This is a genomic window from Ancylobacter sp. TS-1 (genome assembly GCF_009223885.1).
In the GTDB taxonomy this organism is placed as follows: domain Bacteria; phylum Pseudomonadota; class Alphaproteobacteria; order Rhizobiales; family Xanthobacteraceae; genus Ancylobacter.
The window spans coordinates 2,780,004-3,001,867 of record NZ_CP045144.1 but is presented as its reverse complement, the minus strand read 5'-3'; the positions used below and the strand labels follow the sequence as shown (position 1 = coordinate 3,001,867).

Below are 221,864 nucleotides of genomic sequence, written 5' to 3'. Positions count from 1 at the left end.
TCCAGCATGTCGCCGAGGCCGACGCGCCGGAGCGTCTCCAGCGCGATCTCGCGCCGGCGGACCGGCTGCACATGCTGCACGGCAAGGCCGAAGGCCACGTTGTCGGCGATGGTGAGCCAGGGGAACAGCGAGGCCTCCTGGAAGATCAGGCCGCGCTCGGCGGACGGCTCGGTGACCGGCTCGCCGTCGCAGGCGATGGTGCCGCCGGAGACGTCCTCCAGCCCGGCGATCATGTAGAGCAGGGTGGACTTGCCGCAGCCGGACGGGCCGAGCAGCACGATGAACTCGCCCGGCTCGACGTCGAAGCTGAGGTCCTTGAGCGCCTGCACCGGCGCGCGGCCCTCGGGGGTCCAGCGCTTGGAGACGGACTGGATCGAAACGGCGGGGCGGCTCATCGGGCGGCTCCCTGGTTCGGGGCGACCCACCAGAGCATCTTGCGCTGGACCTGGCGCAGCGCGAAATCCGAGAGGAAGCCGAGCAGGCCGATAATCGCCATGGTGAAGAAGACGAGCTTGGCGTTGAAGGTCGAGCGCGCCATGGAGGTGATCTGCCCGAGGCCGGTGCCGACTCCGACCGTCTCGGCGATCAGCACCACCATCCAGGCGGCGAAGAGGTTGAGCCGCAGCGTCATGAACAGGCTCGGCAGGATGGCCGGAAGGATCACCTTCCAGAAGGTCTGGCGCTGGCTGGCGCCCATGATGCGGGCGACATGGATGTAGTTCTTCGGCACGCTCTCGATCTGCGCGCCGGTCGACAGCACGATGGCGAAGAACACGGTGATGAAGACGAGGAAGACCGCCGGCACGTCGCCGATGCCGAAGACGAAGATGGCGACCGGCAGCCACGCCACCGGCGAGATCGGCGCCAGCAGCAGGATGGTCGGCAGCAGCAGGTTGCGCAGCAGGCGCACATAATGGATGGCGGCGCCGACGGCGACGCCGCAGGCGAAGCCGAGCGACAGGCCGACCACCACGCGCAGGGTCGTCGAGGCCATGGTGAACAGGAGCGCGCCGACCCCGCCCCCGCTCGCCACCGAGCCGATGCGGTTCGAGCGGTCGAAGTAGCGCAGCGTGCCGGGAATATCGTCGAGAAACATATGCGGCGGCGGCAGCAGCAGCGGGTTCAGCATGCCGAAGAACCACAGCGCCTCCCACAGCCCGGCGAACAGGCCGACCGAGACGAGGCCCCAGCCGATGCCCGCCAGACGGCGGCGCCAGGCCGGCGACAGGGATATTCCGGGCGGTTCGAGCGGTGCTCCGCCGCGGGCGGGACGACCGGCGTCTGCGCTCATCGTCATGGCGTCCTTCCAAATTTGCTGCCGCATGGGCGGGCCGTGCCCCCGTCCGGCACGCGAGGCGCCGGGCGGGGGCCGATGCGACGGGCCCGGGACGGGCCCGGTTCAGCGTCAGGCCGACTTCAGCTTCAGGCCGTCATAGAGCGGCTTGTTGGCGGCGATGACCGCCTCCATCAGGCTCCAGTCGAAGGCGTTCTGGTCGGGCAGCTTCTTGACGTAGCCGAGTTCCATCATCGACTGGCCGCGGTCGATAATGAACTGGGTCTGGTTGCGCTGGTCGACGACGATGGGCTGCTTGGCGGAGGCATCCACCGCCGCTTCCATGCTGGTCTTGTAGTACTTGCCGACGGTGTCCTTCAGGGCGGCGGTCTTGTCGGCCTCGGCCTGCGACTGGGCGACGAACAGCGCCTTGATGACCGCCTTCACCGCCTCCGGGTTGCTCTCGAGCAGCGGCGTGCGCACGGCCAGCACGCAGTCCGAATAGCCCTTGCCGTAGACGTCGGTGCCGTTGGAGAGCACCTTGGCGCCCTTGCGGCCGATCACGCACTGCGACGCATAGGGCTCGATGTGGCAGATGGCGTCGATGGCGCCGACCATGAAGGCCTGGGCGAGTTCCGGCGAGGTGTCGAGATACTTGATCTCGACATCCTTGAAGGAGAGGCCGGCCTTCTTGAGGTAATCGTAGGGCAGAACTTCCAGCGTGTCGGCCTGGAAGGTGCCGAAGGTCTTGCCCTTCAGGTCGGCGGCCGAGTTGATGCCTTCCTTGGCAACGATGATGCAGCCCTCGACGCCGCCGCCGGCGACGATCTTCACCGGCGCGCCGGCATCATAGAGGGTCATGAAGTTCGAGTAGGGGATCATCGACATGTCGACGAGGCCCGCACCGAACATCGTGGTGATCTCGGTGTTGGAGGGCGTCACCACGAATTCGAGTTCGACGCCGTCCGCCTTGGTCAGTTCCCGCTCCTTGGCGAGGAAGATGCCCATGTTGCAGAAGCCGGAGCCGTGCGTCGCCTTGATGGTGGTTCCGGCCGCGCGGGCCGCATTCGGTGCCAGCAGGCTGGCGAGCGAGGCGGGCAGCGCGATGGTCGCCGCGGCGCCGGCCACGGACGACTTCAGGAAGCCGCGACGTGAGAAGTTGCGAAAAAAGGTGCCGTCACGATCACACATGATCCCCTCCGGATCTTGAGAACCGATACGACCCCGCCCTGGCAGCCCGATCGTTGTCGAGCCGCAGGATCACGCCGAAACGGCACATGCCGCAACAGCGGGATCCGCAGACGGGATCACGATGATGGGCACGCCAACCCGAAAGAGCATTTTCGCCCTGCGCTACACCAACGGTGCGGCGAAAACATCCGCACTATACTCGGTCAATACAGTCGATAAAGCGCAAATAAGCATCAAGATGACAGGAATCTGACTAAAAATAGACCAATCCCGTCACTGTTACTTGCTCCTCCTGCTGGACGACATGCACGCCACGAGCCTCCGCCATGCCCCGAAGGGCCCGGCGGCGGGACGGTCTCCCGCGCCCGTCACCCGATTTCAGCCTCCCCGGACGTTGTTGGGAGGACGCTGGGGGAGCCGCCGGACAGCAGTAAAAGCCTGCCCGAAAGGCCACGCAACAATTTTCTGTATGTTGAATACAATTTACTCTAAAAGGCTAGAAGCAGGGCAGAAAGTGACCATAATTGCAGCGATCGAGGGGGCTGGTTGCCACCCCCGGTCGTGATAGGGTCGGAACGTGGCGGAACAAGTCGACATACCCAGGAAGAGAGGGCGGCCGCGCAAGCCTCGCCCGTTGGAAGGCGCCGGCGGCGAAAAGCTGCCGCGCACGGGCCTGCACGAGCGCGCGGCCCGGCAGCTTCGCAACATGATCGTCACTGGCAAGCTTCCGCCGGGCGCTCCGATAGTAGAGGCGGAGCTTTGCGAGGCGCTCGGCATTTCCCGCACGCCGCTGCGCGAGGCGGTGAAGATGCTGGCCGCGCAGGGGCTGGTGGAGCTGCGGCCGAACCGCAGCGCCCGCATCGCGCAGATGGACGCGGTCCACATCACCGAACTGTTCGAGGCGCTGAGCAATGTCGAGCGCATCGCGGCCGAATATGCCGCGCTGAGGCTCACCTCGGCCGAGCTGGCCGCCCTGCGCGAGATGCAGGCGACGATGGAGCGCCATTACGAGGCCGGCGACCTCGCTGCCTATTTCGCGGTCAATCAGGCCATTCACAGCGCCATCCTCGCCGGCGCGCACAATGCGACGCTGGTGGAGATGCACCGCTGGCTGTTCGCCCGCGCCGAGCGCGCGCGCTTCTTCGCCCTGGGCGCCCATGCCCGCTGGGTCGAATCGATCCAGGAACACCGGGACATCCTCGCCGCGCTCGAGGCGCGCGAAGCCGATACCGCCGGGCGGCGGCTTGCCGCCCATGTCATGCACACGGGCACCGGAGTGCTGGCGCTGCTCACCGCGGGCGAGCGCGCCGGCGCCGCTGCCTGAAGGGGGCCGCCTTGCGCATTCTCGTTCTCAATCCGAACATGACCGATGCCGTCACCCAGATGCTGCTCGCCGCCGCACGGCCGGCGGCCGCCAGCGGCACGGAGCTGACGGGCCTCACCGCCGCGCGCGGCGTGCCCTACATCGCCTCGCGCTCGGAGGCGCAGATCGCCGGCGCGATCACGCTGGAGATGCTGGCCGAGCACCACCGCGACTACGACGCCGTGGTGCTCGCGGCCTTCGGCGATCCCGGGCTGCTGCCGGCGCGCGAACTGTTCGACATCCCGGTCGTCGGCATGGCCGAGGCGGCGATGCTCACCGCCTGCACGCTCGGCCAGCGCTTCGGCATCGTCACCTTCACCACGACGATGGGTAACTGGTATCAGGACACGGTCGACACCTACCGTCTCGGCGCCCGCTGCGCCGGCATCCGCGCGCGCAGCCTCGCTTTCTCCTCCATCGAGAATGTCCAGGCCGAGCGCGAGCAGGCAATCGCCGAGCTGTCGCGCGAGGCGGTCGAGCTGGACGGGGCGGATGTGGTGATCCTTGGTGGCGCGCCGCTCGCCGGCATGGCGGGACGCCTGCGCGCGCAGGTGCCGGTGCCGATCGTCGATCCCATCGTCGCGGCGGTGAAGATGGCCGAGGCGCTGGTGACGCTGGCCCCGCGCAAGGCGCAGGCGGGCACCTTCAGCCGGCCGCCCGCCAAGCCGACCCACGGGCTCCATGCGGCGCTCGCCGCGCGCATCGAGCATCTCGACGCGCTGGCCCCGGCGGCGCAATAGCGCGCTCACAGCGCCGCCCTTTCCGGCGGTTCCGAGACGGCATGCGGGGGGATCGCCATCTCCTCGCAATCGGCTGCCGTTCCGTCCTGCCAGGACTGCACGAGGAAGCGACCCGGGCCGCCCATGCCGATCAGCGGCGCGTGCCAGCTGCCGCGCGCATAGATCACCCCCTCGCCCGGCCGGCAGTGGAAGGCGCGCAGCGTCGCGAGGTCCGGGCGCCCGTCCTCTCGGCTCGCGCAGACCGCCAGCAGGGCGTGCGACGCGCCCAGCGCGACGATGAGCTGCGGCGAATGCGGGTGGCGCTCCAGGAGCCGCACCAGTGCCGGCAATGGCTGCGGTACGGTGTCGAACAGCGACACCACGAGCCGGCTGCCGGGGCGCCCGTCGCTCGCCAGCGAGGCCACATCGTGCCGCCACGCCGTGCCGGCATTCGCCGCTACCGGCTCCCCCGCCCCCGTCGCCACCACATGGCCGAAGGGGCGGAAAAGCTCCGGCGCCAGGGCCAGCGGGCGAAGCTCCGCGATTCCGGCCGTCACGCTCACTGCCGCCTCCCGTGGCTTGTCGCTTGGTGGACCGCCCGGCGGTCCAAGATTGAACTGGTCAGACCGCAGTCGGCGATGCCATCCTGACCGCGACGAGGGATGGCGAGGGGTGACGGCAGTTCATATGGAGAGGGAGCAGGAAGGCGGCTTGGCCGGCGGTCAGACCGGGCCGGAGCGTCGTCGCCCCGGTGCGCCGAGCGCCGCGCAGCTTGCCGTCACGGCGCTGCAGACAATGATCGAGAGCGGGCCATTCACGCCCGGCGCGCCGCTGCCGCCGCAGCGTGAGCTGGCCGCGACCCTCAAGGTCAGCCGGGCGACGCTGCGCGAGGCGCTGTCCATCCTCGCCACGCTCGGCCTTGTCTCCATCGAGCCGGGACGCGGCACCTTCGTTCGGGCAAGGACGGGCGACGAGGGCGAGCAGCCACCCGCGCCATCCTGGCGCTTCGCCGCCCGCTACTCCCCGGCCGAGGTCTACCAGTTCCGCTACATCGCCGAGAGCCATGCCGCCCAACTCGCCGCGATGAACCACACCGAGGCGGAAATCGCCGAATTGCAGGAAAATCTCGTCCGTTTCCGCGCTGCGGCGCAGGCGAACGACATCGCCGCCTTCGCGCAGATCGACTTCGACTTCCACCGCCTGATCATGCGCTTTTCGCGCAACCGGCTGCTGGCCGACATGCATGCGAGCTTCGGCCGCGTGCTGCTGGAAAGCTCCCGCCTGCCGGCCCGGCGCGACCGGCTGTGGGAGCCGGTGCGCGAGCATGAGCGCGTCGTCGAGGCGCTCACCATGGGCGACCCGGAGGGCACCGGCTATTTCATGCGCCGCCATCTCAGCCGCACCGCCGACCGCGCGGGCATCGTGCTCACCGAGCTGGTCTGACCTCACGCGCCGGCCGCTCCCATCGCCCCGCCGCTGCCGGACGGCACCGCATAGGGCGACAATTCGCGCTTGAGGAAGCCGCCATCGCCCGGCGCGCCGACGATGCGGCCATCCTCGGCCATCACCTTGCCGCGCAGCAGCGTCATCACGGGCCATCCGGTCACCACCATGCCCTCATAGGGCGTGTAGTCGGCGGCGTGGTGCATCAGCGACTGGGTGATCGTCTCCTTGCGGGTAGGGTCCCACAGCACGATGTCGGCGTCGAAGCCCGGCGCGATGGACCCCTTCTTCGGGTAGAGGCCGTAGATCTTGGCGTGGTTGGTGGAGGTGAGCGCCACGAACTCGTTGAGCGTGATGCGCCCTTCCACCACGCCCTTCGAGAACAGGATCTGCATCCGCGTCTCGATGCCGGGAATGCCGTTCGGCACCCAGCGGAAAGAGGTGCGCGCCTTGGGGTTCAGCTTGCCGACCTCGCCCTCATAGTAGAAGGCGCAATGGTCCGACGAGAAGGTCTGGAACACGCCGGTGCGGATGCCCTCCCAGATGGCGTCCCAGCTCGCGGTATCGCGCGGCGGCGGCGAGCAGACATATTTGCCGCCGGTCTCGTCCATGTTGAGGCCCTTGAGGTCGTCGGCGGTCAGCGCGACATATTGCGGGCAGGTTTCGCCATAGACCTTCAGCCCCTTCTGCTGCGCCCAGCGGATCTGCTCCATCGGCTCCCGCCCCGAGACGTGCACCACCATGATCGGCACGTCGGTCAGTTCGGCATGGGAGATGGCGCGGTGCGTCGCCTCGCGCTCCACCGACTGCGGACGGGAGACGGCGTGGTAGTAGGGCGCGGTGCGCCCGGCCGCTTCCAGCTTCTGCGTCATGAAGCGGATGGCGTCGTAGCCCTCGCAATGGACCATGACGAGGGCGCCGCAGCCGCGCGCGCAGTCGAATACTTCCAGCAATTGCCGGTCGTTCAGCACCAGATCGTCATAGGTCATGAAGACCTTGAACGAGGTGTAGCCGTCATCGACCAGTGCCGGCAGTTCCTGCCCGAGCACGCTGGCCGTCGGGTCGGAGATGATGAGGTGGAAACCGTAGTCGCAATAGCATTTGCCCTCGGCCTCCTTGTGATAGTCCATCACGCTCTGGCGCAGGCTGGCGCCGCGCGGCTGCAGCGCGAAGGGCAGCACCGTGGTGTTGCCGCCCGCGATGGCGGAACGGGTGCCGCTCTCGAAATCGTCCGCCATGGCCGGGCCGCCGAAGGCCGGCTGGGCCAGATGGACATGGCTGTCGATGCCACCGGGCATGACCAGCAGGCCGGAGGCGTCGATCTCCTTCGTCCCGCCGGTCAGGCTCTCGGCCACCGCGACGATGCGCCCGCCGCGAATGCCGACATCCGCCCGCACCGTGTCGGAGGCGGTGACGACGGTGCCGCCGCGGATGATCGTATCGAACTCGCTCATGAGCGCCTCGCTGGAGGGTTGTTCCGAAGGAAGCACGCCGCCCGTCCGTTCCGGCCGGCGCCCGTCTGTGGTCTGACCACTTGCAAGGATCGCGCGGCGGGAGCCGGGTCGCAATTCCAAATTTTGGACGCGCGGGCGCCCGCCGAATAGGCAGAAAGCCCATCGGTGGGTCAGCGCCCACGCCCGCCCTTCGCCGTGAATCACGGGAAATCGAGGCTTTCTCGCTGCGGGCCGCGCCCGCACGCGCGCCCTCCGCCATCCGGCCCGGCGCCCGGTTTCACCCCTAGCAGCGTCGCATAGGGGCCCGCCCCGGTCGTCACCGCTCGGAATGTGGTCAGACCGCCATTCCCCATCCGCGCGCCGCGCGGCTATAGTCGGCTCGTCCCGCACAACACCCTCAGGAGTGCCCCATGCCTGCCCCGACCGACAATCTGCGCATCGACGGCTCCCGCCTGTGGGACAGCCTGATGGAGATGGCACAGATCGGCCCGGGCCTGCGCGGCGGCAACAACCGGCAGGCGCTCACCGATGCTGACCGCGAGGGCCGGCTGCTGTTCCGGCGCTGGTGCGAAGAGGCCGGGCTCACCCTCGGCGTCGACGCCATGGGCACCATGTTCGCCCGCCGCGCCGGCACCGACCCCGACGCCGCGCCGGTCATGATCGGCTCGCATCTCGACACCCAGCCGACCGGCGGCAAGTTCGACGGCGTGCTTGGCGTGCTCGGGGCGCTGGAGGTGGTCCGCACGCTGAACGATCTCGGCATCCGCACCCGCCACCCGGTCGAGGTGGTGAACTGGACCAATGAGGAAGGCTCGCGCTTCGCCCCCGCCATGGTCGCCTCGGCGGTGTTCGCCGGCGTGCTCGGGCTTGAGGAGGCCTATGCGCGCCGCGACGCCGAGGGCTTCGCGCTTGGTGCGGAACTGGAGCGCATCGGCTTCAAGGGCGAGGAGCCGGTCGGCCAGCGCCGGCCGCACGCCTATTTCGAACTGCATATCGAGCAGGGGCCGATCCTGGAGGACGAGGGCGTCGACATCGGCGTCGTCACCCATGGGCAGGGCGTGCGCTGGCTGGAGGTGACGCTGACCGGCCGCGACGCCCACACCGGCTCGACCCCGATGGGCCGCCGGCTCAATGCCGGCCTCGGCGCCGCGCGCATCGTCGAACTGGTCGACAGGATCGCCTGGAGCCACGCGCCGCACGCGGTCGGCGCCGTCGGCCAGCTCAACGTCTACCCCAATTCGCGCAACATCGTCGCCGGCAAGGCGGTGTTCACCATCGACTTCCGCTCGCCCGACCTCGCCATCCTCACTGCCATGGCGGACGAGCTGCGCACCGGCGCGGCGGAAATCGCCGAGAAGATGGGCCTCGGCCTTTCCATCGAGGAGGTCAACGCCTTCGATCCCGTCGCCTTCGATCCCGTGCTGGTCGGCCGGGTGCGCGAGGCGGCGCGCCAGCTCGGCTATTCCCGCCGCGACATCGTCTCCGGCGCCGGGCACGACGCCTGCTGGGTGAACGCGGTGGCGCCGGCCGCCATGATCTTCTGCCCCTGCGTCGACGGTCTCAGCCACAATGAGGACGAGACGATCCGGCCCGAATGGGCCACCGCCGGCACCGACGTGCTGCTGCACGCCGTGCTCGCCACCGCCGGGGTGGCGGAAGGCGCGGCGTAGGCCGGCGCCTCACATCTGAGAGGCATCGAACAGGCGCAGCCGGCGCAGCAGCGCCTTTTCCAGCTCCAGCACCGCCAGCAGCCCGACGCCGATCGCGACGATCATCGCGCCGTCGAGGAAGGCGACCGGGCGGGTGTCGAAGATCTCCTGCATGACAGGCAGATAGGTGAAGGCGAACTGCCCGGCGACCACCGCCGCCAGCGCGATCAGCACGGCGGGCGTGCCGAGCACCCCGCGCCAGGTGATCGAGGTCATGTGCATGAAGCGCACATTGAAGAGATAGAAGATCTCCATCACCACCAGCGTGTTGACGACGATGGTGCGCGCCATCTCCAGCCCCTGCCCGCGCCAGAGCGACTGGAAGAACACGGCGAAGGACACCAGGGTGAACAGCACCGACACCAGCACGACCCGCCACAGCATGAAGCGGGTCAGCAGCCCGGCATGGGCGGGCCGGGGCGGGCGCTCCATGATGCCCGACTCGGTGGGCTCAAAGGCCAGAGCCAGCCCGAGCGTCGCGCTGGTCGCAAGGTTGATCCAGAGAATCTGCGCCGCCGACATCGGCATGGCGACGCCGAACAGGATGGCGCCGATCACCGCCAGCACCTCGCCGCCATTGGTCGGCAGCGTCCAGGCGATCATCTTGCGGATATTGTCGTAGACGGTGCGCCCCTCCTTCACCGCCGCGACGATGGAGGCGAAATTGTCGTCGAGCAGCACCACCTCGGCGGCCTGCTTGGCGGCCTCCGTGCCCTTGCGGCCCATGGCGATGCCCACATCCGCCTGCTTGAGCGAGGGGGCGTCGTTCACCCCGTCGCCGGTCATCGCCACCACCGCGCCGGTGGATTGCAGCGCGCGCACGATGCGCAGCTTGTTCTCCGGGCTGGTGCGGGCGAAGACCGCCGTACGCGCGGCAATGCCGACGAGATCGGCGTCGGAGGCAGCGTCGACCTCGGCGCCCGTCACGACAACCGGGTTCTCCGCGAGGCCGAGCTGGCGGGCGATGGCACCGGCGGTGGCGCCGTGGTCGCCGGTGATCATCTTCACGCCGATGCCGGCGCTGCGGCATTCGGCGATGGCGGCCACCGCCTCCGGGCGCGGCGGGTCGATGAAGCCGACGAGGCCGAGGAAGACGTACCCCTCGGCCACATCCGGGAAGCCGAGCCGCGCCGGCGGCGCGTCGAGACGCTTCGCCGCGAAGCCCAGCAGGCGCTCGCCCTGCGCCGCCGCACGAGCGATGGCGGCGTCCCACATTGCCACGCCCGGCGTGTCGCACATCGCCAACACCGCCTCCGGCGCCCCCTTGACGAAAATGGCCGCCTCGCCCTGCGGGCCGCGGTGCAGGCTCGCCATGAAGCGGTAGGTGGCATCGAAGGGGATTTCGTCGAGCCGCGCCCAGTTGCCGCGCTCCAGCGCCGGGCTGACCCCCGCCTTGACCGCAAGCGACACCAGCGCGCCTTCCATCGGGTCGCCCTCGACCCGCCAGATGCCCTTTTCATTGTGCAGATGGGCGTCGTTGCACAGCAAGGCGCAGCGCAGCAACTCGTCGACGACCCCGGCGGGATCGCCGGAGCCCTGCCAGGACAGTTCCCCCTCGGGGGCGTAGCCGGTGCCGGACACCTCGATCTCGACGGCATCGCCGCCGCGCGGCAGGATCAGCCGGCGCGCCGTCATCTCATTGCGGGTCAGCGTGCCGGTCTTGTCGGAGCAGATGACCGAGGTGGCACCGAGCGTCTCCACCGCCGGCAGCCGGCGGATCACCGCGTTGCGCGCCGCCATGCGCCGCACGCCGATGGCCAGCGTGATGGTGATGACCGCCGGCAGGCCCTCCGGCACCACGCCGACGGCGAGCGCCACCACGGCGATGAGCGCGTCGGTCCAGCCATAGCCACGCATCGCCACGGCGAACAGGAACAGCGCCGCCGCGCCGGCGATCGCCAGCCAGGTGAAGCGGCGGGCGAAGGCGTCGACCTGGCGCAGCAGCGGCGTCGCCAGCGGCTCGACCTCGGCGATCAGCCGGCCGATGCGGCCGATCTCGGTATTCGCCCCGGTGGAGACGACGATGCCCGCGCCCTGCCCGGCCGCCACCGTGGTGCCGGAGAAGGCCATGGAGTGGCGGTCGCCAAGCGCGGCACCGGCGGCAGCGGGTTCCTCGCGCTTGGCGCTCGCCACCGATTCGCCGGTGAGGATCGCCTCGTCGATCAGCATGCCGCGCGCGCGGATCAGCCGCGTATCGGCCGGCACGCGGTCGCCGGCCTCCAGCAGCACGATGTCGCCCGGCACCAGCTCGTGCGCGTGCACGCTGACACGCAGGCTGGCGCGCATCACATTGGCATGGGGAGCGATCATGTCGCGGATGGCCCGCAGCGCCTGCTCGGCCTTACCCTCCTGCACGAAGCCGACGAGGGCGTTGATCACCACGACGGCGAGGATCACCCCGGCGTCGATATGGTGGCCGAGAGCCAGCGCGGCCGCCGCGCCGGCCAGCAGGAAATAGATCAGCGCGCTGTTGAACTGGGCGAGGAAGCGCACCAGCGGGTGCCGGCCGGCGGGCTCGGGCAGGGCATTCGGCCCATGGCGGGCAAGGCGCGCGCGCACCTCCTGCGCCGTCAGCCCGGCCGGGGTGACATCGAGGAGATCGGCCACCTCCTCATGCGCGAGAGCGTGCCACTCGGCGGCGGCAGGCAGCTCGGTCGGGCCGGTTTCGTTCAGCGGCGGGGCTGCGGGCGGCGTGGCAGTGGCATCGCTCATCGGTCCGGGGGCACTCGCTGACGTTGCGTGATGCCTCAAGCCTAGGCGGACGATGCCCGCCCGCCTACCGGAGATTCCCCTATCCGACGTCGCCGCAAGGCGCGCGCTGGCCCCTCAGCGCGGGGCGCGCTTGGCGAGGATGCGCTGGAGCGTGCGCCGGTGCATGGAGAGACGGCGCGCGGTCTCGGAAACGTTGCGCCCGCACAGCTCGTAGACGCGCTGTATGTGCTCCCAGCGCACCCGGTCGGCCGACATCGGGTTCTCGGGAAGCTGGGGCTTGTAGTCGCCCTGCGCGTTCAGCGCCGCGCAGATGTCGTCGGCGTCGGCGGGCTTGGCGAGATAGTCGACCGCGCCCATCTTCACTGCGTTCACGGCAGTGGCGATGTTGCCGTAGCCGGTGAGGATGATGCCCCGCGCCTCGGGCCGGCGGCGCTTGAGCGCCGAGATCACGTCGAGGCCGTTGCCGTCGCCGAGCCGCATGTCGACCACCGCGAAGGCCGGCGCCCCGCCTTCCACGCTGGCGAGCCCGTCGGCCACGGTTTCCGCCGTGGTGACGGTGAAGCCACGCGATTCCATGGCGCGGGCAAGGCGCTGCAGGAACGGCCGGTCGTCGTCGACGATCAGCAGCGTGCGGTCCTGCATTTCCAACGTGGTATCGAGCATTTCGAGCTTTCCCAGAGGCGGGCCGCACCACCCGCGCACCGCCATGCTGTCGTGGCGGGACGGATACCGGCGGACGCGGCGAGACGGTGCGTCCCTTCGTTCGACTTTTGGGCGAGTTTATACCCCGCGCGCGGCAAGCGCAAAACGTCGCAGCCGACGGCTCACGCCGGGGCGGAGTCGTCCTCCCGCACCCCGCGCTCGCCGGAGATGTCGATCACCCGCCGCAGCCAGCGCACGCTTACCATGGCGCCATGGGCCGGCGGGGGGCGATTGACGAAGGCAAGCTCGGCGCCGGAACGCTCCAGCAGGGTCTTGGCGATGAAGACGCCAAGCCCGAGCCCCTCCTCCACCTCCTCGCCCTCCGCGTCCACGCCCCGCCGCCAGCGGTTGCGGCCACGGCTGGTGACATAGGGCGCGCCGATGCTGTCCACCAGCTCGGGCGGGAAGCCGGGGCCGTCATCGGTGACGGTGATGGAGACGTCGAGCTCGGTCCAGTTGGCGACGATGCTGACCCGCTCCTGGGCGAAGTCGACGGCGTTCTCGACGATGTTGCCGAGGCCGTAGAGAAGGCCCGGATTGCGCGCGATGATCGGCTCGTCGTCGTTGCGGGTCGGCAGCGTCACCTCGATGGCGATGCCGAAATTGCGGTGCGGCGCCACCACATCCTCGATGATGTGGGAGATCGGCATGCGGTCGAAGGGGGCGTCTCCGGCACCGAGCGAGGTGAGCGTGCGCAGGATGGCGCGGCAGCGATCGGCCTGCTCGCTGACCAGCCTGATGTCGTCGCTCAGCGCGCTGTCGGGCGGCAGCGAGCGGGCGAGCTCCTTGGCCACGACGGTGATGGTGGCGAGCGGGGTGCCGAGTTCATGGGCGGCGGCGGCGGCCAGCCCGTCGAGCGCCGAGAGGTGCTGCTCGCGCGCCAGCACAAGCTCGGTGGCGGCCAGCGCCTCCGACAATTCGCGCGTCTCCTCCGCCACCCGCCAGGCATGGACGCCGATGAAGGCGATGGCGATGGCGAGCGCCAGCCAGATCGCCGCCAGATAGATCGGCGGCAGTTCCGGCGGCGCCCCGATCACGCCGTCGGCCGCCCAGGGCAGCGGCATCTGCCAGAGCCCGACCAGCGCCGCGCACACCGCCGCCAGCATGCCGAGCAGCACCGTCGTGCGCGGCGACAGCGCCGTCGCCGAGATCAGGACGGGGGCGAGGAAGAGCAGGGCGAAGGGATTGGCTAGGCCGCCGGTGAGGAACAGGAGGGCGGCGAGCTGGAGGATGTCATAGGCCAGAAGCCACGCCGCTTCGGCGTCGGAGAGCCGCCGCGCGCCCGGATTGCGCAATCGCAGGGCGAGGTTCAGCCAGGCCGACAGGGCGACGACGGCGAGGCAGGCGCCGATCGGCAGCGGCAGGCCGAACAGCCACTGGACGACCACGATGGCCAGGGTCTGGCCCGAAATCGCCAGCCAACGCAGGCGGATGAGGGTATCGAGCCGCAGCCCGAAGAAGCGTTCGCCGATGGGATGGTCGAGCGAGAGCGACATGAACCTGCCCCGTCCCCGGCGCCGGAACGGCGCCATCCGACCCTCTATAGCCGCAGAGGCGACCGGAGGGCGAGAGCGCGTCCTCGTTGACGGCGCCGCGAAAGAGCCTATCTATGCTGCAACGCACAAGAAGAGCGGGCCCGGCGAGGAGATGCGCGACGGGGCCGACACAGGAGGTATTCATGGCGATCGGCGTATTCGGAGACGTGCCCGACGCGGCCGAGGCGGTGGCAGCGCCCGCAGCGGCGATCGATACGGCCTCGTCGCTTTCCAAGCCGCTTTACTGGATGTTCGAGATGGGCCATGCCGCGCTCGACCCGCTGCGCGTGATGGCCGATGCCGGCCGGCTGTTCTACCGCAACCCGGCCAACCCGCTGTCCCATACCGGCTTCGGCAAGACCATGTCGGCCTCGTTCGAGATGTTCGAGCGCACGACGCGGCGTTACGGCAAGCCGGACTGGGGCATCACCGAGACGGTGGTGGGCGCCACCCATGTTCCCGTCGAGATCGAGACGGTGTGGCAGCGGCCCTTCTGCCGGCTGCTGCATTTCAAGCGCGACTTTCCGCACGCGCCGCGCCGCCCGCAGCCGCGCATGCTGGTCGTCGCCCCGCTCTCCGGCCATTACGCGACGCTGCTGCGCGGCACGGTGCAGACGCTGCTGCCCACCCACGACATCTATGTCACCGACTGGGAAGACGCCCGCAACGTGCCGATGGCCGAGGGCCGCTTCGACCTTGACGACTATATCGACTATCTGATCGAGATCTTCCGCCACCTCGGCGGCGGGGTCCACGCGCTGGCGGTCTGCCAGCCGGCGGTGCCGGTGTTGGCCGCCGTCGCGCGGATGGAGGCGATGGACGACCCGAGCGTGCCCGCCTCCATGGTGCTGATGGGCGGGCCGATCGACACGCGCGAGAGCCCGACGGCGGTGAACATCTTCGCCCATGGCCGCGAGATCGACTGGTTCCGCCGCAACGTGATCACCACCGTGCCGTGGCCGAATGCCGGCGTCATGCGGCAGGTCTATCCCGGCTTCCTGCAACTGCACGGCTTCATGTCGATGAATCTGGAGCGCCATCTGCGCGCCCATGCCGACATGTTCGGCCATCTGGTGAAGGGCGACGGCGATTCCGCCGCCAAGCACCGGGAGTTCTACGACGAGTATCTCTCGGTCATGGACCTGCCGGCGGAATATTATCTGCAAACGCTGCAGACCGTGTTCATCGACCAGTCGCTGCCGAAGGGCCAGATGACCCATCGCGGCGAGAAGGTCGATCCCTCGAAGATCCGCAACGTCGCGCTGCTGACCGTCGAGGGCGAGAATGACGACATCTCCGGCGTCGGCCAGACGCGGGCGGCGCACCGGCTGTGCTCGAACCTGCCCGACGACAAGAAGGCGCATTATCTCCAGCCGACGGTCGGCCATTACGGCGTGTTCAACGGCTCGCGCTTCCGCGCCGAGATCGCCCCGCGCATCGCCGACTTCGTGCTCTCGCACAACTGGCCGAGGAAGGGCGACAACCGGCCGGCGGAATAACACCGCCGGGCTCGGTTCCCCGCAGGCGGACCGTTGCGGGCCGGCCTAGAGTCCGGCTTCCCAATAGGGCGGATCGCCGAAAGCCTCGCGCAGGCAGTCGGCCAGAGCGCGCAGCTTGGTCGAGGGGCGGCGCCCCTCGGGATGCGCGACATAGATGAACTCGGCTTCCGGTTCGGCGCCGACATCGACCACCCTGAGCGTACCCGCCCGGATGTCCGGCCCGGCGATGAACAGCGGCAGCAGCGTGATGCCGAGCCCGGCGATGGCGGCGTCGCGCATCACCACGCCGTTGTTGACCCGCAGCCCCGGCCGGCCGCGCACCTGCACGGCCTTCTCCCCCACCTCGAAGCGCCAGTCGGCGATGCCGCGATGGGTGTAGAAGATGCCGCGATGGTCCTCGAGTTCCGCGAGATTGCCCGGCGCCCCGTTGCGCTCGACATAGTCGGGCGAGGCGACCAGCACGCGCCGGCTGCGCGCGAGAATCCAGGCGGTCAGCGGGCTGTCGCGCATCGGATCGTGTCGCACAACGCCATCATAGCCCTCGGCCTGCGCATCGACGACGCGGTCGTCCAGCTCGATGGTCAGGTCGATCTGCGGATGGCGGCGCAGGAACGGGTAGAGCGCGGGGCCGAGATGAAGGGCGGTCAGCGACACCGGCGCCGAGAGGCGCAGCGGGCCGGAAAGCGTCCCGCGCCGCTCGGCGAGCGTGGCGGCCGCCTCCTCGAGACCGCGTAGGGACTGCGACGCCAGCTCCAGAAAAACGAGACCGTCCTCGGTCAGCGTCAGGCGGCGTGTCGAGCGATGCACCAGCCTTGCGCCGAGCTGCCGTTCGAGCTGCGCCAGCCGGTCGCTCACCACGGACTTCGCCAGCCGCAGCCGGCGGGCCGCCTCGCTGATCGAGCCCGCCTCGGCGATGGCGACGAAGGCGGCAATGCCGTCGAGTTTCATCGTTCGGTTTCTCCGGACACGATTTCCGCCGTTTGCAGGCTAATCCGAACACGACGTTATCACCATACTACTCGCCGACGCGCCGCCATGGGCGGTCTTGGACATTGCGAGGAGACATAGATGGGACGTCTTGATGGAAAGGTGGCACTGATCGCCGGCGCCAGTGCCGGCATCGGCCGGGCGACGGCGGTGCTGTTCGCCCGCGAGGGGGCGAAGCTGGTGCTGGGTGCCCGGCGGCAGGCCGAGCTCGACGCGCTGGCGGCGGAGATCGTCGCGGCCGGCGGCACGGCGGCGGTGCTCGCCGGCGACGTGCGCGACGAGGACTATGACCGCGCGCTGGCGGCCCTGGCGGTGGAGCGGTTCGGCCGGCTCGACATCGCCGTCAACAATGCCGGCACGCTCGGCGAAAAGGGCCCCAGCACCGGCGTCTCGGCCAAGGGGTGGGAGGACACGCTGGCGGTGAACCTCACCGGCTCCTTCCTCGGCGCCAAGCATCAGATCGGCGAGATGCTGAAGACCGGCGGCGGCTCGGTGATCTTCACCTCGACCTTCGTCGGCTACACGGCGGCGTTTCCCGGCCTCGCCGCCTATGCCGCCTCCAAATCCGGGCTGATCGGCCTCACCCAGGCGCTGGCCGCCGAGTTCGGGCCGCAGGCTATCCGGGTGAACGCGATCCTGCCCGGCGCGGTGGAGACCGACATGTTCCGCGAGGCCAACGACACGCCGGAAGCGCAGGCTTTCGTCACCGGCCTGCATGCGCTGAAGAGGGTCGCCAAACCGGAGGAACTGGCACGCTCGGTGCTCTACCTCGCCTCGGACGACTCTTCCTTCGTCTCGGGCACCGCCCATCTGGTCGATGGCGGGCTGTCGATCACCCGCGCCTGACCGTCCGGGGCGACGGTAGCTTGGGCGACGGTGGCGGCCCGGCATCGTCGCCCCGCTCAATGCGCGCGGGCGAACATCTCGTTGAAGGAATAGCCGGAGCCGCGCACGGTGCGGATCGGGTCGGGCTGGCGCGGGCGGTTGAGCGCCTTGCGCAGTCGGCCGACATGCACGTCCACGGTGCGCTCGTCGATATAGACGTCCTGCCCCCACACGCCGTCGAGAAGCTGCTCGCGCGAATAGACGCGGCCCGGCGACTGCATGAGGAACTCCAGCAGCCGGAACTCGGTGGGGCCGAGATGAAGTTCACGGCCGGCGCGATGCACGCGCTTGGTCTCGCGGTCCAGTTCGATGTCGCCGGCACGCAGCAGGGTCGAGATGTGCTCGGGCTTGGCCCGGCGCAGCAGCGCCCGCACCCGGGCCACCAGCTCGGGCACGGAGAAGGGCTTCACCACATAGTCGTCGGCGCCGGTGGCGAGGCCGCGCACGCGCTCGGTCTCCTCGCCGCGCGCGGTGAGCATGAGGATCGGCATGCGCTCGGTCTCGGGCCGGGCCCGCAGGCGCCGGCACAGCTCGATGCCGGAGAGGCCGGGCAGCATCCAGTCGAGGATGAGCAGGTCCGGCACGCTCTCGCGCAGGCGGGTCTCCGCCTCGTCGCCGCGGCCGACGCTGTCGACCGCGTAGCCTTCCGATTCCAGATTGTAGCGGAGCAGGAGGGTGAGGGGCTCCTCATCCTCCACGATCAGAATATTGGTGGGCATGGTCTGCTATCCGATCGCTCGTCGCCCCGGGGTTCGTCCCGGGACGGGCCTCAGGCCGGGAAGGCCACGCTGGTCAGGCTGCTGGTGTCCTGCTTCGGCCGCTCCTCGGTGAGCAGCTGGCCGGTGGTCAGGTAATGCACCGTCTCGGCGATGTTGGTGGCGTGGTCGCCGATGCGCTCGATGTTCTTGGCGCAGAACAGCAGGTGCGTGCACAGCGAGATGTTGCGCGGATCCTCCATCATGTAGGTGAGGAGTTCGCGGAACAGCGAGGTGTAGAGCACGTCGACCTCGCCGTCGCGCTGCCAGACGTCGAGCGCGCGGGCCGCGTCGCGGCTGGCATAGGAATCCAGCACCATCTTGAGCTGCTCGAGCACGATGCCCGACATGTGCTCCACGCCGCGCACCAGCTTCTGCGGGTGGAACTCGCCGGTGAGCGCCAGCACGCGCTTGGCGGTGTTCTTGGCGAGGTCGCCAATGCGCTCGAGGTCGTTGGCGATGCGCATCGCGGCGACGATCTCGCGCAGGTCGCCGGCCAGCGGCTGGCGGCGGGCGATGGTGAGAACCGCCTTTTCCTCGATCTCGCGCTGGAGCAGGTCGACCGGGCCGTCGAGCACGATCACCTTCTGGGCCAGTTCGGAATCGCGCTTGACCAGCGCCTGGACGGAGTCGGCGACGAGGCGCTCGGACTGCCCGCCCATCTCGACGACGCGGCGGCCGAGTTCCTTGAGGTCGGTATCGAACGACGAGACGATATGGTCGGTCATGGGGGTAGCCTCTCTCGTCGCTGGCTCAGCCGAAGCGGCCGGTGATGTAGTCCCGGGTGCGGGCCTCGCGCGGATTGGTGAAGATTTCGGCGGAGGGACCGACTTCGATCAGTTCGCCGAGATAGAAGAACGAGGTGATGTCGGCGCAGCGGGCCGCCTGCTGCATGTTGTGCGTCACGATGACGATGGTGAATTCCTGCTTCAGCTCGTCGATCAGGTCCTCGATCTTCGAGGTCGAGATCGGGTCGAGCGCCGAGGTGGGCTCGTCGAGCAGGATCACTTCCGGGCGCACCGCGATGGTGCGGGCGATGCACAGGCGCTGCTGCTGGCCGCCCGACATGCCGAGCGCCGAGGTGTGGAGACGGTCCTTGGTCTCCTCCCAGATCGCGGCCTTGCGCAGGCACCACTCGACGCGCTCGTCCATCTGCGACTTGGACAGGCGCTCATGCAGCTTCACGCCGAAGGCGATGTTGTCGTAGATCGACATCGGGAACGGCGTCGGCTTCTGGAACACCATGCCGATGCGCGAGCGCACGACGGTCGAATCCAGATCCTTGCCGAGCAGGTCGAGACCGTCGAACAGGATCTTCCCTTCCGCGCGCTGGCCCGGATAGAGCTGATACATGCGGTTGAAGATGCGCAGCAGGGTGGACTTGCCGCAGCCCGAGGGCCCGATCATCGCGGTAACGCGCTTCTCGGGGATCTCGAAGTTGATGTTCTTCAGCGCGTGGTTGTCGCCGTAGTAGAAATTGAGCTTCTCGACCTTGAGCTTGGACTCGGCCGACGGCGCGGTGGCGCGGTTGACGGCGGAGGCGATGTCGATCGACGTTTCGGGTGCGAAGTTCATGGTCCGTCTCACTTCATCTTCGCCAGGACGAGGCGGGAAAGGATGTTCAGGGTCAGAACCCCGACGGTGATGATGAGGGCACCCGCCCAGGCGAGCGCGACCCAGTCCTCGAAGGGGCTGGCAGCATATTGGTAGATCGCGATCGGCAGGCTGGCCATCGGCGCGTTGAGGCTGATCGACCACCCGTTATTGCCGAGCGAGGTGAACAGCAGCGGCGCCGTCTCGCCGGCCGCGCGGGCGACCGCCAGCAGGATGCCGGTGACGATGCCGGCGCGGGCCGCGCGCCAGGTGATGAAGGTGACGACCTTCCACTGCGGCGCGCCGAGGGCGAAGGCCGCCTCGCGCAGGCCGATCGGCACCAGGTTCAGCATGTCCTCCGTCGTGCGCACCACGACCGGGATGACGATGATGGCGAGCGCCATCGCGCCGGCCCAGCCGGAGAAGCCGCCGAAGGGCACCACCAGGAGCTGGTAGACGAACAGGCCGATCAGGATCGAGGGGGCGGAGAGCAGCACGTCGTTGACGAAGCGCACGCAGTTGCCGATGTGCGTGCCGCGCCCGTTCTCGGCCAGGAAGGTGCCGCAGAGCAGGCCGACCGGCGTGCCGATCGCCAGCGCGACGCCGATCTGGATCAGCGAGCCGACGATGGCGTTGAGAAGACCGCCGCCGGCGCCGGGCGGGGCAGTGATCTGGGTGAAGACGTGCGGGCCCAGGGCCGGCAATCCGCGGGCCAGGAGGGTCCACAGGATCCAGGCGAGGAAGACGAGCGAAAGCGCGGCGAAGCCGGTCGAGATCGCCTTTGCGGCGTAGTCGGTGGCGCGACGGCGGGCGAGCGATGCCATGATGATTTCTCCGCTCAACCCTTGGTCCGCACCAGCATGCGCGAGAGCGCAAGCACGATGAAGGAGATGACGAAAAGGATGAAACCGAGCTGCAGCAGAGCCTGCAGCTTGAGCGAGCCGGTCGAGGCCTCGGGGAACTCGTTGGCGATGGTCGAGGCGATGGTGGCGCCCGGTGCGAACAGCGAGGCGGACATGCGCGTGGCGTTGCCGATGACGAAGGTCACGGCCATCGTCTCGCCCAGCGCGCGGCCAAGGCCGAGCATGACGGCGCCGACCATGGCGGTGCGGCCATAGGGCACCGAGACGTTGCGGTAGACCTCATAGGTGGTGGCGCCGACGCCGTAGGCGGATTCCTTGATCATCGGCGGCACCGATTCCAGCACCTCGACGAACATCGCGGTGATGAAGGGCAGGATCATGATCGCCATGATCAGGCCGGCGGTCAGCATGCCGGCGCCGAGCGGCGGGCCCTGGAACAGCGCGCCGATCAGCGGCAGCGGACCGAGCCACTCGATCAGCGGCGGCTGCACATAGGCGGCCATCAGCGGGACGATGACGAAGAAGCCCCACATGCCGTAGATGATGGAGGGCACGGCGGCGAGAAGCTGGATCGCCACGCCGATCGGGCGGCGCAGCGGCCCGGGCGCGATCTCGGTGAGGAAGAAGGCGATGCCGAAGGACAGCGGCAGCGCGATCACCACGGCGATGACGGCGCTGAAGAGCGTGCCGAACACCATGACGCCGGCGCCGAAGCGCTCGGTGACCGGGTTCCAGGTGGTGGACCACAGGAAGCTGATGCCGAACTCGCGCAGGGCCGGCAGGCCGCCCTCGAACAGCATCGCGATGATGAGGCCGAGCAGGATCAGAACGAAGATGCCGCAGCCCCACAGGAGCCCGACGAAGACCGGATCGCTGACACGGCCGGTCGGCTTGCGCGCGGCGACGAGGCTGTCTGCCTGCGTTCCGCTGAGAGTGGCGTCCATTTATGTGGTCCTTCGGGCGTCCCCGACCCGCGCCGTGAGGCGGCCGGCGGGAGGTATGGCACAGGAGGCGCGGGCGACAGTGACGGATAGGGCAAGACGCGCAAGGCAGGCACCAGCCTACGCGGCGACCGGCAGGACGAGAAGGGGCGGCCGCGCTCGCGGTCGCCCCTCCCGAAGTCCGATGTCGATCAGTTCGTCCAGACGGGCTTGCCGTCGGCCTTCACTTCGGTCGCCCAGGCCTTCTTGATCTCCTCGACCACCGAACCCGGCAGCGGGATGTAGTGCAGCTTCTCGGCGGCGGCGTCACCTTCCGGGCCATAGGCCCAGTCGAAGAACTTGATGACCTCGGCCGACTGCGCGGCGCTGGCCGGGTTCTTCGGCAGCAGGATGTAGGTCGCCGAGGTGATCGGCCAGGCGCCGTCGCCGGCGGTGTCGATCATCGAGGCGGCGAAGTTCTTGGCGTGGGTCCAGTCGGCCGCAGCGGCGGCTTCCATAAAGGCCTTGACGCTCGGCGTCACGACCTTGCCGGCCTTGTTCACGAGGTCGGTGGTGGCGAGCTTGTTGGCGGCGGCGTAGATGAACTCGACGTAGCCGACCGCGCCCTTGGTGTTCTTCACGGTACCGGCAACGCCTTCATTGCCCTTGGCGCCCGCGCCCGTCGGCCACTGCACCGAGGTGGCGGCGCCGACATTGGCCTTCCAGTCCGCATTGGTGGCGGCCAGGTAGGAGGTGAACACGAAGGAGGTGCCCGAGGAGTCCGAACGGTAGACCGGGACGACGGCGACGTCAGGCAGCTTCTTGCCCTTGTTCAGCGCCTCGATCTTCGGGTCGTTCCACTTGGTGATCTTGCCCTGGTAGATGTCGGCGAGCACGGCGCCGTTCAGCACCAGGCCCTCGACGCCATCGAGGTTCACGATGGCGACCACCGAGCCGATCACGGTGGGGAACTGCAGCAGGTTGGCCGCTTCCAGCTTGTCGTCCTTCATCGGCGCGTCGGAGGCGCCAAAGTCGACGGTGCGGTTGACGATCTGGTTCTGACCGCCGCCGGAGCCGATGGACTGATAGTTCAGGCCCGTGCCCGTCTTCGCCTTATAGGCGGCAGCCCAGGACTGATAGACCGGGGCCGGGAAAGAGGCGCCAGCGCCATTGATGTCGGCGGCAAAGGCGCCACCGGAGAACACGGCGCCAAACGACAGCGCCGCAGCGCCGAGGATATGAGTGAATTTCAAGGGTCTTCTCCTTAGGTCGGGAGACCGGCTGCATCGCGGAAGACGCAACCTGATGCGCGATTGGCCGGAGGGCGGATGAGGTACACAGGACTCTTAGCGCCCCGTCACCAAGGTTCTATGACCCTTCAATGAAGCCTTGATGACATCGCAAGTCGTTGGCTGCGATCAGCTTTTCTTCTCTTCCGCCGGAGCGGCGGAAAGGCGCACGGAGAATGTCGAACCCTCGCCCGGAACGCTCTCTATGCCGAGCCTGCCGCGGTGGCGGGCAACGATGTGCTTGACGATGGCCAGGCCCAGACCCGTGCCGCCCTGCTCGCGCGAATGGGCGGTGTCGACCCGGTAGAAGCGCTCGGTCAGGCGCGGCACATGCTCGGGCGCGATGCCCGGCCCGTAGTCGCGCACCGAGACCACCACGTCCGAACCCTCGCGGGCGACGCCGATCTCGACCCGCCCGCCGGCCCCGCCATATTTCAGCGCGTTCTCCACGAGGTTCTCGAAGACGCGGATCAGCTCGTCGCGGTCGCCGCGCACATTCACCGGCGGCGCGGGATGCTCGAAGGCGATCTCCACCCCGCGCTCGCGCCCCAGCGGGCCGAGGGCATCGCGCACATGGCTGATGACCGAGACGAGATCGACCTCCGCCTCGGGGCGCAGATGCGCATTCAGCTCGATGCGCGAGAGCGACAGCAGGTCGTCGATGAGGCGCGACATGCGCCGGGCCTGCTCGCCCATGATCTTGAGGAACCGCTCGCGGGCGCTGGAATCGTTGCGCGCGGGGCCCTGCAACGTCTCGATGAAGCCGGACAGCGAGGCGAGCGGCGTGCGCAGCTCATGGCTCGCATTGGCGATGAAGTCGACGCGCATCTGCTCGACGCGGCGCTGCGGCGTCAGGTCGACGAAGCCAAGGAGCACCGCCTCGGTGGGCGCTCCCTCGCGCACCAGGCCGGGCCGGATTGGCACGATGTCGGCACGCAGCCAGCGATCGAGAGGCACCCGCTCGGCGAATTCGATGCGGCGCGGGCGCCCGTCGGCCGCCGAGGCGCGCAGCGCCTCCAGCACCTCCGGCACGCGCATGGCGAAGGACACCGGATCGCCCACCCGCACACTGGCCAGCAGACCCACCGCCCCGGCATTGGCGGCGAGCACCGTGCCGCGCCCGTCGAGCAGCAGCGCGGGGTCGGGCAGCGCGCGCACAAGGGCGGGCAGACGCTCTTCCTGGCGCGGCGAGGACTTGGGCTCGCCGCTGAAGCGGGCGAGCGCGGCCGCCACCGGGCGCCGGCGCGCCGGCACCAGCGCGGCCGAGGTGACCAGCGCGGCGATGAGGAAGGCGGCGCTCGGCTCGATGGCGCCGAACCAGGCGGCGATGGCGAGCCCGGCCGCCGTGGACGACAGGATCCAGCGCGCGCCGGCGAGACGCTCGCGCAGCGTGTCTTCCGTCAACTGCGTTGAATCACCGAGGGCCATGCCCGACGTTTCCTGCGAACCGCTTCTCTGGATATGCTGTCCCCGCGCCGCAGGGGAAGAGGATTCGTCCCCGGCGCGCGAATCGAGGAAGGGCGACACGAGGCCCTTTATGTTCCAGTCGAGAGGCTTCCATATGACGAAGAAGCCCGCCAGTTCCCCGGCGAACGCATCCCCCGCGAAATCCGCCTCCGATGCCGCCGCCGGGCGCACGTCCCCGGCCGACGAGGCCGGCGCCAGCAAGGACAAGGGCGGCAAGGACAGCAAGGCCGGCAAGAGCAGCAAGGCCGGCAAAACCGGCAAGGGCATCGGGACGCCATCGCTCGCCGCCGCCATCGCGGATTTCAGGGTCGACGCCCCCGAGCTGTCGCCGCTGATCGAGGAGCGGGCCTATGGCAGCGGGGGATATCCCTATGCCGACCGCCCCAAGCGCAAGAGCTACGAAAAAGACCTGCACGCGCTGCAGATCGAGCTGCTGAAGCTGCAGGAATGGGTCAAGGCCACCCGTGAGCGCGTGGTGATCGTGTTCGAGGGACGCGACGCCGCCGGCAAGGGCGGCACCATCCAGCGCCTCGTGCAGCACCTCAATCCGCGCTTCGTGCGGATCGTGGCGCTCGACAAGCCGAGCAGCATCGAGGCGGCGCAATGGTATTTCCAGCGCTATGTCGCGCACATGCCGCCGCGCGGGGAAATCGCGATCTTCGACCGCTCCTGGTACAACCGCGCCGTCATCGAACCCGTGATGGGATTCTGCACCCCGGCGGAGACCGCGCATTTCCTCGAACAGGTGCCCGCCTTCGAGAAGATCCTGCTCGACGACGGCATAAGGCTGTTCAAGATCTGGCTGGACGTCGGCCGGGAAATGCAGCTCACGCGGCTTTATGCGCGCTACCGCGATCCGCTCAAGCGGTGGAAGCTCTCGCCGGTGGACCTCGCCGCACCCGCCCGCTGGGATGCCATTTCCGCCGCGCGCAACGCGATGTTTCTCGCCAGCCAGGAACCCGCGCCGTGGACCGTCGTTCTCGCCAACGACAAAATGCGGACGCGACTTGGTGTCATACGTCAAATCCTCGCACAAATACCGTATGAGGGCAGGGATGACCGGGTGGTCGCCATTCCCGATCCGGCCATCGTGCTTGACGGGCGCGATTTTCTCGCGCGTCCCGGCATGGCGACCCCTTAACCGTGGGCCTGATTGATGCGCAGCCTCGATATCGCGGCATTGTTGCTCGGCGTCGGCATGTCCCTCGACGTCCTCTCGGCCGCCGCCGCGGAACCGCTGCCGCTGCCTGCCGTCGACTACCGCGTGCGGGCGAAGGCGCCGCAGGGCTCGGAGATCGACGTCGCCCATCATGAAGGGCGCCTGCGCATGGACGTGCGCAACGAGACGCTGATCGGCACGATGACCGGGCTGGTCGATCTCGGCCAGAGCGAGGTGATCTTCATCGTCGACGTGCCCGGCATGGACACGCTCGCCGTGCGCACCGCGCTGCCGCCGGGCTATTCCTTCGCCGACGCCGCCCGCGAGGGCACCCGCGCGGGCACCGACAAGGTGGCGGGGGAGGCCTGCGACCTCTGGCGCATCGACGTGAAGGCGGGCAAGCCGCCGCTGGACAGCTGCATCACCTCGGACGGCATCGTGCTGCGGACCTCGACCGTCATCGACGGCAAGCCGACCGTGGTGTTCGAGGCGCTGGAACTCGCGCGCGGCGCGCAGGACCCGGCCCGCTTCGCGGTGCCCAAGGGCGTGAAGGTGACGAAGCTACCGGCCAGCATGCTCGGCCTGCTGCCGGGCTTCGGGCGCTAGGAAGGCGTCCGGGCGGGCCGCCGGCCGCCCGCTAGCTGGCGCGGCGGCGTGCCTCGGGGCTCGCGGAATCCCCGGTCGCCGACTCCGTGGCCGGGGAACCATCGTCACCGGACTGGATCACCGGCATCGCAGCCAGCGGGTCGGGCGAGATGCCCTTGCGGGCGGCGAGCCGGCGGCGGCTGAGCATCAGCTCGCGCACGCCCATGATGATCAGCGCCAGCGCGAAGGGCGTCACGTAATAGAGCAGGCGCAGCAGCAGCAGGGCGCCGAGCAGCGGCTCCTTGTCGAACTGGGGCAGCGCCACCAGCATCGCGGCGTCGAACACGCCGAGCCCGCCCGGCGCGTGGCTGGCGAAGCCCAGCAGCGTCGCCGAGATGAACACGACGCCGAGCGCGATCGGGTCGATGAAAGGCTGCTCCGGCATCAGCACGTACATGGCGGCGGCGCAGAAGGACAGGTCGACGATACCGATGGCGATCTGCATCAGCGTCAGCCGCGACCCCGGCAGCGTCACCGTCCAGTGGCCCTCGCCGACGCCGATGCGGCGCGGCTTGAGGCCGACCCACACCACATAGGCCGCGAGGCCCGACAGCAGCGCGATGCCGATCAGCCGGTTCACCCAGGCCGGCAGCTGGTCGACCGCGCTCGCCGCCCAGGGCTCGACGGTGATGCCGAGGCCCAGAATGGCGATGTTGCCGAGCCAGAAGGTCAGGCCGGTGACGAAGCACAGCTTGGCGACATCCACCGCGCCGAGGCCGTGCGCGGAATAGATGCGGTAGCGCACGGTGCCGCCGGTGAAGGCGGAGAAGCCGACATTGTGGCCGATGGCGTAGGAGGTGAAAGAGGCCAGCGCCGCCGTGCGGTAGGGCACGTGCGGCTTGCCGATCGTACGCAGGGCGAACCAGTCGTAGAAGGTCAGGGTGAAATAGGCGCCGGCGACGAAGAGCGCGGCGAGGCCGATGCGCCACGGGTCGGTGCCGGAGATCGCGTCCCACACCTCGTCGGGGCGGATGTTGCGCAGCATCTCGTACAGGACGACGGCGGCGATGCCGATGATGACGAGGCTGGCGACGAGGCCGAGCGTGTGCCAGCCGATGCGATCGCGCAACCAGCCGGAAATCAGCTTCAGCCCTTTCATCGCGCCTTCATCCTCCTGTCGGACCGGACCAACCCGGGCAGCCCTAGCAGACCTCGGCGGCTTTCGGAACACGTTCCGGCCGGCGGCGGCGCATTAGCGCACACCGTGTCCGAATCCGGTCGGCCGCGTGCCGCCCTTCTCCTGCAACGACGCGCGGCTTATCCGCCCCTCCGGCGGCAAGGTCATGACGGAACGATGATATTCGCGCGAGCGTGATGGCGCGATGACAGGCCCCGTCCCCGCTCAGAGCCGGACGGGATAGCCGATCTCGATGGTGCGCGGGCGCGGCAGGCCGAAACGGTCGACCGAGCGCTCGGCATTGCGGGCGAGGAAGGCGAAGACATGCGCGAGCACGTCGCGCACGCCGAGTATGTCGTCGGGCGGCATGACGCGTTCGTGACCGATGACGTAGACCGCTTCGTCGGGATCCACGCCCTGCGCGTAGAGCGCCGGGCCCAGAACCGCCGGCACGTCGATCTGCTGCATGTAGCCGAAGCGCACGTCGACGCGCAGATGGGTGCCGTCGATGGGCAGGATGCGCACGCGGTCGTCCACCGGCACGCGGGGGCGGGCGGCGATCCACACCGAGACGATGACCGCCTTGGAGAACTGCACGTTGAGCAGTTCCGACAGCCGGCCGAGCGCCACCGGCGTCACCGCCCCGCCGCGCGACAGGAAGATGGCGGTGCGCGGGCTGATCGCGCAGGCCGGCGGCCGGCCGCGCGCGACGAAGTCGTCGAGCGGCTCGGTGAAGCGGCGCTGCTGCAGGCTCAGCCCCTCCAGGCCGCGACGCCAGGACACCATGATGATCAGCACGATGCTGGCGATGGCCACGGGCAGCCAGCCGCCGTCGTGCAGCTTGGTCAGGTTGGCCAGGGCGAAGGAGACGTCGATCACCGCGAGCCCGCTGGCCAGGGCGATCAGCGCCGGCAGCGGCCAGCGCCAGCTACGCCGGACATAGGCGACGAACAGGATGGTCGTCGCCACCATCGCCATGGCGACGGCGATGCCATAGGCCGAGGCGAGGCGGTCGGAGGAGCCGAACGACACCACGATGGCGGCGCAGGCGATCATCATGATCCAGTTGAGCCGGCCGACATAGATATGCTGGTCGTTGCGCTCGCTGGTGTAGCGGATGCGCATGGGCGGCAGGTAGCCAAGCTCGATCGCCTGCTTGGCCAGCGAGAACACGCCGGTGATGATCGCCTGCGAGGCGATGACGGTCGCGCAGGTGGCGAGGATCAGCAGCGGCACGTCGAACAGGTCGGGCGAGAGGTCGTAGAAGGGATTGCGCACCGAATCCCGGTGCACCAGCACATAGGCGCCCTGGCCGTAATAGTTGAGCAGCAGCGCCGGCATGGCGACGACGAGCCAGGCGCGCGTGATGACCGGCCGGCCGAAATGGCCGAGATCGGCATAGAGCGCCTCGCCGCCGGTGATGGCGAGGAAGGCGGCGCCGAGAATGGCGCCGGCCAGCAGCGGATGGTCGGCCAGCAGCATCAGCCCGTGGCGCGGGTCGAGCGCCGCCAGCACCTGCGGCGCCGCCACGATGCCGTGCAGCCCGAGCGCCCCGAGCGAGACGAACCAGAGCAGCATCACCGGCCCGTAGAGCGCGCCGATGCGCTCGGTACCGGCGCGCTGGGAGACGAAGACGGCGAGAATGACCAGCACGGTGACGGCGACGATCCAGTGGTCGAGTGCCGGCGCGATCACCTCCAGCCCCTCGATCGCCGACAGCACCGAGATGGCCGGGGTCAATACGCCATCGCCGATCAGCATGGCGCCGCCGACGAGGCCGGCGATCAGCAGGAACAGCCGCCCGCCGGTGGCGGAGCGGTGCAGGTCGAGCAGGGTGACGAGCGCGAGGATGCCGCCTTCCCCGTCATTGTCCGCCCGCAGCACCAGCATGACATATTTGATGGTGACGGAGAGAATGATCGCCCAGGTGATGAGCGAGAGCAGGCCGAGCACGTCGGCATCGGTCACGCCGCCGGTGCCGCCGACGGCGAGCAGGCCCTGCTTGAAGGCGTAGAGCGGGCTGGTGCCGATGTCGCCGAAGACGACGCCCAGCGCCGCGACTTCGGCGGCGAACGGCAGGGACCGGCGACCGGCGACACGATGCTCAGCCATGGTGCGTCCGGCGGCACGGGAGGAAGCGGATCGCGCCGCCGCGCGGGGCGGCCGCGCGGAAAGCCGAAAACAATCGCGCCGGAGGGCGGCGCGGCGCGAGGCAGAAGGACACGGCAGAACTTGGCATGACAGGCCGGAATCGCGCTGGTTTTCGCCGGTGCACCCGGCACCGCAGCAATACTCTGGCACGGCACCGGCGCCAAGCACAGACGAACGCGTCGCTTCGCCCCTCGCCCGGCTTCGACGGGAGGCTTCGTTCGGGAAGCGTGACGGATGGGAGAAGGGACGAGGGAGGAGGATTGGGGGGCGAATAACCCTCCTCCCTCTACCAACTGCCGTACGTGCCGAAGGGCTTGCGGGTTCCCTCCGACTCTGGCGGCCGGTGAAGGCACTTGAATAAACGGTTCAGAACCGACAATCAATAAAAACCGAACGGTTTGGTCAATAGCCCAAAGTAGGGCCGCCCGCTCCCCTCGCGCGTTGCAAAATCGGACCGATTGCTCCAAACTGGCGACAGCTTTTGTAATTTTCGTTCGCTGCTTAGTCAGGCCAGACCGCTTCCATGCCGCACGCCGCCGGCCATCCGACAGGCCGCCCCCAGCCCATGGCCGCGCCGCGCGGCACCGCGCCACTGCCACGCCACGGGAACGACAAGCGACGCCAGATCCTCGGCGGCGCCCGCGAGGTCTTTCTGTCCGCCGGGTTCGACGGCGCCAGCATGGGCGAGATCGCGCGCATGGCGGGCGTCTCGAAGGGCACGCTCTATGTCTATTTCCCCTCGAAGGAGGAGCTTTTCTCAGCCCTCGTGACCGAGGAGTGCCAGCGCACGGCCGAGGCCTGCTTCGACATGGGCGTCGATGCCGATGTGCGCGAGGCGCTGACCCAGGTCAGCCACCGCTACATCCGCGCCATGATGGAGCCGGCGCATGTACGCACCGTCCGCATGGTCGTCGGCGTCGCCGAGAAGCTGCCGCAGATCGGACGCGCCTATCTTCAGGCCGGGCAGGAGGCGGGTGTGCAGCGGCTCGGCGACTGGCTGCGGCTGAAGGCGGAGCGGGGCGAACTCGCCATCGACGACCCCGAACTCGCGGCCTGGCAGTTCATCATCGGCTGCCATGCCAAGCTCGTCATGCCGCTGGTGTTCGGCGACGAGACCCCGCCGGACGCCGCAAGCGTGGAACGTCTGGTCGTCCACACGGTCGACTCCTTCCTGCGCGCCTTCGCGCCGCGCGGCGGCGGAAACGCCTAGGAGTTCGGCGCGCCCCCGGCGAGCAGCGCGGCCAGCCCCTCGCGATAGGTCGGGTAGAGCAGCCCGCCGCCGAGCAGGGCATGCAGGTGCTCGTTGCGGACACGCCGGTTGTCCGCCCAGAAGGACAACGCCATCGGCGACATGCTCAGGGCCGCCACCTCGAAGGGTTCGGCGGCCGGCGGATCGACCCCGAACAGCCCGGCGGCGAAGCGCACCGGCGCGCAGGAGGGCGAGGGCTCGTCGTCCACCACATTCACCGCGCCGTCGAATCCCTTGATGCCGGCGGCATGGATGGCCCCGGCGATGTCGTCGACATGGATGCGGTTGAACACCTGCCCGGCGCGCTCGATGCAACGGGCGGTGCCGGCGGCGACATCCTCGATCGCGTTGCGGCCGGGGCCGTAAATGCCGCCGAGCCGCAGCAGCGCGACCGGCCGGCCGGCCGCCGCGCCGAGCCGACGCCAGGCCGCCTCCGCCTCGATGCGCCGCCGCGCCCGTGGCGCCGCCTCGGAAAGCGGAGCGTCCTCGTCGATCCAGGCGCCGCCGGAATCGCCATAGACGCCGATGGTCGAGAGATAGACGAGCGGTCCCCGGCGGCCCGCACCCGCCAGCGCCGGCCCGAGCGGGCCGAGGAACGGGTCGCCCGCCTCCCCGGGGGCGGCCGAGGCCACCACCACATCGGCTGCCCGCGCGGCCTCGACCAGCGCGGCGGAGGGCTCACCCTCGAAGCGCAGCATCTCCATGCCGGGGCGGGGGGCGCCGTCGCGGCTGGTGCCGATGCGGCGGGCGAAGGCCTCGCCGTGGCGCGCGACGAGGCGCTGCGCGCAATAGCCGTGGCCGAGGCAGAGCAGGGTCGGACGGGGATCGGTCACGCGCGGGTCTCCGGCGGCATCGAGACGTCGGCGAGCGCAAGGCGCCATTCCTCGGCGACGTCGGCATCGCCCTCGCCCGCATGGGCGGCGGCGAGGGCGGTGAGGGACTCGGGCGGCAGCAGCCGGGTGAGCGCCCACACCGCCGCGCCGCGCACCGTGGCGGCCTCATGGGCGAGCAGCCGCTCGGCCTCCGGCGCGAGGCCGGCATCGCCGGAATTGCCGATGGCGACCAGCACGTTGCGCAGGAAGCGCGTGCGCCCGCTGCGCTTGATCGGGCTCCTGGCGAAGCGGGCGCGGAACTGCGCCTCGTCGAGCCGGGCGAGATCGGCCAGCGCCGGGGCCCGGTTCTCGTCGCGCGCGGCGAGGCGCGCCTCGCGGCCGAGTTCGGCGAACTTGTTCCACGGGCAGGCGGCGAGGCAGTCGTCGCAGCCATAGACCCGGTTGCCGATCAGCGGGCGCAGCTCGCGCGGGATCGGCCCGGAGTGCTCGATGGTGAGGTAGGAGACGCAGCGGCGCGCGTCGATGCGGTAGGGCGCCGGAAAGGCGTCCGTCGGGCAGGCCTCGATGCAGGCGCGGCAGGAGCCGCAATGGTCGACCTCGGGCGTGTCCGGCGGCAAAGCGAGATCGGTGGCGATGGCGCCGAGGAACAGCCAGGAGCCCTTCGCGCGCGAGACGAGATTGGTGTGCTTGCCCTGCCAGCCGAGCCCGGCGGCGGCGGCGAGCGGCTTCTCCATCAGCGGCGCCGTGTCGACGAAGACCTTGATCTGCACCCGCCCGGGCCCGCCGGCGCGCGGCACGAAGCGCGAGGCGATGCGCTTGAGCTTGCCCTTGATCAGCTCGTGATAGTCGTCGCCGCGCGCATAGACCGAAATGGCGCCGCGCGTGCGTTCGGCGAGGATGGCGCGGGGGTCCTCGTCCGGTCCGTAATTGAGCCCCAGCATCAGCAGCGAGGCGACCTCCGGCCACATATGGGCGGGTGCGGCGCGGCGCTCGGCGGTCTGCGGCATCCACTCCATGTCGCCATGGGCGCCCTCGGCGATCCATTGGCGCAGGCGCGGCCCGGCCTCGGGGATGGCGTCGGCGCGCGCGATGCCCATCGCGTCGAACCCCTCCTCGCGGGCGAGGGCGAAGATGAGCGCCTTCGCCGCCTCCGGCGTCAGAAATCGAGATCCGCGTAGCACGGCGCCGGCGGCATGCCCGCCATGGTCAGCGCGAGCAGCGGCCGGAACGCCGGACGCGACTTGATGCGCGCGTACCAGATCTTCGCTCCCTCGTCCTCGTCCCACGGCACATCGCCCAGATAGTCGACGCTGGAGATATGCGCGGCGGCGGCGAGATCGGCATAGGTCATGCGCTCGCCGGCGAGCCAGTTCCGCGCCTTCAGCAGCCAGCCGATATATTGCAGATGATAGCGGATATTGGCGCGGGCGGCACGGATGGTCGCCATGTCGGGCGGGCCGCCGCCAAGCTCGCGCGGCGTGTAGCGCTTGTAGACCTTCTCGCGCACCAGCGGCTCGGTGACCTCGACGAAGAACTTGTGATTGAACCAGGCCGAGAGCCGGCGCACCTCGACGCGGGCGGCGCTGTCGGCCGGCAGCAGGCGCCGGTCGCCGAGCGCGGCGCCACGGGTCTCGTCGAGATATTCGGTGATGGCGTCGATGCCCGGCACGACGAGCCCGTCATCCTCCACCAGAACCGGCGTCGCGCCGGCCGGGTCGAGCATCAGGAATTCGGGCCGGCGCTCCCACACCCGCTCCTCGATCAGTTCCGGCTCGATGCCGATCTCGCCGAGAGCGAGGCGCACGAGACGCGAATGGGCGCAGAAGGGATGGTGATAGAGCTGCATTTTCCGGGAAAATTCGCGAGCCGCCAGCGGGGGCGCTGGTGATGGGTCTAGAAGGGTTCAGGCGTCATCGCAAGCCTTAGCGGCGTCAACATGGCATCGCAGGCGCCCCTTGTGGGCGGGCGCGCCGGTCGATTTCGGGTTATGGTGTGCGAGCAGTTAACGCCACCGAAGACGCAGCAGGAGTGAAGCCATGGAAAGCGCCCGGCCGCACGGCATCTTCGTCTGGAACGAACTGAACACGCGCGACATCGCCGGCGCCAAGGCCTTCTACGCCGCCACGCTCGGCTGGACCTTCGAGGCCATGCCGATCGAGGGTGGCGCGGATTACTGCATCATCCGCCATGGCGAGACCCGCGTCGGCGGCATCTTCGTGCTCGACGGGCCGGAATTCGACGGCGTGCCTGAGCACTGGTTCTCCTATATCGCGGTGGACGACGTCGACGCGCGGGCGGCCACCGTGGCGGAGGCGGGCGGGGCGGTGCTGCGGCCGGCCTTCGACATAGCCGGCGTCGGCCGGATTGCCATCATCCGCGATTCGCGCGGGGCCGTTTCGGGCTGGATCACGCCGGCAATGTGAGCGCGCGCCGGGTGGATGCGCTCCGCTAACTATCCGATTCCATTGGAGATTCGGCCTAGCTGTAACGTGTATGCCATAAAGTCGGCGTAATGGGCGTTCGCGCGCCTGCCGGACTCCTCGTCCTCCCGCCCCTCCTGCCCCAAGGGAAGATCGACACGATGCAGTTCCATATCCAGCCCCCCGCCATTCGCGCTTCCGGCTACTCCCTGCTGGAAGGCAGCCCCGAATTCGACGACGTCGGAGCCGGGCTCGACGAGGCGGAGGCGCTGGGCGTCGATGTCGTGGAGCTTCCGGTCTATGCGTGGCATCTCGTGGTCGAGGGCCGCGTGCTCGGCGACCGGCTGAAAGACCTCCAGCGCGCCCTCGCCGGCCGCCGGCTCGGCTACAGCGTGCACGGCGCGCTCGCCATCAACCTGATGGACCTGCCCGAGCGGCTGCCGCGCCACGAGAAGGTGCTGGCGGCCAATATCGAGATCGCCGCCGCCATCGGCGCCGAGCACCTCGTCATCCACACCGGCTTCGTGCGCGACGCGGAGGACGACCTGGAAGTGGCCTATTCGCGCCAGCGCGACGCCCTCGCCCGGGCCGGCGACCTGGCGGCCGCGCGCGGCGTGCGGCTGTGCGTGGAGAACATCTTCCGCTTCCGCGACGCCCGCGAGACCGCCACCCCGGCCAAGCTCGCCGGCGAGCTGGCGGCCATCGACCATGCGGCGGTGAAGGCGACGCTCGACGTCAGCCACGCCTATATTCGCTGCACCGACGCCCGGATCGACCCGATCGCCGAGATCGCGGCGCTGGCCCCGCATGTCGCGCATTTCCACCTGCACGATTCCTTCGGCCGCCCGAACGAGAAGCGGGCGAGCGATCTGTGGCTCTATCATCCGGCCGAAGCGGTGGCGTTCGGCGAGGGCGACCTGCACCTGCCGATCGGCTGGGGCGGCATCGACTGGGACGCGGTGGTGGGGGCGGTGCGCCCGGCGCCGGGCGCGGTCGCCATCATGGAACTGAACCCCGCCCACTGGCGCGAGCTGAACAGCCAGATCCCCGTGTTGCAGGCGCTCGCCGCCCGCTTCCAGCCGGCGCCGGCGCCGGCGGCGGTCGGCTGACGACGCCGGGCGCGCGGCGCAAGCGCGCCGGAACCGCCACCGCACGCCGCTGCGCACAAGACCGCAGGCCCCGCGCTGCTTTAAAGCGCATGCACCTTCTTGCAGCGGAAACGGCTGCCCCCTATATCGGCCTCGAACGGCGCGCTGAGCGCCGTACCCTATTGTTTGGGGGCCGGTTCAGGGGGAGCGACGGGCGAGGCCCGGCACTTTCCGAAGGACGCTTTGCGAAGGTCCGGCCGGCCTGCCGGAAGGAGAAACAATATGTCTAAAGTCATCGGCATCGATCTCGGCACGACCAATAGCTGCGTCGCGGTCATGGAGGGCACCACGCCCAAGGTGATCGAGAACGCGGAAGGCGCGCGCACCACGCCTTCCATCGTCGCCTTCACCGAGGATGGCGAGCGCCTCGTCGGCCAGCCGGCCAAGCGCCAGGCGGTGACGAACCCCGAGCGCACCTTCTTCGCGGTGAAGCGCCTGATCGGCCGCCGCTACGACGACCCGACGGTCGCCAAGGACAAGGATCTCGTCCCCTACCAGATCGTGCGCGCCGACAATGGCGACGCCTGGGTAGAGTCGGACGGCAGGAAGTATTCGCCCTCGCAGATTTCCGCCTTCACGCTGCAGAAGATGAAGGAGACGGCGGAGGCCTATCTCGGCGCCAAGGTCGACAAGGCGGTCATCACCGTCCCGGCCTATTTCAACGACGCCCAGCGCCAGGCCACCAAGGACGCTGGCCGTATCGCCGGCCTCGAGGTGCTGCGCATCATCAACGAGCCGACGGCGGCCGCGCTCGCCTACGGCCTCGACAAGAAGTCGGCCGGCATCATCGCGGTCTACGACCTCGGCGGCGGCACCTTCGACGTCTCGATCCTCGAGATCGGCGACGGCGTGTTCGAGGTGAAGTCCACGAACGGCGACACGTTCCTGGGCGGCGAAGACTTCGACATGCGCCTCGTCAACTATCTCGCCGACGAGTTCAAGAAGGAGCAGGGCATCGACCTGCGCGGCGACAAGCTCGCCCTTCAGCGCCTGAAGGAAGCGGCCGAGAAGGCCAAGATCGAGCTGTCCTCCGCGACCCAGACCGAGATCAACCTGCCCTTCATCACGGCGGACGCGACCGGCCCCAAGCACCTGACGCTGAAGCTCACCCGCGCCAAGTTCGAGGCGCTGGTGGACGACCTGATCCAGCGCACCGTCGAGCCCTGCCGCAAGGCGCTCAAGGATGCCGGCCTCACCGCCGGGCAGATCGACGAGGTCGTTCTCGTCGGCGGCATGACCCGCATGCCCAAGGTGCAGGAAGTGGTGAAGCAGTTCTTCGGCAAGGAGCCCCACAAGGGCGTCAACCCGGATGAGGTCGTCGCCATCGGCGCCGCCATCCAGGCCGGCGTGCTCCAGGGCGACGTGAAGGACGTGCTGCTGCTCGACGTGACCCCGCTCTCGCTCGGCATCGAGACGCTGGGCGGCGTGTTCACGCGCCTGATCGACCGCAACACGACCATCCCGACCAAGAAGAGCCAGACCTTCTCCACCGCCGAGGACGGCCAGACCGCGGTGACGATCCGCGTCTTCCAGGGCGAGCGCGAGATGGCCGCGGACAACAAGATCCTCGGCCAGTTCGATCTCGTCGGCATCCCCCCGGCGCCGCGCGGCGTGCCGCAGATCGAGGTTGCCTTCGACATCGACGCCAACGGCATCGTCAACGTGTCGGCCAAGGACAAGGGCACCGGCAAGGAGCAGCAGATCCGCATCCAGGCCTCCGGCGGCCTGTCGGATACCGACATCGACAAGATGGTGAAGGACGCCGAGGCGCACGCCGCCGAGGACAAGCAGCGCCGCGCGCTGGCCGAGGCCAAGAACCACGGCGAGGCGCTCGTGCACTCCACCGAGAAGGCGCTCGCCGAGCATGGCGACAAGGTCGGCGCGCCCGAGAAGGCTGCCATCGAGACCGCCATCGTCGATCTCAAGAGCGCGCTGGAGGGTGACGACGCCGAGGCGATCGCCGCCAAGACCAACACGCTGGCGCAGGCCTCGCTCAAGCTGGGCGAAGCCATGTACGCCTCCCAGCAGGGCGGCGACGACGCCGGCGAGGCGCCGAAGGACGACGTGGTGGACGCCGAGTTCACCGAGGTCGACGACGACAAGAAGAAGTCGGCCTGATCTCAGACCCAACGCCGCCCCCGGGATTCGTTCCGGGGGCGGATTTCTGTACGGCACCCCGGTACGCGCCGCGCTGCGATAGGGCGCGGGGAAGGCTTCGCCCGGACGCCTTCCGGCAGGTTTCCTGCATGCCGGACCGGATCGCCCGCCGCCGCGAGAGGCAACCGCGCCACGCGGCCGGCGGCGCCAGAGGATGCGACGGCACATCGGCCCATGTCCAAACGCGACTATTACGAGATCCTCGAGGTCACCAGGACCTGCAATGACGGCGAGCTGAAAAGCTCGTACCGCAAGCTCGCCATGAAGTGGCACCCGGACAAGAACCCCGGCAATGACGACGCCGAGATCCGCTTCAAGGAGATCAGCGAGGCCTATGAGGTTCTGAAGGACCCGCAGAAGCGCGCGGCCTATGACCGCTTCGGCCATGCCGCCTTTGAGGGCGGGGGCGGCGGCCCGGGCTTCGGCGCCGATTTCGCCTCGACCTTCTCCGACATTTTCGACGACCTGTTCGGCATGGCCGGCGGGCGGCGCGGCGGCGGGGGTGGACGCGGCGGGCGCGAGCGCGGGGCGGACCTGCGCTACAACATGGAAATCACGCTGGAGGAGGCGTTCTCCGGCAAGGACGCCACCGTCCGCCTGCCGACCTCCATCACCTGCGAGGCGTGCTCGGGCTCCGGCGCCAAGGCCGGCACCCAGCCGACCACCTGCCGCACCTGCTCCGGCAGCGGGCGCATCCGCCAGGCGCAGGGCTTCTTCACGCTGGAGCGCACGTGCCCGAGTTGCCAGGGCCGCGGCCAGGTGATCGAGGATCCTTGCCCGGCCTGCGCCGGCGCCGGCCGCACCACCAAGGAGCGCACGCTGCAGGTGGCGATCCCGGCGGGCGTGGAGGACGGCACCCGCATCCGCCTCGGCAATGAGGGCGAGGCGGGGGTGCGCGGCGGACCGCCCGGCGACCTCTACATCTTCCTGTCGCTCGCCCCGCACGACTTCTTCCAGCGCGACGGGGCGGACCTGTTCTGCCGCGCGCCGATCTCCATGGTCACGGCGGCGCTGGGCGGCTCCTTCGAGGTGCCGACCATCGACGGCGAGACGACCAAGGTGAAGGTCCCCGAGGGCACCCAGTCCGGCAAGCGTTTCCGGCTCGGCGGCAAGGGTATGCCGGTGCTCCGCAGCCGCACCCGCGGCGACATGTATGTGCAGGTCGTCGTCGAGACGCCGCAGAACCTGACCCGACGTCAGCGTGAACTTCTGGCCGAATTCGACGCCGAATGTTCGAAGGACACGCACCCGGAATCGAGCGGCTTCTTCGCCAAGGTGAAGGATTTCTTCGCCGGTGACGCGGAGTAAGGGCGCCAGCACGTAATCGCGCTGTCATCGCGGGGACTTAACATGCTCCGCCAAGCACTCTAGAGTCGCGGGCATCGACTCGTCAGCCAAGAGCCCATTCCGCCCGGATCGCGACGGCCCGACCCGACCTGAACAGGCTCGACATTTTGAATCCGGCGCGATTTCCGGTCGGGCACCTGCCCGGCCGCCTCTCGCTTCCGCCTTTTGCAACCGTCCGGTCAGGGCTCATCGGAATTTCGCTGGCATGCTGCAACGTCCCGCCTCCCGCGCCTCACAGCGCTGCGCCCCCAAGTCCCGTCCCGACGAGGTGCACTTCCTGCGCTCCTGGCTGCAGGATCCCCTGCGCACCGGCGCGCTCTCGCCCTCGGGCCGGGCGCTCGCCCGCACCATGGCGAATTTCGTCGATCCGGCGCAGGACGGCCCGGTGATCGAGCTGGGCCCCGGCACCGGCCCCGTCACCTCGGCGCTGGTGGCGCGCGGCATCGCCCCGGAACGGCTGGTGCTCATCGAGTACAACCCGGAATTCTGCGCCATGCTCAGGACGCGCTTTCCCGGTGCCACGGTCATCCAGGGCGACGCCTACAACATGAAGGCGACCCTCGACGGCTCGCTGGCCGATCGCGCGATCGCCGTGGTGTCCAGCCTGCCGCTGTTCACGCGGCCCGTGGAGGAGCGCTACAGCCTGCTGGACCAGTCCTTCGAGCTGTCGCATCCGCGCGCGCCCTTCATCCAGTTCACCTATGCGGTGGTCTCGCCCATGCCGCTGGCGCCGGAGCGCTTCGACGCCCATGTCAGCCAGCGCATCTGGGCGAACCTGCCGCCGGCCCGGGTCTGGGTCTATCGCGGGCGCGACGGCGTGAGCGCCGGGACGCCGAACGCCGTCGCGGCGGAATAGGCCCCGCGCGGCGTTCCGGTCCAGATCGGCGGACAATGCGCGCGGGCCGGACGTCCGGCCCCGGCGCCGATGACCGCAACAGCGGAGGATGAGATGCGCGCCCCGAGAATCGTGACCTTCGCCGGGTCGATCCGGACCGGCTCCTTCTCGGCGAGCCTCGCCGCGCTGGCGGCGAAGGAACTCGCCCTGATGGAATGCGAGCCGGTGCTGCTCTCGCTCGCCGACTATCCGATGCCGCTCTATGACGGCGACCTGGAGGCGGAGCAGGGCGTGCCCGAGGCGGCACGCAAGCTGCGCGACCAGCTTGCCCGTGCCGACGGCGTGTTCCTCGTCACGCCGGAATACAATGCCGGCCTGCCGCCTCTGCTGAAGAACGCCATCGACTGGGCGAGCCGCGCCAAGGGCGAGGGCGACGCCTTCAAGGGGCCGGTCTACGCCATCGGCTCCACCTCGCCGGGCGGGCTCGGGGGCTACCGCGCCTCGATGATGCTGCGCCAGACGCTGGCGCTCGGCCTCAACTGCCTCGTGCTGGCCGAGCAGGTGATGGTGGCGGGCGCCGCCGGCGCCTTCGATTCGAACGGCGACTTCAAGGACACGCGCGCGCAGGAAAGGTTGCGCGCGGTGCTGTCTGCGCTTATCGAGCAGGCGGCGCTCAGGGCTGGTCTGCGCGCCTGAGCCGCGGAGACCGTCCTTCATGAGCGCGCCCCTTTCCGATCCGCGCGACCGGCTGATCGTCGCGCTCGACCTCTCCTCGGTCGGGGCGGCGGAGAGCCTCGTCTCCCGCCTCGGCGACACGGTGAGCTTCTACAAGATCGGCTATGAACTCGGCTTCGCCGGCGGCCTCGGCTTCGCCCGCGAACTGATCGCCGACGGCCGGAAGGTCTTCATCGACTTCAAGCTGCACGACATCGGCAACACGGTGGCGCGCGGGGTGGCGAGCCTCGCCGCGCTCGGCGCCAGCTTCGCCACCGTGCACGCCTACCCCCAGACCATGCGCGCGGCGATGGAAGGCAAGGGCGCGAGCCCGCTGCGCATCCTCGCTGTCACCGTGCTCACCTCCTATGACGATGCCGACCTCGATGAGGCCGGCTATCGCGGCGACGTCGCCTCCACGGTGGCCGCCCGCGTGGCGCTGGCGCGCGAGATCGGCATTGACGGCATCGTCTGCGCGCCGACAGATGCCGCCTCCGTGCGCGCGGCGCTCGGCAGCAAGGGCGCCATCGTCACCCCCGGCGTGCGCCCGGACGGCGCCGCCACCGGCGACCAGAAGCGCGTCGCCACCCCGTTCGCCGCCATCCGCGCCGGCGCCGACCACCTCGTGGTCGGCCGGCCGATCGTCGCCTCGCCCGACCCGGCCGCCGCCGCCCGCGCGGTGCAGGCCGAGATCGCGCGGGCGCTCGCCGCCACCTGAACGACACGAAGGGAAGACGCATGGCCAAGGGCTACTGGATCAGCCGCCTCGATGTGAACGACGTCGACGGCTACAAGCCGTATCTGCAGGGCGCCCTGCCGGCGATCGCCTCCTTCGGGGGCCGTTTCCTCGCCCAGGGCGGCGCCTTCGAGACGCTGGAAGGTGTCTCCCGCGCGCGCAACGTGGTCGTCGAGTTCAGGGATTACGAGACCGCGCTGGCCTGCTTCCACTCGCCCGAATACCAGGCCGCCTACACCCACCGCGTCGCCGCTTCCGAGGGCGACCACCTCGTGATCGAGGGCTATGAAGGCGACCAGCCGGCCGCCGGCGTGATCTCCGGCCCACCGGACGGCCCCGGCACGGCCTACTGGGTCATGCGCATCGACGTGAACGACCTCGAAACCTACAAGTCCTATGTCGCCGCCGACGCCCTCGCCATCCGCAAATATCAGGGCTGGTTCCTCGTGCGCGGCGGCCGCCACGAGGCGGTGCACGGGGCGGCGCGCTCGCGCAATGTCGTGCTCGCCTTCAAGGACTACGAGACGGCGCTCGCCGCCTATCGCTCGCCGGAATATCAGGAGGCCCTCGGCTTCCGCACCAAGGCCGCTGTCGCCGAGGTGATCGCGATTCAGGGCGTCTGAGCCCGCCGGGCCGCGCTCCGATGCGGAGGAATCCGGCATTTGGCGGCGCGGCCATGGACAAGCCGGCGGCGTTCTGCTAAGTGCGCACACCTTGATCGGCTGTCCGCCGGTCTCCAGAATTCAACGCACGCGCGATACGCGAAGCACGAAGAGGGTTACACGTGCAGGTTCTCGTTCGGGACAACAATGTCGACCAGGCCCTGAAGGCGCTGAAGAAGAAGATGCAGCGCGAGGGCATTTTCCGCGAGATGAAGCTGCGCGGCCACTACGAGAAGCCGTCCGAGAAGCGCGCCCGCGAGGAGGCCGAGGCCGTCCGCCGCGCCCGCAAGCTCGCCCGCAAGCGCGCCCAGCGTGAGGGTCTCATCCCCTCCAAGCCGAAGACCATCGGCGCCCGCTGAAAAGCGACGGCTCCGCTCGCGGGGTCCATGACAGCCTGACAATTCGAAAGGCGCGGTGACGAAAGTCGCCGCGCCTTTCGCCGTTGCGGGCACGCCTCCCGGCCGGAGACGGCACCGCGACGCAAGGGTCGCGACGCAAGAGTGCCCCCGGCGCGGCGCACGCGTGTCGGACGTTTGGCCGGCAGAGGGTCAAGCTGGGAGAGAGTCGAGGCGGGCTGTCGGTGCGAAAAGGAGACGGGCGCGCGGCGTCCCGCTCACTGGCGGTTGAACGGCACCGTGTATTCGCCGGCGCGGATGCGCCCGGCCAGACGCTCGGCAAAGCCGGCGGCGGCCTCCTCGCCATAGGTGGCGACCATGGAGCGGATGGCGGTGAACAGCGCCGCCTGCGCGAGGCAATCCTCGTCGAGACCGTCATAGACCGCCTCGTTCCACGCCTCATCGAGATAGGCGAGCGCCGCGTGACGCTCGTCCTCATGGGCCTGATCGGCCTTGCCATCGATGTCGAGCGTTTCGGGAAGCTGGGACAAAAACAGATCCTCCGCGTTCGAGCGACGCGCCTCGACAAGACATTAGCACGACGCGCCGGGCGGTCCGCCCAAGAATTGAAGGACGGTTAATATGCCGCGGCAAAAAAGTGACAGCCGCGCGCAATCGCCGGCCCCGCGCCCGCTCAGTTGCTGCCGTAGCGGGCCGCGATATCGCGCGAGAGCTTGGCTCCGGTCTCGAGATAACGCTGGCTGGCCAGCTCGGCCGAGGGGGTGCAGCTGCGGTAGACCTGCTTATAGCTGTCATAGCCATTGTTGAAGGCGCCGATGAGCTGGCCGCGCCGGTCGCCGGACGGCGCCTCGATATCGACCAGTCCCTGCATCTCGTCGCGCCAGCGCGTCGCCTCCCCCGCCCCGCAGAGCGGGCGCAGATAATGCAGCGCGCCGAGGATCTCGGAGAGGCGCAGCAGGTCGCCCTCATAGGGCGGCGCCCCGCCCTGCGTCGACTGCGCGGCGGCCGGCGACGGCAGGCCGGGCGCCACCGCGCCGGCGGCGAGGGCGAGGGCGAGCAGAAGAAGGGCGCGCGGGCCGCGCCGCCGGAGTGCCGCGAAGATCATGGCCGTGAATGTCGTACCGCAAGCGTCATGGAAGCTGTGGTGCGCCGGGCCCGCGCGGGCGTCAAGAGGCCGGGCGGCGGGGAGGCACTCACATCGCCCCCGGGCCGTCCACCGCCTGCACCAGCAGGAGCGCCGCCGCGACGATGCCCGCGAGACCCGGCGTGGTCTCGTCCGGCAGTTCCGCCGGGTCGAACCAGCCGACCTCCGCCGCCTCCGGCCCGACCGCCGGCTCACCGGCGACCCAGCGCGCGGCATGGCTGACAACGACGAAATGAGCGGCCAGCGCGCCGGACGCGTCGTGCTGGATGATGTCGAGCGCGCCGGCGACGCCGAGGATGGCGCAGTCTATGCCGACCTCCTCCATCACCTCGCGCGCGGCGGCGTCCGCCAGCGTCTCGCCCGGCTCGACGCGCCCGCCCGGCAGCGTCCACAGCCCGCGCGAGGGCGCCTTGCCGCGCCGCGCCAGCAGCAGGCGGCCCTCGTGAAAGACGGCGGTGCTGGCGGCGAGGACGGGGCGGATCGCCGGCATGGCAGGCTCCATCGGGGGTGAATCGGCAAAAGGGTGAGCGGAAGTGTAGAACAGGCGACGCCCGATTGGAGCCGCAATCGGAACCGAGATTGCGACGCTTGGGACGGGAGACACGCATGCAGGCCGGAATGCACCGCACGATATCGAAGGCTGCATCGAAGGCTGCCGGCGTGGCGCTGCTCGCCTCGCTGCTGGCGGGCGCGCTGCCGGCCCTCGCCCAGAATCCGCCGCCGCCGTCCAATCCGCCGAAGCCCGATCCGTTCTGCGCCGCCTTCGGCCCCGGCTTCGCCCGCGTGCCGGGCGGCTCGACCTGCGTGAAGGTGAGCGGCGGGGTGCAGACCGACCTCTATTCGAACAGCGTCTCCACATCGAGTTCCGGTACGCCGGCGCCGAAATAGGCCGCCCGCGCCCCGGCGTCAGCGGCCGAAGGCGGCGAAGTAGCGCCCGATCATGGCGGCATAGACGCGGGTGAGCGCGCGCACCTCGTCGACCGGCGTCGATTCGTCGACGGCGTGCATCGTTGTGCCGACCAGCCCGAACTCGATCACCGGGCAATGATCCTTGATGAAGCGCGCATCCGAGGTGCCGCCGGTCGTGGACAGTTCGGGCCGGTGGCCGGTGGTCGTCGCGATCGACTCCACTACCAGATCGACGAAGGCGCCCGGCTCGGTGAGGAAGCTGTCGGAGGAGCGCGCCTCGAAGGCGAGGGAAAAGCGCACCTCGTTGCCGGCGGCGGCGACGAACCGGCGCTCGATCTCGGCGCGGAGCGTCGTTGGCGTCCACAGGTCGTTGAAGCGGATGTTGAAGCGCGCCCGCGCCTGCGCCGGGATGACGTTGAAGGCGGGATTGCCGACATCCACCGAGACGACCTCGAGGTTCGAGGCCTGGAAATGCGCGTTGCCGCCGTCGAGCGGCTCCGCCTTCAGCCCGGCCAGCAGCCTCACCATGCCGGGGATCGGGTTTTCGGCGAGATGCGGGTAGCCGACATGGCCCTGCTTGCCGTGCACGGTGAGCGTGCCCGAGAGCGAGCCGCGCCGGCCGATCTTCACCATGTCGCCGAGCACGGCGCGCGAGGACGGCTCGCCCAGCACGCAATGGTCAATGCGCTCGTCGCGGTCGGCGAGCCAGCGCAGCAGCTTCTCGGTGCCGTTAATGGCCGGGCCTTCCTCGTCGCCGGTGATGAGGAAGGAGATCGAGCCCGGCAGGTCGGCGCGCGCGGGGTCGTGGCCATGGGCGGCGGCGAAGTCGAGCCCGGCGGCGAGGAAGGCGGCGACGCCGCCCTTCATGTCGACCGCGCCGCGCCCGTAGATCAGCCCGTCCTGGATGGCGCCCTCGAAGGGGGGAAAGCGCCAGTGCGCGGCATCGCCGGGCGGCACCACGTCGGTATGGCCGGCAAAGCACAGATTCGGACCGCGCGTGCCGAAGCGGGCATAGAGGTTCTCGACATCGGGCGTGTCCGGCCCGGTGAGCGTCACCCGGTGGGTCGCGAAGCCGGCATTGGAGAGCAGGGCGTCGACAAGGGCGAGCGCCCCGCCCTCCTCGGGCGTCACCGAGGGGCAGCGTATGAGGTTGCGCAGGATCTCGACGGGATCGGCGGCGGTGTTGGCCATGTCGAACTTCCTGTTGCCGTCATCCCGGAAATGGCAACGCCATTATCCGGGATCGCGAAGGAACGCGCGCTCTTACTTTGCCTGCGATCCCGGCTCTTCGCTACGCTGCGGCCGGGATGACGTCTTAAACAAAGCGCAGATCAATCCCGCAGCAGGTCGTTGATCGAGGTCTTGGAGCGGGTCTGCTCGTCCACGCGCTTGACGATCACCGCGCAGTAGAGCGAGGGGCCGGGCGTGCCGTCGGGCAGCGGCTTGCCGGGCAGCGCGCCGGGCACCACGACGGAATAGGCCGGCACCTCGCCGACGAAGACCTCGCCGGTGGCGCGGTCGACGATCTTGGTCGTCGCCGAGATGAACACGCCCATGGAGAGCACCGAGCCGCGCCGCACGATCACGCCCTCGACCACTTCCGAGCGGGCGCCGATGAAGCAGTCGTCCTCGATGATGACCGGGCCGGCCTGCAGGGGTTCCAGCACGCCGCCAATGCCGACGCCGCCGGACAGATGCACGTTCCTGCCGATCTGCGCGCAGGAGCCGACCGTCGCCCAGGTGTCGACCATGGAGCCGGAATCGACGCGGGCGCCGAGATTGACGAAGGAGGGCATCAGCACGACGTTCGGCGCGATGAAGGCCGAGCGGCGCACGATGGCGCCGGGTACGGCGCGGAAACCCGCCGCGCGGAACTCGCCCTCGCCCCAGCCCTCGAACTTGGAGGGTACCTTGTCCCACCAGTGGGCGCCGCCCGGCGCGCCGGGAATGGCGGTCATGTCGTTGAGGCGGAAGGAGAGCAGCACCGCCTTCTTGAGCCACTGGTTGACCGTCCAGTTGCCATCCGTGCCGGGCTCGGCGACGCGTGCCTTGCCGGAATCGAGCAGCGCCAGCGCCTCGTTCACCGCGTGGCGCACTTCGCCGCCGGTCTCGAAATTGATCTCGGCCCGGTTCTCGAAGGCGTTCTCGACGATGCTCTGAAGCTGGCTCGACATGTCATTCTCCCGCTGTCCGGGGCGTCTTGTCCGGTCGCGGACGGCTTCTGTCAACGGGGATGTGGCTCAGGGCGCGCGCAGCGAATTCAGGAACGCCGTCAGGTCGTCCGTCACCACGTCGATATGCGCGCCGTCGCGGCCCTCATGCTCCCATGCCTCGCGGTCGGCCGGGCTGACCGCCTCGCCGCGCGGGACCACGAGCACGGTGCGCATGCCGAGCTGCGCCGGCACTTCGAGGTTGCGGGCGAGGTCCTCGAACATCGCCGCGCGGGCGGGGTCGACCTCGAAGCGGGCGAGGAAGCCGCGATAGGCGGTCTCGTGCGGCTTGGGGTGGAACTCGGCGGCGACGATGTCGTGCACGTCGGCGAAACGGTCGGAGATTCCGAGCTTGGCCAGAACCTGATCGGCATGGCCGCGCGAGCCGTTGGTGTAGACGAGCTTGCGCCCCGGCAGCGCGCCGAGCGCCTCGCCCAGCTCCGGCGCCGGGTCGAGCGAGGCGAGGTCGATGGCGTGGGCATTAGCGAGGAACGGGTCCGGGTCCATGCCGTGCTCGATCATCAGCCCGCGCAGCGAGGTGCCGTACTTGCGGTAATAGCCTTTCTGCAGCGCGAAGGCGTCGTCCAGCGACAGGCCGAGATAGTCGGCGATGTAGCTGCGCATGCGCAGGTCGATCTGCCGCCACAGGTCGAGCCCGGGCGGGTAGAGCGTGTTGTCGAGGTCGAACACCCACGTATCCACATGGGTGAAGTCGACCGCGCGCGGCGCCGGCAATGAGGTCACGGCGCGCCCTCAGGGCCGGATGAGCGTGCCGGCACCATGGTCGGTGAGCAGCTCCAGCAGCACGGAATGCGGCACCTTGCCGTCGAGGATCACCACCCCCTCGACGCCCTGCTCCAGCGCGTAGATGCAGGTCTCGACCTTGGGGATCATGCCGCCCGAAATGGTGCCGTCGGCGATCAGCGCGCGCGCCTGGGCGATGGTCAGCTCCTTGATGAGCTGCTTGTCGGCATCGAGCACGCCGGGCACGTCGGTCAGCAGCAGCAGCCGCTTGGCGCCGAGCGCGCCGGCGATGGCGCCCGCGAAGGTGTCGGCGTTGACGTTGAAGGTGCCGCCATCCTTGCCGGTGGCGACGGGGGCGAGGACCGGAATCAGCTCGCGGCCGAGGATCTGGTCGAGAACGGTGGTGTCGACCGTCTCGGGCTCGCCGACGAAGCCGAGGTCGATCACCTGCTCGATGTTCGAATCCGGGTCGCGCACCGAGCGCGTCACCTTGGAGGCGACGACCATGTTGCCGTCCTTGCCGGACAGGCCCAGCGCCTTGCCGCCGGCCTCGTTGATGAAGCCAACGAGGGATTTGTTGATCGAGCCGGCCAGCACCATCTCGACGATCTCGACGGTGGCCTTGTCGGTGATGCGCAGGCCGGCGGCGAATTCCGACTTGATGCCGAGCTTGGCCAGCATCGCACCGATCTGCGGCCCGCCGCCATGCACCACGACAGGGTTCACGCCGGACTGCTCGAGCAGGACGATGTCCTGCGCGAAGTCGCGCGCCACCTGCTCGTCGCCCATGGCGTGGCCGCCATATTTCACCACGATGATCGCGTCGTCGTAGCGCTGCATGTGCGGCAGCGCCTGCACCAGCACGCGGGCCTTGGCGTGATCGTCGGTAATGTCAGCGGTCATGGCGGATCCGTTCGCGCGGGCGGGAGGCGGTGAATCGGGAGCCGGCACGGCGCGAGGCCCGTGCGGGGCGTGCCCTTCTAGCCGATTTCGATGACGCTTCTCAATCGTCGCCTTGCGCCGGTCGCGCGCATGGGCGCAATGGCTGGCAGCGATGCAAGGGCGCGGTTGCGCGCCGGCGCCTGTGCGCGGCCGCCCCGGCATGCCATATGCTCGTGCATGAGCCGTTCCTCCGCACCCGCGCGCCCCATCGCGGCACGCTTCGTCCACGGGTCCACGCTGCGCCACGTCGCCACCATGACGGCGGCGGGCTCGATCGGCCTGATGGCGGTGTTCGTCGTCGACCTGCTGAACCTGTTCTACATCTCGCTGCTCGGCGAGGAGGAACTGGCGGCGGCCATCGGCTATGCCGGCACGGTGATGTTCTTCATCACCTCGGTCGCCATCGGGGTGATGATCTCCGGCTCGGCGCTGGTCTCCCGCGCCGTCGGCCGGGGGCAGGTCGCGGCGGGGCGACGTCTCTCGACATCCTCGCTCCTCTATATGAGCGTCGCCACCGGGCTGGTCTCCGTGCTCATGCTGCCGGTGCTCACCCCGCTGCTGAGCCTGCTCGGCGCCAGCGGGCGCACGCTCGATCTGGCGCGCGACTTCCTGCTGATCGTGCTGCCCTCGACGCCGCTGCTCGGCATCGGCATGGCGGCCTCCGGCACGCTGCGCGGCATCGGCGATGCGCGCCGCTCCATGTGGGTCACGCTGTCGGGCGGGCTCGCCACCGCCGTGCTCGACCCGCTGCTGATCCTCGGCCTCGGGCTCGGCGTCGAGGGCGCCGCCATCGCCTCGGTGCTGGCGCGCATCGTCATGGCGGCCTATGGGCTCAACGCCGTGGTGCGGGTGCACAGGCTGGCCGAACGACCGAGCCTCGCCGGCCTGCTCACCGATCTCGGCCCGCTCTCGGCCATCGCGGTTCCGGCCATCCTCACCAATGTCGCCACCCCGGTCGGCAACGCCTATGTCACCTATGCGCTCGCCCCGCACGGTGATGCGGCGGTGGCGGCGTGGGCGGTGATCGGCCGGCTGATCCCGGTCGCCTTCGGCCCGCTCTTCGCCCTCACCGGCGCCATCGGCCCGGTGATCGGCCAGAATGTCGGCGCCGGGCGCTATGACCGCGTGCGCCAGTCGATCCGCGACAGCCTGATGCTCACCCTCGTCTATGTGCTGGCGGTCTGGGCGGTTCTGGCGCTGGCGCGCAACCTTCTCGCCGGCGTGTTCGGCCTGTCGCCGGAGGGCGTGCATCTGGTCGCCTTCTTCTGCCTCTACGCGGCGGGCGCCTATGTGTTCTTCGGCGCGCTGTTCGTCGCCAATGCCGCCTTCAACAATCTGGGCGCCCCCCTGCTCTCGACCCTGTTCAACTGGGGCCGGGCGAGTCTGGGCACCATTCCCTTCGTCTGGATCGGCGGCCATTATTTCGGTGCCGAGGGCGTCATCGCCGGGCAGGCGCTCGGCTCGGTCGCCTTCGGCGTGGCGGCGCTGATCTGCGCCTTCGCGGTGGTGCGTCGGCTCCATGCCGGGTCGCGCCCGCCCGCGCCCGCCACCCCGCTTGCCGGCGCCGAACTGCCCGCCTTCTCGCGCGGCGAGGACGCCTCCGCCATCGAGGCGGCGCCGATGGAGATCGGGCCGGCGGACGACGTTTCCCGCCGAAGCTAGCGGCTCCCCGCCGGGTCATCTTCCGCCGCGCGACGAGAACGGATAGGGTACACGCCATGAGCGACACCTCTTTCCACGACCCTCTCGCCGGCCTCGTCCTGCCGGAAGACGGTCGGCAATCGGAGACCGCGCGCGGCATCCAGCGCGGGGCGATGCGCTATCTGGCGGCGCGCGGCATGGTCGGCGTGCCGGAATTCTGCCTCGCCTCCGGAAGACGGGCCGACATCGCGGCGCTCGACGCGCGCGGCGAGGTGTGGGTGGTCGAGATCAAATCCTCGGTCATCGACTTCCGCACCGACCGCAAATGGACCGACTACCGGCTCCATTGCGACCGGCTGCTCTTCGCCGTCGGTCCCGACTTCCCGCTCGACATATTGCCGGAGGACGCCGGCATACTGGTCGCCGACCCGTTCGGCGGCGGGCTGGTGCGCGAGGCGCCGCACCACCCGATGCCGGGCGCGACGCGCAAGGCGCTGACGCTGCGCTTCGCCCGCGCCGCCGCCGGCCGGCTGATGGGGCTGATGGACCCCGAGGCGCTGCGCGGGATCGAGCTTTGAAGCCCTTTCCGCCCGGAGGACCGATCCGGGCGCCGGAAGGCGCGATCGGCAAAACAGTGAGGGGATAACGGGCGAGCGTGCTTGCAACGCCGCCCCCGCCTCTGCCAGCGTCCACGCCATGAACGCTTCCCCGAAGACAGCCGGTTCCGACGAGGCCGCCGAGCCGAACGCGTCCGGCGACGCCGAGCGCGTCACGCCCAAGCCGGCCGATGCCGAGCGCGTCACGCCGATGATGGCGCAGTACGTCGAGATCAAGACCGCCAATCCCGGCAGCCTGCTGTTCTACCGGATGGGCGATTTCTACGAACTGTTCTTCGGCGACGCCGAAATCGCCTCGCGCACGCTCGGCATCGTGCTCACCAAGCGCGGCAAGCATCAGGGCGAGGACATCCCGATGTGCGGCGTTCCGGTGGAACGCGCCGAGGAATATCTCAACCGGCTGATCGCGGCCGGCCACCGCGTCGCCGTCTGCGAGCAGATCGAGGACCCCGCCGAGGCGAAGAAGCGCGGTCCGAAGAGCGTGGTGAAGCGGGACGTCATCCGCCTCGTCACCCCCGGCACGCTGACCGAGGATGCCCTGCTCGACGCGCGGCGCGAGAACGTGCTGGCAAGCCTCGCCCGGGTGAAGGGCGGGGAAGGCGAGGACGGCTATGTCTACGCCCTCGCCTTCGCCGACATCTCCACCGGCTCCTTCCGGGTCGCCGAGACCGACACCGGGCGCTTGGCCGCCGACCTCGCCCGCATCGAGCCGGCGGAACTGCTGGTCGCCGACGCCATCTATGACGAGCCGGCGCTGCGCCCGCTCTGGCGCTCCCAGCCCGCCGTCACCCCGCTGCCGCGCGACAGCTTCGACGGCGCCACCGCCGAGCGGCGCATCGCCGGCTTCTACGGCGTGGCGACGCTCGATTCCTTCGGCAGCTTCTCGCGTGCCGAACTGGCGGCTGCCGGCGCCGTCGTCGCCTATATCGAGCGCACCCAGCTCGGCGCCCGCCCGCCGCTGAGCCGGCCGCAGCGCGAGGCCTCCAGCGAGGCCATGGTGATCGACCCGGCGACGCGGGCGAATCTCGAAATCCTGCGCACCACCACCGGCGAGCGGACGGGGAGCCTGTGCGCGGCGGTGGACCGTACCGTCACCTCGGCCGGGGCGCGCCTGCTCGCCCGGCGCCTTGCCGAGCCGCTGACCGACCCCGCCCGCATCGCGGAACGGCTCGACGCGGTGGAGCATCTGGTCGACGAGAGCGGCCTGCGCGCCCGGTTGCGCGAGCGCCTTTCCGGCGCGCCCGACCTTGCCCGCGCGCTCTCGCGGGTGGCGCTCGGCCGCTCCGGCCCGCGCGACCTTGCCGCCATCGGGCGCGGGCTTTCCGAAGGCGCCGCCATTGCCGAACTGATCGCCGCCTCCCCGGCGCCGCCGGAACTGGCGCGGGCGGCGGGCCTGCTCGGCGGCATCGACCCGGCGCTGGCGGCGACGCTCCAGGCCGCGCTCGGCGACGAGCTGCCGCTCAATCGCCGCGACGGCGGCTTCACCCGGGCCGGCTATTCGCCCGATCTCGACGCCACCCGCGCGCTGCGCGACGAAAGCCGGCGCGTCGTCGCCAGCCTCGAGCGCCGCTATGTCGAGGAAACCGGCGTGCGCGCGCTGAAGATCCGGCACAATGCGGTGCTCGGCTATTATGTCGAGGTCAGCCAGCAGAACGCCGACCGCCTGCGCGAGCCGCCCTTCGATGTCGTCTTCGTGCACCGCCAGACCATGGCGGGGGCGATGCGCTTCACCTCCACCGAGCTTGCCGAGCTGGAGGCGAAGATCGCCAGCGCCGGCGAGCGGGCGCTCGGGCTGGAGCAGCGCATCTTCGACGAGCTGGCCGCGCTGGTGCTGGCGCAGGCGGAAGCCATCCGCGCCTGCGCCGAGGCGCTCGCCGCCATCGACGTCACCGCCGCGCTGGCGCAGCTCGCCGTCGACGAGGCGCATGTGCGCCCCGAGGTCGATGGCGGGCTCGACTTCGCCATCGAGGGCGGGCGCCATCCGGTGGTCGAGCAGGCGCTGCGCCAAGAACGCATCTCCTCGGGTGGGCCGTTCGTGGCCAATGACTGCGAATTGTCGCCGCCCGAGGGGGCGCGCGCGGGCCGCATCTGGCTGCTCACCGGCCCGAACATGGCCGGCAAATCGACGTTCCTGCGCCAGAACGCGCTGATCGCCATTCTCGCCCAGGCCGGCGCCTTCGTCCCCGCGCGGTCCGCCCGCATCGGCGTGATCGACCGGCTGTTCTCGCGCGTCGGCGCGGCGGACGACCTGGCGCGCGGGCGCTCGACCTTCATGGTCGAGATGGTGGAGACCGCCGCCATCCTCAATCAGGCGACCGAGCGCTCGCTCGTCATCCTCGACGAGATCGGGCGCGGCACGGCGACCTTCGACGGCCTGTCCATCGCCTGGGCGAGCCTCGAGCACCTGCACGAGGCGAACCGCTGCCGCGGCCTGTTCGCCACCCATTTCCACGAGCTGACCGCGCTGTCGCAGCGCCTGCCCCGCCTCGTCAACGCGACGGTGAAGGTGAAGGAGTGGGAGGGCGAGGTGATCTTCCTGCATGAGGTGGTGCCCGGCGCGGCGGACCGCTCCTACGGCATCCAGGTCGCCAAGCTCGCCGGCCTCCCGCACGCCGTGGTCGAGCGCGCCCGTGCCGTGCTGACCGAGCTGGAGTCCGCCGACCGCGCCGCGCCGACGCAGCGGATTCTGGACGACCTGCCCCTCTTCGCCGCCCTCAACCGCGCGCCCGCCCCCGCCGCACCGGCGGCCAAGGCCGACCCGGCGGCGCAGGCGATGAAGACCGAACTCGCCGGGCTCAACCCCGACGAGATGACGCCGCGCGAGGCGCTGGAGGCGCTGTACCGGCTGAAGGGGATGGCGAAGGGCGGGTGAGGGGGGCGCGGCCTAACGCGAAGACGCGGATGCCCGGGTCAAGCCCGGGCATGACGGTGTGGTGCGGCCGGGCTCGACGCCCGGCTGCCCCTCATTCGTCCGTCATCCCGGACGGCCGCAAGGCCGATCCGGGATCGCGTGGGACGTGGGGAGCGATCCCGGCTCGCGCTTCGCTTGGCCGGGATGACGCCTTACTGGTGCGGGCTCACGCCTGACTTGCCGCCTGCGTCTTCAGCGCGGCCTGGGCGGCGGCGAGGCGGGCGATGGGGACGCGGAAGGGCGAGCAGGACACGTAATCGAGCCCGACTTCCTCGCAGAAGGCGACCGAGGCCGGGTCGCCGCCATGCTCGCCGCAGATGCCGAGCTTGAGCTTCGGGCGCACGGCGCGGCCGCGCTCGGTGGCGATCTTCACCAGCTCGCCCACGCCGTCGACGTCGATCGAGACGAAGGGGTCCACCGCGAAGATGCCCTTGGCGATATAGGTGCCGAGGAACGTGCCGGCATCGTCGCGCGAGATGCCGTAGGTGGTCTGGGTGAGGTCGTTGGTGCCGTAGGAGAAGAACTCCGCCGTCTGCGCGATCTCGCCCGCCATCAGTGCGGCGCGCGGCAGCTCGATCATGGTGCCGACCTGGTACTCCAGCGTCACCCCGGTCTCGGCCTCGACCTGCCTCGCCACCGTGTCGATGTCGTGCTTGACGAGGTCGAACTCGCGCTTGCCGGTGATCAGCGGCACCATGATTTCCGGCACCACCGACTTGCCGGTCGATTTCTGCGCCGCCACGGCGGCCTCGAAGATGGCGCGCGCCTGCATCTCGGCGATCTCCGGGAAGGCGATGGCGAGGCGGCAGCCGCGGAAGCCGAGCATCGGGTTGAACTCGTCGAACTCGCGCTTGCGGGCGGCGAGCTTGGCGGCGGAAACCCCGAGCGCTTGCGCCACTTCCGCGATCTCCGCGTCGGTGTGGGGCAGGAATTCGTGCAGCGGCGGGTCGAGCAGGCGGATCGTGACCGGCAGGCCGTCCATTATCTCGAACAGTTCCTGGAAGTCCGAGCGCTGCGCGGCGAGCAGCTTGGCGAGCGCGGCGCGGCGGCCCGCCTCGTCATCCGCGAGGATCATTTCGCGCACGGAACGGATGCGGTCGCCGTCGAAGAACATGTGCTCGGTGCGCGAGAGGCCGATGCCCTCGGCGCCGAAATTCTTCGCCGTGCGCGCATCGAGCGGGGTCTCCGCATTGGCGCGCACCTTGAGGCGGCGCACGCCGTCGGCCCAGCCCATCAGCGTGGCGAACTCGCCGGACAGTTCGGGCTGGAGGGTGGGCACCGCGCCGGCGATCACCTGCCCGGTGGCGCCGTCGATGGTGAGGATGTCGCCCTTCTTCAGCGTGACGCCGCCGGAGGTCAGAGTGCCGGCGACATAGTCGACGCGGATGGTGCCGGCGCCGCAGACGCAGGGCTTGCCCATGCCGCGCGCCACCACCGCCGCGTGCGAAGTCATGCCGCCGCGCGTGGTGAGGATGCCCTGGGCGGCGTGCATGCCGTGAATGTCTTCCGGCGAGGTCTCGATGCGCACCAGAATGACCTTGCGGCCCTGCGTCTTGAGCAGCTCCGCCTCGTCGGCAGAGAACACGATCTCGCCCGAGGCAGCGCCCGGGGAGGCCGGCAGGCCGGTGCCGATGACCTTCTTCTCGGCCTTCGGGTCGAGCATCGGGTGCAGAAGCTGGTCGAGCGCGGCGGGATCGACGCGGCCGATGGCTTCCTCGCGGGTGATCACGCCGTCATTGGCCAGTTCGACCGCGATGCGCAGCGAGGCCTTGGCGGTGCGCTTGCCCGAGCGGGTCTGCAGCATCCACAGCTTGCCGCGCTCGACGGTGAATTCGAGGTCCTGCATGTCGCGGTAGTGCCCTTCGAGCACACCGGCGATGCGGACGAACTCGGTGAACACCTCCGGCAGCGCCTTCTCCATGGAAGGCTTGTCGGAGCCGGCCTCGATGCGGGCGACCTCGGTGATGTTCTGCGGCGTGCGGATGCCCGCCACCACGTCCTCGCCCTGCGCGTTGATCAGGAACTCGCCATAGAGCGCGTTCTCGCCGGTGGAGGGGTTGCGGGTGAAGGCGACGCCGGTGGCGGAGGTCTCGCCCATATTGCCGAACACCATGGCCTGCACGTTCACCGCCGTGCCCCAGCTCTCGGGGATCTGGTGCAGGCGGCGATAGACGATGGCGCGCTGGTTCATCCACGAGCCGAACACGGCGCCGATGGCGCCCCAGAGCTGGTCGTGCGGGTCCTGCGGGAAGGGAGTGCCGAGCTCGTGCTCGACCAGCGCCTTGTAGCGCGTGACGATTTCCTTCCAGTCGTCGGCATGCAGGTCGGTGTCGAGCGTGTAGCCCTGATCGTCCTTGAAGCCGTCGAGCACCTCCTCGAAATGATGATGCGGGAAGTCCAGCACCACGTTCGAGTACATCTGGATGAAGCGGCGGTAGCTGTCATAGGCGAAGCGCGCATCGCCGGAGGAGCGGGCCACCGCCTCGACGGTGACGTCGTTGAGGCCGAGATTGAGCACCGTGTCCATCATGCCGGGCATGGAGGCGCGGGCGCCCGAGCGCACGGAGACCAGAAGCGGGTTGGCGGGGTCGCCGAAGGTGCGGCCGGCGAGCGCGCCGACATGGGCGAGCGCGGCGTCGACATCGGCCTTCAGGCTGTCCGGGTAGACGTTGCCATTGGCGTAATAATAGGTGCACACCTCGGTGGAAATGGTGAAGCCGGGCGGTACCGGCAGGCCGAGATTCGACATTTCCGCGAGATTCGCGCCCTTGCCGCCGAGCAGGTTGCGCATTTCCGCCGCACCTTCCGCAGTGCCGTCGCCGAAGGTGTAGACCCATTTCGTCATTTCGGAAGCCCTGTTGGGTAAGAGCCGGAGCGGCTCCACCACCATGATGGAAATTCAGCCACGGCTGAAAATTACGCACCTACAAAGGGTTGGCCCGGATTACGACTTTCTGCCGCGCCCTTTTCCCAAAGATCATCTAGCGTCTTGAGGTGCTTCCTTCAATCCATCATTCGCAGTGCATCATGAACTTTGTGCGCGGCGGCATGGACAACCGGACGTAGGCGATTGCCGACACCCGGCCGTTGGGGCAGGCTGATACCCATCAATCCCCGCCACTTCCGAAGGGCCTTGCCATGTCCGCGATACTGAACCGCCTGACGCCGCACGTCCTCAGCCTGCTGCGGGTCGTCGCGTCGCTGCTGCTGCTGCAACACGGTACCACCAAGATTCTCGGCCTTCCCGCGACGCAGATGTCGGGCGTCAGCCTCATCTCACCGCCGGGCATTGCCGGCGTGATCGAGCTGGTCGGCGGCGTGCTGCTGCTGATCGGGCTGTTCTCGCGGCCGACGGCGTTCATCCTGTCGGGCATGACGGCGGTGGCGTATTTCTACGTCCACGCGCCGCAGGACTTCTACCCCATCGTCAATGGCGGCGAGCTGGCGGCGCTGTATTCCTTCGTGTTCTTCTATCTCTTCTTCGCCGGCCCCGGCCCGTGGGCGGTCGACAATTTCCGCGGCGCCGGCAAGGCATGAGCGGCAGGGGCCGAACCGGGCGGCGCGGCGACGATGCCGCCCGCCGTCATGGCCGGGCGGGCCCGGCCGTGACGATATGAACGAGACGGGATGAACGCGGCCGGGCCGCGCCCGCCTCCTGCCTCAGAACGGCAGGTGGCCGTTGCGCCCGAGCAGGCCGACCACGCCGATGAAGATCAGGTAGAGCGCCACGATATAGTTGAGCAGGCGCGGCATCACGAGGATCAGCAGGCCGGCGATCAGCGCGACGATCGGCTGGATGGTGACGATGTTGATTTCCATGTGCAACTCCCCTGAACGGTAGCTCAATAAGCCCCAGCGACCGACGAAGTTCCAGCGAAACCGTCCGGCTGCCGAAAGGGCCGCGTCAGCGCCGGGCCTTTCCCGGCCCTCCACGTCTTTTGCCCCGAAAGCGGGCGGAAAACGAAGGCGTGGATCCCCGGGTCAAGCCCGGGGATGACGGGGGTCGGGGGACAGGGAGCGCGCTCAGCCCTCGATGCGGTCGAAATCGGCAATGGCGCGGGTGGTGCGGCGGATGTCGGCGAGCAGGCGCAGGCGGTTGGCGCGCAGCTCCCGGTCCTCGGCGTTCACCGTCACCTTGTCGAAGAAGGCGTCGACCGGCGCGCGCAGCCGGGCGATGAAGCCCATGGCCGCCTCGAAATCCTCACGCGCCAGCGCCTGCTCGATCTGCGGGCCGAGCGCGGCGATGGCGTCGGCCAGCGCGCGCTCTTCCGGCTCGTGCAGCAGCACCATGTCGACGCCGCCCTCATAGGAGACGCCGTCCTTCTTCTCCTCGATGCGCAGGATATTCGCCGCGCGCTTGGTGCCGGCGAGGAGGTTCTTTCCGTCCTCGGTGGCGAGGAAGCGCCCGAGCGCCTCGACGCGCTTCACCACGAGCAGGAGGTCGTCCTGACCTTCGAGCGCGAAGACGGCATCGACGAGATCGTGCCGCGCCCCGGCTTCGCGGAGGTGGACCTTGAGGCGGTCGGCGAAGAAGGAGAGGAGCGACGTTCCTATGGAACTGAATAGCTCAAACTCTTCCGCTGATCTTTGATCCTTCTGGGACTCCCACAGACTGCCTAGCTGGAGCGAAAGAGGAAACGCGATTGTCTCGGCACCGCGCACAGCAGATAGCGCTTTAAGGACCTCAAGTCGGGTTGTCAGAGCACTTGCATGCCAAGTCCTGAAATGTAGACGCAGACTGTGCGCCATCAACTTAATTAAGCTGAGCCGCAGCCCGTTCTCCAGCACGAGCCGCACCACGCCCAGCGCGGCACGGCGCAGGGCGTAGGGGTCCTTCGAGCCGGTCGGCTTCTCATTGATGGCCCAGAAGCCGACCAGCGTGTCCAGCTTGTCGGCCAGCGCCACCGCGACGGAAACCGGGGCGGTCGGCACCACATCGGTCGGACCCTGCGGCTTGTAGTGCTCTTCCGCTGCGGCAGCGATCTCGGGCGGCAGGCCTTCCAGTTCCGCGTAATAGCGGCCCATCAGCCCCTGCACCTCGGGGAACTCGCCCACGACTTCCGTGCGCAGATCGGACTTGGCGTAACGCGCCGCGCGCTCGGCCAGCTCCGGGTCGGCGCCGACCATCGGCGCCAGCGCCTTCGCCAGCCGCGCGATCCTATTGATGCGCTCGAACTGCGAGCCAAGTTCTTGATGGAACGTGACGTTGGCGAATTTCTCCAGACGCTCGCTCAACGGCACCGTGGCATTGGTGCGCTTGTCGGTCTCCCAGAAGAACTTGGCGTCCGACAGGCGGGCGCGGATGACGCGCTCATTGCCCGCCACGATGGCCTTGCCGCCGTCGCTGGCCTTCAGGTTCGAGACCAGGATGAAGCGGTTGGCGAGGCGCCCGGTCTTCGGGTCCTTGAGCACGAAGCATTTCTGGTTGGCGCGGATGGTGGCGCGGATCACCTCGTCCGGCACATCGAGGAAGCTCTGCTCGAAGGCGCCCATCAGCACGACGGGCCATTCCACGAGGCCGGAAATCTCGTCGAGCAGGCCGGCATCCTCGACCAGCTCCAGTCCCTGCGCCAGCGCAAGGTCCTTGGCGTCGTTGAGGATGATGTCCTTGCGCCGTTCGCGGTCCACCACCACGAAGGCGGCTTCGAGCTTGGCCATCCAGTCATCGAGCCGGCGCACGCGGATCGTGCCCTCGGAGAGGAAGCGGTGGCCGCGCGTGGTGTCGCCGGAGGCGAGCCCGTCGACCTCGAAGCGCACGATTTCCGGCTCCTCGGTCTCCGGGCCGAAGGTGCACAGGATCGACTGCAGCGGGCGCACCCAGCGCAGCGCGTTCGGGCTGGTCGAGCCCTTGCCCCAGCGCATCGACTTCGGCCAGGGGAAGGCGCGGATGACGGCGGGCACGATCTCGGCGACCACCTCCGGCGTCGGCCGGCCGTGCTTGTGGATGCGGGCGACGTAGAACTCGCCCTTCTTCGGGTCGCTCTCGATGCTGGCCTGGTCGAGCGAGGAAAGCCCCGCCGCCTTGAGGAAGCCGTCGATGGCGCCTTGCGGGGCGCCGACGCGCGGGCCCTTGCGCTCCTCATGCGTGTCCGGCTGCTGCGCCGGCAGGCCGTGCACGGCCAGCGCCAGCCGGCGCGGGGTCACAAAAGCCTTGGCGCCCTCATAGACGAGGCCCCGCTCCACCAGCGCATCGGTGACGAGCTTGCGCAGGCTTTCCGCCGCGCCGGCCTGCATGCGGGCGGGAATTTCTTCGCAGAACAGTTCGAGCAGGAGATCGGGCATGGCTGTGCGGTCAGTTCGGCTGGCGGGCGGCCCGTGCGGGGAGCCGCCATGCGGGAATGTCGCGCGACGCCCTAGCACGTCACGCCGCGAGAAGGGAGTGCGCAGTTACGAAAGCGGCATCCCGGAGAGAGGCTTGCGTAGCGCTCGCCGACATGGCCGACGACGATGCCACCGATCGGGCCCATGAGGAAGGACGCGGCGAAGAAGCCGAAGGCGGCGACATCGACGCTGGACACCGACACGCGCAGGTTCCGCCAGGGCCGGAAGAGCGGGAAGATCAGGCCGGCGGCGCCCCGCCGGCGGCGGTGGCCAGCCAGGCGGCGCCGCAGGCCTTGGCGAGTTCGCGCACCCGCAGAATGTAGCTCTGGCGCTCGGTGACGGAGATCACCCCGCGCGCGTCCAGCAGGTTGAAGACGTGGCTGGCCTTGATGCACTGGTCATAGGCCGGCTGGGCCATCAGATGGCGGGCTTTGGTGCCATCTTCCCAGCCGGCTTCCAGATATTTCGCCGCCGCAGCTTCCGCCATGCGGAACTGCTCGAACAGCATGGCCGTGTCGGCATGCTCGAAATTGTGCCGGGAATATTCCTGCTCGGCCTGCAGGAACACGTCGCCATAGGTGACCTTCTCGTCGCCCTCGCGGCCGTTGAAATTGAGGTCGTAGACGTTCTCGACCCCCTGCACATACATGGCGAGGCGCTCCAGCCCATAGGTCAGTTCGCCCGCCACCGGCGCGCACTCAAAACCGGCGACCTGCTGGAAATAGGTGAACTGGCTCACCTCCATGCCGTCGCACCAGCACTCCCAGCCCAGCCCCCAGGCGCCGAGCGTCGGGCTCTCCCAGTCGTCCTCGACGAAGCGCACATCGTGCAGGCGCAAATCGATGCCGATGGCCTCCAGCGAGGCGAGATAGAGCTCCTGCAAGTTGGACGGCGAGGGCTTCAGGATCACCTGATACTGGTAATAATGCTGCAGCCGGTTCGGGTTCTCGCCATAGCGCCCGTCCTTGGGCCGGCGCGAAGGCTGCACATAGGCGGCCTTCCACGGCAGCGGCCCGAGCGCGCGCAGCGTGGTGGCGGGATGGAAGGTGCCGGCGCCGACTTCCATGTCGTAAGGCTGGAGCACGACGCAGCCCTTGTCCGCCCAGAAGGCATGGAGCGCGAGAATGAGCCCCTGGAACGATTTGTCGGGGCGCATATGGGGCGGCAGAGCGGGATCGATCATGATGAGCCGGCGGTTGGGCGGGAAAGGCGGCGCAACCTAGGCCGGGCAAGGGCGCGGATCAAGGAGGAGGCGTACGGCCCGTCGCCGTCATCCCGGACGGCCGCAGGCCGAGCCGGGATCGCAAGCGGAATGAGGGCAATCCCGGCTCTTCGGCTGCGCCTCTGGCCGGGATGACGACCGGTCCCCGGCCGCCCCCCGTTCCCGCGCCGGGCAAATCCGACTATCTGTCGTGCATGACCGACACGCCCACCGAATCGCCCGTCTCCAACGCCCCCGACTGGACCGTCTCGGAACTCTCCGGCGCGCTCAAGCGCACGGTGGAGGATGCCTTCGGCCATGTGCGCGTGCGCGGCGAGATTTCCGGCTATCGCGGCCCGCACTCCTCCGGCCATGCCTATTTCAGCCTGAAGGACCAGAACGCGCGCATCGACGCCGTGGTGTGGAAGGGCGTGTTCGGGCGGCTGCGGATCAAGCCGGAGGAAGGGCTGGAAGTGGTCGCCATCGGGCGCATCACCACTTTTCCCGGCAAGTCCTCCTACCAGATCGTCATCGAGCAGCTCGAATTCGCCGGCGCCGGCGCCATCATGGCGATGCTGGAGGAGCGCAAGCGCCGCCTCACGGCCGAGGGCCTGTTCGCGCCCGAGCGCAAGCGCCGCCCGCCCTTCCTGCCGCGCGTGATCGGCGTCGTCACCTCGCCGACCGGCGCGGTGATCCGCGACATCCTCCACCGCCTCAACGACCGCTTCCCCCGCCACGTGCTGGTCTGGCCGGTGCGGGTGCAGGGCGACACGTCGGGGGCGGAGGTCGCGGCCGCCATTCGCGGTTTCAATTCCATCCCGGCGGGGGGCCTGGCGCTGCCTTCCGGTGACCTGATCCCGCGCCCGGACGTGCTCATCGTGGCACGCGGCGGCGGCTCGCTGGAGGACCTGCTCGGCTTCTCGGAAGAGAGCGTGGTGCGGGCGGCGGCGGACAGCGCGATTCCGCTCATCTCCGCCGTCGGCCACGAGACCGACGTGACGCTGATCGACTTCGCGGCGGATGTGCGCGCCCCCACCCCGACCGCCGCCGCCGAGATGGCGGTGCCGGTGCGCGGGGAGCTGATGGCCGAGGTGCAGAGCCTGCGCGCCCGGCTCGGCGGGGCGCTGGCGCGCGGCACCGAGCGCCGGCGCGCCGATCTGCGCGGGCTCGGCCGGCTGCTGCCGAGCGCCGACGCGCTGCTCGCCCTTCCCCGCCAGCGGCTCGACATGGCCGGCCAGCGCCTGCCGCGCGCGCTCAAGGCCAATGCCGGCTCCCACCGCCTCGCGCTCACCCGCATCGAAGGCCGCTTCGGGCCGCAGCGCCTCGCCGCGCTGGTGGAGCGCCGGCGCGAGCGCTTCGACCTGTTCGCCGGCCGGCTCGCCTCGGCGCTGCGGGCCAATGCCGGCGCCCATCGCGAGCGGATTTCGCGCGCCCGCGAGCGGGTGGAGGGGCTGCGGACCCGGCTGAAGCCGGCGCTTCTGCGCGGCCAGCAGGAACGGGTGCGCCGGCTGCGCGCGCTCGAACAGCTCATGCAGGCGCTGTCCTACAAGGGCGTGCTCGCGCGGGGTTTCGCGCTGGTGCGCGACGCGAACGGGGTGCCGGTGCACGCGGCGGCCGGCATCGCGGCCGGCGCCGCGCTGGAGATCGAGTTCCGCGACGGGCGCGTCGGCGTCGTCGCCAGCGAGGGCGCCGTGCCGCCTCCCTCGGGACCGGCCCAGCCGGCGCGCCCCGCCGTGCGCAAGCCGGCGCGCGGCCGGGGGGCCTTGCCGGACGCGGACAGCCAACCCACCTTGTTCGGCGGATAGGCCGCCGAGAGGGCGGGCTTGCGAGAGGCGGGCTTGCAGGAAGCCGGGCCGGGTCTCTATTGTCGGGCCCGAACGAACAGCAGGATCAGCGGGACCATGAACCGCTTCGAACGTTTCTCTGCCTCGGGTGAAGCCGAGCTGCGCTATCTCGACGGCGACTTCCGGGTCGTGCGTCCGGGCACCTTCGTGCGCTGCGCCGTAACCGGCGAGCCGATCCCGCTCGACGAACTGCGCTACTGGAGCGTCGACCTTCAGGAAGCCTACGCCACCCCGCAGGCGGTGCTGGCCCGGCTCTTCCCGGAACGCGCCCGCGCCGGCTGAATCGCGGCGATCTAGTCGCCCTGCAGCCGGTTGCCGAGACCCGCGAGCATGCGCTCCAGCGCGCGGGCGCTCTGCGGCTCCAGCGCCATGCGCACCGGCAGCACGTCCGACACGTCGAGCAGATGCTGGCCGATATCGCTGCCGGCGAGGCGCATTGCGTCCTTCTCCGTCGTGACCAGCAGCAGATCGCGTTCCTCCGCCTGCGCGCGCAGCTCTTCCACCTCGGCCGCCGTGTAGACGTGATGGTCGGGGAAGGCGCGGGTGACGGTGGTGAGCACGCCGAGCCCGCGCAGCGTCTCGAAGAACTTGGCCGGGCGACCGATGCCGGCATAGGCCAGCACGCGCTTGCCGAACAGGCGAGCCACCGCCTGCGCCTCCGGGGCGAGGCGCCCGCGCAAGACCACCGTTCCGGCGGCATAGCCATCGCGCGCCACACGCTCGCCGCCGGCGCCCTCGCCGATCACCAGCAGCGCCTGCGCCTGTTCGAGCTGCGGAGCGAGCGGCGCGCGCAGCGGCCCGGCCGGCAGGCACAGCCCGTTGCCGACCCCGACCCCGGCATCGACGACGAGGATCGACAGCGCCTTGACGAGCGTCGGGCTCTGAAAGCCGTCGTCCATGATGAGGATGTCGGCGCCCGCCTGGGCGGCGGCCTGCGCGCCGGCGAGCCGGTCGCGGGCGACGAAGGTCGGCACGGCGCGGGCGTGCAGCAGCGGCTCGTCGCCCACCTCGTCGGCACTGTGCAGCAGCGGATCGACGCGCACCGGGCCGCTGAGCCGCCCGCCATAGCCGCGCGACAGCACCGCCGGCTTGAGCCCGCGCAGGCTCAGGCGCCGCGCCACCTCGATGACGGTGGGGGTCTTGCCGGCGCCGCCGACCGTGGGATTGCCGATGCAGACCACCGGCAGCCCGACCTCGGTGCCCGGCCGGCGCATGCGCGCCAACGTCGCGCCGCCCACCAGCGCGCCGAGCGGCGACAGCAGCTTCGCCATCGCGCCGCGCTCCTTCCGCCACCAGAAACCCGGCGCCTGCATCTCGGTCAGTGCCTCTCCAGCCTTATCTGTACCAGATAGGGATCGATCGCCGCGAGGGTCCGCTCCAGCGCGCCGCCGAAGCTCTCGATGGTCGACTGGCCGGCGGCGATCATGCGCCGGCGCGAGGCGGTGTCGGCCAGCAGCATGTAGGCGCTGGCGGCCAGCGAGCGCCCGTCCGTCACCGGCGCGGCGCCGCGCGCCTCGTCGAGCCGGGCGTAAAGCTCGGCGAAATTGGTCACGTGCGGCCCGTGCAATATGGCGGTGTCGAGCTTGATCGGCTCGATCGGGTTCTGCCCGCCCCGGCGCACCAGCGAGCCGCCGAGCAGCGCCACCCCGCCGAGGCGGTAGAACAGGCCGAGTTCGCCGATGGTATCGGCGACATAGATTCCGGTGCCCTTGTCGGGCAGGTAGCCGTCGGAGCGCAGCACCGCCGGACAGCCCGCTTCGGTCGCCAGCTGCACCACCGAAGGCCCGCGCTCGGGATGGCGCGGGGCGATGATGGTGAGCAGGCCCGGCATTTCCTTGGCGAGCCGCTGATGCGCCTCGACGATGATCTCCTCCTCGCCCGGATGGGTGGAGGCGGCGACGAGCACTTCCCGCCCGGCGGCGGCGGTGACCAGCGCGTCGAAGGCGCCGAGGTCGACCGGCGGCGGCGGGGCGTCGAATTTCAGATTGCCGGTGACGGTGACGCGCGGCGCGCCGAGCTGGCGCAGGCGCTCGCCATCCTCCGCGCCCTGCGCCAGGCACAGGTCGACCCGCGCCAGCAGCGAGCCGACGGCGCCGCCGATGCGCCGCCAGCTGGCGAAGGAGCGCGGCGACATGCGCGCATTGACCAGCACCAGCGGCGTGCCGCGCTCGCTCACCTCGATGATGAGGTTCGGCCACAGCTCGGATTCGACCAGCAGCACGAGGTCGGGCCGCCAGTGCCGCAGGAAGCGGCGCAGGAACAGCGGCGAATCGAGCGGCACGAACTGGTGCGGCACGTCGGGCGGCAGGCGCGCCTGGGCCAGCCGCGCCGAGGTCAGCGTGCCCGAGGTGAACAGCACCTGGAAGCCGCGCGCGCGCAGCCGGTCGATCAGCGGCAGCACCGCGATCATCTCGCCGACGCTAGCGCCGTGCAGCCAGACCAGCGGCCCGCGCGGGCGCGCCGTGCCGGCATGGCCGTAGCGTTCGCGCAGGCGCGTCGCATCCTCCTTGCCGCGCTTCAGGCGGCGCGCCAGCAGCAGCCCGATGAAGGGGGTCGCGAGCCAGGTCGCCGCCCGGTAGAGGCGGACGAGGAGGGAGGTGCGCGCCTTCTCCATCGCGCGCCCTAGCCGTTGAGCGGTTCGGCCGGCGGCGCGTCCTCGCGCGCCACGGGGCGCGGGCCGGCGGCCGGGCGGCCGACCAGCTCCTCGGCGCGGGCGGTGACGAGATCGAGCTGGCGCTGCACCTCGCGGCGCGCGGCCTCCAGCTCCTCGGGGCCGGCATCGGCGGAAACCACCACCCCGTCGCCGGCGACCACGGCGGCGCGGCCGAAGGGCAGGTGGATCGCCGACTTGTCCCAGCTGCGGGCCACGATGCGGCGGGAGGTGGCGATGGCGACCGGGTAGATCGGCCGGCCGGAATGCTTGGCGATGGTGACGACGCCGAGCCCGGCGACGCGCGAGATCTTCGGGACGTCGGCGGTCATCGCCACATTGGTGCCCTCGGCCAGGTGGCGGATCATCTCCAGCGTGGCGTTGAAGCCGCCCTTGGTGCGGAAGTCGCGCCCCTGCGCGCCCGAGCCGCGCACCGCGCCGATGCCGAGCGCCTCGGCGGCGATGGCGTTCACGTCGGCGTCGGCGCTGCGCGAGATCATCACCCGCGCGCGGTGGTAGGGCCGGACGAGGAACGGGGTGAGGAAATGCTGGCCGTGCCAGAAGGTGAGGATCATCGGCAGCTGGGCGTCGGCCAGCTCATAGAGATTGGCCGGCTCCATCACCACGCGCTGGGTGCGCCAGACCAGGCGCAGATAGGACGCCATGCCGCGCCCGAGAACGGTGCGGACCGTCGGTGAGGTGCGCAGTCGACGCCACATGAGGGAAGGTCAGCTGCTCTGGTTGCTGGCGTCCGGCTCCAGCAGGCGATGGAGATGGACGATGAAATAGCGGATCTGCGCGTTGTCGACCGTCTGCTGCGCCTTGGCCTTCCAGGCGGCGCGCGCGGTCGCGTAATTGGGGTAGATGCCGACGATGTCGAGCGCGGCGAGGTCCTTGAAGGTGATGCCGTCGATCTTCTCGAGCTCCCCGCCGAAGACGAGATGCAGAAGCTGCGCGGAGGATGAGGTCTCGGTCATTCCGGTGCGTCCTGTGCCGGTTGAGTCCTGTGCCGGTGGCCCGTTCTCGGTACGCCCTCAGCGCGCGGCGGCCACAAGGGTCGGGTGCAGCAGGCTGCCGGCGGAAACCAGCGCACCATGCCGGGGCACCGGCGCGTTATAGGCGAGAGGATGGCCGTCGAGGGTGGTCAGGCGTCCTCCTGCTTCGTGCACCAAAAGGTCCGCGGCGGCAAGGTCCCAATCATTGCCATTGGGTGACGCAAGTGCCGCATCCAGCTCCCCTGTCGCCACGCGGGCGAGGCGCAGCGCCAGCGAGCGGATGCGCGGCACCCGGCGCAGCGGGCCGGCGCGGTCGATATGGCTCAGCCAGGGCGCCGGGCCGTCCACCACGGCGCCGTCGAGCGCGAGGGTGCGGGAGACCTCGATGGTCCGGCCGTTGCGGGTCGCCCCGCCCCCGAGCACGGCGACGAACAGCTCGTCGGTGACGGGGGCGAACAGGGCGCCGGCGATCGGCCGGCCGTCCTCCACCAGCGCCGCCTCGACGCACCAGTCGGCGCCGCCGGCCATGTAGGCGCGGGTGCCGTCGATGGGATCGACGATCCACACGCGGCGGCGCGACAGGCGGGAGGGCTCGTCCACCGTCTCCTCCGACAGCCAGCCATAGCCGGGGCCGATGAGGCTCAGCCGCTCGCGCAGCATCAGGTCGACGGCGAGGTCGGCCTCGGTGACGGGGGAATCATTGTGCTTGGACCAGCTCTTCACGCCCTCGCGGAACATCGCCACCGCCACCGCGCCGGCGGCCACCACCGCATCGGCCAGATGGCGCGCGGCGATGGCGGGATCGGCCAGAGGATCGACGGGGGGAGCGGCGGCGGGATCGGGGGAAGGGGCGCGCGGAATGGGGGCAATGTCCATCATGAGGGATTAGGGCGAAGGCGAAGCGCCCGCAACGCCGATATCGGCATTGCGAGCGATTCCGACAAGCTTTCGTCAAGCATAGGAGCCATTCGCGGGCTCCGAAGGCCCGCCAAGAAACGATCAACCATTTCCCTTAAGCCGATGCGGGGAGGCCCGCGCCTAGTTTGCCGTCACGAACGGGACCGCAGGGGTCCCTGCAACAGCCAAAGAACAGCCGGAAATTCGGCGGGAGTGGCGAGATGCGTCAGATGATGGCGGAGGCCCGGCCTCTGCGGACGACCTACCCCTATGTCACGCTGGAGCGACCGGCGGGCGAGGGATGGCCGCTGGTGTTCCAGACGCTCGACGAGGGCGCCGACGACGGCGTGCGCCTCGTGGAACTGGGGCTCGACCGGGTGGTGCTGCGCCGCCGCGTCGCCGGGGTGCCGATGAAGGCGGCGCGCCCGCTGCGCGACTACCGGGGGCTGGCGGTCGCCCTGCTCGACCCGGAGGGCGAGGACGAGGGCGTCGCCATCGTGCTCGTGCACGCCGACAGCGCCCTTTCGGTGACGCTCTACAGCGCGCCGCATATCGACGACGTGGTGGCCGAATGGCGCGGCTGGGCCGAGGCGCTCGGCCTTCCCATGCTGGTGACGGAGGCCGATGGCACCCACCGGCCGGCCTATCCGCAGATCGGCCGGCTTCTCGTCGGCGAGGCACGCGGGCGCCGTGCGCGCCGCGGCGCGCTCAAGCACCGCCGCCCGAGCGTCTATTGCCGCCGTGCCGCCGGCCGCCCGACCGGCGAACCCGCCGTGCATCGCGGCGAGCGCGAGATGTTCGCCCGCGACTGAGCCCGACCTGCCGCCGGCGGCACCCTCCCGGATCGGCCGGCGCCTGCTAGACTGGCCGCCCGCCGCGATGAGCGCCGCGCCGGCCGCTGTTCCCGCGTCGCGTTTTCTGGCCGGCGCCGCTTCCCGTCCCGAAGGTCCACGCCATGAAGCCCTTTATCGTGAAGCCCGTGTTCATGAAGCCCATGTTCGTGAAGCCCATGTTCACGAAGCCCGTGTTCCTGCCGCTCGCCGCCGCGCTCATGCTGGCGGCGACGCCGGCCGCCTTCGCCGCTTCCTGCGGCGAGCAGCTGGTGCCGACCCAGGCCGCGCTCGACTCGTATATCAACGCCCTGGCGGCAAAAGGCCCCACCGCACCGGAATCCTCCGGCGCCCTGCTCAGCCACGATCCGACGCCGGAGGGCCTCGCCCAGACCGAAGCCGCGATCGGCGACGGCACCCGGCCGCTGGTGGTGCAGGAGGCGCTCGACAAGGCCCGCGCCGCGCTGGCAACCGGCGACGAGGCCCGCTGCCTGGACTATCTGGCCAAGGCGCGCTCCACCCTCGGCCTCAAGTGAGCGGACCGGACCGGCCATGAAAAAGGGCGCCCAGGGGCGCCCTTTCGCATTCTCGTCGATCGTCGCGGCTCTCAAGCCCCGACAGGCTCAGGGGCAGAGCCTCAGGGGCAGACATGCACCCAGCCGCCCCAGCCGCGCCGCCAGAAGCAGTTCGGGCGGAGCGGCGGGCCCCAGCCGCGCGCATAAGGCGGCACGTACCAGTAATTCCAGTTCGGGCGCCAGGCGCAGCGCCACGGGCCGCAGACCCAGCGCACATTCTCCACCGGCAGGGCGGAGGCCGCATCGGCCGGGACCGAGGCGGCGAGCATCGGCGAGGCGACGCCCGCCTCGGCGGTGCCGGCGGAGAGCCCGGCGGCGGCCAGCGTGCCGAGCGCCAGCATAGCGGCGAGCGCGGTCCGGCGAAGGCGTCTGGCGAGGGGGAAGCACATCACGGAACGGCCGGTCATCGAGGCACTCCCGAATGTTGTTGTCGATAGCGGGACGATAGCACGCCTCCCGCCTCGCGGGAGCCGTAACCCCATGCGGTAGCGAAAAATTCTCAGGTGCAGCCGGCGACTTTCAAGGCGCCCTTGCTATGCTGGCGCACCTCGCCCCCCAGGGAACACCCGGAGACCTTCCATGCGCTCCAAGATCATCGGCACGACGCTTCCCGTTCTCGAAATCCAGCTCGACACCGGCGACCGCATCGTCGGCGTGCCCGACCAGCTTTCCTGGATGTCGGGCGACGTCACCCTGACGACGTCGACCGCCGGCGGCGGGGCGGGCGGGCTGTTCGGGCTGGTCAGCCGGGCGGTGTCCGGCGGCGGGCTGTTCATGACCGAGTTCCACGCCGAGCACGGGCCGGGCAATGTCGCCTTCGCCGCCCGGCTGCCGGGGAGCTTCGTCGCCGTCGACGTCGCGCCGGGGCGTGGCTACATCGTGCACCGGCACGGCTTCGTCTGCGGCTCCCCCGGCATCGAGGTGACGACCGCCTTCCAGCAGACGCTCGGCGGCGCCATCTTCGGCGGCGAGGGCTTCGTGCTGCAGAAGCTCGCCGGGCAGGCCAGCGCCTTCGTCGAGCTTGGCGGCGAACTCGTGACCTACGATCTCCAGCCCGGCCAGTTCCTGCTGGTGCATCCCGGCCATGTCGGCATGTTCGAGGAGAGCGTCGGCTTCGAGCTGACGACGATGCGCGGCATACGCAACGCGCTGTTCGGCGGCGACGGGCTGTTCCTCGTGCGCCTGTCCGGTCCCGGCAAGGTGTGGCTGCAGTCGCTGACCGCGCCGGGCCTCGCCCACGCCCTTTCCCCCTACCTGCCCGGCAAGCCGGGCTGAGGCGCTCAGTTCGGCGCCGCTCCGTGCAGCAGGGCGAGGCCGACGAGGCCGCCGCCCAGCACGAGCAGGGCCGGGTTCACCTTCTTGACGAAATAGACGCCGCCGAACACCGCGATGGCGATGGCGATGGTCAGCGCCCCGTCGATGGCGGTGCGGGCGATGGCGATGGTGCCCGCCGCCATCAGCCCCACCACCAGCGGCGCCATGCCCTGCTGCAGCGAGCGCCGCCACGGCGAGCCCTCGAAATGGTCCCACACCCGCGAGGCGCCCCAGGACAAAAGGCCGGCCGGCACGAAGAAGCCGAGAAAGGCGAGCAGCGCGCCGACATAGCCGGAGACGTGGTAGCCGATGACGATCACCATCAGCATGTTCGGTCCCGGCACCACCTGCCCGAGGCCGTAAATGTCGCGGAACTGGTCGTTGGTGAGCCAGTGGTGGCCGCCGACGACGAGCGCCTTGGTCTCCGGCAGCACGGCGGCGCCGCCGCCGACCGCCAGCAGCGACAGCAGCGCGAAGACGCCGAAGACGGACAGGTTCTCGTTCATGCCGAGGTCTCCGTCCCGGCGCCGTCACGCTTGCGCGGGCGATAGATCAGCACGGCGGCCGGGCCGACGGTGAGCAGAACCCAGATCAGCGAGATGTGCAGGAAGCTCACCATCACCACCGTCACAACGATGATGGAGATGTCGATGAGACTGCCGAGCTGCCGGCGCCCGATCTGCAGCGTCACCGCCGAGAGCATGCCGACCGCCGCCGCGCCGACGCCGATCAGCGCGGCGTTCACATAGGGGTTGTGCGCGTTGGAGGAGTAGAGCACGCCGAGCGCCAGCACCATTGTGCCGCCCGGCAGCGTCATGCCGAGAAAGGCGATGATGGCGCCGGCGACGCCGCGCAGGCGGTCGCCGACGATGATGCTCATATTGGTCGCGTTGAGCCCCGGCAGCGCCTGGGCGATGCCGAGCGCGGAGAGGAAATGGTCCTCGTCGAGCCAGCGCCTCTTGAGCACCAGCTCGGCCCGCAGATAGGCCACCACGCCACCGCCGAAGCTGACCGCGCCGATGAACAGGAAGGAGAGGAAGATCTCCCTCAGCTTCACGCCGCGCGGCACCGCATAGCCCTGCGTCGCCTCGCCGTCGGAAGCCTCGGTGCCCGGAGCGGGCGGCACGGAATGCGTCATGGAAGGGCCAGTCCGAGAGGGTACGCGCTCAGCCTTCGTGGCTCGCCACGAGCTGCTTGCCGAAATTGTAGACCAGGGCGGTCTTGGTGGCGCCGAGCTTCACCCATTCCGGCGCGCGGGTCTGCGCCGCCTTGAAGAATTCCTCGGAGCGTATCCGGGCCTTGGCGTGCAGCGCGTCGTAGCGGTCGAACTTCGCCTGGAAGGCGAACTCGCCGATGATCGAGGTCTCGGTGGCGCGGTCGCGCCACACCGCAAGGGTCGCCTTGGCGATGAGCCCGTGGCCGAAGTCGAAGGAGCCGACATTCACCTGCACCTCCTCGACCGGCAGATTGTTCACCAGCGAGACCGTCGCCGCCTTGTCGGCCGGGCAGTGCTCGGCAAGCTCGGGGAAGACCGAGGTGATGCGCTCCAGCCCTTCGTCGAGCACCAGCCCGGGGGTCAGCAGCACGCAATTGTGCGAGTAGAGCGAGCGCATGCCGCCAAGCTCCTCCTTGAGCGGCAGCAGTTCCTCCTTGAACTTGATGTCGGCGCGCCCGCTCAGATGCGGCGTGACGTCGATCGCGGCGGCGGCCGCCAGGTCCGGGTGGCGGAACTTCAGCGTCAGCTCGTGCTCGGGATCGGGCCAGCCGTCGTTATAGAAGGTCCGCTTGCGCAGGATGAAGGCGTTCCGGTAGAGGGCGTAATCGGGCGTGTCGTAGAACAGCACCTCGCGGACCTGCCGTTTGAAGCCGTCCTTGTTGGTGGCCACGCCTACCTTGAACTCGGGCGCGATCAGGCACAGCTTGTGCCAGTACACCTCGAACTGATGCGGGTCGAAGAACCGCTCCGGGCGCAACAGGATCTTGTATTCGCGGTAGTGGATGTCGTCCATGGAAGCCCCGCGGCCATGCCGCTCGCCGCACACAGTGAAGTAAAATAGTTACGCCCGGCGCGGCGGCCCGACAAGCGGATCGATCAAGTCTCGTCACACGCGCGTCACGGAGCCGGGCATCTTGAACGAGGCGGGCCAAATGTGGTCCAACGAAGCCGACCAACGAACAGCGCCTGCGGACGGCCGCGCCGGCCGGTCCGGCGAGAAAGAGACAGCATCATGCCCTCAAAGCTCGACCAACTGCGTGCCATCACCGTCGTCGTCTCCGACACCGGCGACATCGAGACGGTGCGGCGGCTGAAGCCGCAGGACTGCACCACCAACCCGACCCTGCTGCTCAAGGCCGCCGAGATGCCGGCCTATGCGCCGCTGGTCGACGAGGCGATCGCCTGGGGCGCCGGCCAGGGCGGCGTGCACGAGGCGGTGGTGTCCGCGACCTGCGACCGGCTGGCGCTGAATTTCGGCGAGGAACTCTCCAAGATCGTGCCCGGCCGCGTCTCGACCGAGGTCGATGCCGACCTGTCCTTCGACACGCAGGCGACGCTGGCCAAGGCGCGCGCCTTCATCAAGGCCTATGAGGCGCGCGGCGTCGGGCGCGAGCGCATCCTCATCAAGGTCGCCTCCACCTGGGAGGGCATCCGCGCGGCGGAAGTGCTCCAGAAGGAAGGCATCGACTGCAACCTGACCCTGCTGTTCTCGCTCGCGCAGGCGGCGGCCGGCGCCGATGCCGGGGCCTTCCTCATCTCGCCCTTCGTCGGCCGTATCCTCGACTGGCACGTGAAGGCGGGCGAGGGCCCGTTCACCCCCGAGACCGATCCGGGCGTCGTCTCGGTCCGGCAGATCTATGCCTATTACAAGAAATACGGCATCTCGACCGTGGTGATGGGCGCCTCCTTCCGCAACACCGGCGAGATCGAGGCGCTGGCCGGCTGCGACCGCCTGACCATCGGGCCGGCGCTGCTCGACCAGCTCGCCGCAGACGAGGGCGTGCTGGTGCGCAAGCTCGACCCGGCCAACACCGAGGGCGCGCCCGAGCGGCTGCATCTCGACGAGAAGGCCTTCCGCTTCGCGCTGAATGAGGACCCGATGGCCACGGAGAAGCTTTCCGAGGGCATCCGCCAGTTCGTCAAGGACCTGCGCACGCTGCGCGGGCTGGTCGCCAAGCGGCTGGAAGGCGCCAAGGCCGCCTGATAGAGGAGGCCCCGGCCTCCTTTTCGATGGCGTACGTATGATCTCTCCGGAACTGGGCTTCGCGCTGGCCGCGGGCCTTGCCGCCTTCTTCGTCGGCATGAGCAAGGGCGGGGTGCCGATGATCGGCTCCCTCGCCGTGCCCACCATGGCGCTGTTCATGTCGCCGGTGACGGCGGCCGGCCTTCTGCTGCCGGTCTATGTCGTCAGCGACATGTTCGGCGTCTGGGCCTACCGGCGCGAATTCTCGGCGCGCAACCTCATCATCCTCGTCCCGGCGGCGACGGTCGGCATCGGCATCGGCTGGGCCACCGCCTCCATCGTCACCGATGCCGAGGTGATGCTGATCGTCGGGCTGATCGGCCTCGCCTTCTGCCTCATCCGCTGGCTCGGCGGGGCGGGGCAGGCGGCGCGCCCGGCGGACGTGCCGCGCGGTGTCTTCTGGGGCGCGGTATCGGGCTTCACCAGCTTCGTCAGCCATGGCGGGGCGCCGCCCTACCAGATGTATGTCGTGCCGCAGAAGCTGCCCAAGATGGTCTATGCCGGCACCACCACGCTGACCTTCGCCGCCATCAACGCCATCAAGCTCATTCCCTACTGGTCGCTCGGCCAGCTCAACCCGGCCAATCTCACCGTGACCGCGCTGCTCATGCCGGTGGCGGTCGCCGCCACCTTCGTCGGGGTGAAGTTGACGCGCCTCCTGCCCGAGGCGCTGTTCTACCGGCTGGTGATGGGCGCGCTGTTCCTCATCTCGCTCAAGCTCACCTGGGACGGCGCGCGCCTGATGACCGGGTTCTGACGCCTCAGTCCTCGACCGGGCGCGCGACCAGCGCGGCGGTCCAGAAGCCGAGGGCGAGCACCAGCGCCAGCGCGATCACGGCGAAGAGCACCGCGTCGTAGGAGCCGGTCGCGGTCCACAGCGCGGCGAGGCCGGCGGGGGCGAGCGCGCGCGAGAGGGTCGCCGGGACCGACAGCGCGCCGTTCACCGCACCATAGGCCCGCCGGGTGATCAGCTCGGGCACGATCAGCCCACGCACGATGGTGATGATGCCGTTGACGGCACCGAAGCCGATGGCGAACAGCGCCACCCAGCGAAAGTCCGGCGGCATGAATTCCAGCGCCAGGAAGGCGAGCGGAAACACCGCCACGATCACCGAGCCGACCGCCCGCACCGGCGCGCGCGGGGCGAACACCGACACCGCCACGCGGCCGGCGACTTGCGCCGGGCCGATGATGGCGATGGCGCCGACGACGCTGGCGAGATCGAAGCCGCGCTCCACCAGCAGCGGGTAGACGTGGAAGGTGAAGCCCGAGAACATCGCGGAATAGGCGGTGAACGCCAGGGCGAGCGCCCAGAAGGCCGGCTGGCGCAGCGCCTCGCCCACCGGCGAGCGGCGCGGGACGGTATCGTCCGCCACGCGCGGCGCAGGCGTGTCGCGCGAGGAATCGACCGACAGGAAATTCGCCGTGGCGCAGACAAGGACGTTCACCGCGCCCAGCACCAGCAGCGTATCCCGCCAGCCGACAGTGTCGATCAGGAACTGGATCAGCGGCACGAAGACGGTGGAGGAGAAGCCGCCCCACAGAGTGAGCGCGGTGATGCCGGGACGCGCCTGGAGCGCGCCGGCGCGGCGGGCGACGACGGCGAAGGCCGGCTCGTAGAGCGTCGCCGCCTGCATGGCGCCGAGGCCGGCGACGGCGGCATAGAACACCATCATGCTGCCGGCCTGCGACCACAGCACGAAGAGCAGCCCCGCCAGCACCGAGCCGCCGGCCATGATCGCGCGGCCATGGCCGCGGTCGATGCCGGCGCCGACCGGATAGGCGGCAAGGCCCGCGAAGGCGAGCCCCAGCGTCGCCGCGCCGTAAAGCTCGGCCTTCGACCAGCCGAGTTCGGCGCCCATCGCCTGCGCGATCTGCGGGAAGCTGTAATAGAGCGTGCCCCAGGAGCAGAGTTGCGCCACGCCGAGCCCGACGATGAAGGGGGTTCTCCCGTCGGGCGGGCGGTGATGAGGCGAGGCGGGCGATGTGGCCGGCGACACGGGCATGTCAGCCCGGCCCGCCCGGGTCGCTCTGCGCGGAAGGGGCCAGCACGTCGCCCACCAGATTGACCCAGTAGCTGGCGCCGACCGGGATCAGCGCGTCGTTGAAGTCGTACTGCGCGTTGTGCAGGTTCGGGCCGGGGCCGCTGGCGAGGCACAGATAGGCGCCCGGCACCGCCTCCAGCATGTAGGCGAAATCCTCCGCCGCCATGATCGGCTCGAAATCCGGCACGACCCGGTCGCCCGCCGTCGCCCGCGCGGCGGCCAGCGACTGGCCGAACTCGCGGGCGTGGTTGACCAGCGAGGGATAGCGCCGGTCGTAGCGCATTTCCGCCCGCGCGCCCTGCGCCGCGCACACGCCCTCGACGATGGCGCGGAAACGCGTCTCGGCGAGGTCGCGCACCTCGCGCGAGAAGCTGCGCACCGTGCCGCGCAGCACCACCTCGTCGGGAATGACGTTCCAGGTGTCGCCGCCATGGATCTGGGTGACGGTGACCACCGCCGCCTCCTGCGGGCTCACCGAGCGCGAAACGATGGACTGGAGCTGGGCGACGAGATGGGAGGCCGCCAGCACCGGGTCGATGCCGCGCTGGGGCATGGCGGCGTGGGCGCCGCGCCCGATCACCTTCACCTCGAAGATGTCGAAGGCGGCGAACATGGCGCCGGGCCGGCCGAGAAAGGTGCCGAAGGGCGCGTTGGGCCAGTTGTGCAGGCCATACACCGCCTGCATCGGGAACAGGTCGAACAGGCCTTGATCGACCATCACCTTGCCCCCGCCCTCGTTCTCCTCGGCGGGCTGGAAGATGAAATGCACCGTGCCTTTGAAATCCGGATTCCGGCTGAGATGGCGCGCGGCGGCGAGCAGCATGGTCATGTGGCCGTCATGGCCGCAGGCGTGCATCTTGCCGGGCGTGTCGGAACGCCAGGGCAGGTTGGTCGCCTCATGGATGTCGAGCGCGTCCATGTCGGCGCGCAGGCCGATTGCGGGGCCCTCGTCCCCCTTGCCCTTCAGCGTCGCCACGATCCCGGTTCCGGCAAGGCCGCGATGCACGGGAAGGCCGAAGCTCTCGAGCTTTTCAGCGACGAAGGCGCTGGTGCGGCGCTCCTCGAAGGCGGTCTCCGGCATGGCGTGCAGGGTGCGGCGCCAGCCGGCAAGCTCTTCCGCCTGCGCGGCGATTTCAGGGATCACGCCCCCGGCAGGGCCCGCCGCGTCGCCGTCCGAAACGTCCCGCTGTCCGCTGTCCTGCCGCACGTCGCGTCCACCTTCGCTGGCGATGCCCGTCCGCCGGGGATTATAGCGGGCCGGCGCGCCCGGCAAGGGCCACAGGAGCGGGCGTCACGGCCCCGCCCTGCGGCCGCCGCAGGGCTCCGCGAGGAACCGCCCGGACGGGGAGACGTTGGTCCTCGCACGGTCCGCACGGGAGGAGACAGCCGATGACCCCCAACCCGCCGAGCCCTATTCCCCAGATACCGAACGCGCCGACGCCCGGCAGTCCGCCGCCCCCGGGGCGGCCGGACACGCCCGCGCCCGGCGTGCCGCCGATGCCGGAACCGCCGCCCGCTCCCGCGCCCGTCCGCGATCCGGTGCGCCCGCCGGTCCGCGACCCGGAGGAGCCGATCATCAGCGACCCGCCGCCGGCGCCGCCGCCCCGTCGCGCGGACGCTCAGGCCGCCCCGCCGCCGCGCGATCCGCCCGACCGTCCCCCGCCGGCTATCGACGACCCGGTGACGCCGCCGGACCCCGACCCGGACATCGTGCCGGATGTCGACGAGCCGGCCGACGAGCCGCGCCCGGCGCCGATCGAACTGCCCCCGCGCGCGCCAGACCAGATGCCGTTCGGCGTGCCGGTAGCCTGTTCTCCCTGCCTTCACGCCTGATGAAAATGCGGAACGTTCCTCGTTCGAGCCGGTTTTCCTGGTGTCGGCCGCATCGCCCTTGCGTAGAGGCGCCGCCGACTACCGCCAACCATAAATGATTACCGCTCTGGAAGGAGGACTTCACCATGGGTCTGTTCTCGAAAGACATCAAGACGATGGACGATCTCTTCGTCCACACGCTTCAGGACATCTATTACGCGGAGAAGAAGATCGCGAAAGCGCTTCCGACCATGATCGAGAAGGCGAATGATCCGCAGCTCAAGGCGGACTTCAAGCATCATCTCGGCGAGACCGAGAACCACATTCTGCGCGTCGAGGAAGTGTTCCACATGCACGGCGTCAAGCCGAAGGCGGTCAACTGCCCGGCCATCGACGGCATCATCGACGAGGCGGAGGAGGTCGCCGGCGAGGTGGCCGACAAGCAGGTGCTGGACGCCGCGCTGATCGCCGCCGCGCAGGCGGTGGAGCATTACGAGATGACCCGCTACGGCACGCTGATCGCCTGGGCCAAGCTGCTCGGCCGACCGGACTGCGCCGGGGTGCTGGCGAAGAACCTCACGGAAGAGAAGAACGCCGACACCAAGCTGACCAAGCTGGCGGAATCCCGCGTCAACCTGCACGCCGCCGAATAAGGCGCGCGCCGGCCGGTCCCGCCCCGGATCCTCCCCTGTCCGGGCCGGGGCCGGCCGTCTCTCATCCGGGAGGCTTCCATGCCTGCGAAATCAAAGGCCCAGCAGAAGGCGGCCGGCGCGGCGCTGGCCGCCAAGCGCGGCGAGACGAGCAAGAGCGCGCTGCGCGGCGCCTCGAAGCAGATGGTCGAGTCCATGACCGAGAAACAGCTCGAGGACTTCGCCGCGACGCCGCGCAAGGGCAAGCCCGAGCACGTCAAGGACCGCTGACCGCGCCGGCGCGCAGCACCCCGTGCGCGGAGCGGGAACGATGACGGGCGCCGCCGCGTTCCCGCCCCGCAACAGTGAGGGATCTTCCATGGCGTCGGGCAGCACGCGGGCCGGCAGGCCGAACCAGTCGCCTTTCACCCGCTTCGCCCAATGGGTGTCCGTCGCCGCCGGCAAGCCGGCGACCTTCGTCGGCGCCGCCGCGCTCATCCTTGTCTGGGGGCTCACCGGCCCCTTTGCCGGCTTCGGCGACACCTGGCAGCTCATCATCAACACCTCGACGACCATCATCACCTTCCTGATGGTGTTCGTGATCCAGAACAGCCAGAACCGCGACACCGCCGCCCTGCACATCAAGATCGACGAACTGATCGCCCGCACCGAGGGCACCCGCCGCGTGCTGCTGGACCTCGAGGAACTGGACGACACCGCGCTGGAGACGATCCGCGCCGAATATGAGGAACTGGCCCGCCGCGAGCGGGAAGGCGCGGACGACGAAGAGGACGCCCCCGAGCCGAAGGCGCCCCGTCGCCGCGCGCCGCGCAAGCCGGCCCCCTAGGCCGGCTGAAAGCGCCCGGGACCTGACACCGGAGACGCAGCACCGGCGGCGGGTCGACGCACCTCATCAGCCCTTCTTTTCGTCGCCCTTCTTCCTGCTGCCGCTCTTGCCGTCCTTTTCCCCGCCTTCCGCCTTGCCGGTCCGACCCGGCCGCTCCCGGTTGGTGAAGCGGGCATTGCCGAGCCCGGTGCCGATGGTCAGCACGCCCCAGCGTTCGACGTCCTGCATGAACGGCGCCTCGCTCAGCCCCTGCACCACGGCGTCGTTGTGCATCACCACCGCCGTCTCGTGGCCGTCGATCTCGGGAATGGCGTCCCACAGCGCGGCGGGCAGGTTGAAGCGCGCGCTCTCCCAATTGCCCGGAAGGTTCTGTCCGCCGGCCTCGATGGAGCCGTCGGCGGCGATGGCGCCGGGGCAGGCGACGCCGATGAAGGGGGCGAGCTTCAGCCCCTCCTTCTCCGCCTGGCCGATCAGGTCCTTGAGCATGTCGACGAGCCGCTCCACCGCGTCGTCGCGGCCGGTGTCGTCGTCGCCGTGGCGCCAGAGATCGAAGCTGCGCACCCGCGCCTTCGACAGGTCGTCCGCCTTGCCGAGATTCAGCTTCACGATGCCGGCGCGGATATTGGTGCCGCCGATATCGACCGCGAGGATGTCGTCGAAGCTGCCGAACATCCAGCTCGGCGCGAGGTGCGCGGCGCCGATCAGCCCGGCTTCGTCCGGGTCGTTGCGGATCGGGCGCAGCTCGACCGCGATGTCGTCGGCGCGCAGCAGCAGCTCGGCGCGGGCGACCGCGATGGCGGCGAAGCGGCCGGCGGTGAGCCCGCCGCCGACCGCGATGCGCTCGGTACCGCGCCAGTCCTTGGTGCGCAGCAGGCGCCGCAGCACGGCCGCGAGGTCGCGCGCGTAATCTTCCATCGCGGCATGCACCAGCGCCTGCTCATGCGGCTCGCCCTCGGCCAGCGCCTCGTCGATGCAGGCCTTCGACAGCTCGCCGGTCGGCGTGTCGCCGAAGCGCGGCAGCGTGCCGCCGGCGACGGAGCGCCAGCGCTCCAGTCCCTCGAAGAAGGAGGCGCGCCGGGCGCGGTCGCCGAGGAAGCCGTCCTCCTCGCGCAGCTGGCTGTTGCAGGCGTCGACGGTCACGGCGGCGAGCGTCGCCGCCCCGTGCACGCCGAGGGCGGGCGGGTTCTCCTTCGCCCGTGTCTCGGTCTTCTTCTCGCGCGTGGTCTTTTCATCCGTTGTCATGGCGCGGCCGGAAACCTCCCTCACAGTGCCTCGACGGGCGTCGGCATCAGCGGAGATAAACGGGCGAAGGCGCCGCCGCGTTCCCCGCCGCGTGTCTCGCAAGAAATCGTCACGGCGGGTGGAATAGGGAGGCGGGCGGCTCCGTATACGGAATATGAGGCGCGAGAAGACCAGCGGCCGGCAGGGCGGCATACGGTTCGACGTGATGGGGCAGCTCCCCGTCCTGCGCCGCTATGCGCGCTCGCTGACCCGCGACGACACCGACGCCGAGGATCTCGTGCACGACGCGCTGGTGCGCGCCTATGAGCGGCGCGGCAGCTTCGACGCCGAGCGCGGCGATGCGGCGGGCGGGCTGCGTGGCTGGCTGCTCTCGGTGCTGCACAATGTGTTCATCGACCGGCGCCGGCTGCGCACCGCGCAGATCCGGCGCGAGGCGCAGGCCCGCGACCTTGCCGATACCGTTGTCGCCCCGGCGCAGGAGCACAGCCTGCGCCTCGCCCAGGTGCGTGACGCCTTTCTCGATCTTCCCGAGGAGCAGCGCGCGGCGCTGCATCTCGTGGCCATAGAGGGGCTCGGCTACGCCGAGGCCGCGAGCGCGCTCGGCATCCCGCAGGGGACACTGATGTCGCGCCTGTCGCGCGCCCGCGCCGCGCTGCGCGCCGTCGAGGACGGCGCCGCGGCCGGGCCTTCCACCCGTTTGCGCATTGTGGGAGGTGCGGATGACCCGTCCCGTTGATCCCGTCTCCGACGACGATTTGCAGGCCTATGTCGACGACCAGCTCGCGGTGGCGCGGCGCATCGACGTCGAGGCCTATCTCAGCGCGCATCCGGCCGCCGCCTCGCGGGTGATGGCCGATCTGCGCACCCGCGACGAGCTGCGCCTCGCGCTGGCCGAGACGCCGCGCCCGGCCTCGGCCGCCACCGCGCGGCTGGCGACCGCCGAGGCGGCCCGGCGGCTGGAAGGCGCGCTGTCGCGCGAGCGCTGGCTGCGCCGGCTGCGGGTCGCCGCGACGGTGGCGCTGCTCATCGGCGCCGGCTGGTTCGCCCATGCCCAGTTCGGCCATTTCGGGGTCAGCCGCGTCGTCGCCTCCGCCCTGCCGCCGGCCTATGTCGAGGACGCGGTGCGCGCCCACCGCACGGCGCAGGTGCGCGCCGGCATGCGCTCGCAGCCCGGCGCCGACCGCTACGATCCGGCGGAGATCCGTGCCGCCACCGCCATTGTCATGCCGGTGCTGCCGGAAGACTGGAAGGTGGAGGACGTGCAGGTCTTCCCCTCCGCCTTCGGCCCGAGCCTCGAACTTGCCGTGCGCACGCGCGAGCTCGGCGCCGTCTCGCTCTTCGCGGTGCGCCCCGGCAGCTTCGACGTGGTGCCGGCCACCACCGTGCCGAAGGACGACCTGACCGCCGCCTACTGGCAGGTCGGCGAGGTCGCCTATGCCATCGTCGCCCCCACCGATCGCGCGGCGGGAGCGGCCGCCGGAGCGCGCGACATCGATCGCACGGCCGCGCAGCTTGCCCGCTCGCTGTACTGAACCCACATCATCCCCAGGGAGACTGACATGAACACGCCGAATTCCGGCTTCCAGTGGCAGACCGGCGCCCGCGGCATCGACCGGGCCGTCTATGACGAGGGCCTGCGCCGCCACATGCTGCGCGTCTACAACTACATGGCGCTCGGCCTCGTGCTGACCGGCGTCGTCGCCTTTGTCGTCGGCACCACGCCGGCGCTCTACGTGCCGATCTTCTCCACCCCGCTGAAATGGGTGGTGATGCTGGCCCCGCTCGCCTTCGTGCTGTTCTTCTCGTTCCGCATGCAGTCGATGTCGGGCAGTGCGGCGCAGACGATGTTCTGGGCGTTCTGCGCGGTGATGGGCCTGTCCATGGCCTCCATCTTCCTCGTCTTCACCGGCACCTCGATCGCGCGCACCTTCTTCATCGCCGCGACCATGTTCGGCGCCACCAGCCTATACGGCTACACGACCAAGCGCGACCTCTCGCAGTTCGGCTCGTTCCTGATCATGGGCCTGATCGGCGTGGTGATCGCCAGCGTGGTGAACATCTTCCTCGGCTCGACGATGCTCCAGTTCATCGTCTCGGTGGCCGGCATCCTCGTCTTCGTCGGCCTGACCGCCTGGGACACGCAGTCGATCAAGGAGCAGTACGCCGACAATTTCGACGCCGAATCCCAGCAGAAGCTCGCCGTGTTCGGCGCCTTCTCGCTCTACCTGAACTTCATCAACATCTTCCAGCTTCTGCTGAATTTCACCGGCGAGCGGGAGTGAGGCGAATAATCGCCAGGGAAACCCAGCCATGAACGACCAGGATCGCCAGGCCATTGACGGCCTGTTCGCCAAGCTCGCCGAGGCCGAGCGCCTGTCGGGTCCGCGCGACCCGCAGGCGGAAGGCTTCATCGCCGAGCGGATCGCCGGCCAGCCGGCGGCGCCCTATCTGATGGCGCAGACCATCGTGATGCAGGACTACGCGCTGCAGCAGGCGCAGGCCCGCATCGAGGAGCTGGAGCGGCAGGCCGAGGAAGCCCGGCAGGCGCAGGAGCAGGAGGCCCGTCCCGCAGGCGGCGGCGGGCTGTTCGGCGGCCTGTTCGGCTCCGGACAGCCCCCGGCCCGGCGCAGCCCGGTGCCCTCCATGCCGCGCGCGGCGGGCGGGGCTCCGGCGAACGCGATCCCGGCCGATGCCTCGCCGGCCTGGCGCACGGGCGCGCCCGTCGCCGGGGCGCCGCAGGCGGGTCCGTTCGGGAACCAGCCGGGGATGCAGCCGGGCCAGCCCGGCGGCTTCGGCCGCCCGGGCTTCGGCGGTGGTGGCGGCGGCTTTCTGGCCGGCGCGGCGCAGACCGCGATGGGTGTCGCCGGCGGCGTGCTGCTCGGAAGCGCCATTGCCGGCATGTTCGGTGGCAGCGAGGCCAAGGCCGCCGAGGCGCCGGCCGAACCCGCCGCCGATGCCAGCGCCCAGGATGCCAGCGCTCAGGACTCGGGCGCGGCCGATCAGGATCTCGGTGCGCAGGACATCGGCGCGGCGGACGATGGCGGCTTCTTCGGCGGCGGCTGGTTCGACAGCGGCGACGAGATCTGACCGACACGCGATTGCGTCCCGAGGCGGAAGAGGTCGCGAAGGCTTCTCCCCTCGACGGCGCAGAATGGCCCTCACCTCGGCAGGCCGGTTATGCCGGCCTGTTCTTTTTTGTGCCGGCTCAGACCCTGAGGCCGTGCTCCAGCGCGAATTCCTTCAGCTTGCGCTCCGGCCGGGCGCCGATATGGCCGATGATCTCGGACGCTGCCAGCGCGCCGAGCTTCAAACTCTCCTCCGCCGTGAAGCCGCGCGCGAAGCCGTGCAGGAAGCCGGCGGCAAACAGGTCGCCCGCGCCCGTCGTGTCGACCACCCGGACGACCGGGAAGGCGGACACCGTCACGATCTCCTCGCCCGCCACGCACAATGCGCCCTTCTCGCTGCGGGTGACGACCGCCCGGCGCGCATCGGTGCGCAGCCGTGCCAGCGCCTCGTCGAAGCCGGTCTCGTAGAGTGAGGACAGCTCGGCCTCATTGGCGAAGACCAGATCGACCGTGCCGTTGCGGATCAGGTCGAGGAACTCGGCCCGGTAGCGCCCGACGCAGAAGGCGTCCGACAAGGTGAGCGCGACGGTGCGCCCGGCCTTGTGGGCGATGCCGGCCGCCTTGAGGAAGGCTTCCTTGGCCGCCGGCGGGTCCCAGAGATAGCCTTCCAGATAGGTCACGGCGGCGCTCGTTACCATCGCCTCGTCGACATCGGCCGGGGACAGGTCCTGCGCCGCGCCGAGGAAGGTGTTCATCGTGCGCTCGCCATCCGGGGTGACGAGGATCAGGCAGCGCGCCGTAGCCGGGCCCGACGCGGCGGGCGGGGTGGCGTAGGCGACGCCGGCGGCGCGGATGTCATGGGCGAAGATGCCGCCAAGCTCGTCGTCGCGCACCTTGCCGGCGAAGCCCGAGCGCCCGCCGAGCGCGGCGACGCCGACCATGGTGTTGGCGGCCGAGCCGCCGGAAATCTCCACGCCCGGCCCCATGGCGGCATAGACCGCCTCGGCGCGCGCCTCGTCGATCAGCGTCATGCCGCCCTTGCGCATGTCGTGGCGGTCGAGGAACGCCTCCTCGGCGCGGGAGATCACGTCGACGATGGCGTTGCCGAAGCCGATCACATCGAGCTGCTGGGCGGTCATGGGCGCTTGTCCCTGTCGTTTCGGGCGGGAAGGAAGGCGGCTCTGCCGGTAGCAGACGGGCGCCCATACCGCAACGCCGCCGCGGGGTGCGACGCGGCTCACGTCCGGAACGTCATCCTGAGGTGCCCGGCCAGCGGCCGGGCCTCGAAGGAGGGACGCGAGGGGGCCCAGGGAGCGTCGGAGCAGAAGCAGCGGGCGCATCCGCGATCCCATCCTTCGAGGCCGCCTGCGGCGGCACCTCAGGAAGACGGGGCGCAGGCGAAGGTGCAGGCGGGGGGCACGGGGGCCTGCGGCCGCACATTCCGCCGCCCTCATCCCCGGGCGTAATCCGGGGGCCCAGCCTTGCCGCTGGCACTCGGTCCAAGTCCGGGTGGCCGGGTCAAGCCCGGCCATGAGGGGGCAAAGACCGATCCGCCTTTCCCTTCCCGCGCCGGCCGCTTATTGCTGGCGCATGGCCCTTCTCCGCCACGCTTCCACCGTCGCCCTGCTCACCCTCGCCTCGCGCGTGCTCGGCTTCGCGCGGGACGCCGGGGTGGCGGCGCTGTTCGGCACCGGGGTGGTGGCGGACGCCTCGGTCGCCGGCCTCGCTCTGCCGCAGATCGCCCGCCGGTTGCTCGGCGAGGGCGCGCTCAACGCCGCCGTCCTGCCGGGACTGGCGCCGGCCGGCGACGAGCGCCCGGCCCGCGCCGGCGCGGCGCTGATCCTGTTCGCGCTGGCGGCGCTGGCGCTGTCGGCGGCGCTGTTCGTGCTGATGCCGCAGATGGTGGCGCTGCTCGCCCCCGGCTTCCCGGACGAGGGCCCGCGCGCGGCCGGCGCGGTGCTGGCCGGGCGGCTCTCGGTGGTGGCGATCCCGCTGGCGCTGCTCGCCGGTGTGCTGGCCGCCTTCGCCAATGCCGCCGGCCGCTTCGCCCGCCCCGCCATGGCGCCGGCCGCCGCCAATGTTGCGGTGCTGGCGCTGCTGCTGATGCTCTGGCTCGCCGGCGCGCATGCGATGAACGTCGAGGCGGCGCTCGCCTGGCTGGCGGCCGGCGCGGTGGCGGGCGCGCTCACCCAGTTCACGCTGAACCTCCTCGCCGTGCCGCGCGGCTTCTTCCGCCTGCGCGTCGGCGGGGCGGACCTCAAGGCGGCGCTGCCGATGCTCGCCGCCGCCGCGCCGACCCTGTTCGCCGCCGCCCTGCCGCAGTTGCGCTTCCTGATCGCCGCCGCCGCCGCCTCCGGCATGGCTGGCGGTGTCGCGGCGCTATTCTATGCCACCCGGCTGGTGGAGCTGCCGCTCGGCCTTATAGGGGCGAGCGCGGGCGCGGTGCTGCTGCCGGCGCTGGCGGCAAAAGGAGGCGAGAAGCTGGGGGCCGGTGGCATCGAGGCGGCGCTGGCGCTCTCCCTGCCGGCGGCGCTCGGCCTCGCCGTGCTCGCCCATCCCATCGTGGTGGTGCTGTTCCAGCGCGGCGCCTTCGACCCGGCGGCCAGCGAACTCACCGCCGCCGCCCTCGCCCTGCTGGCGCTGACCCTGCCGGTGCAGGCGCTGGAGAAGATCCTGATCGCCATCGCCTTCGCCAACGGCCTCGGCCGGCTGGTCGGCCTTGCCGGGCTCGCGGCGCTGCCGGCCGGCGCGGCGGCAGGCTTCCTCGCGGTGGCGCCGCTCGGCATGGCGGGGGCGGCGCTCGGCGTGCTGGTCTCCAGCCTCATCACGGTCGCCGGGCTCCTTGTCGGGCTGTCCCGGCGCGGGCTGCTGGCGGTGCCGGCGGCCAGCCGGCGGCGCCTTGCCGGGCTCGGCCTCGCCGCGCTCGCCATGGCGCTCGCGGTCGGGCTCGGCCAGAGCGCGGCGCAGGGGCTGCTGGCGGCCGGCGGACTGGCCGGCGCGGGCACGCTCGCCGGCCTCGTCGTGCTCGGCATCGGCGTCTATGCCGGGGCCGCCCGCGCCTTCGGCGGCATCGCCCCCGCCGCGCTGCGCGCGGGCCTGCGGCGGTAACGGGGCAGCCGCAGTTGCGGCGCCGGGCGAGGCGTGCCATAGCGCCCCGCGCGCAAGGGGCACGCGCACCGCAGGACGCAGACCACAGGACATTCCGACATGGCATTTCGGCAGCTCGTGTTTTCCGGTGTCCAGCCGACCGGAAACCTGCATCTCGGCAATTATCTCGGCGCCATCCAGCGCTTCGTGGCGCTGCAGGAGAGCCACGACTGCCTCTATTGCGTCGTCGACCTGCACGCCATCACGGTCTGGCAGGACCCGGTGGAGCTGAAGCGCTGCATCCGCGAGGTCACGGCCGCCTTCATCGCCTCGGGCATCGATCCCACGCGCCACATCGTGTTCAACCAGAGCCAGGTCTCCGGCCATGCCGAGCTTGCCTGGGTGTTCAACTGCGTGGCGCGGCTCGGCTGGCTCAACCGCATGACCCAGTTCAAGGAGAAGGCCGGCAAGGACCGCGAGAACGCCTCGGTCGGCCTCTACGCCTATCCCAGCCTGATGGCCGCCGACATCCTGCTCTACCGCGCCACCCATGTGCCGGTCGGCGAGGACCAGAAGCAGCATCTGGAACTGGCCCGCGACATCGCGCAGAAGTTCAACAACGACTTCGGCCCGTCCATCGCCGCCCATGGGCTGGGCGAGGCGTTCTTCCCCCAGCCCGAGCCGCTGATCGGCGGCCCGGCGGCCCGGGTGATGAGCCTGCGCGACGGCGCCAAGAAGATGTCGAAATCGGACCCCTCCGACCTCTCGCGCATCAACCTCACCGACGATGCCGACACCGTCGCCTCGAAGATCCGCAAGGCCAAGACCGATCCCGAGCCGCTGCCCTCCGAGGCGGAGGGGCTGAAGGGCCGGCCGGAGGCGGAGAACCTCGTCGGCATCTATGCCGCGCTGGCGGAAGTGCCGAAGGAAACCGTGCTCGCCGAATTCGGCGGTGGCCAGTTCTCCACCTTCAAGGCGGCGCTGGTCGACCTGTCGGTGACGAAGCTCGGGCCGATCGGCGCCGAGATGAAACGCCTGGTGGCCGACCCGGAGCATATCGACGCCATCCTGCGCGACGGCGCCGCCCGCGCCCGCATCCTCGCCGACCAGACCATGGCGCATGTGAAGGACATTGTCGGCTTCGTGCGCTGAGGCATCAGCCGAGCCGGCCGGCGACCTCCTCGAGCAGCGTCGATCTGGTGCAGGTAATAGCCCTGCACCAGATCGACGCCGAGATCGCGCAGCATCTCGTATTCGTCGCGGGTCTCCACGCCCTCGGCGGTGATCGACGAGCCGACCTCGTGCGCGAAGGCGATCAGCCCCTTCGCCAGCGCCCGGCGGCGCGGATCGGAATCGATGTCGCGCGTGAGGCTCATGTCGAGCTTGATCATGTTCGGGCCGAGATCGAGGATGTGCCGCATGGAAGCGAAGCCGGCGCCGGCATCGTCCACGGCGAGGCGCAGCCCGTGCCGGCGCAGCGGCGCGAGGGCGGCCAGCAGCGCCGTGTAATCGCCCACGGTCGCGTGTTCCGTGACCTCAAGCATGATGCGCGAGGGGTCGACCGTCTCCAGCAGCGGCAGCAGCCGGCCGGACAGGATGAGGCCCGGCGAAACGTTGATGCCGAGGAAGGTCGGCGGCGGCAGCCGGTCCAGTGCCGGCAGCGCATTGACCACCGCCTGCATTTCGAGCGCGTGGTCGAGCCCCACCCGCCGCGCCATGTCGAACCAGACGTCCGGCCCGCGCCCGGGCGTCCGGTCGAAGCGCGCGAGCGATTCCACGCCCTCCATGCGCCCGCAGCCGACCGCGTGGATCGGCTGGAACACCATGCGCGGCGCGCCCGAGGACAGGGCGAGGCGCAGTTCGCGCACCTCCTGCCGCCGCTCCCGGCCGGCGAGCCGCGCCTCCTCGACGCGGGCGGCGATCACGTCGGCGAAGGCGTTCATGACCCGCATCTCGCGCTCGCCCAGCGAAGGGTCGCTCCGGTGGCTGAAGCAGCACAGCGTGCCGTAGACGAGCCCGCCGGGAAGGCGGATCGGCACGCTGAGATGGGCGCCGATCGGAACGTCATGCGTGGCAGGGATGGCCAGCGCCGCCGGCAGAACGGAGGTGTCGGGGATGCAGTTCGGCAATTCGCCGCGCACCACCTTGAGGCAGTAGCCTTCCTCCAGCGACAGCGCCTGCCCGCGGGAAATCGGCGCCTCGCCCTCGGCGTCGACATGCTCGAACACGCGGAAGCGGCGGCGGAAGCGGGCGATGAAGGCGACATCCATGCCGAGATGGTGCCGCACCATGTGCAGCACGCGATCGACGCCCGCGCGGACCACTTCATGCGCGAGCGCATCCGAGACAGGATCCGCCCGCCGGGGCAGACAGGTCGCAAATCCCATGGCGTCCCCTCGCGAGGATGGTTTCCCTGTCGTCCCGCCGACGGCACACCATGCCGCCTTCGCCGACCGGACCCGTGGTTGCAACTTTAGCATATTGCCGGCGGCCGCAACAACTTCCGGGCGGCACGCGGCGCCGGAACGGGCGGGCGCCGCGCGCGGCCCTGCACCGGGCAGGACGGCTGTGCTAGAAGGAGGGCGCCGCGGGAGCGATGGTTCGCCGGCGGCCGAGAACGACCCAGGCAGACCGATGTCGCGCAGGCGCCAGAGCCACGAACCCGGCCATTACCGCAAGTTCCTCGTCGTCGCCGACGGCACGCCGGAAGGCGACCGCGCGCTCTATTACGCCGCCCGCCGCGCCGCGCGCACCCATGGCGGCGTGGTGCTGCTCGGCGTGCTGGAGCTTGCCGACGCGTCGAGCCAGTGGCTGGGTGTCGCCGAACTGATGCGGGCGGAAGCCACCGATGCGGCCGAAGCGCGGCTCGACCAGCTTGCCGCCCGGGCACGCGCCATCTCCGGCACCGGCGCCCGCGAGCCCGAATGCGTGCTGCGCGAGGGCGATCTGGCCGCCGCGATCCTCAGGGTGATCGAGGCCGACGAGGACATCGCCATCCTCGTGCTGGCCGCCGGCACCGGCGGCGAGGGGCCCGGCCCCCTCATCGCCTCGCTGGCCAAGGGCGTCTGGGCCGGCCTGCACATCCCCGTCACCATCGTTCCCGGCGGCCTGACCGACGCCGAGATCGACGCGCTCGCCTGAGGAGCGGCCGGGCGGGAGCAATACCGACAAAGCCGGCGGCGCGACGCTCCGGCCTCTTCCCCATCGCCCCCGGAGAGCTTATCTAAATTGCAAATTCCCCCGTCGCCGTGGCCTTGAACCCCGGTTGGCAAGGAGACCTACGATGTTCATCCAGACCGAGCCCACCCCCAACCCCGCCACGCTGAAGTTCCTGCCCGGCCGCTCCGTGCTCGGCCACGGCACCTTCGAGGCCCGCGACGCGGACGAGGCCGGCCGCTCGCCGCTCGCCGCCCGCCTGTTCGAGGTGCCCGGCGTCTCCGGCGTGTTCTTCGGCTCCGATTTCGTCACCGTGACGAAGGAGAAGGGCGAGTGGGCGCATCTCAAGCCTGCCATCCTCGGCGCCATCATGGAGCATTTCGTCTCCGGCCTGCCGCTGCTGCCCGAGGACCACGAGCATGTCGCCGACGACGCCTTCTTCGAGGCCAAGGATGCCGACGTGGTCGACACCATCCGCGAGCTTATCGACACCCGCGTGCGCCCGGCGGTCGCCAATGACGGTGGCGACATCACCTTCCGTGGCTACAAGGACGGCGTGGTGTTCCTCGCCATGAAGGGCTCGTGCTCGGGCTGCCCCTCCTCCACCGCGACGCTGAAGAACGGCATCGAGAACCTGCTGCGCCATTTCGTGCCCGACGTGGTGGAAGTGCGCCCGGTCTGACGCCGACCCGGCCGGGGACGACGCCCCGGCCCCCTTATCCTTCTCGGCGCACGGGCGCAGGGTGGGCGCCCGCGCGGAACTGTTCATGCTGATTCTCGCCATCGACACCGCACTTGAGGCCTGTTCGGCGGCGCTGCACGACACCGGCGCCGACACGACGCTGGCGGTGCTGCGCGAGCCGATGGTGCGCGGCCATGCCGAGGCGCTGATCCCGATGGTGGCGCGCCTGCTCGACGAGGCGGGGCTGAGCATCTCCGACATCGACGCCTTCGCCGTCACCGTCGGCCCCGGCAGCTTCACCGGGCTGCGGGTCGGCATCTCCGCCGCGCGCGCCTTCGGCCTCGCCACCGGCAAGCCGGTCATCGGCCTCTCCACCCTCGCCGTGCTGGCCGCGCCGCTGCTGGCGCGCGACGACAGCGTGCCTGTCGCCGCCGCCATCGATGCCCGGCACGGCAATGTCTACCTCCAGGTGATCGGCGCCGCCGGCCGCGTGCTGGTGAGCCCGCGCGCCATGCCGGTGCGCGATGCCGCCCGCTCGGTCGCCAACGGGCCGGTGCGGCTCGTCGGCTCGGGGGCGCCGCTGATCGCCGACGCCTGGCCCTCGGGCGAGCGCGCGCCCATCGTCCTGCTGGGCGACCTGACGCCGGACCCGGTGTGGCTGGCGCGGCTGGCCGGCGTCGCCGACCCGGCGCGCTCGGAGGCCCGCCCGCTCTATCTGCGCGAGGCCGACGCCAAGCCGCAGACCGGCGGGCGGATCGCCCGGCGATGACGGCCGGTTATCTCGGCCGGCTGCTCGCCCGGCTCGGGCTGCGCCGCCGGCCGGTCGCGCTGCGCCCCGCCCGCACGGGCGATGCCGGCGCGCTGGCGGCGCTGCATGCGGGCGCCTTCCGGCTCGGCTGGGACGGGGCGGAGTTCGACCGCCTGCTGGCTAACCGCCTGACCCGCTGCCTGGTGGCGACCGACGGACCGGGCGGCGCGGCGCTCGGCTTCATCCTGCTCAGCGGCGTGTCGCCGGAGACCGAGATCCTGTCCATCGCGGTGAGCATCGCCCGGCGCGGCGAAGGCATCGCCCGGCGGCTGCTGGAGGCCGCCTTCGGGACGTTGGCGGCGGAAGGTTTCCGCACCGTGTTCCTGGAGGTCGAGGCCGGCAACATGCCGGCGCTGCGCCTCTATGCGCGGGCCGGCTTCCACGAGATCGGCCGCCGCCCCGGCTATTATCGCGGACCGGCCGGCGAGCCGGTGGCGGCGATCGCCATGCGGCGCGACATCGCCTGACAGGGGCGATTGCGCGCGAGACCATTGCCCTCGCCCGGTACCCTGCGCCATAAGGCGGGAAAGGGTTGGATGGCCGAAGGATGCGGACCCGAGCATGAGCGAGAAGCTGACCGCGATCGAGGAAGCCTGCGTGACGCTGGGTCTGCGCATGACCGACCAGCGGCGCGTGATCGCGCGCATCATCGCCGACGCGCAGGACCATCCCGACGTCGAGGAACTGCACCGGCGCGCGGTCACGGTGGACGACCGCATCTCCATCTCCACCGTCTACCGCACGGTGAAGCTGTTCGAGGATGCCGGCATCATCGAGCGCCACGATTTCCGTGACGGGCGCTCGCGCTACGAGCCGGTGCCGGACGAGCACCACGACCACCTGATCGACCTGCGCAACGGCACCGTGGTCGAGTTCCGCTCCGAGGAGATCGAACACCTTCAGGAAGAGATCGCCCGCAAGCTCGGCTATCGCCTCGTCGGCCACCGGCTGGAACTGTACGGCGTGCCGCTCGACAAGGCGAAGCCGGCAGATCCCGCGGCCGTCCCCGCGTCCGAGAAGGACTGAGACCGTGCGGGCATGGCTGGTGATGGTGCCGGTCGTGCTGGTGACGCTCATCGGCATTCCGCTGCAATGGCTCTGCGTCACGCTGGGCCTGCCGGCCCGGCGCACCATTCCCCGGCTCTATCACCGCATCGTGCTGGCGCTGGTCGGGGTGCGGGTGCGGATGGTCGGGACGCCCTCGCCGGCGCGCCCGCTGCTGATCGTCTCCAACCATGTGTCGTGGCTCGACATTCCCGTGCTCGGCTCGCGCCTGCCGCTGTGCTTCGTCGCCAAGAGCGAGGTCGCCGGCTGGCCCGGAATCGGGCTGCTGGCGAGGCTCCAGCGCACCATCTTCGTCGACCGCACCTCGCGCAGCGCCACCGGCAAGGTCGCCGGCGAGATGGCGGCGCGGATGAACGACGGCGACCCGGTGGTGCTGTTCGCCGAGGGCACGTCGAGCGACGGCAACCGGGTGCTGCCCTTCCGCTCGGCGCTGATCGGCGCCGCGCGCCAGAGCATGGGCGCGGAGGGGACGGACGGCGCCACGATCCAGCCGCTCGCCATCGCCTATGTCGGCCTCGGCGGCCTGCCGGCCGGGCGGGCGCGCCGGCCCCTGCTGGCCTGGTATGGCGATATGGACCTCGCCCCGCATCTCATGGCGGTGCTGCGGCGCGGGGGCGTCGATGTCGAGCTGCATTTCGGCGCGCCGCTGCCGCCCGGCGGGCGCAAGGCGGCGACGCTGGAGGCCGAGCGCGCCGTGCGCGCCATGCTGGCCGCCGCGCTCACCGGCCGGCCGGGCTGAACGACCGCCGCGCCCGCCCTCGCCCGGCACCGTCGCACGGGAAAACACCGGCGGAACGTGCGCGGACGGGGGTTCATCGCCGCGCGCCGCATTCCCTTTTTCGGGGAATCCGGCTAAACAGGACCAATAGGTGTCATCCGCGGAGACGTAGACGATCTCGACCTGCGAACGAGCAGCGATATGCGAGGGCGCCTGTGACGGGGCGCAGATGGCTCGCGCTCGGAATTCGAAGGGAATGGGCCGGACCTTCAGGCATGAAGCCATGGCCGGGTCGATCGATACGCAATGAGTGAACCGCGCAAGCTTTACGTCCGCTCCTTCGGCTGCCAGATGAACGTCTATGACGCCCAGCGCATGACGGACACGCTGGCCAAAGAAGGCTATGTCGAGACCGACACGCCGGACGACGCCGATCTCGTCATCCTCAACACCTGCCACATCCGCGAAAAGGCCGCCGAGAAGGTCTATTCGGAGCTGGGAAGGCTGCGCAAGGCGCAGGAGGAGGCCGGCCGCCGGCAGATGGTGGCGGTCGCCGGCTGCGTGGCGCAGGCCGAGGGCGCCGAGATCATCAAGCGCGCTCGCGCCGTCGACCTCGTGGTCGGCCCGCAGAGCTACCACAAGCTGCCCGAGCTGATCGCCGACGCCGAGCGGCGCGGCGGCAACCGGCGCGCCGGCATCGTCGAGACCGAGTTCCCGGTCGAGGACAAGTTCGACTTCCTGCCCCCGCCGACGCGCGCGGCCATCGCCAAGCGCGGCCCCACCGCCTTCGTCACCGTGCAGGAAGGCTGCGACAAGTTCTGCACCTTCTGCGTCGTGCCCTATACCCGCGGCGCCGAGGTCTCGCGCGCGCTGGCGAAAATCCTCGACGAAGTGGTCCGCCTCGCCGAGGGCGGGGTGCGCGAGGTGACGCTGATCGGCCAGAACGTCAACGCCTATCACGGCGCCGACGCGGCCGGGGGCACCGCCAATCTCGCCGAGTTGGTGCGCCGCGTCGCCGACGTCCCGGGCATTGCCCGCGTGCGCTACACCACCAGCCATCCGCGCGACATGGATGACGAGCTGATCGCCGCCCATCGCGACATGCCGGCGCTGATGCCCTATCTGCACCTGCCCGTTCAGTCCGGCTCCAACCGCATCCTCGCCGCGATGAACCGCAAGCACGACCGCGAGCTGTTCTTCGAGATCGTCGAGCGGGTGCGCGCGGCGCGGCCCGACATCGCCTTTTCCTCGGACTTCATCGTCGGCTTCCCCGGCGAAACGGACGAGGATTTCGCCGACACGATGGACCTTGTGGAAAAGGTCGGCTTCGCCTCCGCCTTCTCGTTCAAATATTCCTCGCGCCCCGGCACCCCGGCGGCGGGCATGGAGGCGCAGCTTCCCGAGGATGTGAAATCGTCCCGCATCCACGCGCTGCAGGCCCTGCTCGACCGGCAGAAGGCGGCCTTCGACGAAGCCTGCCGTGGCAAGCGTTTCGACATATTGCTGGAGAAGCCCGGGCGCTTCCCCGGCCAGCTCATCGGCCGCTCCCCCTACCTCCAGTCGGTGGTCGTCGAGGCCCCGCGCGAGGCCATCGGCACGCTGGCGCGGGTTGAGATCCGGGATGTGAGCACCAAGAGTCTTGCGGGCGACATACTCGGGGGAGAGTTTTTCTCCGCGCGCCCGGCGGGAGAATCGCGTTTGATCGGGCAGAGCGAAATGCTCGGCGAGAGACTTGGCGAAAGTTTTGGCGAAAGTTTTGGCGAAAGTTTTGGCGAGAAGCTGGAGGCGTGAGCGTGCGTCGAGGTGGATCTGATACGGAACGTGCCTTGGTTGCCGCCCGCGCGGGCACGCCCGCCGGATCACCCCGCCCCCCGGCCGCGCCGGCCACGGCGCCGGCCGCGCCGCCCGCCACCCGCCCTCCCGCCGCGCGCTGGATCGAGACGGATGACGAGGTCAGCCAGATCGTGCTCGCCTTCGACGACAACCGTCTGGCCAGCCAGCTCTTCGGCCATTACGGGCAGAACCTCGCCCTGATCGAGCGGCGGCTCGAGATCGTCGCCGAGCAGCGCGGCAACCATGTCACGCTGGAAGGCCCGCGCGAGGCCTGCGAGCAGGCCCGCCACGTGCTCGAAACGCTCTATGCCCGCCTGAAGAAGGGCGGCGAGCTGGTGGCCGGCGATGTCGAGGGCGTGCTGCGCGAGGCCGCCACGCAGGGAATCCTGTTCGAGTTCGACCCGGCGACCAAGAAGCAGAGCTTCGACGAGATCCAGCTCCGCCGGCGCCCGGTGCGCGCGCGCACCGCCGCGCAGGACGCCTATATCCGCGCGCTCAAGCGCCAGACCCTGGTGTTCGGCGTCGGCCCGGCCGGCACTGGCAAGACCTGGCTGGCCGTCGCCTATGCCGTGCACCTGCTGGAGCGGCGCGTCGTCGACCGGATCATCCTCTCCCGCCCGGCGGTGGAGGCGGGCGAGCGGCTCGGCTTCCTGCCCGGCGACATGAAGGAGAAGGTCGACCCCTATCTGCGCCCGATCTACGACGCGCTGCACGACCTGATGGACCGCGCCTTCGTCGAGCGCGCACTCACCTCCGGCGAGATCGAGATCGCCCCGCTCGCCTTCATGCGCGGGCGCACGCTGGCCAATGCCTGCGTCATCCTCGACGAGGCGCAGAACACCACTTCGATGCAGATGAAGATGTTCCTCACCCGCCTGGGCGAGAACTCGCACATGATCATCACCGGCGACCCGAGCCAGATCGACCTGCCGCCGGGCCAGACCTCGGGGCTGGCCGAGGCGGTCGGGCTGCTCAAGAACGTCGAAGGCGTCGACGTGTGCCATTTCCACGCCGCCGACGTCGTGCGCCACGAACTGGTCGGGCGCATCGTCGCCGCCTATGACGGCAAGGCGGCCGCCGCTGCCCGGGCGCGCGAGGCCGCCGCCGAGGCGCCGCCGCGATGAGCGACGGTGGCAGTACGGTCGAGGTCGACGTCCTCGTCGAGGCCGGCCCCTGGGCAGGCATTCCAGACGCGGACGGCCTCGTGCGGCGGGCGGTGCTCGCCGCCTGCGCGGGTGCGCTGAGCGAGTACGAGATCGATATCGAGGGCGCCGAGATCGCGGTGAAGCTCGCCGACGACGACGCCATCCGCGCGCTGAACCGCGACTGGCGCGGCAAGGACTACGCCACCAACGTGCTGTCCTTCCCGACCCCCGAAGTGGCGCGCGCCGGCGGCGATCCCCATCTCGGCGACATCGCCATCGCCTATGAGACGCTGGAGAGGGAGGCGCGCGAGGAAGGCAAGCCCTTCGCCGACCATCTCGCGCATCTCGCCGTCCATGGTACTCTGCATCTGCTCGGCTACGACCACGAGGTCGCGGAAGAGGCCGAGGAGATGGAGGCGATGGAACGACGCGTCCTCGCCGGTCTGGGCGTGCCCGACCCCTATTCCGAAACCGAACCCGTTCCGCAACCTGACTGAAGAAGTGATGTCCGACCCCGTTTCCCCTTCGTCCTCCCCCTCCAGCGGTGGCGAGGACCCCTCCGGCAGTTCGGCGAGTAGCAGCTCGTCCAGCGCCGGGCAGCGAAGCACGGCCGACGCCCGCTCCACGGAGCCCCGCGCCGGCATTCTCGACCGCCTGCGCCACTTGATCGGCGGCTGGCGTTCCACAGGCTCGCTGCGCACCGATCTCGCCGAGGTCCTCTCCTCCACCAGCAGCGAAGCTGGCGCTGACCTGACCGCGACCGAGCGCTCGATGCTCAAGGGCATCCTCGAGCTGCGCGAGCTGCGCATCGGCGACCTGATGGTGCCGCGCGCCGACATCATCGCGGTGCAGAAGGACATCCCGCTCGGCGAGCTTCTCACGGTCTTCGCCGATGCCGGCCATTCCCGCCTCGTGGTCTATGACGACACGCTCGACGACCCGGTCGGCATGGTCCACATCCGCGATCTCGTCACCCATCTCACCCAGCGCGCCATGACGCCGCGCGCCGGCGCCGCCCGCGCGACCGGCGGCGAGGCGCAGACCACCGAGGCCGAAGCCTCCGCCGGCGGCAAGACGAGCGAGACTCGCAGCGCCAAGCCCGCGCTGGCCTTCAACCTCAAGGCCATCGACCTCGGCACGCCGCTGAGCACGGCCAAGCTGATCCGCCGGCTGCTCTTCGTGCCGCCCTCCATGCCGTCCATCGAGCTCCTGGCCAGCATGCAGGCGAGCCGCATCCATCTGGCGCTGGTCATCGACGAATATGGCGGCACCGACGGCATCGTCTCGATGGAGGACCTCGTCGAGGAGATCGTCGGCGACATCGAGGACGAGCACGACGAGGACGAGACCCCGGCCATCGCCCGGCAGGCCGACGGCAGCTTCATCGCCGATGCGCGCGCCAGCCTCGAGGACGTGGCCGAGCTGGTCGATCCCGCCTTCGCGCTGGGCGAGGAGGCCGAGGAGGTCGACACGCTGGGCGGCCTGCTCGTCACCCTCGCCGGCCGCGTGCCGGTGCGCGGCGAGATCGTGCTCGGCCCCGGCAATTTCGAGATCGAGGTGCTCGACGCCGACCCGCGCCGGGTCAAGCGGCTGCGCCTCACGCCCGGACGCGGCGAGGGGGAGGCCGGCAAGGGTGTGACGGCGAGCGATCGCGCGCCGCAGGCGCGGCCGGCCAGCAGCAGCCTGCCCCCGCCCGCCGAGCAGGGCCGCGACAAGAACCGTTCCGGCCGGGCGCATGGTTCCGATGCCGCCTGAGCCGGCGCGCGCGGCGCGGGGCCGGCGGGCCGGGTTCGCCCCCGCATGCTGACCCCCGCGTCCCTGCACGGCACGCCCGCTCTCTGGCGCGCGCTCGCCGCGCTGGTCGCCGGCGCGCTCTCGGCCTTCGCCCTGCCGCCCTTCGGGCTGTGGCCGGTGCTGGCCCTCACCTTGCCGGTGCTGGTGTTCCTGATCGACGCCACGCGGGAGCTGCCGCCGCGCCGGGCGCTGGCGGCGGCCTTCGCCGCCGGCTGGCTGTTCGGCATGGGCTATTTCGTCGCCGGCCTGTGGTGGATCGGCATGGCGTTCCTCGTGCAGGCCGACGCCTTCCTGTGGCTGATGCCCTTCGCGGTGATCGGCCTGCCGGCCTATCTGGCGCTCTATACCGGGCTCGGCTGCGCGCTGGCGCGGCTGGCGTGGTCGCCCGGGCCGGCGCGCCTGCTCTTCCTCGCCCTCGCCCTCACGGTGGCCGAGTGGCTGCGCGGGACGCTGCTGACCGGCTTTCCCTGGAACGATTTCGGCTATGCGCTCGCCACCGATCTGCGCTTCGCGCAGGCGGCGGCGGTGATTGGCCTGCCCGGCCTGTGCGTCGTCACGCTGGCGGCGCTGGCGAGCCCGGCGGCGCTGTTCGACGCCGCCCCGGCGGGGCGCCGGCACGGTCCGCTGATGCTTGCCGTCGCGGTGCTGGCGGGGATGTGGGGCTGGGGCCAGTACCGGCTGGCGACGACCGAGGTCGGCACCGTCGCCGGCGCGCGGCTGCGGCTGATGCAGCCCGACCTGCCGCAGGACCAGAAGTTCCGCTACGACGCGCGCCGCTCGGTCATGGACCTGTATGTCGCGACCAGCGAAAGCCAGGGCGGCCTTGCCGGCGTGACCCACCTGTTCTGGCCCGAATCGGCCTTCCCCTTCCTCATCGATCACGAGCCGGAGGCGCTCAGCCGCCTCGCCGCCATGCTGCCGCCGGGAACCATCCTCGTCACCGGCGCGGCGCGCGGCGAGCCGGTGCCCGGACGCGCCCGCCCCGATGTCTTCAACAGCCTGCGCGTGTTCGATTCGACCGCGACGCTGCGGGGGAATGCCGACAAGGTGCACCTCGTTCCTTTCGGCGAATATCTGCCGTTTCAGGAAACGCTCGAATCGCTCGGGCTGGAATCGCTCACCCGCCAGCGCGGCGGCTTCGCGGCGGCGCCTACCCGCGCGCTGCTGGCCATTCCCGGCCTGCCGCCGGCGGTGCCGCTGATCTGCTACGAGGCGATCTTGCCCGACGAAATGATGCCGGCCGCGGCCCCCGGCGCGCCGCGTCCGGGCTTCCTGCTCAACGTCTCCAACGACGCCTGGTTCGGCCAGACGCCGGGCCCCTACCAGCATTTCGAGCAGGCCCGGCTGCGGGCGGTCGAGCAAGGACTGCCCCTGATTCGCGTCACCAACAATGGCATTTCCGCCATCGTGGACCCGGTCGGACGAATCGTCGGAATGCTACCCCTGGGTGTAAAAGGGGTACTCGACGGCGCGCTTCCCGAGCCGCTGCCTGCGACCCTTTATGCCACTTACGGCAATAAGATACCTTGGTTTCTGATGCTGGTCCTCGCAATCGCCGCAATCGTGCTGCGTCGGCGAGATATGCACGCTGTAATTGATCGACGATAAGACCGGCTTTGCCTAGACTGCACATGGGCTCGGGCGCTGCTTCTCTCCTCCTGATCGGGGGAGGGAGGTATTTTTTTGTTTGCAGTCTGGGGAAGCCGATGACGACGAAGTCGCCCAATCCGATCGACAAGCATGTGGGCAGTCGGGTGCGGATGCGCCGCATGATGATTGGCATGAGCCAGGAAAAGCTCGGCGAGAACCTGGGAATCACCTTCCAGCAAATCCAGAAATACGAGAAGGGCACCAACCGGATAGGCGCCAGCCGCCTGCAGCACATCTCGCAGGTGCTCGCCGTGCCGGTGTCGTTCTTCTTCGAGGGCGCCCCCAATCTGAGCGGCGTCACCGGCGGCTTCGCGGAGGATGCCTCCCCCGCCTATGTCTCCGACTTTCTCGCCTCCTCCGAGGGCCTCGCCCTTACCCGCGCCTTCCTCAAGATCGCCGACAGCAAGGTGCGCCGCCGCATCGTCGATCTCGTCGAGGCGCTGGCCGAGGAGACCCCCGCCGCCTAGGCGGGCGACCGGCGGATCGTTCTTTTTTCCGAACGATTCCGCCGCTAAAACCTTGACCGCTCCGGGCGCAGTTGCAAAAGATGCGCGGCCGGTCATCCCGTCACGTACCGGTCCAGAATCGAGGAGCCGACGCGTGTCCCGCCAAGCCTATCTGTTCACCAGCGAATCCGTTTCCGAAGGCCACCCGGACAAGGTCTGCGACCGTATCTCGGACGAGATCGTGGATGCCTTCTTCCGCCTGGGCCCGCAGCATGGCTGGGATCCGTCCAACCTGCGCGTCGCGGCGGAGACGCTGGCCACCACCAACCGCGTGGTGATCGCCGGCGAGACGCGCGGCCCGGCGCAGATTACCAAGGAACTGATCACCGAGCTGGCCCGGGGCGCCATCAAGGAGATCGGCTACGAGCAGGACGGCTTCCACTGGGAGAAGGCGCAGGTCGACGTGCTGCTGCACGCGCAGTCGGCCGACATCGCCCAGGGCGTCGATTCCGCCGGCAACAAGGACGAGGGTGCCGGCGACCAGGGCATCATGTTCGGCTATGCCTGCCGCGAGACCCCGGAGCTGATGCCGGCTCCGATCTACTACGCGCACAAGATCCTCAAGATCCTCGCCGATGCCCGCCACTCCGGCGAGGCCAAGGTGCTCGGCCCGGACGCCAAGAGCCAGGTCACGGTGCGCTATGAGGGCGGCAAGCCGGTCGAGGTGACGCAGGTCGTGCTCTCGACCCAGCATCTCGACCCCGACCTCTCCTCCTCCGACGTGCGCGCCATCGTCGAGCCCTATATCCGGCAGGCGCTGCCGGAAGGCTGGATCACGCCGGCGACCGTCTGGCACGTGAACCCGACCGGCAAGTTCGTCATCGGCGGGCCGGACGGCGACTGCGGCCTCACCGGCCGCAAGATCATCGTCGACACCTATGGCGGCGCGGCCCCGCATGGCGGCGGCGCCTTCTCCGGCAAGGACCCGACCAAGGTCGACCGCTCGGCCGCCTATGCCGCGCGCTACCTCGCCAAGAACGTCGTGGCCGCCGATCTCGCCGACCGCTGCACCATCCAGCTCGCCTACGCCATCGGCGTGTCCGACCCGCTGGCGGTCTATGTCGACCTCTACGACACCGGCAAGGTCGAGGAAGCCAAGCTCGAAGCCGTGCTGCGCGAGGTGATGAACCTGCGCCCGCGCGGCATTCGCGAGCATCTCGACCTCAACAAGCCGATCTATGCGCGCTCCTCCGCCTATGGCCATTTCGGCCGCGTGCCGGATGCCGATGGTGGCTTCTCCTGGGAGCGCACCGACCTCGTGGACGCCCTCAAGTCGGCGTTCTGAGCGGGCGCACCCGCGCGCGCCGGCCATTGCGCCGGGCGCGCAGTCTGATTATGCGGGGCGGGCCGACAGGTCCGCCCCGTTCCGTTTCCGAGTGACTGCATGAGCGCCGACGATCCCCACGAGCCCCGCGACGCACGCGACGGCCGGCCCCATGAGGACAGCGCACGCGACCCGCGCGGCGCGGCCTTTTACGGGCGCCGCAAGGGCAAGAAGCTGCGTGTCGGACAGGCTGCCCATCTCGCCGACGACCTGCCCCAGCTCGCCATCGACCCCGGTACGCTCGACGGGCGCCCGCTCGCGAAGCTGTTCCCGCATCCGGTGCGGGCGGTGCGGCTGGAGATCGGCTTTGGCGGCGGCGAGCATCTGGTGCACGAGGCCGCCCGCCATCCCGATATCGGCTATATCGGCGCCGAAGCCTTCCTGAACGGCATCGCCACCGCCACCGCCGCGATCGCCGAGCGCCATCTCTCGAATGTGCGCATTCATGGCGACGACGTGGTGCCGCTGCTCGACCGCCTGCCCGAAGGCGGGCTCGACCGCATCGACCTGCTCTATCCCGATCCCTGGCCGAAGCGCCGGCACTGGAAGCGCCGCTTCGTGCAGGCCGACAATATCGACCGCTTCGCCCGCCTGCTGGCGCCGGGCGGGCGCTTCCGCTTCGCCACCGACATCGAGCACTATGCCGCCTGGACGCTGCGCCTGCTGCTCGCCGACCCGCGCTTCGCCTGGACCGCCGAGCGCGCCGACGACTGGCGGCTGCCCTGGGAGGGCTGGCCGGGCACACGCTACGAGGCGAAGGCGTTTCGCGAGGGCCGACGGCCGGGATATTACGAGTTCCGGCGGCTCTGAATACCGCTTAAGCTGGACGGAACTTCGGTAACGGCGCCCGCGTTGATGGGGCGAGCGTCACCCCGCCCGATTCAGGAGCACCTAAATGGCCCAGCCGAACGCCCAGGAAGACTTCGCCAAGCTGTCCGAGGACCTCGCCACGCTGCGGGCCGACGTCGCCAAGCTGACCGAGACGCTTACCGCCATCGCCAAGGCCGAGGGCGACGCCGCCGCCGAGGCGGTCACCAGCCGCGTGCGCGCCGGCGCGGCCCGCGCGGAAGCCGCCGCCGCCAGCCTCGCGGAAGAAGGCTATGCGGTCTATGAGGACGCGAAGGGGCGGGCGCAGGCGCTGGGCGGCGATCTCGGCGCCACCATCGAGCGCAATCCCTATGGCGCGGTGCTCGCGGCGCTGGGCGTCGGCTTCGTGTTCGGCCTGCTGTCGCGGGGCCGTTGATGTTCCGTCTCCTGCTGGCACTTGTCGGCGCCGAGCTGCGTCACACCGCGCGCCGGGCCGCGACCACGGCGCTGCTGTTCGCCATCGGCCTACTGCTGGTCGGCGTGTCGCTGCTCGCCAGCCTCGTCGGCATCTATCTGCTGCTGGCGGAGCGCTACGACCCGGTGACGGCCGCCCTCGTGATCGCCGCCTTCACCCTGCTGATCGGCCTGATCTTCCTGCTGGCGGCGCTGCTGCGCACCCGCCGGCGGCCAGCGCGCGGCTATGGCGCGTTCGGCGCGTTCGGGGCGATGCCGCCCGGGGCGCCGCCGGCGGCGGGCAACCCGGCAGCGGTGCCTCCGGGAGCCGCGCCCGGCGCCGCGCCGGCTCCCAGTGCCTCGAGCGTGATCGCGATCGCGGCGGGTGCGGCGCTTCTCGGCCTTATTCTTGGCCGACGCGTCTGAAAATGTGGCCGCTGGACCCTGTGGGGTCCGGTCCGCATTAGCCTCTCGTTATTGCAGGGGCGGCTAAAAAGGACCAATCTGCCAGAGAGGCCAAAGCCGCCCGCCACGGCAACGTGGTGCCGCGCGGCTTGCCGCAGGAGGTTCAACACTTGACGTTCCGACGCTTGTCGCTGCGGCCGGGAGCGGCCATTCTCGCAACGCTCGCCGCGCTGGGCTCGGCATCGCCTGTGCTGGCGGACGCGCCTCCGGCGGAGTTCATCGCCCGTTCCGCGCCGGCCGGCAATTATCTCGCCGCCCGCCTCGCCATCGCCGAGCGCGATACCGGCGCCGCCGCTGCCTATTACCGCGAGCTGGTGCGCATCTTCCCGCGCAGCGGCGAGCTGCTGGAGCGGGCCTTCCTGACCCTGCTGGCGGAAGGCTCCATCGACGAGGCCGTCGACCTCGCCCAGCGCATCGTCCGCATCGATCCCGAGCACACGCTGGCCCGGCTGGTGCTCGGCGTGAAGGCGATCAAGTCCAAGCAGTATGTCACCGCCCGCAGCAATCTGCGCCGATCCGGCCAGGGCGCCATTGCCGAGCTGAACTCGACGCTGCTCACCGCCTGGAGCCAGTTCGGCTCCGGCAATGCCCGCGCCGGCGTCGCCGCCATCGACGCGCTGCAGGGTCCGGAATGGTATGCCGGCTTCAAGGATTTCCACGCCGGCCTCATCCTCGACGCCGCCGGCGTGAAGAAGGAAGCTGGCCAGCGGCTGGAAGGCGCGCTCAAGATCGACCCGCGCACCCTGCGCGTGGTCGACGGCTATGCCCGCTGGGCCTCGCGCAACGCCGGCAAGGATGTCGCCATCGAGACCTTCGAGGCGTTCAACCGGCTGGTGCCCAACGATCCGCTGGTGACGCGCTCGATCGACCAGCTCAAGGCCGGCAAGACGCTGCCTCCGCTGGTGACGACGCCGGCCGCCGGCGCCGCCGAGGCGCTCTATTCCATCGGCGCCGCGCTCGGCCGCCAGGGCGGCGAGGATCTCGCCCTCGTCTATCTCCAGCTCGGCCGCTGGCTGGACCCCTCGCACGCGCTGATCGACATCACGCTGGCCGACCTGTTCGAATCGATGAAGCGGCACGACGACGCCATCGCGCTCTACGAGCAGGTGCCGGCCGGCTCGCCCTTCAAGATCAACGCCGATGTGCAGCGCGCGCTGAACCTCGACGCCGTCGGCAAGTTCGACGAGGCCCGGGCCACGCTGGAGAAGGTGGTCGCCGACAACCCGACGGACCAGCGCTCGATCATGGCGCTGGGCGACGTGCTGCGCTCGAACGAGAAATTCGCCGAGGCGGCGCTCGTCTACACCAAGGCGATCGACCAGCTGCAGACGCCGGCCGCCTCCGACTGGATGCTCTATTACTTCCGCGGCACCTGCTACGAGCGCACCAAGCAGTGGGACAAGTCGGAAGCCGATCTCGAAAAGGCGCTGGCGCTCAAGCCCGACCAGCCGCACGTGCTGAACTATCTCGGCTATAGCTGGATCGACCAGGGCGTGAATCTCGACCAGGGCACCGACATGATCCGCAAGGCGGTGTCGCTGCGCCCCGATGACGGCTTCTTCATCGACAGCCTCGGCTGGGCCTATTACCGCACCGGCCATTATGACGACGCCGTGCGCGAGCTTGAGCGCGCGGTCGAGCTCAAGCCTAACGAGGCAGTCATCAACGACCATCTCGGCGACGCCTACTGGAAGGTCGGACGCAAGCTCGAGGCCCGCTTCAAGTGGAGCCATGCGCGCGACCTGAAGCCCGAGCCGGACGAGCTCGCCGACATCGAACGCAAGATCGCCGTCGGTCTCGACGAGGCCGAGCGCGTGAAGGCTGGCAAGGCCGAGGTGCAGAAGACCGAGGCCGTGACGCCCGCCGAGCCGCAGAAGGCGGCGGTCGACAAGACGCAGGACGCCGCCAAGCAGGGCAATGGCGGCTAGTTTCCGCCGCCCGTCCGACAAATACGGAAAGGGGCAGGTCCGGCCGGACCTGCCCCTTTTTCATTGCGGACGGGGTGTTCAGGCGACCGAGGGGCGGCCGACGAAGAACAGCGGGCGCGAGCGAAGCGCGAAGGCGCCGTCGCCGATCAGCCAGAGCGCGAAGGAGGCGACGATCAGGAAGGCGGGGTATTCCCAGCCGCCGCCGGTGACCGAGAACAGCCAGCCATTCGGGATGTGCACGCTCATCGCCGCCGCCATGACCGGGATCAGCAGCAGGGCGACATGGCGGGCATAGACGCCGAGCAGGATCAGCACGCCGCCGGTCAGTTCGGCCAGGAAGATCGGCCAGGCGAGGCCTTCCGGCAGGCCGAGGCTGCCGAGATAGCCGGCGAAGCCGGGAATGCTGAAGACGACATATTTCAGCAGCGCGTGAGAAATCCACATGGCGCCGAGCGCGACGCGCAGGAGGAAGACGCCGTAGGGAGCGGAGCGGGAATCGATCATGGCAGGTCTCGTGGGATCGGGGTTGCGTGGGGACCGGGGAGCAACCCGGCCCGTCATGACCCACGAGGTAGCGCGGCGGCTGACGCAACGCGATAGACGATATCGATCAAACGATATTGCGTGAATGCAATCGAAACTGGCCCGGACGTCGCACGGGCGGGAGCGCCGGAGAGGATGGCAACGCGAACGCGATCAGCGGGCGTCGTCGGCCGGCAGGAGGTCGAGCGGGCGGGTCTCCACCGCATCGGACGGCAGCGCCCGGGTCTCGACCTGCGCCGTCTCGGTGCGGGCGGGACGGGCAGGGGCGGCGCGCTCGGCCAGGCGCGTGCGGCCGCTGCCGCCGCGCTTGAACTCGCACCACAGGCGGTCGGCACCGGCGAGATTGCCGCGGAAGCTGACGTCGCTGGTTTTCTCGATCTCGAAGCAGGGCTGGAACGCCATGCCCTTGAGCTTGGCGCAGACCTTCTCGCCGCGCACCAAGATGGTGCCGGCCGGCAGCGTCACGTAGCGGGCATTGCCCTTGCCGCGCATCTGTACCGTCCCGGCCACCGAGCCGTCCGGCATGATGCGGCCGGAGCCGACCGTGCCCTCATAGCAGGCATAGGAGAAGGTGCGGCCCATCACGAAGCGCTGCGCCTCGACCGCCGACAGCGTGTCGGCCGAAGCCGGCGCCAGCGGCGCCAGGAAGCCGGCGACGACGAACGCGGCGGGCAGGCGGACAGAACGGAAGGGCATCGAGGTTTCCATCGCTCGTGACATTTTTACGATGCGCTGCGTAGGCCCCGCCTTGTCAAGGCGCGACGGCCGTCGCGCGCCGCCTGCCGGGGCACGTGTCCGCCGCACTGTGGCGCCGCCGCAACGCCTTCGGCACCACGGCACCCATGGTGAAGGACGATGGTTAATGTCGCGCAAACGCGCGCCGGTAAAGCGCGCGGGCGGAATTCACGCCGCCTGCGGCACCGGCGCGCGTTCCACCGGTCGCTCGACGATGGGCAGGTTGATCGCGGCCGAGGCGAAGCTGAGCGCGACCGAGAGCCACCAGACGAAGTCGTAGGAGCCGAGCCGCTCGTAGAACAGGCCGCCGAGCCAGACGCCGAGGAAGCCGCCGACCTGGTGGCTGAAGAAGGCGAAGCCGTACAGCATGGCGAGGTAGCGCGTGCCGAACATCAGCATCACCAGCCCCGATGTCGGCGGCACGGTGGACAGCCACAGCAGGCCGAGCACCACGCCGAAGCCGATGGAGACCGCCGGCGAGGCCGGCAGCAGCACGAACACGGCGATGGCGACGCCGCGCGCGGCATAGATCCCCGCCAGGAGGTAGCGGCGCGGCATGCGGCTCGACAGCCAGCCCGAGCCGAGCGAGCCGACCATGTTGGCGAGGCCGATGGCCGCCAGCGTCCAGCCGCCGACGGCGATGGAAAGGCCGCGATCGGTCAGATAGGCCGGCAGGTGGGTGGTGACGAAGGCGAGCTGGAAGCCGCAGGTGAAGAAGCCGAGCACCAGCAGCACATAGGAGCGGTGGCGGAACGCCTCGCCCAGCGCCGCGCCGATGGTCTGCTGGCGCTCCTGCGTCCGCGCCGGCGCGGACGAGCTGGCCAGCGCCAGCGAGAAGGGCATGATCAGCAGCATGGCGAGCCCGAAGACGATCAGCGTCTCCTGCCAGCCAATGGTCATGTTGAGTCCGGCCGCCAGCGGCGGGAACAGGAACTGGCCGAAGGAGCCGGCGGCGGTGCCGGCGCCGAAGGAGAGCGGCCGCCACTTCTCCGGCAGCATCTTGCCGAAGGCGGCCAGCACGATGTTGAACGAGCAGCCCGACAGGCCGAAGCCGACCAGCACGCCGGCCGACATGTGCAGCAGGCCCGGCGTCGACGAATAGGCCATCAGGGCGAGGCCGGCGGCATAGACCACCGCGCCCGCGCACAGGACGCGGGTGACGCCGAAGCGGTCGGCGATGGCGCCGGCGAAGGGGGTGCCGACGCCCCAGAGCAGGTTCTGGATGGCGATGGCGAGGCCGAACGTGTCGCGGCCCCAGCCGAACTCGGCGGTCATCGGCAGCAGGAAGATGCCCGAGGAGGCGCGCGGCCCGAAGCTGAGCATGGCGATCAGGCAGCCGCACAGCACCACCAGCAGGGGTGCGCGGGCCGCCAGACTGGGGCGGGAAGGAGCGGATGCGGCGGACATGCGGGCCTCGGCAAGGGAATGCCGGCGCCGCCGGCGAGAGAAGCGAATCTACCGCCGGACGGGCCGGCGGGAACAACGAATAATTTTCAGGATGACTATCATGAAAACTGATGCGTGGCACGCATGTACCGCTCCGGCGCCCACCTGCCCCGGCGCGGAAGCGCAAGGCGGAGCCCGCCACCGCCGCGGTGAGGCATGGGCGCCACAGCACCGGGCCAATAGAGCGCGCATAACGCCACCGTGAAGCCGGCGTCAACGATTTTGCCGGAGCTGGGCCTATAGGTTAGGGCAACTGTCCCATTTCACCCCCCATACCCGTGTCCGCGTTCATCATGCTGCTTGACCGTCGCCTGTTCCTGCTCGCCGCTCCCCTCGCCCTCGCCGGCTGCGCCACCACCCAGTCGCCCCGCGTCAGCCGGGTGCTGCCGCCGTCCATGGACCCGCAATATCTGAGCATGTATGCGGCGATCACCGACGAGCCGTACCCGGTGCCGGCGGTCGACCTCGCGCAGATCGACCCGCAGTTCCTGCGGCAGGAAGTGGCCTACCAGACCCGCTACCAGCCTGGCACCATCGTGGTCGATCCGGGCGCGCGCTTCGCCTATCTCGTGCTCGCCAACGGCCGGGCGCTGCGCTACGGCGTCGGGGTGGGCAAGGAAGAAGGCTACAATTTCCGTGGCGAGGGCGTCATCGCCCGCAAGGCGGTCTGGCCGCGCTGGACGCCAACGCCGGCGATGATCGCCCGCGAGCCGGAGCGCTACGGCCCCTTCGCCGGCGGGCTGGTCGGCGGATCGACCAACCCGCTCGGCCCCCGCGCGCTCTATCTCTACAAGGACGGGCAGGACACGCTCTACCGCCTGCACGGCACCACCGAACCGTGGACCATCGGCACCCAGGTGTCGTCCGGCTGCGTGCGCTTCATCAATCAGGACATCATCGACCTGTACCGCCGGGTGCCGGTCGGCACCCGCGTGGTCGTGCTACCGACCCGCGCGCCGGCGACGAGCTGAGCCGGCCCGGACGTCGCCCGGCTCAGTCGAGCCGGATCTCGAACGGCTCGTTCTCCATCGCCTCGCGGCCGCGCCCGATGGCGGCGACGGCGGCGACCATGCGGCCGCGCCGGCCGAGCGCGGCATCGGCCAGCGCCACCAGCAGCGCGTTGGGGGTGGCGATCGGCGAGGCGGCGCGCAGTGCCCGCGCGAGTTCGCCCTCGTCGCGCTCCGGGCTGAGCGCGCAGGCGGCGATATAGGCCGAGGCCGTCGAGCGGCTGATGCCGGCATAGCAGTGCACCACCAGCGGCGCCTCGCGCGGCCAGCGGCGGGCGAAGCCGAGAATGGCGTCGACATGCTCGGCCGCCGGGTGGATGAGCCCCTCCTGCGGGGCGACGATGTCGTTGAAGCCGACGAAGAGATGATTGTCGCGGGCGACGCTCGCCGGCACTGGAACCGGCGTGCCGAGATTGATGACGCTGAGCACATGGGCGGCGCCGGTGCGGGTCACGGTCTCTTCGAGACGGGACAGCGGGCAGACATGGATCATCGCGTTTCTCCCGGCGGTTCGGCCAAGGCGTCGTCGTCGCGCTCGCCCGCAGGCGCCGCCGGCTCGGCGTCGAGTTCGCGGAAACGGGCGAGGAAGCGCGTCTTGGCCTCCTCCGCGCTCCACGGCGCCAGATAATCCCGCTCGGTCGCCGCGTCGAGCGGGAAGGGCGTGCCGAAGAAGCGCCGCGCCTCGGCGATGCCGAAGCCGGCGAGCCGCGTCGCCTCCAGGAAGGCGCTGGCGCGGTCGGCCGCCTTGACCCGCTGGACGAGGGAGGCCGGCCAGTGCGCCGGCAGGCCGAAGCGCAGGCTCACCGCCGCCAGCAGCCGTGCCTCCACGGTCTTGTAGTCGCCGCCGATGACCGCCTTGAACGGGCTGATCATGTCGCCCACCACATATTCCGGCGCGTCGTGCAGCAGGGTGGCGAGCCGCCAGCGCCGGTCGAGATCCATGCCGCGCGCCGCTGCCTGCCGGCGGGCGATCAGCTCCACCAGCACCGAATGCTGGGCGACCGAGAAGATATGCTCGCCATGGGTCTGCCCGTTCCAGCGGGCGACGCGGGCGAGGCCGTGCGCGATGTCCTCGATCTCGATGTCGAGCGGCGAGGGGTGGATGAGGTCGAGCCGCCGGCCGGACAGCATGCGCTGCCAGGCCCGCCCGGCGCGGTCGGCCGCGCTCATGGTGCCGCCGCTCACGAGGGCAGGCCGTGCCGGTGGCAGGTGACGGCGTGGTCGTCCACCATGCCCACCGCCTGCATGAAGGCGTAGACGATGGTCGGCCCGACGAAGTTGAAGCCGCGCTTCTTCAACTCCTTCGACATGGCGAGCGCCGCCGGCGAGGTGACGATGGGCGCGTCGCCCGGCTGGCGGCGATTGTCCTGCACCGGGCCGTTGATCTCCCACAGGAGCTTCGAGAAGCCGGGCCCGCGCTCCTGTATGTCGAGCCAGCTTTGTGCCGAGCGCACGGTCGATTCGATCTTGGCGCGGTTGCGCACGATGCCGGCGTCCTGCATCAGCGCCTCGACCTTTTCGGGACCGTAACGAGCGATGATCTCCGGGCGGAAGCCGTCGAACGCCGCGCGAAACCCCTCGCGCTTGCGCAATATGGTGATCCAGGCGAGGCCGGCCTGAAAGCCGTCGAGGATCAGCTTCTCGAACAGTGCGCGGTCGTCATATTCCGGCACGCCCCATTCGGTGTCGTGATAGGCGACGTAGAGCGGATCGGTGCCGCACCACGCGCAGCGCGTGAGGCCGTCCTCGTGCCGATGCGTGTTCACGCCGCATCCTCCGTTCCGGGAATCGGGAAGCGCGCCCAGCCGGGCCGCTCGGGCACCAGCGCGGCGCCCTCGGCCTCGATCACATGGCCGCCGGCGCGCGCCTCCTCCAGCCGGTCGAGCCGCACGAGGGCGAGGGCGCGCCCGTCCACGCCCGAGCCGATGCGCCCGATGCTCTTGCCACCGGCGGTGATCGGCGTGCCCTCGGCCGGCGGCGGGCCGCACAGGGCGAAGGGAATGACCCGTGTGCGGGCCGTGCCGCGATGCTGCATGCGGCTGACGATTTCCTGGCCGACATAGCAGCCCTTGTCGAAGTCGATGCCGCCGAGCTGGTCCATGTCCGCCTCATGCGGGAAGGCGTCGCCATAGAGGAAATCCGCCCCCCCTTCCGGCACGCCGAGGGCGACGCGGTGGGCCTGCCACTGTGCTTCAGGCACCATGGCGATCTGCGCCGCCTCGGCGGCCGGCAGCAGGAAGCGGCGGCCGAGCGCGGGCAGGCGCGGATCGTCATAGGCGAGGGTGTCGACCAGAGGGCTCGCCCCGCCCCAGGCCACCGCGACCGCGAGGTCGTCGAGCAGGCCGATCTCGACCTTAGCGCGCAGCCGGTAGAGCTGCAGGCGCTTGAGCAGGTCGGCGGCGGTGCGGCGCGGCACGTCGAGGCGAAAACCGCCCTCGGTCGCCAGCACGATCATGTCGGCGACGATCTTGCCCTGCGGGGTCAGCAGGGCGGCGTAGCGCGCCTCGCCCGGCGCGGGGGTGCGGGCGGTGAGCAGGTTGTCGAGGAAATGCACGGCGTCGGGCCCGGCGATACGGGCGACGGCACGGTCCTTGAGGATCGCGATCGGCATGGAGGCGCGCTCCTGATGCGGGAGGCCCGGCATGGCGGGCATGGTTGTGCGAGAGGTAAGCCCTGTGGCCGGCCGGGGCAAGTGGAAAGAAACGAAACGGGAACAGATCGTGCGGGCGTGCGCGCCGGCAAGGCGTTTGCGTACCGGCGGTTGCCCGCTGCCGGCGACGCCCCATTTCTTGGTGTGGGTCGCGACATCCCGACCCGTTTCGCGAGGAGACATCCATGACCGGAACCGTGCTTTTCACCGGCACCGCCACCGCCGTCGGCGGCCGCAACGGCCACTCCCAGACCAGCGACGGCTCGGTATCCGTCGATCTCGGCATGCCCAAGAACGGTGTGCTGGAATCTGGCAAGACGACGCCCGAGCACCTTTTCGCCACCGGCTACGCCGCCTGCTTCGGCTCCGCCGTCGAGGCTGTCGGCCACCAGAAGAAGCTGGACGTGACCGGCGCCGCCGTCACCGTCGCGGTGTCGCTGGTCAAGGGCGACGACGGCTTCAGCCTGGCCGCGAAGCTCTCGCTCAAGGCGCCCGCCCTCACCCCCGACCAGATCAAGGAGGTGCTGGAGGCGGCGCATCACATGTGCCCCTATTCCAAGGCGACGCGCGGCAATATCCCGGTCGAACTCAGCGTGGGGTGAGGCGCGGCCGATCCTTCGCAACGCACGCCGCCTTAAAGCAAAAATGCCCGGCTCATCGCCGGGCATTGTCTTCTCGGGCTCCCTTGACGCTCAGGCCGAGCGGCGCAGCTCGGCCGTGCCGGCGCTCCGCGCCACCAGATCGCCGAGGCTCGGCAGGTCGAGCGTCGCGCCGGTCGGGCTGACGAGGCCGCGCGCCTCGTTCAGCGCGCCGGAAGCCAGTTCCAGCCCGAGGAAGCGGTTGCGGTCGAAGGCGCCCGGCAGCCACAGGCCCTGCGTCAGCCCCACATCGAAGCCGAAGCGGGCGTAATAAGGCGCGTCGCCCACCAGCAGGATGGCGCCGTGCCCGAGGCGGGTCGCCTCGCAGATGGCGGTCGTCATCATGGCGCCGCCCAGCCCGCGGTCGCGGAACCAGGGGTGCACGGCGAGCGGGCCGAGCAGCAGCGCCGGCCGGGACGGCCCGGCGGTGACGTGCCACAGGCGCAGCGTGGCGACCACGCGCCCGTCCGGGCCATGCGCGGCGAAGGCGAGACCCTCGGCCGGCTTGCGGCCTTCGCGCAGGCGCTCGCTGGTCTTGGCGAGACGCGCGGCGCGGCCGAAGGCGAGATCGAGCAGGGCCTCGCGCTGGGCGATATCGGCCTCGGTCTCGAGCGAGATGACGGGAGCGGCGGTAGCGAGCGAAAGGGCGGTCATGTCGGCCTCCAACACCCGGGTGCGCCGGGCAAAGAGGAACAGGGAATTGTGAGACGTCGCCATCCCGGCCGGAGACGGAAAGCCGGGATCGCATCCCGCCAGAGGCGGTTGGCGATCCCGGATCGCCGCTCTGCGGCGTCCGGGATGACGTGAAACCCGTTCAGATCACATAGGATCGCAGCGGGTCGAAGCCGTTGAACGCCACCGCCGAATAGGTGGTGGTGTAGGCGCCGGTCGCCTCGATGAGCACCTTGTCGCCGATGGCGAGCGACACCGGCAGCAGGACCGGGGTCTTCTCGTACAGCACGTCGGCAGAGTCGCAGGTCGGGCCGGCGAGCACGCAGGGCTCCACCGCATCGCCGTCGCGCGGGGTGACGATGGGGTAGCGGATCGCCTCTTCCATCGTCTCGGCGAGACCGCCGAACTTGCCGATGTCGAGATAGACCCAGCGCACCTCGTCGTCCGCCGACTTCTTCGAGATCAGAACGACCTCGGCCTCGATCATGCCGGCCGCGCCGACCATGCCGCGGCCCGGCTCGATGATGGTCTGCGGGATGGCGTTGCCGAAGTGGCGCGACAGGGCGCGGAAGATCGCCTCGCCATAGGCCTCGGCCGCCGGCACGTCCTGCAGGTACTTGGCCGGGAAGCCGCCGCCGAGATTGACCAGCGACAGCGAGAAGCCGCGCAGGGCGCATTCGGCGAAGATCGCCGAGGCGGAAGCGAGCGCCGCGTCCCACGCCTCGACGTTCTTCTGCTGCGAACCGACATGGAAGGAGACGCCATGCGCCTCGAGGCCGAGGCGGTGGGCATGCTCCAGCACGTCGACCGCCATGGCGGGCTCACAGCCGAACTTGCGCGAGAGCGGCCATTCGGCGCCGGCGCCGTCGCACAGGATGCGGCAGAACACCTTCGCGCCGGCGGCGACGCGGGCGACCTTCTCGACCTCTTCGGTGCAGTCGACGGCGAACAGCCGCACGCCGAGCTCGAAGGCGCGCGCGATGTCACGCTCCTTCTTGATCGTGTTGCCGAAGGAGATGCGGTCCGGGCTGGCACCGGCGGCGAGCGCCATCATGATCTCGGCGACCGAGGCGCAATCGAAGCAGGAGCCCATCTCGGCCAGCGCCGAGAGGATGGCCGCGTCCGGGTTGGCCTTCACCGCGTAGAAGACGCGGGTGTCCGGCAGCGCCCGGGCAAAGGCGGCATAATTGGCGCGCACCACGTCGAGGTCGACGACGACGCAGGGACCATCCTCACGTCGGTTGCGCAGAAATTCGCGAATACGGTCGGTCATGGCGCTCTCCCACAGACCCGAAGCTTCGACCCAAAGGCTGCGAACCGATGCGACCACCCGCCCGCGGCGTCATTGAGCCGCGCGCGTGGCGAGATTGCGCATCCGTTCGCCGACCGCACGGCTTTTGCCGGTTGGCCGGATGGAATGGAGCCGTGGCACGAAACCGTTCGCTGGCGCGTGTGGAGAGCGCTAGCGTCCGTCCGATGCCTTCGCTTGGTACGGGAGACCCGACCGCACGCCCGGCAAGAAGTAGTGCCTCTTCAGTTTCCCGACCTTTGGAGGGCCGACAGAGACCAAAAAAGCCCGCTACGTCGTTGCTTCAAGTCACGTTCCCCGCTGAGAGCGAGGTGCGCCGGTTTCGCCTCCGGCTACCAGTCTTGTTGGCGATATTCCGGCCTCTTGTCCGGAACTCCGCCGACCGGCACGCGACCACAGGCACGTGCGAAATTGGGCGAGACGCGATGTATGGACTTATCCCGTCATATGCAAGCGGGTTCTCAGGGTTTTTCGTCGTTTGCGCCTGAATCGCCCAGCGACATACCGTCGGCGGCGTTCAAAAACGAAAAAAGCCGGCAAAGCATTGCCCTGCCGGCCTCTCGGGCGCCCTCGACGGCGCGAATCGCGCGGCGGGCATAAGGGGCGGATCAGCCCTCGACGAAGGGCTCCACCGACTTCGCCTTCACGATGAAGCGGTAGATGCCGTAGACGGCGAGCAGGCCGAAGGCGCCCTCGAAGATGAGCTCCCACACCCAGCTGGCGTCGAACAGGGCGGCGATGGCCCAGCCGGCGGCGAGGCCCGCGCCGATGAGCTCGGCGCCCAGCAGGATGGCAGCGCTCAGCACCGTGCTGACATTGTCCCAGCGAATGCGTCGGCCCGTGCTCATGTCGCTCTTCCGTCTTAATCGAAGGGGCGCAAACTGCTATGCCCGGCCGCGCGGGTCAAGTTCGCCGCGCAATGGCGACCCAGGACGGGGGTGAAAGTGGTTCACGGCAATGGTCACGAGAGCGTCCGCGCCGGCGCCGGCATGGTCGCCACGCCCCACTGGCTGGCCAGCGAGGCCGGCCGGGCCGTGCTGGAAGAGGGCGGCAACGCGGTGGAAGCGGCGCTCGCTGCGGCGGCGACCATCGCGGTGGTCTACCCGCACATGACGCAGATGGGCGGCGACGGCTTCTGGCTGATCCGCGATCCGGCCGGGCGCGTCAGCTATATCGAGGCGGCAGGCTTCGCCGGCGCGCAGGCCTCGATCCCGTTCTACCGCGACCATGGCCATGACGTGATTCCCCCGCGCGGCCCGCTCGCCGCGCTCACCGTGCCGGGGCAGGTCGGCGGCTGGATGCTGGCGCAGGAGGCGGCGCACGCCTTCGGTGGCAAGATGCCGACGCGCCGGCTGCTGGAGCCGGCCATCGCCCATGCCCGCGCCGGCTTCCCGGTCTCCGGCTCGCAGAACCGGCTGACCGCCGAGAAGCGGGCGGAACTGGCCGACGTGCCCGGCTTCGCGAGCGCCTTCCTCGACCCGGACGGAACGGTGCCGACCATCGGCACGGTCCGGCGCTACGAGCGGCTCGCCGACACGCTGGCGCAGCTCGCCGCCGCCGGGCTCGACGATTTCTACCGGGGCGACGTCGGCCGCGAGATCGCCGCCGATCTGGAGCGCGCCGGCAGCCCGGTGACGCGCGCCGATCTCGAATCCTTCCGCGCCGTGACCCGCGCGCCGCTGCGGGTGAAGCTCTCCAACATGGAGCTGTGGTCCTCGCCCCCGCCCACACAGGGGCTGGCGACGCTGCTCATCCTGTCGATCTTCGACCGGCTCGGCGTCGCCCAGCCGGAAGGCTTCGCCCATATTCACGGGCTGATCGAGGCGACCAAGCGCGCCTTCCTGATCCGCGACCGCGTGGTGACGGATTTCGACCATCTCGCGCACGACCCCGCCGCCTTCCTGACCCCGGCCGCGCTCGCGCGCGAGGCGGCGGCGATCGACCCGCGCCGCGCTTTGCCCTGGCCGCACAAGGCCGCGCCCGGCGACACGGTCTGGCTCGGCGCGGCCGACAAGAGCGGGCTCGCCGTCTCCTACATCCAGTCGATCTACTGGGAGTTCGGCTCGGCCCTCGTGCTGCCCTCGACCGGCGTGCTGATGCAGAATCGCGGCACCTCCTTCTCGCTCGACCCGCGCGCGAAGAACCCGCTGCAGCCCGGCCGTCGGCCCTTCCACACGCTCAATCCCTGCATGGCGCGGTTCCCCGACGGGCGCTTCGTCGCCTTCGGCACCATGGGCGGGGAAGGCCAACCGCAGACCAATGCGGCGGTGATGAGCCGCTACGGCATGTTCGGCGTGCCGCTCGGCGAGGCCATCGCCCGGCCGCGCTGGGTGCTGGGCCGCACCTGGGGCTCGGACACGGTGAGCCTGCGTCTTGAAGGCGCCTTCGACGGCGGCCTCGCCGACCAGCTCGTCCGCGCCGGCCACGATGTCGAAATCCTCCCCGAGCTGTTCTCCGACATGATGGGCCATGCCGGGGCGGTGATCCTGCATCCGGGCCGCGCCGGGCTGGAAGGCGCGCACGACCCGCGCTCGGACGGCGGCGCGCTGGGGCTGTGACCGGCGGGCGGGGTTCATCGAACGGTCACATCAACATGCGAGACGCGCGGCCATGGAAACTGTTCTGACCAATGTCCGCCTCGTGCTCGAGGACCGCGTCGTCGACGGCACGCTGGTTCATGAGGGCGGGCGGATCCGCGCCCTCGATGAAGGGCGCTCGCAGCTTCCGGCCGCCATCGACGGCGAGGGCGCCTATCTCGCCCCGGGCCTCATCGACCTGCACACCGATGCGCTGGAAGGCCATTTCATCCCGCGTCCCAAGGTGATCTGGCCGGATGCGCGCGCCGCCGCGCTGGCGCATGACGCGCAGATGGCGGCCTCCGGCGTCACCACCGTCTATGACGCGATCTGCGCCGGCGGCTTCGATCAGGCCAAGGCCGACCGGCGCGCGCTCTACGAGACCATGCTGGACGCGGTCGACGAGGGCACGGCGCGCGGCCTGTTCCGCGTCGACCACCGCATCCATCTGCGCTGCGAATTGACCGACCGCACCCTGCCCGATCTCGTCGACGCCGCGCTCGGCCGCCCGACGCTTGCGCTGGCCTCGCTGATGGACCACACGCCCGGCACGCGGCAGTGGCGCAATGTCGAGCATCTGAAGGTCTACCTCACCGGCATCGGCAAGGGCGGGGCGGACATCGACGCCGAGGTCGCCGACCGCATCGAGCGGGCGCGCGGCGCCGTCGCCGGCAATTACGACAGGATGGTCGCGCTGTTCGCGGCCTCCGGCATCGTGCTGGCGAGCCATGACGACACCACGCCCGGCCACGTCGCCGAGGCGCTGGCGGCCGGCTGCACCATCTCCGAATTCCCGACCACGATGGAAGCGGCTCGCGCCGCCAAGGCGGGCGGGCTCGCCACCATCGGCGGCGCGCCGAACGTGGTGCGCGGCGGCTCGCATTCGGGCGGCGTCTCCATGCGCGACCTCGCCCGCGAGGGGCTGCTCGACGCGCTCGCCTCGGATTACGTGCCGGCGAGCCTGCTGCAGGCCGCCCTCGCTTTGACCCGCACGGCGGGCCTGCCGATCCCCGCCGCGCTGGCTCTGGTCACCGCCGCCCCGGCGCGCCTCGCCGGGCTCGACGACCGCGGCCGGCTGGCGGAAGGGCTGCGCGCCGACCTCGTGCGGTTCCGGCTCGCCGACGAAACCCCCGTGGTCGGCGAGGTGTTCCTCGCCGGGCGGCGCGTCTTCTGATGGCGACCGCCCCCGAGCCGCGCTACGCGATCTACTACGCGCCGGCCGCCCAGAGCCCGCTCTGGCGCTTCGGCTCCGCCGCCATCGGCCATGACGCCGAGACGGGCGCCGATGCCTCGCTTCAGCCGCTGCGCCGCTTCGACATCGAGCGCTGGCGCGAGATCACCGCCGAGCCGCGCCGCTACGGCTTCCACGGCACGCTGAAGGCGCCGTTCCGTCTGGCGCCGGGCCGCAGCGAGGCCGAGCTGCGCGAGGCCTGCGCGGCCTTCGCCGCCGAGCGGGCGGACTTCGCCTGCCCGGGCGTCACGCTCGCCTCCATCAGCCGCTTCCTCGCCCTGCGCCTCGCCGCGCCCAGCGCCGCACTGGACCGGCTGGCGGCTGCCGCCGTTGCGAACTTCGACGGCTTCCGCGCCCCGATGAGCGAAGCCGAGCGCGAGAAGCGCCTGCGCGCCCCGCTCACGCCGCGCCAGCAGGACCATCTGACGCGCTGGGGCTACCCCTATGTGCTGGAGGATTTCCGCTTCCACATGACGCTCACCGGCCCGCTGGAGGACGAGGAGCGCGCGCTGGCGGAAGCCGAACTGGCCGAGCATTTCGCCCTCAGCGGCGCCGACGGTCCGCTGATCGTGCGCGAGATCGCCCTCTACCGGCAGGAGGCCGGGCCGTTCCGGCTGATCGCGCGCTTCCCCTTCGGTACCTGACCATGGCGCACAAGCTCGGCCCCACCGCGACCGTCCATCCGACCGCCGAGGTGACGCGCTCCACGCTCGGGCGCTACACCGAGGTAGGGCCGCGCACCAAGCTGCTCGATGTCGAGCTCGGCGACTATTCCTACGTCGTCAACGATTCCGACATCGCCTATGCCAAGATCGGCAAGTTCACCTCCATCGCCGCGATGACCCGGATCAACCCCGGCAACCATCCGATGGAGCGCGCCAGCCAGTCGCACTTCACGTATCGCGCCTCGGCCTATTTCGACGACGCGCAGGACGAGCCGGATTTCTTCGAATGGCGCCGCGCGCAGCCGGTGGCCATCGGCAACGATGTGTGGATCGGCCATGGCGCCATCGTGCTGCCCAGCCGCAGCGTCGGCGACGGCGCGGTGATCGCCGCCGGCGCCGTGGTGACGAAGGACGTGGCGCCCTATACCATCGTCGCCGGCGTACCGGCCAGACCGGTGCGCGAGCGCTTTCCGCCCGCCATCGCCGCGCGGCTCATGGCGCTCGGCTGGTGGGACTGGGACCAAGCGCGCCTGCGCGCCGCGCTCGACGATTTCCGCGCGCTCTCCGTGGAGGCCTTCCTCGACAGGCACGGCGGGTAGCCAGAGGACGTCATCCCGGCCGAGCGGAGCGAGAGCTGGGATCGTTACCCGCCCTCTTCCTTCACGCGATCCCGGATCGGCAAATCGCCCGTCCGGGATGACGGCGGCATGCAACGGATGGCGGACGATACCCTTCCTCGGCCGCGACCTTGGCGCGACCTTGCCGCTCTTGCGCCCGCCACACTCGGCCGCTACCCCTTGGGGCGCGAAGGAGATCCTGCATGCCCGCCAGCGCCCTGGACGTCGACGAGTTGCTGGCGCGCCGGCGCCTGCGCCGCAAGCTCGCCTTCTGGCGCGTCTTCACGCTGCTTCTGGTCCTGCTCGCCGGCTTCGGCGCCTTCGCCTGGTGGAACGATGGCGGGCTGCTGCCGCGCTCGTCGGCGCATGTGGCGCGCATCACCATTGGCGGGCTGATCCACAACGAGCGCGAGCGGCTGGAACTGCTCGACTCCATAGGCCGTTCCGGCGCCCGCGCGGTGATTTTGTCCATCGACAGCCCCGGCGGCACGGTGGTCGGCTCGGCCGCGCTCTATGACGGGCTGCGCCGCCTCGCCGAGAAAAAGCCCATCGTCGCCGTGGTCGACGGCATCGCCGCCTCCGGCGCCTACATCGCCGCCATGGGCGCCGACCACATCGTCGCGCCGCGCAATTCGCTGGTCGGCTCGATCGGGGTGATCTTCCAGTTCCCCAATTTCGCCGAGCTGATGAAGACGGTCGGCATCTCCTATGAGGAGATCAAGTCGAGCCCGCTCAAGGCGGCGCCGAACATGTTCGATCCGCCGACCGAGGACGCGCGCGCCGCCGTGCGCGCACTGGTCGAGGACAGCTATGACTGGTTCCGCGGCCTCGTCGCCGAGCGGCGCCTGCTCGCGGGCGAAAAGCTGGTCCAGGCCTCGGACGGACGGGTGTTCACCGGCCATCAGGCCCTGCCGCTGCGGCTCATCGACGAGATCGGCGACGAGCGCACCGCACGCGACTGGCTGGAGCGCGAGCGCGGCGTGCCTAAGGACATTCCCGTACGGGACTGGCACACGCGGCGGGCGGGCGACGAATTCGGCTGGCTGCGCGGCGCCTCGATACGGCTTATGTCGTTGATCGGGCTCGACGATCTCGCCAATGTCCTGATCACCGCCGCCGGCGAGGCGGCGACGCAGGCCCGCCTTGACGGTCTTCTGGCCCTCTGGCACCCTCGCGGTGGCTAGACGGGGCCAAGAGCTTCCAAAATATCATTTTTTTGGAGTACCGACGAGCCGAACGAAAAAGGGGCCGGGGCGTCGATGATCAAGTCAGAACTGGTGCAGCGGATTGCGGAAGCGAATCCGCACCTTTATCAGCGCGATGTCGAGAATATCGTGAACGCGATTCTCGACGAGATCATCGCGGCGCTGGCGCGTGGCGACCGGGTGGAGCTGCGCGGCTTCGGCGCCTTCTCGGTGAAGTCGCGCCCCGCTCGCACCGGGCGCAACCCGCGCACCGGCGCCCATGTGGATGTCGACGGGAAGGCCGTGCCCTATTTCAAGACGGGCAAGGAAATGCGCGAACGCCTGAACGATGGCGTCGATCTGGAATGAGCCGCCCGAGGAACCGAACGTGCTGCGCCGCCTGCTGCTGATCCTCATCGTCCTGCCGGTCTCGGCGGGTCTCGTCCTGCTCGCCGTGGCCAACCGCCATACGGTGCCGCTGGTGGTCGACCCGTTCGCCGGCACGGATGCGTTTTCGCTGGACGTCCCGCTGTTCCTCGTCGTGTTCGGCGCGGCGATCGTCGGCGTGCTGCTCGGCGGGGTGGCGGTATGGCTCGGCCAGGGCCGCTGGCGCCGCGCCGCCCGCAGTGCCTCCCGCGAGGCACGTCAGGCCAAGGCCGAGGCGGAGGGACTGCGCGCCGCGCTGGCCACCCGCACCGCGCCTTCCGGCGGTCAGGAGAGCGGGCCCGCCCGCCCCGCCCTCGCCGACCGCCGCGACGCGGCCTGACCATGAGCGGACCGCGCTTCGTGCCGGCCGGCGAGATCGCCGGCCTTCTCACCTTTCCCGCCCTGATCGACGCGCTGGACGCGGCCTTCCGCCGCCCCATCGTCACGCCGGTGCGCCACCACCACACCATCGCCCGCCCCGACGGCGACGCCACGCTGCTGTTGATGCCGGCCTGGACCGCCGCCGGCACCGAGGACGACGTGGTCGGCACCAAGCTGGTGACGGTGCAGCCCGGCAATGCCGCGCGCGGCATCGACACCATCAACGGGCTGTACATCCTCAATTCCGGCGCCACCGGCGTGCCGCTGGCGATCCTCGACGCCCGCGCGCTCACCGTCTGGCGCACGGCGGCGGCCTCCGCGCTCGCCGCGCGCTATCTCGCCCGCGAGGATGCCAGCCGCCTCGCCGTCATCGGGGCGGGGGCGCTCGCGCCCTATCTCGCCCGCGCCCATGCCAGCGTGCGCCCCATCCGCTCCATCGTGGTGTGGAACCGGACGCAGGCCAAGGCGGAGGCCATGGCCGAGAGCCTGCGCGCGGAAGGCTTCGAAGCCCGTGCCGAGATGGACCGGGGCGCCGCCATCGCCGGCGCCGACATCGTGACCTCGGCGACGCTCTCGCCGCAGCCCCTCGTCGAGGGGCGCTACCTCAATCCCGGCCAGCATGTCGATCTGGTCGGCGGCTTCACGCCCACCATGCGCGAGGCCGACGACGAGGCGATCCGCCGGGCGCGGGTCTATGTCGACACCCGCGCCGGCGCGACCAAGGAGGCCGGCGACATCGTGGTGCCGCTCTCGACCGGCGTGCTGGCGCCGGACGGCATTCGCGGCGACCTGTTCGAGCTTGCCGCCGGCACCGCGCCGGGACGCGGGCGCGCCGACGAGATCACGCTGTTCAAGTCGGTCGGCACGGCGATCGAGGACCTCGCCGCCGCCGAACTGGTGTGGAAGGCGTTGAACGCGGGCTGAGCGCCTCATCCCGACGGGAGAGGGAAGGCCGCCCGCCTCAATGCCCCGGGCGGCTCTGCGCCTTCACCCGCGCCGCGTCCAGCCGCTCGATGATCGCCTTGGCGACCAGCGTGACGAGGGCGACGGCGGTGAGGATGGTCGCCACCGCGAAGGCCGCGACGGCGTTGTTGTCCTGGTAGAGCAGCTCGATCTGCAGCGGCAGCGTGTTGGTCTGGCCGCGTATGTTGCCGGAGACCACCGACACCGCGCCGAATTCGCCCATCACCCGCGCATTGCAGAGCGCCGCGCCGTAGAGCAGGGCGAAGCGCACATTGGGCAGGGTGACGAGGCGCAGGATGCGCCAGCCGCCGGCCCCAAGCGTCACCGCCGCCTCCTCCTCCTCCGAGCCCTGCGCGATCATCAGCGGGATCAGCTCGCGGGCGACGAAGGGGGCGGTGACGAACAGGCTGGCGAGGATGATCGCCGGAACGGCGAACATGATCTTGATGTCGTGCTCGGCGAGCCACGGCCCGAGCAGGCCCTGCGCGCCATAGACGAAGAGATAGGCCACGCCGGCGATGATCGGCGAGATCGAGAAGGGCAGTTCCACCAGCGCCACCAGCAGGTTGCGGCCGCGGAAGCGGAACTTGGCGATGCACCACGCCGCCGCGATGCCGAAGCCGACATTGATCGGCACCACGATCAGCGCGGTGAAGACGGTGAGGCCGATGGCGTACTGGGTATCGGGCGCCGCGAAGGAGGCGGCATAGGCCGCCACGCCATGGCGGAACGCCTCGGCGAAGATCGCCGCCAGCGGCGCCACCAGCATGAGCGCGGTGACGAGCAGCACCGTGCCGATCAGCAGCCGGCGAATGAGGGGGCCGTCGCCGACGCGCAGGCGCCCGGGGCCGCGCGAGCCGTTTTCGCTCATCGACTCAATCCCCGGTTCCGATCCGGCGCTGCTGCCAGAGCTGGATCATGTTGACGAGGAACAGCATGACGAAGGCGATCGCCAGCAGCGTCGCCGCGATCGCGGCGGCGGCCGGGTACTCGTATTCCTCGATGCGGATGAAGGCGAGCAGCGAGACCACCTCGGTCTTCAGCGGCAGGTTGCCGGCGATGAAGATGATCGCGCCGAACTCGCCCAGCGAACGGGCGAAGCCGAGCGAGGCGCCGGTGAGGAAGGCCGGGAAGATCGCCGGGAAGATGATGCGGGCGAAGATGCGCGCATCCGAGGCGCCAAGCGTGGCGGCCGCCTCCTCGACATCGGTGGCGAGGTCCTCCAGCACCGGCTGCACGGTGCGCACCACGAAGGGAATGGAGGTGAAGGCCATCGCCACCGCGATGCCGAGCGGGGTATAGGCGACCTCGATGCCGAACACTGAGAGCGGCCCGCCGAACCAGCCGTTCTTCACGAACAGCGCCGAGAGCGCGAGGCCCGCCACGGCGGTCGGCAGGGCGAAAGGCACGTCGACCAGCGCGTCCAGCAGCCGCTTGCCGGGAAACTCGTAGCGCACCAGTACCCAGGCGAGGCCAAGCCCGTAGACCGCGTTGAACAGCGTCGCGAGCGCGGCGGTCGCGAGCGTGACGCGGAAGGCCGCCAGCGTGCGCGTGCCACTCATGATGGCGAGATAGCGGTCCCAGCCGACATCGGCCGCCTGCCAGAGCAGCGCTCCGAGCGGCAGCAGCACGATGAGGCTGAGATAGAACAGGGTGATGCCGAGCGAGAGGGAAAAGCCCGGTATGACTCGGTTCAACGGGCGGCTCCTCGCAATGGCCATGGTCGGGACATACCCGGCCATGGCGCAATATGCGCGTTATGTCCAGCCGCGAGGCGCAGCCTCCCCTCTGTCGTCATCCCGGAATGACCGCAGGTCATATCCGGGATCGTTGTCAGGAAGAGAGACGGCGGCACGCGATCCCGGCACTTCGCTACGCTTCGGCCGGGATGACGAAGGAGCGGGCCGGGACAACAGGACGTGTCACGGGGCGACGAACAGTTCGTCGAGCTTGCCGCCGGAGGCGAAGTGGGTCTTCTGGGCATTGGCCCAGCCGCCGAACACGTCCTCGACCTTGACCAGGCGGACCGGCGCGAACTTCGCCTTGTATTCCTCGGCCACCTTGGGATCGACGACGCGGTTGTTGAGCTCGGCGGCGATCTTCTGGCCTTCCGGCGTGTAGAGATAGGTCAGGTAGTCGGTGGCGACCTGGCGCGAGCCGCGCTTGTCGACGACCTTGTCGACGACCGCCACGGGGAATTCGGCCAGCAGGCTGACTTCCGGCACCACGACCTCGAACTTCTTGTCCTTATAGGCGTCCTTCACGCCGATCACTTCGGCCTCGAAGGTGATCAGCACGTCGCCCTGCTCGCGCTCCACGAAGGTGGTGGTGGAGCCGCGCCCGCCGGTGTCGAAGACGACGACATTGGACAGGAGCTTCCGGGCGAAGGCGTCGGCCTTGGCGACGTCGCCGTTGAACTTCTCCAGCGCGAAGGCATAGGCGGCGAGATAGGTGTAGCGCGCATTGCCCGAGGTCTTCGGGTTCGGGAAGACCAGCTTCACGTCGTCGCGGACGAGATCGTCCCAGTTCTTCACCTTCTTCGGGTTGCCCTCGCGCACGAGGAAGGCCGGGAAGGAGTACCAGGGCGAGGAGGCGTTGGGCAGGCGCTGCTGCCAGTCCTTGGCGATGAAGCCCTTGTCGACCAGGAAGGTGACGTCGGTGATCTGGTTGAAGGTCACGACGTCGGCTTCCAGGCCCTCGACGATGGAGCGCGCCTGCTTGGAGGTGCCGGCGTGGCTCTGGTTGACCTTGATCTGCTTGCCGGTCTTCGCCTTGTAGGCCGGCTCGAACTGCTTGTTCTCCGCCTCGAACAGCTCGCGGGCGATGTCGTAGGAGGCGTTGAGAATCTGGTTCGGCTCGTCGGCGCGGGCCGCGGGGGCGAAGCCGGTGGCGAGCAACGGCGCCAGCGCGACGGTGAGGGCCGAGGTCAGGATCAGGCGGCGCGAGAGGCGCATGGGCAGTCTCCAGTGTCGGAAGGAAACGCAGCCTGAACCACGGCCGCCATTCCCGAAAAATATGCGTGAATTTGATAATTTCACAGTCAAATGTGAGTAGCACGCGGAATGTCGTGACGGAAGGGGTATTTTCAACCCCGGGCCCGACGCATTTCACGGCCAATGACGGGAATATCCGCCGGCGATGTCGGACGCCTACAGCGCCGCCTTCGGCGACACCCTCGCCTCAACGGGCGGTTCCGTGCTAGGTGGCTTTCTTCGAGGAGGCGTCCTTGTCGCTTGAGATCAAAATCTGCGGGCTGAGCACCGCCGAGACGCTGGATGCGGCGCTCGGCGCGGGCGCCGACATGGTCGGCATGGTCTTCTTCGCCCCCTCGCCCCGCCATCTCGATCTCGCCGCCGCCGCCACGCTTGCCGCGCGCGCGCGCGGCAAGGCCGGCATCGTCGCGCTCACCGTCGACGCCGACGACGCGACGCTTGCCGCCATCGTCGACGCGGTGCGCCCGGACATGCTCCAGCTCCACGGCAAGGAAAGCCCGGAACGGGTCGCCGCCATCCGCGCCCGCTTCGGCCTGCCGGTCATGAAGGCGATCGGCATCGCCACCCGCGAGGATCTCGCCGCCCTTGCCGCCTATGAGGCGGTGGCCGACCGGCTGCTGCTCGACGCCAAGCCGCCGAAGGGGGCCGTGCTGCCCGGCGGCAACGGCGTCGCCTTCGACTGGAACCTCGTCGCCGGGCTTGACCTCGCCCGGCCCTTCATGTTGTCAGGCGGCCTCGACCCGGAGAATGTGGCGAGCGCCGTTCGGCTCATCCAACCGCCCGGCGTCGACGTATCATCGGGGGTCGAGCGCGCCCCCGGCATCAAGGACCCCGAGCGCATCGTCGCCTTCCTGCGCGCCGCGCGGGCGGCCGACGCGGCGCGAGGCACCGAGAATCCCACCGGCGCGACGCCGGCGCACACATCATCCGCCAGAGAGACGAGCCCCTCGTGAACGCCCCCAACTCCTTCCGCACCGGCCCCGACGACAACGGGCATTTCGGCCTGTTCGGCGGTCGTTTCGTCGCCGAAACGCTCATGCCGCTCATCCTCGCCCTTGAGACCGCCTATGAAGAGGCGAAGGCCGATCCGGCCTACAAGGCGGAGATGGATGCCGGGCTGAAGCATTATGTCGGCCGCCCCAGCCCGCTCTACTACGCCGAGCGGCTGACCGAGCATCTGCGCGAGAGCGCCGCCCCCGGCATGGGCGCAAAGATCTATTTCAAGCGCGAGGAACTGAACCACACCGGCTCGCACAAGGTGAACAACGTTCTCGGCCAGATCCTGCTCGCCCGCCGCATGGGCAAGAAGCGGATCATCGCCGAGACGGGCGCGGGCCAGCACGGCGTCGCCACCGCCACGCTGTGCGCGCGCTACGGGCTGGAATGCGTCGTCTATATGGGCGCCGTCGACGTCGCCCGGCAGGCCCCGAACGTGTTCCGCATGAAGATGCTCGGCGCCACCGTGGTTCCCGTCCAGTCCGGCTCGAAGACACTGAAGGACGCGATGAACGAGGCGCTGCGCGACTGGGTGACCAATGTCGACAGCACCTTCTACTGCATCGGCACCGTCGCCGGCCCGCACCCTTATCCGGCGATGGTCCGCGACTTTCAAAGCGTGATCGGCAACGAGACCCGCGCCCAGATGCTGGAGCAGGAGGGTCGCCTGCCCGACAGCCTGGTCGCCTGCATCGGCGGCGGCTCCAACGCCATGGGCCTGTTCCATCCCTTCCTCGACGATCCGAGCGTGAAGATCTTCGGCGTCGAGGCCGCCGGCCACGGCATTGCGAGCGGCCAGCACGCCGCCTCGCTCACCGGCGGGCGTCCGGGCGTGCTGCACGGCAACCGCACCTACCTGCTGATGGACGATGACGGCCAGATCGCCGAGGCGCACTCCATCTCGGCCGGCCTCGACTATCCCGGCATCGGGCCGGAGCATTCCTGGCTGCACGACATCGGCCGCGCCACCTACATCTCGGCCACCGACGCAGAGGCGCTCGCCGCCTTCCAGCTCGTCGCCAAGCTCGAGGGCATCATCCCGGCGCTGGAGCCGGCCCATGCGCTCGCCAAGGTGACGGAACTCGCGCCGAGCTTCCCGGACGACCACCTGATGGTGATCAACCTGTCCGGCCGTGGCGACAAGGACATCCCGCAGGTGGCCGAGATTCTGGGGACCCGCCTATGAGCACGCGTCTGGAAGCCCGCTTCAACGCCTGCGCCGCCGAAGGCCGCGCGGCGCTCGTCACTTTCATCACCGCCGGTGACCCCGATTACGACACCTCGCTCGCCCTGCTCAGGGCGCTGCCGGCGGCGGGATCGGACGTGATCGAGCTCGGCGTGCCCTTCACCGACCCGATGGCCGACGGCCCCGCGATCCAGGCGGCGGGCCTGCGCGCGCTCAAGGCGGGCCAGACGCTGAAGAAGACGCTGGAGATGGTGCGCGCCTTCCGCGAGGGCGATGCCGCCACGCCGATCGTGCTGATGGGCTACTACAACCCGATCTATATCTATGGCGTCGACCGCTTCCTGGTGGACGCGCTCACCGCCGGCGTCGACGGGCTCGTCGTCGTCGACCTGCCGCCGGAAGAGGACGCCGAGCTGTGCCTGCCGGCGCTGCGCGCCGGGCTCGACTTCATCCGCCTCGCCACCCCGACCACCGACGACAGGCGCCTGCCGGCCGTGCTCGCGAACACGGCGGGCTTCGTCTACTACGTCTCCATCACCGGCATCACCGGCGCGGCCACGGCCGATCCCGGCGCCGTCGGGCAGGCGGTGGCCCGCATCAAGCGCCACACCGATCTGCCGGTCGCTGTCGGCTTCGGCGTCAAGACGCCCGAACACGCCGCCGCCATCGCCGCCGGCGCCGATGGCGTGGTGGTCGGCTCGGCGCTGATCGACGCCCTGCGCGCCACGCTCGACGCCGAGGACCGGGCGACGCCGGCCACCGTGCCCACGGTCACGCGGCTTGTCGGCGCGCTCGCCGCCGCCGTGCGCGGCGTGCGCCGCGAGGCGGCCGAGTAGTCCCGACCGGAGCGTCCCGAAGACCGCATGCCGGGGCCGCGATTCGCGGCTCCGCCTTTTCATCGCCCTCGTGGCGGATTAGATGAAGGCTCGGCGGTCGCGCGGCCGCCCCTGCCTATCCGCCGCCGGAGCCCGCCGGCGGGCCCGAAGATGCTGGAGCCGAGCCGTTGAACTGGATCTCGAACGTCGTCCGCCCGAAGCTCAACTCCTTCCTGAACCGCCGGGAAGTGCCTGAGAATCTGTGGGTGAAATGTCCCGAGACCGGACAGCTGGTGTTCCACAAGGACCTCGAGGCCAATCTCCACGTCGTCCCCGGCTCCGGCTACCACATGCGCATGGACCCGACCGAGCGGCTGCGCTCGGTGTTCGACGGCGGCAAATGGTACGACGTGGCGCTGCCGCAGGTGCCGGCCGACCCGCTCAGGTTCCGCGACGAGAAGCGCTATGTCGACCGCCTGCGCGACGCCCGCGCCAAGACCGGCGCGCAGGACGCGGTGAAGGTCGGCTACGGCAAGCTGGAGGGCCTGCCCGCCACCGTCGCGGTGCAGGATTTCGGCTTCATGGGCGGTTCGCTCGGCATGGCGGCCGGCGAGGCCATCGTGACCGGCCTCGAGACCGCCGCCTCGCGCGGCACGCCCTTCATCATGTTCGCCGGCTCGGGCGGCGCGCGCATGCAGGAGGGCATCCTGTCCCTCATGCAGATGCCGCGCACCACCTGTGCCATTCAGGAACTGCGCGAGGCGCGCCTGCCCTACATCGTGGTGCTGACCAACCCGACCACCGGCGGCGTCACCGCCTCCTACGCCATGCTGGGCGACATCCAGATCGCCGAGCCCGGCGCGCTGATCGGTTTCGCCGGCCCGCGCGTCATCGAGCAGACCATCCGCGAGAAGCTGCCCGAGGGCTTCCAGCGCGCCGAATATCTGCGCGACCACGGCATGATCGACCTCGTGGTGCACCGGCACGAGATGCGGGCGACGCTGGCCCGGCTGTGCCGCCTGCTGATGCGCGCGCCGGCCGCCGGCACGCAGGCCGAGACCAGCGGCAGGCCGGCCGCCCAGCCGGTGGCGGCCGAGGCGGCGGCGCTGCCGCCGCCCGCCCCGGCAAGCGCCTGAGGCCCCCATGCCCGCCCTTCCCGCCGCCGGCCCCGACCCTGCAGGGGAAAGCCGGCGGCCGGTCGACGACATCTTCGACCGCCTGCTCGCCCTGCACCCCAAGCTGATCGACCTCTCGCTCGACCGCATGTGGCGGCTGCTGGAGCGTCTCGGCCATCCCGAACGCCGGCTGCCACCGGTGATCCATGTCGCCGGCACCAACGGCAAGGGCTCGACCGTCGCCTTCATGCGCGCCGTGCTGGAGGCCGCCGGACGGCGGGTGCATGTCTACACCTCGCCCCATCTGGTGCGCTTCAACGAGCGCATCCGCCTCGCCGGCACGCTGGTCGACGACGCGCGCCTGACCGAGGCGCTGGCACGGGCCGAAGCCGCCAATGGCGGCGAGCCGATCACCTTTTTCGAGATCACCACCGCTGCGGCGCTGCTGCTGTTCTCCGAGGTGCCGGCCGACATATTGCTGCTGGAGGTGGGCCTCGGCGGGCGGCTCGACGCCACCAACGTGATCGAGAAGCCGCTGGTCAGCGTCATCACGCCGGTCTCCATCGACCATGTCGACTTCCTCGGCGAGACCGTCGCCGCCATCGCGGCGGAGAAGGCCGGCATATTGAAGCGCGGCGTGCCCGCCGTGCTCGGCCGCCAGCCGCGCGAGGCGCTGGCGGTGATCGAGCGGCTGGCCGCCCGGCTCGGCGTGCCGCTGTCCATCATGGGCGAGCAGTACCAGGCGCATGAGGAGGGCGGCCGGCTCGTCGTGTCCGACGAGGCGGGCCTGCTCGACCTGCCGCGCCCGCGCCTGATCGGCCCGCACCAGATCGGCAATGCGGGCCTCGCCATCGAGGCGCTGCGCGTCGCCGATCTCGGCCTGCCGGGCACCGCCTTCGAGGAAGGCATGCGCACGGCGCAATGGCCGGCCCGGCTTCAGCGGCTCACCTCCGGCCCGCTCACCCTGCGCGCGCCGGAAGGCGTCGACATCTGGCTCGACGGCGGCCACAACGCCGCCGGCGGGCAGGCGCTCGCCGCCGCGCTGGCCGATCTCGAGGACCGGGTGCCGCGCCCGCTGGTGCTGATCGTCGGCATGCTGGGGAACAAGGATGCGGACGCCTTCCTGGCGCCCTTCGCCGGCCTCGCCCGCGAGCTGGTCGCGGTGCCGGTGCCCGGCGAGCACAAGGGCGCGGCGCCGGAAGGACTGGCGGCGATCGCCCGCGCGCACGGGCTCGACGCCTCGACGGCTTTGAGCGTGCCCGCCGCGCTGGACGGGCTCTCGGCCTTCCCGGTCGACCCGCCGCCGCGCGTGCTGATCGCAGGATCGCTCTACCTTGCCGGCGCGGTGCTGGCGGAAAACGGCAGCCTGCCGGACTAGGCGCGGATCAGGCGTCATCCCGGCCGCAGCGAAGCGGAGAGCCGGGATCGGGTGATGTCGGGCGAAAGCGGGAGACGATCCCGGACACGGCCTGACGGCCGTTCCGGGATGACGTCGAACGGGAGGCCCCCCGAGGATGAGGGCGGCGCGCGGTCAGCGCGGCGCCAGCACCATGATCATCTGGCGGCCTTCGAGCGAGGGCTCGGCCTCGACCTTGGCAATGGTCGCCAGCTCTTCCTTGACCTTGTTCAGCAGCTTGTAGCCCAGCTCCTGATGCGCCATCTCGCGACCGCGGAAGCGCAGGGTGATCTTCACCTTGTCGCCTTCCTCGAAGAAGCGGTGGATGGACTTCATCTTCACCTCGTAATCGTGGGTGTCGATGCCGGGGCGCAGCTTGATTTCCTTGATCTCGACGACGTGCTGCTTCTTGCGCGCCTCGTTGGCCTTCTTCTGGTTCTGGTACTTGAACCGGCCATAGTCGAGAATCTTGCAGACCGGCGGCGCCGAATTCGGGGCGATCTCGACGAGATCGAGACCGGCCTCCTGCGCCATCGCGATCGCGTCGCGCGTAAGCACGACACCGAGGTTCTGCCCCTCCTGATCGATGAGCTGAACTTCACGGATGCGGATGTCTTCGTTGACGCGCGGGCCTTCCTTTTCCGGCGCGACGGGTCTCATGGGGCGACGAATGGCGGTTTTCTCCTCTGCCATTTCAGAAATATGCGTTTCACCGCGCCTCGAAGGGTCGCCGGCCGGCTGTTTTCCGCGCGCGTAAAACGGTCGCAGAAGATCGTGACAAACCCGTCAGAAGTCAACGGCGCGCGTGGCCGACAGGTGCAATTCCCGAAAGGGTTGCCGCCATGCCCGCCGCGCGACCCGGCTTCGCGCTGTTCGCGCGCCGCCCGGGCCTGTAATTCTCAGATGGCGCGGCCGGCCCGAATCGCAAGTCGTCCGGCCTCCACGACAGGACGCAGACGCATGACCGACACGCCCGATTTCCTCCGCGACGGCGCCGGCGCGCCCCGCTTCATCACCGTCGGCGACGATGGCCGCGCCATCGCCGTGCGGGTGACGCCGGGCGCGGCGACGCCCGAGGCGCCCGGCGTGCTCTGGTGCGGCGGCTTCCTGTCCGACATGCGCGGCACCAAGGCCGAGGAACTCGCCGCCTGGGGCGCGCGCAGCGGCCGGCAGGTGGTGCGCTTCGACTATTCCGGCCATGGCGAATCGGCCGGCGACTTCGAGCGCGGCACCATCTCGCGCTGGGCGGAGGAGGCGCTCGCCGTGTTCGACCGCGAGACCACGGGGCCGCAGATCGTGGTCGGCTCCTCCATGGGTGGCTGGATCGCCCTGCTTCTGGCCCGGGCGCTGGCGGCGCGGGGCGAGAGCGCGCGCCTCGTCGCGCTGGTGCTGATCGCGCCGGCGCCGGACTTCACCGAGGAACTGATGTGGAAGGCGATGCCCGAGGAGGTGCGCGCCGCCATCCTGCAGGACGGGCGCTGGGTGCGCCCCTCGCAATATGGCCCCGGCCAGCCGATCACCCGCGGGCTGATCGAGGACGGGCGCCGCAACCTCGTGCTCGGGGCGCCCTTCGCGGTGGGCTGCCCGGTGCGCATCCTGCAGGGTGTCGCCGACCCCGATGTGCCGTGGCAGCACGCGCTGCGCCTCGTCACCTGCCTCGCCGAAGACGATGTGGTGCTGACTCTGATCAAGGATGGCGACCACCGCCTGTCCCGCCCCGAGGACATAGAGCGCATCCTCGCGGCGGTGGAGGAAGTGGGGTGAGGGGGCGGCCCCCTTTCCCGTCATCCCGGCCGAAGGCGAAGCCGCAGAGCCGGGATCGCTCGCCATTCTGCCTGCGATCCCGGATCGACCTCCGGCCGTCCGGGATGACGGCCATCAGCCCGGCGCGCGCAAAAAGATCGCCTCGCTGGCATCGTAGCGGCGGCGCTCCAGTTCCTCGAAGCCGTCCGGCGCGGCGAAGGCTGCTTCCGTGGCCTCCTCGACGATGACGAGGGCCCCCGGCGCCAGCCAGTTGCCGGCGCGCGCGCTTTCCAGCGCCTTGCCGGCGAGGCCCCGGCCGTAGGGGGGATCGCAGAAGACGAGATCGAAGGAATCGCTGGCCAGCGCGGTGCCGAGCTTGGTGGCGTCGCGGCGGAAGATGCGGGTGATGCCGCCGACGCCGAGCGTCTCGACATTGGCGCGGATCAGCGCGCGCGGCTCCGGCGCCTCGTCCACGAAGACAGCGAAGCGCGCCCCGCGCGAGAGCGCCTCCAGCCCCAGCGCGCCGGTGCCGGCGAACAGGTCGAGCACCCGCGCGCCGTCGGCCGCGTCCTCATAGGCATGGGCGAGCACGTTGAACAGCGCCTCGCGCAGCCGGTCGGAGGTCGGCCGCGTCGCGCTGGAGGTCGGACCGTGCAGCGTCCGGCCCCGGAAACGGCCACCGACGATGCGCATCGGCGCGCCGCTCAGCCGCGCGGGGCGCGGGGCGGACGCCCGCCCGGCTTGCCGCCGCCAGAACTGCCACCGCCGGGCTTGCCGCCACCGGGCTTGCCGCCGGTCGGACGACCTCCCGGCTTGCCGCCACCCGGGCGACCGCCGGGCTTGCCACCGGCCGGGCGCCCGCCCGGCTTGTCGGCGAAATTCTTGGCGCCGAAGCTTCTGCCCGCGCCACCCTTGCCCGCACCGCCCTTGCCAAAGGTCCGGCCGCCGGCGGGCCTGTCGCTGGAAGACCTGTCCCCGGAAGGCCTGTCACCGGAGGGCCTGTCCCCGAAGGAACGCCCGCCCGACGGCTTGTCCCGGAACGGCCGGTCGCCGCGCGGGGCGCGGTCGTCGCGGGGCGGACGGTTATCGCGCGGCGAGCGATCGTCACGGGAGCGGAACGGACGCTCACCCTCGGGGCGCGGCGCCCGCTCACGGAAGGGACGGTTCTCGCGCGCGGGACGCTCACCCTCGGGATGCGGCGCCCGCTCGCGGAACGGGCGCTCGCTCCCCGAACGGGCCGGCCGCTCGCCGCGCTCGGGACTGGAGCGGAAAGGCCGCTCGCCGGTAGTGCGTTCGCCCGACCCGCGCCCGCCCTCGGATTCCTCGAAGCGGCGGGGAGAGCGGTGGCGCGACTGCTCGGATTTCACCCGGCCGGAATAGGGCCGGTCGGTCGCCTCGCCGCGATAGGGACGGGCGCCCTCGGGGCGCTCGCGGCGGGGGGGACGCTCGCCCTCGGGACGCGGGGCACGCTCGCGGAACGGACGGTCGGGACGCTCGCCACGCTCGGGGCCGGAGCGGAAAGGCCGTTCCCCGCGCTCCTCGCGCGGACGCTCCTGCCGGGCGGGCCGCTCGGTGCGGGCGCGGAACGGGCGCTCGCCCGCCTCGCCGTCGCGCTCGGGGCGTACCGCATCGGGGCGCGCCGTATCGGGACGGGGACGCGAGGGACGCGGGCCGGCGGCCTTGCGGTCGCGGCTGGTCGCCGCGCGCCCACGGGCCGGGCGCTCCTCGCGGAACGTGTCCGCGGGTACGGCGCCCTCCTCGCCGGCGGCGAAGGGGCGTTCGGGACGCTCAGACCGCTCGGGGCGCTTGCGGAAGGTGCGTTCGCCCCCGCGTACGCCGCCGCGCGTTTCCTCACGGGCATTCTCGGGCCGGGCGCGCGGCGCCTCGGGCGCGGGTTCCGGCTCGGTCGAGCGCACGCGCTGCACCAGCACCTTGCGGCCCTTGCGGTCCGCCACGAGGCCGGCGGAAACGCTGCGGCCCTCGCCCGGCTCGGTGTCGATGGGACGGCGGCGGTGGCGGTCCTCGGAGCCCTCGGCCTTGGCGTAGCGCGCCTTGGACGGCTTGTGGGGCGCCTCGTCCTCGCCATGGTTGAACAGCGGGCCCTCGAAATCCGCGCCGGCGGCGGCGGCCAGCGTCTCGCCGAGCTGGTCGGCCAGCACGCGGGTCTTCACTTCCTCAACCTCGCCCTGCGGCAGCTCGCCGAGCTGGAACGGGCCGTAGGAGAGGCGGATCAGCCGGTTGACGTCGAGGCCGAGGCTGCCCAGCACGTTGCGCACTTCGCGGTTCTTGCCCTCGCGCAGCGCCAGCGTCAGCCAGGAATTGGCGCCCTGCACGCGGTCGAGCTTGGCCTCGATCGGGCCGTAATGAACGCCGTCGACAGTGATGCCGCGGATCAGCGCGTCGAGCTTGTCCTGGGTGATCTCGCCCTTGGCGCGCACCCGGTAGCGCCGCAGCCAGCCGGTCTCCGGCAGCTCCAGCACGCGCGAGAGGCCGCCATCATTGGTGAGCAGGATCAGCCCCTCGGTGGTGAGGTCGAGCCGGCCGACCGAAACGAGGCGCGGCAGGCCGGGGGGCAGGATCTCGAACAGGGTCGGACGCCCCTCGGGATCGTAGTTGGTCGTCACCACGCCCTTGGGCTTGTGGTACATGAATAGGCGGGTACGCTCCCGGTCCGGCAGCGGCACGCCGTCCACGGTGATCGCGTCCTCGGCGGTCACGGTGCGGGCGGGGCTGGCGAGAATCTCGCCGTTCACCGCGACCCGCCCGGCGAGAATCCACTCCTCGATCTCGCGGCGCGAGCCGAGGCCGGCGCGGGCGACGACCTTGGCGACGCGCTCGGCCTCGCGCGGCTCGGCCGGCTCCAAAGAGCGGGGCGCGCGCGGCACGCGGTTGAGATCCTTGCGGGGCGGCGTGTTTTTGGGCATGGGGATTGATCCGGTCTCCGGGCGGCGGGTGCTACCATGTCCTGCGAGGGGAAGCGAGCTTTTGGCGAGTAGAGGGCCGTGACGAAGAACAGATCGGACCAGGCGGGCGGTTCCGGCACCGGCCAGGCGCGCACCGATTTCATGCTGCTGGCGCTGGCCGAGGCGGCCAAGGCCGGCGCGCGCGGCGAGGTTCCGGTGGGCGCCGTGCTGGTGCGCAACGGTATCGCACTCGCCGCCGAGGGCAACCGCATGCGCGAGCTGGCCGACCCCACCGCCCATGCGGAGATGGTGGTGATCCGCGCCGCCGCCTCGGTGCTCGGCAATGACCGGCTGGCCGAATGCGACCTCTACGTCACGCTGGAGCCCTGCACCATGTGCGCCGGCGCCATTTCCTTCGCCCGGCTGCGGCGGGTCTATTACGGCGCCCCCGACCCCAAGGGCGGGGCGGTGGAAAGCGGCGTGCGCTTCTTCGCGCAGCCCACCTGCCACCATCGGCCGGACACCTATGGCGGCCTCGGCGAACGCGAATCCGCCGAATTGCTGCGGGAATTCTTCTCCGGGCGCCGCTGGCCGGGCAAGCTTTAGACCCCGACCATCGCGCCCGCCGTCAGGAGGACGCGATCAGCCCAGCACGAGTTCCAGCCGGCGCTTCACTTCGTCCTTCGCCGGCTCGGCGGCCTTGAGGATGGCGGCGGCGCGGAAGAAGTCGAGCACCCGGAAATCGTGCACGTTGGGGCGGATCAGCATGTCCGGCGCGCCCGCCTTCAGCTTCTCGCCGACAATGGCGCTCGCCATGATCTGCAAGGTGGCGAACATGGCGTCGAACGGCGCCGGCACGCCGCGCGTCTCCCCGCCATGGCCGCCGGTGATGTCGACCGCCAGCACAATGTCGGCCCGGCCGCGCAGCAGGTCGAAGGGCAGCGGATTGACCGCGCCGCCGTCGACCAGCGTGTGGCCGTCATGCTGCACCGGGCGGATGAGGCCGGGAATGGCGAGCGAGGCCGCCACCGCCGGGCGGATCGGCCCGGCGCCGAAGGTGCGCTCGCAGCGCTCCCAGTAATCGGTCGCCACCACCTGCAGCGGGATCGACAGTTCCTCGAAGGTCTGCGGCACCGTTTCGGGCAGGAAGCCCTCGATGAAGCGCTCGGCGTCGATCAGCACCGGATTGCCGAGCCCGGCGCCGAACAGGTCGGCGATGCGCCCGACGCGGGCGGCGAGCAGGCGGCGCATCACCTCGCCACGGTTGCGCAATGTATGCAGGGTGAGCTGGCGGATCTCGCGCGCCGGCATGCCGGCCGCATAGACGCTGGCGAACAGCGCGCCGATGGAGGCGCCGGCCAGCGCCGCCGGGCGCACGCCAAGCTCGTCCAGCGCCTCCAGAACGAGGATATGGGACAGCCCACGCGCCCCGCCCGAGCCGAGAGCGAGGGCCAGCGTGGGGCCGCCCTGGCGCGCGGGCACCGGCAGCGGCGCGTCGCCGGTGGGCACGGGCAGCCCGGCGCGACGGGGCGTGCGCGGCGGCGGCGCCTCGCGCCCGCGCATCTCCTGCGGCGCGTCCCGGTCCGGTTCGGTCTCGTGCGGAGGGCGGCGCCCGGAGGGCGCACGATGCCGCATGGCTGTGCTGGAATCGTCCATGGCGTCGCCCTTGCCACGGAAGCGCGGCATTTGTTTGAAGATGGGCTTGCGCCGGCTGTGGCGCCAGAGACGACCGCGCGAAAACCGGGCGAGGCGGCGCCTTAGTCGGTCAGCGCGCGCCAGGCGATGTCGTGGCGGCAGAAGCCTTCCGGCCAGTCGATGCGAGCCACCGCGTCATAGGCCCGCTCGCGCGCCTCGGCGACATTGGCGCCGACGGCGGCGACATTGAGCACGCGCCCGCCATTGGCGAGGATATCTTCGCCCGACCGCATGGTGCCGGCGTGGAACACCTTCGCGCCCGGTATGGTCCCGGCCGCCGCGAGGCCGCCGATGCGCGAGCCCTTCGGGTAGTCGCCGGGATAGCCGCGCGTTGCCATGACGACGGCGATGGCCGTGTCGGCCTTCAGCGGAACCGGCTGGTCCTCCAGCCGGCCGGTGGCGACGGCATGCAGGAGGGGCAGCAGGTCGCCCTCCAGCCGCATCAGCAGCACCTGACACTCGGGATCCCCGAAGCGGACATTGTATTCGATCAGCTTGGGCCCCTCGCGGGTGATCATCAGCCCGGCGAACAGCACGCCATGATAGGCGCTGGCGGCATCGGCGAGCGCGCGCACCGTCGGCTTGATGATCTCGTGCAGCGTGCGCCGCTCCAGCTCGGGGGTGAACACCGGGGCGGGCGAGTAGGCGCCCATGCCGCCGGTGTTCGGCCCTTCGTCGCCGTCGAAGGCGCGCTTGTGGTCCTGCGCCGAGCCGAAGGGCAGCACGGTCTCGCCGTCCACGAGGCAGAAGAACGAAACCTCCTCGCCCTCGAGGAATTCCTCGATCAGCATCTCGGTGCCCGGCCCGCCCATGGCGAACACCTCGTCGACCCCGGCGAGCGCCTCCTCCAGCGTGAGGGCGACGATCACCCCCTTGCCGGCCATCAGCCCGTCCGCCTTCAGCACGATGGGGGCGCCGTGGCGCTGGACGAAGGCGCGCGCCTCCTCCGGCTCGGTGAAGCGGCCGAAGGCGGCGGTCGGGATCGCGTGCGCCTTGCACAGTTCCTTGGTGAACAGCTTGGAGCCTTCGAGCTGCGCCGCCACCCGGCGCGGGCCGAAGACCGGGATGCCCTCGTTGATCAGGCGGTCGGCGAGGCCGTCGACGAGGGGCGCCTCGGGGCCGACCACCACCAGGTCGATGCTCTCGGCGAGGCAAAGCGTGACGATGGCGTCATGGTCGGTGAGCGGGATGGTCTCGATACAGGTCGCATGCTCGGCAATGCCCGGATTGCCGGGAACGGCGAGGAACTTCCCCATCAGCGGGCTCTGCGCCAGCTTCCAGGCGAGCGCATGCTCGCGGCCACCCGAGCCGAGCAGAAGAACGTTCATGCGCGATGCCCCTTGCTACGCCAGCGTGTCGTTTTCGCCTAAACGTTCGGGCGACGGGGGGCAAGGGTTATGGACGTGCCTCGCGCCGGTCATCCCGGCCGCAGGCGCAGCCGGAGAGCCGGGATCGCATCCCGGAACTGGCGGACGATCCCGGATACGGCCTGTCGGCCGTTCCGGGATGACGGGACTGGCCGCCCCCTACTCGTAGGCCAGCGCCACCACCGGATCGAGCCCGGCCGCCTTGCGCGCCGGCAGGTAGCCGAAGACGAGGCCGGTGAGGAAGGCGCAGCCGAAGGCGAGCAGCGGCGGCATCAGCGACAGCACGATGGTCGCCCCCATCCATTCCAGCCCCAGCGCGGCGGCAAGGCCGAGCCCGACGCCGACCGCCCCGCCGACCGAGCACACCACCAGCGCCTCGGTGTTGAACTGGAGCATGATGTTGCTCATGCGCGCGCCGGTGGCCATACGGATGCCAATCTCGCGGGTACGCTCGGTGACGCTCACCAGCATGATGTTCATCACCCCGATGCCGGCCACCAGCAGCGAGATAGCGGCGACGCAGCCGAGCACGAGGGTCAGCGTGTTCTGCGTCGCCACCGCCGTCTCGAGGAACTGCGCGGTGTTGCGGACCTGGAAGTCCTCGCTCTGGTGGCGCTCGGCGAGGATGCGGGTGATGGCGGCCTCGACGGCGGGAATGTCGGCGGCATCGTCGACCTTCACCGTCACGGAGTTCAGGAACTGCCGGCCGAACACCCGCACGAAGCCGGTGGAGAGCGGCACCAGCGCCACGTCGTCCTGGTCCTGCCCGAAGGCGTTGGCCCCGCGCGGGGAGAGCACGCCGATCACCTCATAGGGCACGTTCTTGACCAGCACGTAGCGGCCGACCGGGTCGTCCTCGCCGAACAGGTTGCGCCGCACCGTCTCGCCGAGCACGACAACGGGCGCATAGGCCTTCACGTCGGCGGCGTTGAACATGACGCCCTGCGCCATCGGCCAGTCGCGGGCCAGGAGATAGTCGGGCGTGGTGCCGCTGACCGAGGTGAAGTAGTCGGACGAGCCGTAGCGGATCGTGTAGCGGCCGGAGCGTTCCGGGGCGATGGCGCCGATGCCGGGAATGACGGCGAGCGCATTCGCGTCCTCGGGCAGCAGCGTGGCGTTGTCGCCGGAGGAGCGTATGCCCGGCGCGCCGGGCCGCACGATCAGCAGATTGGTGCCGATCTGCGAGATGCGCTCCAGCACGCTCTGCTTGCCGCCATCGCCCACCGCCAGCATGGTGATGACCGAGGCGACGCCGATGACGATGCCGAGCAGGGTCAGCGCGGTGCGGAAGATGTTGGCGACCATCGAGGCGAGTGCCATGCGCACCGCCTCGGCGAGGTCCGGCACGAAACGCGCCAGCCCGCCGCGACGGGTGGCGCCGGTGGCCGGCAGCGGCGCGCGCGCCGGCTCGGGCGCCTGCCGCTCGTCGGCGACGATGCGCCCGTCCTGGAAGCGCACGACGCGCCGCGCATGCGCGGCGACATCGGGGTCGTGGGTGATGAGGATGATTGTGTGGCCCTCGGCGTTCAGCTCTCCGAGCAGTGCGAGCACGTCCTCGCCGGAACGGGTATCGAGCGCGCCGGTCGGCTCGTCGGCGAGGATCACCGGCGCCGCGTTCATCAGCGCGCGGGCGATGGAGACGCGCTGCTGCTGGCCGCCGGAAAGCTGGCTCGGGCGGTGCTCGCTGCGGTCGCCGAGACCGAGCCGGGCGAGCAGGGCGTGGGCGCGCTCCTCCCGCGCCTCGCGCGACGCGCCGGCATAGATGGCTGGGATGGCCACATTCTCCGCCGCGGTGAGCCCGGGCAGCAGGTTGTAGCGCTGGAACACGAAGCCGAAGGTCGAGCAGCGCAGCCCGGCGAGCGCGTCGGCGTCGAGATCCTCGACGTCCGAGCCGTTCACCCGGTACACGCCGGAGGACGGGCGGTCGAGGCAGCCGACAATGTTCATCAGCGTCGACTTGCCCGAACCCGACTGGCCCATGATGGCGATGAACTCGCCGGGCTGGATGGCGAGGTTCACCCGGTCGAGCGCGCGGACCACCGTGTCGCCATTGGGATAGATGCGGCTGACATCGACCAGTTCGACAATCGGGCGCATCCCGGCACCGGCAGGGGCCGGGGCGGGGCGTTCGGCGCGGGGCTCGACCTCGCTCATCGCCTGTCCTCAGCCGAGGCGCGGGGGCATGCGCGGCCCGGCCGGCCGGGCCGGCGCCGGCCCGGTGCCGAGAATCACGGTCTCGCCCGGCGACAGTCCCTCGACGATCTGCGTCTGGCTGCGGTTCGACAGGCCGGTCTTCACGCTGCGCTCCTGCGGCCCCTGCGTGGTCAGCACGCGCACGCTCTGGGTGCCGTCGCGGGCGGTGCGCACGGCGGCGCTCGGCACCAGCGGCACGCCCCTGGCCTCGCCGAGGCGGAAGAACACCTGCGCCGTCATGTCGGTCATCAGGGTCAGGTCCTCGTTCGGCACGTCGACAAGCACGTTGTAGAGCACCACATCGTTGACGATGGTCGGCGTCGGCTCGATCTGCCGCACCGTGCCACGCCAGCGCCGGTCGGGCAGGCCGAGGGTGGAGAAGGAGGCCGGCGTGCCGATCGTGACCTTCGGGATGTCGCCCTCGGCCACCTGCGCGGTGACGGTCATGGTCTGCAAATCGGCGATGCGCAGCACGATGGGGGCGGACTGGTTGGCGTTGAGCGTCGAGCCCTCGCGGGCGGTGATCGATACCACCGTGCCGTCCATCGGCGCGTAGATCTTGGTGTAACCGAGATTGGCGAGGTCGCCGTCGAGCGTCGCCTGGGTCTGGGCGATCTGCGCCTTCAACGCGTCGATCTTGGCCTCGCTGATGCGCTCGGTCGCCTCGGCGGCGTCGGCGGCGTCCTTGCTGCCGGACTGGTTCTTCAGGAGCTGCTGGGCGCGCTCGTTGCGCAGCCGGTCGAGGGTGAGCTGGGCCTGCGCCTGCGCGAGCTGGGCGCGCAGATTGTCGAGACTGGCGCGGTCGCCGGCGACGCGGGTCTGATAGACGGTGGGGTCTATCTCGGCGAGCAGGTCGCCCTTATTCACCACATCGCCCACCTCGGGATGGATGACGCGCAGCTGGCCGGAAACCTGGGTGCCGACGTCGACATAGGTCTTGGGCTGCATCTTGGCGATGGCGTTCACCGTCGATGCGATGTCGCCAAGCTCGACCGTGGCGGTCTGGAAGCCGGGTGCCGCCGGCTCGGCGGTATGGGCGTAGCGGTAATAGCCGTAGAGCCCGGCAGCGGCGAGCGCGACGAGGAACACGCCCAGCGGCCAGCGCGCACGCCTGCGGCGGCGCAGTCCGCCTTCGCCGGTCCACTCGCTCTCCGCCCGCTGCAACATTGCCTCGCTCCCGTCGCCAGCCCCTTTCACGGGATAGGACGCCACCCGCGCCGGACAAAGTGAATTCGCGGTAATGATCGGAAATCTCTAGATAAACTGGATACGTTCCAGAAATGCCGGCCCGGCGCGCGAGCCCCCTGCGGCGTCAGGAATCGCCCGGCCGGTACTCGCCGGTGGACGGGTCGCGGCGCAGCGTGCCGCGGCGCGGGTCCGTCGCCGCGGCCTCGTCGCGCCGCCGGGCGGCAAGCTCAGCGTTGACCCGGCGCGATTCGCGCGCGAGCACCTTCACCAGGGCGGCGGCGGCGAGAGCGCCGAGGGCGACGATGAAGACGGGCGGCATGGTCAAGGTTCCAGCGGATGCGGCGGCAGCGGGCGCGTCAGAGCCCGAAGCGCGCCCATAATGCGCGTTCCTCTGCGGCGGAAATGAGAGCTTGCGCGGCGCCGGCGCCGGCCTCGCCGGCCGCTCCGGCGGCAAGGCCCATCACCCCCGGCGAGCGCCGGCCGAACAGGCCCGGCTTCGTTTCGATCAGCGGCGTGCGCAGCTTCTCGCCATAGCGGGCGCGCAGGAACGAGCGCATGTCGCCGATGGCGTCGACGAGGCCGAAGCCCTGTGCCTGCGGCGCCGTCCAGAACTCGCCGGAGAACAGGGTTTCCTCGTCGCCGGCCAGCACGTCGCCGCGCCGCTCTTTCACCAGCCCCACAAAGGCGCCGTGGATCTCCTGCTGGATCGCCTTGAGACGCTCGACATCCTCCGCCTTCTCCGGCTGGAACGGGTCGAGCATCACCTTGCGGGTGCCGGCGGTGTAGACGCGCCGCTCGACGCCGAGCTTCTCCAGCGCGGCGGTGAAGCCGAAGCCCGCGCTCACCACACCGATCGAGCCGACGATCGAGAAGGTATCGGCGACGATCTCGTCGGCGGCGCAGGCGAGCATGTAGCCGCCCGAGGCCGCCACGTCCTCGACGAAGGCGATGACGGGCAGTTCCTTCTCCTGCGCCAGCGCCCGGATGCGCCGGTAGACGAGATGGGACTGCGCCGGCGAGCCGCCCGGCGAGTTGATCACCAGCGCCACCGCCTTCGCGCCCTTTACGGCGAAGGCGCGCTCCAGCGCGCGGGCGGTGTTGGCGAAGGTGATGCCGGGGCGGAACGGGCTCGCCATGCCGATGGCGCCGGTGAGGCGGACGACCGGCACGACCGGGGTGTCGCCGCGCAGCGCGGCGGGCAGGACCGGATCGAGGCGGCGGCGGAATTCGGCGAAGAAGGATGCTGTGGCCATCGCAGGAAAATAGGGCGCGCCTCCCCCCGGCGCCAGATGGCTTGTGCGCGCACGGGTCCCGGGCGCTAGATCGCCTCGCCGTCGCGCAGCAGGCGCTCGGCCTCGGCGCTCGGGCGCCCGTCCTGCCCCGCCAGCACGAGGCCGGGCAGGAGAACCGGCGCTGTCCGCCTTCCCTTGACCGCGCCGACCAGCAGGCGATGGGCGGGCGCGCCGGGTGCGGGATACACCGGGCGAATCGTCACGGCACCGAAACGGCCCTTCAGCCCGGCCAGTATCGCCTCGATGGCCTCGGGGCGGTGGATCAGGGCGAGGCGCCCGCCCGGCGCCAGCAGCCGCTCGGCGGCGCGCAGCCACGTCTCCAGCCCCGCATCGGGAACGGAATGCGCCAGCGCCCGGCGCGCATGCGGCGAGACGCGGTGCCGGGCCGGATCGTTGAAGGGCGGGTTCATCATCACGAGGTCGGCCGTCCGCGCCGCCGGCTCGGGCGGGCCGGAGGGGCGGCCGAGCGTGGCGATGTCGGCCACCACCACCCGTGCCCGCGCCGCGAGGCCGGGCGTCTGGCGCGCCGCGTTGCGGGCCGCCAGCGCCGCCGTGGCGGGGTCGATCTCGACCAGCGTCACCATGGCCGCCGCCACCCGCGCGGCGAAGGCGAGCCCGGCCGCCCCCACCCCGGCGCCGAGATCGACGGCCTGGCGCGCCTCGCCCGGTGCGCTCGCCGCCAGCAGCATCGCGTCGTGCCCGGCGCGGTGGCCGCGCGCCGGCTGCAGGAGATTCAGCCGGCCGCCGAGAAAGGCATCGTCGGTCAGCGCCTCGCCGTCCGCGCCCTCGGCGGCAGGCGTTCCGGCGGCCTCGCCTGTTTTCACGGGCGCTCCCTCACTCGGCCACGAGAACCGGGCCGAAGCCGGCCGCGTCGAGCAGCCGGCGGGCGGGAGCGAGGTCGTCCTCCTCCACCAGCAGGCGGCGCGGCAGCAGGCCGATGGAGCCCTCCAGCACGCTCATGTGCTGGTCGAGCACGAAATGGCCGATGCCAGCGCTGTCGAGCAGCGCCTCGACGGCCGAGATCAGCACGACGTCATTGGTGCGGAGGAGTTCGCGCATGCCCGTATTGACGCCGCAAGCGGGCCTCAAGGCAAGAGGACCTCAAGGCAAGAATGGGCCGCGCGGCGTCCCGGACGTCACAGATGCATCTCGGCGCGCACGGCGGGCTCGAAGTCCTTGTCGAGGCCGAGCCGGGCGAGTTCGCGGTACTGGATGTCCAGCTTGCGCTTGAGCGTGGGAAAGCCGAGCTCCAGCACGAATTCAGGGTGCATCATCGGGAAGGAGGCGAAGATCCGCTTGCGACGGATGCGGCCGGCGAGGCCGTCGCGGATCAGGAAGGGCGAGCATCCCCACTCCAGCATGGGCTGCATATAGGCGGCATCCTTGGCGTTCAGCCGGCACTGATAGGCGATGATGCGGGTCAGCTTGTCCGCGTCCGTGATGGCGAAGAGGCGGTCGATCGCTTCCTGCCAGTGCACGAGGGCGCCGATGGTGAAGCCGCGCCGGACGAAATGGCGCGACAGGCCCCGCTCGTAGCGCCGCACCGCCAGATGCTTGTTGTCGATCAGCGGCAGGTCGCGCCAGTATTTCTCGAAGGCGTCGCTGGCGACGAGGCGCTGCGAGAAGCGCAGGAAATAGGACTGCACATAGTCGCGCCGCATCCCGAGGAAGGTCGTGACGTTGAGGTGGAAGCCGAAAATGTCTTCCTTCGCCTGCCGGCAACGCTCCAGCGCGTCGCAGTCGCGGCGCAGCGGAAACCACAGGCTGTCATTCATCACATAGAGCGCCCGGGGCCGGATGCCACGGTCGAGAAGGGTGAGGATGCCCTCGCGATATCCCCCCGCATCGTAGCCGATATTGGGCCGCTCGATGACCAGGAAGCACCGCTGGCGCAGGGTCTCGCGGTCCTCCTCGCGCAAGGGCGCGTTGGAGACGACCACGCAGGCGATCCCGTTGCGGGCGAAATGGGCGAGGGCGGACAGGGTGGAACCGAGCAGCCCGGCGGAGGGGAAGATGACGAGGATCATCACCTCGTCGGCGACGGCCTGCGCGCCCTGCGTCACCTTCACGCGCTGCTGGCGCACGCGGTCGTAGTCGCGGCGCCTCGATCCCCCCATCAGCAGCCACGGCGCGCTGCGCAGCTTGCACTTCCAGCGCGCCAGCTCCTTCCCGATCTTCCTGAGCCACATCATGCCGCCGCGTCGCCCGCCTCCCGGGGTTTCGGCCGGCCACACCGCCCGATACCTCCCGCATCTGCTAGGTTTCACCTTCCCGATGCCATGTGCAAGGATTTGCCGAACCGCCGCGGCCCGGCGGCGCGATGCGGCCGCAGGCGGCGGATGAACTTTCGCCGGCGGTCCGGGTAAGCTATGAGAACCCTTCGGGTGGACGACGCGCCCCGGCGCGCGCCGTCCCGCCATAGCCGAGGGAAATGGCCCTGTGTCCGTCGCATACTCCTTCAATCCGGCCGCGGAAGTTGCGGCCGAGCCTTCCATCGAAGGCATCGTCAATCTGGTCCGCGCGGACATGGATCGCGTCAACGCGCTGATCCTGTCGCGCACGGGCTCGGACGTGACGATGATTCCGGAGGTTGCCCAGCACCTGATCTCGTCCGGCGGCAAGCGGCTGCGGCCGATGCTCACGGTCGCTACCGGCGTGCTCTCGGGCTACGAGGGCGGGGGCACGGTGAAGCTCGCCGCCTCGGTCGAGTTCATGCACACGGCGACGCTGCTGCACGACGATGTGGTGGACGACAGCGAGATGCGCCGGGGCAAGCTCGCCGCGCGCATGCTGTGGGGCAACGAGGCGAGCGTGCTGGTCGGCGACTTCCTGCTCGGCCAGGCGTTCCGCATGATGATCGAGGTCGGCAACATGCGCGCGCTCGACATTCTGTCGACCGCCGCCGTGGTAATCGCCGAGGGCGAGGTCGCCCAGCTCGCCGCCGCCAAGAACATCGCCACCGACGAGGACGCCTATCTCGCCGTCATCCGGGGCAAGACGGCCGAGCTGTTCGCCGCCGCCTGCGAGGTCGGCCCGGTGCTGGCCGGCCGCCCGGAGGCCGAGCAGACCGCCTGCCGCGACTACGGCATGAATCTCGGCATCGCCTTCCAGCTCGTCGACGACGTGCTCGACTATGGCGGCTCGAAGGCCGCCCTCGGCAAGAATGTCGGCGACGATTTCCGCGAGGGCAAGATCACCCTTCCCATCGTGCTGGCGGTGCGCTCCGCCGACGAGGAGGAGCGCGGCTTCTGGTGCCGCTGCCTGGAGACCGGGGAGATCGCCGACGGCGACCTCGAGCGGGCGCTCGCCCTGCTCACCCGCCACGGGGCGCTGGCCGGCACCATCGAGCGCGCCCGCGCCTATGGCGCCGCCGCCAAGCAGGCGCTGGACATCTTCCCCGACAGCGAGGCCAAGGCCGCGCTGCTCGACGTGGTGGATTTCTGCATCGCCCGCATCCGCTGAAGCCTCAGCCGCGCGGTCCGAACACCACGACCGCCGCGCCGACGAGGCACAGCGCCCCGCCCGCGAGGTCCCAGCGGTCGGGCCGGAACCCCTCCACCGCCCACAGCCAGACCAGCGAGGCGGCGACATAGACGCCGCCATAGGCCGCGAAGGCCCGCCCCGCCGCGCTGGCATCGACCTGCGTCAGCGCCGCGCCGAATGCGATCAGGCTCAGCGCCCCCGGCGCCAGCCACAGCGCGCTCGCCCCGTTGCGCACCGCCGCCCAGAAGGCGAAGCAGCCGGCGATCTCGAGAAATGCCGCGAGGGCGAAGAACAGGGCAGTGCGCATCACGTCTCCGTGGAACCGGGGCCGCCCAGCACGGTCGACTTCACCCACCATGCAGGATGAGCGCCAGCGACGCTCCGCGCCGCCGCGGCGGCCGCGCGGCAGTCCGCGTAGAGCGCGAACATGGTCGCGCCCGAGCCCGACATGCGCACCAGCAACACCCCCGGCGTCGTCGCCAGCGCGGCCTCCACCGTGTCGAGCGCGGGAACCAGCCGGCGGGCCGGCGCCTCGAGGTCGTTCGGCTCGGCGCGCAGCCACTCCAGCAGCATGGCCCGCGAGGCCCCGGAGGGCGAGGGCGACGCCTCGGCGCGCCGGGTGGCGGGCGCGAGCGCCAGCGCCCGGAAGACGTCGGCGGTCGCCACCGGCAGGCGCGGATTGACCAGCACGGCGCCGAAACGGGGCAACGCCACCGGCGCCAGTGCCTCGCCGCGCCCTTCCATCAGGCAGGAGCGCCCGAACAGGCAGGCGGGCACATCCGAGCCGGTGGCCAGCGCCGCCTCGAACAGCCGGGGATCGCCCGCGGCGAGCTCGTTGGCCCGCGCCAGCAGCCGGAGCGCCGCCGCCGCGTCGGCCGAGCCGCCGCCAATGCCGGAGGCGACCGGCAGCCGCTTGTCCAGCGTGAAGCGTCCGGCGAGGAGCCCGGGCACGCGTTCGGCAAGGTGGCGCGCGGCGCGCAGCACGAGATTGTCGGCGTCGGCCGCCAGCGTGGCGGCGCCCGGCCCGGCCAGCGCCAGCGAGAGCCCGGCACCCGGCGCGAGCGCCAGCCGGTCGCCGGTGCCGGCGAAGGCGACAAGGCTCGACAGATCGTGATAGCCGTCGGCGCGCCGGCCGAGCACCCGCAAGGTGAGGTTCACCTTTGCAGGGGCACGCTCGCGCAGCGCCCCGTCGGGCGCAGGATCGGTCGGCAGGCGGGACATGAGGCGCTTATGCGACGGCGCCGCGCCGCCGGCAAGGGACCGCCCCGGCCGCAGGCGGCGGCCGGCCGGGCGCCGGGTTGCCGCCGCTTGCGCGCAAAGGCGGTTTGGCTGTATAAGCCCCCCATTCAACGATCTCACAAACGACGATCCGGTCGGTTGAGAGTGGGTTCCGCCTCCGGAGCCCGCTCTTTTTTCATTGCGGATCGGCACGCGATCCGACGAGGACGATGAGCGAACACGAAGCCCACGCCACCAACGCCAGCGGCACGCCGGAAGGCCGGCTCGACGAACCGCGTCTCGTGACCGAGTCCGGGCCGGCGGCGCGGGTCGCCGCCATTGTCGGCCCGGTTCTCGAGGGCCTCGGCTTCCGCCTCGTGCGGGCGAAGATCTCCGGCGGCAGCCCGCCGACCCTTCAGATCATGGCCGAACGCCCCGATGGCGGCTTCGGCATCGACGAATGCGAGACGGCGAGCCGTGCCATCTCGCCGGTGCTCGACGTCGAGGACCCGATCACCGGCGCCTATAATCTGGAAATGTCCTCGCCCGGCATCGACCGGCCGCTGGTGCGCGTTTCCGATTTCGAGCGCTGGGCCGGCCACGACCTCAAGGTCGAGATGGCCGTGCCGGTGGACGGGCGCAAGCGCTTCCGCGGCATTCTCGTTGGCACGCGGGGCGGGGAAGGCGAAAGCGCGGAGGCGCTGGTGCGCCTGCCCGACGCTCCCGCCGACACGCCCGACACCGTGGCCCTGCCCATCGCCGATATCGGCGAGGCCCGCCTCGTGATGACCGACGCGCTGATCCGCGACGCGCTGCGCCGCGACAAGGCGCTGCGCGAGAGCGCGGGGCTCGAAGAGGACGAGGTGGACGGCGCCGATCTCAGCGACGTGCCGCTCGACGACGAGGATGGCGAGGAGGCGGACGAGAGCCTCGCCCAGCGCGTCGTCCCGCCGAAGAAGATGCCGGTGCGCGGCAAGCCGAAGGCCAAGGCCTCCCCCGGCCCGATGCTCAAGCCCAAGGGCGCCGCCAAGCCCGGCAAGAAATCCAACGCCAAACGCAAATCCATCGCGAAGGAGACGCCCTGATGGCCGTTGTCAGCGCAAACCGGCTCGAACTCCTGCAGATCGCCGACGCGGTCGCGCGCGAGAAGTCGATCGACCGGAGCATCGTCATCGCCGCCATGGAGGACGCGATCGCGAAAGCGGCGCGCTCGCGCTACGGCGCCGAGACCGACATTCACGCGGAGATCAACCCGCGCACCGGCGAACTGCGCCTCGCCCGCCATTTGCTGGTGGTCGACCAGATCGAGAACCCGGCGGTCGAGATCGAGCTCAGCGGCGCCCGCCGCCTGAACCCGGCCGCGCAGATCGGCGACTCCATCGCCGACACGCTGCCGCCCTTCGACTTCGGCCGCATTGCCGCGCAAAGCGCAAAACAGGTCATCGTGCAGAAGGTGCGCGAGGCCGAGCGCGACCGGCAGTACGAGGAATACAAGGACCGCATCGGCGAGATCGTCAACGGCTCGGTCAAGCGCGTCGAATACGGCAACGTCGTCGTCGACCTCGGCCGCAGCGAGGCCTCGCTGCGCCGCGACGAGCTGCTGCCGCGCGAAGTGTTCAAGACCAGCGACCGCATCCGCGCCTATGTCTACGATGTGCGCCGCGAACAGCGCGGCCCGCAGATCTTCCTCTCGCGCACCCATCCCCAGTTCATGGCGAAGCTGTTCGCGCAGGAAGTGCCGGAGATCTATGACGGCATCGTCGAGATCAAGGCGGTCGCCCGCGACCCCGGCTCGCGCGCCAAGATCGCCGTCACCTCGCGCGATTCCTCGGTGGATCCGGTCGGCGCCTGCGTCGGCATGCGCGGCTCGCGCGTGCAGGCCGTGGTCAACGAGCTGCAGGGCGAGAAGATCGACATCATCCCGTGGTCGCCGGATGTGGCCACCTTCATCGTCAACGCGCTCGCCCCGGCCGAAGTGGTCAAGGTCGTGCTCGACGAGGACCGCGAGCGTATTGAAGTCGTGGTCCCGGATGCCCAATTGAGCCTGGCGATCGGCCGTCGCGGCCAGAATGTGCGCCTCGCCTCCCAGCTTACCGGCTGGGACATCGACATCATGACCGAGGCCGAGGAAAGCGAGCGGCGCCAGAAGGAATTCGCCGAGCGCTCGAAGATCTTCGCCGAGGCGCTGGATCTCGACGAGATGATGGGCCAGCTCCTCGCCTCCGAAGGCTTCGCCACGGTCGAGGAAATCGCCTATGTGCCGCTGGGCGAGCTCGCCGGCATCGAGGGCCTCGACGAGGACACCGCCCAGGAGCTGCAGAACCGCGCGCTGGGTCATCTGGCGCAGGTCGAAGCCGATCTCGACGCCCGCCGCCGGGAACTCGGCGTCGAGGACGAGCTGCGGGAAGTGCCGGGCGTGACCTCGCTGATGCTGGTGGCGTTCGGCGAGAACGACATCAAGTCGGTCGAGGACCTCGCCGGCTGCGCCACCGACGATCTCGTCGGCTGGACCGAGCGCAAGGACGGCGAAGTCGTGCGCGTCGCCGGCGCGCTGGAGGGCTTCCAGCTCTCCCGCGAGGATGCCGAGGCCCTGATCATGCAGGCCCGCGTCAAGGCCGGCTGGATCACCGCCGAGGATCTCGCCGCTGGCGAGGCCGAGGACGTTGCCGAGGAACCCGAGGCCGGCGAGACGCAGGCCTGAGCGGACCGCGCGGACGATCGTGCGGACGGGTGAAGGGGAGGACGGGCCGGTGCAGGACGAGACGGCACTCAGCGCGACGGCTCAGGCCGGCGCCGGGGACGCCGGGGCGGACGATGCCGGCCTGACCGATGCGGGGCTCGCCGACGCGGCCCGCGCCCCGGCCCGGCAGTGCATCGCCAGCCGCACGGTGCGGCCGGTGGAGGAATTGCTGCGCTTCGTCGTGGCGCCCGACGGCACGGTGGTGCCGGACATCAACGCCCGGCTTCCCGGGCGCGGCGCGTGGGTGACCGCGCGGCGGTCGGCGCTGGCCGAGGCGATCCGCAGGAAGGCGTTCGCGCGCGCCTTCCGCGGCAAGGTCCGGATCGATCCGGCCCGCGCCGAGCCGGCGCTGGCCGATCTGGTCGGGCAGCTGCTGGAGAAGGACGTGATCGCCGCCCTCGCCCTCGCCAACAAGGCGGGTCAGGTGGTGGCCGGCAACGCCAAGGTGATCGAGGCGTTGCAGAGCGGAAAGGCCGCCGTGCTGGTGCATTCGGGCGAGGCCGCTCCCGACGGGACGGCCAAGCTCGACGCGCTGGCCCGGCGGATCGCCGAGGCGGCCGGTCGCGAGATCGCCCGCGTCGACGCCCTCGCCGGGGTGCAATTGGACTTGGCGCTCGGGCGGTCAAATGTGGTACATGCTGCGCTGCTCGCGCATCCGACGAGCGCGGGGTTCCTCGCGCGCATAAGAAGACTCGAAGGCTGGCGTGCCGAATAAGCAGGCTGGCGGACGGAAGTGACGCCTTCCCGCATGAGGCGGGGCGGCACAGGAACGGATATCGAATGAACGATACGAAGAACCCGGGCGAGAAGACGGTGGGCGTTGGCCAGGGATCCGGCCAGGGGGGCAAGACCCTCACGCTCAAGCGACCTGTCGAGCAGGGCGTCGTCCGCCAGAGCTTCAGCCATGGACGGTCCAAGTCCGTCGTGGTGGAGAAGGTTAAGCGCCGTGTGCTCGGCCCGGGCGACAAGCCCGAGGCCCCCTCGGCTGCGCCTGCCGCTCCGCAGGCATCCGCTCCCGCCGCTCCGCAGGCAGCGCGTCCGGCCCAGCCGCCGCAGCCGCAGGGCGGCCGTCCGCCGCTGCGCACCCAGCCGGCTCCGGGCGCCAATCTTTCCTCCCCGCGCCCCGCCCCCCAGGGCTCGCGCCCCGGCGGCGTGGTGCTGCGCACCCTCACCGAGGAGGAGGCCCGCGCCCGCACCGCCGCGCTGCAGGATGCCCGCCTGCGCGAGGCCGAGGAGCGCCGCAACGCCGAGGAAGAATCCCGCCGCCGCGCCGAGCGCGAAGCGCGCGAGAAGATCGAGCGCGACGCCGCCGAGGCCCGCAAGCGCGAGGAAGACGCGCGCCGCGCCTTCGACGAGGAAGCCCGCCGCAAGTCCGAGCAGGAGGCGCGCAAGCGCTTCGGCGAGGACGCCTCGGCCGCTCCGGCGGCCGGCGCCGCGCCTTCCCGCCCGGCCCAGCCCTCCACCTCCGCTCCGGCCGCCAATGCCGCCCCGGTCGCCGGCGCCCCGCGCGTCGCCACGCCGCGCGGCCCGCAGATGGATGCCGAGGAGGACGATCGCCGTCCCGTCCGTCGCGGTCCCGGCGGCGCCCCGGCGCGTCCGGCCGCACCGGCCAAGCCGACCCGCCCGGCGGCCGGCGCCGAGAAGAATCGCGGCCGCCTCACCGTCGTCACCGCCCAATCGGGCGACGACGAGCGCCAGCGTTCGGTTGCGGCGTTCCGCCGCCGCACCCAGCGCATGAGCGGCCATCGCCATGTCGAGACCAAGGAAAAGATCGCCCGCGAGGTCACGGTCCCGGAGACGATCTCCATCCAGGAGCTCGCCAACCGCATGGCCGAGCGCGCGGTGGACGTCATCCGCCTGCTGATGAAGCAGGGCCAGATGGTGAAGATCACCGACGTGATCGACGCCGACACCGCCCAGCTGATCGCCGAGGAACTCGGCCACACCGTGCGCCGCGTCGCCGAATCCGACGTCGAGGAAGGCCTGTTCGACACGGCCGACACCGCCGAGGAACTGGTGTCGCGCCCGCCGGTCGTCACCATCATGGGCCATGTCGACCACGGCAAGACCTCGCTGCTCGACGCCATCCGCAAGGCGAATGTCGTGTCCGGCGAGGCCGGCGGCATCACCCAGCACATCGGCGCCTATCAGGTCACCTCGCCGCTCGGCGGCAAGATCACCTTCATCGACACGCCCGGCCACGCCGCGTTCACCGCCATGCGCGCCCGTGGCGCCAAGGTGACGGACATCGTGGTGCTGGTGGTGGCGGCCGATGACGGCGTGATGCCCCAGACCATCGAGGCGATCAACCACGCCCGCGCGGCGAAGGTGCCGCTCATCGTGGCGATCAACAAGGTCGACAAGCCCGACGCCAAGCCGGAGCGCGTGCGCAGCGAACTGCTGCAGTACGAGGTCCAGGTGGAAAGCCTCGGCGGCGACACGCTCGAGGTCGAGGTCTCGGCCAAGGCGCAGACCAATCTCGACAAGCTGCTGGAGGCGATCACCCTTCAGGCGGAAGTGCTCGACCTCAAGGCGAACCCGAACCGCGTCGCGGAAGGCACCGTCATCGAGGCCAAGCTCGACCGTGGCCGCGGCCCGGTGGCGACCGTCCTCGTCCAGCGCGGCACGCTGCGTGTCGGCGACATCGTGGTCGCCGGCGCCGAGTTCGGCCGCGTGCGCGCCCTGATCGACGACAAGGGCGCCAATGTCGCCACCGCCGGCCCGTCCTTCCCGGTCGAGGTGCTCGGCTTCAACGGCACGCCGGAGGCGGGCGACCGCCTCGCGGTGGTCGAGAGCGAAGCCCGCGCCCGCGAGATCACCGACTATCGCCAGCGCCAGAAGCGCGAGAAGGCGGCGGCACGTTCCGCCACTGTCCGCGGCTCGCTGGAGCAGATGATGAGCCAGGCCAAGACGGCCGGCCGGAAGGAATTCCCGCTCATCATCAAGGGCGACGTGTCGGGTTCGGTCGAGGCGATCATCTCCTCGCTGGAGAAGCTCGGCACCGACGAGGTGCAGGCCCGGATCATCCACTCCGGCGCCGGCGGCGTGAACGAGAGCGACGTGACGCTGGCCGAGACGGCCGGCGCGGCGATCATCGCGTTCAACGTGCGCGCCAACAAGGAAGCCCGCGACGCGGCCGACCGTGCCGGCATCGAGATCCGCTACTACAACATCATCTACGACCTCGTGGATGACGTGAAGGCGGCGATGGGCGGCCTGCTCGCCCCGATCAACCGCGAGACCATGCTCGGCAATGCCGTCATCAAGGAGATCTTCGCGGTCTCCAAGGTGGGCAAGGTCGCCGGCTGCCTCGTCACCGACGGCACGGTGGAACGCGGCCAGCATGTCCGCCTGATCCGCGAAAACGTCGTGATCCACGAGGGCAAGCTCGCCACGCTCAACCGCTTCAAGGATGCGGTCAACGTGGTGCAGGCCGGCCAGGAATGCGGCATGTCCTTCGAGAACTACCAGGACATGCGCGCCGGCGACGTCATCGAGTGCTACCGCGTCGAGGTCGTGCAGCGCACGCTCTGACGCTCGCGACTCCGTCGCGGCGCCATCAGGGGCTCCCCGCACGCGGGGGGCCTCGCGTCCCGCCGGGACGCAACATCCACGGGAACGAGCGGTCCAAGCCCGCTCGCTCCGGTCGAGGCCGGCCCCGTCATCCCGTTTCGCGGGCGGGGGCCATGAAGGTTTGAACATCATGAAGAACAAAGCGGCCTCGGGCTCCGGCCCGAGCCAGCGCCAGCTTCGCGTGGGCGAACTGGTGCGCCATGCCCTCTCCGAGATCCTCTCGCGCGGGGACCTGCCCGATCCGGCCCTGACCCGGGTGATGATCACGGTCCCCGAGGTGCGCATGAGCCCGGACCTCAAGATCGCCACCTGCTTCGTCATGCCGCTCGGCGGCAAGGACCCGAAGGCGGCGATCGACGCGCTGGCGACCAACGCCAAGCCGCTGCGCGGGGAAATCGCCCGCCGGGTCGAGCTGAAATTCGTCCCCGATCTGCGGTTCCGCATCGACACCTCCTTCGAGGAAGGCGCCCGCATCGACGCGCTGCTGCGCTCGCCGCAGGTGCAGCGCGACCTCGACGGCGACGAACCCGATCAAGAGGACGAGATATGAACGCCCCGCTCGACCAGGAAACCCTGCACCCCGCCGACACCGTTCCCCAGGAAGCCGCCCGGGAAGCTGCCAAGGAGGCGCCCAAGAAGCGCCGCCCCAAGCGCGACGTCGATGGCTGGGTGCTGCTCGACAAGCCGGTCGGCATGACCTCGACCCAGGCGGTCGGCGCCGTGAAGTGGCTGTTCCAGGCCAAGAAGGCGGGCCATGCCGGCACGCTCGACCCGCTCGCCTCGGGCTGCCTGCCGATCGCGCTGGGCGAGGCCACCAAGACCGTTCCCTTCGTCATGGACGGGCGCAAGGTCTACCGCTTCACCGTGCGCTGGGGCGTCGAGACCGACACCGACGACAGCGAGGGCCAGCCGGTCGTCACCTCCGACAGCCGGCCGACGCGCGAGGCGATCCTCGACCTGCTGCCGGCCTTCCGCGGCGAGATCGAGCAGGTGCCGCCGTGCTTCTCGGCGCTGAAGATCAACGGCGAGCGCGCCTATGACCTCGCCCGCGACGGCATCGAGGTGGAACTCGCCGCCCGCACCGTGGTGATCCATTCGCTCGAACTGGTCGAGCAGCCGGACGCCGACCACGCCGTGTTCGAGGCCGAGTGCGGCAAGGGCACCTATGTGCGCTCGCTCGCCCGCGATTTCGGCCGGGCGCTGGGCGCGCGCGGCCATATCTCGGCGTTGCGCCGCACCCGCGTCGGCACCTTCCCCGAGGAGGAGCTGATTCCGCTGGCGAAGCTGCGCGAGGTTTCCGAAGCGATGGACGACGCTCCGCCCATGTACGCGCTGCGCCCGGTGGAGATCGGCCTCGACACGCTGCCCTCGCTGCGGGTCAGCCCGGCCGAGGCCTCGCGCCTCGCTCATGGCCAGCCGATCATCCTGCGCGGGCGCGACGCGCCGATCCTCGAAGGCCCGGTCGCTATCACCGCCGGCGGGCGGCTGGTGGCGCTCGGCGAGGCCGAGGCCGGCGAGATCCACCCCAAGCGCATCTTCCATTCGGGGAAGTGAGGCCGGGGCGGGCGCCAGCGCCCGCCCGCCATCATCCGGCCGTCTCGGCCTTCCCGCCGGGCGCCGCCGGGGTCAGGGACGCGACATCGAACTGAGCCTGCGGCCGCGCCGCCGCCCAGTTCAGCAGCGCGTCGAGCGCCGGGCACAGCGCCTGCCCCCAGTCCGTAAGCGCGTATTCCACTTTCGGCGGTACCTGCGGGTAAACGACCCGGCGCACGACGCCGTCCGCTTCCATCCGGCGAAGCTGCTGGGCCAGCATCTTCTGCGAAATGGCGGGAATGGCCCTCTCAAGATCCGAAAAGCGCAATACCCGCCCGCCGAACAGGTGAAACAGGATCACCAGCTTCCACCGGCCCTCCAGCAGCTTCAGGGCCTGCTCGACGCCGGAGGCGGCGCTCTCCCGCGTATGGGCGACCGGCTCACTCGCGGGTAATAGGCTTACTTTTTCGTGCGTACTTGCCATTTGGTATGTGTAGTTCCAACTCTGGCGCGAAGCAAACGCGCGGCCCTCGCCGCGCCGCGAACGGAGTCCCCCATGAGCATCGAGCTTCCTGCGGCGATCGCCGCCTATTTCGACGCCGACGGCAAGGACGGCGCCGCCATTGCCCGCTGCTTCACCCCGGACGGCGCGGTGAAGGACGAAGGGCAGTTTCATCGCGGCCACGATGCCATTGCCGGCTGGAAGGCAAAGGCGTCGTCCAGGTACAACTACACCAGCGAACCCGTCGCCGTACGACGCGACGGCAACCGGCTGATCGTGACAGCGCGTGTCACGGGCAACTTTCCCGGCAGCCCGGTCGATCTGCGCTACGCCTTCACGCTGGAGGGCGAGCGCATTGCCCTGCTGGAAATCGCGCCCTGAGGGCCCCGCGCCGAGGGGTGGCGGCCCCGCCCGCCGGGCGCTGATACACGCCCCTAGCCACTCTGGCGTTTTCGTGTATGTTGCGCCCGCGTTGCGGACTCTCGTCCGCGCGAACCCATTGTCGCATCGACCGTGCTGGACGACATCCCGGCTCGGCCCGCGTCAATGGCCCGAAGCGGCGCGCAAGCGCTTCTTCATCCCCTCCCTTATGGAAAAGGAGTTTCCGATGTCGATCACTGCCGAGCGCAAGCAGGCGCTCATCAAGGAATACGCCACCAAGCCGAACGACACCGGCTCGGCGGAAGTACAGGTTGCGATCCTCACCGAGCGCATCGCCAACCTGACCGGCCACTTCAAGGGCCACGCCAAGGATAACCATTCCCGCCGCGGCCTGCTCAAGATGGTGTCGGCCCGTCGTGGTCTTCTCGACTACCTCAAGAAGACCGAGGAAGCCCGCTACAAGTCGCTGATCCAGCGCCTGGGCATCCGCCGCTGATCTGAGATGCGAGGCTCGCGCCGTGCCGGTGCGGGCCTCGCGTGCTGAAAGACGGCGCGGGCGGATGACCCGTCGCGCTGAAGACGCAAGATGCGGCGGGCATGGGGCTCGCCGCGACCGATAGTGAAGCGGCGCGCCATGGCAGGATCGCCGGAGACTCGGGTCTCGTGAAGCCGCCTCGTTGAAGGCGCCACCGCCCGAACCTCTCGCCGTCTTGCCCATGGCCCCGCTTCGGAAAGCCAGAGACAGACATGTTCGACATCCACCGCGAGGAACTCGACTGGGGCGGGCGCACGCTCGTCCTCGAGACCGGCCGCATGGCGCGCCAGGCCGACGGCGCCGTTTTCGCCTCCTATGGCGACACCACCGTGCTCGCCACCGCCGTCTCCGCCAAGGCGCCCAAGCCCGGCCAGGACTTCTTCCCGCTGACCGTCAACTACCAGGAAAAGGCCTACGCGGCCGGCCGCATCCCCGGCGGCTACTTCAAGCGCGAGGGCCGTCCGTCCGAGAAGGAGACGCTGGTCTCCCGCCTCATCGACCGCCCGATCCGCCCCCTCTTCCCGGACGGCTACAAGAACGACACCCAGGTCGTCGTGACCGTGCTGTCGCACGATCTCGAGAACGATCCCGACATCGTGTCGCTGGTCGCCGCCTCGGCCGCGCTCACCCTGTCCGGCGTGCCGTTCCTCGGCCCGGTCGGTGCCGCCCGCGTCGGCTTCATCGACAATGAGTACGTGCTGAACCCGACCGTCGACGAGGTGAAGGAATCCGCCCTCGACCTCGTGGTCGCCGGCACCGCCGACGCCGTGCTGATGGTCGAGTCCGAAGCCAAGGAACTGGCCGAGGACGTGATGCTCGGCGCCGTGATGTTCGGCCACCGCCACTTCCAGCCGGTCATCGACGCGATCATCCGCCTCGCCGAGAAGGCAGCCAAGGAGCCGCGCGACTTCGCCGCGCCGGATCACTCCGCGCTCGAGACCGAGCTGCGCGCCCTGATCGAGGCCGATCTGCGCGCCGCCTACAAGATCGCCCGCAAGCAGGACCGCTACGAGGCGGTCGGCGCCGCCAAGTCCAAGGCGAAGGCGCACTACGCCGCGCTCGCCGCCGAGGGCAAGGCCGTGCCGGACACGCAGGTGCTCGGCGAGGTGCTCAAGGAGCTCGAGGCCAAGATCGTTCGCTGGACCATCCTGGACGACGGCGTGCGCATCGACGGCCGCGACACCCGCACCGTCCGCCCGATCCTGTCGCAGGTCGGCGTGCTGCCGCGCGCCCACGGCTCGGCGCTGTTCACCCGCGGCGAGACGCAGGCCCTCGTGGTCGCCACCCTCGGCACCGGCGAGGACGAGCAGTACATCGACAGCCTGGAAGGCACCTACAAGGAGCGCTTCCTGCTGCACTACAACTTCCCCCCCTTCTCGGTCGGCGAGACCGGCCGCATGGGCTCGCCCGGCCGCCGCGAAATCGGCCACGGCAAGCTCGCCTGGCGCGCCATGCACCCGGTTCTGCCGCCGGCGCACGAGTTCCCCTACACGCTGCGCGCCGTCTCGGAGATCCTGGAGTCGAACGGCTCCTCCTCCATGGCGACCGTCTGCGGCACCTCGCTGGCGCTGATGGATGCCGGCGTGCCGCTGCGCCGTCCGGTGGCGGGCATCGCCATGGGCCTCATCCTCGAGGGTGAGAAGTTCGCCGTGCTCTCCGACATCCTCGGCGACGAGGACCATCTCGGCGACATGGACTTCAAGGTGGCTGGCACCGACAAGGGCGTCACCGCCCTGCAGATGGACATCAAGATCGCCGGCATCACCGAGGAGATCATGAAGGTCGCGCTGGGCCAGGCCCAGGAAGGCCGCATGCACATCCTCGGCGAGATGAGCAAGGCGCTGACCGGCGCCCGCGCCGAGCTCGGCGAGCATGCCCCGCGCATCGAAGTGATCCAGATCCCGGTCGACAAGATCCGCGAAGTGATCGGCTCGGGCGGCAAGGTTATCCGCGAGATCGTCGAGAAGACCGGCGCCAAGATCAACATCGAGGACGACGGCACCGTGAAGGTGGCCTCGGCGTCCGGCGAGTCGATCAAGGCGGCGCTGAACTGGATCAAGTCCATCGCCTCCGAGCCGGAGATCGGCCAGATCTACGAGGGCACGGTGGTCAAGGTCGTCGACTTCGGCGCCTTCGTGAACTTCTTCGGCGCCAAGGACGGCCTCGTGCACGTCTCGCAGCTCGCCAAGGAGCGCGTGGCCAAGCCCTCCGACGTCGTCAAGGAAGGCGACAAGGTGAAGGTCAAGCTGCTCGGCTTCGACGAGCGCGGCAAGACCCGCCTGTCCATGAAGGTCGTCGACCAGGCGACCGGCGAGGACCTCGAAGCCAAGGGCAAGGGCGACGACGCCGAGGCCGGCGCGGCCGAGTGATCGGCCGCCCTTATCCGCAAGTTCCCACGGGGCGCCTTCGGGCGCCCCGTTTCGTTTGGACAATGCACATGCCCGTGCGATCCTTCGCCTCGCCACGCGGCGCGGGGTTTCCGAATGGTTCGCATCAGCCTTGAGGATCGGCTCGCCATCAACGCGCTTGTCGATGCGCTCGTCGCGGACGGCGACAGGTTCGACACGGCCCAGGCCGTCGAACTGATCACGAAACTCCCCGTCAGCCCCCGCTCGTCGCCGTTCGGCTTCAGTGCAAGGGTGAGCGGAGAGGGAACGTCGCAGGGCTACGCGGCCGGCATAGGCAACACTTCCGTCACCAGCGACGAAACCAAGACCTTCACGGCAGGCTCCGACCGACGCTGGCGCATCGGCGGATATGCGATCGAACATAAGCCCGGTCTGATCGAAATCTCCCTCCTCTGGGAGGACACTCTCGAGGATCGAACCGGGAAAGCATGCCGACTGACCTATGATCCGGCGAGCCGGCAGCCGATCGCCATGCTCCTGGCGCGCGAACTTTCCGTGTCGATAGGTCCGCTGTTCGTGACATACGGGCGCGTCTTCGATGCGTGGAAAAGGCCGGCTTAGACAAGCAGGGGACTGTCAGGCAATCGACACCTTCTCCGCCATAGATTAGAAATATTCTAAGACATTTGGCGGGACCACATGAAACGCTTCACCGACCTCAGAGAGCCCGAAATCCTCGCGCTGGCCATCTCCAACGAGGAGGAGGATGCGCGCATCTACCTTCAGTTCGCCAGCCGCATCGGAGCCGACTACCCGGCAACGGCGGCGATGTTCGAGCGCATGGCGCAGGAGGAGCAGGGCCACCGCCACGCCCTGCACGAGATGTTCCGCAAGAAGTTCGGCGAGGCGCTGCCCTACATCACCCGGCAGGACGTGAAGGGCTTCCTCAAGCGCAACCCGATCTGGCTGCTGGAGACGCTGCGCATCGACGCGGTGCGCCGGCAGGCGGAAATGATGGAGTTCGAGGCGCAGCAATTCTACATCAAGGCCGCCGAGCGCGCCCGCGACTCCGACACCCGCCGGCTGCTGTCCGATCTCGCCGAGGCCGAGAGCGCGCACGGGACACTGGCACAGGAGCTTGGCGGCCAGCTTGAGGCAAGCGGCGCCCGCGAGACCGAGAAGGACGCCGCCCATCGCATCTTCGTGCTCCAGATCGTCCAGCCGGGCCTCGCCGGGCTGATCGACGGTTCGATCTCGACGCTGGCGCCGATCTTCGCCGCCGCCTTCGCGACGCAGGACAGCTGGGCCGCCTTCCTGGTCGGCCTCGCCGCCTCCATCGGTGCCGGCATCTCCATGGGGCTGACCGAGGGCCTGTCCGACGACGGCGCCATCACCGGACGCGGCAGCCCGTGGCCGCGCGGCATCGCCTGCGGCGTGATGACGACGCTGGGCGGGCTCGGCCACACCCTGCCCTATCTGATCCCGGACTTCTGGACCGCCACCGCGGTCGCCGGCGTCGTGGTCGCCATCGAGCTCGCCGCCATCGCTTATGTGCGCATGCGCTACATGGAGACGCCGTTCGGCTCGGCCATCGTGCAGGTGGTGCTCGGCGGCATCCTCGTGCTGCTCACCGGCATCTTCATCGGCAGTTCGTGACGCCTCAGCCGTAGGCGTAGACTCAGCCGTAGGCTTGGAGGCCGGCGCGGATCGCCGCGCGGTCCCAGCCCGCCCGCAGGGCGAAGGCGAGCAGGATGCGCGCCTTCACGCCGGTGAGCAGTCCCGCCGGCATCAGCCCGCGCCCGATCAGGTCGATCTCCGAGCCGGGGTAGCCGTAGGTCTTCTCGAAGACGGGGCCGGCCAGGGTGCGGCTGGCCAGCACGACCGGAATCCGCGCCGCGACCGCGCCGACGATCTCGGCGACCGCCCCCGGCACATGGCCGGCTCCCGCGCCCTCGATCACCAGCCCGGCATAGCCGAGGCCGGGAATAGCCTCGATCAGCCGCCCGTCGTCGCCCATGGCGATCTTCAGCAGCGCGACCGGCGGCAGATTGCCCGCCTCGTGCTCCGTCCGCGCGGCCAGCGCCGCCGGAAGCGGCGCGGGCGTCACGCGGGCGAGCAGCCGCGCCCGACCCTCCGCCACCATCCCGAGCGGGCCAGCGCTGTCGGAGACGAAGGCCGAGGTGAGCGCGGTGTGCGCCTTGCGCACGAAGCGCGCGGCGTGGATCTCGTCGTTCAGCACCACCAGCGTGCCGAGCCCGCGCGCCGCCTCCGAGGCGGCGACGGTTGCAGCGGCGAGGAGATTGGCAGGCCCGTCGGCGCCGGGCTGCTGCGGGCCGCGCATGGCGCCGACCACCACCACCGGGCGCTCGTCCCGCACCAGTAGGTCGAGGATGAAGGCGGTCTCCTCGATGGTATCGGTGCCCTGGATGACGACGGCGCCGTCGAAGCCGGCGTCGAAGCCGGCCCGGATCTCCTCCGCCACCCCGGCAATGTGCTCCAGCGTGAGCGAAGAGCTGCCGAGCCGCAGCGGCGAGCGCGCCTCGATCCGCGCCACCGCCTCCAGTCCCGGCACCGCCGCCACCAGCTCGGCGGCGCCCAGCGTCGGGGCGATGCCGCCGCCAGCCGCCGAGGTCATGGTGATGGTGCCGCCGAGGGAGAGGACGAGAAGGCGGGGGCGGGGCGCGGGTGTGGGGCATGGGGCGTTCCGGGAGGGGGGCGGATCGGAGGTGCGATCCTATAGCGGCCAACTATATGGCGGCCAGCCCATAGCCAGCCACGCGCCGGCATGTCGCCGCATCAGTCGCGGACGGGATGCGTCGCGCGGCTGTCCTCCGGGGCTTCGTCCCGCGCGTCCATCCCGTAGTCACGCAGGATGCTGGCCACCCGCAGCCGGTAATCGGCGAACACGCCGCCGCGTCCCTTGGCCTGTGCCGCGCGATGGGTGTCGAGGCCGCGCCAGGCGCGCACCGCCTCCTCGTCGCGCCAGATGGAAAGCGAGAGCAGCTTGCCCGGCTCGTTGAGGCTCTCGAAGCGCTCGACCGAGATGAAGCCGTCGCGTCCCTCGAGGTCGGCCTTCAGCGCGGCGGCAAGGTCCAGATAATGCTGGCGCTCGCCCTCGGCCGGCCACACCTCGAAGAGGACGGCGATCATCCGGCTTCTCCCATACCTCGTCTTCCGCCGCGCCTCATTCCGCCGCGACGGCGAAGGGCAGGCGCTCCAGCCCCGCCGGGCTCGGCCCGCCGGTCGCCCAGTCGAGCAGTTCGACCGTGTGCACCACCGGCAGGGCGGTGCCGCCGCCGATCTGCGTCATGCAGCCGATATTACCGGCGGCGACCACCTGCGGCAGCGTCCGCTCGATATTGGCGACCTTGCGCTCGCGCAGCCTCCCCGCGATCTCCGGCTGGAGGATGTTGTAGGTGCCGGCCGAGCCGCAGCACAGATGGCCTTCCGCCGGCTCCAGCACGGTGAAGCCGACGCCCGCCAGCAGGGTCTTGGGCGCGGTGCGCACGCGCTGGCCGTGCTGCAGCGAGCAGGCCGAATGATAGGCGACGCGGATGCCGGCCGGGATCACCGGCACGGGAAGCTCGCGCTCGGCGAGGAACTCGCTGACGTCCCGGGCCAGCGCCGACACCCTGGCCGCCCGCTCGGCATAGGCCGGGTCGGTGCGCAGCATGTGGCCGTAATCCTTGATGGTGGTGCCGCAGCCCGAGGTGGTGACGATGATGGCGTCCAGCCCCTCGCCCTCGATCTCGCGCCACCAGGCGTCGACATTGGCGCGGGCATTGGCGAGCGCGGGCTCCTCCTTGCCCATGTGATGGGTGAGCGAGCCGCAGCAGCCGCCGCCGACCGGGCGCACGATCTCCACCCCCATGCGGGTGAGCAGGCGAATCGCCGCCTCGTCGATCTCCGGGCGCAGCACCGGCTGGGCGCAGCCGTCGAGCAAGGCGACGCGGGCGCGGCGGGCGCCCTCGGGCGCGAAGCGGCGCACGCTCTCGCTGGCCGAGCGGGTGGCGGGGCGCGCGGGCGCCAGCCGCAGCATGGCGGCGATGGGCTTCATCCCGGGAATCGCCTCGAACAGCCCGGCGAAGGGCCGCGCCAGCATGGCGCCGCCAATGGCGAGGCGGAACAGCGCCCGGCTCGGCAGCACGCGGGCGAGCAGCGCCCGGGTCAGCCGGTCGGCCAGCGGGCGCTTATAGGTCTTCTCGACGTGATCGCGCGCGTGGTCGATCAGGTGCATGTAGTGCACGCCGGACGGACAGGTCGACATGCAGGACAGGCAGGACAGGCAGCGGTCGACATGCTTGGCGACCTCGACCGTGGCCGGGCGGTCGTTCTCCAGCATCTCCTTGATCAGGTAGATGCGCCCGCGCGGCGAATCCAGCTCGTCGCCCAGCAGCACATAGGTCGGGCAGGTGGCGGTGCAGAAGCCGCAATGGACGCACGCGCGGAGAACCTGTTCCGACCTTGCCGTCTGCGGGTCGGCGAGCTGCGCCAGGGAGAAATTGGTCTGCATCGCTCACACTCCCGCATACATGCGCCCGGGGCTCAGCACCCGCCCGGGATCGAAACCGCTCTTCATGCGCCGGATCAGCGCGCCGGTAATGGCGTCGAGCGGCTCGAACACCTCCTCGGCCGCGCGCACCGGAGCCGCCGCGCGCATCAGCGTGGCGTGACCGCCGCCGGCGTGGGCTACGGCCGCGCGCACAAGCGCGGTGTGCGACTCGGCGTCCGCCATTTCGATCCAGACGAGGCCGCCGGCCCAGTCGTAGAAGCTGGCGGCGCCCAACTCGCGCAGCGCCGCACCGACCTGCGCGCCCGCCATCGGCGCCACCGAGACGCGCCAGACCGCGCGGGCGGTGTCGATATTGCCGCCCTCGGGGAGCGCGAAGGGCGCCACGTCGCGCACCGCGCGCCAGAAGGCGAGCGATTCCGCTTCACCGAGGAAGGAGAGCGCGCCCCGGGCGCGCAGGATCTCCTCCAGCTTGCCGCGCCGGTGCACGATGGAGGGCTTCACGCCCTCCAGCCGCAGCGCCGTGACGGCACCGCCCTCCCCCGCGACGGCGGGAATGCGCGCGGCGATCTCCGCCGGCAGATGGGCGGCGCCGGACACGTCGTAATAGGAGCCGACCGCCGCGCTCATGACGCCCGCCGCCGCCGCGTCGTCGAGGCCGAGGACGAGCAGCGTCTCCACCGTCTCCGGGCGCGGCAGCACCTTGATGGTCAGCTCGGTGAAGGCGGCAAAGGTGCCGTAGGAGCCGGCGAGCCCGCGCGGCAGGTCGTAGCCGGTGACGTTCTTCACCACGCGGCCGCCGGCCTTGAACGCCTCGCCGCGCCCCGACACGGCGCGCACGCCGAGCGCATGGTCGCGCGCGGCCCCGGCGCTCGGCCGGCGCGGACCGGCGAGATTGGTGGCCATCAGCCCGCCCAGCGTGCCGGCGCCGGGCGCCACGCCCAGCAGCGGGCCAAAATCCATCGGCTCGAAGGCCATCATCTGGTTGGAGGCGGCGATCAGCGCCTCGATCTCGGCCACCGGCGTGCCGGCCTTCGCGCTGAGAACCAGCTCTTCGGGCTCGTAGAGGGTGACGCCGGTCAGTGCCTTCAGTTCGAGCGTGTGGTCGGTCTGGATGTGACGGCCGAGCGCGGCCTTCGAGCCGGCGCCAGCCACGTCCAGCGTACGCTCGTGGGATACCGCCCAGCGCACGACCTCGACCAGTTCGGCCTCGTCGCGCGGACACAGCCTCTCGCTCATTTCAGGCACCTCCCGAAAGCGCGGCGAGCCGCGCGGCATGCTTGTTGTGCTCGGCGACGACCGCCGGCAAATCGATGGTGACGATCTCGCCCGCCGCCACCACCGGGCGGCCGTGAACGACGGTCCAGGCGGCGCGGCCGGGCGTGCAGAACAAAGCGGCGGCCACCGGGTCCGACAGGCCGCCAGCAAAGGCGACGTCGTCGAGCCGCAGGGCGAAGAAGTCGGCGCATTTGCCGGGCTCCAGCGCGCCGATATCGGTGCGCCCGAGCACCGCGGCGCCGCCAAGCGTGGCCAGTTCCAGCGCCTCGCGGGCGGTCATCCATTCGGCAGCGCGCGAGGGGTCGGAGGTGGAGAGGTCGGTGTCGGGCCCCTCCGGCGGGCGCAGCGAAATCTGTAGCCGGGCGAGCAGCATGGCCTGCCGCGCCTCGGCGAGAAGATTGTTGCCGTCATTCGAGGCCGAGCCGTCCACCCCGAGCCCGACCTTCACCCCGGCGCGGCGATAGGCCTTCACCGGGGCGATGCCGGAAGCGAGGCGCATATTGGAGGAGGGACAGTGGCACACGCCGACCCCGGCGCCTGCGAAGCAGCCGATCTCGTGCGCGTTCACGTGCACCGCATGGGCGAACCACACGTCGTCACCGAGCCAGCCGAGCTCGTCCATATAGGCCACGGGGCGCTTGCCGAAGCGTGCCAGCGTGAAGCGCTCCTCGTCGACGGTTTCGGCGAGATGGGTGTGCAGCCGCACACCCTTCGCCCGGGCGAGGGTGGCAGAATCGCGCATCAGCCCCGGCGTCACCGAGAAGGGCGAACAGGGCGCCAGCGCGATCTGGATCAGGGAGCCGGGCGCGGCGTCGTGGTAGCGGTTGATCACCCGCTCGCTGTCGGCGAGGATGGCGTCCTCCTCCTCGACACAATCGTCCGGCGGCAGCCCGCCCTTGCTCTCGCCCAGCGACATCGACCCGCGCGAGACCATGAAGCGCATCCCGATCTCGCGGGCGGCGGCGATCTGGTCGTCGACCTTGCAGCCGTTGCGGAACACATAGGCGTGGTCGAAGCAAGTGGTGCAGCCGGACAAGGCGAGTTCGGCGAGGCCGACCAGCGTCGCGGTGCGCGAGGCCTCCGGCGTGCGCGCCGCCCACAGCCGGTAATGCGCCCGCAGCCAGCGAAACAGGTTGATGTTCTGCGCCGCCGGCAGGTTGCGGGTCAGCGTCTGGTCGAGATGGTGATGGGCGTTGACGAGGCCCGGCAGCACCACATGGCCGGAAAGGTCGAGCACCGTATCGGCGCTGGCCGGCAGGCTTTCGGAAGGCCCGACCTGCTCGATGAGGCCGTCGCGCGCGAACAGCCCGCCGCCGGTGATCTCGCGGCGGGCGCCGTCCATGGTGACGAGCACCGTGGCGTTCCTGACGAGGAGAGTCGTCATCGCCGGCTCATCCCCTCCCGCTCATTCCGGAGGACGCGCAGCGTTGATCGGGGATCGCTAGCCCGCAGACGATCCCGGCTCGGCGCGCTGGCGCGCCCCGTTCGGGATGACGACGCTGAAGGGGTGCGGGCGCGCATCAGAACCGCGGAATGTCCGGGAAGGCCAGCTTGCCGCCCGACACGTGCATGCGCCCGAGCTCGGCGCAGCGGTGCAGCACCGGGAACACCTTGCCGGGGTTGAGCAGCGCGTCCGGGTCGAAGGCGCATTTCAGCCGCTGCTGATGGGCGAGGTCGATCTCGTTGAACATGGAGGGCATGAGGTCGCGCTTCTCCACGCCGACGCCGTGCTCGCCGGTCAGCACGCCGCCGACCTCGACGCAGAGCAGCAGGATGTCGGCGCCGAAGGCTTCCGCCTTCTCCAGCTCACCCGGCTTGTTGGCGTCGTAGCAGATCAGCGGGTGCAAATTGCCGTCGCCGGCGTGGAAGACGTTGCCACAGCGCAGGCCGTATTTCTCCGACATCTGCTCCATGCGGTTCAGTACCTCCGGCAGCGCTTTGCGCGGGATGGTGCCGTCCATGCACAGATAGTCCGGCGAGATGCGCCCCACCGCCGGGAAGGCGGCCTTGCGGCCGGCCCAGAAGGCAACGCGCTCCTCCTCGCTGGTGGAAGCGCGCAGCGTCATGCAGCCGAGCCCGTTGCCGATCTCGGCGACGCGCTCGATCAGGTGGTTCACCTCCGCCTCCGGCCCGTCTAGTTCGACGATCAGCAGCGCCTCGACGTCGAGCGGATAGCCGGCGCCGAGGAACGCCTCGGCGGCGTGGACCATCATGCGGTCCATCATCTCCATGCCGCCCGGAATGATGCCGGCGGCGATGATGGCGGCGACGCAGGCGCCCGCCGCCTCCGAGGAGGGGAAGCCGAGCAGCACGGCGCGCGCCGTCTCCGGCTTCTTGAGGATGCGCACGGTGACTTCCGTCACCACGCCGAGCAGCCCCTCCGAGCCGACGATGAGGCCGAGCAGGTCCAGCCCGCCGGAATCGAGGTGCTTGCCGCCCAGGCGGATGATCTCGCCGGTGATCAGCACCATCTCGACGCCGAGCACGTTGTTGGTGGTGAGGCCGTATTTCAGGCAGTGAACGCCGCCCGAATTCTCGCCGACATTGCCGCCGATGGTGCAGGCGATCTGCGAGGAGGGGTCGGGCGCGTAATAGAAGCCGTTATGCGCCACCGCCGTGGTGATGCCGAGATTGGTCACGCCCGGCTGGGTGACGACGGCGCGGTTCTCGAAATCGATGTCGAGGATGCGGTTGAACTTGCCCATGCCGAGCAGGATGCCGTCTTCCAGCGGGAGCGCACCGCCCGACAGCGACGTGCCCGCCCCGCGCGGCACCACCGGAATGGCGTTGGCATTGGCATAGGCCAGTACCTTCGAGACCTGCTCGGTGGTCGAGGGCAACACCACGACGAGGGGAAGCTGGCGATAGGCGGTGACGCCGTCGCTCTCGAAGGGGCGCATCTCGGTCTCGGTGTCGATGACGCCCTCGCCCGGCACGATGGCGCGCAGGTCCGCGACGATCTGGGCGCGGCGCGCGAGCAGGTCGGCGTTCGGCGCCGGCATGACGAGACCGGACATGGCGTTCCTCCTTGAGACCCGATGACGCTTCGTGGCGACGTTTCGTGGTCACGTTTCTTGGCGACGTCTCTTGCTTCGATCCATTCTAGGGAAAAGCGTGGCGCCTTCCTATGGTAAAAAAACTAGACCAAGGGCGAATTCGTCATACTGAGGCAATGGCGGCGGGCTTCCCGCCCGGCGGGGCCTTGCGCCGGATCAAGGCAGTGCGCACCTCAGGCTTCTACGCCTTCCCGACCGGCCGTGCCCGCGGGCGCCGGCCCCAACGCCAAGGAGAAGTCCATGAACGACGCCCCCGCCCGGGCCGACGCTTCGGTCGCCACCCCCGAGCTCCAGCGCATCCGGCTGCATCTGGCCCGCTCCAAGGACTTTCCCGACGGCAGCGCCCGCCACGGCTACGAGTTCCTGGCCCCGCTCGATGCCGAGGGCCGCATCGACGCCGAGGCGTGGAAGGCGGTGCGCGCGAAGACCACCGTCACCCGCTTCTGGGGCAATGACGCGCCGGAGAACGGCTTTCTGGTGCATCGCGCCGGCGGCGTCGCCGGGGCGAGCTGGGTGTTCGACTACGAGGCGGGTGCCAGCGAGGACGACGAAACCGGCTACCGCTTCGGCGACCACGCCTTCGTGCCGGGCGAATATGTCTCGCTGCGCGACGAGGACGGCGACATGCACACTTTCGTGGTGTTCTCGGTCGTCGCGGCCTGACCCGGCACGGGATCGACCCGGCACAAGAGACCCGACACAAGAGAAAGGCGCGGCAACCGTGAGGTTCCGCGCCTTCATTTCGTCCCGGGGACGGCGCCGGACGCTGGTCCGGCAGCGCGCGCTCAGTTGGAGGTGCCGGTCCCGGCCGTCGGGGTGGTGACGACCGCGTTCGCCGCGGCGGCGGTCTCGGTGCCGGCCGGGGCGGCGGCAGGCGCCGCAGAGCTGGAGGAAGCCGGCGCCGGGGTCGCGGCCGGCGCGGCGGCGGGCGCCGAGGCCGGGGTCGCGGTGGGAGCGGCGGCCGGGGCCGTCTCGACGGTGGCGTCGACCGGCTTGGGCTTCGGCTTGGCAGCGACCGGGCGGGGCGCCGGGCGCTGGATCATGGCGATCACGCGCTGATGCAGCTCGCCGGCCTTCTCGATGTTGAAATGGCTGAGCTCGCCCGAGCCGGTGAGGTCGACATTCTGGACGCGCGGGCCGGAGACCGGCTTACCCGAGCCGCCGGACTGGAAATAGTTGACCACCTTGCCAATCTTGGCCGAGGCCGTGGTCATGTTGACGGGATCGAAGGTCACGACCAGCGGAACCGGCACGCCGGCGCCGCTCACCTTGTTGCCCATATAGACCGCCGCGTCGGCGCCGAGCGAATGGCCGATGATGACGACCGGGGTCGGGCGCTTGCCGTTGGCGGCCTGCTCGACGGCGTAATTGCTGAGCGCCTCCCAGTCGACATAGGAGTGCACGCTCGCCTGGATGCCGCGCGCGTTCAGCTTGGCGGCGAGGTCGTCCATGCCAAGCGAGAAGATGTTGGCGAGGCCACGCAGGAGGTAGACGCGCGGCGGCTGCGACTTGGAGGACTGCGCCTGAGCCGGGGCAGTGAAGGCGACGGCGAGCACGGCAATGACGGTGAGGCAAACGGCCCAGACCCGCGAGAATTTCATGTCACAAACCCCGAAATGACCATCTAACTTCATGCTCTGGGCCCTCGACCCTTGCAAACAGATTCTAAATCGTTCCAGCTTTGTCGGCCCGCTGATGCTCAGGGGCAACACTCGGCTGTCATCTTTCCGACCCGGTTGCAGCCCGCCTGGCCCGAAACGGCACCTTGGCACCAGGGTCTTGCCAGCGCACCGCCATCATGCAACCGACTCGGCCGCGCGGAGTTCCGTCGCCGCGGCAGGTTTCGGCCGGGCGGCGCTGAGGGAGAAGACCTGTGACTGGCAAACAGAGCGCCCAGCCCGGGAGGGCCTTCTACGACCATCCGCTGCGGGCGCCGGTCCTCGCCGAGCTGCACGCGCGCCCCTTCGTGGCGGTGTCGACGCCCGCGCGCATCCTGCACGTCGCCTTCCTCGTCGATCGCGGACAGGCGCTGGCCGACCGCGCCGCCTTCGCCGCCCTGTGCGCGGCGCGCGGCCAGCCCGAGCCCGCGCGCGACGCCAAGCAGCACCGGGTCGCCTTCGGCGGCGCCGTGCTGCGCTGGGAGCGCCACGCCGAATTCACCACCTATACCTGGGAACTGCCGGCCGAGGACGTGGTGGAGGGCGGCCTGCCGTTCCAACCGTCCTCCGCCAGCCTCGCCGACATATTGGGCCAGGTGCCGCAGCCGGGGCCCCTGCTGGTCGCCGCCGACCTGCACCTCGTCACCGACACCGCCGACGCGCTGCCGCTCGACCGGCTGTTCGACCGCACCAGCCTCGCCCGCTCGGATGTCGAGGACGGCTTCGCCGAGATCGCCACCGACTTCCAGCCGGACCCTTCCGGCTTCGTGCGTATCCTGGTGCGCGACCGCGGCATGACGCCGGACGCCGCCGGCGCGCTGGTGCAGCGGGTGCTGGAAGTCGAGACCTACCGCACCCTCGCCCTGCTCGGCCTGCCGGAAGCCCAGCGCCTCGCGCCGACCGTCGCCCATAGCGAGACCGAGCTGTCCTCGCTCACCGAGCAGATGCGCGAGACCGAGGGGCTGGCCGCCAACAACCGGCTGCTGGACGCGCTGACCGCCCTCGCCGCGCAGCTGGAGGCCGACGCTGCCGCCTCGCTGTTCCGCTTCGGCGCGACGCGCGCCTATGAAGAGATCGTCTCGGCGCGCCTGCGGACCATCGGCGAGCGGCCGATCTCCGGCTACCCGACATGGCAGCAGTTCCTGCTGCGCCGGCTTCAGCCGGCCATGCGGACCTGCCAGGCCATCGAGCAGCGCCAGGCCAATCTCTCGGTCAAGCTCACCAGCGCCGCCAACCTTCTGCGCACCCGGGTCGACGTCGAGCTGGAGCAGCAGAACCGCGACCTGCTCAGCAGCATGAACGCCCGCGCGCGCATGCAGCTGCGCCTCCAGCAGACCGTCGAGGGCCTCTCGGTCGCGGCGATCTCCTATTACGTGATCAGCCTGCTGCACTATGCGCTGGAAGGGCTGCACGCCAAGGCCGAGGCGGCCGGGGTGCATTACGATGTCGGCGTCACCACGGCGCTCGCCGTGCCGGTGGTGGCGCTGACCATCTGGGCCGTGGTGCGGCGCATCCGCCGGGGCCATTTCGACGAGGCGTGAGGCGCCGCGCCGGCGCCTCCGCGGCTCAGGGGCGATCGCGCTATTGCGAGAAGGTGCCCGTCGTGGGCGCCGGCGCGCCGATCCACTGCGTCTGGCCATCGTCCGGCGCCGGCACCGGCTGGCTGCGCACCACCGAGGGCGCGGCGGCGGGCGCCGTCGGGGCGGGCGTCGCGGGGGCCGCCTGCACGGCCGGAGTGGGGGCGGCCGTGGCCGCGCGCGGGGCCGGCGTCGCAGCGGCGGGCGCGGGGGCCGCCGTCTGGGTCTGGCGGGGCTTCGGCGCCTGCTGCTGGGTCGCCTGCGGAGCCGGCTGGGTTGCCTGCGGGCGCGGGCGGGCCTGCGCGGGCGGCTTCTGCTGGCGCTGCGGCTTCTCCTCGGCGCCCTGCGGATCGAAGCCGACATAGACGATGTAGCGCTCGGTGGCCTGCGGGGTCGGGCGCGGGAAGGTCACGTCGTCGGCGACGAGGCCGAAATCGACCTGCATCACCCCGGAGCCGACTTCCACCGGCACGGCGTAGAACTTGGTCCAAACCGATTTCGGGGCCGGCCCCTCCTCGACCACGGCGAGGCGGATCGGCACCGTCAGCTTGCCCGGGCCGCCGCTCGGCCCCAGCAGCACGCGGCCCTGGATGCCGATGCGCATGGTCATGTCGGGCGAGGTGAAGTGGCACTCGCGGGAGAACTGGCCGAGCGTCGCCTGGTAGCGCACGCGCCCGTCCTTCGGGTCCGTCACCTGCCACGCCGCCGCCCCGCCGCGCACCTGGATCGGCGGGCAGGTGAACTCGCTGGCGGCCGGGCCGGCATTCGGGCCGTCGGTGGCCGAACCGCCGGTCCCCGCAGCCACCGTGGTGGTTTCCATCGAGGAGCCGAAGATGCCCTGGCCGCCGGCATTGCCCGTGCCCATCGGGCCCTCATTGCCGTTGCCGCCGTCGACACCGGCGCCGGCGCAGCCGGCCAGCAGCAGGGCGAGCGCCGGAACGACGGCAAGAGCGCGCCTCCGCTGGCGCCGCCCGGCATGGCTTTCAGTCCCGTTCCACACGTCCCCGATACCCATTACGCAACTCCCGAGCCCGCGGCTGGATGCGCCGCCGCGCCCATCCCCATGCGCCGGCGAGCCAGTTTTCACCGCCAGATTGCCCTCTGGCAGTGAAATTCCCGTAAAATTCCAGGACGCTCTTATAGCAGGCGATCGGCAACAGGGAACATGGGGCGTTGCGATCGCCCGCGACGCCCCGCCGGAAGGCCCGGCCTTCAGCCGCCATTGCCGGCGGAAAGTCCGGTCGGCTTGCCGACCAGGCTGAACAACAGGGCCGGGTGCTCGTTCAGCCGCGCGGCCACGCGCCTGATGTCCTCCAGCGTCACCGCCGCCACCAGATCGTTGCGCACGTCGATATAGTCGATGCCGAGATTGTCGATCTGGATCTGCAGGAGCTGCGAGGCAACCTTGGCCGAGCTGTCGAAGCGCAGCGCGAAGGAGCCGATCAGGTAGCTCTTGGCGTCCGCCAGTTCCTCCTCGCTCGGCCCCTGCGTCAGCAGGCGGGCATATTCGGCGCGGATCAGCTCAATGGATTCGGCGGCGCGGTCGTTCTTGGTCGCGGTGCCGCCAAGGATCAGCGCCGCATGGTCGAGCGGGGCGAGGTGGCTGTAGACCGAATAGGCGAGGCCGCGCTTCTCGCGCACTTCCTTGAACAGGCGCGAGGAGAAGGCCGAGCCGCCGAGCATGTGGTTGAGCACGAAGGCCGGGATGAAGTCCTTGTCGTCGCGCTTGAGGCCGATGCCGCCGAACACCATCGAGGTCTGCGGCACGTCAATCTGCTGCACGACCTCGCTGCCGAGGCCCTGCGGCACCACATCGGGAACCGGGGTGAGCTGGGCCTTCGCCGGCAGCGCGCCGAACATGGCGTCGAGCGCCGCGCCGAGCTTGTCGGCGGTGATGTCGCCGACCACCGCGATCTTGAGGTTATCGCGCGCCAGATTGCGCCCGACGAAGCTCTTCAGATCGTCGCGGGTGATGGCGGCGACGCTCTCCAGCGTGCCGGAGACCGGGCGGCCATAGGGATGGCCCGGAAAGGCGCGGGCCGACCAGTTGAGGCTGGCGAGCGAGGACGGGTCGTTCTGCCGGCGCCGCAGCGCGGCGAGCTGGGCCTGGCGGATGCGCTCGACCGCCTCGTCGTCGAAGCGCGGCTCGGTGACGGACAGGCGCATCAGCTCGAACGCGTCGTCGACATTCTCCGACAGCGTGCGCAGCGAGCCGCCCACCATGTCGCGCGAGGCGTCGAAGCGCAGCTCGATCGCCTTCTCGGCCAGCCGGTCCTGGAAGGCGGTGGCGTCGAGAGCGCCGGCGCCCTCGTCCAGCAGCGACGAGGTGAGGCTGGCGACGCCCGGCCGGTCGGCGGGGTCCTGCGCCGCGCCGCCAAGGAAGGCGACCTCCATCGCCACCAGCGGCAGGGTGGTGTCGTGGACCAGCCACGCCTCGATACCGCCGGGGCTGACGACGCGCTGGATGCGCGTGGTCTCGGACTGGGCGGGTGAGGTCGGCGCGAGGGCGAGGGTCATGAGCGTGGCCAGAACGGCAAGAGGACGGAGAGCAAGAGGACGGGCGGCAAAAGGTCGGGCGACGAGGGAAAGAAGAGGGCGGGACGGGCCGGACGGCCGCTTCAAGCGCGGTCCGCCGCTCACGAGCGGTCCTCCGGGCGCGTGGTGGCGTCCGGTGCGGCCGCGGCCGGAACCGGCTTGGCCGGGAGAAGTTGGCTGGTGACGGCGCGCGCCGGCACGAGCCAGCGGCGGGCGGCCTCGCGCACCTCGTCGGCGGTGACCTTCTTCACGAGGTCGGGCCAGATTCGCACGTCCTCGGCGGTCGAGCCGGTGGCGAGGGCGGCGCCGTAGATGCGGGCCAGCGTCGCCTGATTGTCCTGGGCGTAGATCGCCTCGGCGACCAGACGGGTCTTGGCGCGCTCAAGATCGGCCGGCTCCGGGCCGTTGGCGGCGAAGTCGGCGAGAACCTCGTCGAGCGCGGCCTCCAGCGCCTCCATCGTCACCTGCGGGCGCGGCGTCACCGAGATGCCGAAGCGGGTGTCGTCGAGCGCGGTCGACTGGTACCAGGCGCCGGCGCTGGCGGCGACGCCCTTCTGGGCGACCAGCGTGCGGTAGAGCCGCGAGGTCGAGCCGCCGCCGAGAACCTGGGCGAGCACGTCGAGCGCGACGCTCTCCTTCGGGTCGGTGCGGTAGGAGGGCACGAGATAGCTGCGCGACAGGCTCGGCTGGCCGACGCGGGCATCCGCCAGCACGAGGCGGCGCTCGGCGCGGGGCGCGGGTTCGGCGGGGCGCACGCGCGCGGCGGTCTCGGCGCGCGGCTTCACCTTGCCGTAGGTCTCCTGCGCCAGCTTCCTCACCTCCTCCGGCTCGACATCGCCGGCGACCACGAGGATCGCGTTGTTCGGCGTGTAGAAGCGGCGGTAGAAGGCCAGCGCGTCCTCGCGGTTGAGCTGCTTGATCTCGTCTTCCCAGCCGATGATCGGGTGGCCGTAGGGATGGTTGACATACATCGCCGCCTGCGCCGCCTCGGAGAGCTGCGCGGCGGGGTCGTTGTCGGTGCGCATGCGGCGCTCTTCCAGCACCACGTCGCGCTCGGGCAGCACCACCTCGTCGGTGAGCACCAGCCCGGTCATGCGGTCGGCCTCGAAGCCCATCACGGTGGCGAGGTTCTGCTTGGCCACGCGCTGGAAATAGGCGGTGTAGTCCTGCGAGGTGAAGGCGTTCTCCTGGCCGCCGAGCTTGGCCACGACCTGCGAGAACTCGCCCGCCGGGTGCGTGGCGGTGCCCTTGAACATCAGGTGTTCGAGGAAATGGGCGATGCCGGACTTGCCCGCCTGCTCGTCGGCCGAGCCGACGCGGTACCACACCATGTGCGTGACGACAGGGGCGCGGTGGTCGGGCACGACCACGACCTGCATGCCGTTGTCGAGCGTGAACTCGGCGACCTCGGTGGCCTCGGCCCGCGAGGGCGCGACCGCGGTGGCAAGACCGGCGGCACCGGCGGCGGTACCGGCAATAAGCATCAGAGCGGGCATGAATCTTCCAGTCACAGCGGCATCCGTTTCGGCGTCCGCCCGGGAGTGCGGGGCCGGGGCGTCGATTACGCGTCGCCGGGATCGGACGGCGCGGGCGGAACATACGGGCGTACTGTAACGATGCGGCGGGCCAGATGCGAAGCGCGGCGAGGCCCTATCACCGCGAAGTGAGACATTACAGGACGTTAAGCCGCACTCCGAGCCGCCGGCAGAACGCCGGCAAGGCCGTACCCGGATGGCACGTCAGGCCGGTGCGCCGGGACAGAGAGCCCGGCAGCGCAGGCTCACTTGTTCGACTGCGTCCGGTCGAACCAGCTCCGGAGCTGCCACTCCTTCTCCTCGGCCCGGTCCGCCACCACGCCATAGGCGGCATTCGGGGCGGGGGTCTGGTAGCCCGGCGGCGGCTGGATCAGCGCCTCGCGCTCCGGCTCGCCCTCGAACTTCAACCCCGTGTCCTTCTTGTTGCCCCAGCCGAAGAACTCGAGCTGGTTGAGGGACAGGCGGTTGTCGTCGTTCTTGCGCTCGCTGGTGCGGGCGCCGGGGTTATAGCCGCCGCCCTTCGCGCCACGCTCCAGCTCGGCCGGGGTGAGGGTGCGCGAGGCCTTGTCCTTCAGGGTACGCATGTCGACCACCTGGGTCGCGGCCGCCTTCTCGCGGGCAACCGCGTCGTGGTCCTTTGGCCAGGCCGGGTTCTGCGAGATGGAGGAGGCGTCGCGCGGCGGCGGCAGCACGTCGCCGGTCGGGGGCACCACCAGCGGGGCGCGCTCGCGATAGTCGATCTCCGGCGGCGGCGGGGCCACCAGACCGAGGCCGGTAAGGATCTGGCCGGTCAGGTTGACGTCTTCCTGCGCCGAGGCCGGCCCGATGGCGAGGGCGACACTGCACAGCGCGGCGCCGGCGAGGATCGCGGCGCGGGTCGGGAGAGGTGTTCTCATCATCCGGTCGTCTCCTGCGGAACGGCCCTGCGGGCGGCGAAACGCCACTCCGACGGGCTCCGCTCAAGCGGGCGGAAGCTCCGATCTCATTTCAGGGCGGCTATTTTGCGGCGCCGCCCAAAAATGAATCATACAAAAGCAGGCCCACCCCGGCAACAATGGCGACGTCGGACAGGTTGAACACGTACCAGTAGAAGCCGAAGGCGTGCAGCGACACGAAGTCGAACACCGCGCCATAGGCGAGGCGGTCGACCGCGTTGCCCAGCGCCCCGCCGATCAGCAGGCCCAGTGCGACCGCCTCGATGCGCCGGTCGACACGGGCGAGCCAGAGCCAGAAGAACGCCGCCGCCACCAGCTTGAAGCCGCCCAGCAGCCACCAGCCGTCGAGCCCCTGCGAGAACAGGCCGTAGCTGATGCCGGTGTTCCAGATCCGCACGAGATCGAGGAAGGGCAGCACCGTCACCATGCCGCTGTCGCCGAAATCGACGCCATGCAGCACGGCGAGCTTGGAGCCCTGGTCAATGACGAGCGCGGCAAGCGCGAACAGTCCGCCGTAAAGGGTGAGCGGGCCGTAAAGGCGGATCTTCATGACACCCCTTCGCAAGCCGTCATCCCGGACGGTCCGCCGGACCGATCCGGGATCGCGTGGAGAAAAGGCGCACGCTCCCGGAGACGGCCTCGCAGCCGTTCCGGGATGACGGTGGGATCGGATGATCGCATCCGTCGCAGCTCACTCGGCCGCCCGGCGGGCGGCGGCGAGTTCGCGCAGCGCCCTCGCGTCGCGCGGGGTCACATCAGGATATTCCGGATCGGTGCCGACCAGCGGCGAGATCTTCCACGAGCGGGCGCATTTCTCGCCGGCGGCGCGCGCCGGCACCACCGCGACACCCGGCACATCGGGAAGGCGGAAGGCGCCCGCCGGGCCCTCGTCCGGCATCAGATGGGCGTCGGAGGTGATGCAGACCTCGGCCAGATCCACCGCGCTCACCGCCGCGAACAGGTTCGGGTCGCTCACATGGATCACCGGCGCCGCTTCGAGGCTGGAGCCGATGCGCTTGGCGGCGCGCTCCACCTCCAGCGCGCCGAGCACCACGCGCCGTACCTGCCGGATCTTGCGCCACTCGTCGGCCAGCGTCTCGTCGCGCCACTTCGCCGGCGTGTCGGGGAAGGTGGCGAGATGCACCGAGCCGGTCTCGGAGGGAAAGCGGGCGAGCCAGGTCTCCTCCGCCGTGAAGGGCAGGATCGGCGCCAGCCACACGACGAGGCGCGCGAACACCTCGTCGAGCACGGTCAGGCAGGCCCGGCGCGTCACCGAGGAGATCGGGTCGCAGTACAGCGCGTCCTTGCGCACGTCGAAATAGAAGGCCGACAGCTCGCTGGTCATGAAGGCGGTCAGCGCCGCGTTCACCCGCTTGAAGTCGAAGCCGGCATAGGCCTGGCGCACGGTCACGTCGAGTTCGGCGAGGCGGTGCAGCACCATGCGCTCCAGCGCCGGCATGTCGGCGAAGGCGATGCGCTCGGCCTCGCGGTAATGGTGCAGGCTGCCCAGCAGCCAGCGCAGCGTGTTGCGCAGCTTGCGATAGGTCTCGACCGTGGTCTTGAGGATTTCCGGCCCGATGCGCAGATCGTCGGAATAGTCGGAGGCGCACACCCACAGGCGCAGAATGTCGGCGCCGGACGACTTGATGACCTCCTGCGGGGCCACCACGTTGCCGATCGACTTCGACATCTTGCGGCCCTGCTCGTCGAGCACGAAGCCGTGGGTCAGCACCACGTCATAGGGCGGGCGCCCACGGGTGCCGCAGCTCTCCAGCAGCGAGGAGTGGAACCAGCCGCGGTGCTGGTCCGAGCCTTCCAGATACATCACCCGGTCCGGCCCGCCGGAAAAGGCGCGGTTGGCCTTCAGGTCCTCGCGCACCTCCAGCGTGAAGGCATGGGTGGAGCCCGAATCGAACCAGACGTCGAGAATGTCGTCGATCTTGCGCCACTCGGCCGGGTCGTAATCGTTGCCGAGGAAGCGGGCGCTCGCGCCCTCCTTGTACCAGGCGTCGGCGCCCTCGGCCTCGAAGGCGGCGGCGATGCGCGCATTGACCGCCTCGTCGCGCAGGATCTCGACATTGCCGTCGCCGGTGTCGCGCACGAAGACGGCGATCGGCACGCCCCAGGCGCGCTGGCGCGAGACCACCCAGTCCGGCCGGTTCTCGATCATGCCGTTGATGCGGTTCTGGCCCGAGGCCGGCACCCACTGCACCCCGGCGATGCCCCCGAGCGCGCGGGCGCGCAGCGTGTCACCCTTCGTCGCCGAGCCGTCGCCCGCCGCAATGTCCTTGTCCATCGCGATGAACCATTGCGGCGTGTTGCGGAAGATGACCGGCGCCTTGGAGCGCCAGCTATGCGGGTACTGATGCTTCAGCCGGCCGCGCGCGATGATCCTGTCGGCGGCCTGAAGCGCCTTGATCACCACGTCGTTGGCGTCGCCATCCTTGCCCTTGTCGTCCATGACGCGGGCGCCGGCGAAGAGCGGCACATGGTCGTAATAGCGCCCGTCCGGGCCGACCGTGTGCGGCACCTCGCCGAGCTTCTCGGCGATGAACAGGTTGAAGTCGTCGGCGCCGTGGCCCGGCGCCATGTGCACGAAGCCGGTGCCGGTGTCGTCGGTCACGAAGTCGCCGGCCACCACGGGCACGGGGAAGTCGTAATAGCCCTTGGCGCCCTCGGCGCCGGCCAGCGGGTGCGCGCAGACAAGGTGCGTCGGATCCACCTCCTTGTGGCGCTCGTAAGCCGTGACGCGGGCGGCCTTGAAGACCTCCTCGGCCAGCTTGTCGGCGATGATGAAGTGCTCGCCGACCTTCGCCCAGTTGTCGTGGGGGGCCTGCGTCACCTCGTAGACCGCATAGGTCACGTCCGGCGAGAAGGCGATGGCGCGGTTGCCGGGGATGGTCCAGGGCGTGGTCGTCCAGATGACGATGGAGGCGCCCTCATAGGAGGGGAACAGGTGGATGTCGGCGGCCTCGTCGGCCGGCTCCAGCCCCTTGGGCAGCCCGCCGGCGGTGGCCGCGCTCTTGCGGTAGCCGGTGACGGGGAACTTCACATAGATCGTGGTCGACTGGTGGTCGTGATACTCGACCTCGGCCTCGGCGAGCGCGGTGCGCTCGACCACCGACCACATCACCGGCTTGGAGCCACGATAGAGCAGGCCGTTCGAGGCGAACTTGATGATCTCGCGGGCGATCTGCGCTTCCGCGTCGAAGCTCATCGTCAGATAGGGATGCGACCAGTCGCCCTCGACGCCGAGCCGCTTGAACTCGGCGCGCTGCACGTCGACCCAGCCCTCCGCGAAGGTCCGGCATTCCTGGCGGAATTCGACGACCGGCACCTCGTCCTTGTTCTTGCCCTTGGCGCGGTACTGCTCCTCGATCTTCCACTCGATCGGCAGGCCGTGGCAGTCCCAGCCCGGCACATAGTTGGAATCGTGGCCTAGAGCGCCTTGCGAGCGCACCACCACGTCCTTCAGGATCTTGTTGAGCGCATGGCCGATATGGATGTTGCCATTGGCATAGGGCGGGCCGTCATGCAGCACGAAGCGCGGGCGCCCGGCACCGGCCTTGCGCTGCTGGCCGTAGAGGTCGATGCGCTCCCAGCGCGCCAGCAGCTCCGGCTCGCGCTGCGGCAGGCCCGCGCGCATGGGGAACTCGGTCTGCGGCAGGAACAGGGTCGACGAATAATCGTGCGCGGCGCCCTCGGCCGCCGTGTCCCCGGCAGCCCCGTTGTCGTTGCGACCATCGCTGTTGCGGCTCGTCATCACGCGCTCCTTCGCTCGCGCCCGGTTTAAGCGCAGCGCCGGGCGCGTGCAAGGGAGGGGCGCATACCGTCATCCCGGACGGTCCGCAGGACCGATCCGGGATCGCTCGCCGACGGATGAGGGGGATGACGGCGACGATGCTCAGTCGAGCGCGGCCCGCGCATTCGCGCTGTCGATGTCCATCTGCGCGATCAGCGCGTCGATGCCGTCGAATTTCAGCTCCGGGCGCAGCCAGGCGTGGAGGGCGACGGGCAGCACGCGCCCGTAGAGGTCGCCGTGCCAGTCGAAGATGAAGGTCTCCAGACGCGGCGCGCCGTCGTCGAAGGTCGGGCGGCGGCCGAAACTCGCCACGCCCTTGTGGCGCACGCCGTCGATCTCCACCGTCACCGCGTAGATGCCATGGGCGAGCGTCACCGCCGGGTCGAGCCGCATATTGGCGGTGGGATAGCCGAGTTCGCGCCCGCGCTTGTCGCCGTGGATCACCTCCGCCTCGATCTCGAAGGGAGCGCCCAGCATGTGGGCGGCCTGCTCGACCCGGCCCTGCGCCAGCGCGGCGCGGATCACGCTGGAGGAGACCTGCGCCCCCTCGTCGAGCAGCGGCGGCACGATCTCCACCGCGAAGCCATGGCGCAGGCCCGCCTCGCGTAGAAAGATCGGCGAGCCGCCGCGCCCCTTGCCGAAATGGAAGTCGTAGCCGGCCACCACCATGGAGACGTCGAGCCGGCCGACCAGTATGTCGGCGACGAAGCTCTCGGCGTCCTTGGCGGCGAGGGTGGCGTCGAAGGCCAGCACCGCCGCGCCGTCGAGCCCGGTCTCGGCGAGACGCCTGAGCTTCAGCGGTTCGGGGGTGAGGCGGAAGATCGGCTCGGAGGGGCGGAAGAAGGCGCGCGGATGCGGCTCGAAGGTCACCGCCAGCGCCGGGCGGCCGAGCGCGCGGGCCCGCGCGACGGCGATGGAGATGACCGCCCGGTGGCCGCGATGCACGCCGTCGAAATTGCCGATGGCGACGACCGGCCGGGCCAGCGCGGGGGGCAGCGCGTCGCCATTGCGCAGCACGGTGAAGGACGGGGAAGAGGAGGCGGCGTGGGTCATGTCACCGGACACGGGACGCTGGGACGAGTGACCGCCGGCGACGCCGGCGGGAGAAGCGGACGCCGGAGGGCCAGCACGCCCGATTAAGTGACGCCGGTCCGGCGCGCCGTCAATCGGGGTTATCGCTCACCAGGCGAGGCGCGTCGTCACCGCCGCCGGGCGGCCGGGGCCGTCTTCCAGCAGGCGGGCCAGCGCGGCCGGATCGACGTCGGCGCCGTGTTCGAGGCCCAGCTCGCCGGCATGGATGCCGGCCGCCACGAACAGGCAGTCGATGCCGACCCCCAGCGCGCCGGCCAGATCCGTGCGCAGCGCGTCGCCGATGGCGAGCGCGCGCGACGGCGCCACCGGCGCCCCGCGCAGCTTCTCCGCCGTGGCGAAGGCGGTCTCGTAGATGGGCCGGTGCGGCTTGCCGCAGAACACCACCTCGCCGCCGAGTTCCGCATAGGCCTCGGCGATGGCGCCGGCGCACCAGATCAGGTCGCCGCCGCGCTCCACCACGATATCGGGATTGGCGCAGATGAAGGGCAGCGCCCGCGCCCGCGCCGCCTTGAGCGTGTCGGCATAATGCGCCGGCGTCTCCACCGTGTCGTCGAACAGGCCGGTACAGACGATCAGCTCGGCCTCGTCGAGCCCGGTCAGCGTCAGGTCGAGCCCCTCATAGATGCCGAGATCGCGCTCGGGGCCGAGATGCCACATGCGCACGCCCGGACGCTTCGCCAGCAGCGCGTTCGTCACCATGCCGGAGGTGACGATGGCGTCATAGGCGGCGCGCGGAATGCCAAAGCCGTCGAGGATGCGCGCCACCCCTTCCGGCTCGCGGGGGGCGTTGGAGACGAGGATGACGCTCGCCCCGCCGGCGCGGGTGCGCACCAGCGCCTCGGCGGCCGCCTGCGAGCCGACCACGCCATTGTGCAGCACGCCCCAGACGTCGCACAGCACCAGATCGTAGCGCGGGGCGAGCGCGGCGAAGGACGGCGCGAGGGGCGGAAGGGCGGAAACGGACATATCGGTCGTGTCGCTGATGTCGCTGGCCATGGGCGCGGCTTGCCATGCCCGCGCGCGCCGCACAAGGCCCGCAGCGGCAGCCGAGCCATGCGCGCGCGGCGCCGCACGCGCGCTATTTGCGCGCGCACCGTTCACGCCCCCGCCGATCCTGCTACAACTGCATCGGGGGAGCGGGCACGGCGCCCGCCGCCATATGGGGAGATCGGGAGAGAATGGATTTCGCCTTCGCGGCCAAGGTCTTCGCCGCCCTTTTCGCCATCATGAACCCGATCGCCAACCTGCCGATCTTCCTGTCGCTGACCTCCGACATGAGCCAGAGCGAGCAGCGCCGCACCGGCATCCTCGTCGTGGCCACGGTGTCGGTCGGCAGCCTTGTCTCGGTGGTTGCCGGCAGTGCCATCCTCGGCTTCTTCGGCCTCGACGTGGACCATTTCCGTCTCGCCGGCGGGCTCATCGTGCTGCTGATCGCGCTGTCCATGCTGCATGGCGGCGAGAGCGCCACCCATGGCGGCTCGGGCGAGGAGAAGGCCACCTTCAACACCGCCAGCAACGTCGCCTTCTATCCGATGGCGATTCCGATCCTGCTCGGGCCGGGCACCATCTCGGCGCTGATCGTCTATTCCCACGAAGCCCACGGCGCCGGCGGCTATCTCGCGCTCGGCGCGGGCCTGGCGACCTTCCTGATCCTGCTCGCCGCCACGCTGATCAGCGCGCCCTACCTCGCCCACATCCTCTCGCCGACGGTGATGAGCGTCACCAAGCGCCTGATGGGCATGGTGCTCGCCGCCATCGCCATGGAGATGCTGGTGGCCAGCCTCAGGTCGCTGTTCCCCGGCCTCGCCTGAGGGCCGCAAGTCGCGCGCCTAGGGGCGGAAGGCGGGGCCGTTGGTCACGATCGCGCCATGGCCGGCGACCTCGTTGCCATTGGGATAGACGCCGCTCAGCACGTCGTCGAAATGCCGGCGCACCGACCGGTGGCAGCCGCAGCTGATGGCGCCCAGCCGCTCGCCGTCGCGGATCCGCAGCCGTCCGCGGCGCGGCTCGACGGCGCCGGCCTCCTGCATCTGGCGGATGACCCGGCTGATATAGGAGCGCCCGACCCCCATCATCGCCGCGAGCTGCTCCTGGGTGAGGCGCAGGTCCTCCTCGCCGGTACGGTCGAAGGCGGCCAGCAGCCATTTGGCGGTGCGCTGCTCGATGTCGTGGGTGGCGTTGCAGGCGACCGACTGGAACACCTGCGCCAGCAGGCAGTCGGCGTAGCGCGCGAAGAGGTTGCGCAGCGGCGGCGAGGCGGCCTTGGCGCGGTCGAGTTCGGCGCAGTCGAGGCGCAGCAGCGGCCCGCTGACCTGCACCACGGCGCGGGCGAAGGCCGGCAGCCGGCCCTGGCTGACGATGCCACCCACCGCACCCTCGCGCCCGATGGTGGTGATCTCCACCTGCCGCCCGTCCTCCAGCGGCACCATGAAGGAGACCAGCGCCTGGCCGCAGGGGAAATAGACGTTGCGCACGTCGTCGCCGGGCTCGTACAGCACCGAGCCGGCCGCCCGGTCGAAGCGGCGCAGATGGGCGCGCAGCAGCCCGAAATCCGAGGGCCGCAGGGCGCCCAGTAGATTGTTGCCGCCCGACGACGTGTCGTCGGCCGGTGCGGCCTGCGCACGCTCGCCCTTGCCCTGAAACCCCATGCCATCCTCCCGTTTGCGCGGTTCCAACGCGGCAGGCGGCCAAATGTTCACAAGCGGACAGATCACGCGTGACGACCCGCCTACAACGAGGCACATTTGCAAGCGGGTGGGTGCCCGGCGGTTTGGAGTTCTTGTCATGCGTGCGACCGCCACGAGGGCGTGGAGCGGCCACCCTTGCCGTGTGCCGGCCGGCGCGTCCGATGAGGCCCGGCGCGAGCCGGGACCGGGCCGGACCGGATGTCACGCCACGGCGGCGATGCCGCGCCATGGGTAGGGAGACGGCCTTCCGCCCGGGTACGGCGGGCTCTGCCGGCATCACGCCCGCCGAGACGGCGACGGCTGCCCCTCGGTCCGAAACGCTCGACGTCTCACCTTTCTGGCGGCTGGTGCGCGCGGCCGAGCCGCTGCGCCGGCACGCCTGGCTTGCCGACGCGGTGGGCGTGGCGATGTTCGCCGCCGCGCTCGCCCTGCGTTTCGCGGTCGACGATGTGCTGCCGCCCGGCTTTCCCTTCCTCACCTTCTTCCCGGTGGTGATCCTCTCCACCTTCTTCTGCGGGCTGCGGCCCGGCATCACCTGCGCGGTGCTGTCCACCGCCGCCGCCTGGTACTTCTTCATCAGCCCGGCCTCCGACATGCAGATGACCGGGCAGTCGCTGCTGGCGCTCGGCTTCTTCGTCGCCATCGCCTCGATCGACATCGTGCTGATTCACTTCACCTTCAGCGCCGCCGACCGGCTGCGGGCGGAGAAGGAGACGACGGCGCGGCTCTACGAGTGCCAGCGGACCATGTTCCAGGAATTGCAGCACCGCGTGGCGAACAACATGCAGTTCGTCGCCGCGCTGCTGACGCTTCAGAAGCGCAAGGTCGAGAACGATCCCGCGCTGGCGGTCTGCGCGCTCGACGAGGCGCGCGGGCGGCTCGACACCATCGCGCGCATCCACCGCCGGCTCTACGCGCCGGAGCGGCTCGACCTGCCGACCGCGCAATATCTGCGCGAGCTGTGCGGCGATCTCGTCGAAGCCTCGGGCGCGAGCGGCATCGCCTGCACCGTCGCCTCGCCCGACCTGCCGCTCAACGTGACCCAGCTCACTACCCTGTCCATGCTGGTCGCCGAGATCGTCACCAATTCGCTCAAGCACGCCTTCGAGGCCGGGCAGGCCGGCGCCATCGCCCTTACCATCACGCCCGCCGGGCCGGGCCTCTATGACATCGTCATTGCCGATGACGGGCGCGGCCTGCCGGCGGACCTCGATCTCGGCCGCGCGCGCGGGCTGGGCTGGCGCATCATCCAGGGGCTGGCGGCCCAGCTCGGCGGGCAGGGCAGTGAGCCGGTCGAACTCGGCGGCAACGCGGCGGCCGGGCGCGGCACAATGGTGCGGGTGCGGATCACGGTGGCCTGATCGCGCCGATGGCACGGCGATGGCTGTGACCGCTTGCCTCGCGCTCCATATGGCGTAAGAGCGGGCCCGCGCGGCGGCGGCGCGGCGCTCTGGGCACCCGGCGGAGGACAGCATATGGCGCAGACGTTCGATCTTCTCCTCAAGGGCGGCACGGTGGTGAACCAGGACGGCACCGGCGCCCGCGATGTCGGCATCCGCGACGGGAGCATCGCCGGCATCGGCAGCTTCGACGCGTCGCAGGCCGGCGAGACGGTCGACTGCACCGGGCTGCACCTCCTGCCCGGCGTCATCGATACCCAGGTGCATTTCCGCGAGCCCGGGCTGGAGCACAAGGAGGACCTTGAATCGGGGTCCCGCGCCGCCGTGATGGGCGGCGTGACCGCCGTGTTCGAGATGCCCAACACCAGTCCGCTCACCACTTCCGCCGAGGCGCTGGAAGACAAGCTGTCCCGCGCGCGCGGCCGCATGCATTGCGACTTCGCCTTCTTCGTCGGCGGCACGCATGACAATGTGAAGGACCTGCCCGAACTCGAAATGCTGCCCGGCGTGCCGGGGGTGAAAGTGTTCATCGGCTCTTCCACCGGCTCGCTGCTGGTGGCCGACGATCCCGGCGTGCGCGCCATTCTCAAGGTCATCCGCCGCCGCGCCGCCTTCCATTGCGAGGACGAGCCGCGCCTCGAGGAGCGCAAGGGCCTGCGCGTGCCGGGCGACGCTTCCTCGCACCCGGTGTGGCGCGACGAGATCGCCGCGCTCACTGCCACCATGCGCCTCGTCAACCTCGCCCGCGACGAGGGCAAGCGCGTGCATGTGCTGCACATCACCTCTCAGGAGGAGATGGAATATCTGCGCGCCCAGAAGGACGTCGCGACCGTCGAGGTGACGCCGCACCACCTCACCATGGACGCGGGCTGGTACGGCACGCACGGCTCGCTGGTGCAGATGAACCCGCCGGTGCGCGCCGCCCGCCACCGCGACGCGCTGTGGCGCGGGCTTGCCGAGGGCGTGGTCGACGTGCTCGGCTCCGACCACGCCCCGCACACGCTGGAGGAAAAGGCCAAGCCCTATCCCGCCAGCCCCTCGGGCATGACCGGCGTGCAGACGCTGGTGCCGATGATGCTGGACCATGTGAATGCCGGAAGGTTGACGCTGGAGCGCTTCGTCGACCTCGCCAGCGCCGGCCCGGCGCGCATCTTCAACATCGCCACCAAGGGCCGCATCGCGGTCGGCTATGACGCCGACTTCACGATCGTCGACCTCAAGCGGCGCGAGACAATCCGCAATTCATGGATCGCCTCCAAGCCCGGCTGGACCCCCTATGACGGGGTGGAGGTGACCGGCTGGCCGGTCGGCACGCTCATCCGCGGGCGGAAGGTGATGTGGGAGGGCGAGCTGACGACCCCCGCGCAGGGGCAGGCCGTGCGCTTCCTGGAGACGCTGGCGCGGGGGTGATTTCTGCGGCGGGCCGGGAATTGGCTTTGTCATCCCGGACGCCGCTTGCGGCGATCCGGGATCGCGTTGACGTCGGGTAGCGATCCCGGCTCTGCGCTGCGCTCCGGCCGGGATGACGCCCGATCGGGCACCGCCTCAATAGGTGACTTCCGCCAGATAGAGCCCCGCCGAGGGCGCCATCGGGCCGCAGCGCGTGCGGTCGGCGGCTTCCAGCGCGGCGCTCACATCGTCCGGCGTCCATGCCCCCTCGCCGACCTTCACCAGCGTGCCGACCATGGAGCGGACCTGATGGTGCAGGAAGGAGCGCGCCTGCGCGTGTACGCGAATCTCCATGCCCGGCCCTTCCAGCGGCACGGTTTCCACCTCCAGCCGGTCGAGCGTCTTCACCGGCGAGGCGGCCTGGCAGCCGATGGCGCGGAAGGTGGTGAAGTCGTGCCGCCCGATGAGACGCGCGGCGCCTTCCGCCATCGCCTTCGCGTCGAGCGGGCGCAGCACCCGCCACGCCCGGTTGCGCTCCAGCACGAGATCGGGCCGGCGGGCGATGATGCGGTAGAGATAGCGCCGCCCGGTCGCGGAGAAGCGGGCGTGAAAATCGCCCTCCGCCCGCTCGGCGGCCAGCACCGCGACCGGGTGCGGGCGCAGATGAGCGTTCATGGCGTCGCGCACCGTGTCGGGCGGCCAGTCGCGGGCAAGCTCGACATGGGCGACCTGCCCGGTGGCGTGGACGCCGGCATCGGTGCGCCCGGCGCCGTGCACGGCGGCCTCCTCGCCGGAAAAGCGTGTCACCGCCCGGGCCAGCACGCCCTGCACGCTCTCCCCCGCCGCCTGGATCTGCCAGCCGACGAAGGGGGTGCCGTCATATTCGATGGTGAGCTTGTAGCGGGGCATCGCGGTTTCCTGTGCGCTCTGTAACGCCCGGCGGCGCGCGCGTCACCTGCACAGCTCCCTCATCTCCGCCCCCTTGCCCCGCGGGAGCGCCGGGGGCATCGTGCGCGCCACATCGGAGCCTGCAATGCCCGCGAACGACCCCCATCACGACACCGTGGATGCCGGCGACCATGTCGTCCTGATCGACGGCTCGGCCTATATCTTCCGCGCCTACCACGCGCTGCCCCCGCTCACCCGCTCCTCCGACAGGCTGCCGGTCGGGGCGGTGGCGGGATTCTGCAACATGCTGTGGAAGCTGGTACGCGCCGGGCAGAACGGGGGCGGTTTCGAGCCCAAGCCCACCCATCTCGCCGTGGTGTTCGACAAGTCCGAGCAGACTTTCCGCAAGGACATCTACCCGCTCTACAAGGCGCAGCGCCCGGAGCTGCCGGAAGATCTGCGCCCGCAGTTTCCCCTCATCCGGGAAGCGACTCGCGCGTTCGACCTCGCCTGCGTCGAGCAGGCCGGCTTCGAGGCCGACGACCTCATCGCCACCTATGCCGAGCAGGCCAAGGCCAAGGGCGCCCGCGTCACCGTCATCTCCTCCGACAAGGACCTGATGCAGCTCGTCGACGAGCGGGTGCGCATGTACGACCCGATGAAGGACAAGGCGATCGGCACGGAAGAGGTGTTCGAGAAGTTCGGCGTCGCCCCCGACAAGGTGGTCGACGTGCAGTCGCTGGCCGGCGATTCGGTGGACAATGTGCCGGGCGTGCCGGGCATCGGCATCAAGACCGCCGCCCAGCTTCTGGCCGAATATGGCGACCTCGACACGCTGCTGGCCCGCGCCTCCGAGATCAAGCAGACCAAAAGGCGCGAGAATCTGATCGAGTTCGCCGATCAGGCCCGCCTGTCGCGCCAGCTCGTCACGCTCAAGCGCGACGTGGCGCTCGACGTGCCGCTCGACGACATCGCCGTGGTCGAGCCGGAAGGGCGCAAGCTGATCGCCTTCCTCAAGGCGATGGAGTTCACCACGCTGACCCGCCGCGTCGGCGAGGCCTATGAGATCGAGATCGCCGCCATCGAACCCGATCCGGCGCTGAAGGCGGGAGCCTCCCCCTCTCCCCAGTGGGGAGAGGGTCGGGGTGAGGGGGAGCTTGGCGGCACGCAAGCCGCCGACGGGTCCACCAACGCAACGCCCCTCACCCCAGCCCTCTCCCCGTCGGGGAGAGGGAGCGACGCGGACGCCCTCACCCCGCTCGCCCTTTCCGCCGCCCGGCAGGCGCAGGCCACCGCGACGCCGGTAGACCGTTCCGCCTACGAAACGGTTACGACTCTGGCCCGACTCAAGGAATGGATCGCCCGCGCCGTCGACCTTGGCGTGGTGGCGGTCGACACCGAGACCACCGGCCTCGACCCGATGCAGGCGGATATCGTCGGCTTCTCGCTGGCGCTGGCGCCGAACGAGGCGTGCTACGTGCCGCTCACCCACAAGGGCGGCGACGAGGGCCTGTTCAGCGAGGGGATGCTGCCCGGCCAGATTCCGCTCGCCGAGGCGGTGGCCGCGCTCAAGCCGCTTCTGGAAGACCCGTCCGTCCTGAAGATCGGCCAGAACCTCAAATATGACTGGCTGGTGTTCGATCGCCTCGGCATCGAGCTGGTCGGCTATGACGACACGATGCTGCTCTCCTATGTGCTGGACGCCGGCGCCTCGCCGCACGGCATGGACCCGCTCTCGGTCCGCTGGCTCGGCCATACCCCGATCAAGTTCGAGGAGGTGTGCGGCAAGGGCAAGGGGCAGATCTCGTTCGACCGCGCCGCCATCGACAAGGCCAGCGAATACGCCGCCGAGGACGCCGACGTCACGCTGCGGCTGTGGCGCGTGCTCAAGCCCCGGCTGGCCGCCGAAGGCAAGGCCACCGTCTACGAGACGCTGGAGCGCCCGCTCGTCGCCGTGCTGGCAAAGATGGAGGCGCGCGGCATCCGCATCGACCGGCAGATGCTCTCGCGGCTCTCGGGCGAGTTCGCTCAAGGGATGGGCCGGCTGGAGGCGGAAATCTCCGACATGGCGGGGGAGAGCTTCAACCCCGGCTCGCCCAAGCAGCTCGGCGACATATTGTTCGGCAAGATGCAGATTCCCGGTGGGCGCAAGACACCGACGGGGGCGTGGTCGACCGGCGCCGACGTGCTGGAGGAACTCGCCGAGCAGGGGCACGAACTGCCCCGCCGCATCCTCGACTGGCGACAGCTGCAGAAGCTGAAATCGACCTATACCGACGCACTGCCCTCCTATGTCCACCCCGAGACCGGGCGCGTGCACACCTCCTTCGCGCTGGCGGCGACCACCACGGGCCGGCTCTCCTCCTCCGAGCCGAACCTTCAGAACATCCCGGTGCGCAGCGAGGAAGGCCGCAAGATCCGCAAGGCCTTCATCGCCGCGCCCGGCCACAAGCTGATCTCGGCCGACTATTCGCAGATCGAGCTGCGCCTGCTGGCCGAGATCGCCGACACGCCCTCGCTGCGGCAGGCCTTCCAGGACGGGCTCGACATCCACGCGATGACGGCCTCGGAGATGTTCGGCGTGCCGATCGAGGGCATGCCGGGCGAGGTGCGCCGGCGCGCCAAGGCGATCAATTTCGGCATCATCTACGGCATCTCGGCCTTCGGGCTGGCCAACCAGCTGTCGATTCCGCGCGAGGAGGCCGGCGCCTACATCAAGCGCTATTTCGAGCGCTTCCCCGGCATCCGCGCCTATATGGACGAGACGCGCAACTTTGCCCGCGAGCACGGCTATGTGGAGACGCTGTTCGGCCGGCGCTGTCACTACCCCGACATAGCGGCCAAGAACCCGTCCATCCGCGCCTTCAACGAGCGCGCGGCGATCAATGCCCGCCTCCAGGGCTCGGCCGCCGACATCATCCGCCGTGCCATGGCGCGCATGGACGGGGCGCTGGAAAAAGCCAGGCTCTCCGCCCGCATGCTGCTGCAGGTGCATGACGAGCTGATCTTCGAAGTGCCGGACGAGGAGGTCGACGCCACCATCCCCGTCGTACGCGAGGTGATGGAGCTGGCCCCCTTCCCCGCCGTGGCGCTGAAAGTCCCGCTCAAGGTCGACGCCCGCGCGGCGGAAAACTGGGACGAGGCGCATTGACCAGCCCCCTCTCCCCGGCGGGGAGAGGGTCGGGGTGAGGGGGCGTGCTCCGCGCCGTCATCCCGGCCGCGCGCCGCTTTCTTTCCCGAGAACGATCCCGGATCGGCCTGGCGGCCGTCCGGGATGACGTCTGCCCGGGCTGCGCCCCCTCAGAACTCGACGTCGAGTTCCTCCATCTCGTCGGGCTCGGTGAGCGCGGCGGCGCTCCATTCCTTCATGGCGGGAAGGGCGAGGATGGTCTTCACATAGGCGCGCAGCGGCGCCTCCAGCTTCACGTCATAGGTGGTGAAGCGCGAGCAGACGGGAGCGTACATCGCATCCGCCATGGTCGGCGCCGGCCCGAAAAGATAAGGCCCGCCATAGGTCTTTAGGCACTCGCGCCAGATGGCGAGGATGCGCTCTATGTCGCCCATCGCCCCGGTCCACACCTTGAAGCCGGGATGGCTGGCCTTGATGTTCATCGGCAGCGCCGAGCGCAGATTGGCGAAACCCGAATGCATCTCGCCGGAGATCGACCGGCAATGCGAGCGCGCTGCACTGTCCTTGGGCAGAAGCCCGGCCTCTGGCTTCAATTCGTGCAGGTATTCGGCGATGGCCAGCGTGTCCCAGATGCGCAGCCCGGCATGGTCGAGCCGGGGCACCAGGAAGGAGGAGGATTGCAGCAGCAGCTCCGCCCGGATCGAGGGATCGTCGGCGGAAACCCGCGCCTCCTCGATATCGAGCCCGGCCATGCGGCACAGCAGGAAGCCGCGCAGCGACCACGAGGAATAGTTCTTGCTACTGATGGTGAGGACCGCGTCGGGCACGGCCTCGGACTTGGCGTCGGGCTTGGCCCGGACAGGCTTCGCCGGTTTCGCCGGCGCGGATCTGGCGGCGGTCTTCGTCCCCGAGCCGGACGTCGTTCGGGACGACGCGGATTTGGACGTCGAGGTCGGGGCGGGCATGGCCATGCGTCCTGTGTGCGGAAGGCGATGATGATCGGTCGGCCCAGAGCAAACACTATTCGTGCCATCCCCGATCCGCACGGGGTCGCCGCCGCGCCGGACGGGCGCCGGACGGGCGCGCACCGGTCATCCGCGCGCCCGACACAAACGCATTCGGCACAAGCGTACTTGGCAACCGCCCATTCCGGAGCCTACGCTCGGCCGGCGCGATCCGCGTCCTTCGTCCTATCGCGCACGCCGCATCTTCCCGCTAGCCTGTCGTTCCCCGGAACCGGCGCGCCGGCGTGCCGCCCTTCCCGCCGCCTCCGCCATTGGGCCTTCAGCTGCCGATGATCTACGCCGCCTATCAGGCCCAGTCCGACCTGTTCGATCCCGTCCGCCTGGCGGCGCGCCTGTCGCGCCAGATGATCGGCACGGCGCAGGCCGGCTTCGGCGACAGCCCGATGCTGCGCAACCTCGCCGCCGCCTGCGAGATGATCGAGCGCGCCGGCCTCAGCCACCAGCGGCCCTCCTTCGGCGTGGAAAGCGTCATGGTCGGCAACCGCGAGGTGGAGGTGCGCGAGGAGGTGACGCTGGCGCTGCCCTTCGGCTCGCTGGTGCATTTCGCCAAGGACATCGACCAGCCGCAGCCGCGCGTGCTGGTGGTCGCCCCGCTTTCCGGCCATTTCGCCACCCTGCTGCTGGACACGATCAGGACCCTGCTGCCGGAGAACGACGTCTACGTCACCGACTGGCACAATGCCCGCGACGTGCCGCTGTCGGATGGCGGCTTCGGCTTCGACGACTATGTCGAGCACGTCATCCGCTTCACCCGGGCGATGGGCGAGGGCGGGCACCTGCTCGCCGTCTGCCAGCCCTGCGTGCAGGTGCTCGCCGCCACCGCCGTGATGGCGCAGACCGACGATCCCGCCCAGCCCCTGTCCATGACCCTGATGGCCGGGCCGGTCGACACCCGCGTCAACCCGACCAAGGTCAACGAGCTCGCCACCTCGAAGCCGATGGCGTGGTTCGAGCAGAACCTCATCGCCACCGTGCCGCCGGGGTTTCCCGGCGCCGGCCGGCGGGTCTATCCCGGCTTCGTGCAGGTCGGCGCCTTCATGGCGATGAATATGGAGCGCCACGTGAAGGCGCATGTCGAGCTGTTCGAGAACCTCGCCATGGGCGAGCACGAGAAGGCGCGCACCACCAAGCATTTCTACGACGAGTATTTCGCCGTGCTCGACCTCGCCGCCGAGTTCTATCTGGAGACCATCGCCAAGGTGTTCCAGGAGCACGAGCTGCCGCGTGGCGTGCTGACCTATCGCGGCGAGAAGATCGACTTCCGCGCCGTGCGCCGCACCGCCCTGCTCACGGTGGAAGGCGAGCGCGACGACATCTGCGCGGTCGGCCAGACCGTGGCGGCGCAGGACATCTGCGCGAGCCTGCGCCCGCATCTGCGCCGCCACCACATGCAGGCCGGCGTCGGCCATTACGGCGTGTTCTCCGGCCGCCGCTGGAAGGGCCAGGTCTACCCGCTGGTGCGCAACCACATCCTCGCCAGCGACGGCTGAGGCGCGCCTGCCGCCAAATCGTGGATGGCTGGGACGAGCCCGGCCATGACGGCGCTCTCACCCCCGTCACGCACACGTCATCATTGACGCGGCAGGCTGGCGCGCCCCATGGTGCCCCCGCACTTTCCCCCCTCGGAACCAAAGGAGTGTCCCCGAGAATGTCCGTTTGGCCGGTCTATGGTAAAATCGACGGTCCCATCGTGATGATCGGCTTCGGCTCGATCGGACGTGGCACCCTGCCCCTCCTCGAGCGGCATTTCGATTTCGACAAGGAAGGCCTCACGGTCATCGACCCGGTGGACGACCACCGCGCCCTGCTCGACGAGCGCGGCATACGCTTCCTTCAGCTCGCCATCACCCAGGAGAACTACCGCGACGTGCTCGGCCCCCTGCTGACCACCGGCGGGCGCGGCTTCGTGATCAACCTGTCGGTCGATACCGGCTCGGTCGACCTGATGAGCTTCGCCCGCGAATGCGGCGCGCTCTACATCGACACCGTGGTCGAGCCCTGGCTCGGCTTCTATTTCGACAAGGACGCCAGCCCCGCCAGCCGCTCCAACTACGCGCTGCGCGAATCCATGCTGAAGGCCAAGCGCGAGAACCCCGGCGGGCCGACCGCCGTCTCCTGCTGCGGTGCCAATCCCGGCATGGTGTCGTGGTTCGTGAAGCAGGCGCTGGTCGACATCGCCACCGACAGCGGCCTCGATTTCGAGGTGCCCGCGACCCGCGAGGGCTGGGCGGCGCTCATGCAGCAGGCCGGCGTGAAGGGCATCCACATCGCCGAGCGCGACACCCAGCGCGCGCGCGACCCGCGCCCCTTCGGCCGCTTCGTCAACACCTGGTCGGTCGAGGGCTTCGTCTCGGAAGGGCTGCAGCCGGCCGAACTCGGCTGGGGCACCCATGAGAAGTGGATGCCGGCCAACGGCCACACCCATAATTTCGGCTCCGGCGCGGCGATCTATTTGATGCAGGCGGGCGCAGCGACCAAGGTGCGCACCTGGTGCCCGAGCCTCGGCCCGCAGCACGGCTTCCTCGTCACCCATAACGAGTCGATCTCGATCGCCGACTATTTCACCGTGCGCAACGGCGCGCAGGTCGCCTACCGCCCGACCTGCCACTATGCCTACCACCCCTGCAACGACGCCCTGCTGTCCTGGCACGAGATGTTCGGCAGCGAGGGCAAGCCGCTCGGCGACTGGTCGATCCTGACCGAGCACGAGATCGTCGACGGGCGCGACGAGCTGGGCGTGCTGCTGTTCGGCCATGCCAAGAACGCCTACTGGTACGGCTCGCAGCTCACCATCGAGGAAGCGCGCGACCTCGCCCCCTACCAGACCGCCACCGGGCTTCAGGTCACTTCCGCCGTGCTCGCCGGCATGGTGTGGGCGCTGGAGAACCCGCAGGCCGGCATCGTCGAGACCGACGAGATGGACTATCGCCGCTGCCTGGAGATCCAGAAGCCCTATCTCGGCACGGTGAAGGGCTACTACACCGACTGGACCCCGCTCGACGGGCGCCCCGGCCTGTTCCCCGAGGATCTCGACGAGAACGACCCCTGGCAGTTCCGCAACATTCTGGTGCGGTGAGGCCCGCCGCGCGCCGGGAGACGCGATCCGTTCGCGCGCCCGGCACGTAAGAGCCGCGTGCCGTCGGCGGCGCGCGGCGCATCCGCGCGCCCGCGGTCGTGATGGCGCGGCCGGGCCGAACTGGCCTATAAGCTCGGCCGTAACAGACGTTTGGTCAGGCGAGGCATGCCGATGAACAAGGCCGTTCCGGTCAACGAGGCTTCCGTGGCGCTCACCCCCGCCCCCGGCGGCGGGCTGCCGGCCGGCCACCCGCCGGTCGCCCATGGCAAGATCGGCGTGCTGATCGTCAATCTCGGCACGCCGGACGGCACCGACTACTGGTCGATGCGGCGCTATCTCAAGGAATTCCTCTCCGACCGCCGCGTCATCGAGGTGAACCGCGTCCTGTGGTGGTTCATCCTCAACGTCATCATCCTGTCCCGCCGGCCGCAGGCCAAGGGCAAGGACTACGCGACGATCTGGAACAAGGAGCGCAATGAGGGCCCGCTGCGCACCATCACCCGCGCGCAGTCGGACAAGCTGTCCGCCGCTCTCGCCCCGCGCGACGGGCGCCTCGTCTTCGACTGGGCGATGCGCTACGGCAACCCCTCCGTCGCCGCGCGCATCGAGGCACTGCAGAAACAGGGCTGCGAGCGCATCCTCCTGGTGCCGCTCTATCCGCAATACGCCGCCGCCACCTCGGCGACCGTGTGCGATGCCGCCTTCGACGCGCTCAAGAAGATGCGCTGGCAGCCGGTGCTGCGCGTCGCCCCGCACTGGCCGGACGAGCCCGCCTATATCGAGGCGCTGGCCAACTCGATCACCTCGGAACTCGCCAAGCTGGACTGGGAACCGGAGATGGTGCTCGCCTCCTTCCACGGCATCCCGAAGGAGTATTTCGAGAAGGGCGACCCCTATCACTGCTACTGCTACAAGACCGTGCGCCTGCTGCGCGAGCGCCTCGGCTGGCCCGAAGGCCGGCTGAAGCTCACTTTTCAGTCCCGTTTCGGCCGGGCGGAATGGCTGCAGCCCTACACCGACAAGACGGTGGAGGCGCTGGCGCAGTCCGGCGTGAAGCGGCTCGCCGTCATCACCCCCGGCTTCGTCGCCGACTGCCTGGAAACGCTGGAGGAGATCGCCGGCGAGAACGCCGAGATCTTCCATCATAATGGCGGCGAGAAGTTCCACTTCATCCCCTGCCTCAACGACAGCCCCGACGGCATCAAGGTGCTGGAGGCGGTGGTGACGCGCGAGCTGAAGGGCTGGGCGGAGCTGTAGGGCCACCCAAGACCATCCTCATCCCCGGGCTTGACCCGGGGACCCAGCCCTCTTCGGCGTCGCGCAAGCCTGGGTGGCCGGGTCAAGCCCGGCCATGAGGGAGAGAATGGCGCGGCGCCCGCTGGGAACAGCCTGCGTGCTTCGAGGCCGGCCTTTCGGCCGGTACCTCAGCATGACGAGGCGCCCGTCGCCTTCCCCGCCGCCGTCATCCTGAGGTGCCCGGCATCGCCGGGCCTCGAAGGATGCCCGCCCGCGCGCGCCGCCGGCGGCCGCGTATCAGCGGCGAAACCCGACGTGTCTTGCGCCCGGCGCGCTTCTTGCCGATGGGAGTGCGTCCAGACCGCGAGCGGAGCGCCCCCATGCCCGAGCCGACCCCTTCCCCCGCCGCCGATGCCCGCACCGAGATGCAGAAGATGCTGGCCGGCGACTATTACCGCGCCGGCGATGCCGAGATACAGGCCGCCCAGCGCGCCAACTTTGCCTGGCTCGCCCGCTTCAACGCCTCGCTCACCCTCTCGCGCGAGGAGCGCCGCGAACTGGTGCGCGAGGGCGTCGGCTCGGCCGGCGAGCGCACCGGCATCCGCCCGCCCTTCCACTGCGACTACGGCTTCAACATCCACCTGGGGACCGGGGTGTTCCTCAATTTCGACTGCGTGATCCTCGACGTGATGCCGGTGCATATCGGCGACGGCACCGAGATCGGCCCCGGCACGCACATCTACACCGCCGACCACCCGCGCGATCCGGAGATCCGCCGCGCCGGCCTGCAATATGGCCGGCCGGTGCGCATCGGCCGCAATGTCTGGATTGGCGGCAAGGCCATCATCCTGCCCGGTGTGACCATCGGCGACGATGTGGTGATCGGCGCCGGCGCGGTGGTGACGCGCGACATTCCCTCGGGCGCCACCGCCGTCGGTAACCCGGCGCGGGTGCGCTAGGCACCGCTCCCCCCAAACGAAAACGGCCGGCGTGTCGCCACGCCGGCCGTTCTCATTGTCACCGTTCAGGCGGCGAGGGCGCGAGCCCTCATTCCGCCTTCTGCGGAGAGGCGGATCACTCCGCCTTCTCCGGAGAGGCCGATCACTCGGCCTTCTCGGACGCCTTCTTCAGCGCGGCGCCGAGGATGTCGCCCAGCGAGGCGCCGGAATCCTGCGAGCCGAACTGGGCCACGGCTTCCTTCTCCTCGGCGATCTCCAGCGCCTTGATCGACACCTGCACCTTGCGCGCCTTGCGGTCGAACAGGATGACGCGGGCGTCGAACTTCTCGCCGACGGCGAAGCGGTCCGGACGCTGGTCGCCGCGGTCGCGGGCCAGTTCCGAGCGCTTGACGAAGGTGGTCATGTCGCTGCCGGCGATCTTCACGTCGACGCCGCCATCCTTCACGTCGATCACTTCGCAGGTGACGATCGCGCCCTTCTTGAGCTCGCCCGAATCCTGGAAGGGGTCGCCGCCGAGCTGCTTCACGCCGAGCGAGATGCGCTCCTTGTCGACATCCACGTCGAGCACGACCGCCTTGATCATGTCGCCCTTCTTGAACTCCTCGATCACCTGCTCGCCGGGACGGTTCCAGTCGAGATCCGACAAGTGGACCATGCCGTCGACGTCGCCGTCGAGGCCGAGGAACAGGCCGAACTCGGTCTTGTTCTTGACCTCGCCTTCGACCGCGGAGCCGGCCGGGTACTTCTCGGCGAAGGCTTCCCACGGGTTCTGCAGGGTCTGCTTGAGGCCGAGCGAGATGCGGCGCTTGACCGGATCCACCTCGAGGATCGCCACTTCCACTTCCTGCGAGGTGGCGACGATCTTGCCGGGATGGACGTTCTTCTTGGTCCAGCTCATCTCGGAAACGTGGATGAGGCCCTCGATCCCCGGCTCCAGCTCGACGAACGCGCCGTAGTCGGTGATGTTGGTGACGCGGCCCTTGAAGCGGGCCTCGACCGGGTACTTGGCCTCGATGCCCTCCCACGGATCGCCGAGGAGCTGCTTCATGCCCAGCGAGATGCGGTGCGTCTCGTGGTTGATCTTGATGATCTTCACCTTGACCGTCTGGCCGATGGAGAGCACCTCGGTCGGGTGGTTCACGCGGCGCCAGGCGATGTCGGTGACGTGCAGCAGGCCGTCAATGCCGCCGAGGTCCACGAACGCACCGTAATCGGTGATGTTCTTGACCACGCCGTCGATGACCTGACCCTCTTCGAGGTTCTGCACCAGCTCGTGACGCTGCTCGGCGCGGGTCTCTTCGAGGACCGTGCGGCGCGAGACGACGATGTTGCCGCGGCGGCGATCCATCTTGAGGATCTGGAACGGCTGCGGGTTGTGCATCAGCGGGCCGACGTCGCGGATCGGGCGGATGTCGACCTGCGAGCGCGGCAGGAAGGCCACGGCGCCGTCGAGGTCGACGGTGAAGCCGCCCTTGACCTGGTTGAAGATGACGCCCGTCACCTTCTCCTGCGCGTTGAACGCCTTCTCGAGGCGGACCCAGCTCTCTTCGCGGCGGGCCTTGTCGCGGGACAGGACGGCTTCGCCGAGCGCGTTCTCGACGCGCTCGAGATAGACCTCGACCTCGTCGCCGACCTTGATTTCCTGGTCGCGGCCGGGGCCGGCAAATTCCTTCAGTGCCACGCGGCCTTCGGTCTTCAGGCCGATGTCGATGATCGCGAGATCCTTCTCGATCGCGACGACGATGCCCTTGACGACGGAACCTTCGGCGAGCTCGGACTGACCGAAGCTCTCTTCCAGCATCGCGGCGAAATCGTCACGCGCGGCGGAAAGGCTTTGAGTAGCGGACATATATGCTCCTTGCCAGGATCTGCGCCGGACGGGTTGATGTGAGCCTCTTCTCCGCCACGGGCACCGGGACTGGCGGGCCCGGCGCTGTCCGCCCATGAGGCGGACCCGGCGCGCTGGCCGTGACGAAGGAAGCCTGGAAATCTGAGAACGCTGTCGCGACGCTTACCGCCGGGCGCGCCTTCCCTCGGGGGAAGGCCGCGCGGGGCCGGGCACGCCGCTCATGTCCGGGTCGAACCGCGAGACGGGATCGGAGGGCTGGCCTCCCAGCGTCGGAGAGCGCGCATCCCGCGCCTCCGGCCCTCCCGATGGACCGCCTCGATGAGATGGTGGCCCGGACAGGCGCGTGCAATAGCGCATGGGGCGGGGAAGGGCAAGGGTGGGGGGAAATCGCGAGGGTTTGGGCAAGCCTTGCGTCGCCGCTCCACCAACTCATCTCCGGCTCATCGCTGAAGCTTGCGCGAATCGGGTGGCGCGGCTATCGGTTGAAAAATAAACGAAGGGGTATCTTAGGTCGCATCGGCATCACGTTATGCTCCAGGAACATGAATATGCACTGCTTGGCGGTGTCAATCGAGCAAAAATTGGCCGTTATTTAGGAATAACAGCGGCCGCGATCTCCTCTGTAATTGTTCTTGCGTTGTTGACCATTGTCGATGTTGCCAATGCTCTGGGTTGGTACACTAATGTGCCTCCAGTGGTGTTGTCGTGGGTTAGCGCCGGCGCGGTATATGCCATCCTATATTGGCTATTTGACCGCCACATTTGGAAATTCTCATTTGTCGCTGCTGCCTTGCGCGTACCCGATCTTAGTGGCTGCTGGCACTGTAAAGGTCGCACAATAAACTCCGATAAGACCCCAGGTGACGCATGGGAGGGCGACGTCGTCATCATACAAAGTTGGGATCGTCTGCGCGTTCGATTAAAGACTCCTCAGTCGGCTTCTAACAGCATCAGCGCGGCGCTCGTTTACGATGAAGCTGATGGCTTTCGTTTGTTCTATAATTACCGTAATGAACCATCTATTTCAGAGCTAAAGCTCACCTCCCATCGAGGTTTCGCAGAGTTTTTATTCTCCAAAGATTTAAAATCAGCGACCGGCGAATACTTTAACGGCTATGGACGCTTTACTTTTGGCACAATGCACCTGACGAGGAATAATGACTGATGGCCGGAAACATCGACAAACGCCTTACCTCACTCAAGGCAAGACGATCCGGCACCGATCGCCTGAGCCGTGTAGCTAAAGCAGACCAAACCTTTATCGCACTTGCGGCGAGTCAACTCTCGGAGAGTTATCAGAAGCGAGCTCCAACTCAGCCGTACACGAGATATGCTCTCGGAGCCATGCAGGAGGTTGGCCCCGAATACACTCGTATTAGTCTAGAAACGGCGGATAGAGTCAAGAATCAACTATATAATTCATTTCAACTTCTTAATCGATCTGTTGATTTTCGACTTCAAGGCTCAGTTCCTTGTAATATTCATATTCGTGGAGTTAGTGACGTTGATCTTCTTATACTTGATGATGCATTCTTCACGTATGATATACTCGGACCCTCCGCACGATCGGGATACTATAATTCTCCGGTACCGTATACTCCCATATCTGCCCTTGGTTCCCTGAGAGCACATATAGAAAAGATTCTTCCCGAAAAATTTCCGGCCGCAGAAGTTGATATTTCGGGCGGAAAGGCGGTTAAGATTTCTGGCGGGTCTCTTGCTCGACCGGTTGATGTAGTTCCATCTCACTGGCATAATACTTCTGACTATCAATCGTCGAAGATGGAGGTTGATCGAGCTATACGGATTTTGGATAAAAAATATCAAGTTACGATAGATAATATGCCATTCAGGCATATTAAAAGAATTACAGATCGCGACACTATGACGGCATTGAGCTTAAAAAAAGCAATACGTCTATGTAAACACGTCAAGAGCGATGCTGAGGATGAAGGGACTGCCGTTTCCCTCCCGAGTTTCGATATTGCAGCAACTATGTACCATGCCAATTTATCGAATCTTCGCGCTGGCGCTGGTTATGAATTGGGGATTCTCGCAGAAACACAACGGCACCTCGACGAACTCGCGCGTAATTCCGATCTAGCACAATCACTTATTGTGCCGGATGGCTCCCGTAGAATTTTCGACACGAGCGCTAAATTGCAAGGACTTCTTGCGTTATCGCTGGAAATGGATGACCTTGCCAAAGAAGTTTCCAGGGAGCAGAATTCTCCGCTTCGTACTATACTAGGTCGAGAGTTATCCTTCTCAGAAATGCGTGCGGCCTTAAACGATATCTATATTCCGGTTTTATAGATTCCCACCCACACATCCATCACCCACCCCCGCACGGCATTGATCCCGGCGCGGGTGCGCAGGATCTCCTCGCCTGCCTCGGCGAGCGGGCCGGCCAGCAGCTTCTCCGCCGGGGTGCCAAGGCTGGCGCCCCGCCAGACACGGCCGGGCCAGCCCTGCGCCAGCAGCGCGGCGAGCCCCGTGCCGTCGTCGAGCGGCGCCGCGAAGGCCATTATTAGGGATGCGGGACGGCGCGGCAGGCTCGCCGCGCGTACCACGTGGTGGCCGGGCTTGCCGAAGCGGACGATCCGCGCCTCGCGCACATAGGCGCCGACGCCCTCACCGTCTCCCCGCCCGCACCACCGCCGCCACGCCCATGAGGATGAGCCCGGTGCAGATGCCGGCGCAGACCACGGCGGCGGGGGTCATGCGGGCGCCGCCCTGCAGGCGGACCCAGGCGCCGACGCGCACGTCATAGGCCGCCTTCATCTCCTCGGGATGGGTCGGCGGGGCGGTCAGCCAGTCCATCGCCGAAGACCCGGCGCGGCTCTCCGGCGCGGCGGAACGCCCGGCGGCATCGGCCTCCCGGGGCGGGCGCAGCGCCGGCAGGCGGGAGGCGGGCGCGGAAGCCGCCCCGGCAGACGGGGTGGCGGGCCGGATGGTGGGCATCGGAACCTCCTCGGACGGGTCGCGGCGCCCGATTATGGACCGGAACCTCGCGCCGCGTGAGCCCCTCCCGGCCGCGTTCCGCACCACGCCCTCCCCCGGGCCCGGGGACCCGTCCCCCCCGGCGCAACAGCCGCGGAACCCATGCCGGCCCGCCGCCCCCTCGCGGACACCTTCATCGGCGCCGCCCGTCGAGGCTCCCACCGCCGCGCCGCGCGGGCCTCAGGAAAACGTCCGCCGTGCTGATCCCGATCAACCCGGGCGGCGGGCCGGCATGCGACAAGCGTCTCTTGGTAGTTTGCTACCGTCGCGTGCAGAGGTCGATGGAACCTCCCTCGATTGTGCTATCGTCGGCCCGGGATGTCCCGGCACGCCAATGTCGGGAGGCGTCAGTCCCGAGGGGCCCGCCCCTTCGCTCGCGGCATGGGCCGACGCCGGGGCAGAGTTGGTACGCGTGGAGTGCGCGCATGCGCCGCTGGAGCGTCATAGGTCTGGCCCTGCTGTTCGCGCTGGTCGGCGCCGGCGCGCCGCTTGCCGGCATGGTCTATCTCTCCTGGCGCCTCGCCCTCTACGACCAGCGCGCCCAGCTCGACGCGGTGGCCGAGCAGGCGCTCGCCCACGCGCTCGACGTCTATGTCGACGCGGCGCGGACGCTGCGCTCCATCTCCGCCACCGATTTCGAGCCCTGCTCGCCGGGCCACATGCGCCGGCTGCGCGAGCTGGTGGTGAACTCGCTGGCGGTCGACGACCTCGCGCTGGTGAAGGACGGCATCCTGCATTGCGATGTCTGGGGCCCGGCGCCGTGGCGCCTGCCTCTCGCGCCGCCCGACATCGTCCTGCCGGACGGCATCGGCGTCGCCTTCGGCCGGCTCACCCCCTTCAGCCCGGACCGGCCGATGCTGGTGCTGACGCTCGGCGACCATCGCGCGCTGGTCGATCAGGAGCGGTTCCTCCATCCCCCGAGCGCGCCGAGCCTGCGTGTCGAGCTGCGCGCGCCCGGCGGCCACGCGCTGCGGCCGCTGCCGGCCACCGAGCGGGCGGCACGGATAGGCGACCACAGCCCCGGCCAGCAGACCGCCCGGGCCGAGGCGCAGGGCTGGTCGGTCGTGGTGCGCGAGCGCGCGCCCACCTTCGCCGACCAGTTCGGCGCGATGAAGTTCGCGCTGCTGCCGGTCGCGCTGTTCTTCGCCCTCATCTGCATCCTGCTGGTGCTGTGGCTCTCGCGCCGGCGCATGTCGCCGCGCAACGAGCTTGAGTTGGCGATCCGCAACCGCGAATTCGTCGCCCACTACCAGCCCATCGTCGAACTCGCCACCGGGCGCTGCGTCGGCGCCGAGGCGCTGATCCGCCTCGTGCGGCCCGACGGCAGCCTGCTGCGGCCGGACATCTTCATCCCGCTGGCGGAGGACACCGGCCTCATCCAGCCGATGACCGACCTGCTGCTCGAAAAGGTGGTGGCCGATCTCGGCGAACTGCTGCGACGCGACCGGCGGCTGCACATCGCGGTGAATCTGTGCGCCGCCGACATCGTCTCCGGGCGCATCCTCTCCGTGCTGGAGCGCACGCTCGCCGGCACCGGCATCGAGCCGCAGCAGATCTGGGTGGAGGCCACCGAGCGCAGCCTGATGGACATTGACGGCGCCCGCCGCACCCTCGCCGAGCTGCGCCGGCGCGGCCACATGACCGCCATCGACGATTTCGGCACCGGCTATAGCGGCCTCACCTATCTGGAGAAGCTGCCGGTCGACGCGCTCAAGATCGACAAGTCGTTCATCGATTCGGTGGGAACCGAGGCGCCGACCCGGCATGTCACCGACCACATCATCGCGCTGGCGCGCGAGCTCAAGCTGCGCATCGTCGCCGAGGGCGTGCAGAACGAGGCGCAGGCCGTCTATCTGCGCCGCAACAAGGTCGAGTTCGCGCAGGGCTGGCTGTTCGCGCGGGCGCAGACCGGCGAGGAGTTCATCGCCTACTGCGCCCAGAACCGCGCCACCTATGGCGAGCCGGGACAGGTCGGGACGCTGGCGGCGGAATAGCGGCGCGCCCGCCGCGCCGGCCGCCGGGACGGTTCAATCGGAAGACTCCGGCGGGGCTAGATCGGGGGCCCCCGCCCCACCCACACATCCATCACCCAGCCGCGCGCCACGCGGATCTCGGCGCGGATGCGCAGGATCTCGGCGCCGATCTCGACAAGCGGACCGGACAGCAGGCGCTCGGCCGGGGTGCCGAGATTGGCGCCCCACCAGACATGGCCCGGCCAGCCCCGCGCCAGCAGCGCGGCAAGGCCGGCGCCGTCGTCGAGCAGCACGGCGAAGGTCGCGGCCGCACCTGTTTCGCCCGTTACCGTCTCGCCCACCGCGCCGGCAAGGTTGCGGCCGGTGGTCAGCCGCACCGCCTCGCCAATGGCGTTGAGCGGGATCGCATGCGCCGCGCACAGCGCCTGCAGCGCGGTGATGCCGGGGATGACGCGCAGCGCGAAGCCCGGCCCGCCCCCCAGGGCGGCATGGGCGCGCGCGGCCTCCAGCACCCGCAGGGTGGAATCGTAGAGCATCGGATCGCCCCAGACGAGCAGGGCGCCGGTGCCGTCCTCGGCGATCTCGGAGGCGATCAGCCCGGCGAGCAGCGCCGCGCGGGCGGCGTGCCAGTCCGCCACCGCGGCCTCGTAGCGCGCGCGGGCGCCCTCGTCCGGCGCGGCGGCGATCGGCGCCGGCCGGCGCGGCGGGCTCGGCGCGCGCACCACGCGGTGGCCGGGGCGGGCGAGGCGGGCGATCAGGCTCTCGCGGGCGGCGACCAGCTCGCCCGCCCCCTCGCTTTTGTCGAGCAGGAAGAACACGCCCGCCGCGCCGATGGCCTCGACCGCGCGGGCGGTCAGCCCCTCGGGCTCGCCCATGCCGATGCCGATCACGAGCACGGTGCGCATGGCGGGCTCCGCGCCTAGCCCTGCGGCGGGGTGAGCCCGCGCGCGGCGAACACCCGGCGGGCGATGAACAGCGCGTCCAGCGCCGCCGGGAAGCCGGCATAGAGCGCCATCTGCATGATGACCTCGACCACTTCCTCGCGTGTGGCGCCGACATTCAGCGCCGAGCCGATATGCACTTCGAGCTCGCGCTCGGCATGGCCCAGCGCCACGAGCCCGGCGACGGTGGAGAGCATGCGGGTGCGCAGGTCGAGCCCGGGGCGGGAATAGATGTCGCCATAGCCGAACTCGAAGATGTAGCGGGCGAAGTCGGGGGCGATCTCGCCCAGCGCCGCCATCACCTCGGCGCCGGAGCGGCCGGTGATCTCCGCCAGCCGCGCCTTGCCGCGCGCCAGACGGTCTGAATCGCGGTCGGACTCATGGTCGGCGTTGCGGTCGGCCTCTTGCGAAGTGCCGTCCTGCGATGCGTCGTCTGCCATCTCCACTCCCTACCTCGCCGCCCGCGCCCGCTCGACCAGCGCCAGCGCCGCCTGCCAGCTTCCCTCGACATCGAGCTGCGTATTGTCCAGCACCTGAGCGTCCGCCGCCTGCACGAGGGGGGCACTGGCGCGGCCGGAATCGCGCGCGTCGCGCCGGCGGATATCTGCCAGCACCTCGTCGAGGCTCACCGCCTCCCCGCGCCCGACCAGCTCGCGATGGCGGCGGGCGGCGCGCGCCTCGGGCGTCGCGGTGACGAAGATCTTCACCGGCGCGTCGGGGGCGATGACGGTGCCGATGTCGCGCCCGTCCAGCACCGCCCCGCCCGGCTGGCGGGCGAAATCCTGCTGAAGCTTCAGCAGCGCCGCGCGCACATCCGGCACCGCCGCGACGCGCGAGGCGGCCTCGCCCACGGCACCCGATTTCAGCGCCTCGGCATCGAGCGCGCCGACATCCAGCCCGGCGGCGATGCCGGCGAGCGCGGCAGCGTCGGCGACGTCGACGCCCTTCTCCAGCGCGGCGGCGCCCACCGCCCGGTAGAGTAGGCCGGTGTCGAGATGCGGCAGGCCGTAATGCGCAGCGAGGCGGCGGGCGATGGTGCCCTTGCCCGAGGCGGCCGGCCCGTCGATCGCGATGATCATGCCGCCACGGCCTCGGTCTCGATCAGCGCGCCGAGTTCGCGCATCTGCGGCAGGAAGCTCGGGAAGCTGGTGGCGATGAAGGAAATGTCGTCCACCTTCAGCGGCGTGTCGGTGGCCAGCCCCAGCACCAGGAAGCTCATGGCGATGCGGTGGTCCATATGGGTGGCGACGGTGCCGCCGCCCGCCGCCCCGCCGGCGCCGGTCACGATGAGGTCGTCGCCCTCGATGCGGTAGGCGACGCCGGCCTGCGCCAGTCCGTCGGCCACGGCCTGCAGGCGGTCGGATTCCTTCACCCGCAGCTCGGACAGCCCGTTCATCCGCGTCTCGCCGGTGGCGAAGGCGGCGGCCACGGCGAGCACCGGATATTCGTCGATCATCGAGGGGGCACGTTCGGCCGGAACATCGACGCCGGTGAGCGAAGAAGCGCGCACGCGGATGTCGGCGACGCTCTCGCCGCCCTCGACGCGCTCATTCTCGAAGGCGATGTCGGCGCCCATCTCCTTCAGCGTGATGAACAGGCCGGTGCGCAGCGGATTGGTCATCACGCCCTCGATCACCACCTCCGAGCCCGGCACGATCAGCGCCGCCACCAGCGGGAAGGCGGCGGAGGACGGGTCGGCCGGCACGCGGATCGGCGCCGGCTTCAGCTCGGGCCGGCCCTTGAGCGTGACCTTGCGGCCATGGGCGCCATAGGGCTCCACCGTCACCTCGGCGCCGAAATGGGTGAGCATGCGCTCGGTGTGATCGCGGCTCGCCTCCTTCTCGATCACCGTGGTCTCGCCCGGGGCGCCGAGGCCGGCGAGCAGCACGGCCGACTTGATCTGCGCCGAGGCGACCGGGCTCTCATAGGTGATCGGCACCAGGTCCTTCGGCCCCTTCAGCGTCAGCGGCAGGCGTCCGCCCTCGGCGGCGTCGAGCACCTCGACGCCCATCTTCTCCAGCGGGTCGAGAATGCGGCGCATCGGCCGGCGGCGCAGGCTGGCGTCGCCGTCGAAGGTGGCGGAGATCGGGTTGCCGGCCACCATGCCCATCATCAGCCGCGAGCCGGTGCCGGCATTGCCGAAGTCGAGCACGCCCTCGGGGGCGCGCAGGCCGCCGACGCCGACGCCATGGACGCGCCATTCGCCCTCGCCGATCCGCTCGACCTGGGCGCCGAGCGCGGCGCAGGCCTTGGCGGTGTTGAGCACGTCTTCGCCCTCGAGCAGGCCGGAGATGCGGGTCTCGCCGACGGCGAGCGTCCCGAAGATGAGCGAGCGGTGCGAAACGGACTTGTCGCCCGGCACGCGCACCCGGCCCTTCAGCGCCGGCGAGCGGCGGGCGAGGGCGGGAACGGGGTTAGCTCCATGACCGGTGCTGCTCATCACTCGGGGCCTTGTCCTGCGTGGGGTCGCGCGGGGGCGCGACGTGGCTGCGGTATCCGGCGCGGCACGGGTGCATGGCCTTCGGTGCCGCCCCCCGGCGCCGCGACGGGCGCCCGTCCTAGCACGAGGGCGTTATCCCCGCCACGGCCCCCGCAAATGCGGCTTGACTCCGCTTCGCGGGCAGTTCAATGGGAGCACCCTTTCCATCACCACCCGAGGTCTGAAACCGTGGTGAAACCTGACCTAGGCACCAAGCGAATCTGCCCCGTCACCGGACGGAAGTTCTACGATCTGAACAAGGATCCGGTGATCTCGCCCTACACTGGCCAGATCGTGCCGATCACCGCGCCCGTCTCCTCGCGCGGCCGGGTCGAGGCGCCGCGCCCGGCCGAGCCCGATGCGGAGCTGGAGGAAAGCGCCGAGGTCGAGCTGGTCTCGCTTGAGGATGCCGACGAGGAAGCCGCCGGCACCACGAAGGCCGTCGTGGCCGATGACGATATCGACCTCGACGAGGAAGATGTCGCGAGCGACGACGAGGACGTGTTCCTCGAGGAAGACGAGGACGGCGACGACGACGTCACCGATCTGATCGGCGACGGCATCGAGGACGACGAGGAAACCTGAAAAGCACGGGGGACAGTGCGGCCGACGTGAAGTCGGCCCTTGCAGTCCGATCCGCCATGTGCTTTACGACCGTTCCGCTCCGGCCAATGCCGGGGCGGCAAGTCCGGATGAGAACCCAAGGTGCGGCGCCCCGGCGTCTCACGCATCCGGCACCCCCGGTGGGGCCATAGCTCAGTTGGGAGAGCGCTTGAATGGCATTCAAGAGGTCGGCGGTTCGATTCCGCCTGGCTCCACCAAATCTCCCTTAAGAAAATCAGATGTTCGGCAGAGGCGCACCCGCAGCGGGCGCCGCCGGAGCCCCGCTCCCTCAGTCCGCCACCAGCCATTCCAGAGCCGGGAAGAACAGGTCGCGGGAGATGAAGAGCGGGATGAGATTGTGGCTGGTCTCGTCGATGGGCTGTAGGTCGATGCCCGGCAGCCCGGCGAGGTTCTCCGCCTCGGCCGTGTCATGGAGATTGCTGCCGGGGAAGTGGATCCGCGCCGGCGGCGGGTTCGCGCTGGCGAGATAGAACTCCCGCAGTTCCACCTCGTTCCTCGCCGACACCAGCCCGTCGAGAGCGACTCCCTTGCGCCGCACGCCCTCCAGCGATTCGCGGATGGCCGTGGGGGGCGAGAAGGCGAGGGTGCGCCGCGCCTGCAGCCGCAGGGCGAAAAGCAGCGCCCCGAAGCCGCCGCCCGAATTGCCCACGCAGTAGCAGGCGGTGCCGCCAAGTTCCGCCACGGTCGCCCTGAGCGCGGCGGTGGTCTCGTCGAGGTTGCTGCCGAGCCCGCGGACGGGGCCGAGATAATAGGTCCAGTCCATGTCGAAGACATAGACGAGCGAGGCGTCCAGCCGCCGGAACCACTGGTGGATGACGCGCAGCGGCGCCCCGAACTGATGGGCCGCGCCGGTGAAGATGACGACGACCTTGCGCGCGTTCGGGTTGCGGAAGGTCACGTAGTCGAGGTCCGGCCGCACGACCGGAAAGTCGCCGATCGGGTTGATTCCGCCCAGCGGCGCCTGCCCGATGACCATCCGCAGCGCGTCCAGCGAGGCGAAGCGTCCCCACGGTATGTCGCGGGAGCCGGCGTATTGCTTGCAGGCCTCTATCGAGTGGGATTTCGCCAGTTCGTTGAGCACGCAGAGGTGGTGGAAGGTATTGCCCTTCTGCGGGCTCGGCTTCCTTCCCCGCCACGCCGCGTCGGCAAAGGCCTGCGCCAGCTTCCGGTAATGGTCTTCGCCGTCGATCGACATGTGCTGCTCGCTTGAGCGGCGCCGGAAACCCGGCCGCCGCCGCGTCCGCCCGGTCAGGCCCCGACGGACTCGTCGCCCTGGCGCTCTCTCAGGATGAACGCCTTGATCCGCTCGATCGACGTGCACGCGTCATAGTCGCTGTCGGCGATGACGACGGAGAATTCTTCCTCGATCTTCATCAGTATCTGCACGTGGTCGAGCGAATCGAGACCCTGGGTGTAGAAATCCTCGAACGGGTCGAGGTCGATGCTGCCCAGCTTGGCATTCGCCCGCCGCGCCACGGCGCGAATCCGTTCTTCCAGCATTTCCATCAGCCCGCACCCCCCTGAAGGCGCGTGGCGGCGAGCGTGAACTGCCCCCAGCACGCCGTGTCCGCCATGACCTCGACGACGACAAACCGGCTCATCTGGCGCGCGATCCGCACCTCGATCCGGTCCGCTCCGGGCGCGTCGAGCACCGCGCTGATCTCCGCGAGGTTCCACGTATCGTCGGGGAACAGTTCCTCGAGGAGCGCGACCGCGAGCACCAGCGCGGTCTTGGCAATGCTGGCGCCGGACTGGCGGATCGCCGTCGCGCTGTCGAGACCGATCCGCGCCCCGGCAATTGTCTCCGCGTCCAGCCGCGCGCTCCGCTCCCGCACCACGTCGCCCGGCACCAGCCGGAGCCAGCCCGAGGATGGGCGGCCCTGCGAGAGGGTGTCGAACTGGCCGCAGAAATCGGGCGCGCCCGGCTGCGGCGCGTCGTGGCGCAGCTCGACCGCCGCGTCGGAGATGCGGGCAAGGCGCATCCGCGTCGCCCCGTGCGCGCCGGTCGCCGCGACCAGGGCGTCGAACAGGTCCGCCGCATGGATGTAGCCGCGGCTGTCGCTGAGAGGCGGGCGGAGGATGACGGGGCTGGCGATGTTCATCTGGGAATCTCGAAGGCCCTCGTCAGCTCAGCACGTGCGGCAGGTAGCGCATCCCGAGATCGGTGATGACCGGGCTGTCGCATTCGGTCATGCCGATGGCCACCGCCTTGCCGTCGACGACCCAAGCGCCGGTCGAGGCCCAAGGGCCCCGCCCTTCCCCGGCCGGGCGTGGCAGATAGTGCAGATCCTGGAACACGCGCGCGCAAGAACCGGCCGGCCCCTGCGTGACGAGGTTGCGCGAGGGCTGCCGGCGATCGCACAGCGCGATTCCCTGGCCCAGGATGGAGAAAAGCGGCTTCGAGACGAATCCGTCGGCGTCGGCGAGGGGAGCGGGCTCGAAGAAGGTGGCGAGCAGGTTGCGATGGCCCCGGTTGAAGCGCCACAGCCACGCCAGCGATCCCTTCGAGCTCAGCACCAGCGACCACATGGGCGAGGCGATCCTCGGCCCCAGCGCCGCGATCCGCGAGGACAGCGTCGTATCCTCCAGCAGCCGGTCCCAGCGAAAGCCCTTGATGACGCGCGCTTCCGCCCCGTCCGCCATGAGGGCGGACAGGAACGCCTCCACCGAGGCGTAGTTGCGCCTGTCGCAGTCGATGCCGGCGCCGTCGAGAATGCGAAACAGCGCGTACTGCCAGAGCGCGTCATAGGGGTCGCCATCCAGCGAGGAGAGCCGGATCGGCCGCGTCCCCATCCGCGACACGGCGCGCACCGTCGCGCCTTCGAGATCGGCGAACTGGAGGGCCGCGGCGTCGATCGAGGCGTGGTCCTTCTGATAGGTCAGCCACGCCTTCTGGAACATCGCCGTCTCGTAGACCAGCCCGACCACGTCAATGTTGCACTCGTGCAGCTTGGGTGCCGAGCGGCCGTCGAAGCTCAGGTCGAAACGGGAGAACAGGACGGGGTCCGACCGTTCCCAGCTCTCCCGGACCGTGTCCCAGGCGAGGCTCGGTATGCCCAGCGAGGTCAGTATTTCCTCGTCGGCGACCGCCGTGCCGACAAAGTCCGTGCACATCGCCCACAGCTCTTCGACGGCGGGAACGAGAATCCGTTCGATCGCTTCGCCTTCGACCTCATAGTAGTGGTCCAGGCCCCAGTAATCGGGATTCGCGGATTGCTGTTCGACGGCCGTCGGAAGCAGGGCGTGCAGCGGAGGATGTTCGGCGCAGGCAAGGCGACGCATGGACGTCCTTCACGGACTTGAAGAATTGACTGTCTTTCTCATGGCGAACATCTTCACCCTGTCGGGGACGGCGCGCCCGGACGCAAGATGAGCTGACCCGTCAAACCGGCGTGAAAGTTGTTCGTACCGCAACAACCGGCTGATCGAACAACATGCGCGGGCCGATGGACGGATACCCCATGATTTTACCCGTCTCCACTCGTTTAGAATGACTTCAGCCGCAAGTCTAGCGGCGTCCGCGCGGGAGGAGGCGCCACCGGCGGAGGCCGCCGGCGGTCCTTCGCGCAGCAATGAGGCGGATCGGAAAGAGGCGCCCCCCGGGGCATGGCCAAGTCCGAACGGGAGCCCGCGCCGCCACCGCTCCCCGCGCCCCTGCGCGAGGAGGACGGGCGGCCGCCGGAGCGCCCATGGACATTCTCTCCACCATCCTCGTCCTCCTGGCCGGCGTCGTCGCGACCCACTGGGTGGCGCGGGCGCTCGGCGGCCGGATCGCGCTGCCGCTCGTGCAGGTGGCTGCCGGCGCCGCCATCGGCATGGCGACCGATTTCGGCGTCCGGTTGCAGCCGGAACTGTTCTTCGTGCTGTTCCTGCCGCCGCTGCTGTTCCTCGACGGCTGGCGCGTACCCAAGCGCGTGCTTCAGGACAATGCCGCGACCATCCTGTCGCTGGCCTTCGGCCTCGTGATCTTCACCGTGCTCGGCGTCGGGCTGCTGCTGCATTTCCTGCTGCCCGGGGCGCCGCTCGGCGTCTGCTTCGCGCTCGCCGCCGTGCTGTCGCCGACGGACGTGGTGGCGGCGACGGCGGTGGCGACGGGCAGCCGGATTCCCCCGCGCGTGCTGGGCCTGCTGGAAGGCGAGGCGCTGTTCAACGACGCCTCGGGGCTGGTCTGCCTGCGGCTGGCGGTCACGGCGACGATGACCGGGACCTTCTCGCTGTGGCCGGCGCTCACCGGCCTGGTGTGGAGCGCGCTCGGCGGCATCGGGCTCGGCATCGGGCTGAGCCTGCTGATCTCGGCGGTCAAGCTGCGCATCGCCCGGCGCATCGGCGAGGACGCCTCGTCCCAGGTCATCATCAGCCTGCTGACGCCCTATGGCGCCTATCTGCTGGCCGATGCCGCCGGCGGCTCGGCAATCCTCGCGGCGGTGGCGGCCGGAATGACGATGAGCTGGATCGAGGTCGGCGGCTCGGTGCGCGCCGTCACCCGCATCCGCCGCAACGCGGTGTGGGAGACGCTGCAATTCGCCCTCAACGGCTCGATCTTCCTGCTGCTGGGCGAGCAGCTTCCCGACATCGTGCGGCGCGTGCATGTGGGGGCGGTGGAGAGCGGCCATGGCGGCAGTCCGATGGCGCTCGGCTGGCTGGCGCTCTACACCCTCGCCCTCGTGCTGGCGCTCGCCGCCTTCCGTTTCGGCTGGGTCTGGGTGTCGGCCGTCATCTGGCTGCGGCGCCATCCCCCGGCGGACGGGGGCGGGCGGCTGCCGGACTGGCGGCTGGTGTGCGCCATGTCGGTCGCCGGCGTGCGCGGCGCGGTGACGCTTGCCGGCGCGCTCAGCCTGCCGCTGGCGCTTCCCGACGGCACGCCCTTCCCGGCGCGCGAACTGGTGATCTGCCTGGCGGCCGGCGTCATCCTGCTCTCGCTGGCGATCGCCAATATCGGGCTGCCCGGCCTGCTGCGCGACATCCGCCTGCCGCCGGAGCCGCTTCAGGAGGCGCAGGAAATCAACGCCCGCCTCGCCGCCACCCGGGCCGCCCTCGCCGCGCTGGAGCGCACACGCGAGAAGGGCGGGGTCGATCTCGACAGCTTCATGCTCGTCGCCGGCCAGTACGAGCACCGCCTCGCGCAGCTTCAGCCGCCTGAGGATACGGCGACGGCGAAGGGCGGCGACCCCAAGGGCGCGCCCCGCACACGGCACAGCGAGGAAAGCCTGCACATACTGGCCCTGCGGGCCGAACGCGGCGCCATCGTCGCCCTCACCCGCGGCCACCGGCTCTCCACCGACCTCGCCCACAAGCTGCTGCGCGAGATCGACCTCGCCGAGACCGCCTTCGAGACGGCGGCGCAGGGCTGAAGGCCGGGCGCTCCGCTAGAGGCCGTCCGGTTGGGGCGCGGCAGGGGCGCGCGCGGAGGACCGCCGTTTGAGGCGGCCGCTCAGCCGGTCGAGGCAGAGATAGATCACCGGCGTGGTGTAGAGCGTGAGAAGCTGGCTCACCACGAGGCCGCCGACGATGGCGTAGCCGAGCGGCTGGCGCAGCTCCGAGCCGGTGCCGTGCCCGAGCATCAGCGGCACGCCGGCGAGCAGGGCGGCGAAGGTGGTCATCAGGATCGGCCGGAAGCGCAGCAGGCACGCCTGCCGGATGGCGTCATGGGCGGACATCCCCTCGTCGCGCTCCCGCTCGATGGCGAAGTCGACGATCATGATGCCGTTCTTCTTCACGATGCCGATCAGCAGCAGCACGCCGACCAGCGCGATGATCGAGAAATCGAAGCCGAACAGCCACAGCATGATCAGCGCGCCCAGCCCGGCCGAGGGCAGGGTCGACAGGATGGTGATCGGGTGGATGTAGCTCTCATAGAGCACGCCGAGGATCACATAGATGACGAGCAGCGCCGCGAGGATCAGCGCCGGCTCGCTGGCGAGCGATTGCTGGAACGCCTGCGCATTGCCCTGAAAGCTGCCCATCAGCGTCGCCGGCGTACCGATCGCGGCCTCGGCGCGGTGGATCGCCGCCACTGCCTCGCCCAGCGCCACGCCGGGCGCGAGATTGAAGGACAGGGTGACCGAGGGAAACTGGGACTGGTGGTTGATGGCGAGCACGCTGGTCGGCAGGCTCGTCCACTTCGCCAGCACGTTCAGCGGCACCTGCGCCCCGGTGAGCGGGGATTTCACATAGAGCTGGTCGAGCGCGGCCGGCGAGTTCTGCAACCCCGGCAGCACCTCCAGAATCACGTGGTAGCTGTTGAGCTGGGTGAAATACTGCGTCACCTGGCGCTGGCCGAAGGCGTCGTAGAGCACATTGTCGATGTCGGCGGGGCTGATGCCGAGCCGCGAGGCCTGCTCGCGGTCGATGTCGAGCGTCAGGGTCGCCCCGCCGTCCTGCTGGTCGGAGGCGAGGCCGGTCAGCTCCGGCAGCGTCTTCAGCTTGGCCAGCAGCTTCGGCGCCCACGCGTTCAACTCGCCGATGTCGCCGTCCTGCAGCGTGTACTGGAACTGGGTGCGCGCGACCCGCCCGCCGACGTTCAGGTCCTGCGCCGCCTGCAGGAACAGCGCCGCGCCCTCGACGCTCGCCAGCTTCTTCTGCAGCCGGTCGATGATCTGGAAGGCCGAGGCGTGGCGCTCCTCGCGCGGTTTCAGGGTGATGAACATCCGCCCATTGTTCACCGTCTGGCCGGCTCCGGCGCCCACCCCCATGCCGATGGTCGCCACATCGGGATCGGCGGCGACGATGGCGCCGAGCGCCTGCTGGCGCTTGACCATCTCGGAGAAGGAAATGTCCTGCGCCGCCTCCGACACGCCGATGATCAGGCCGGTGTCCTGCAACGGGAAGAAGCCCTTGGGGATGGCGTAGAACAGCAGGCCGGTGGCGACGAGGCAGGCGAAGAACACGGCGAGCGTCGCGCGGCTGTGGTCGAGCGCGACGTCCAGCGTCACCCGGTAGAAGGCGAGCAGCGCGTCGAAGCCGCGTTCGGACAGGCGGTAGAGCGCGCCGTGGCGCTCCTCGCCGCCCTGCGGCTTGGCTTTCAGGAACAGCGCGCACAGCGTCGGGGTGAGGGTGAGCGAGACGAAGGCCGAGACCGCGATGGTGATCGTCACCGTGATGGCGAATTCGCGGAACAGCCGCCCGACCAGCCCGCCCATCAGCAGCAGCGGGATGAAGACCGCGATGAGCGACAGGCTGATGGAGAGAATGGTGAAGCCGATCTCGGCCGAGCCGTCCAGCGCCGCCTGCAGGGGCGTCTTGCCCATCTCCAGATGCCGCTCGATGTTCTCCAGCATCACGATGGCGTCGTCGACCACGAAGCCGACCGCGATGGACAGCCCCATCAGCGACAGGTTGTCGAGGCTGAAGCCGAGCGCGTACATCGCCGCGAAAGTGCCGACGATGGCCAGCGGCACGGCGATGGAGGGAATGAGCGTCGCCCACAGGTTGCGCAGGAAGACGAAGATGACCGCCACCACGAGGACGATGGTGATGACCAGCGTCTTCTCGACGTCGTTCACCGAGGCGCGGATGGTGCCGGTGCGGTCGCTGAGGATCTGGAGGTCGATGCCGGCCGGCGCGCTCGCCATCAGCCCGGGCAGCCGCGCCTTGATCTGGTCGACCGTGTCGATGACGTTGGCGCCCGGCAGCTTGAACACCGGCATGATGATGGCCTGCCGGCCGTCCGACCAGGCGGCGAGCTGGTTGTTCTCCGGCGCGTCGATGGCGGTGCCGATGTCGCGCACCCGCACCGGCGCGCCGTTGCGGAAAGCGAGGATGGCGTCCAGCCAGGGGCCGGCCTCGGCGAGCTGGTCGTTGTCATAGAGGGTGAAGGTGCGCCGGCCGCCCTGCACCGCGCCCTTCGGGCCGTTCACCGTGGTCGAGACGATGGCCTGCCTTATCTCCTCCAGCGACAGGCCGAGCGTGGCGATCCGCGCCGGATCGACCTGGATGCGCACCGACGGCTTCTGCTGGCCGAAGATCGACACCTGGCCGACGCCGGCGATCTGGCTGACATGCTGTTCCAGCACGTTCTCGGCGAAATCGTCGACCGCGGTGATCGGCAGCGTCTTCGAGGTGAGCGCGAGGACGAGGATCGGCGGGTCGGCCGGGTTCACCTTCCTGTAGGTGGGCGGGGCCGGCAGGTTGGTCGGCAATTGCCCGCCGGCGGCGTTGATCGCCGTCTGCACGTCCAGCGCGGCGGCGTCGAGGCTGGTGTCGAGGCTGAACTGGAGGGTGATCGAGGAATTGCCGAGCGTCGAGATGGAGGTCATCTGCGACAGGCCCGGAATCTCGCCGAATTGCCGCTCCAGCGGCTGCGTCACCGAGGAGGCGATGATCTGCGGGCTGGCGCCGGGAAGCTGCGTCGACACCTGAAGGGTGGGGAAGTCGACCTCCGGCAGCGGCGCCACCGGCAGCAGCGGAAAGCAGGCGGCGCCGAGCGCGAGCAGGCCCGCCATCAGCAGCGAGGTGCCGACCGGGTGGCGGATGAACCAGGAGGAAAGCGACGCGCGGGGTGTTTGGGAGGTCGACATGGCGTCTGTCTTCATCCACCCGCCGGAGCGGCGGCGACAGCAACGCCGGGCGCGAGCCGGTACTGGCCGGCGGTGACGACGCGCTGGCCGTCCGCCAGCCCGCTCTCCACCACCGCCACGCCGCCCGAGATCGGGCCCAGCGTCACCGGCGCCACGGCGGCCGTGCCGTTGGCCGCCACGATGTAGACGAAGGCCCCGTCGGGCCCCCGCTGCACGGCGCCGGACGGCACGGTAAGCGCGCCGCGCAGCGTGGCCGTGGTCACGTCCACCCGCAGCGACTGGCCGGGCCAGAGACTGTCCTGCGCATTGGGGAACACCGACTTCAGCTCGACCGTGCCGCTCTGAGGGTCGATCCGGTTGTCCATCAGCGCCACCGTGCCGGTGTCGAGCACGCGCGAATCCTCGCGCGAGATCGCCTGCGCCTCGACGGGACCGGCCGCCAGCGCCTCGCGGATCGCCGGCACGTCGGCCTGCGGCACGGTGGAGATGACGCTGATCGGGTGAATCTGGTTGATGACGACGAGCCCGCCCGTATCGGTGGCGTGCACGATATTGCCCTCGTCGACGAGGCGGATGCCGGTGCGCCCGTCAATCGGCGAGGCGATGCGCGTGTAGGAGAGTTCGGTCGCGGCACTGTCGATCTGCGCCTGATCCTGCGCCAGCTGCGCCTCCAGCCCGGCGACGGTGCTGGTCTGGGTGTCGACGGTCTCCTGGCTGGCGAAGTCCTCCTTGCCCAGCCGCGCGTCGCGGCCGAGGATGAGCTTCGCATTGGTGAGCGCGGCCTGGTCCTGCGCCAGCCGCGCCTTGGCGGCATCCAGCGCCGCCTGGAAGGTGCGTGGGTCGATCACCGCGATCAGGTCGCCCTTGCGGATGTCCTGCCCTTCCCTAAACAGCACCTGCTGGAGCTCGCCGTCGACGCGCGAGCGCACCACCACCGAATTGAACGGCGTCACCGTGCCGATGCCGGTCACCCGCACCGGGACGTCGCGACGCCCGGCCGTGCCGATGCCGACCGGCACGGGCGGGGGCGGAAGGACCGCCGCCACCGGCGCCGCATGGCGCTCCCGGACGACATAGGCGGCCGCGACCGCGGCGCAGAGCGCGACGGTGAGGGTGAGCGCCAGCACGAGCGGACGACGCAGGCTTCGCGGCGAGCTTGGCGGCAGGCTTGTGCGGCTGGAGGGCGACATGGCGGCCTCGGCGTGGTGAGGGAACCCTCCCAGACTGCCCTGTTGCGGCAGCACGATCTTTCACGAACGCCAGCCACCGGCGGCCCCGACGGGATACGAAGGTATGCCGTTCCCAAACACATCATATGGTCCGACACACCCACGTAGAATGGAGGTCGATCCCGCGCTCCCTATCCTGTGATCGTCGTCGGCCGGGGGGCCCGCCGCTCCCTCGCCTGCATCCACCGTCGCCGGAGAGAAGCGGGAGCCTTCCATGGGTGTCATCAAGTCCATCCGTCCCTATCACGAGCCGGCCGGCGGCTGGGGTGCGCTCAAGGCCATGGGCGCCGCGCTGGCCGAGCAGGAAGTGCTCATCCCCGGCATGGCGACGCTGGCCCGGATGAACCAGCCCGGCGGCTTCGACTGCCCCGGCTGCGGCTGGGCCGACCCGAAGCACACCTCGCCCTTCGAGTATTGCGAGAACGGCGGCAAGGCGGTCGCCTGGGAGATGACGGCGAAGCGCTGCACGCCGGACTTCCTCGCCGCCCATACGGTGAGCGAACTGGCGGCGATGGGCGATTTCGATCTGGAGATGGCCGGCCGTCTCACCCACCCGATGCGCTACGACGCCGCTTCCGACCATTATCTCCCGGTGAGCTGGGAGGAGGCCTTCGCCACCGTGGCGCGCCATCTCAACGCGCTGCCGGACCCCGACATGGCGGAGTTCTACACCTCGGGCCGCGCCTCCAACGAGGCGGCCTTCCTCTACCAGCTCTTCGCCCGCGAATACGGCACCAACAATTTCCCCGACTGCTCGAACATGTGCCACGAGGCCACCAGCGTCGGCCTGCCGCCCGCGCTCGGCGTCGGCAAGGGCACGGTGCTGCTGGAGGATTTCGAGAAGGCCGACGCCATCCTCATCTTCGGCCAGAACCCCGGCACCAACTCGCCGCGCATGATGACGGACCTGCGCAACGCCTCGCGGCGCGGCGCCACCATCCTGTCCTTCAACCCGTTCCGCGAGCGGGCGCTGGAGCGCTTCCAGGCGCCGCAAAACCCGGTCGAGATGGCGACGCTGACCTCGACGCCGATTTCCTCGCGGCTGTTCCAGCTCAAGGTCGGCGGCGACGTCGCCGTCATCAAGGGCATGATGAAATGGCTGGTCGAGGCCGACCGCGCCGCCGAACGGATGCAGGGCGCGCCGGTGCTCGACCGCGACTTCATCCGTGGCCACACGCACGGCTTCGAGGCGCTGGCGGCCGATCTCGACGCCACGCGCTGGGAAGACATCGAGCGCAAATCCGGCCTGCCGCGCGCCGACATCGCCTTCGCCGCGCAGGCCTATGCGCGGGCAGAGCGCGCCATCCTCGTCTTCGGCATGGGACTGACCCAGCACCGCCACGGCGCCCGCAACGTGCAGCAACTCGCCAATCTGGCGCTGCTGCGCGGCAATGTCGGACGCGAAGGCACGGGCCTGTGCCCGGTGCGCGGCCATTCCAACGTGCAGGGCGACCGCACGGTCGGCATCACCGAGGTGCCGAACGACGCGCTGCTGGACGGGCTGAAGGCGCGCTTCGGCTTCGAACCGCCGCGCAGGCCCGGCCACAACGTCGTCACCGCGCTGGAAGCCATGGTGCGCGGCGAGGCCAAGGTTTTCATCGGGCTGGGCGGCAATTTTGCCGCCGCCATTCCCGACTGGCAGGCGACACAGGCGGCGCTGCGCCGGCTCGACCTCACCGTCCACATCGCCACCAAGCTCAACCGCAGCCATCTCGTGCACGGCCGCGAGGCGCTGATCCTGCCCTGCCTCGGGCGCACCGAAATCGACCGGCAGGCGAGCGGCCCGCAATCGGTGACGGTCGAGGATTCGATGTCGATGGTGCACGCCTCGGCCGGCCACAACGCGCCCGCCTCCGAACAGCTGATGAGCGAGCCCGCCATCATCGCCGGCATGGCCCGCGCCACGCTGGGCGCGCGCTCGGAGGTCGACTGGGAGGCGCGGATCGCCGACTACGCGCTGATCCGCGAGGACATCGAGGCGGTGTTCCCGATCTTCGCCGGCTACAATGAGCGCATCAGGCAGCCGGGCGGCTTCCACCTGACCTCGCTTGCCCGCGAGCGCATCTGGGCGACGCCGACGGGAAAGGCCAACTTCCTCCTCTGCGAAGGGCTGTGCGAGGATCCGGCGATCACCGACCCGGACGCTCTGTGGCTGACCTCGGTGCGCAGCCACGACCAGTACAACACCACGCTCTATTCGCTCTCCGACCGCTATCGCGGCGTGTACGGCCAGCGCGACGTGCTGTTCCTGAGCGAGGCTGAGATGGCCCGGCGCGGGCTCACGGACGGCGACCGGGTCGACATCTCCACCCTCGCCACCGACGGGGTGGAGCGCGTCGTGCGCGGCTTCCGCGTGGTGCCGCACGCCTTCCCGGCGGGGAGCTGCGCCGCCTATTACCCCGAGGTGAACCCGCTGGTGCCGCTCTACGCGCACGACCCGGACAGCTTCACGCCCTCCTACAAGGCGGTTCCCGTGCGCCTCACCCGCTCCGCCACCGCGACGGGGGCGCTCTGAGCCATGGAAACGTCCGCTCTCGCCTCCTCCCTCGCGGTCGACCTTTCGCGCGCGCAGTTCGCCTTCACCGTCGGCTTCCACATTTTGTGGCCGACGCTCTCCATCGGCATCGCCTGGTTCGTCGCCCTGCTGAGCGTGCTGTGGTGGCGCACCGGCAATGTCGTCTATCGCGACCTGATGCGCTTCTGGACGCGCATCTTCGCCCTTGGCTTCGGCATGGGCGTGATCACCGGCATCGTGCTGAGCTACGAGGTCGGCACCAACTGGGCCGGCTTCTCGCGGTCGGTCTCCAACGTCATCGGCCCCATGTTCATGTACGAGGCGCTGACCGCCTTCTTCCTGGAGGCCGGCTTCATCGGCATCATGCTGTTCGGCGAGGGGCGGGTGTCGAAGGCCGCGCACAGCTTCGCCTGCCTGATGGTGGCCTGCGGCGCGCTGTTCAGCGCCACCTGGATCATCGCCGCCAATAGCTGGATGCAGACGCCGGGCGGGGCGGTGGCCGACACGCGGGGCATTTTCCACGTCACCGACTGGTGGCAGGCGGTGTTCACCGCCTCCTTCCCCTATCGCCTCGCCCACATGGTGTGCGCCAGCTTCCTCACCGGCGCCTTCGTGGTGGCCGGGGTCTCGGCCTTCCACCTCTGGCGCGGGCAGCATCTGGCCGCCTCGCGCACCGCCTTCTCGCTGGCCATGTGGCTGGCGCTGGTGCTGGCGCCGACGCAGATCGTGCTCGGCGACCTGCACGGGCGCAACACGCTTGTGGAGCAGCCGGTGAAGCTCGCCGCCATGGAGGGCCTGTGGGACACCACGAAGGGCCCCGCCATGACGGTGATCGCCTGGCCGGACCAGGGCGCGCAGAAGAACCTCTTCGCGCTCGACATCCCCCATCTCGCCAGCCTCTACCTCACCCATAGCTGGGATGGCGAGGTGCAGGGCCTGAAGACCGTGCCGCCGGCCGACCAGCCCAACGTGCCGGTGGTGTTCTTCGCCTTCCGAATCATGGTCGGCATCGGCCTTGTGCTGCTGGCCACCGCGCTCGCCGGGCTGGTGCTGCGCCTGCGCGGCCGGCTGTTCGCGACAGGCTGGTTCCAGATCCTTGCCATGGCGACGACCCCGCTCGGCTTCATCGGGGTTCTGGCGGGCTGGACCGTGACCGAGGCGGGCCGCCAGCCCTGGATCGTCTACGGCCATCTGCGCACCGCCGACGCGGTGGCGCCGGTGAGCGCCGGGGCGGTGACGGCGAGCCTGCTGATCTTCTTCGCGGTCTACAACGTCCTGCTGCTCGCCTTCCTGTGGTTCGCCGCCCGCGTGGCGCTGAGGGGGCCGGCCGATAGCTCGCCGCCGACACGCGAGCATCCCGGCCTCGACCGCACCAATGTCGACTCCCTCGTCCCCCCGACCCTCGAACAGGCAGGAGCGTGACCATGACCGAACTCATGCAGGGCCCGCACGTGCCGCTGGTCTTCGCGGCGGTCGCCGCCTTCTGCGTCACCGTCTACGTGCTCGCCGACGGCCTCGACCTCGGCGTCGGCATCGTCTTCCTCGCCGCCCCGCGCGAGGAGGACCGCGACCTGATGATGGCGACCATCGAGCCGGTGTGGGACGGCAACGAGACCTGGCTGGTGATGGGCGGCACGCTGCTGCTCGCCGCTTTCCCGGCCGGCTATTACGTGCTGCTGCCGGCCTTCTACCTGCCGATCATGTTCATGCTGTTCGCGCTGATCTTTCGCGGCATCGCCTTCGAATTCCGGCTGCAGGCGACGCGCTACCGCTTCCTGTGGGACATCGCCTTCGCCGCCGGCTCCATCGTCGCGACGCTGTGCCAGGGGCTCGTTCTCGGCGGGCTGATCGAGGGCGTGCCGATGGAGAACGGCATGTTCGCCGGAGGGCCGTTCAGCTTCCTCAGCGTGCTGGGCCTGCTGTGCGGCGTCGGCCTGATCGGCGGCTACGCGCTGATCGGCGCCGGCTGGCTGATCTGGAAGACGCAAGGGCCGACCCAAGTCTTCGCCCGCGAGATCGCCCGCGCCGCGCTGATCCTCACCGCCGTCCTGATGGCACTGGTGAGCGCGTGGAGCCCGCTCGCCGTGCCGGAAGTGGCGGCGCGCTGGTTCAGCTTCCCGAACCTCCTGCTGCTCGCCCCGGTGCCGCTCGTCACCGCCGGCGTGCTGGTGGCGATCTGGCGCGGCATCTGGGAGGGCGCCGAGCCGCGCACCTTCCTGCTGGCGCTCGCCGTCTTCGCGCTCGGGCTGGTCGGGCTGGTGGTCAGCCTGTGGCCCTATGTGGTGCCGCGCCAGGTGACGGTGTGGGACGGCGCCGCTGATCCGCAGACGCTGGCCTTCATCGCCGTGGGGCTCGCGATCATCCTGCCGGTCGTGCTGGCCTATCAGGCGCACGCCTATTGGGTGTTCCGCGGCAAGACCACGGCGCACGGAACCGGCTACGGCGGCGCCCACTAGCGGGCGCCGCGCTCAGGCCGACGCGGCGGAGGAGGACGCGGCGGAGGGCGAAGCCGCCTCGCCGCGCGGGCGGATGGCGAGCACCGCGGCGATGTCGGGCTCGTCCCGCTGGGCGGCGTCGAGATGGCGCTCGGCATAGTCGCGCCACAGGCCGGAGCTGAGGAACAGGTCGAGCAGGTCGGGGTCGAGATGGTTGTCGCGCTTCATGTAACCCATGATGCGGATCGCCTCGCTCAGCGTCTTGGCCTTGCGATAGGGCCGGTCGCCGGCGGTGAGCGCCTCGAACACGTCGGCGATCGCCATCATGCGGGCGATCGGGCTCATCTCGTCGCGGGTCAGG

Annotated in this window: 210 protein-coding genes, 1 tRNA gene and 1 pseudogene (2 of these 212 cut by a window edge); 105 read left to right on the top strand and 107 right to left on the bottom strand. The window is 70.0% G+C overall.

From position 1 onward, the window contains the following. The 3 genes from GBB76_RS14110 to GBB76_RS14100 all read right to left on the bottom strand — a co-directional run. Positions 1-395, bottom strand: partial view of an ABC transporter ATP-binding protein gene (locus GBB76_RS14110; RefSeq protein ID WP_152303887.1) — the 5' portion only. The gene continues 394 nt to the left of window position 1, outside the view; 395 of the gene's 789 nt are visible here — the first part of the coding sequence; it begins with the start codon at positions 393-395; its stop codon lies off the left edge, out of view. Continuing rightward, positions 392-1,297, bottom strand: a complete 906-nt coding sequence (locus tag GBB76_RS14105; protein ID WP_152303886.1) for an ABC transporter permease — start codon at positions 1,295-1,297, stop codon at positions 392-394. Before GBB76_RS14105 ends, GBB76_RS14110 begins: the two co-directional genes overlap by 4 nt. Positions 1,298-1,405: 108 nt before the next feature. Then, complete coding sequence (locus tag GBB76_RS14100; protein ID WP_152303885.1) at positions 1,406-2,464, bottom strand: ABC transporter substrate-binding protein; 1,059 nt, start codon at positions 2,462-2,464, stop codon at positions 1,406-1,408. Between the two features lie 634 nt (positions 2,465-3,098). On the opposite strand from GBB76_RS14100, the gene GBB76_RS14095 reads away from it, so the two are divergent. Beyond that, positions 3,099-3,788 carry a GntR family transcriptional regulator gene (locus GBB76_RS14095; protein ID WP_256366629.1) on the top strand — a complete coding sequence of 230 codons (690 nt, stop codon included), beginning with the start codon at positions 3,099-3,101 and terminating at the stop codon, positions 3,786-3,788. Positions 3,789-3,799: 11 nt separating this feature from the next. Then, positions 3,800-4,567 (top strand): aspartate/glutamate racemase family protein, encoded by a 768-nt coding sequence (locus tag GBB76_RS14090; protein WP_152303883.1) that lies wholly within the window; start codon positions 3,800-3,802, stop codon positions 4,565-4,567. A gap of 5 nt (positions 4,568-4,572) precedes the next feature. Here GBB76_RS14090 and GBB76_RS14085 read toward each other — a convergent pair whose 3' ends face one another. Beyond that, a complete protein-coding gene (locus GBB76_RS14085) occupies positions 4,573-5,109 on the bottom strand; it encodes an ureidoglycolate lyase (protein ID WP_152303882.1) in 537 nt (178 codons plus the stop codon). Positions 5,110-5,218: 109 nt separating this feature from the next. Between GBB76_RS14085 and GBB76_RS14080 the strand changes: the two genes are divergently transcribed. After that, positions 5,219-5,989, top strand: a complete 771-nt coding sequence (locus GBB76_RS14080) for a FadR/GntR family transcriptional regulator (RefSeq protein WP_246668932.1) — start codon at positions 5,219-5,221, stop codon at positions 5,987-5,989. Positions 5,990-5,991: 2 nt separating this feature from the next. Here GBB76_RS14080 and hydA read toward each other — a convergent pair whose 3' ends face one another. Continuing rightward, a complete protein-coding gene (gene hydA, locus GBB76_RS14075; protein ID WP_152303881.1) occupies positions 5,992-7,443 on the bottom strand; it encodes a dihydropyrimidinase in 1,452 nt (483 codons plus the stop codon). A 410-nt stretch (positions 7,444-7,853) separates the two neighbouring features. Between hydA and GBB76_RS14070 the strand changes: the two genes are divergently transcribed. Further along, positions 7,854-9,113, top strand: a complete 1,260-nt coding sequence (locus GBB76_RS14070) for a Zn-dependent hydrolase (protein ID WP_152303880.1) — start codon at positions 7,854-7,856, stop codon at positions 9,111-9,113. A gap of 9 nt (positions 9,114-9,122) precedes the next feature. On the opposite strand, the gene GBB76_RS14065 is transcribed toward GBB76_RS14070, so the two are convergent. The 3 genes from GBB76_RS14065 to GBB76_RS14055 all read right to left on the bottom strand — a co-directional run bounded on the left by GBB76_RS14065 (position 9,123) and on the right by GBB76_RS14055 (position 14,062). Continuing rightward, positions 9,123-11,864 carry an HAD-IC family P-type ATPase gene (locus tag GBB76_RS14065; protein WP_202911107.1) on the bottom strand — a complete coding sequence of 914 codons (2,742 nt, stop codon included), beginning with the start codon at positions 11,862-11,864 and terminating at the stop codon, positions 9,123-9,125. 114 nt (positions 11,865-11,978) lie between these two features. Next, positions 11,979-12,527, bottom strand: coding sequence for an ActR/PrrA/RegA family redox response regulator transcription factor (locus tag GBB76_RS14060; RefSeq protein ID WP_152303879.1), 549 nt, complete (start codon positions 12,525-12,527; stop codon positions 11,979-11,981). Between the two features lie 161 nt (positions 12,528-12,688). Further along, positions 12,689-14,062: an ActS/PrrB/RegB family redox-sensitive histidine kinase gene (locus GBB76_RS14055; protein WP_152303878.1), complete on the bottom strand. Its 1,374-nt coding sequence runs from the start codon at positions 14,060-14,062 to the stop codon at positions 12,689-12,691. A 182-nt stretch (positions 14,063-14,244) separates the two neighbouring features. Between GBB76_RS14055 and GBB76_RS14050 the strand changes: the two genes are divergently transcribed. Then, the gene (locus GBB76_RS14050; RefSeq protein WP_152303877.1) at positions 14,245-15,600 is read left to right on the top strand and encodes a polyhydroxyalkanoate depolymerase; all 1,356 of its coding nucleotides are present in this window, start codon (positions 14,245-14,247) and stop codon (positions 15,598-15,600) included. Between the two features lie 45 nt (positions 15,601-15,645). Here the strand turns inward: GBB76_RS14050 and GBB76_RS14045 are convergent, their stop codons facing one another. Then, entirely contained in the window at positions 15,646-16,548 is a 903-nt protein-coding gene (locus tag GBB76_RS14045) for a LysR family transcriptional regulator (protein WP_152303876.1), read from the bottom strand. A gap of 120 nt (positions 16,549-16,668) precedes the next feature. Between GBB76_RS14045 and GBB76_RS14040 the strand changes: the two genes are divergently transcribed. Then, complete coding sequence (locus tag GBB76_RS14040) at positions 16,669-17,433, top strand: SDR family oxidoreductase (protein ID WP_152303875.1); 765 nt, start codon at positions 16,669-16,671, stop codon at positions 17,431-17,433. A 56-nt stretch (positions 17,434-17,489) separates the two neighbouring features. On the opposite strand, the gene phoB is transcribed toward GBB76_RS14040, so the two are convergent. The 7 genes from phoB to GBB76_RS14005 all read right to left on the bottom strand — a co-directional run bounded on the left by phoB (position 17,490) and on the right by GBB76_RS14005 (position 24,320). Further along, positions 17,490-18,191 (bottom strand): phosphate regulon transcriptional regulator PhoB, encoded by a 702-nt coding sequence (phoB, locus tag GBB76_RS14035; RefSeq protein ID WP_013168815.1) that lies wholly within the window; start codon positions 18,189-18,191, stop codon positions 17,490-17,492. Between the two features lie 50 nt (positions 18,192-18,241). Beyond that, positions 18,242-18,955, bottom strand: coding sequence for a phosphate signaling complex protein PhoU (gene phoU, locus GBB76_RS14030; RefSeq protein WP_152303874.1), 714 nt, complete (start codon positions 18,953-18,955; stop codon positions 18,242-18,244). Positions 18,956-18,980: 25 nt separating this feature from the next. Beyond that, positions 18,981-19,802 carry a phosphate ABC transporter ATP-binding protein PstB gene (pstB, locus tag GBB76_RS14025; RefSeq protein WP_152303873.1) on the bottom strand — a complete coding sequence of 274 codons (822 nt, stop codon included), beginning with the start codon at positions 19,800-19,802 and terminating at the stop codon, positions 18,981-18,983. An 8-nt stretch (positions 19,803-19,810) separates the two neighbouring features. Next, a complete protein-coding gene (gene pstA / locus GBB76_RS14020) occupies positions 19,811-20,644 on the bottom strand; it encodes a phosphate ABC transporter permease PstA (RefSeq protein ID WP_152303872.1) in 834 nt (277 codons plus the stop codon). A gap of 14 nt (positions 20,645-20,658) precedes the next feature. After that, positions 20,659-21,627 (bottom strand): phosphate ABC transporter permease subunit PstC, encoded by a 969-nt coding sequence (pstC, locus tag GBB76_RS14015; protein WP_152303871.1) that lies wholly within the window; start codon positions 21,625-21,627, stop codon positions 20,659-20,661. Between the two features lie 188 nt (positions 21,628-21,815). Next, positions 21,816-22,856, bottom strand: coding sequence for a phosphate ABC transporter substrate-binding protein PstS (gene pstS, locus GBB76_RS14010; RefSeq protein WP_152303870.1), 1,041 nt, complete (start codon positions 22,854-22,856; stop codon positions 21,816-21,818). Between the two features lie 165 nt (positions 22,857-23,021). Beyond that, the gene (locus GBB76_RS14005) at positions 23,022-24,320 is read right to left on the bottom strand and encodes an ATP-binding protein (RefSeq protein WP_152303869.1); all 1,299 of its coding nucleotides are present in this window, start codon (positions 24,318-24,320) and stop codon (positions 23,022-23,024) included. 133 nt (positions 24,321-24,453) lie between these two features. On the opposite strand from GBB76_RS14005, the gene ppk2 reads away from it, so the two are divergent. Together ppk2 and GBB76_RS13995 are read left to right on the top strand one after the other, a co-directional pair. After that, positions 24,454-25,500, top strand: a complete 1,047-nt coding sequence (ppk2, locus tag GBB76_RS14000) for a polyphosphate kinase 2 (protein ID WP_152303868.1) — start codon at positions 24,454-24,456, stop codon at positions 25,498-25,500. A gap of 57 nt (positions 25,501-25,557) precedes the next feature. Further along, on the top strand, positions 25,558-26,124 hold the full coding sequence (locus GBB76_RS13995; protein ID WP_246668931.1) for a hypothetical protein: 567 nt from the start codon (positions 25,558-25,560) through the stop codon (positions 26,122-26,124). A gap of 31 nt (positions 26,125-26,155) precedes the next feature. On the opposite strand, the gene GBB76_RS13990 is transcribed toward GBB76_RS13995, so the two are convergent. Then, complete coding sequence (locus tag GBB76_RS13990; protein ID WP_152303866.1) at positions 26,156-27,262, bottom strand: lysylphosphatidylglycerol synthase domain-containing protein; 1,107 nt, start codon at positions 27,260-27,262, stop codon at positions 26,156-26,158. 243 nt (positions 27,263-27,505) lie between these two features. After that, entirely contained in the window at positions 27,506-29,392 is a 1,887-nt protein-coding gene (locus tag GBB76_RS13985; protein WP_152303865.1) for a potassium transporter Kup, read from the bottom strand. Positions 29,393-29,954: 562 nt separating this feature from the next. Between GBB76_RS13985 and GBB76_RS13980 the strand changes: the two genes are divergently transcribed. Then, entirely contained in the window at positions 29,955-30,641 is a 687-nt protein-coding gene (locus tag GBB76_RS13980) for a TetR/AcrR family transcriptional regulator (RefSeq protein WP_152303864.1), read from the top strand. Here GBB76_RS13980 and GBB76_RS13975 read toward each other — a convergent pair. From GBB76_RS13975 to GBB76_RS13965, 3 genes are read right to left on the bottom strand one after another with little or no spacing between them, the layout of a single operon-like run. Further along, on the bottom strand, positions 30,638-31,513 hold the full coding sequence (locus GBB76_RS13975; protein WP_152303863.1) for an NAD-dependent epimerase/dehydratase family protein: 876 nt from the start codon (positions 31,511-31,513) through the stop codon (positions 30,638-30,640). The genes GBB76_RS13980 and GBB76_RS13975 overlap by 4 nt on opposite strands. Further along, on the bottom strand, positions 31,510-32,694 hold the full coding sequence (gene queG, locus GBB76_RS13970) for a tRNA epoxyqueuosine(34) reductase QueG (RefSeq protein ID WP_152303862.1): 1,185 nt from the start codon (positions 32,692-32,694) through the stop codon (positions 31,510-31,512). Before queG ends, GBB76_RS13975 begins: the two co-directional genes overlap by 4 nt. Beyond that, a complete protein-coding gene (locus GBB76_RS13965) occupies positions 32,670-33,359 on the bottom strand; it encodes a glutathione S-transferase family protein (RefSeq protein ID WP_152303861.1) in 690 nt (229 codons plus the stop codon). The genes queG and GBB76_RS13965 overlap by 25 nt, the downstream gene beginning before the upstream one ends. A gap of 190 nt (positions 33,360-33,549) precedes the next feature. On the opposite strand from GBB76_RS13965, the gene GBB76_RS13960 reads away from it, so the two are divergent. The 9 genes from GBB76_RS13960 (at position 33,550) to rpsU (ending at position 41,891) form a co-directional block, all read left to right on the top strand. Next, a complete protein-coding gene (locus tag GBB76_RS13960; RefSeq protein WP_152303860.1) occupies positions 33,550-33,936 on the top strand; it encodes a VOC family protein in 387 nt (128 codons plus the stop codon). 158 nt (positions 33,937-34,094) lie between these two features. After that, complete coding sequence (locus GBB76_RS13955; RefSeq protein ID WP_152303859.1) at positions 34,095-35,042, top strand: sugar phosphate isomerase/epimerase; 948 nt, start codon at positions 34,095-34,097, stop codon at positions 35,040-35,042. Positions 35,043-35,303: 261 nt separating this feature from the next. Beyond that, complete coding sequence (gene dnaK, locus GBB76_RS13950) at positions 35,304-37,199, top strand: molecular chaperone DnaK (protein WP_152303858.1); 1,896 nt, start codon at positions 35,304-35,306, stop codon at positions 37,197-37,199. 213 nt (positions 37,200-37,412) lie between these two features. After that, positions 37,413-38,546: a molecular chaperone DnaJ gene (gene dnaJ / locus GBB76_RS13945; protein ID WP_152303857.1), complete on the top strand. Its 1,134-nt coding sequence runs from the start codon at positions 37,413-37,415 to the stop codon at positions 38,544-38,546. Between the two features lie 244 nt (positions 38,547-38,790). Beyond that, positions 38,791-39,441, top strand: coding sequence for a class I SAM-dependent methyltransferase (locus GBB76_RS13940; RefSeq protein ID WP_152303856.1), 651 nt, complete (start codon positions 38,791-38,793; stop codon positions 39,439-39,441). A gap of 93 nt (positions 39,442-39,534) precedes the next feature. Beyond that, entirely contained in the window at positions 39,535-40,116 is a 582-nt protein-coding gene (locus GBB76_RS13935) for an NADPH-dependent FMN reductase (protein ID WP_152303855.1), read from the top strand. A gap of 19 nt (positions 40,117-40,135) precedes the next feature. Then, a complete protein-coding gene (gene pyrF, locus GBB76_RS13930) occupies positions 40,136-40,852 on the top strand; it encodes an orotidine-5'-phosphate decarboxylase (RefSeq protein WP_152303854.1) in 717 nt (238 codons plus the stop codon). 20 nt (positions 40,853-40,872) lie between these two features. After that, positions 40,873-41,493: a DUF1330 domain-containing protein gene (locus tag GBB76_RS19030; RefSeq protein ID WP_152303853.1), complete on the top strand. Its 621-nt coding sequence runs from the start codon at positions 40,873-40,875 to the stop codon at positions 41,491-41,493. A 161-nt stretch (positions 41,494-41,654) separates the two neighbouring features. Then, on the top strand, positions 41,655-41,891 hold the full coding sequence (gene rpsU, locus GBB76_RS13920) for a 30S ribosomal protein S21 (protein ID WP_152303852.1): 237 nt from the start codon (positions 41,655-41,657) through the stop codon (positions 41,889-41,891). A 254-nt stretch (positions 41,892-42,145) separates the two neighbouring features. Here rpsU and GBB76_RS13915 read toward each other — a convergent pair whose 3' ends face one another. The 3 genes from GBB76_RS13915 to GBB76_RS13905 form a co-directional block, all read right to left on the bottom strand. After that, a complete protein-coding gene (locus GBB76_RS13915; protein WP_152303851.1) occupies positions 42,146-42,418 on the bottom strand; it encodes a hypothetical protein in 273 nt (90 codons plus the stop codon). 143 nt (positions 42,419-42,561) lie between these two features. Further along, positions 42,562-42,993 (bottom strand): TIGR02301 family protein, encoded by a 432-nt coding sequence (locus GBB76_RS13910; RefSeq protein WP_152303850.1) that lies wholly within the window; start codon positions 42,991-42,993, stop codon positions 42,562-42,564. Between the two features lie 88 nt (positions 42,994-43,081). Beyond that, positions 43,082-43,522 (bottom strand): NUDIX hydrolase, encoded by a 441-nt coding sequence (locus GBB76_RS13905; RefSeq protein ID WP_152303849.1) that lies wholly within the window; start codon positions 43,520-43,522, stop codon positions 43,082-43,084. A gap of 116 nt (positions 43,523-43,638) precedes the next feature. On the opposite strand from GBB76_RS13905, the gene GBB76_RS13900 reads away from it, so the two are divergent. Further along, positions 43,639-43,920, top strand: coding sequence for a porin (locus GBB76_RS13900; protein ID WP_246668930.1), 282 nt, complete (start codon positions 43,639-43,641; stop codon positions 43,918-43,920). 18 nt (positions 43,921-43,938) lie between these two features. Here the strand turns inward: GBB76_RS13900 and dapE are convergent, their stop codons facing one another. From dapE to argB, 4 genes are all read right to left on the bottom strand, one after another. After that, a complete protein-coding gene (dapE, locus tag GBB76_RS13895; RefSeq protein ID WP_152303848.1) occupies positions 43,939-45,132 on the bottom strand; it encodes a succinyl-diaminopimelate desuccinylase in 1,194 nt (397 codons plus the stop codon). Positions 45,133-45,272: 140 nt separating this feature from the next. Beyond that, complete coding sequence (gene dapD / locus GBB76_RS13890) at positions 45,273-46,115, bottom strand: 2,3,4,5-tetrahydropyridine-2,6-dicarboxylate N-succinyltransferase (protein WP_152303847.1); 843 nt, start codon at positions 46,113-46,115, stop codon at positions 45,273-45,275. 66 nt (positions 46,116-46,181) lie between these two features. Continuing rightward, positions 46,182-46,895 (bottom strand): pyrimidine 5'-nucleotidase, encoded by a 714-nt coding sequence (locus GBB76_RS13885; protein ID WP_152303846.1) that lies wholly within the window; start codon positions 46,893-46,895, stop codon positions 46,182-46,184. Positions 46,896-46,904: 9 nt separating this feature from the next. Next, positions 46,905-47,798: an acetylglutamate kinase gene (argB, locus tag GBB76_RS13880; protein WP_152303845.1), complete on the bottom strand. Its 894-nt coding sequence runs from the start codon at positions 47,796-47,798 to the stop codon at positions 46,905-46,907. A gap of 216 nt (positions 47,799-48,014) precedes the next feature. Here argB and GBB76_RS13875 point away from each other — a divergent pair, with 216 nt between their 5' ends. The 3 genes from GBB76_RS13875 to mutS all read left to right on the top strand — a co-directional run bounded on the left by GBB76_RS13875 (position 48,015) and on the right by mutS (position 52,967). Beyond that, positions 48,015-49,499: an MATE family efflux transporter gene (locus GBB76_RS13875; RefSeq protein WP_152303844.1), complete on the top strand. Its 1,485-nt coding sequence runs from the start codon at positions 48,015-48,017 to the stop codon at positions 49,497-49,499. Between the two features lie 56 nt (positions 49,500-49,555). Then, a complete protein-coding gene (locus tag GBB76_RS13870) occupies positions 49,556-50,056 on the top strand; it encodes an MmcB family DNA repair protein (protein WP_152303843.1) in 501 nt (166 codons plus the stop codon). Positions 50,057-50,288: 232 nt separating this feature from the next. Next, a complete protein-coding gene (mutS, locus tag GBB76_RS13865) occupies positions 50,289-52,967 on the top strand; it encodes a DNA mismatch repair protein MutS (protein ID WP_371717117.1) in 2,679 nt (892 codons plus the stop codon). A 205-nt stretch (positions 52,968-53,172) separates the two neighbouring features. Here the strand turns inward: mutS and ppdK are convergent, their stop codons facing one another. Beyond that, the gene (ppdK, locus tag GBB76_RS13860) at positions 53,173-55,851 is read right to left on the bottom strand and encodes a pyruvate, phosphate dikinase (RefSeq protein WP_152303841.1); all 2,679 of its coding nucleotides are present in this window, start codon (positions 55,849-55,851) and stop codon (positions 53,173-53,175) included. A gap of 293 nt (positions 55,852-56,144) precedes the next feature. On the opposite strand from ppdK, the gene GBB76_RS13855 reads away from it, so the two are divergent. After that, entirely contained in the window at positions 56,145-56,543 is a 399-nt protein-coding gene (locus GBB76_RS13855) for a DoxX family protein (protein ID WP_152303840.1), read from the top strand. Positions 56,544-56,666: 123 nt separating this feature from the next. Here GBB76_RS13855 and GBB76_RS13850 read toward each other — a convergent pair whose 3' ends face one another. From GBB76_RS13850 to GBB76_RS13840, 4 genes are all read right to left on the bottom strand, one after another. Further along, on the bottom strand, positions 56,667-56,825 hold the full coding sequence (locus tag GBB76_RS13850) for a DUF3096 domain-containing protein (protein WP_152303839.1): 159 nt from the start codon (positions 56,823-56,825) through the stop codon (positions 56,667-56,669). 204 nt (positions 56,826-57,029) lie between these two features. Beyond that, on the bottom strand, positions 57,030-59,288 hold the full coding sequence (glyS, locus tag GBB76_RS13845; protein WP_152303838.1) for a glycine--tRNA ligase subunit beta: 2,259 nt from the start codon (positions 59,286-59,288) through the stop codon (positions 57,030-57,032). Positions 59,289-59,359: 71 nt separating this feature from the next. Then, positions 59,360-59,530: a hypothetical protein gene (locus GBB76_RS18660; RefSeq protein WP_162375598.1), complete on the bottom strand. Its 171-nt coding sequence runs from the start codon at positions 59,528-59,530 to the stop codon at positions 59,360-59,362. Between the two features lie 35 nt (positions 59,531-59,565). Further along, on the bottom strand, positions 59,566-60,510 hold the full coding sequence (locus tag GBB76_RS13840) for a glycine--tRNA ligase subunit alpha (protein ID WP_162375596.1): 945 nt from the start codon (positions 60,508-60,510) through the stop codon (positions 59,566-59,568). A 233-nt stretch (positions 60,511-60,743) separates the two neighbouring features. Here GBB76_RS13840 and xseA point away from each other — a divergent pair, with 233 nt between their 5' ends. Beyond that, the gene (gene xseA / locus GBB76_RS13835; RefSeq protein WP_152303837.1) at positions 60,744-62,333 is read left to right on the top strand and encodes an exodeoxyribonuclease VII large subunit; all 1,590 of its coding nucleotides are present in this window, start codon (positions 60,744-60,746) and stop codon (positions 62,331-62,333) included. A 96-nt stretch (positions 62,334-62,429) separates the two neighbouring features. After that, positions 62,430-62,654, top strand: a complete 225-nt coding sequence (locus GBB76_RS13830; RefSeq protein ID WP_152303836.1) for a DUF2093 domain-containing protein — start codon at positions 62,430-62,432, stop codon at positions 62,652-62,654. Between the two features lie 11 nt (positions 62,655-62,665). On the opposite strand, the gene lpxK is transcribed toward GBB76_RS13830, so the two are convergent. The 5 genes from lpxK to GBB76_RS13805 are packed head-to-tail and all read right to left on the bottom strand — an operon-like array spanning position 62,666 to position 66,893. Further along, the gene (gene lpxK, locus GBB76_RS13825; RefSeq protein WP_202911106.1) at positions 62,666-63,685 is read right to left on the bottom strand and encodes a tetraacyldisaccharide 4'-kinase; all 1,020 of its coding nucleotides are present in this window, start codon (positions 63,683-63,685) and stop codon (positions 62,666-62,668) included. A gap of 5 nt (positions 63,686-63,690) precedes the next feature. Beyond that, positions 63,691-64,986 carry a 3-deoxy-D-manno-octulosonic acid transferase gene (locus GBB76_RS13820; RefSeq protein WP_152303835.1) on the bottom strand — a complete coding sequence of 432 codons (1,296 nt, stop codon included), beginning with the start codon at positions 64,984-64,986 and terminating at the stop codon, positions 63,691-63,693. Positions 64,987-64,994: 8 nt separating this feature from the next. Beyond that, positions 64,995-65,741 (bottom strand): lysophospholipid acyltransferase family protein, encoded by a 747-nt coding sequence (locus GBB76_RS13815; protein ID WP_246668928.1) that lies wholly within the window; start codon positions 65,739-65,741, stop codon positions 64,995-64,997. A gap of 9 nt (positions 65,742-65,750) precedes the next feature. Then, positions 65,751-65,999: a DUF4170 domain-containing protein gene (locus GBB76_RS13810; protein WP_152303834.1), complete on the bottom strand. Its 249-nt coding sequence runs from the start codon at positions 65,997-65,999 to the stop codon at positions 65,751-65,753. 57 nt (positions 66,000-66,056) lie between these two features. Next, positions 66,057-66,893 (bottom strand): 3'(2'),5'-bisphosphate nucleotidase CysQ, encoded by an 837-nt coding sequence (locus GBB76_RS13805; RefSeq protein ID WP_152304888.1) that lies wholly within the window; start codon positions 66,891-66,893, stop codon positions 66,057-66,059. A gap of 242 nt (positions 66,894-67,135) precedes the next feature. Here GBB76_RS13805 and GBB76_RS13800 point away from each other — a divergent pair, with 242 nt between their 5' ends. Then, positions 67,136-67,726: a DUF6101 family protein gene (locus GBB76_RS13800; RefSeq protein WP_202911105.1), complete on the top strand. Its 591-nt coding sequence runs from the start codon at positions 67,136-67,138 to the stop codon at positions 67,724-67,726. Positions 67,727-67,869: 143 nt separating this feature from the next. Then, the gene (locus tag GBB76_RS13795; protein ID WP_152303833.1) at positions 67,870-68,280 is read left to right on the top strand and encodes a hypothetical protein; all 411 of its coding nucleotides are present in this window, start codon (positions 67,870-67,872) and stop codon (positions 68,278-68,280) included. A gap of 101 nt (positions 68,281-68,381) precedes the next feature. On the opposite strand, the gene GBB76_RS13790 is transcribed toward GBB76_RS13795, so the two are convergent. After that, positions 68,382-68,726, bottom strand: a complete 345-nt coding sequence (locus tag GBB76_RS13790) for a hypothetical protein (RefSeq protein ID WP_246668927.1) — start codon at positions 68,724-68,726, stop codon at positions 68,382-68,384. Positions 68,727-68,898: 172 nt separating this feature from the next. Here GBB76_RS13790 and GBB76_RS13785 point away from each other — a divergent pair, with 172 nt between their 5' ends. After that, complete coding sequence (locus tag GBB76_RS13785; RefSeq protein ID WP_152303832.1) at positions 68,899-69,594, top strand: TIGR00266 family protein; 696 nt, start codon at positions 68,899-68,901, stop codon at positions 69,592-69,594. 5 nt (positions 69,595-69,599) lie between these two features. On the opposite strand, the gene GBB76_RS13780 is transcribed toward GBB76_RS13785, so the two are convergent. From GBB76_RS13780 to GBB76_RS13770, 3 genes are read right to left on the bottom strand one after another with little or no spacing between them, the layout of a single operon-like run. Further along, entirely contained in the window at positions 69,600-70,139 is a 540-nt protein-coding gene (locus GBB76_RS13780; RefSeq protein WP_152303831.1) for a chromate transporter, read from the bottom strand. Next, positions 70,136-70,771 carry a chromate transporter gene (locus tag GBB76_RS13775; protein WP_152303830.1) on the bottom strand — a complete coding sequence of 212 codons (636 nt, stop codon included), beginning with the start codon at positions 70,769-70,771 and terminating at the stop codon, positions 70,136-70,138. Before GBB76_RS13775 ends, GBB76_RS13780 begins: the two co-directional genes overlap by 4 nt. A gap of 28 nt (positions 70,772-70,799) precedes the next feature. Continuing rightward, on the bottom strand, positions 70,800-71,642 hold the full coding sequence (locus GBB76_RS13770; protein WP_152303829.1) for a hypothetical protein: 843 nt from the start codon (positions 71,640-71,642) through the stop codon (positions 70,800-70,802). Between the two features lie 219 nt (positions 71,643-71,861). Between GBB76_RS13770 and tal the strand changes: the two genes are divergently transcribed. Both tal and GBB76_RS13760 read left to right on the top strand, forming a co-directional pair. Next, positions 71,862-72,833 carry a transaldolase gene (gene tal, locus GBB76_RS13765; RefSeq protein WP_152303828.1) on the top strand — a complete coding sequence of 324 codons (972 nt, stop codon included), beginning with the start codon at positions 71,862-71,864 and terminating at the stop codon, positions 72,831-72,833. A 37-nt stretch (positions 72,834-72,870) separates the two neighbouring features. Continuing rightward, a complete protein-coding gene (locus tag GBB76_RS13760; RefSeq protein ID WP_152303827.1) occupies positions 72,871-73,629 on the top strand; it encodes a sulfite exporter TauE/SafE family protein in 759 nt (252 codons plus the stop codon). A gap of 4 nt (positions 73,630-73,633) precedes the next feature. Here the strand turns inward: GBB76_RS13760 and GBB76_RS13755 are convergent, their stop codons facing one another. Together GBB76_RS13755 and GBB76_RS13750 are read right to left on the bottom strand one after the other, a co-directional pair. After that, positions 73,634-74,872: an MFS transporter gene (locus GBB76_RS13755; RefSeq protein WP_246668926.1), complete on the bottom strand. Its 1,239-nt coding sequence runs from the start codon at positions 74,870-74,872 to the stop codon at positions 73,634-73,636. Positions 74,873-74,879: 7 nt separating this feature from the next. Next, positions 74,880-76,049 carry a M20 aminoacylase family protein gene (locus GBB76_RS13750; RefSeq protein WP_152304886.1) on the bottom strand — a complete coding sequence of 390 codons (1,170 nt, stop codon included), beginning with the start codon at positions 76,047-76,049 and terminating at the stop codon, positions 74,880-74,882. 257 nt (positions 76,050-76,306) lie between these two features. Here GBB76_RS13750 and GBB76_RS13745 point away from each other — a divergent pair, with 257 nt between their 5' ends. The 4 genes from GBB76_RS13745 to GBB76_RS13730 all read left to right on the top strand — a co-directional run bounded on the left by GBB76_RS13745 (position 76,307) and on the right by GBB76_RS13730 (position 78,205). Next, complete coding sequence (locus GBB76_RS13745; RefSeq protein ID WP_152303825.1) at positions 76,307-76,750, top strand: hypothetical protein; 444 nt, start codon at positions 76,307-76,309, stop codon at positions 76,748-76,750. A 125-nt stretch (positions 76,751-76,875) separates the two neighbouring features. Beyond that, positions 76,876-77,382: a ferritin-like domain-containing protein gene (locus GBB76_RS13740; protein WP_152303824.1), complete on the top strand. Its 507-nt coding sequence runs from the start codon at positions 76,876-76,878 to the stop codon at positions 77,380-77,382. 78 nt (positions 77,383-77,460) lie between these two features. Then, positions 77,461-77,649: a DUF3008 family protein gene (locus GBB76_RS13735; protein WP_152303823.1), complete on the top strand. Its 189-nt coding sequence runs from the start codon at positions 77,461-77,463 to the stop codon at positions 77,647-77,649. Positions 77,650-77,737: 88 nt separating this feature from the next. Continuing rightward, on the top strand, positions 77,738-78,205 hold the full coding sequence (locus GBB76_RS13730; protein WP_152303822.1) for a low affinity iron permease family protein: 468 nt from the start codon (positions 77,738-77,740) through the stop codon (positions 78,203-78,205). A 66-nt stretch (positions 78,206-78,271) separates the two neighbouring features. Here GBB76_RS13730 and GBB76_RS13725 read toward each other — a convergent pair whose 3' ends face one another. After that, a complete protein-coding gene (locus GBB76_RS13725) occupies positions 78,272-79,447 on the bottom strand; it encodes an ROK family protein (RefSeq protein ID WP_152303821.1) in 1,176 nt (391 codons plus the stop codon). A 154-nt stretch (positions 79,448-79,601) separates the two neighbouring features. On the opposite strand from GBB76_RS13725, the gene GBB76_RS13720 reads away from it, so the two are divergent. From GBB76_RS13720 to GBB76_RS13705, 4 genes are read left to right on the top strand one after another with little or no spacing between them, the layout of a single operon-like run. After that, on the top strand, positions 79,602-80,183 hold the full coding sequence (locus tag GBB76_RS13720) for a sigma-70 family RNA polymerase sigma factor (RefSeq protein ID WP_152303820.1): 582 nt from the start codon (positions 79,602-79,604) through the stop codon (positions 80,181-80,183). Next, entirely contained in the window at positions 80,167-80,979 is an 813-nt protein-coding gene (locus GBB76_RS13715; RefSeq protein ID WP_152303819.1) for an anti-sigma factor, read from the top strand. Before GBB76_RS13720 ends, GBB76_RS13715 begins: the two co-directional genes overlap by 17 nt. 27 nt (positions 80,980-81,006) lie before the next feature. After that, entirely contained in the window at positions 81,007-81,729 is a 723-nt protein-coding gene (locus GBB76_RS13710; RefSeq protein ID WP_152303818.1) for a Bax inhibitor-1/YccA family protein, read from the top strand. 28 nt (positions 81,730-81,757) lie between these two features. Beyond that, the gene (locus tag GBB76_RS13705) at positions 81,758-82,534 is read left to right on the top strand and encodes a DUF2076 domain-containing protein (RefSeq protein ID WP_152303817.1); all 777 of its coding nucleotides are present in this window, start codon (positions 81,758-81,760) and stop codon (positions 82,532-82,534) included. Between the two features lie 118 nt (positions 82,535-82,652). Here GBB76_RS13705 and GBB76_RS13700 read toward each other — a convergent pair whose 3' ends face one another. Next, on the bottom strand, positions 82,653-83,651 hold the full coding sequence (locus GBB76_RS13700; protein WP_152303816.1) for an adenosine kinase: 999 nt from the start codon (positions 83,649-83,651) through the stop codon (positions 82,653-82,655). Positions 83,652-84,102: 451 nt separating this feature from the next. Between GBB76_RS13700 and GBB76_RS13695 the strand changes: the two genes are divergently transcribed. Then, positions 84,103-85,620, top strand: a complete 1,518-nt coding sequence (locus GBB76_RS13695; RefSeq protein WP_152303815.1) for a lipid II flippase MurJ — start codon at positions 84,103-84,105, stop codon at positions 85,618-85,620. A gap of 99 nt (positions 85,621-85,719) precedes the next feature. Beyond that, a complete protein-coding gene (gene trpS / locus GBB76_RS13690) occupies positions 85,720-86,751 on the top strand; it encodes a tryptophan--tRNA ligase (RefSeq protein ID WP_152303814.1) in 1,032 nt (343 codons plus the stop codon). A gap of 62 nt (positions 86,752-86,813) precedes the next feature. Here the strand turns inward: trpS and GBB76_RS13685 are convergent. Continuing rightward, positions 86,814-87,986 (bottom strand): annotated as a pseudogene (locus GBB76_RS13685) (EAL domain-containing protein); the annotation flags it as partial. 247 nt (positions 87,987-88,233) lie between these two features. Between GBB76_RS13685 and GBB76_RS13680 the strand changes: the two are divergent. The 17 genes from GBB76_RS13680 to GBB76_RS13600 all read left to right on the top strand — a co-directional run bounded on the left by GBB76_RS13680 (position 88,234) and on the right by GBB76_RS13600 (position 103,933). After that, positions 88,234-88,740 (top strand): universal stress protein, encoded by a 507-nt coding sequence (locus GBB76_RS13680; protein ID WP_152303813.1) that lies wholly within the window; start codon positions 88,234-88,236, stop codon positions 88,738-88,740. 142 nt (positions 88,741-88,882) lie between these two features. Beyond that, complete coding sequence (locus GBB76_RS13675) at positions 88,883-89,437, top strand: NifU family protein (RefSeq protein ID WP_152303812.1); 555 nt, start codon at positions 88,883-88,885, stop codon at positions 89,435-89,437. Between the two features lie 85 nt (positions 89,438-89,522). Then, the gene (tsaB, locus tag GBB76_RS13670) at positions 89,523-90,206 is read left to right on the top strand and encodes a tRNA (adenosine(37)-N6)-threonylcarbamoyltransferase complex dimerization subunit type 1 TsaB (RefSeq protein WP_152303811.1); all 684 of its coding nucleotides are present in this window, start codon (positions 89,523-89,525) and stop codon (positions 90,204-90,206) included. Further along, complete coding sequence (locus GBB76_RS13665; RefSeq protein ID WP_152303810.1) at positions 90,203-90,712, top strand: GNAT family N-acetyltransferase; 510 nt, start codon at positions 90,203-90,205, stop codon at positions 90,710-90,712. The genes tsaB and GBB76_RS13665 overlap by 4 nt, the downstream gene beginning before the upstream one ends. A 94-nt stretch (positions 90,713-90,806) precedes the next feature. Then, positions 90,807-91,271: a Fur family transcriptional regulator gene (locus tag GBB76_RS13660; protein WP_152303809.1), complete on the top strand. Its 465-nt coding sequence runs from the start codon at positions 90,807-90,809 to the stop codon at positions 91,269-91,271. A gap of 4 nt (positions 91,272-91,275) precedes the next feature. Further along, a complete protein-coding gene (locus GBB76_RS13655; protein WP_152303808.1) occupies positions 91,276-92,049 on the top strand; it encodes a 1-acyl-sn-glycerol-3-phosphate acyltransferase in 774 nt (257 codons plus the stop codon). Positions 92,050-92,334: 285 nt separating this feature from the next. Continuing rightward, positions 92,335-93,819 carry a tRNA (N6-isopentenyl adenosine(37)-C2)-methylthiotransferase MiaB gene (gene miaB / locus GBB76_RS13650; RefSeq protein WP_246668925.1) on the top strand — a complete coding sequence of 495 codons (1,485 nt, stop codon included), beginning with the start codon at positions 92,335-92,337 and terminating at the stop codon, positions 93,817-93,819. A gap of 35 nt (positions 93,820-93,854) precedes the next feature. Beyond that, positions 93,855-94,985 carry a PhoH family protein gene (locus GBB76_RS13645; protein WP_371716946.1) on the top strand — a complete coding sequence of 377 codons (1,131 nt, stop codon included), beginning with the start codon at positions 93,855-93,857 and terminating at the stop codon, positions 94,983-94,985. After that, complete coding sequence (ybeY, locus tag GBB76_RS13640; protein WP_152303807.1) at positions 94,982-95,503, top strand: rRNA maturation RNase YbeY; 522 nt, start codon at positions 94,982-94,984, stop codon at positions 95,501-95,503. The genes GBB76_RS13645 and ybeY overlap by 4 nt, the downstream gene beginning before the upstream one ends. A 7-nt stretch (positions 95,504-95,510) precedes the next feature. Next, on the top strand, positions 95,511-96,761 hold the full coding sequence (locus GBB76_RS13635) for a hemolysin family protein (RefSeq protein ID WP_152303806.1): 1,251 nt from the start codon (positions 95,511-95,513) through the stop codon (positions 96,759-96,761). A 45-nt stretch (positions 96,762-96,806) separates the two neighbouring features. Continuing rightward, positions 96,807-98,408 (top strand): apolipoprotein N-acyltransferase, encoded by a 1,602-nt coding sequence (gene lnt, locus GBB76_RS13630; RefSeq protein WP_152303805.1) that lies wholly within the window; start codon positions 96,807-96,809, stop codon positions 98,406-98,408. Positions 98,409-98,506: 98 nt separating this feature from the next. Next, positions 98,507-98,917, top strand: a complete 411-nt coding sequence (locus GBB76_RS13625; protein ID WP_152303804.1) for a helix-turn-helix domain-containing protein — start codon at positions 98,507-98,509, stop codon at positions 98,915-98,917. A gap of 133 nt (positions 98,918-99,050) precedes the next feature. Next, entirely contained in the window at positions 99,051-100,241 is a 1,191-nt protein-coding gene (gene metK / locus GBB76_RS13620; protein ID WP_152303803.1) for a methionine adenosyltransferase, read from the top strand. 99 nt (positions 100,242-100,340) lie between these two features. Beyond that, complete coding sequence (locus GBB76_RS13615) at positions 100,341-101,090, top strand: tRNA (guanosine(46)-N(7))-methyltransferase TrmB (RefSeq protein ID WP_152303802.1); 750 nt, start codon at positions 100,341-100,343, stop codon at positions 101,088-101,090. A gap of 85 nt (positions 101,091-101,175) precedes the next feature. Continuing rightward, the gene (locus GBB76_RS13610; RefSeq protein WP_152303801.1) at positions 101,176-101,523 is read left to right on the top strand and encodes a hypothetical protein; all 348 of its coding nucleotides are present in this window, start codon (positions 101,176-101,178) and stop codon (positions 101,521-101,523) included. Continuing rightward, a complete protein-coding gene (locus GBB76_RS13605) occupies positions 101,523-101,966 on the top strand; it encodes a phage holin family protein (RefSeq protein WP_152303800.1) in 444 nt (147 codons plus the stop codon). The genes GBB76_RS13610 and GBB76_RS13605 overlap by 1 nt, the downstream gene beginning before the upstream one ends. Before the next feature lie 149 nt (positions 101,967-102,115). Continuing rightward, positions 102,116-103,933, top strand: a complete 1,818-nt coding sequence (locus GBB76_RS13600; RefSeq protein ID WP_246668924.1) for a tetratricopeptide repeat protein — start codon at positions 102,116-102,118, stop codon at positions 103,931-103,933. Between the two features lie 78 nt (positions 103,934-104,011). Here the strand turns inward: GBB76_RS13600 and GBB76_RS13595 are convergent, their stop codons facing one another. From GBB76_RS13595 to GBB76_RS13585, 3 genes are all read right to left on the bottom strand, one after another. After that, the gene (locus GBB76_RS13595) at positions 104,012-104,437 is read right to left on the bottom strand and encodes a DoxX family protein (protein ID WP_152303799.1); all 426 of its coding nucleotides are present in this window, start codon (positions 104,435-104,437) and stop codon (positions 104,012-104,014) included. A 192-nt stretch (positions 104,438-104,629) separates the two neighbouring features. Next, entirely contained in the window at positions 104,630-105,172 is a 543-nt protein-coding gene (locus GBB76_RS13590; RefSeq protein WP_152303798.1) for a hypothetical protein, read from the bottom strand. Positions 105,173-105,379: 207 nt separating this feature from the next. Next, positions 105,380-106,618 carry an MFS transporter gene (locus GBB76_RS13585; protein ID WP_152303797.1) on the bottom strand — a complete coding sequence of 413 codons (1,239 nt, stop codon included), beginning with the start codon at positions 106,616-106,618 and terminating at the stop codon, positions 105,380-105,382. 332 nt (positions 106,619-106,950) lie between these two features. Between GBB76_RS13585 and GBB76_RS13580 the strand changes: the two genes are divergently transcribed. Continuing rightward, complete coding sequence (locus GBB76_RS13580) at positions 106,951-107,628, top strand: L,D-transpeptidase (RefSeq protein ID WP_152303796.1); 678 nt, start codon at positions 106,951-106,953, stop codon at positions 107,626-107,628. 22 nt (positions 107,629-107,650) lie between these two features. On the opposite strand, the gene GBB76_RS13575 is transcribed toward GBB76_RS13580, so the two are convergent. Genes GBB76_RS13575 through GBB76_RS13560 form a run of 4 tightly spaced genes read right to left on the bottom strand, consistent with a single transcriptional unit; the run spans position 107,651 to position 110,275 of the window. Then, a complete protein-coding gene (locus GBB76_RS13575) occupies positions 107,651-108,157 on the bottom strand; it encodes a tyrosine phosphatase family protein (RefSeq protein ID WP_152303795.1) in 507 nt (168 codons plus the stop codon). Then, positions 108,154-108,834 carry a YfbR-like 5'-deoxynucleotidase gene (locus GBB76_RS13570; RefSeq protein WP_152303794.1) on the bottom strand — a complete coding sequence of 227 codons (681 nt, stop codon included), beginning with the start codon at positions 108,832-108,834 and terminating at the stop codon, positions 108,154-108,156. The genes GBB76_RS13575 and GBB76_RS13570 overlap by 4 nt, the downstream gene beginning before the upstream one ends. Before the next feature lie 11 nt (positions 108,835-108,845). Next, entirely contained in the window at positions 108,846-109,430 is a 585-nt protein-coding gene (locus tag GBB76_RS13565) for a DNA-3-methyladenine glycosylase I (RefSeq protein ID WP_152303793.1), read from the bottom strand. After that, complete coding sequence (locus tag GBB76_RS13560) at positions 109,427-110,275, bottom strand: folate-binding protein YgfZ (RefSeq protein WP_152303792.1); 849 nt, start codon at positions 110,273-110,275, stop codon at positions 109,427-109,429. The genes GBB76_RS13565 and GBB76_RS13560 overlap by 4 nt, the downstream gene beginning before the upstream one ends. Before the next feature lie 224 nt (positions 110,276-110,499). Here GBB76_RS13560 and GBB76_RS13555 point away from each other — a divergent pair, with 224 nt between their 5' ends. After that, positions 110,500-110,916 (top strand): Ohr family peroxiredoxin, encoded by a 417-nt coding sequence (locus GBB76_RS13555; protein WP_152303791.1) that lies wholly within the window; start codon positions 110,500-110,502, stop codon positions 110,914-110,916. 90 nt (positions 110,917-111,006) lie between these two features. Here the strand turns inward: GBB76_RS13555 and GBB76_RS13550 are convergent, their stop codons facing one another. From GBB76_RS13550 to GBB76_RS13540, 3 genes are all read right to left on the bottom strand, one after another. After that, a complete protein-coding gene (locus tag GBB76_RS13550) occupies positions 111,007-111,606 on the bottom strand; it encodes a GNAT family N-acetyltransferase (RefSeq protein ID WP_152303790.1) in 600 nt (199 codons plus the stop codon). 160 nt (positions 111,607-111,766) lie between these two features. Next, positions 111,767-112,897 (bottom strand): type III PLP-dependent enzyme, encoded by a 1,131-nt coding sequence (locus GBB76_RS13545; RefSeq protein ID WP_152303789.1) that lies wholly within the window; start codon positions 112,895-112,897, stop codon positions 111,767-111,769. Between the two features lie 644 nt (positions 112,898-113,541). After that, positions 113,542-113,781, bottom strand: a complete 240-nt coding sequence (locus GBB76_RS13540; protein ID WP_152303788.1) for a hypothetical protein — start codon at positions 113,779-113,781, stop codon at positions 113,542-113,544. 141 nt (positions 113,782-113,922) lie between these two features. Between GBB76_RS13540 and GBB76_RS13535 the strand changes: the two genes are divergently transcribed. From GBB76_RS13535 to GBB76_RS13500, 8 genes are all read left to right on the top strand, one after another. Further along, positions 113,923-115,491 (top strand): gamma-glutamyltransferase family protein, encoded by a 1,569-nt coding sequence (locus GBB76_RS13535; RefSeq protein WP_152304883.1) that lies wholly within the window; start codon positions 113,923-113,925, stop codon positions 115,489-115,491. 52 nt (positions 115,492-115,543) lie between these two features. After that, the gene (locus tag GBB76_RS13530) at positions 115,544-116,683 is read left to right on the top strand and encodes an alpha-D-ribose 1-methylphosphonate 5-triphosphate diphosphatase (protein ID WP_152303787.1); all 1,140 of its coding nucleotides are present in this window, start codon (positions 115,544-115,546) and stop codon (positions 116,681-116,683) included. Further along, complete coding sequence (locus tag GBB76_RS13525; RefSeq protein WP_152303786.1) at positions 116,683-117,384, top strand: DUF1045 domain-containing protein; 702 nt, start codon at positions 116,683-116,685, stop codon at positions 117,382-117,384. Before GBB76_RS13530 ends, GBB76_RS13525 begins: the two co-directional genes overlap by 1 nt. A gap of 2 nt (positions 117,385-117,386) precedes the next feature. Then, positions 117,387-118,004 (top strand): DapH/DapD/GlmU-related protein, encoded by a 618-nt coding sequence (locus tag GBB76_RS13520; RefSeq protein ID WP_152303785.1) that lies wholly within the window; start codon positions 117,387-117,389, stop codon positions 118,002-118,004. Between the two features lie 221 nt (positions 118,005-118,225). After that, the gene (sppA, locus tag GBB76_RS13515; RefSeq protein WP_152303784.1) at positions 118,226-119,206 is read left to right on the top strand and encodes a signal peptide peptidase SppA; all 981 of its coding nucleotides are present in this window, start codon (positions 118,226-118,228) and stop codon (positions 119,204-119,206) included. Positions 119,207-119,281: 75 nt separating this feature from the next. Further along, positions 119,282-119,575 carry an integration host factor subunit beta gene (gene ihfB / locus GBB76_RS13510; protein WP_152303783.1) on the top strand — a complete coding sequence of 98 codons (294 nt, stop codon included), beginning with the start codon at positions 119,282-119,284 and terminating at the stop codon, positions 119,573-119,575. Beyond that, on the top strand, positions 119,556-119,972 hold the full coding sequence (locus tag GBB76_RS13505) for a lipopolysaccharide assembly protein LapA domain-containing protein (RefSeq protein WP_246668923.1): 417 nt from the start codon (positions 119,556-119,558) through the stop codon (positions 119,970-119,972). The genes ihfB and GBB76_RS13505 overlap by 20 nt, the downstream gene beginning before the upstream one ends. 2 nt (positions 119,973-119,974) lie before the next feature. Next, positions 119,975-120,937: an ornithine cyclodeaminase family protein gene (locus tag GBB76_RS13500; protein ID WP_152303782.1), complete on the top strand. Its 963-nt coding sequence runs from the start codon at positions 119,975-119,977 to the stop codon at positions 120,935-120,937. Positions 120,938-120,974: 37 nt separating this feature from the next. Here GBB76_RS13500 and cysW read toward each other — a convergent pair whose 3' ends face one another. The 3 genes from cysW to cysP form a co-directional block, all read right to left on the bottom strand. Further along, positions 120,975-121,847, bottom strand: a complete 873-nt coding sequence (cysW, locus tag GBB76_RS13495) for a sulfate ABC transporter permease subunit CysW (RefSeq protein WP_152303781.1) — start codon at positions 121,845-121,847, stop codon at positions 120,975-120,977. A gap of 4 nt (positions 121,848-121,851) precedes the next feature. Then, the gene (gene cysT, locus GBB76_RS13490; RefSeq protein WP_152303780.1) at positions 121,852-122,673 is read right to left on the bottom strand and encodes a sulfate ABC transporter permease subunit CysT; all 822 of its coding nucleotides are present in this window, start codon (positions 122,671-122,673) and stop codon (positions 121,852-121,854) included. Between the two features lie 225 nt (positions 122,674-122,898). After that, positions 122,899-123,930, bottom strand: a complete 1,032-nt coding sequence (cysP, locus tag GBB76_RS13485; protein ID WP_152303779.1) for a thiosulfate ABC transporter substrate-binding protein CysP — start codon at positions 123,928-123,930, stop codon at positions 122,899-122,901. A 272-nt stretch (positions 123,931-124,202) separates the two neighbouring features. Here cysP and GBB76_RS13480 point away from each other — a divergent pair, with 272 nt between their 5' ends. The 5 genes from GBB76_RS13480 to GBB76_RS13460 all read left to right on the top strand — a co-directional run bounded on the left by GBB76_RS13480 (position 124,203) and on the right by GBB76_RS13460 (position 129,459). Beyond that, positions 124,203-124,922, top strand: coding sequence for a phosphoribosylanthranilate isomerase (locus GBB76_RS13480; RefSeq protein WP_152303778.1), 720 nt, complete (start codon positions 124,203-124,205; stop codon positions 124,920-124,922). Continuing rightward, a complete protein-coding gene (gene trpB / locus GBB76_RS13475; protein ID WP_152303777.1) occupies positions 124,919-126,151 on the top strand; it encodes a tryptophan synthase subunit beta in 1,233 nt (410 codons plus the stop codon). The genes GBB76_RS13480 and trpB overlap by 4 nt, the downstream gene beginning before the upstream one ends. Next, positions 126,148-126,987 (top strand): tryptophan synthase subunit alpha, encoded by an 840-nt coding sequence (trpA, locus tag GBB76_RS13470; protein ID WP_152303776.1) that lies wholly within the window; start codon positions 126,148-126,150, stop codon positions 126,985-126,987. Before trpB ends, trpA begins: the two co-directional genes overlap by 4 nt. Positions 126,988-127,154: 167 nt before the next feature. Further along, complete coding sequence (gene accD / locus GBB76_RS13465) at positions 127,155-128,102, top strand: acetyl-CoA carboxylase, carboxyltransferase subunit beta (RefSeq protein WP_152303775.1); 948 nt, start codon at positions 127,155-127,157, stop codon at positions 128,100-128,102. A 7-nt stretch (positions 128,103-128,109) separates the two neighbouring features. Next, the gene (locus GBB76_RS13460; RefSeq protein ID WP_152303774.1) at positions 128,110-129,459 is read left to right on the top strand and encodes a folylpolyglutamate synthase/dihydrofolate synthase family protein; all 1,350 of its coding nucleotides are present in this window, start codon (positions 128,110-128,112) and stop codon (positions 129,457-129,459) included. Between the two features lie 153 nt (positions 129,460-129,612). Here the strand turns inward: GBB76_RS13460 and infC are convergent, their stop codons facing one another. Beyond that, positions 129,613-130,137, bottom strand: a complete 525-nt coding sequence (infC, locus tag GBB76_RS13455; RefSeq protein WP_152303773.1) for a translation initiation factor IF-3 — start codon at positions 130,135-130,137, stop codon at positions 129,613-129,615. Positions 130,138-130,437: 300 nt separating this feature from the next. Between infC and GBB76_RS13450 the strand changes: the two genes are divergently transcribed. Beyond that, positions 130,438-131,241, top strand: a complete 804-nt coding sequence (locus tag GBB76_RS13450) for a carboxylesterase (RefSeq protein WP_152303772.1) — start codon at positions 130,438-130,440, stop codon at positions 131,239-131,241. Positions 131,242-131,355: 114 nt separating this feature from the next. Here the strand turns inward: GBB76_RS13450 and rsmD are convergent, their stop codons facing one another. Both rsmD and GBB76_RS13440 read right to left on the bottom strand, forming a co-directional pair. Further along, positions 131,356-131,913 (bottom strand): 16S rRNA (guanine(966)-N(2))-methyltransferase RsmD, encoded by a 558-nt coding sequence (rsmD, locus tag GBB76_RS13445; protein ID WP_152303771.1) that lies wholly within the window; start codon positions 131,911-131,913, stop codon positions 131,356-131,358. An 11-nt stretch (positions 131,914-131,924) separates the two neighbouring features. Next, positions 131,925-134,144, bottom strand: coding sequence for a pseudouridine synthase (locus GBB76_RS13440; RefSeq protein WP_152303770.1), 2,220 nt, complete (start codon positions 134,142-134,144; stop codon positions 131,925-131,927). Positions 134,145-134,285: 141 nt separating this feature from the next. Here GBB76_RS13440 and GBB76_RS13435 point away from each other — a divergent pair, with 141 nt between their 5' ends. Beyond that, positions 134,286-134,729 (top strand): nucleoside deaminase, encoded by a 444-nt coding sequence (locus tag GBB76_RS13435; protein WP_202911236.1) that lies wholly within the window; start codon positions 134,286-134,288, stop codon positions 134,727-134,729. Positions 134,730-134,765: 36 nt separating this feature from the next. Here the strand turns inward: GBB76_RS13435 and GBB76_RS13430 are convergent, their stop codons facing one another. The 9 genes from GBB76_RS13430 to GBB76_RS13390 form a co-directional block, all read right to left on the bottom strand. Further along, positions 134,766-135,779: a patatin-like phospholipase family protein gene (locus GBB76_RS13430; protein ID WP_202911104.1), complete on the bottom strand. Its 1,014-nt coding sequence runs from the start codon at positions 135,777-135,779 to the stop codon at positions 134,766-134,768. 101 nt (positions 135,780-135,880) lie between these two features. Further along, entirely contained in the window at positions 135,881-137,146 is a 1,266-nt protein-coding gene (gene purD / locus GBB76_RS13425) for a phosphoribosylamine--glycine ligase (protein WP_152303768.1), read from the bottom strand. Positions 137,147-137,344: 198 nt separating this feature from the next. Then, positions 137,345-139,282, bottom strand: a complete 1,938-nt coding sequence (locus GBB76_RS13420) for a MacB family efflux pump subunit (RefSeq protein ID WP_202911235.1) — start codon at positions 139,280-139,282, stop codon at positions 137,345-137,347. A 66-nt stretch (positions 139,283-139,348) separates the two neighbouring features. Further along, positions 139,349-140,545 (bottom strand): efflux RND transporter periplasmic adaptor subunit, encoded by a 1,197-nt coding sequence (locus GBB76_RS13415; RefSeq protein ID WP_152303766.1) that lies wholly within the window; start codon positions 140,543-140,545, stop codon positions 139,349-139,351. A 145-nt stretch (positions 140,546-140,690) separates the two neighbouring features. Then, positions 140,691-140,885, bottom strand: a complete 195-nt coding sequence (locus GBB76_RS13410; RefSeq protein ID WP_152303765.1) for a hypothetical protein — start codon at positions 140,883-140,885, stop codon at positions 140,691-140,693. A gap of 37 nt (positions 140,886-140,922) precedes the next feature. Then, positions 140,923-141,819, bottom strand: coding sequence for a S49 family peptidase (locus GBB76_RS13405; RefSeq protein ID WP_152303764.1), 897 nt, complete (start codon positions 141,817-141,819; stop codon positions 140,923-140,925). A gap of 65 nt (positions 141,820-141,884) precedes the next feature. Next, entirely contained in the window at positions 141,885-142,682 is a 798-nt protein-coding gene (locus GBB76_RS13400) for a tRNA1(Val) (adenine(37)-N6)-methyltransferase (RefSeq protein WP_246668922.1), read from the bottom strand. Positions 142,683-142,692: 10 nt separating this feature from the next. Continuing rightward, positions 142,693-142,917, bottom strand: coding sequence for a DUF2007 domain-containing protein (locus GBB76_RS13395; protein ID WP_152303763.1), 225 nt, complete (start codon positions 142,915-142,917; stop codon positions 142,693-142,695). Between the two features lie 77 nt (positions 142,918-142,994). Next, positions 142,995-144,050 (bottom strand): rhamnan synthesis F family protein, encoded by a 1,056-nt coding sequence (locus GBB76_RS13390; protein ID WP_152303762.1) that lies wholly within the window; start codon positions 144,048-144,050, stop codon positions 142,995-142,997. 247 nt (positions 144,051-144,297) lie between these two features. Between GBB76_RS13390 and GBB76_RS13385 the strand changes: the two genes are divergently transcribed. Beyond that, entirely contained in the window at positions 144,298-145,320 is a 1,023-nt protein-coding gene (locus GBB76_RS13385; RefSeq protein WP_246668921.1) for a polyprenyl synthetase family protein, read from the top strand. A gap of 4 nt (positions 145,321-145,324) precedes the next feature. On the opposite strand, the gene GBB76_RS13380 is transcribed toward GBB76_RS13385, so the two are convergent. After that, positions 145,325-145,648, bottom strand: coding sequence for a YnfA family protein (locus GBB76_RS13380; RefSeq protein WP_152303761.1), 324 nt, complete (start codon positions 145,646-145,648; stop codon positions 145,325-145,327). Next, positions 145,648-146,562, bottom strand: a complete 915-nt coding sequence (locus GBB76_RS13375) for a 4-(cytidine 5'-diphospho)-2-C-methyl-D-erythritol kinase (protein WP_152303760.1) — start codon at positions 146,560-146,562, stop codon at positions 145,648-145,650. Before GBB76_RS13375 ends, GBB76_RS13380 begins: the two co-directional genes overlap by 1 nt. 227 nt (positions 146,563-146,789) lie before the next feature. Between GBB76_RS13375 and rimP the strand changes: the two genes are divergently transcribed. The 6 genes from rimP (at position 146,790) to truB (ending at position 154,426) form a co-directional block, all read left to right on the top strand. Beyond that, positions 146,790-147,644 (top strand): ribosome maturation factor RimP, encoded by an 855-nt coding sequence (gene rimP, locus GBB76_RS13370; RefSeq protein ID WP_152303759.1) that lies wholly within the window; start codon positions 146,790-146,792, stop codon positions 147,642-147,644. Continuing rightward, a complete protein-coding gene (gene nusA, locus GBB76_RS13365) occupies positions 147,644-149,260 on the top strand; it encodes a transcription termination factor NusA (protein WP_152303758.1) in 1,617 nt (538 codons plus the stop codon). The genes rimP and nusA overlap by 1 nt, the downstream gene beginning before the upstream one ends. A gap of 19 nt (positions 149,261-149,279) precedes the next feature. Then, on the top strand, positions 149,280-150,014 hold the full coding sequence (locus GBB76_RS13360; RefSeq protein ID WP_246668920.1) for an RNA-binding protein: 735 nt from the start codon (positions 149,280-149,282) through the stop codon (positions 150,012-150,014). A 65-nt stretch (positions 150,015-150,079) separates the two neighbouring features. Continuing rightward, entirely contained in the window at positions 150,080-152,833 is a 2,754-nt protein-coding gene (gene infB, locus GBB76_RS13355; protein WP_152303757.1) for a translation initiation factor IF-2, read from the top strand. A gap of 169 nt (positions 152,834-153,002) precedes the next feature. Beyond that, positions 153,003-153,422, top strand: a complete 420-nt coding sequence (rbfA, locus tag GBB76_RS13350) for a 30S ribosome-binding factor RbfA (RefSeq protein WP_152303756.1) — start codon at positions 153,003-153,005, stop codon at positions 153,420-153,422. Beyond that, positions 153,419-154,426 carry a tRNA pseudouridine(55) synthase TruB gene (gene truB / locus GBB76_RS13345; RefSeq protein WP_152303755.1) on the top strand — a complete coding sequence of 336 codons (1,008 nt, stop codon included), beginning with the start codon at positions 153,419-153,421 and terminating at the stop codon, positions 154,424-154,426. The genes rbfA and truB overlap by 4 nt, the downstream gene beginning before the upstream one ends. A gap of 31 nt (positions 154,427-154,457) precedes the next feature. Here truB and GBB76_RS13340 read toward each other — a convergent pair whose 3' ends face one another. Then, entirely contained in the window at positions 154,458-154,889 is a 432-nt protein-coding gene (locus GBB76_RS13340) for a helix-turn-helix domain-containing protein (protein WP_152303754.1), read from the bottom strand. A gap of 72 nt (positions 154,890-154,961) precedes the next feature. Between GBB76_RS13340 and GBB76_RS13335 the strand changes: the two genes are divergently transcribed. The 5 genes from GBB76_RS13335 (at position 154,962) to mbfA (ending at position 159,827) form a co-directional block, all read left to right on the top strand. After that, complete coding sequence (locus tag GBB76_RS13335; RefSeq protein WP_152303753.1) at positions 154,962-155,288, top strand: nuclear transport factor 2 family protein; 327 nt, start codon at positions 154,962-154,964, stop codon at positions 155,286-155,288. Between the two features lie 226 nt (positions 155,289-155,514). Then, positions 155,515-155,784: a 30S ribosomal protein S15 gene (gene rpsO / locus GBB76_RS13330; protein WP_018388643.1), complete on the top strand. Its 270-nt coding sequence runs from the start codon at positions 155,515-155,517 to the stop codon at positions 155,782-155,784. A 251-nt stretch (positions 155,785-156,035) separates the two neighbouring features. Next, entirely contained in the window at positions 156,036-158,192 is a 2,157-nt protein-coding gene (gene pnp / locus GBB76_RS13325; RefSeq protein WP_152303752.1) for a polyribonucleotide nucleotidyltransferase, read from the top strand. 114 nt (positions 158,193-158,306) lie between these two features. Next, positions 158,307-158,792: a hypothetical protein gene (locus GBB76_RS13320; RefSeq protein WP_152303751.1), complete on the top strand. Its 486-nt coding sequence runs from the start codon at positions 158,307-158,309 to the stop codon at positions 158,790-158,792. A gap of 78 nt (positions 158,793-158,870) precedes the next feature. Then, positions 158,871-159,827: an iron exporter MbfA gene (mbfA, locus tag GBB76_RS13315; protein ID WP_152303750.1), complete on the top strand. Its 957-nt coding sequence runs from the start codon at positions 158,871-158,873 to the stop codon at positions 159,825-159,827. Positions 159,828-159,849: 22 nt separating this feature from the next. Here mbfA and GBB76_RS19025 read toward each other — a convergent pair whose 3' ends face one another. The 6 genes from GBB76_RS19025 to GBB76_RS13285 form a co-directional block, all read right to left on the bottom strand. Beyond that, positions 159,850-160,806, bottom strand: coding sequence for an asparaginase (locus tag GBB76_RS19025; RefSeq protein WP_152303749.1), 957 nt, complete (start codon positions 160,804-160,806; stop codon positions 159,850-159,852). Between the two features lie 161 nt (positions 160,807-160,967). Further along, on the bottom strand, positions 160,968-161,321 hold the full coding sequence (locus tag GBB76_RS13305; protein WP_152303748.1) for an antibiotic biosynthesis monooxygenase: 354 nt from the start codon (positions 161,319-161,321) through the stop codon (positions 160,968-160,970). Between the two features lie 34 nt (positions 161,322-161,355). Then, complete coding sequence (gene glcF / locus GBB76_RS13300; protein WP_152303747.1) at positions 161,356-162,684, bottom strand: glycolate oxidase subunit GlcF; 1,329 nt, start codon at positions 162,682-162,684, stop codon at positions 161,356-161,358. 3 nt (positions 162,685-162,687) lie between these two features. After that, positions 162,688-163,920: an FAD-binding protein gene (locus GBB76_RS13295; RefSeq protein WP_202911103.1), complete on the bottom strand. Its 1,233-nt coding sequence runs from the start codon at positions 163,918-163,920 to the stop codon at positions 162,688-162,690. Between the two features lies 1 nt (position 163,921). Beyond that, positions 163,922-165,343: an 8-oxoguanine deaminase gene (locus GBB76_RS13290; protein WP_152303745.1), complete on the bottom strand. Its 1,422-nt coding sequence runs from the start codon at positions 165,341-165,343 to the stop codon at positions 163,922-163,924. Between the two features lie 136 nt (positions 165,344-165,479). Beyond that, positions 165,480-166,976: an FAD-linked oxidase C-terminal domain-containing protein gene (locus tag GBB76_RS13285; RefSeq protein WP_152303744.1), complete on the bottom strand. Its 1,497-nt coding sequence runs from the start codon at positions 166,974-166,976 to the stop codon at positions 165,480-165,482. A 279-nt stretch (positions 166,977-167,255) separates the two neighbouring features. Here GBB76_RS13285 and GBB76_RS13280 point away from each other — a divergent pair, with 279 nt between their 5' ends. After that, positions 167,256-167,678: a hypothetical protein gene (locus GBB76_RS13280; RefSeq protein WP_152303743.1), complete on the top strand. Its 423-nt coding sequence runs from the start codon at positions 167,256-167,258 to the stop codon at positions 167,676-167,678. 122 nt (positions 167,679-167,800) lie between these two features. On the opposite strand, the gene GBB76_RS13275 is transcribed toward GBB76_RS13280, so the two are convergent. Then, complete coding sequence (locus GBB76_RS13275) at positions 167,801-168,616, bottom strand: hypothetical protein (RefSeq protein WP_152303742.1); 816 nt, start codon at positions 168,614-168,616, stop codon at positions 167,801-167,803. 272 nt (positions 168,617-168,888) lie between these two features. Here GBB76_RS13275 and GBB76_RS13270 point away from each other — a divergent pair, with 272 nt between their 5' ends. Further along, positions 168,889-170,214, top strand: coding sequence for a DUF3422 family protein (locus tag GBB76_RS13270; RefSeq protein ID WP_152303741.1), 1,326 nt, complete (start codon positions 168,889-168,891; stop codon positions 170,212-170,214). 40 nt (positions 170,215-170,254) lie between these two features. Here GBB76_RS13270 and GBB76_RS13265 read toward each other — a convergent pair whose 3' ends face one another. The 8 genes from GBB76_RS13265 to GBB76_RS13230 all read right to left on the bottom strand — a co-directional run bounded on the left by GBB76_RS13265 (position 170,255) and on the right by GBB76_RS13230 (position 181,145). Beyond that, entirely contained in the window at positions 170,255-171,265 is a 1,011-nt protein-coding gene (locus GBB76_RS13265; protein ID WP_246668919.1) for a hypothetical protein, read from the bottom strand. Positions 171,266-171,462: 197 nt separating this feature from the next. Continuing rightward, on the bottom strand, positions 171,463-172,767 hold the full coding sequence (locus GBB76_RS13260) for a pitrilysin family protein (RefSeq protein WP_246668918.1): 1,305 nt from the start codon (positions 172,765-172,767) through the stop codon (positions 171,463-171,465). Positions 172,768-172,886: 119 nt separating this feature from the next. Further along, positions 172,887-174,281, bottom strand: coding sequence for a pitrilysin family protein (locus tag GBB76_RS13255; protein ID WP_152303740.1), 1,395 nt, complete (start codon positions 174,279-174,281; stop codon positions 172,887-172,889). Between the two features lie 284 nt (positions 174,282-174,565). After that, positions 174,566-175,216: a hypothetical protein gene (locus GBB76_RS13250; protein ID WP_246668917.1), complete on the bottom strand. Its 651-nt coding sequence runs from the start codon at positions 175,214-175,216 to the stop codon at positions 174,566-174,568. 100 nt (positions 175,217-175,316) lie between these two features. After that, positions 175,317-175,805: a signal peptidase II gene (lspA, locus tag GBB76_RS13245; protein WP_152303738.1), complete on the bottom strand. Its 489-nt coding sequence runs from the start codon at positions 175,803-175,805 to the stop codon at positions 175,317-175,319. 141 nt (positions 175,806-175,946) lie between these two features. Further along, positions 175,947-179,018: an isoleucine--tRNA ligase gene (gene ileS / locus GBB76_RS13240; protein ID WP_152303737.1), complete on the bottom strand. Its 3,072-nt coding sequence runs from the start codon at positions 179,016-179,018 to the stop codon at positions 175,947-175,949. Between the two features lie 141 nt (positions 179,019-179,159). Further along, positions 179,160-180,110 carry a bifunctional riboflavin kinase/FAD synthetase gene (locus GBB76_RS13235; protein WP_152303736.1) on the bottom strand — a complete coding sequence of 317 codons (951 nt, stop codon included), beginning with the start codon at positions 180,108-180,110 and terminating at the stop codon, positions 179,160-179,162. Positions 180,111-180,236: 126 nt separating this feature from the next. Next, positions 180,237-181,145: a TIGR01459 family HAD-type hydrolase gene (locus tag GBB76_RS13230; protein WP_246668916.1), complete on the bottom strand. Its 909-nt coding sequence runs from the start codon at positions 181,143-181,145 to the stop codon at positions 180,237-180,239. Between the two features lie 182 nt (positions 181,146-181,327). Here GBB76_RS13230 and GBB76_RS13225 point away from each other — a divergent pair, with 182 nt between their 5' ends. Then, complete coding sequence (locus GBB76_RS13225) at positions 181,328-181,960, top strand: MarC family protein (protein WP_152303735.1); 633 nt, start codon at positions 181,328-181,330, stop codon at positions 181,958-181,960. An 18-nt stretch (positions 181,961-181,978) separates the two neighbouring features. Here the strand turns inward: GBB76_RS13225 and GBB76_RS13220 are convergent, their stop codons facing one another. Then, on the bottom strand, positions 181,979-182,797 hold the full coding sequence (locus GBB76_RS13220; protein ID WP_152303734.1) for a Crp/Fnr family transcriptional regulator: 819 nt from the start codon (positions 182,795-182,797) through the stop codon (positions 181,979-181,981). Between the two features lie 266 nt (positions 182,798-183,063). On the opposite strand from GBB76_RS13220, the gene GBB76_RS13215 reads away from it, so the two are divergent. Both GBB76_RS13215 and GBB76_RS13210 read left to right on the top strand, forming a co-directional pair. Further along, a complete protein-coding gene (locus tag GBB76_RS13215) occupies positions 183,064-184,197 on the top strand; it encodes a sensor histidine kinase (RefSeq protein ID WP_152303733.1) in 1,134 nt (377 codons plus the stop codon). Between the two features lie 114 nt (positions 184,198-184,311). After that, on the top strand, positions 184,312-185,646 hold the full coding sequence (locus tag GBB76_RS13210; protein ID WP_152303732.1) for a dihydroorotase: 1,335 nt from the start codon (positions 184,312-184,314) through the stop codon (positions 185,644-185,646). Between the two features lie 135 nt (positions 185,647-185,781). Here the strand turns inward: GBB76_RS13210 and truA are convergent, their stop codons facing one another. Further along, a complete protein-coding gene (gene truA / locus GBB76_RS13205; RefSeq protein WP_152303731.1) occupies positions 185,782-186,534 on the bottom strand; it encodes a tRNA pseudouridine(38-40) synthase TruA in 753 nt (250 codons plus the stop codon). Positions 186,535-186,658: 124 nt separating this feature from the next. Here truA and polA point away from each other — a divergent pair, with 124 nt between their 5' ends. Further along, a complete protein-coding gene (gene polA / locus GBB76_RS13200; RefSeq protein ID WP_152303730.1) occupies positions 186,659-189,664 on the top strand; it encodes a DNA polymerase I in 3,006 nt (1,001 codons plus the stop codon). Between the two features lie 149 nt (positions 189,665-189,813). Here polA and GBB76_RS13195 read toward each other — a convergent pair whose 3' ends face one another. Beyond that, a complete protein-coding gene (locus tag GBB76_RS13195) occupies positions 189,814-190,470 on the bottom strand; it encodes a glutathione S-transferase (RefSeq protein ID WP_202911102.1) in 657 nt (218 codons plus the stop codon). 467 nt (positions 190,471-190,937) lie between these two features. Between GBB76_RS13195 and GBB76_RS13190 the strand changes: the two genes are divergently transcribed. From GBB76_RS13190 to GBB76_RS13175, 4 genes are all read left to right on the top strand, one after another. Next, positions 190,938-192,158: a polyhydroxyalkanoate depolymerase gene (locus tag GBB76_RS13190; protein ID WP_152303728.1), complete on the top strand. Its 1,221-nt coding sequence runs from the start codon at positions 190,938-190,940 to the stop codon at positions 192,156-192,158. Positions 192,159-192,316: 158 nt separating this feature from the next. Further along, on the top strand, positions 192,317-193,744 hold the full coding sequence (locus GBB76_RS13185) for a homospermidine synthase (protein ID WP_152303727.1): 1,428 nt from the start codon (positions 192,317-192,319) through the stop codon (positions 193,742-193,744). Positions 193,745-193,915: 171 nt separating this feature from the next. Continuing rightward, the gene (gene hemH, locus GBB76_RS13180; protein WP_152303726.1) at positions 193,916-195,001 is read left to right on the top strand and encodes a ferrochelatase; all 1,086 of its coding nucleotides are present in this window, start codon (positions 193,916-193,918) and stop codon (positions 194,999-195,001) included. Positions 195,002-195,360: 359 nt separating this feature from the next. Then, entirely contained in the window at positions 195,361-195,939 is a 579-nt protein-coding gene (locus GBB76_RS13175) for a sugar O-acetyltransferase (protein ID WP_152303725.1), read from the top strand. Between the two features lie 142 nt (positions 195,940-196,081). On the opposite strand, the gene rpsA is transcribed toward GBB76_RS13175, so the two are convergent. Continuing rightward, on the bottom strand, positions 196,082-197,788 hold the full coding sequence (gene rpsA / locus GBB76_RS13170; protein ID WP_152303724.1) for a 30S ribosomal protein S1: 1,707 nt from the start codon (positions 197,786-197,788) through the stop codon (positions 196,082-196,084). A gap of 529 nt (positions 197,789-198,317) precedes the next feature. Here rpsA and GBB76_RS13165 point away from each other — a divergent pair. Both GBB76_RS13165 and GBB76_RS18655 read left to right on the top strand, forming a co-directional pair. Then, complete coding sequence (locus GBB76_RS13165) at positions 198,318-198,953, top strand: hypothetical protein (RefSeq protein ID WP_152303723.1); 636 nt, start codon at positions 198,318-198,320, stop codon at positions 198,951-198,953. Then, a complete protein-coding gene (locus tag GBB76_RS18655) occupies positions 198,953-200,104 on the top strand; it encodes a hypothetical protein (protein WP_202911101.1) in 1,152 nt (383 codons plus the stop codon). The genes GBB76_RS13165 and GBB76_RS18655 overlap by 1 nt, the downstream gene beginning before the upstream one ends. Here the strand turns inward: GBB76_RS18655 and GBB76_RS13155 are convergent. Beyond that, positions 200,086-200,406 carry a hypothetical protein gene (locus GBB76_RS13155; RefSeq protein WP_152303722.1) on the bottom strand — a complete coding sequence of 107 codons (321 nt, stop codon included), beginning with the start codon at positions 200,404-200,406 and terminating at the stop codon, positions 200,086-200,088. The two genes, GBB76_RS18655 and GBB76_RS13155, sit on opposite strands and share 19 nt — an antisense overlap. Before the next feature lie 16 nt (positions 200,407-200,422). Continuing rightward, complete coding sequence (locus GBB76_RS18855) at positions 200,423-200,752, bottom strand: hypothetical protein (protein ID WP_246668915.1); 330 nt, start codon at positions 200,750-200,752, stop codon at positions 200,423-200,425. 464 nt (positions 200,753-201,216) lie between these two features. Here GBB76_RS18855 and GBB76_RS13145 point away from each other — a divergent pair, with 464 nt between their 5' ends. Beyond that, a complete protein-coding gene (locus GBB76_RS13145; RefSeq protein WP_162375593.1) occupies positions 201,217-202,785 on the top strand; it encodes an EAL domain-containing protein in 1,569 nt (522 codons plus the stop codon). Positions 202,786-202,841: 56 nt separating this feature from the next. Here GBB76_RS13145 and cobF read toward each other — a convergent pair whose 3' ends face one another. The 4 genes from cobF to aroA are packed head-to-tail and all read right to left on the bottom strand — an operon-like array spanning position 202,842 to position 206,145. After that, on the bottom strand, positions 202,842-203,669 hold the full coding sequence (cobF, locus tag GBB76_RS13140) for a precorrin-6A synthase (deacetylating) (protein ID WP_152303720.1): 828 nt from the start codon (positions 203,667-203,669) through the stop codon (positions 202,842-202,844). 14 nt (positions 203,670-203,683) lie between these two features. Then, positions 203,684-204,145: a carboxymuconolactone decarboxylase family protein gene (locus GBB76_RS13135; protein ID WP_246668914.1), complete on the bottom strand. Its 462-nt coding sequence runs from the start codon at positions 204,143-204,145 to the stop codon at positions 203,684-203,686. Positions 204,146-204,154: 9 nt separating this feature from the next. After that, a complete protein-coding gene (gene cmk / locus GBB76_RS13130) occupies positions 204,155-204,784 on the bottom strand; it encodes a (d)CMP kinase (protein ID WP_152303719.1) in 630 nt (209 codons plus the stop codon). After that, complete coding sequence (gene aroA, locus GBB76_RS13125) at positions 204,781-206,145, bottom strand: 3-phosphoshikimate 1-carboxyvinyltransferase (protein WP_152303718.1); 1,365 nt, start codon at positions 206,143-206,145, stop codon at positions 204,781-204,783. Before aroA ends, cmk begins: the two co-directional genes overlap by 4 nt. A 228-nt stretch (positions 206,146-206,373) precedes the next feature. Between aroA and GBB76_RS13120 the strand changes: the two genes are divergently transcribed. Further along, entirely contained in the window at positions 206,374-206,769 is a 396-nt protein-coding gene (locus GBB76_RS13120; protein ID WP_152303717.1) for a TIGR02300 family protein, read from the top strand. Positions 206,770-206,929: 160 nt separating this feature from the next. Further along, positions 206,930-207,005 (top strand) — tRNA-Ala (locus tag GBB76_RS13115). Positions 207,006-207,076: 71 nt separating this feature from the next. Here the strand turns inward: GBB76_RS13115 and GBB76_RS13110 are convergent. From GBB76_RS13110 to GBB76_RS13095, 4 genes are read right to left on the bottom strand one after another with little or no spacing between them, the layout of a single operon-like run. Next, positions 207,077-208,003 (bottom strand): alpha/beta fold hydrolase, encoded by a 927-nt coding sequence (locus GBB76_RS13110; RefSeq protein ID WP_152303716.1) that lies wholly within the window; start codon positions 208,001-208,003, stop codon positions 207,077-207,079. A gap of 53 nt (positions 208,004-208,056) precedes the next feature. Then, the gene (locus GBB76_RS13105; RefSeq protein WP_152303715.1) at positions 208,057-208,314 is read right to left on the bottom strand and encodes an acyl carrier protein; all 258 of its coding nucleotides are present in this window, start codon (positions 208,312-208,314) and stop codon (positions 208,057-208,059) included. Continuing rightward, positions 208,314-208,910: a hypothetical protein gene (locus GBB76_RS13100; protein WP_152303714.1), complete on the bottom strand. Its 597-nt coding sequence runs from the start codon at positions 208,908-208,910 to the stop codon at positions 208,314-208,316. The genes GBB76_RS13105 and GBB76_RS13100 overlap by 1 nt, the downstream gene beginning before the upstream one ends. Before the next feature lie 22 nt (positions 208,911-208,932). Next, positions 208,933-210,090, bottom strand: a complete 1,158-nt coding sequence (locus tag GBB76_RS13095; protein ID WP_152303713.1) for a glutathionylspermidine synthase family protein — start codon at positions 210,088-210,090, stop codon at positions 208,933-208,935. 407 nt (positions 210,091-210,497) lie between these two features. Between GBB76_RS13095 and GBB76_RS13090 the strand changes: the two genes are divergently transcribed. Next, positions 210,498-212,159: a Na+/H+ antiporter gene (locus GBB76_RS13090; RefSeq protein WP_152303712.1), complete on the top strand. Its 1,662-nt coding sequence runs from the start codon at positions 210,498-210,500 to the stop codon at positions 212,157-212,159. Positions 212,160-212,174: 15 nt separating this feature from the next. On the opposite strand, the gene GBB76_RS13085 is transcribed toward GBB76_RS13090, so the two are convergent. Both GBB76_RS13085 and GBB76_RS13080 read right to left on the bottom strand, forming a co-directional pair. Next, positions 212,175-215,324, bottom strand: a complete 3,150-nt coding sequence (locus tag GBB76_RS13085; protein ID WP_152303711.1) for an efflux RND transporter permease subunit — start codon at positions 215,322-215,324, stop codon at positions 212,175-212,177. An 11-nt stretch (positions 215,325-215,335) separates the two neighbouring features. Next, entirely contained in the window at positions 215,336-216,514 is a 1,179-nt protein-coding gene (locus GBB76_RS13080; protein ID WP_152303710.1) for an efflux RND transporter periplasmic adaptor subunit, read from the bottom strand. Positions 216,515-216,767: 253 nt separating this feature from the next. On the opposite strand from GBB76_RS13080, the gene GBB76_RS13075 reads away from it, so the two are divergent. From GBB76_RS13075 to cydB, 3 genes are read left to right on the top strand one after another with little or no spacing between them, the layout of a single operon-like run. Next, positions 216,768-219,068: an FdhF/YdeP family oxidoreductase gene (locus GBB76_RS13075; RefSeq protein WP_152303709.1), complete on the top strand. Its 2,301-nt coding sequence runs from the start codon at positions 216,768-216,770 to the stop codon at positions 219,066-219,068. Positions 219,069-219,071: 3 nt separating this feature from the next. After that, positions 219,072-220,490 (top strand): cytochrome ubiquinol oxidase subunit I, encoded by a 1,419-nt coding sequence (locus tag GBB76_RS13070; protein ID WP_152303708.1) that lies wholly within the window; start codon positions 219,072-219,074, stop codon positions 220,488-220,490. A gap of 2 nt (positions 220,491-220,492) precedes the next feature. After that, positions 220,493-221,524: a cytochrome d ubiquinol oxidase subunit II gene (cydB, locus tag GBB76_RS13065; protein WP_152303707.1), complete on the top strand. Its 1,032-nt coding sequence runs from the start codon at positions 220,493-220,495 to the stop codon at positions 221,522-221,524. A gap of 12 nt (positions 221,525-221,536) precedes the next feature. Here the strand turns inward: cydB and GBB76_RS13060 are convergent, their stop codons facing one another. Continuing rightward, positions 221,537-221,864: the 3' portion of an HD domain-containing phosphohydrolase gene (locus tag GBB76_RS13060; RefSeq protein ID WP_162375591.1), read on the bottom strand. Its footprint extends 2,657 nt past the window's final position; the window shows 328 of its 2,985 coding nt (coding positions 2,658-2,985); the start codon falls outside the window, past its right edge; its stop codon occupies positions 221,537-221,539.

Excerpts from the sequence above, each read along its gene's own strand:
- GBB76_RS14105 (WP_152303886.1), bottom strand. The coding sequence starts at position 1,297 with ATGACGATGAGCGCAGACGCCGGTCGTCCCGCCCGCGGCGGAGCACCG.
- GBB76_RS14100 (WP_152303885.1), bottom strand. The coding sequence starts at position 2,464 with ATGTGTGATCGTGACGGCACCTTTTTTCGCAACTTCTCACGTCGCGGC.
- hydA (WP_152303881.1), bottom strand. The coding sequence starts at position 7,443 with ATGAGCGAGTTCGATACGATCATCCGCGGCGGCACCGTCGTCACCGCC.
- GBB76_RS14070 (WP_152303880.1), top strand. The coding sequence starts at position 7,854 with ATGCCTGCCCCGACCGACAATCTGCGCATCGACGGCTCCCGCCTGTGG.
- GBB76_RS14065 (WP_202911107.1), bottom strand. The coding sequence starts at position 11,864 with ATGAGCGATGCCACTGCCACGCCGCCCGCAGCCCCGCCGCTGAACGAA.
- GBB76_RS14060 (WP_152303879.1), bottom strand. The coding sequence starts at position 12,527 with ATGCTCGATACCACGTTGGAAATGCAGGACCGCACGCTGCTGATCGTC.
- GBB76_RS14055 (WP_152303878.1), bottom strand. The coding sequence starts at position 14,062 with ATGTCGCTCTCGCTCGACCATCCCATCGGCGAACGCTTCTTCGGGCTG.
- GBB76_RS14050 (WP_152303877.1), top strand. The coding sequence starts at position 14,245 with ATGGCGATCGGCGTATTCGGAGACGTGCCCGACGCGGCCGAGGCGGTG.
- GBB76_RS14045 (WP_152303876.1), bottom strand. The coding sequence starts at position 16,548 with ATGAAACTCGACGGCATTGCCGCCTTCGTCGCCATCGCCGAGGCGGGC.
- GBB76_RS14040 (WP_152303875.1), top strand. The coding sequence starts at position 16,669 with ATGGGACGTCTTGATGGAAAGGTGGCACTGATCGCCGGCGCCAGTGCC.
- phoB (WP_013168815.1), bottom strand. The coding sequence starts at position 18,191 with ATGCCCACCAATATTCTGATCGTGGAGGATGAGGAGCCCCTCACCCTC.
- phoU (WP_152303874.1), bottom strand. The coding sequence starts at position 18,955 with ATGACCGACCATATCGTCTCGTCGTTCGATACCGACCTCAAGGAACTC.
- pstB (WP_152303873.1), bottom strand. The coding sequence starts at position 19,802 with ATGAACTTCGCACCCGAAACGTCGATCGACATCGCCTCCGCCGTCAAC.
- pstA (WP_152303872.1), bottom strand. The coding sequence starts at position 20,644 with ATGGCATCGCTCGCCCGCCGTCGCGCCACCGACTACGCCGCAAAGGCG.
- pstC (WP_152303871.1), bottom strand. The coding sequence starts at position 21,627 with ATGGACGCCACTCTCAGCGGAACGCAGGCAGACAGCCTCGTCGCCGCG.
- GBB76_RS14005 (WP_152303869.1), bottom strand. The coding sequence starts at position 24,320 with ATGGCCCTCGGTGATTCAACGCAGTTGACGGAAGACACGCTGCGCGAG.
- ppk2 (WP_152303868.1), top strand. The coding sequence starts at position 24,454 with ATGACGAAGAAGCCCGCCAGTTCCCCGGCGAACGCATCCCCCGCGAAA.
- GBB76_RS13995 (WP_246668931.1), top strand. The coding sequence starts at position 25,558 with ATGTCCCTCGACGTCCTCTCGGCCGCCGCCGCGGAACCGCTGCCGCTG.
- GBB76_RS13990 (WP_152303866.1), bottom strand. The coding sequence starts at position 27,262 with ATGAAAGGGCTGAAGCTGATTTCCGGCTGGTTGCGCGATCGCATCGGC.
- GBB76_RS13985 (WP_152303865.1), bottom strand. The coding sequence starts at position 29,392 with ATGGCTGAGCATCGTGTCGCCGGTCGCCGGTCCCTGCCGTTCGCCGCC.
- GBB76_RS13980 (WP_152303864.1), top strand. The coding sequence starts at position 29,955 with ATGCCGCACGCCGCCGGCCATCCGACAGGCCGCCCCCAGCCCATGGCC.
- GBB76_RS13965 (WP_152303861.1), bottom strand. The coding sequence starts at position 33,359 with ATGCAGCTCTATCACCATCCCTTCTGCGCCCATTCGCGTCTCGTGCGC.
- GBB76_RS13960 (WP_152303860.1), top strand. The coding sequence starts at position 33,550 with ATGGAAAGCGCCCGGCCGCACGGCATCTTCGTCTGGAACGAACTGAAC.
- GBB76_RS13955 (WP_152303859.1), top strand. The coding sequence starts at position 34,095 with ATGCAGTTCCATATCCAGCCCCCCGCCATTCGCGCTTCCGGCTACTCC.
- dnaK (WP_152303858.1), top strand. The coding sequence starts at position 35,304 with ATGTCTAAAGTCATCGGCATCGATCTCGGCACGACCAATAGCTGCGTC.
- dnaJ (WP_152303857.1), top strand. The coding sequence starts at position 37,413 with ATGTCCAAACGCGACTATTACGAGATCCTCGAGGTCACCAGGACCTGC.
- GBB76_RS13940 (WP_152303856.1), top strand. The coding sequence starts at position 38,791 with ATGCTGCAACGTCCCGCCTCCCGCGCCTCACAGCGCTGCGCCCCCAAG.
- GBB76_RS13935 (WP_152303855.1), top strand. The coding sequence starts at position 39,535 with ATGCGCGCCCCGAGAATCGTGACCTTCGCCGGGTCGATCCGGACCGGC.
- pyrF (WP_152303854.1), top strand. The coding sequence starts at position 40,136 with ATGAGCGCGCCCCTTTCCGATCCGCGCGACCGGCTGATCGTCGCGCTC.
- GBB76_RS19030 (WP_152303853.1), top strand. The coding sequence starts at position 40,873 with ATGGCCAAGGGCTACTGGATCAGCCGCCTCGATGTGAACGACGTCGAC.
- GBB76_RS13910 (WP_152303850.1), bottom strand. The coding sequence starts at position 42,993 with ATGATCTTCGCGGCACTCCGGCGGCGCGGCCCGCGCGCCCTTCTTCTG.
- GBB76_RS13905 (WP_152303849.1), bottom strand. The coding sequence starts at position 43,522 with ATGCCGGCGATCCGCCCCGTCCTCGCCGCCAGCACCGCCGTCTTTCAC.
- GBB76_RS13900 (WP_246668930.1), top strand. The coding sequence starts at position 43,639 with ATGCAGGCCGGAATGCACCGCACGATATCGAAGGCTGCATCGAAGGCT.
- dapE (WP_152303848.1), bottom strand. The coding sequence starts at position 45,132 with ATGGCCAACACCGCCGCCGATCCCGTCGAGATCCTGCGCAACCTCATA.
- dapD (WP_152303847.1), bottom strand. The coding sequence starts at position 46,115 with ATGTCGAGCCAGCTTCAGAGCATCGTCGAGAACGCCTTCGAGAACCGG.
- argB (WP_152303845.1), bottom strand. The coding sequence starts at position 47,798 with ATGACCGCTGACATTACCGACGATCACGCCAAGGCCCGCGTGCTGGTG.
- GBB76_RS13875 (WP_152303844.1), top strand. The coding sequence starts at position 48,015 with ATGAGCCGTTCCTCCGCACCCGCGCGCCCCATCGCGGCACGCTTCGTC.
- GBB76_RS13870 (WP_152303843.1), top strand. The coding sequence starts at position 49,556 with ATGAGCGACACCTCTTTCCACGACCCTCTCGCCGGCCTCGTCCTGCCG.
- mutS (WP_371717117.1), top strand. The coding sequence starts at position 50,289 with ATGGCGCAGTACGTCGAGATCAAGACCGCCAATCCCGGCAGCCTGCTG.
- ppdK (WP_152303841.1), bottom strand. The coding sequence starts at position 55,851 with ATGACGAAATGGGTCTACACCTTCGGCGACGGCACTGCGGAAGGTGCG.
- GBB76_RS13855 (WP_152303840.1), top strand. The coding sequence starts at position 56,145 with ATGTCCGCGATACTGAACCGCCTGACGCCGCACGTCCTCAGCCTGCTG.
- GBB76_RS13850 (WP_152303839.1), bottom strand. The coding sequence starts at position 56,825 with ATGGAAATCAACATCGTCACCATCCAGCCGATCGTCGCGCTGATCGCC.
- glyS (WP_152303838.1), bottom strand. The coding sequence starts at position 59,288 with ATGCCCGATCTCCTGCTCGAACTGTTCTGCGAAGAAATTCCCGCCCGC.
- GBB76_RS13840 (WP_162375596.1), bottom strand. The coding sequence starts at position 60,510 with ATGATCGATCCCGCTCTGCCGCCCCATATGCGCCCCGACAAATCGTTC.
- xseA (WP_152303837.1), top strand. The coding sequence starts at position 60,744 with ATGACCGACACGCCCACCGAATCGCCCGTCTCCAACGCCCCCGACTGG.
- GBB76_RS13830 (WP_152303836.1), top strand. The coding sequence starts at position 62,430 with ATGAACCGCTTCGAACGTTTCTCTGCCTCGGGTGAAGCCGAGCTGCGC.
- lpxK (WP_202911106.1), bottom strand. The coding sequence starts at position 63,685 with ATGCAGGCGCCGGGTTTCTGGTGGCGGAAGGAGCGCGGCGCGATGGCG.
- GBB76_RS13820 (WP_152303835.1), bottom strand. The coding sequence starts at position 64,986 with ATGGAGAAGGCGCGCACCTCCCTCCTCGTCCGCCTCTACCGGGCGGCG.
- GBB76_RS13815 (WP_246668928.1), bottom strand. The coding sequence starts at position 65,741 with ATGTGGCGTCGACTGCGCACCTCACCGACGGTCCGCACCGTTCTCGGG.
- GBB76_RS13810 (WP_152303834.1), bottom strand. The coding sequence starts at position 65,999 with ATGACCGAGACCTCATCCTCCGCGCAGCTTCTGCATCTCGTCTTCGGC.
- GBB76_RS13805 (WP_152304888.1), bottom strand. The coding sequence starts at position 66,893 with ATGGACATTGCCCCCATTCCGCGCGCCCCTTCCCCCGATCCCGCCGCC.
- GBB76_RS13800 (WP_202911105.1), top strand. The coding sequence starts at position 67,136 with ATGCGTCAGATGATGGCGGAGGCCCGGCCTCTGCGGACGACCTACCCC.
- GBB76_RS13795 (WP_152303833.1), top strand. The coding sequence starts at position 67,870 with ATGAAGCCCTTTATCGTGAAGCCCGTGTTCATGAAGCCCATGTTCGTG.
- GBB76_RS13790 (WP_246668927.1), bottom strand. The coding sequence starts at position 68,726 with ATGACCGGCCGTTCCGTGATGTGCTTCCCCCTCGCCAGACGCCTTCGC.
- GBB76_RS13785 (WP_152303832.1), top strand. The coding sequence starts at position 68,899 with ATGCGCTCCAAGATCATCGGCACGACGCTTCCCGTTCTCGAAATCCAG.
- GBB76_RS13780 (WP_152303831.1), bottom strand. The coding sequence starts at position 70,139 with ATGAACGAGAACCTGTCCGTCTTCGGCGTCTTCGCGCTGCTGTCGCTG.
- GBB76_RS13775 (WP_152303830.1), bottom strand. The coding sequence starts at position 70,771 with ATGACGCATTCCGTGCCGCCCGCTCCGGGCACCGAGGCTTCCGACGGC.
- GBB76_RS13770 (WP_152303829.1), bottom strand. The coding sequence starts at position 71,642 with ATGGACGACATCCACTACCGCGAATACAAGATCCTGTTGCGCCCGGAG.
- tal (WP_152303828.1), top strand. The coding sequence starts at position 71,862 with ATGCCCTCAAAGCTCGACCAACTGCGTGCCATCACCGTCGTCGTCTCC.
- GBB76_RS13760 (WP_152303827.1), top strand. The coding sequence starts at position 72,871 with ATGATCTCTCCGGAACTGGGCTTCGCGCTGGCCGCGGGCCTTGCCGCC.
- GBB76_RS13745 (WP_152303825.1), top strand. The coding sequence starts at position 76,307 with ATGACCCCCAACCCGCCGAGCCCTATTCCCCAGATACCGAACGCGCCG.
- GBB76_RS13740 (WP_152303824.1), top strand. The coding sequence starts at position 76,876 with ATGGGTCTGTTCTCGAAAGACATCAAGACGATGGACGATCTCTTCGTC.
- GBB76_RS13735 (WP_152303823.1), top strand. The coding sequence starts at position 77,461 with ATGCCTGCGAAATCAAAGGCCCAGCAGAAGGCGGCCGGCGCGGCGCTG.
- GBB76_RS13730 (WP_152303822.1), top strand. The coding sequence starts at position 77,738 with ATGGCGTCGGGCAGCACGCGGGCCGGCAGGCCGAACCAGTCGCCTTTC.
- GBB76_RS13725 (WP_152303821.1), bottom strand. The coding sequence starts at position 79,447 with ATGACAACGGATGAAAAGACCACGCGCGAGAAGAAGACCGAGACACGG.
- GBB76_RS13720 (WP_152303820.1), top strand. The coding sequence starts at position 79,602 with ATGAGGCGCGAGAAGACCAGCGGCCGGCAGGGCGGCATACGGTTCGAC.
- GBB76_RS13715 (WP_152303819.1), top strand. The coding sequence starts at position 80,167 with ATGACCCGTCCCGTTGATCCCGTCTCCGACGACGATTTGCAGGCCTAT.
- GBB76_RS13710 (WP_152303818.1), top strand. The coding sequence starts at position 81,007 with ATGAACACGCCGAATTCCGGCTTCCAGTGGCAGACCGGCGCCCGCGGC.
- GBB76_RS13705 (WP_152303817.1), top strand. The coding sequence starts at position 81,758 with ATGAACGACCAGGATCGCCAGGCCATTGACGGCCTGTTCGCCAAGCTC.
- GBB76_RS13700 (WP_152303816.1), bottom strand. The coding sequence starts at position 83,651 with ATGACCGCCCAGCAGCTCGATGTGATCGGCTTCGGCAACGCCATCGTC.
- GBB76_RS13695 (WP_152303815.1), top strand. The coding sequence starts at position 84,103 with ATGGCCCTTCTCCGCCACGCTTCCACCGTCGCCCTGCTCACCCTCGCC.
- trpS (WP_152303814.1), top strand. The coding sequence starts at position 85,720 with ATGGCATTTCGGCAGCTCGTGTTTTCCGGTGTCCAGCCGACCGGAAAC.
- GBB76_RS13680 (WP_152303813.1), top strand. The coding sequence starts at position 88,234 with ATGTCGCGCAGGCGCCAGAGCCACGAACCCGGCCATTACCGCAAGTTC.
- GBB76_RS13675 (WP_152303812.1), top strand. The coding sequence starts at position 88,883 with ATGTTCATCCAGACCGAGCCCACCCCCAACCCCGCCACGCTGAAGTTC.
- tsaB (WP_152303811.1), top strand. The coding sequence starts at position 89,523 with ATGCTGATTCTCGCCATCGACACCGCACTTGAGGCCTGTTCGGCGGCG.
- GBB76_RS13665 (WP_152303810.1), top strand. The coding sequence starts at position 90,203 with ATGACGGCCGGTTATCTCGGCCGGCTGCTCGCCCGGCTCGGGCTGCGC.
- GBB76_RS13660 (WP_152303809.1), top strand. The coding sequence starts at position 90,807 with ATGAGCGAGAAGCTGACCGCGATCGAGGAAGCCTGCGTGACGCTGGGT.
- miaB (WP_246668925.1), top strand. The coding sequence starts at position 92,335 with ATGAGTGAACCGCGCAAGCTTTACGTCCGCTCCTTCGGCTGCCAGATG.
- ybeY (WP_152303807.1), top strand. The coding sequence starts at position 94,982 with ATGAGCGACGGTGGCAGTACGGTCGAGGTCGACGTCCTCGTCGAGGCC.
- GBB76_RS13635 (WP_152303806.1), top strand. The coding sequence starts at position 95,511 with ATGTCCGACCCCGTTTCCCCTTCGTCCTCCCCCTCCAGCGGTGGCGAG.
- lnt (WP_152303805.1), top strand. The coding sequence starts at position 96,807 with ATGCTGACCCCCGCGTCCCTGCACGGCACGCCCGCTCTCTGGCGCGCG.
- GBB76_RS13625 (WP_152303804.1), top strand. The coding sequence starts at position 98,507 with ATGACGACGAAGTCGCCCAATCCGATCGACAAGCATGTGGGCAGTCGG.
- GBB76_RS13615 (WP_152303802.1), top strand. The coding sequence starts at position 100,341 with ATGAGCGCCGACGATCCCCACGAGCCCCGCGACGCACGCGACGGCCGG.
- GBB76_RS13610 (WP_152303801.1), top strand. The coding sequence starts at position 101,176 with ATGGCCCAGCCGAACGCCCAGGAAGACTTCGCCAAGCTGTCCGAGGAC.
- GBB76_RS13605 (WP_152303800.1), top strand. The coding sequence starts at position 101,523 with ATGTTCCGTCTCCTGCTGGCACTTGTCGGCGCCGAGCTGCGTCACACC.
- GBB76_RS13595 (WP_152303799.1), bottom strand. The coding sequence starts at position 104,437 with ATGATCGATTCCCGCTCCGCTCCCTACGGCGTCTTCCTCCTGCGCGTC.
- GBB76_RS13590 (WP_152303798.1), bottom strand. The coding sequence starts at position 105,172 with ATGCCCTTCCGTTCTGTCCGCCTGCCCGCCGCGTTCGTCGTCGCCGGC.
- GBB76_RS13585 (WP_152303797.1), bottom strand. The coding sequence starts at position 106,618 with ATGTCCGCCGCATCCGCTCCTTCCCGCCCCAGTCTGGCGGCCCGCGCA.
- GBB76_RS13580 (WP_152303796.1), top strand. The coding sequence starts at position 106,951 with ATGCTGCTTGACCGTCGCCTGTTCCTGCTCGCCGCTCCCCTCGCCCTC.
- GBB76_RS13575 (WP_152303795.1), bottom strand. The coding sequence starts at position 108,157 with ATGATCCATGTCTGCCCGCTGTCCCGTCTCGAAGAGACCGTGACCCGC.
- GBB76_RS13570 (WP_152303794.1), bottom strand. The coding sequence starts at position 108,834 with ATGAGCGCGGCCGACCGCGCCGGGCGGGCCTGGCAGCGCATGCTGTCC.
- GBB76_RS13560 (WP_152303792.1), bottom strand. The coding sequence starts at position 110,275 with ATGCCGATCGCGATCCTCAAGGACCGTGCCGTCGCCCGTATCGCCGGG.
- GBB76_RS13555 (WP_152303791.1), top strand. The coding sequence starts at position 110,500 with ATGACCGGAACCGTGCTTTTCACCGGCACCGCCACCGCCGTCGGCGGC.
- GBB76_RS13550 (WP_152303790.1), bottom strand. The coding sequence starts at position 111,606 with ATGACCGCCCTTTCGCTCGCTACCGCCGCTCCCGTCATCTCGCTCGAG.
- GBB76_RS13545 (WP_152303789.1), bottom strand. The coding sequence starts at position 112,897 with ATGACCGACCGTATTCGCGAATTTCTGCGCAACCGACGTGAGGATGGT.
- GBB76_RS13540 (WP_152303788.1), bottom strand. The coding sequence starts at position 113,781 with ATGAGCACGGGCCGACGCATTCGCTGGGACAATGTCAGCACGGTGCTG.
- GBB76_RS13535 (WP_152304883.1), top strand. The coding sequence starts at position 113,923 with ATGGTCGCCACGCCCCACTGGCTGGCCAGCGAGGCCGGCCGGGCCGTG.
- GBB76_RS13530 (WP_152303787.1), top strand. The coding sequence starts at position 115,544 with ATGGAAACTGTTCTGACCAATGTCCGCCTCGTGCTCGAGGACCGCGTC.
- GBB76_RS13525 (WP_152303786.1), top strand. The coding sequence starts at position 116,683 with ATGGCGACCGCCCCCGAGCCGCGCTACGCGATCTACTACGCGCCGGCC.
- GBB76_RS13520 (WP_152303785.1), top strand. The coding sequence starts at position 117,387 with ATGGCGCACAAGCTCGGCCCCACCGCGACCGTCCATCCGACCGCCGAG.
- sppA (WP_152303784.1), top strand. The coding sequence starts at position 118,226 with ATGCCCGCCAGCGCCCTGGACGTCGACGAGTTGCTGGCGCGCCGGCGC.
- ihfB (WP_152303783.1), top strand. The coding sequence starts at position 119,282 with ATGATCAAGTCAGAACTGGTGCAGCGGATTGCGGAAGCGAATCCGCAC.
- GBB76_RS13505 (WP_246668923.1), top strand. The coding sequence starts at position 119,556 with ATGGCGTCGATCTGGAATGAGCCGCCCGAGGAACCGAACGTGCTGCGC.
- GBB76_RS13500 (WP_152303782.1), top strand. The coding sequence starts at position 119,975 with ATGAGCGGACCGCGCTTCGTGCCGGCCGGCGAGATCGCCGGCCTTCTC.
- cysW (WP_152303781.1), bottom strand. The coding sequence starts at position 121,847 with ATGAGCGAAAACGGCTCGCGCGGCCCCGGGCGCCTGCGCGTCGGCGAC.
- cysP (WP_152303779.1), bottom strand. The coding sequence starts at position 123,930 with ATGCGCCTCTCGCGCCGCCTGATCCTGACCTCGGCCCTCACCGTCGCG.
- trpA (WP_152303776.1), top strand. The coding sequence starts at position 126,148 with ATGAGCACGCGTCTGGAAGCCCGCTTCAACGCCTGCGCCGCCGAAGGC.
- GBB76_RS13460 (WP_152303774.1), top strand. The coding sequence starts at position 128,110 with ATGCCCGCCCTTCCCGCCGCCGGCCCCGACCCTGCAGGGGAAAGCCGG.
- infC (WP_152303773.1), bottom strand. The coding sequence starts at position 130,137 with ATGAGACCCGTCGCGCCGGAAAAGGAAGGCCCGCGCGTCAACGAAGAC.
- GBB76_RS13450 (WP_152303772.1), top strand. The coding sequence starts at position 130,438 with ATGACCGACACGCCCGATTTCCTCCGCGACGGCGCCGGCGCGCCCCGC.
- rsmD (WP_152303771.1), bottom strand. The coding sequence starts at position 131,913 with ATGCGCATCGTCGGTGGCCGTTTCCGGGGCCGGACGCTGCACGGTCCG.
- GBB76_RS13440 (WP_152303770.1), bottom strand. The coding sequence starts at position 134,144 with ATGCCCAAAAACACGCCGCCCCGCAAGGATCTCAACCGCGTGCCGCGC.
- GBB76_RS13435 (WP_202911236.1), top strand. The coding sequence starts at position 134,286 with ATGCTGCTGGCGCTGGCCGAGGCGGCCAAGGCCGGCGCGCGCGGCGAG.
- GBB76_RS13430 (WP_202911104.1), bottom strand. The coding sequence starts at position 135,779 with ATGGACGATTCCAGCACAGCCATGCGGCATCGTGCGCCCTCCGGGCGC.
- purD (WP_152303768.1), bottom strand. The coding sequence starts at position 137,146 with ATGAACGTTCTTCTGCTCGGCTCGGGTGGCCGCGAGCATGCGCTCGCC.
- GBB76_RS13420 (WP_202911235.1), bottom strand. The coding sequence starts at position 139,282 with ATGCGCCCGATTGTCGAACTGGTCGATGTCAGCCGCATCTATCCCAAT.
- GBB76_RS13415 (WP_152303766.1), bottom strand. The coding sequence starts at position 140,545 with ATGTTGCAGCGGGCGGAGAGCGAGTGGACCGGCGAAGGCGGACTGCGC.
- GBB76_RS13410 (WP_152303765.1), bottom strand. The coding sequence starts at position 140,885 with ATGCCGCCCGTCTTCATCGTCGCCCTCGGCGCTCTCGCCGCCGCCGCC.
- GBB76_RS13405 (WP_152303764.1), bottom strand. The coding sequence starts at position 141,819 with ATGGCCACAGCATCCTTCTTCGCCGAATTCCGCCGCCGCCTCGATCCG.
- GBB76_RS13395 (WP_152303763.1), bottom strand. The coding sequence starts at position 142,917 with ATGCGCGAACTCCTCCGCACCAATGACGTCGTGCTGATCTCGGCCGTC.
- GBB76_RS13390 (WP_152303762.1), bottom strand. The coding sequence starts at position 144,050 with ATGATGTGGCTCAGGAAGATCGGGAAGGAGCTGGCGCGCTGGAAGTGC.
- GBB76_RS13380 (WP_152303761.1), bottom strand. The coding sequence starts at position 145,648 with ATGCGCACTGCCCTGTTCTTCGCCCTCGCGGCATTTCTCGAGATCGCC.
- GBB76_RS13375 (WP_152303760.1), bottom strand. The coding sequence starts at position 146,562 with ATGTCCCGCCTGCCGACCGATCCTGCGCCCGACGGGGCGCTGCGCGAG.
- rimP (WP_152303759.1), top strand. The coding sequence starts at position 146,790 with ATGAGCGAACACGAAGCCCACGCCACCAACGCCAGCGGCACGCCGGAA.
- nusA (WP_152303758.1), top strand. The coding sequence starts at position 147,644 with ATGGCCGTTGTCAGCGCAAACCGGCTCGAACTCCTGCAGATCGCCGAC.
- infB (WP_152303757.1), top strand. The coding sequence starts at position 150,080 with ATGAACGATACGAAGAACCCGGGCGAGAAGACGGTGGGCGTTGGCCAG.
- rbfA (WP_152303756.1), top strand. The coding sequence starts at position 153,003 with ATGAAGAACAAAGCGGCCTCGGGCTCCGGCCCGAGCCAGCGCCAGCTT.
- truB (WP_152303755.1), top strand. The coding sequence starts at position 153,419 with ATGAACGCCCCGCTCGACCAGGAAACCCTGCACCCCGCCGACACCGTT.
- GBB76_RS13340 (WP_152303754.1), bottom strand. The coding sequence starts at position 154,889 with ATGGCAAGTACGCACGAAAAAGTAAGCCTATTACCCGCGAGTGAGCCG.
- GBB76_RS13335 (WP_152303753.1), top strand. The coding sequence starts at position 154,962 with ATGAGCATCGAGCTTCCTGCGGCGATCGCCGCCTATTTCGACGCCGAC.
- rpsO (WP_018388643.1), top strand. The coding sequence starts at position 155,515 with ATGTCGATCACTGCCGAGCGCAAGCAGGCGCTCATCAAGGAATACGCC.
- pnp (WP_152303752.1), top strand. The coding sequence starts at position 156,036 with ATGTTCGACATCCACCGCGAGGAACTCGACTGGGGCGGGCGCACGCTC.
- GBB76_RS13320 (WP_152303751.1), top strand. The coding sequence starts at position 158,307 with ATGGTTCGCATCAGCCTTGAGGATCGGCTCGCCATCAACGCGCTTGTC.
- mbfA (WP_152303750.1), top strand. The coding sequence starts at position 158,871 with ATGAAACGCTTCACCGACCTCAGAGAGCCCGAAATCCTCGCGCTGGCC.
- GBB76_RS19025 (WP_152303749.1), bottom strand. The coding sequence starts at position 160,806 with ATGACCTCGGCGGCTGGCGGCGGCATCGCCCCGACGCTGGGCGCCGCC.
- GBB76_RS13305 (WP_152303748.1), bottom strand. The coding sequence starts at position 161,321 with ATGATCGCCGTCCTCTTCGAGGTGTGGCCGGCCGAGGGCGAGCGCCAG.
- glcF (WP_152303747.1), bottom strand. The coding sequence starts at position 162,684 with ATGCAGACCAATTTCTCCCTGGCGCAGCTCGCCGACCCGCAGACGGCA.
- GBB76_RS13295 (WP_202911103.1), bottom strand. The coding sequence starts at position 163,920 with ATGAGCGAGAGGCTGTGTCCGCGCGACGAGGCCGAACTGGTCGAGGTC.
- GBB76_RS13290 (WP_152303745.1), bottom strand. The coding sequence starts at position 165,343 with ATGACGACTCTCCTCGTCAGGAACGCCACGGTGCTCGTCACCATGGAC.
- GBB76_RS13285 (WP_152303744.1), bottom strand. The coding sequence starts at position 166,976 with ATGTCCGGTCTCGTCATGCCGGCGCCGAACGCCGACCTGCTCGCGCGC.
- GBB76_RS13280 (WP_152303743.1), top strand. The coding sequence starts at position 167,256 with ATGAACGACGCCCCCGCCCGGGCCGACGCTTCGGTCGCCACCCCCGAG.
- GBB76_RS13275 (WP_152303742.1), bottom strand. The coding sequence starts at position 168,616 with ATGAAATTCTCGCGGGTCTGGGCCGTTTGCCTCACCGTCATTGCCGTG.
- GBB76_RS13265 (WP_246668919.1), bottom strand. The coding sequence starts at position 171,265 with ATGGGTATCGGGGACGTGTGGAACGGGACTGAAAGCCATGCCGGGCGG.
- GBB76_RS13260 (WP_246668918.1), bottom strand. The coding sequence starts at position 172,767 with ATGACCCTCGCCCTCGCGCCGACCTCACCCGCCCAGTCCGAGACCACG.
- GBB76_RS13255 (WP_152303740.1), bottom strand. The coding sequence starts at position 174,281 with ATGCCCGCTCTGATGCTTATTGCCGGTACCGCCGCCGGTGCCGCCGGT.
- GBB76_RS13250 (WP_246668917.1), bottom strand. The coding sequence starts at position 175,216 with ATGAGAACACCTCTCCCGACCCGCGCCGCGATCCTCGCCGGCGCCGCG.
- lspA (WP_152303738.1), bottom strand. The coding sequence starts at position 175,805 with ATGAAGATCCGCCTTTACGGCCCGCTCACCCTTTACGGCGGACTGTTC.
- ileS (WP_152303737.1), bottom strand. The coding sequence starts at position 179,018 with ATGACGAGCCGCAACAGCGATGGTCGCAACGACAACGGGGCTGCCGGG.
- GBB76_RS13235 (WP_152303736.1), bottom strand. The coding sequence starts at position 180,110 with ATGACCCACGCCGCCTCCTCTTCCCCGTCCTTCACCGTGCTGCGCAAT.
- GBB76_RS13230 (WP_246668916.1), bottom strand. The coding sequence starts at position 181,145 with ATGGCCAGCGACATCAGCGACACGACCGATATGTCCGTTTCCGCCCTT.
- GBB76_RS13225 (WP_152303735.1), top strand. The coding sequence starts at position 181,328 with ATGGATTTCGCCTTCGCGGCCAAGGTCTTCGCCGCCCTTTTCGCCATC.
- GBB76_RS13220 (WP_152303734.1), bottom strand. The coding sequence starts at position 182,797 with ATGGGGTTTCAGGGCAAGGGCGAGCGTGCGCAGGCCGCACCGGCCGAC.
- GBB76_RS13215 (WP_152303733.1), top strand. The coding sequence starts at position 183,064 with ATGGGTAGGGAGACGGCCTTCCGCCCGGGTACGGCGGGCTCTGCCGGC.
- GBB76_RS13210 (WP_152303732.1), top strand. The coding sequence starts at position 184,312 with ATGGCGCAGACGTTCGATCTTCTCCTCAAGGGCGGCACGGTGGTGAAC.
- truA (WP_152303731.1), bottom strand. The coding sequence starts at position 186,534 with ATGCCCCGCTACAAGCTCACCATCGAATATGACGGCACCCCCTTCGTC.
- polA (WP_152303730.1), top strand. The coding sequence starts at position 186,659 with ATGCCCGCGAACGACCCCCATCACGACACCGTGGATGCCGGCGACCAT.
- GBB76_RS13190 (WP_152303728.1), top strand. The coding sequence starts at position 190,938 with ATGATCTACGCCGCCTATCAGGCCCAGTCCGACCTGTTCGATCCCGTC.
- GBB76_RS13185 (WP_152303727.1), top strand. The coding sequence starts at position 192,317 with ATGTCCGTTTGGCCGGTCTATGGTAAAATCGACGGTCCCATCGTGATG.
- hemH (WP_152303726.1), top strand. The coding sequence starts at position 193,916 with ATGAACAAGGCCGTTCCGGTCAACGAGGCTTCCGTGGCGCTCACCCCC.
- GBB76_RS13175 (WP_152303725.1), top strand. The coding sequence starts at position 195,361 with ATGCCCGAGCCGACCCCTTCCCCCGCCGCCGATGCCCGCACCGAGATG.
- rpsA (WP_152303724.1), bottom strand. The coding sequence starts at position 197,788 with ATGTCCGCTACTCAAAGCCTTTCCGCCGCGCGTGACGATTTCGCCGCG.
- GBB76_RS13165 (WP_152303723.1), top strand. The coding sequence starts at position 198,318 with ATGCTCCAGGAACATGAATATGCACTGCTTGGCGGTGTCAATCGAGCA.
- GBB76_RS18655 (WP_202911101.1), top strand. The coding sequence starts at position 198,953 with ATGGCCGGAAACATCGACAAACGCCTTACCTCACTCAAGGCAAGACGA.
- GBB76_RS18855 (WP_246668915.1), bottom strand. The coding sequence starts at position 200,752 with ATGCCCACCATCCGGCCCGCCACCCCGTCTGCCGGGGCGGCTTCCGCG.
- GBB76_RS13145 (WP_162375593.1), top strand. The coding sequence starts at position 201,217 with ATGCGCCGCTGGAGCGTCATAGGTCTGGCCCTGCTGTTCGCGCTGGTC.
- cobF (WP_152303720.1), bottom strand. The coding sequence starts at position 203,669 with ATGCGCACCGTGCTCGTGATCGGCATCGGCATGGGCGAGCCCGAGGGG.
- GBB76_RS13135 (WP_246668914.1), bottom strand. The coding sequence starts at position 204,145 with ATGGCAGACGACGCATCGCAGGACGGCACTTCGCAAGAGGCCGACCGC.
- cmk (WP_152303719.1), bottom strand. The coding sequence starts at position 204,784 with ATGATCATCGCGATCGACGGGCCGGCCGCCTCGGGCAAGGGCACCATC.
- aroA (WP_152303718.1), bottom strand. The coding sequence starts at position 206,145 with ATGAGCAGCACCGGTCATGGAGCTAACCCCGTTCCCGCCCTCGCCCGC.
- GBB76_RS13110 (WP_152303716.1), bottom strand. The coding sequence starts at position 208,003 with ATGTCGATCGACGGCGAAGACCATTACCGGAAGCTGGCGCAGGCCTTT.
- GBB76_RS13105 (WP_152303715.1), bottom strand. The coding sequence starts at position 208,314 with ATGGAAATGCTGGAAGAACGGATTCGCGCCGTGGCGCGGCGGGCGAAT.
- GBB76_RS13100 (WP_152303714.1), bottom strand. The coding sequence starts at position 208,910 with ATGAACATCGCCAGCCCCGTCATCCTCCGCCCGCCTCTCAGCGACAGC.
- GBB76_RS13095 (WP_152303713.1), bottom strand. The coding sequence starts at position 210,090 with ATGCGTCGCCTTGCCTGCGCCGAACATCCTCCGCTGCACGCCCTGCTT.
- GBB76_RS13090 (WP_152303712.1), top strand. The coding sequence starts at position 210,498 with ATGGACATTCTCTCCACCATCCTCGTCCTCCTGGCCGGCGTCGTCGCG.
- GBB76_RS13085 (WP_152303711.1), bottom strand. The coding sequence starts at position 215,324 with ATGTCGACCTCCCAAACACCCCGCGCGTCGCTTTCCTCCTGGTTCATC.
- GBB76_RS13080 (WP_152303710.1), bottom strand. The coding sequence starts at position 216,514 with ATGTCGCCCTCCAGCCGCACAAGCCTGCCGCCAAGCTCGCCGCGAAGC.
- GBB76_RS13075 (WP_152303709.1), top strand. The coding sequence starts at position 216,768 with ATGGGTGTCATCAAGTCCATCCGTCCCTATCACGAGCCGGCCGGCGGC.
- GBB76_RS13070 (WP_152303708.1), top strand. The coding sequence starts at position 219,072 with ATGGAAACGTCCGCTCTCGCCTCCTCCCTCGCGGTCGACCTTTCGCGC.
- cydB (WP_152303707.1), top strand. The coding sequence starts at position 220,493 with ATGACCGAACTCATGCAGGGCCCGCACGTGCCGCTGGTCTTCGCGGCG.